This window comes from Ruegeria sp. HKCCA5763, assembly GCF_013034545.1.
Taxonomy (GTDB): Bacteria; Pseudomonadota; Alphaproteobacteria; order Rhodobacterales; family Rhodobacteraceae; genus Ruegeria.
In genome coordinates this window covers 1-229207 of sequence record NZ_WQGF01000007.1, presented here as the reverse complement: position 1 = coordinate 229207, position 229207 = coordinate 1, and the positions used below count along the sequence as shown (strand labels likewise).

The window sequence follows — 229207 nt, the reverse complement described above, 5'->3', positions numbered from 1 at the left end:
GGTCCAGCCCGTTCTTTTCGGACCCGTTTTTTCAAGACTTCTTTGGCCGGGGCTTTGGCACGCCACAGCCGCGCGTTCAAAACTCGTTGGGTTCTGGTGTGATCCTGTCCGATGACGGCTATGTCGTGTCTAACTATCACGTGGTTGGATCCGCGACAGAGATCCGGGTCGTCACCACGGACCGACGCGAGTTTTCGGCCACAGTTGTACTGGGCCACGAAGAAAGCGACATCGCGATCGTGCGTTTGGAAGAGGCCGACAACCTGCCGTTCCTGAGCCTGCGGGATTCCGATCAGGTTGAAGTTGGCGAACTGGCCCTGGCCATTGGGAACCCCTTTGGTGTGGGGCAAACCGTGTCTTCGGGTATCATCTCGGGTCTGGCGCGCACGGGAACGGCAACGGGCAACGGTCGCGGGTATTTCATTCAGACGGATGCGGCGATCAACCCGGGCAATTCCGGCGGCGCATTGATCGACGTGAATGGCGATCTGATCGGGATCAACACGTCGATCCTGACACGGTCGGGCGGTTCCAACGGAATCGGTTTTGCAATCCCGGCAAATCTGGTGGCTGAGTTCCTGAAACAGGCGCAGCAAGGCAATGACAGCTTTGTCAGCCCTTGGGCGGGAATGTCGGGTCAGCACATGAGCGCGGATATCGCGGAATCTTTGGGGCTAGTTATCCCGCTGGGCGTTGTGATCTCGGACCTGCATGACCTCAGCCCGCTGCGCGAGGCGGGGCTGAAGGTGGGCGACGTCGTCACCCATGTGGACGGGGACGAGGTGAACTCCCCCGCTGAAATGAAATTCCGCATGTCTATTGCAGGTGTGGGGGGAAGCTCGGTTCTGACGCGGCTGCGCGGCGACCAAAGCGATGAGGTCGAGGTGGCCTTGATCAAAGCACCTGAAACACCCGCTGCCGAAGAAACCGCGCTGGACGATACGACCGTTCTGCCGGGTTTGATCGTGTCCCGGATCAATCCGGCGGTGATCACCAAGCTGGGCCTGCCCCTGTCTCTGACCGGCGTTGTTGTTGTTGATCCGGGCCCTTATGGCGCGCGGGCCGGGTTACGACCTGGCGATGTAATCGAGACCATCAATGCGGTCGATATTCAGCGCCCCGGTGATGTCGAACGCGCAATGACAAACCCGGGACGCCGTGTGCAGATGGGGCTTCAACGCGAAGGCCGGTCCGTGTCCCTGCGATTCCGGCTGTAACGTATGAGCGATCTGTTCGATACCGGGCCAACCGAACCCGTCGATGCCCCGCGCCGCCCTTTGGCAGATCGATTGCGGCCCCAATCGCTGGGTGACGTCATCGGTCAGGAGCAGGTGCTGGGGCCTGAAGCCCCGCTGGGTGTGATGCTGGCGGCGGGCAGCCTGTCCAGCCTGATCTTTTGGGGTCCGCCCGGAGTAGGAAAGACGACCATAGCGCGGCTTTTGGCGCAGGAAACCGATCTGCATTTTGTCCAGATCAGTGCGATCTTCACGGGTGTGCCTGACCTGAAGAAGGTCTTCGAGGCCGCCAAGATTCGCCGACAGAACGGGCAGGGGACGCTGTTGTTCGTGGACGAGATCCACCGTTTCAACAAGGCGCAGCAAGACGGGTTTCTGCCCCATATGGAAGACGGCACCATCTTGTTGGTGGGCGCAACAACCGAGAACCCGTCATTTGAACTGAATGCAGCTGTGCTAAGCCGGTCGCAGGTTCTGGTACTGGAACGCCTCAGCCTTGCCGACCTTGAGCGCCTGACGCAGCGCGCCGAGAAAGAGCTGGACCGCGCATTGCCTTTGACCCCGGCTGCACGCGATGCGTTGCAGGAAATGGCAGACGGCGATGGGCGGGCGTTGCTGAACCTGATCGAACAGGTCTCGGCCTGGAAAGAGGACGCGCCGCTGGATCCCGATGCATTGTCGACGCGGCTGATGCGGCGGGCTGCGAAATACGACAAGTCGGGTGATGAGCATTACAACCTGATCTCGGCCCTGCATAAATCGGTACGTGGGTCTGACCCGGATGCTGCGCTGTACTGGTTCGCACGAATGCTAACCGGCGGCGAAGACCCGCGCTATCTGGCGCGTCGGATTACGCGGATGGCAGTTGAGGATATCGGTCTGGCGGACCCTCAGGCGCAGGCCATTTGCCTGCAATCGTGGGAAACGTATGAACGGCTGGGGTCTCCCGAAGGGGAATTGGCGCTGGCTCAAGCCTTGGTTTATTTGGCGCTGGCCCCAAAATCCAATGGGGCTTACGTGGGCTATAAAGCGGCCATGCGACTGGCCAAGCAGTCCGGTAGCGAGCCACCGCCCAAGCATATCCTGAACGCACCCACTTCGCTGATGAAGGATCAGGGATATGGTGCGGGTTACTCTTATGACCATGACGCCGAGGATGGGTTTTCCGGTCAGAACTACTTCCCTGAAACGATGAAACGCCCGGACCTCTATCAGCCGGTCGAACGCGGGTTCGAACGAGAGCTGAAAAAGCGCCTCGATTACTTTGCCAAGCTTCGGACGCAGCGCAACAGTTAGTTACGCAGGGTTAGTATTGAACATGCCGCCGCGTCACAGGCGACAGGTTCGCAATTGAACGCTTCCCTTGGGTCAATACCAGCAAGGGAGGACGGGAAATGCCGGTTTCAATTGAAAAGACCCAAGACGTCTGGACCATCATCCATGACAGGCCGGATGCACGAAATGCCGTTGATACGGAACACGCTGTAGCTCTGGTTGACGCATTCCTGAGTTTTGAAGTCAGTTCTGCCAAAGCCGCTGTGTTCTGGGGCAAAGGTGGCAATTTCTGCGCGGGCTGGGATCTGAAACTCGCCGCCTCGCTGGCCGACCCTGAACTGCGTGAGGCGTATTTCGACAAACATACCTTTCCAATAGGTTCAGCCACTTCGACACTTGGGCCGATGGGACCGTCCCGGCTGGAGCTTTCGAAACCGGTCATCGGCGCGATTGAGGGTGCCGCCGTGGCCGGAGGCATGGAGCTTGCTCTTTGGTGCGATATTCGCGTGATGGCGGAAACGGCATATCTGGGTGTTTACTGCCGCCGCTGGGGGATTACGCTGATGGATGGCGGCTCGGTCCGGTTGCCGCGTTTGGTGGGGCAAGGCAAAGCGCTGGAGATCGCCTTGACAGGTCGGAAAGTCGAGGCCGAAGAATGTTATCGGATCGGGCTGGCAGAAAAGGTCGTCCCGCATGGTGAAGCGCGTTCTACAGCTGAAGAAACGGCCCATGAAATTGCACGTTTTCCGCAAGAGGCTGTGCGGGCTGACCGCCGTTCGATCATCGAAACGCGGGGTATGCCGGTGCGCGAGGCGCTCAAGGTGGAATGGGCCAACGGGTTGGAGGCGATCCGCCGTGAAGGAACCTCGGGCGCGGGGCGTTTCCGGGATGGTGCCGGGCGGCACGGGGATTTCTCGAACATCTGATCGCAACGACCAGATACCTTGACTCTTGGTGCATTGCGCGCGACAGACGCCCATGATTTCTGGGACACGGACAAAGGTGCAATCCGGGCGGCTCACCCGCGCGGTGCATGGGTTAATGGCATGAGTGGCGTACAGATGATTACAGTCGCTGAAGGGGATGGCGACCAGCGCGTTGACCGCTGGCTGCGCCGTCTTTTTCCGCATGTCAGTCAGGGCCGCATTGAAAAGATGTGCCGCAAGGGTGAGCTGCGTGTCGATGGCAGCCGCGCCAAAGCCTCGACCCGGCTTGAGGTCGGGCAAGTGGTGCGTGTGCCGCCTTTGCCTGACGCAGATCACAAACCGGCTGAGGTCAAACATCGTATCTCGGATGCCGATGCCAAGATGATCCAGTCCTGCGTGATCTACCGCGACGATCACATTCTGGCGCTCAACAAGCCGCAGGGCCTGCCGGTTCAGGGCGGCAGCGGGCAGACCCGGCATGTCGACAGCCTGTCCGAGGCGTTGCGGTTCGGCTATGACGAGAACCCGCGTCTGGTCCACCGCTTGGACAAAGATACGTCAGGTGTTCTGCTGATGGCCCGCACGCGTGAGGCCGCCAAGGGCCTGACGGCCGCTTTCCGTCACCGCGACACGCGCAAGATTTATTGGGCACTGGTGGCCGGTGTTCCGACTCCCTACCTGGGTGAGATCAAGACGGGCCTTGTCAAAGCACCGGGTCATGGCAAGCACGGCGAAGGCGAAAAGATGATCCCCGTGCATATGAACGAAATCGACAGCACACCAGGCGCCAAACGCGCGCACACGCATTACGCGACCCTCTACCGGGTGGCCGGCCGTGCCGCATGGGTTGCAATGGAGCCGATCACCGGGCGGACGCACCAGCTGCGGGCCCACATGGCGGCCATCGGGCATCCGATTATTGGCGATGGAAAATATGGCGGCTCGGGCCAGGAAAACCTTGGCGACGGCTGGGGCGCGCAACTGGGTGGGATCATTAGTAAAAAGCTTCACCTGCATGCCCGGCGACTGTCGTTTCAACACCCAATGACCCGTAAGCCTGTGACAGTCACGGCACCTTTGCCGGATCATATGAAGCACAGCTGGGATACGTTCGGGTGGACCGAGGATCTGGCTGCTGACGATCCGTTTGAGGATCTGCAATGAGCGCACCCTTACGGCTGGTTCTGTTTGATGTCGACGGCACGCTGGTCGACAGTCAGGGCAGTATCGTTCACTCCATGACAACCAGCTTTCAGGCTGCTTCGGTGCCTGTCCCGTCGCGCGACGCGATCCTTTCGATTGTGGGTCTGTCCTTGCCACACGCCATTGCGCGACTGGCACCGGATCAACCATCCTTGGTCCAGGGTGATCTGGTTGAAGGGTACAAAGAGGCTTACCACGCACATCGGCTGGACCTGGGTGCGGCCAGTTCGCCGCTTTATCCCGGCGCGCGTGAGGCGATTGAAGCGTTACACGCTGTGCCCGAAGTACTTTTAGGAGTAGCCACCGGCAAGTCACAGCGCGGTCTTGATGCGTTGATCGAGGCGCACGGGCTGGAGGCTTATTTTGTGACGCGTCAGGTTGCAGATCATCACCCGTCCAAGCCACACCCGTCCATGGTGCAGACCGCCTTGTCTGAAACCGGTGTTGATCCGGATTGCGCAGTGATGATTGGTGATACGAGCTTTGACATGGACATGGCTGCGGCGGCGGGTGTGCGTGGAATTGGGGTGACCTGGGGATACCATGATCGCTCGGCTTTGGCTTCGGCGACTTGCGTGATCGAGACATTTGACCAGTTGCCCACGGCGCTGGCTGGAATATGGAACTAGGAAATGAGCGACTGGAAACCAAAACGCTTCTGGAAAGACAGTGCCGTTGTCGAGGCCGACGGCGGGTTTGCGGTTGAATTGGACGGTCGACGTGTCAAAACGCCCGCCAAGAAAGGTTTGATCTTACCGACCCGCAGCATGGCCGAAGCGGTCGCGGTAGAATGGGATGCGCAGGAAAAAGAAGTTGATCCTGCGACAATGCCGTTCACACGTTCTGCCAATGCCGCAATCGACAAAGTGCGCGTTCAGCATGCAGAAGTGGCCGACATGCTGGCCGATTACGGCGATTCTGATCTGCTGTGTTACCGTGCCACGCACCCGCAAGAGCTGCAGAACCGCCAAAGGGACGAATGGGACCCGGCCTTGGATTGGGCCGAATCTACGTTGTCCGTTCGTCTGGTACCGGTCGCAGGGGTGCTGCACCAACCACAAGCGCGTCCGGCCTTGGAGACGCTGCGCGCACGGGTCCATGCGCTGAATGCGTTTCAACTGGCGGCCTTCCACGATCTTGTCAGCCTGTCAGGGTCGTTGATTCTTGGGTTCGCGGCAGCCTTGGATTGGCGCAATCCGGACGAGATATGGCGCATTTCGCGACTGGACGAAATCTGGCAGATCGAGCAATGGGGCCATGATGACGAGGCGCATGAGGTTGCTGAGGTCAAAAGGGCGGCGTTTCTACATGCAAAACGCTTCTTTGATATGTCGGTTTGAGCCATAATTCCTGATATTTGGGCAATTGTGCAAAGGGCTTGGGGGGTGAACCATCGATTTCGATGATCCGACCCTTGACGTTTGTTTATGAATACGCCCAAACTCAGTCCCACTAAAGGGGAGACACCTTTGGGGTAACCTATCCGGCATCCACTTGCCGGGCAGAGCCGTTTCTTATGAGACGGAAAATCAGGAAGAGGTAAAAATGAAAAAATCCGTAATCTTGGGCGCGGCGACGATTGCCGGTCTGGCTGCTGGTGCAGCTGCGGCGGGCACCATTGACGACGTCAAGGCGCGCGGCAAGTTGAATTGCGGCGTGACCACCGGTCTGGTTGGTTTTGCTGCACCCGACGCAAATGGTGAATGGCAAGGCTTTGACGTTTCGCTGTGCCGCGCTGTTGCTGCTGCCGTTCTGGGCGACGCAAACGCCGTTGAGTTTGTTCCGACCACCGGTAAAACACGCTTTACTGCGCTGGCATCCGGCGAAATCGACATGCTGGCCCGTAACACCACATGGACCTTCAGCCGCGACGTCGACCTGAAGTTCGAATTCACTGGTGTGAACTACTATGACGGTCAGGGCTTCATGGTTCCCAAGGCGCTGGGCGTCAGCTCGGCCAAGGAACTGGACGGCGCAACCGTTTGTATCCAGACCGGCACCACAACCGAGCTGAACCTGGCGGACTTCTTCCGCTCGAACAACATCAGCTATGAGCCGGTTCCGATCGAAACCAACGCCGAAGCGCAGCAACAATATCTGGCTGGTTCGTGTGACGTTTACACCACTGACGCATCGGGTCTGGCAGCGACGCGCGCCACGTTTGAAGCACCGGACGAGCACGTTCTGCTGCCCGAAATCATCTCGAAAGAGCCTCTGGGACCGCTGGTTCGCCACGGTGACCACGAGTGGGGCGACGTTGTCCGCTGGACTCTGAACGCGCTGGTCTCGGCAGAGGAACTGGGTGTGACCTCGGCCAATATCGATGAGCTGAGCGGTGGCACCGACAACCCGGAAATCAACCGCCTGCTGGGTACCGAAGGTACTCTGGGTGAGATGCTGGGCCTGGACGCTGACTGGGCTGCCAAAGCCATCAAAGCAGGTGGCAACTATGGTGAAGTATTCGCCAAGAACATCGGTGAAGAAACTCCGATTGGTCTGGCGCGCGGCTTGAACGCTCAGTGGACCGAAGGCGGCCTGCTGTATTCGCCGCCGTTCCGCTAAAATCTACGGAGATGGGCGCAGGGTATAACCTGCGCCCTCTTCACATCAAAGAGCTGCGGAAGCATTCAGAGCGGGAAAAACTCGCCAAGACAAAAAAACCGCACGCTACGGGGATTTCAAAATATGTCGACTATGACTGATCCACCGAAAGCTGACTTTCGGTTGTCCATGCTCATTAACGACACTCGCTATCGCTCCCTGACGTTTCAGGTGATCGCGGCGATCGTTATTGCGCTTTCCATCTGGTATCTCGGAAACAACCTGATCCAGAACCTTCGGGCCGCAGGCCTCAACATCTCTTACTCGTTTTTGGGCGACTCCTCCGGGTATGACATCAACCAGAGACTGATAGAATATGACAGCCAGTCCAGTCACGGGCGTGCGGCTGTTGTTGGTATTCTCAACACGCTGTTGGTTGCCTTTCTGGCATGTATTACGGCCACGGTGTTCGGCGTGATCGCCGGGGTTCTGCGGCTTTCGAACAACTGGCTCGTGTCGAAACTGATGGCGGTCTATGTCGAGATCTTCCGGAATATTCCGGTTCTGATCTGGATCATCATAATCTTCACCATCATGACGGCTGTACTGCCCGCGCCACGCGCGTTCCGGGGCGATGCCGCCACATCCAGTATGTTGTTCGACGCCTTTGCCTTTACCAACCGGGGTGTCTATATCCCGCGGCCCGAGTTCGCAAACGGGCTGTTTGGCGCAACCATTCTGAACTGGTTGCTGGTGATTGTCGTTTTGATCGGTTCGTGGTTCGCCTCGCACGAGATCGAAAAGCGGGCCACATTGAAACAGGAAGAGACCGGCGAACGTCCGAAGACATTCTTGGTCAAATTGGCTGTTTGGCTGGTGCCCTTTGCCTTGCTGATGCTCATCATGGGTTTGACCTGGGATATTCCCGCTCTGAAAGGCTTTAATTTCAGCGGTGGTATCAAGGTTGGCGGCCCGCTGATTGCATTGTGGTTCGCCCTGTCGATCTACACCGGTGCCTTCATTGCGGAAAACGTACGTGCGGGTATTCAGGCGATCAACAAAGGTCAGACCGAGGCCGCCGCCGCGCTGGGTTTGCGTCCCGGACGGATCATGAACCTTGTCGTTCTGCCCCAGGCACTGCGTGTCATCATACCGCCGCTTATTTCGCAATACCTGAACATCACCAAGAACTCGTCGCTGGCGATCGCTGTTGGTTATGCAGACATCACAGCCACGCTGGGCGGCATCACGCTGAACCAGACCGGTCGTGCGATCGAATGTGTGCTGCTGCTGATGCTCTTCTATCTGACAGCCTCGTTGCTGATTTCGATGGCGATGAACATCTACAACGCCTCCGTTAAGTTGAAGGAGCGCTGAGCCATGAGTGATCAAACAACAAACCCGATCGCCTTTGTGGCCGAAGGCACTATCCCGCCTTCACCGCCACCTGCAAATGAAGTCGGAGTGGTCAAGTGGCTACGCGAGAACCTCTTCTCGGGCGTGACAAACACCATCCTGACGGTGCTGTCGCTGGTGCTGATCTACATTCTGTTGAAAAACACGTTGCCGTGGATTTTGAACGGGGTGTGGAATGCCAACTCTCTGGCGGAATGTCGCGAGATCCTGGACGGCAAGACCGGCGCCTGTTTTGCGGTTCTGACGGAACGCTGGCCTCAGCTGATCTATGGCTTCAAGTACCCGGCCGACGCTTATTGGAGACCAAACCTGGCCTTTGTGCTGATGCTGGTTGCCCTTGCCCCGGTGTTGTTCTTTGACCTGCCACGCAAGATGCTGCTGTTCACTGCGGTTTACCCGTTTGTGGCCTTTTGGCTGATCTGGGGCGGCACGATCCTGGTTCCTCTGGTGGCGCTGGTTGGTTTCATTGCAGCAGGTGCCGTATTCCAGAAACTGGGCAACAACAGCTTTGCTGCCGGGTTCTTTGGGGCTATTGTGACTGCGTTGGTGATCTGGAATGTCGGCGGAGCTCTGATCCCGGAAAGTGCATCAGAGAATGCTTGGCTCACAGCTGTTCCCAGCCGTGATCTGGGTGGCTTCATGCTGAACATGATGCTGGGTGTGACCTGTGTGTCTCTGTCGGTGCCGCTGGGCATCGCGCTGGCCTTGGGTCGTCAGTCGAACATGCCGCTGATCAAGTGGGTTTGCGTTATCTTTATCGAATTCATCCGTGGCGTGCCTCTGATCACGCTGCTGTTCGTGGCTTCGGTGATGCTGGCGTATTTCTTCCCGCCTGACAGCACAGTCGACCTGTTCCTGCGTGTTGTGATCATGATCACCATGTTCTCAGCCGCCTATATCGCCGAGGTGATCCGTGGCGGTCTGGCGGCACTTCCGCGTGGACAGTACGAAGCAGCAGACAGTCTGGGTCTGGATTACCCGCAAGCGATGCGGCTGATCATCCTGCCGCAGGCTCTGAAGATTTCGATTCCCGGGATCGTGAACGTGGCCGTGGGCCTGTTCAAGGATACCACACTGGTTTCGGTCATCTCGATGTTCGATCTGGTGGGCATGATCCGGGGTCCCATTCTGGCGTCGACCGAATGGAACGGCGTCTATTGGGAGCTTCTGGGCTTTGCCGCGCTTCTGTTCTTCGTCGTCTGTTACGGCATTTCTCAATATTCTCAGTGGCTCGAGCGTCGCCTTGCCACAGATCATCGTTAAGGAGTTCAACACATGTCTGAACTTGCAGTAGAACGCGAAATCGACCGCTCGAAGATGCAGGTGAGCGACGAGGTCGCCATCGAAATCAACGGCATGAACAAGTGGTACGGATCATTCCACGTGCTGCGCGACATCAATCTGACCGTCAATCAGGGCGAGCGGATCGTTATCGCGGGTCCGTCGGGCTCGGGCAAATCCACGCTGATCCGCTGCCTGAATGCGCTGGAGGAACACCAGCAAGGCAAGATCGTTGTGGACGGGATCGAGCTGTCGAATGACCTGAAGAACATTGACAAGATCCGGTCCGAGGTTGGCATGGTGTTCCAGCACTTCAACCTGTTCCCGCACCTGACCATTCTGGAAAATTGCACACTGGCCCCGATCTGGGTACGCAAGACGCCCAAGAAAGAGGCCGAAGAACGCGCGATGCACTTCCTTGAGAAGGTGAAGATTCCCGATCAGGCGTTGAAGTACCCCGGTCAGCTGTCCGGTGGTCAGCAGCAGCGTGTGGCGATTGCCCGTTCGCTGTGCATGATGCCGCGGATCATGTTGTTCGATGAACCAACATCGGCGTTGGACCCCGAGATGATCAAAGAGGTGCTCGACACCATGATCGAACTGGCCGAGGAAGGTATGACCATGCTCTGTGTGACCCACGAGATGGGCTTTGCCCGTCAGGTCGCCAACCGCGTGATCTTTATGGACGCGGGCCAGATCGTGGAACAGAACGAGCCGGAAGAGTTCTTCAACAATCCGCAGAGCGAACGGACCAAACTGTTCCTCAGCCAGATTTTGGGGCACTAAACGGCCTTAAATTGAAGAAAGGGCGGGGTTTTGCCCCGCCTTTTTTTATTGCAGCAACTCGCGCGGAATGGCGAAGCCAAGGACTTTTCCGCGGTGCCATTGCACCTCGGTCCAACTGGTGATGTCAAATTCCATGACGGTCGTTGCGCAGGTCGGATAGTCCAGAAATCGCGGATGTGTCGGAGCTTCCCGCACCAGCTGGTGGGCAAGCTGCGCTATCCCAGGATTGTGCCCCAACATCAAAACGGTTTGCCCCTTTGCTTCGAATAACTGGCGTATCATCTGGTCAGGCCCCGCCAGGTAGAGCGCGTCGCGAAACTTTGCGCGCCGGGCCGTCATGGACATCCTATCCCAGGTTTCGCGGGTTCGGGTCGAGGTCGAGCTGAGAACCTCATCCGGCACCCAACCATGTGTACGCAGCCATTTGGCAATTGCGGAGGCTGACTTGCGTCCACGTTTGTTCAACGGGCGCGCATGATCATCCAAAATCGGGTTATCCCAGCTGGATTTGGCGTGGCGTGTCAGGATCAGCGTGCGGGTCATGACGTGTGGAACGACCTCATGTGATGGGCCGACTGTTCTGATGTACGCTCCGCTCCTGCACTGAGAGGGCATGCAAGGCGGGCAAGACATCCGCCGGTCATGCAGGTCTGTCCTTGGGTTGTGTCAAGGTGGCTGTGGCAGGCTGAGATGTTGTAGAATTCCTGAGCGTTCAGGGCACCGACCGGGCAGGCCTGCGTACATGGCGCGACGCAGGTAATGCAGGGAGATTGTCCGGGTGTGTCCGGGATACTGAATTCTTCGGCAAAGTGCAGTGCACCTCGATATGAGATCATCATGCCCACCGTGTCATGCACCAAAGCGCCCACCGGGCTGCTGAAGGTCCGTCCTGATTTCAGGGCCCAATCGATGAAAGGGGCATAAGGTGGCCCGCCAAAAGGAAAATAGGCCTCGGCATTAAATGTCTGGGCTATTTCGCCAATGATCCTAGCGGACCAGCGGTCAACCGGGTCCGGTGCCCCCCATTCTGGTGCGGCCTTCAAAACAGGCCAAAAGTCCCCTCCGGCGCCTAAAAGGACCAACGTACCGGATTCAAGCTGTTTGGCTTCCACCTTACGGGGACGCAGTGCTCCCATGACAATCAGTCCCTCACGATGAGCGACCTCAACGATGTGGTCATAGGATATCGCATTTGGGTCAGAGGAAGGCTGCGCAAGATTGGCCATGTTTCATCCTTCCTTGAACGGGTCAGTCCGGCCTTATAAGCGACCCGGCCCCGTGTTCTGTAAACAATTCTAGCAACACGGCATTCGGTGCGCGCCCGTCCAGGATCACCACGGCCCGGACGCCGCTGTGCAGCGCGTCCAGGGCCGTTTCAGTTTTGGGGATCATGCCGCCCGCGATCGTGCCTTCGCGGGTCATTTCGCGAATTTGTCCTGCCTTCAGTTCGGTCACAACATCTCCGGCGGCATTCTTGACGCCTGAGACATCGGTCAGCAGCAGCAGACGGTCGGCTTTCAGGGCCGAGGCAATTGCGCCCGCCGCCGTATCGCCATTGACGTTGAAGGTTTCACCATCGCGGCCGGCACCCAACGGGGCAATCACCGGGATCACATCATGAGAGAACAAGTCATGCAGAATCTTCGGGTTCATGTCAGAGGGGGTGCCCACATATCCCAGAGATGCGTCCGTCTGGTCGCAGACCATCAGGTTTGCATCCTTGCCAGACAGCCCCACGGCAGAACCCCCTTGATCGTTGATCGCCTGGACAATGCGCTTGTTCACAAGACCGGACAAAACCATCTCGACCACTTCGACGGTTGCTGTGTCTGTCACACGCTTGCCGTTCACGAATTCAGACTGGATATCCAGCTTGTCCAGCATCGCGTTGATCATCGGACCGCCACCATGAACGACAACTGGATTAACCCCAACCTGACGCATCAGAACCACGTCACGGGCGAAGCTTTCCATCGCCTCATCGCTGCCCATTGCGTGACCGCCCAGCTTGATGACGACAATGGCCCCGTCATAGCGCTGCAGATAGGGCAGAGCGCTGTTGAGTGTGGCTGCGGTGGCGATCCAGTCCCGGTTCATATCTCTTGTCTTCATGGCTAAAGTCCCTTTGGAGACCTGTGTTAGGGCCTTTGTCCGGCCCTGCCAAGTGTGAAGCTATTCCAGATGCGCAATGATGGACCGCAGGGTCGCGATACCGTCGCCTTTTTCGGAAGAGGTCAGCACGATTTCCGGGAACGCTGCGGGGTGCTTGGATAGGGCCGCACGTGTTTGGTCCAGCACCTTTTCGCGGTCCTTGGCCTTGACCTTGTCCGACTTGGTCAGAACGCATTGAAAGGTCACGGCGCTGGTGTCCAGCAGCTTCATGATCTCGGCATCGACTGGCTTCACGCCGTGGCGCGCATCGATCAGTACAAAGGCACGTCGCAGGGTCTGGCGACCACTGAGATACTGTTTCAGCAGCTTCTGCCATTTCTCCACCACTTTCAGCGGGGCGTTGGCGTATCCATAGCCGGGCAAGTCCACCAGATAGAGTTCGGGGCCTTGGGTGAAAAAATTGATCTCTTGCGTGCGCCCGGGCGTGTTCGAGGCGCGCGCCAAACCCTTGGTTCCGGTCAGCGCGTTGATCAGACTGGATTTGCCGACGTTCGACCGGCCTGCAAAACAGACCTCCAACCGATCAGGGGCGGGCAGGCCGTTCATGGCGACCACGCCTTTGACAAATTCAGAAGGGCCAGCAAACAGCTTGCGCCCGTGTTCTTTGGAAAGGTCATCCGGCTCTTCAGCCAGTGGAAACGGAAGCGATGTCATAGCACGCGCACCTCATCATTCAGGCGGACTTCACCACCCTGAATGACTTCGGCGTAAACACCGAAATCCTGATGGCCCCAATTGCTCAGCGCACCCAGAGTGTCTGCGTCACGTGCGCCAGTCTCTGGGTTCGCGGTGGTGGCCATGCAACGGGTAATGCGTTCGCGGATACGGAACACGGCCTGCCCAATGCGGACGTCGCGCCCCAACCAGTCAAACTCTTCCCACAAGGGCAGGCCGTCAAACCAGATGTTCCCGCGCCAGCGGACGGTGGACAGCGACTGGCCAAGCTTTTGCTCGACAGCGCGGTGTGATGCCATGTTGCACAGGCTGATGGATGGGAAATCACTGTCGGTCATCCCGCGTCCCGGAACCCGGACTATTCTGTCAGGTGCCGCGCGGTCGGCGGGTATCAGAGGTTTTACCCAATCCAGGAAAACCTCTTGTTCGGTATCCGGGGCAAATAGCAGATCAGGCCGGTCAGGATGGCGCAAAGTTACACGCTCGTCTTGGAGTTCGGCTGAGATCGCCGCCAGCTCGGGTGCTTTAGCGACCCGGGTGAAATTCGAACAAGGGGCCCAGTCCGAACCATCTGTCTTGGCCGCCTCATGAGCCACCGCCCAAACGCGATCCCCGGGCATGGTCTGCCCGGGGATGACTGTGACTTGGCTCAGCGTTTCTCGACCATGGCTTTTGATCGGGTGACGCCAGAGGTTTGAGACTGTGCCGCTCATTTGTTGTCCGTTTTTGGCGTCTTCTTGAAGCCGGACTTAATGTTCCCGAATACGTCCGGGGTATAGCCCTGACTGCGCATGATCAGATATTGCTGCGTGAACGTGATCGTGTTGTTCGCAATCCAGTAGACAACCAGACCGCTGGCGAAACCGCCCAGCATGAACATGAAGACCCAAGGCATCCAGGCAAAGATCATCGCTTGTGTAGCGTCGGTTGGTGCCGGGTTCAGCTTTTGCTGCAGCCACATCGAGATACCCAGCAACAGCGGCAGAATACCGATGAAGATCAGCGCCATGAAGCTTTCGGGCGCGGGTGCGGCCCAGGGCAGCCAGCCAAAGAAGTTGAAGATCGAGGTCGGATCCGGCGCGCTCAGATCCTGGAACGGGCCGAACCAGGGGGCCTGACGCAGTTCGATCGTGACAAAGATCACCTTATACAGCGAGAAGAAGATCGGGATCTGCAACAGGATCGGCAAACAGCCCGCAGCCGGGTTCACCTTTTCCTTCTTGTACAGTTCCATCATGCCTTGCTGCATCTTCTGCCGGTCGTCGCCGGCGGCCTCTTTCAGGGCCTCCATCTGCGGCTGCAGTTCTTTCATCTTCGCCATCGAGACGTAGGATTTGAACGCCAGCGGGAACAGAATCGCCTTGATGATCAGCGTCAGGCCGATAATCGACCAACCCATGTTGCCAATCAGCACGTTGATGTTGTGCAGAAGCCAGAAGATCGGTTTGGTCAGGAAGAAGAACCAGCCCCAATCAATGCTGTCGATGAACTTCTGAACGCCTTCTGACTGGTATTCCCGAATGGCCTCCCATTCTTTTGCACCGGCAAAAAGGCGTGTGGTGACCTGCTCGGTCGCGCCCGGCGCAACTGTCAGCGTCGGCAGAACCGTTTCTGTCTGATAGATTTTGCGGCGCGAGTCATACTTGGCGGCAGCTTTGAATGCGGAACCAGGCTCAGGGATCAGAGTGGTCATCCAATAATGATCGGTGAAACCGATCCAGCCATTTTCCTTTACCTGATATACCTCGGCCTGCGCACGCTCATTCGGGTCGATGTCGAAATCACGGACGTCGCCATAGTCCACCTCCGTCAGTGTCCCGTCGGCCATGCCGATGACGCCTTCATGGAGAATGAAGAAATTCTTCAAGCCAGGCAGATCACCGTCTTCGCCGATACCGTGGCGTGCCAGGATGCCGTAGGGGGCCATGCCGACCTCGGCTTCGGTGGCGTTTTCAACCGACTGTGTGACGCTGAACATATAGTTCTCATCAACCGAGATAGCGCGGCGGAAGGTCAAACCATTGCCGTTGTCCCAAACAAGCGTCACCGGACTGTCAACGCCAAGGGTCTCGCCCTGTTCAACGGACCAGATTGTGTTGGGTCCGGGAACGTCGGCACCGCTCAAGCCCGCGCCAGGGGCCCAACCGTATAGGGCATAATACGCGGACTCGGACCCCACCGGTGACATCAGTTCGACAATCGGAGAATCGTCGGCCAGCGAAACCTTATAGTCTTTCAGCGACAGCTCATCGATGCGACCACCGGCCAGCGACAGGCTACCGGTCAGGCGCGGGGTGTCGATATCGATCCGTGGCGCCTGGGCCTCGGGCTCAGCTTCTGTCGCAGCCGCAGTAGCTTCCCCCACAGCGCCTGTACCTGCAGCGCTGGGCGTCTGAACCTCATTGCCTTCAACATTGGAAATTTCAGCCTGTTCAGGAGCAGGTGTCGGTTCCGGCGGAGGGAACAGCACAAACCAGACCAGGATCACGAGAAAGCTGAGCGCAGTTGCGAGGATGAGATTCTTGTTCTGATCGTCCATAGGGGACAGCCACCTTGAGCAGTGAAAGACACCCGCAGGGTTCAACAGAGTGCGGGCCCAAAGGTCAAGCGGAATCGCCCTTCAATTCGTCACGTACCGGTCTTCTTTGGCTTGATTTGGGGTTCTTTAACCTGTTTCCCGCCCAATTTTGGGTACTCGGTTCAATTTGCTGCGATAGGACATGATCCAGTCCCTGGTTTTTTCGACTGGCATCGGCTTGCTGATACCAAAACCCTGAACATGGTCACATCCCAACTGGGCCATCAATGCATGCTCGCCTGGCGTTTCGACGCCTTCGGCCAGTGTTTCCAGATTCAAACGTTCAGCCATGGTCAGAATGGCGCTTGCCAGTTGCTGCTGGCTGGGGTCTTGATCGGCTTTTGCGACAAAAGACCGATCGATCTTTATGCGCGACACGTTGAATCGTTTTATGGATGCGATCGAGGCATGGCCGGTTCCAAAATCGTCCAAATCAATGCAACAGCCCATTGTAGCCAACCCGGTGACGTTGCGGGTTATGACGTCATCAGGTCGACGGGAAAAAACGGTCTCCAACACTTCGACTGCCAACCTGTCGGGTGTCAGGTCGAATTGATCCAACTCCCATTTTAGGCGGTCGATCAGGCCCGGATCGCGCAGCTCGTCCGAGGAAAAGTTGATGCCGATACGCGGCACATAAAGCTCTGCCTGATCCCAGTCGCGCATGGCAGAAAATGCGTAGTGCCGCATGGTCTGCCCCAGCCGACCCATAAGATCGGCATGTTCTGCAAACGGCAGAAAGACGTTGGGGCCCAGAACCCCCTTTTTAGGGTGCTCCCATCTGGCCAGTGCCTCAAAGCCAGTGACGCGCCCGGTGTCGGTGGATATCTGAGGTTGAAACCAAGGACGAATCTCACCGCTGTCCAGGGCAGTTTCAAACTCCTTGCGCAGATTGGAGCGGACCTGAGCCCGGCGGCGGGTTTCGGACGAAAAGGCGCGAATCGTGGATGGGCCATTCTGTTGCGCTTCAAGCAGGGCGTTATTCGCAGCATCGCGCCAGTCCATAGCCGACCCGTCCGGAAAGCTGCCGCTTAGGCAGAAACCGATAGAGCACGACATGTAGACGCCGGTTCCATTCAGCATGATCGGCTCTTCCACCGCCGATTGCATACGCCCCGACATTTGAATGCAGGCCTCTAGATCCAGTTGGCCAGCGGGGCGCAAGACCACCATCATCTTATTCCCGCCAACGCGTGTCGCGCAGTCGTTCGTGCGGATCATGGACATGACACGCGCGCAAAACTGCTGTGCAACGTGGTTTGCGGCTGCCTGACCATGAAGATCAAGCAACTGAGTGTAATCATCCAGAACCACGGCAAAACAAGCAGAGTCTTCGCCTTTGCGACAGGTTTCAGCAAACACTTCGTTTAATGCGGATGCGAAGTCGTCGTTTGACAATAGGCCAACCGACCGCCCCAAGCGCGGACGGGTTTGTTTGGACGAAAACGCACCAAGGCCTGTGATTGCCAAGGGGAGGCCCAATGCAATTGAAACCAAAGCACGTTCGCCCCCGATCCAGAACGCACCCAAACTGAGCGCGGGAATAAACGCCAGCGCTGATGGACTGTTAAAAACGGAGTTCAAAGAACGTATAAAACGGTCGATAGAAGAATGGTTCCGCATCGTGCTTTTGGCCTTGGGCATGAATGACACGCCGTTGAGCCTAGGAAACCAGTCTGAGTCAGTCGTTAACGCAGCTGCGGAATTCCGTCCAAGTTTTCGGTTTTTTTGTCAGAATTTATTGAAAGGTTAAGGAAATCAAACAGTTTCGCGTCCAGCAGATGCGAAGGGCGTGCATTTGTTAAGGCGCGGAACATAACTTGACGCCGACCCGGGCTGTTCTTTTCCCATTGATCGAGAATCTGTTTCACCTGCTGGCGTTGCAACCCGTCCTGACTGCCGCAAAGATCGCAGGGTATGATCGGGTATTGCATTGCATTGGCAAATTTCTCGCAATCGGCTTCGGCAACATGGGCCAGCGGTCGGAAGACAAAAAGATCGCCCTCTTCATTCACCAGCTTCGGCGGCATGGTGGCCAGACGACCGCCGTGGAAGAGATTCATGAAAAATGTCTCAAGAATGTCGTCGCGGTGATGGCCCAGAACAACCGCCGAGCACCCCTCTTCACGCGCGATGCGATACAGGTTGCCACGGCGCAGGCGTGAACACAGGGCGCAGTAGGTTCGGCCCTGCGGAACCTTGTCCATCACAACGGAATAGGTGTCCTGGTACTCGATCCGGTGCGGTACATCCATGCGTTCGAGAAATTCGGGCAGGACTGTCGCGGGAAATCCGGGCTGACCTTGATCCAGATTGCAGGCCAGCAGATCCACAGGCAGCAGGCCACGCCATTTCAATTCGTAGAGAACGGCCAGCAGCGTATAACTGTCCTTGCCACCTGACAGACAGACCAGCCAGCGTGGCGGTTTGCCGTCCTTGTCGTGGGCAGACGGGTCTACCATCCCGTATTGCTCGATCGCTTCGCGGGTTTGCCGTACGATACGCTTGCGCAGCTTCTTGAACTCGGTGGTCGAGGGCGCGCCAGCAAACAGCGGGTGGATATCGTCTGCATCATCAAACATGCGCTGCCCCTACAGCAGTTGGCCCAACCGGGCAAGATGGTGACAGGATGCCGGGTCTAGCCCTTATCGGTCGAGGTATCGGAGTCAGGGACCGGATCGTAGCCGTCGCCACCCCACGGATGACAGCGCCCGATCCGACGCGCGGCCAACCATGCGCCCTTTATCGCACCGTGCTTTTCCAATGCCTCCAGCGCATAAGCTGAACACGTTGGCTGATATCGACAGTTAAAGCCAACCCACGGGCTGAAAATCAACCGATAGGCCCGAACGGGCAGGGCGAGGATATGGGCCAGAAATGTCATTTGCCCTGTGCGTGAACCTTGCGCAGCGCATAGCGTAAGTCACTCAACAGTGCGTCGTAGGAGCGGTTGGCCGTGACTTCGGCCCGGCCGATCAGAACGTAATCCCACCCATCGCGACCAGATTCGGGCAGTATGGCCCGCGCGGCTTCGCGTAAGCGACGTTTGGCGCGGTTGCGGGCCACGGCGTTGCCGACCTTCTTCGAGCAGGTAAAACCTACGCGAATCCCGGATGCCTCTTCTGGAGTGCGTCTGCGCGCCTGGACCATCATCGACGACGTTCCTTGCCTGCGCGAGCGTGCGGCTTTCAGAAAGTCGGACCGTTTTTTAAGAACGACAAGAGGTTCAGGTGCACAAACGGACGCCGCCGGGGGCGTATTCCCGGGCTGGTGCATACCATCCTCAGGGGCCTCCGGCGGCGTCATGTTCATAACCTGATCGGTGAGCGGTTTACGCGCTCAGCGACTTGCGGCCGCGTGCGCGGCGTGCGTTCAGGATCTTGCGGCCGGCCTTGGTGGCCATGCGCGCGCGGAAACCGTGGCGGCGTTTGCGAACCAGGTTCGAAGGCTGATAGGTGCGTTTCATCGCTCCGTCTCCAATCTATAGCGGTGGGGTGCGGCGCGGATTCGCCTGGCCCTAGTGTTCGAAGCCCGTCCTCTACTGCTAAGCGGGGGGTAAGTCAAACCCCAACAGTGGGGTTTTCGCGCCTTTTGCAACAATTCTGTACCCGCAGAGCTGAAAAGGTTTCAAAACACCCAATTATCGATGAAATCTCTCACATTCAGCGCCACAAAGATCAAGGCCCCGTGATCCCTCTGTTGCTTGACAGATTGGAAGCGCATCTTGGGCACAGAATGAAACAGAAAGAACCGGAAAACCTGATGTCTGAAACAAGCCAGGCACCGCGCAGCGGGTTTGCGCGCCATATTCCGTTGCTGGTGATCCTTGGTGTTGCCGTTGCGGGCTTTTTCACGCTGGGGGATTACCTGAGCTTTAAAACCTTGCGGGACAACCGCGAGGCGCTTTTGGCTTGGCGGGATGGTCATTATTGGGTCATGGCCGCAGCGTTTGTGGCCATTTATATCGTCATTGTAGCGTTCTCGCTGCCGGGGGCGGCGGTCGCGTCGATGACAGGCGGGTTCTTGTTTGGATTGTTTGCGGGCACGGTTCTCAATGTTGTGGCTGCAACCATCGGAGCTTCGGCTATTTTCCTGGCGGCACGCTGGGGATTGGGTGAGTCGCTGACCGCCCGTTTGGAATCGTCGGAAGGGACGGTCAAGAAGCTGAAGGATGGTCTGCGCGAGAATGAGATTTCGGTCCTGTTCCTGTTGCGGCTGGTCCCGGTTGTTCCGTTCTTTGTTGCAAATCTGGTGCCTGCTCTGGTCGGCGTGAAGTTTCGCAACTTCCTGATCACCACTGCCCTGGGCATTATTCCCGGGGGGATTGTCTACACGTGGATTGGTGTCGGGCTTGGTGGTGTATTCGATCGCGGCGGAACACCGGATGTGTCTCTGTTGTGGGAGCCGTTCGTGATCGGACCGATTATCGGCTTGTGCGTTCTGGCCGCTTTGCCCATCGTCATCAAAGCCTTGCGCGCAAATAAGGACAGCTGAGCCATGACCGAACTGAAAACAGACCTCCTGGTCATTGGGGCCGGGTCCGGCGGCCTGTCAGTTGCAGCTGGGGCCAGCCAGATGGGTGCAGATGTCGTTTTGCTGGAAGGCCACAAGATGGGCGGCGATTGCCTGAATTTCGGCTGCGTCCCGTCCAAGGCGCTGATCGCAAGCGGGAAGGCCGCTTATGGTCAGGCGCATTCCGCGGCGTTTGGGGTAGCGGATGTGACTCCTCAGATCGACTATGGGGCGGCCAAGGACCATGTGCATAACGTCATCGCCCAGATCGAACCGATGGACAGCCAAGAGCGCTTTGAAGGACTTGGCGTCAAGGTGATCCGAGAATACGGTGCCTTTATCTCTTCCAACCAAGTGCAGGCAGGAGATCACTTCATCACTGCGCGCCGGATCGTGATTGCAACAGGGTCATCGCCCCTGGTGCCGCCGATTCCCGGGCTGGATGCGGTTCCTTACTTTACGAATGAAACTATTTTCGACCTGCGCGAGCGGCCGGATCATTTGCTTATCATTGGCGGTGGCCCGATCGGTATGGAAATGGCGCAGGCCCATCGACGCCTCGGCATTAAGGTCACGGTCATAGAGGGTCAAAGGGCGCTGGGCAAAGACGACCCCGAAGCCGCGGCGGTGGTGCTGGAAGCGCTACGTAGCGAAGGTATCGATATCCGCGAAAGCGCCATGGTGGCACAGATCCGAGGCAGCGAAGGCGCGGTAGAAGTGGTGACCGAAAACGGTGAGATTCTCACGGGATCTCATCTTTTGATCGCGGCCGGGCGCAAGGCAAACATTGACCGGTTGAATCTGCAAGCGGCGGGTATTGACCGCACCCGGACCGGCATTAAGACAGATGAAGCCCTCAGGACGACAAATCGCCGGATCTATGCCATTGGTGATGTTGCAGGTGGGATGCAGTTCACTCATGTGGCGGGCTACCATGCGGGTATCATAATTCGCTCGGCGTTGTTTGGTCTGCCGTCCAAAGCCAAGACCGCGCATATCCCCTGGGCGACCTACACAGATCCTGAACTGGCGCAAGTTGGTCTGACCGAAGCTCAAGCGCACGACCAGCATGGCGACAGGCTCGAAATTGCCCGCTTTGACTATCATCACAACGACCGGGCCATTTCCGAGCGTAGGACAAACGGCTTCATCAAGGTCATGGTTGTCAAAGGCCGTCCTGTTGGGGCCACAATCGTGGGTCATCAGGCAGGCGAGTTGATCAACTTGTGGTCGCTTGCATTGGCCAATAACCTGAAGATGGGGCAGATTGCTGCAATGGTTTCGCCCTATCCGACGATCGGAGAGCTTAACAAACGCGTGGCGGGTGCTTATTTCACGCCAAGGCTGTTTGAGAATCAGACAGTTAAACGTGTGGTCAGGTTCGTCCAGCGTTGGATTCCCTGACCTGAGGAGGGGCGCATTTTGAACTCGCTGTCGGGCCGATTTCTGATCCTGACGACGGTCTTCGTTATGTTGGCCGAAATCCTGATTTTTGTCCCGTCTATCGCTCGGTTCCGTGAGGATTTCCTGCTGAACCGTCTGGAGCGCGCCCAGATTGCTTCGCTGGCGTTGCTGGCAGACGATATGCTGGCTGATGACCTCGAGGCCGAACTGTTGGCGAATGCGGGTGTTTATAACGTGGTTTTGCGTCGGGACGAAGTTCGGCAGCTTATGTTGTCTTCACCGATTCCGGATTCAATTGCCAAGACATACGATCTGCGCGATGCGGGGCCCTGGGTTCTGATCCGGGACGCCATGAGCCGGATTGTCACGCCCGAAAATGAAATCATTCGAGTTATTGGCGAGCCGGTCAAAGGTGCGGGCTTGCTGATTGAAGTCACCACAGACAGCGCGCCATTGCGAATGGCGATGGTGGACTACGGCCTGCGTATTCTTGGCTTGTCTTTTGTCATTTCGATTATCACCGCTTCGCTGCTTTTCCTAGCTGTACGGGTTGTGCTTGTACGGCCAATCAAAAGCGTAGTGGGGTATATGCAGCGCTATGCCAGCGCGCCCGAAGACGCGCGGGGGATCATCTCGCCGAACTCGAAAGTGACAGAGCTGCGCGAAGCTGAAGAGGCGCTGCAAATGCTGCAGACTGACCTCACACAGGCGCTGCGACAGCGCGAGAGGTTGGCGCAGCTGGGTGGTGCCGTCGCCAAAGTAAGTCACGATTTGCGCAATATTTTGACATCGGCACAGCTGTTCACGGACAGGATCGAATCCAGCGATGATCCACTGGTTCGTCGGATGGCCCCTAAATTGGTGAATTCCATCACCCGTGCCGTATCTTTGTGTGAAAGCACGCTGGCCTTTGGGCGCGCGGAAGAACCGGCCCCGACGCTGACGATGGTTCCAGTGCGGTCGCTGGCCGCGGATGTGGCAGCCAGTGAACAACTTGCCGTCGCCGATGCCTGCGTCGAAATTGTGAATGAAGTTCCCGAAGATCTGATTGTCCGCGCAGACCCCGAGCAGCTTTTTCGGGTTATCATGAACCTCGTGCGCAACGCGCGTCAGGCCCTGGTTGCGGCGGGCAAGCCTGGGCGCGTTACAATTGCCGGCTGCGAATATGGAGACACCTGGTGCATTGAAATCAGCGATACAGGCCCGGGTCTTCCACCAAAAGCGCGCGAAAACCTGTTTACACCATTCCAGGGCGGAGTTCGAAAGGGCGGTTCGGGTTTGGGGCTGGCGATTTCGCAGGAACTTGTGCGCGGACATGGTGGAGACCTGAGTTTGAAACAGACTGGACCCGAAGGAACCGTGTTCGAAATAAGCCTTCCGCGCGGCGACATGACTTTTTGAAATATTTTTGAAGAATCGACTTGCACGTCCTGGGCGGCAGGTCTAAACACCGCCTCACCAACGCGGACCGATAGCTCAGCTGGATAGAGTACTTGACTACGAATCAAGGGGTCGGGGGTTCGAATCCTCCTCGGTCCGCCACTTGGTGATTTTCACAAATTTTGATGAAACATACTAGGTTGCTTAAACCTTTGTGTTTTATGGCTGAGGTCGCGCTAGAGGGTTTCGTTGGATTTTATCTGATTATGCCAGTATACTTTTATTGAGTGGTATATTTTGTGGTATTTACATGGCTGCGCTCAGCGGAAAGCTGACAAAGAAGCTTGTAGAGAATCTCGGTCCGGGTCGGCATGGTGACGGTTCTGGCCTGTATCTCGTTGTCGATCCATCGGGCGCACGGCGCTGGATCGTGCGTGTAACGGTCAAAGGGCAGAAGAACCGCAAGGGCGCTCCGCTGCGCACGGATTTCGGGTTAGGTGGCGCTGATGTCGTCACACTAAACCAGGCTCGAGAAAGAGCCCTCGAATATCGACGCATGGCAAAGTCCGGGCTGAACCCGCGCTTCAACGCCCAGCGTGAAATCCCGACCTTTGAGGAACTAAGCCGACAAGTTCACATTGACCGCCTGCCAACATGGAAGAATGCCAAACACGGCCAGCAATGGCTTAACACCTTGCGCGACTATGCGTTCCCCAAGATCGGCCGTATGCCCGTGGACAGCATCGATCAGCCCGAAGTTCTGATGTGCCTGTCGCCCATCTGGACCGAGAAACACGAAACCGCAAAGCGACTGTCTCAACGGATCAAGACGGTGCTCGACGTGGCAAAATCCAAGGGCTTCCGTTCGGGCGAGAACCCGGTGACTGCGATCCGCGAAGGCAAGGTGCTGCCCACCGTCAAAGCCAAGGTGCAGCACCATGACGCGATGCCGTGGCAGGAGGTGCCCGCATTCTATGCCGAGTTGCAGACCCGTTCGGCCATGGCCGCCAGGGCACTGCAGTTCACCATTTTGACCGCCTGCCGAACCTCAGAAGTGCTGGAGATGAAATGGCCCGAGGTAGATGTCAATGCGCGACTGTGGACCATACCTGCGGAGCGCATGAAAGGCGGGCAGGTCCATCGCGTGCCTCTCACCGGCGAAATGCTGGCCATTCTGGAGCCGCTGCGTGCGCTGGCCTCTGACTACGTGTTCGAGGGGCAAAAACGACACCAGCCCTTGTCGAACATGTCCATGCTGATGTTACTGCGCCGGATGCGGAAAGATGGCGTCACTGTGCACGGCTTCCGCAGTTCGTTCCGAGATTGGGCTGCGGAGTCTGCAAACGCGCCTCGGGAACTGGCTGAGGCGGCTTTGGCTCATCAGGTTGGGTCCGATGTAGAGCGCGCCTACGCTCGGTCTGACTTGTTGGATCGTCGGCGCGAATTGGTCGAGCGCTGGAGCAGGTTCTTGTGTTAACGACCCTGATGGGAGGAAAAGAGGGTATTGGAACGTTTTTCGGAAGAAGAAAGTGAACGATTAAACAAGATCCTATCCTATGAATTGAACCCCTTCGTTCATGGCGAGGGCGAGTTAAAAGAAGTTCCACTTGGTAAGAAAACAAAGGACTGGCTGTTTGAAACTCGAATGAACTTACCTTCCGATGTGAACGCCGAGCTTGACCGTATTGGTTTCGACGAGCTGCCGGATCAAGTTCGTGTTCATCTGCTGAATGAAATATTGGAAGAAAGGCAGGTCAGTTCAGCACCCAAATGGTGGGAGATGAACTTCTTTGAGTTTTCCACAAATGATTTGTGGGAGTTTTTCGTGGAGCAATGTCGAAGGAATTATGAAATCGATTATGTGAGGGAGCATTTTGACCTCCTCATTGCATCGTTTGTAGAGTTGGAAGAGGCTCGACATATCCTGCAAGTCAGCAAACTAAACAAAAGTAAATACTCTCGGGAGCAGGTCGACTTAGCGCTCGAAGTTTTTGATAGAAGCTACCCTTTGGACTTCCGCGACTATGAAGAAGCTCCACGGCGATCGAGAAGTCCACTAGACAAATTGAGAGAGGCTTTGGCATTTGAACTCGATAAGCTCGACTCAGTCTTCACTAAGCGCTGGTTCGAGTTCAAAATATTGGACGAGTTGGCTAGCTTTAAAAGCTACATTCATGAAGGTTCAAGGGATAGCGAACTGAGCAAAGCTATAGCTGGTCAGCTGCGCCACTACATGTACGGTCAGCTCTTGGCATTAGGCCGGATGGTCGAACACTACCGCTGGAAATTCAGCTACGAAGATGCAGCAATAACCGGAGTGCGGTCCGCAAAAACCAGACTTAGGGCTGGAGAAGCCGGGGCGCGCGCATCTCGAAAACGCAGACTTCAAAACTTGGAATCGCTGATGCAACAAATCGAGGAGCTGTCTGACGCGGTCGGTTTGATCAATGAAGAACGCATTGTTGAACAAGCTTTGGAAAAGACAGTTGAGAAAAGAAAGGACTTCCCAAAGTCAGCAAAGACCCATGCGGATTACGGTACGGCTCTACGTTCAGAAGAACCCTTCAAATCAAGGTACGAAGCAGTTTTTAAGAAAAACGCCTAAGTGGTTTCTCCCTTTCGGAAAGCGCTTAGGCGCAGGAAAAAGTCTGGTGACACTTCGGGAAAGCTGCCCATAATTGGGAGCCATCGCAACTGATCCAAGAGGATTTCAACGATGGCAAACGTCTTCAATGACGACCGGGTCTATTTTCCAGAAGACCCTGAAATGCAATTGCTAGGAAACCGCGAGAAGCTGGCTCAATGGCGTCACCGCATGTGCGGTCCGGCCTTCATCCGCATCGGTCGGCGGATCGCCTATCACGGCGCTGATCTGAACGCCTGGCTGTCGGCTCGTCGTACCGATCCCAACAACGAGGCTGCATAATGAAAAACCCCAACTCCAAGCGCGGAGATGGGGCTTTTCCAGTGACATCAACTGCCACCCTAGCAAGTCCAGTTGATGCCACAGGATGCCCCGCGCCGACAAGACAAAACGAGCGCCGGTACTACTGGTCACCCCTGAGCCACTCGGTCGAACGGGTGATCGTACGGAAAGGACGGATCAAGCATGGCTGATATGTCCTTTTCCAAATCGAACCTTTCCAGTCACGATAGGGGGCCAGACGCTGGCCCTCTTTCCCAAACCGATCATCGAGAACACTAATACTAACCACTCCTTGTTACGCGAGGCGGACATGAGCAAGACACAAAAAGACAGTGGCAACGATCTGCAGACAAAGAACTCCGAGCTTACCGACGCGGAAACCAATGCGATTGCGGATCTGAGGGAACGGAAGAAATCACGCGTTCGGGCACCGGGCATCAAGTTGGACTTCGATGAAGACACACGCAGGCTCACGGTTGGGCACAAAGGAAAAGACCCAACGGCGGCCTGTGCTTTGGCGATGCATGAGCTCGGCACAGCTGACTACCGGTTCTTCGAAGGCGTTATGGATCAAGTCGCGACTCTTGGGCAACAGGACAGTTCTGTCTCCGAGACCGCGTCGAACTTCGTGATGTCCGTTGTTGCCGGGGTCAGACCGCAGGACGAGATTGAAGCCATGCTTGCGATCCAAATGGGTGCGGTCCATCAGGCCACGATGATGATGGCGCGCAGGCTCAATCACGTCGAGACTCTTCCTCAACAAGACTCGGCGGAACGGGCGCTCAATAAGCTTGCGCGAACTTTCACAAGCCAGGTTGAAGCGCTGAAAAGATATCGATCCAAGGCGGATCAGACCGTCAGGGTTGAACGCGTCGAGGTCAAAGAAGGTGGCCAGGCTATTGTTGGCAACGTTCAAAACGGGGGGCGGTCCAATGACAAAAAGTGACGACAACCTCATGGACCCCACCAAACGGCTCAGGAATGCGCCCAGATGTACCGCCACGGCAAAGTCCACGGGCCGGCGATGTCGCGCACCCGCTGTTCGGAGCTGGAGTGTTTGTCGCATGCATGGGGCTGGAGGTGGGCACGCTGCTGGGCCAAGCCATCCTTCGTGGAAGAATGGGGAAAGGTCGAGAGAAACCGAGGAGATGCGCAAGACGATCAATGAACTTATCCGCGCTGACAGGGCACTGCAGAAATTGATCGACTGACCCGGCACGGCCTCGCAAGCAAGGCAAAGCAGTCGTTCGAGCGAAGTGCTTGGATGGCTGCTCCGAGCCCAAAGCGGATTTTCAAAATTCTTAACCCGTATGGACGACGAGCTGACTGTGGGCATTGGAAATCGCATAGTATTGCGAGCGTGCTACGGCCTATCCCTAGATTTTTGTCGCCTTCTTAATGCTATAGTGAATTGGCTTGGTTCCGGAGGTTGGTTGATGCTCATCGTCTTAAGTCTTTACTTCGGCTTGATTTGGTTGGTTTTTTCTAAACTCAAATGGCTTCCGTGGAACGCTTTCTGGAAAACAGTTATCTATGGTGGCGCTGCAGTAATTGCCCTTGTGGTCTTGGGAGCTCTCAACCACACAACACCGACAGGGCCAGTTTCAGTTCAAGGAATTGAGACAAACATCGCACCTAACGTATCCGGAACGGTTGTCGAGGTGGCTGTCGAGGCCAATCAATCCGTTAATGAGGGTGATCTACTCTTCAAAATTGATCCTGAGGTTTTTGCTGCTGAAGTGTCACGTCTCGAGGCCTCTCTTGAAACGGCTAAGTCTTCGGCTGACCAGTTACTGACTGATCTCACCGCAGCCGAGGCAGAAATCGAGTCTTTGAATGTTCAGCTTCTCTTTGGGCAGCAGAGGCGCGACGACATCATCCAATTGGAAGAGCGAGGCGCATCGACAACTTTTCAACTCCAAGAAGCCGTTGCTACGATTGATCAATTGACCGCGAATATCCGAGCAGCTGAAGCGCGCAAAAAGGGACTGGAGCGTCGAATTTCCGCTACGATTGACGGCCGAGACGCCGCAGTTGTGGAAGCTGAAATGGCACTCGAGCAGGCCAGATGGAGCCTTGAAGAGACAGAGGTTCATTCACCCGGAAATGGCGTTGTTTCTGCTGTTACACTACGGCCTGGAAACCGCGCCACCACGTTTCAAGGTGCGATAACATTTATTGATCCGTCGGATTTTGCAATTGTAGCCTCCCTTCCACAATCGAGCCGCCAAAACGTAAACATCGGAGACGAGATTAGGTTGGCACTGCGGACACAGCCTGGCACAGAGCTCTCTGGCATCATTGTTGCTTTACCGGTGGGATCCGCCGAGGGGACACTCGATCTGCGCGCGGGGCTTCCTTCAATACGAGAGCTGGCCGGGATCTCTAGCTACCCAGTGCTGATCGAGTTATCTGAGGTTTCCGATTTGGAAGATCTTCCTTTTGGTACATCAGGAACAGCATTGGTAATGACTGAAAAAGCAGGCGCAATCGGGGTTCTTGCCGAAATCCTGTTCTGGGTAACTAAACAGCTGAATTATTTGTGACCGGTAATGGGTGCCATGTTGCAACGAATGGCAGCATTGTCCGCACAACAGACATTAGAGAGAGTTGCGACGAATGACTGCTCTGCGGACTAAGCTGCCGCTCGCAGCAACTGCGAAAAACAGCATGCCAAAAAGTAGCTGTGCGCTACCGGGAAACGTCAGCTGCACAAAGTTTTTTTGGTTTCATTTTTTGCTAGTAAGTTCCGTCGCCGCTTTCTTCCAATGGCACTTCGTATCCTGCTAGTCTTAAGCCCTCCATTATTCTTTCAATCAACTCATCGGGCATGCCTCTCGCGCGGTAAGGCGCACGCGGATCCTTGTGGAAATTGGGAAACTTTGTCTTCAGCTTCGCCACAGTCTCTTCGGCCCTTTTTTTGTCCCCGTTGAGCGCATAACAAGCAGCAAGACTGGCCAAAGTGTGGTGAGACGTGGCCCCCTTGGAAAGAGCTACGTTTATAGCTTCCTCGTAGTCGCCTTTGCTGATCGCATAGAGATGTTCGGCATTTCTGAAGCCGGGGTGTAATTTCGGGTTGAGCGCCCTTGCCCGTGCAATCCATTCGATGCCGTTTTCGAAGTCGCCCGAATAGGCCAGGAATATCCCCAGATCAGCCAGAATCCATGAGTCATTCGGGTTTAATTCGACGGCTTTCTGGGCGTATTTGTGGAACACGTCCATGCTTTCTCCCAGCAGGCGGCTTCGCACCGCCAATGAATAGTAGGCGTCCGGGTTGTCACGATCCGCAGCGATTGCATTTCTGGCGGCTTCCTCGCTGAGCTGCGCCCAGTTTGGATCGACATCGTAGGAGTTTTTATAGGAATCTAGATAGTTGTAGGCCAACCGTGACCAAGCCAGGGAAAACCCCGGTTCCTCCCTAACCGTGCGCAGAAGGCAGTCCCGCGCCCTGCGGTGTTCAGGCAACGCAAATGTTTGATAGAACCAGTGCGCCGTCATGTAGCACTCGTAGGCGTCAAGGGTTTCCGGCGCTTTTTCTCTGATCAACTGGAGCATCTCCGTTTTGAACAAAGGCGCATCGCTTGATCCAACCAACGAGGCGATCTTCCGCGCGATCTCAAGCTGCACATCCAGAACGCTCGCAAGGTTAAGGTCGCGTTCAAACGGCCCCGGCGCTTGAAGCTGCAAGCAGGTCCGAGCATCGATGAAGGTGGTCGTCACCCGTATTTTCTCGTTCGACCGCTGCACAGTTCCACCGAGGATGTAATCGGCACCGGCTTCATCTCTGATTTTTCTGCAATTGGCATTATCCCCAAATGCAACGCCCGTTTCAGGTGCCAGCACGAACAAGTTCGAAAACTTCGCAAGCAAAGCGTTGATGTCGCGGGTGAGACCATTACTGAAGTATTCATCCGCCGGGTCGCCACTCACGTTTTCAAAAGGTAGGATCAAAATGCGCGGTCCGGTCGGCAGGGCTTGTTCCTGGTGTGAGGGATATAACTGGTACACAGCCAACGCGAGAACCACGGCAGCCATCGCCACCAGCGAGCCGACTTGACGCGCCCCCCAGCGCGACATTGGTTTCACAGATTTTTCGGCGGGCCAGGTCCAGATTTCGACGCTTTTCGTGATATTCTTCAGACTATGCACACCGGAATACCCGAACGTGGCATCCACCTTGCCCAAGACCTGATCTGCAACCGGTTTGGACATGATGATCCCATCCGGCGGCGCAAGCGCCTCAAGCCGCGCTGCAATATTGACACCATCACCCAGGAGGTTTCCGTCCTGATCCATCACATCGCCCAGATGCACACCGAAACGGAACCTCATCTGTCCGGCTTCCGGTTTTCCGGTATTACGCGCCTTCACTGCTTCCTGTGAACTCAACGCGGCCCGCACCGCTTCCACAGGGCTTGCGAATTCAGCAATCACGCTATCACCGGCACTGCCAAAAATGCGCCCCTCGTGGCTCTCGATCTGGGCATCAATCAATGCTCGGCAGGCTGTCAGTTCTGCCAACGCGGCTTCTTCATCCTCGCCCATCAACCGGGAATATGCCACAGCATCCGCGACGAGGATAGTGGTCAATCGGCGATCCATCGTTGCCTCCCGGTGAACCGATAGTACACAACGCGCGCGCAGTTTTGTAGCGTGCAAATTAATGCGCTGTTTTCCTTTGCCAGCGAAACATCCGGTTTTGGCTATCCGGAAAAGGCCTCGGGAGACACTCTGTAAGGTCTGCTTTGGGCTCAAGTCAGTCATCTGAGTCGTTAAGTCAGATGACGGCTTAGGAACGGATAGCGGTCATTGTTGGTGGTCATTCCGAGAAATTTCGCCTGAACGTCTGCATTGAACGGCGCTGGACGTTCTTTGAAATCTGCTGAACGGCAGAGTTTCGGTCAAAGCAGACACGGGAAATAACAGACCGCGTTGCCTTGTTTGAATATCGCACTCGATCTGGCCACTCACTCGGATAAACCAAAATTCGTTGCTTTCTAGACAACGCCCGCACCAGTTTCGGCGGGCTAACCAAAACCTTGATGCTTGAGGCGAAGAGACAAAAAATGACGAATAAATGACCCCGCAAACTGCGGGGCCACAAAGGGTTTGACGAAAAGGCGACTCAACTTTTTTGAGGTTGAGCGACGGCCTAAGTTAGCTGGCAAGTGCAAGGTTGCATTTACGCCCTTCTTCCATAGCCTTCTTTGTACCGGTTAGGTCCACAATGAAATTTGCGGACTTCTTTGGAAATGCGATCAAAGTCTGTCCTTCGGCCACGGCAGTCGCCATATTCGCGTCCTTTACAACGATATAGCCACCAGAGTAGTCATCCGCTAGCTTCTTGCTTTTTATGCCTTTTGCGCGACCTTCATACACGAAGTCGTCAATTGCTATTTCTATTTTTTGACGGTTTTTGATGTCTATGTCAGCTTGCGTGAATACTCCCAAGTAACCGTGTTTTTGGTTTTTGGTTAGACCCATTTGCATGACGTTCCCGCTCTCGAAGACTTTTTCTATCAGGCATGTACCAGAGTCGTTGTCAGCATAAACCGTCCAGCCTTCAACCTCACTGTAAATCTCGAAGTTGTCGCTACTTGCCGGAACCGGGTCTTTGGCAGCGGCAACAGTTGCATATGCGGAGATTGCCGCGGCGGCAAAAATGGCAGCATATTTCATGTATTCCTCCCAATTAGATGATGCGTCGCGAAGCTACCTACGACGCAACAAAAGCAAATATGTCGATGTGAATTCATTTCAACGAGTGAAAGCGTCGTTTGCAAACAACTGCTCGAAAAGCACTGCGGAACGTCGGTGAACACCTATAGCCTGAACAACTCGCAAGCTCTTCTTTCAAAATACAAATCTTTTGTGGGAGTTTTGATCCAAACTCATGATGGCTTCGTACCTATCATACCCCTAACTGATACCCACGGTCGTCTCCCATCCCATGAACGACCGTGGGTTTTTTCGCCAGTTCCATTGGTTCGTGTCTGGAAATGACTAGGGGCTGCACCCAAAACAGAACTACAAAAGCTCGTCGCTGCATTTACAGAAGTATTTTCCATCTCGTGGATGCTTTTTGAGTAATTGTTTGGAATAGCTCCAAAAAAGTATCAACCAACATAAGCAACCATACAATTCTAAGAAGGTGCTCGGTTAACTCGCGACCAAAGCTCTCCATCTCGAGGGGTGTGCGCATTGCATGCTCCGACTTTTAAGCAGTTGGATCTATCAAATATCCAAATTGGATACATAAATAGAGCAAGCATCGAAATATCAGAATGTTTCCCGTAGTGAGTGCGGGCGTCATTTGATTACCTAGCACTTTCCTACAGCCCCGCGTTGATCCTATCCCAGGGTAATCGACGCGGGGCAACAGATAGAATCACCTCTACAAGCAAATAGTCTGCAACTTTGTCATTGTTCCAGTTCACTTTGTTTCTTGATCCTAAAAGAAAACGTATAAAGTGATCGAACTAGGTTAGCTTCCCGCCCTACTCGGGCTGGACGCGGTTACTCGTCGCATCCAACCTGAACTTAAATTTGTGAGCAATGCAGACGCCAACGGCTTGCTTTTGCAGACGACCATTCAAGTATGACCGGAATTCCTTTGGCGATAGTCAGAGGGTGCCAATCCCGTTACCTTCTTAAATGCGCGGCTGAAATTATTTGCGGTTTCGTATCCTAGCATGGAGGAGATACTGGAGACTGTCTCGCGCGTATCTGTAAGGAGTTCCTCGGCCCTTGCTACCCTGATATCGTTGACGATTTCGCGAAAACGAACCCCTTCGCTTGCTAACTTCCGTTGTAGTGTGCGAACGCCAAGATCGAGCGAACGCGCGGTGGCATCAATCGACATTTCCTCCCGATGAAGTTGTTGCCAAACCACCTCCTCGACTTGTCCTCTAAGTGTTTGAGGTGGGCCGCCCAATCGTTCGCGTGAAATATCTCCGACAGTTGTCGAGCCTCCGCTAAGTTTTTTGGGCGCGGCTTCGGAGCTCAAAGCCGAAGCTTCAAACTCAACCCCAAGGCGGGTGGCGTTCCAGATTACAGGACAAGCGTAAGTGTCTTCTGCCTCGACAAACCCAGGAACTTTCGGGAAGTCCAAGAGCACGGCCGATGGCTTCCAATCGTTTCCTAAATACGCGCGGAATATGCTCAGAAAAACCCCAACGGCCGAGAAACCGATGTCCGGATACGCGAAATGCGAGCGAAGTCCAAAACGATAACAGTAGCGCGCGCTAGTGCCCGAAGTTTCAAGCCACGCGCGATCCGTGGACGAATGAAATGGCATGACGGCAGAAGCTCGTATTAGCGCTGCCCCCAGCGTTGGAGCAGAAAGAACGTAACTCCCCCAGGCGCCGTAGTCAGCGACAGTGAGATACGGTGACCACAACAATCCGATGTTTTGTTGTCCCGTGGATCGTGCGGCTTCGTGCACAAAGGTCGCCAAGGCATGCTCCGAGATGTAACCGCCTCTTTCCTCAATGAAGTGAACAGGAAGATCGGCAGAGTCAAAAGCACGCAACAAGCGTCTTTCCCCAGCGGCCTCAAGCACAAACTGGGGCATCGCGCCCAAGGCCTTGGCCGAAATCATCGGTGGTAGGTTCAATCCGTCAACCCGCTTGTTCGCCCGCGTGTCGTGAAATGATACGCATCGGCTGAACGGATGTGCAAGCTTTCCCTAAACAGCAGGGAGCATTGCAATATGAAAATACTTCGGCCATTACACGGCGGTTTTTCGATGCATTTTTTGGGAATGGTGCTCGGCGCAGGTATTTCTGCTTCACCAGTTTTCTCCCAGTCCTTCAACGACACGGGCGACATCCTTGCACGATCAGCCGAGGTCGAGGACATCGAGTACAAGATTATGGTGCAGCGTGCCACCCAGACGGCCATTTGGGGAATGCCTGCCGCCGGTATGATCGATTTCCTCAAGGGCATTCGCCGCGACCTCGGTGGCGACTACAATGACATCATTTATCTCAACAAGCCGTTCGACTCCAAACATGGGTTTCTTACGGCCAACGATGTTACGGCCTATGCTTGGGCTTCAATGACCTCCGAACCCGGTCCCCTTGTCATTGAAGTGCCCGCTGCCACCGACAAGGTGAACTACTTCGGTACAATCGTGAATGCTTGGGATGTTCCTATTGTGGACGTAGGTCCCGATGGTTTCGATGAAGGTGTCGGCGGCAAGTACCTCATGCTACCCCCAGGCTACGAAGGGGAAATGTCGCTGGAGGAATTAACTGAAGCGGGATACCTTCCCTTTGAAACAGATACCTACGAATATGGTTTTTCGTTCCGGCCAAAACTGACGAATGGCGGAACGGACGCCGATGCGGCCGAGTACGCTCAGACGATCAAAGTGTACTACCTGTCCGAGGCCGACAATCCGCCACCCAACAACTATCTCGAAGCGTCAGAAGTGCCGTACGACTCGCTTCCATACTACAACGAGACATTCTTTCAGGACCTGAACGATTACGTTCAAAACAACCCGATCCGTCCACAAGACAAGGTTATGGTGAATTTTCTGAAAGATCTCGGGATCGAGAAGGGAAAGCCTTTCGAACCAAGTGAACTTCAAATGCAGGCAATGAACGAGGGATTGTTGCTCGCGTACGCCTCGATGCAGAACTACTTTGTGACGCCCGGGAAAGCCATGATCCCACTTTGGGTCGACGATAGCGGCGAGATGAGGAGCCAGTGGTTGATTTGGGATTTCGCGGATGGTCAACCCGAGGCTGGTTTCCCCTATGAGACTGAGACCGAAGTCCTTGTGGATGCGCGTGCGGGCGGCAGTTATTTCTGGATTACATACCTGCCGAAACAACTGGGCGGAGGTACATTTTATCTGACAGGCCTGCGCGACAGCGACGGGGAAATGTACGATCACAATCAGACCTATAAACTGAACGTCCCAGCGGATACACCTGCCGACGATTTCTGGTCCGTGATTGTTTATTCGATGGAGACCAAGAGCTTCATTCGGAACGTTGATCCTGTCGGTTTGTCCGAGCGCGACACTGATGCGATGCAGGCTAATGAAGACGGTTCTTACGACATCTTTTTTGGACCAGAAGCACCGGAAGGCATGGAAAGCAACTGGATACCAACCACAGAGCCGTACTTCCTTTTGTTTCGTCTATATGGGCCGCAAGAAGGATGGCTGGAGAGTGGCTGGATGCTGGGCGATCTAGAAAAAGTAAACTGATCAAAACAAACAGTAATTCCCAATGGAGCGAACAATGAAAACAAAGTCGTTAGCTGTGCTGACTGCCCTGATACTCGCATCGCATTCTTCAGCCCAAGAATTCAAAGCCGACGTTCCTGAGAATGTTCTTACACCAGACAAGGTCGAGACCCAGACGCTTGGTGATCTGGAATTCTTCGATGGTATGCCATCACCTGAGACGGTGGAGAAAGTCTTCGACAACCTTGATCTGATCAGAGCAACGACGGCTTTCCTGGATGGCATGAAGATCGCTTCGCTTCGAGCTATGTTTCAGGGATACGAAGACTTGGGCGTCAATCCCAATGACGTCGTGATTGCAGAAGACCTGCTGGACGCGCGGTCCATCTGGCTGACGCCCAATACAACCACAATCTACATTGGTTCGAATGTCGATATCTCGGATGGCCCGATGGTGATTGAGGTTCCGGCAGGCCTGCTTGGGTTGCTTGATGACGCCGCGTTTGACTATGTGACGGATATCGGGGCGCTTGGCGCGGATAAGGGAGAAGGTGGCAAGTATCTACTTTTGCACAACGACGATGAAACGCCGGTGCCCGAGGGCTACTTCGAACTACGCACAAAGACATATGAGCACTGGTTGTTGCTAAGACGCTCGCCAGACGCAGACGGAGATACGGCTGGCCCTGTTGCCGAGATCAAGGCGGGTCTGAATATCTATCCGCTTAGTGAAGCGGACAATCCTCCCGCGGAAATTTTCCTGAATATCTCCGGTGTTCAACACAACACTGTTCACGCGAACAACGAAGACTTCTTTGAAGAGATCCACGTCGCACTCGAAAACAATCCAATTGGTGCGTTCAGTCCGGAAATTGTAGGAACGTTTGCTTCCATAGGGATCAGGAAGGGCGAGCCCTTCGAACCCGATGCCCGTATGCAGGCCATTTTCAAGGAGGCAGCAGCAATCGCAAACGCCACGGCGCGAGCGATCACGTATGCCTCGCGCGATCCGGGAGTTTTCTTTTATGAAGACCGGCAATGGAACTCACCGTTCCAACGCCAGAGCTATCTTTTTCTTGAGGACGGCGCGCGCATCCTCGATGATCGGTCGTACTTTTTCTATATGGCAACGGGCATAACGCCTGCGATGACCTCGCCACCGGTCGGGACGGGGTCTGTCTATGCGATGACAGCGCGAGACAGCAACGGACAGTACCTTGACGGCTCAAAAACCTATAAGGTAACGCTACCGGCGCCGGTTCCCGCCAAAAACTTTGCGTCGTTTATGTTGTATAGCGGACAGACTCGGTCAATCCTTGAAACTGACCAGCAATCCGGTGGTATCGACTCTAATAGACCGGGGATAAAACCTAATGAGGATGGGAGTACCAGCATCTATTTTGGTCCAGAAGCCCCAGAAGGTTGGGAGAACAACTGGGCGCAAACCATGCCCGGGCAAAGCTTCAACGTGATGATGCGCCTCTACGGCCCGCTCGAGCCTTGGTTCGACAAGACCTGGCGTCCCGGTGATCTGGAACTGGTAGAATAAAGCGACAACCGCGACTATCGGGCGACGCTACTTTTTGGCGTCGTCTGACATTTTTTCGGTGTCCGCTTCGGGGCTCGGTGCGGCCATTCGCCGAAATGTCGCGAGCGACCGCTACACGGGCGAAGCTACCGATCAGCTATTGGTCGGTTCGTAAGGTTGGGCACTCCAAACGAAACTGGCGACCTTTAGAGACCCGAAGTGCTTTTCCATTGGTATTTCAGTACCAACGGTGGCATCGTCCATTCTCGAAAATGACAATAACTCGAGGTAAAAATGGGCGACGGCTACCTGCATCGATACTTTCTGAATAATGGCGACAAACGCCTGCACAAGTGGGTGCACTACTTCGACATATATGAAAAACACTTTGAGAAATTCCGTAGTCGCCCCATACGGATGCTCGAAATTGGCGTTCACGGTGGCGGTTCGCTAGAGATGTGGCGCGACTATTTTCACAACGAATCACAAATAGTTGGTATCGACATCAACCCCGAATGCGAGAAGCATGCCGCCAATAACATAGATATTCATATAGGGAGCCAAGACGACAAGAAATTTCTCGAGGAAGTATCTGATAAGTATGGAGGTTTCGATGTTGTTCTTGACGATGGCAGCCACGTAAACTCCCACGTTATTACGACGTTTGGAACCCTTTACGAGCGTGTTTCGGCTCATGGGACATACATGGTGGAAGACATGCACACGTCGTATTGGCCAAGATTTGGAGGCGGGTTGGGAAAGGAAGGTACTTTCATTGAGTATGCGAAATCAAAGATTGATGAGTTGAACGCTCAACATGTTCGAGGCGATTTCGAAACGACAGCCTTTACACGCCAAACCGATAGCATAACTTTTTACGATAGTATGGTCGTGTTCGAACGACGGCCCCAAGGTCGACGGCAAGACTTGGTTACTCGTTCAATGAAATAAGCCAGAGCTGTTTTGCTTCCCTTATCATACTCGCTAGGGAATAATTTCTACAAGGATTTCGAAACGCAAGTTAAGGGGCTCTGGGTTGTTCGCATTATTTCACACTGCTTAAAAAGTCTTATAGGCTGCCTTGCGAACTAGATTACTAACCCATGGAATTACGGAGAGAAATTGGCTTTGAACCGAAAGGTAGCCTGTTGCATTAACAATTGTTTGAACATGCAGCCAATCCAACGTGCTCAAAGTGCGTTTATTCGTTCAATAATTGTAGCCGCTCTTGCATCAAAAGAGTGTCTATGGCGCATTTGATGAGCAAAGGCGATCCTTTCGATGCGACGGTCAATTCTTTCATCCCGTGCGGCTACAATAGCTTCCGCGAAATCGGTCTTGTCCCGGACGATGTATAGATAAGGTTTGATGTCCTCAGGAAACCAGCCTACGTCGTCCGTTATAACCGGAGTTGCGCACGCAAGCGCATCAAATATTCTATTTGATGGTATACCAGCGGAACACATAGTTGGTGTGTGATCGTTTAGAACCGCGGATGCAGAGCGATAAACACTTGGTAGGTCTTCGTTCGGTACCCTTGCGCCCACAAGCAGTTTGGAGGCGTCAGTATGTTCCCAACCGTTTCCCCACAATCGGATATCACATTGAGTTTCTAGTGCGTATCGAACCATTGGGCGGCCGCTTCGAGCGATACCGACGAAAACGGCGGATCCGCGATCCGTCACTGTCTTTGGTGGCACCATCCTTTTAGGGTCGAAGGCTTGAGGGAGCAGCGAAGTTCTCTCCAACTCGACGTGAGATGCGACATCGTCCAGCGCAGGTTTCCCAGCTACGAAGAAATGATCTCCCCCGGCTATCTCTCTTTTGCTTAGTCCTGGTTTGGACATCAGCCAAAAAAGCGTTCGCCGACCCGGTACGGGCGCATATTTCGCGCCTCCCCTCAACACCAAATCAATCTCGTCGGGCGTTTCAACTACATCCCAGTGTTTTCTCGTCTGAACACGGGCGCGATGTCCTGCGCGTTGTAGAGCCTCCATCAGAGCAACTCCAAAATGGTAATCGCCCCAGCGGTTCTGAACCCGAGGCCGTGGGACTGGCAGTTTTATTGCCAAGTTAAAACTCTCGTTATTGTTGATCCACGGACATTTGGAAGTTGGAGTAAGCTCAAAGCTGTTAACTGTTGCTTCACAGTCAGATCTATCGCCGTATACACTGCAGATTTCATTGTATTTTTCCTGCAAAACTCTATTCGTAGGATCTAGTTTTTCCACTACAATTATGCCGGTTGGTGCCGCGTCATAAAGTTCCAATTTTAGATCTGGGCGATATTCCCGAAGGATGGGAACAATCTTCCAGACATCACCTGTCCAGTCACGTGTCTCAACTGTGCTCCGGTCGCGATTCGCCATGTTTGTCGTCCAAGGCAGAAAGTTCTTCATGACGATTCTGCCCTCAGGTGCCATTAGTCGCTCGGAATTCATGAAGTCGCGCAACAGAACTTCAAATAGATGCATGCCGTCCAAAAATGCGAGGTCGAATCTGGCACCTGTATTTGCAATGAAACTTGACGAAAAAAAATCGTCACTGGTTTGTTGCATGAGGAACAGTTGTTCTTTTCCCTTCAATACATTGCGTTTCAGTCGAAATTCTGGATCAACCGCCACTGAGTTTGTTTGAGACAGTGTAAGACTACGTCCAGTCTGCGTTCCTATTTCCAAATACCAGTTCGGCTTCATCCGTCGATGCAAACCGGCCAGTACCTCTGTATAGGGATGTCCTTTTGCTTTGCGCATTCCCACTCCATGAAACGTGTCTCTGCGACATCTAAATAACTTGTCGAAGAAGGCTACAACCTATGCGTTTCGAGGGAAACTCTCCCCGTGTAGTTAAAAGCGGAATGTTCACGTAGTGATCATAGCCTGTCACCACGAGCGAGACTTCGTTGGAGCCGAAGGCGGGCATCTCGAGGACCATCGGTTCATGCCGCAGATCGAGCAAGACGTCGATGTAGAGCGTGTCGTTGTTCGGCCGCGCTGTGTTTTCGTCCTTTAGGGTCGTGTCCGCCTGTACCGTGTTGAAGCCGCCATGATCCGCCGCAATCTTATTGTTCACTTTGCACATCGCGACGTACTGGAAGGATTGCTCCACCATGTTGCGCAGCGCCGCATTATCTGGATCGACGATCGCGGCAAAAGTGGACGGAGTCATCGCTACAAGGAGCGCTCCAAAGGCCGCTGGTAGAAGGGATTTGTTGAACACTGCATATCTCCCATGATGCTTTTTTTCGCTGGGAATATCGAAATGTGCACTAATTTCTCTGGTGAGAAAAAAAACGTGCATCAAGCCGAATTGGAAGGGCCGCTTCGGGCTCGAAGCAGTCGTTTGCTGCACTTTGCGCGAGTGTCTGTTATATACGTCTTACCGGTCGTTCTGTCATATTCGAACCTGAGGCTTTAAAGCGCCAGATCCTATGTTCAGTGTGGTATATTTAGTGGTATGGGAATCATGGCTAATTATTTTTTTAAAATTTAACAAATAATTACGAAAAATATATAGTTGCTCCTCGGTCCGCCACTTGGTATCTGTGTAGGGCGACACATAGCTCTACCACAAGTGACAGAACCTTTCCATTTTCGCCTCACTTCCTTCATCCAGCACCTAGAGCGATTTCAATGATCCTGACCTCCCTTTTAGGAAAATCGGGGCTGATTTGCAGATCAGACGCCGAAGGCGTTTATTCTTTCTGATCTGCCGCGTGGCGAACGCGGATGGGGGCCAGGCCATGTTATTTGACAATAGCGGTGCGGCGCGCAGGCGCAGCCGAGGACACGGTGTCGTTTAATAGGGTTGCCCGAGGCGGAAGGCAGCACCTTGCCCCAGACGGTCAGGGTCGTTTGGGTTGTCCAAATCCCACTGACCCCAAAACCTGTGCGGCGGTGTGGGCTGCGCCGTAACTCTTTGCGCCGGAACACGTTGTTTTTTTAAAGAATGGGCAGGAAGCAGTCATAAAACTGCCAGTCACTCCTTACCGGATTCTCTACTGAAAAATTCCGTTCAAAACGAAATCCGCTGTGCTTGGGCTGCTTGCGAAAGGTAGGTCGTAAACAATCGCCAGGCGGCTGAGAGCTTTGACATCCACATCATGGGGCATCGGTGACAGTGGATCTATGAAGAAGAATAGGCCGTTGAGCTTACCCTCACAAATCATTGCACCAAGCTGCTGATCGCCCCCCAACGGACCGCTTTTGAGGGCGGTCAGTTGAAGCTCGGGCAGGGCTGCGTTTATACGCCCGCCAGTGGTACCTGTGGCAAAAAGGTTGGCTTGATGCAAAGTTTCGGAATGCCTTCTGGCCCATTCGACCATCAGGTCTTTCTTGGCGTCATGCGCAACCAATGCTAGTTGCAGCCGACTATCTGATGAACTGCTCGACATAATCCGCACCCAGGCCGACTTCCTCATAGTGCTTACGGCACATGTCGATTTTGGTGAAGACGTCCTCGTAACCCATGGTTTTGCCCCATGGGTCGACATAGAGCATTACTCCGTTCACCTGAAAGTATGTGATCATCTCATCCACATCATCGGGCACGACTAGCGTATGAGTTTCACCCGGCGGCTCATATACATAGCCGCCTTCTTGTGCGACCCAGTCATGTTCCAGATAGTGCCAGCGCCCCTTCAGAACAAACCCATGCACGGGTTGAGGGTGCCGATGCCGGGACAGGACACCTGATTTCCGGACGCGCAGAAGGTTCATCCAATAGCCTTGCGACCTGTTCAGGCACAGAGGCCGGAACGACACGTTCTCGGTTTGGGGAACCCAGATACGCTCATCCAATGCAATCGCGTCGGGGATCACGATCTCTTCCTGCGCCTCTTTGGGAAACGGCAGTTGATACGGCATTCTCGGATCGTCGTCGTTTTCTTGTAATGGCATTTTCTGCTCCTTTGTCACATCGCGGAATAACCGCCATCGACCGGGTAAACGGCTCCGGTTACAAATGCTGCCTCGTCTGACAGTAACCATGCGGCCAGCGCACCAACCTCCGCTGGCTTGCCCCAACGATCCAGCGGTGTGCGGCCAAGGATCGGCTGGTTACGCGCCGGGTCGGCGCGCAAGGCTTCGGTCATTTCGGTTTCGATCCATCCGGGGGCCACCGCATTGACGCGCACGCCATCCTCAGCCCATTTCCCGGCTAAAGCCTTGGTCAACTGGGCGACCCCGCCTTTGCTGGCAGAATAGGCCGGAACAAGTGGCCCACCAAAATAGCTTAGCATCGATGCGGTGTTCACGATGGCTCCGCCTGACGCGGCCAACAGAGGTTGCGCGGCCAGACAGCAGCGCATTGTGCCGGTCAGGTTGATGTCGATTACTGTCTCAAAAACATCGATCTCATATTCCGCGCCGCGCGCCAGAATACCTGCGCAATTGACCAGCCCGTCGAGGTGCTCAATCCCACCGAAAAATGCGGTAACGGCCGAAGTATCCCGCACATCCAATTGTGCGCAGACACCGTCAGGGTGCTGCGCAGCATAGGCCGAAACCTCGTCAGCCCCGACGCCGGTTGCTGTGATGCGCCATCCCTTGCGGCGAAGTTCCCCTGCGATACCAGCGCCAATGCCGCGGGTGCCGCCAATAACAACGGCGTGCTTCATGGGTCAGTCTCCTTCCGCAAGAAACACCTCGACCGCGTCTTTGCGAGGCATTGGGGCAACTGCACCGTACCCTTGGGTCGAAAGGGCGGCGGCGGCGTTGGCATAACGTGCGGCCTGAAACGGGTCATCGCCCAAAACAATACGAGACAGGAAGGCACCGTCAAATGTGTCGCCCGCAGCCGTGGCATCCACTGCTTCGACCCGGCGGCCTTTGACACGCTCACGCTTTTCAGGTGTCGCAACCAGGGTCCCTTCGGCCCCCAGCGTCAAAGCGACAATTTTTGCCCCGAGGTTCAAGTAGAAGTCTGCGATGGCATCTGGATCGGAAAGGCCTGTCAGTTGCTCTGCATCATCCAGACCGGGAAGGGCAATATCGCACTGTGACATGGCGGCATGTGTTACGGCGCGTGCGCGCGCGATCGGCCAGAGCTTCAGGCGCAGATTGGTGTCGTAGGACACGAGGCCCCCGGCATCTTTCACGATCTGTATTGCCCGGAATACAGCATCGGCCGCAATATCCGATATTGCCTGACTGATGCCCGAAACATGCAGGATTTTGGCCGATTGCAACGCGGCTACCGGCAGATCTTCTGGTCCCATCCGGCTGCTGGCAGAGCCTGCACGAAAATAGCTGAACTCGTGCCCGGTCGCGCCATGCGTCACGAAATAAACCCCGGTATGAGCGTCTGCGACCTGACGTACGGTCGAGGTGTCGATCCCCTCAGCCTTCCAAAGGTCCATGAAGGAATTGCCGAACGTATCCGCGCCGATATGCGTCACATAGCCGACGGATGCCCCCTGTCGCGCGGCTGCGATGGCGCAGTTCGAGGTGTCGCCGCCATGTCCGGGCAGGTAGTTCCCATCGGGCTGCTGGTTGAATTCCAGCATCGGTTCGCCAAGGCACAGAATATCGGGGGTCATTGCTGTCTCATTTCACGTAAAAGGGTCAGCCCGTTGGGGCTGACCAAGTTGTATGGGAGGATTATTCGGCCGTATAGCTTTGGCCGACACCCGGGATCTTCCAGATTCGGAAGTTCGGGATTTCGGGGTCTTCAAAATTCATGTCGCCATCGACCCAGATGTGCAGGTGGTTCGACACCACATACATCTCACCATCCGGTCCCCAGGCCAGCGTGTCGGGCCAGTTCATTTCCGGGTGGTGGACGAAACGGCTGACCTCACGCGTGGATTCATCGAACTTCATGATCCCGTCCAGTGACAGCGCGGACATGTAGATGTTGCCTGCGTTGTCCGCCGTCATCCCATCGGTGTTCGAGGGCAGCACTGCGGCAACCTCAACCGCGTTTTCGATAACCGTTTCATTGGTCTTGAAATCACGCAGGATTTCGGTCGGCAAACTATGCAGGTGATTGCCGGTCAAATTGGTCCAGTAAAGCGTTTCCTTGTCGCCCGACAACGCGATGCCATCAGCACCGGTGCGCATGCCGCCATTCTTCAGGACCGGACGGTCGTCGATGTTGAAGAAGAAATTAGGTTCATCATTGGTGAACCGGTGCTGATCCAGAATGCGGCGTACCGAGTTGGTGTTGCTGTCATAGACGATCAGACCACCATGCAGCGGGTCGCAGAAAATGCCGCTGTCCGCGATATAGGCAAAGCCGGTGTCGTTATCGACGGCCAGATCGTTCAGAAAAGAACACTGACGATCCGCTTCTTCCGCTGTGAAGACATAGCGCTGGATTTCCTTGTTCTCTTTCAGATCCCAAAGCACCAGCTTGGCGTCACCGTCTTCAAACGGAGGGCCGGCCACGTGACCCTGATCCAGGATCCACATCACATCGTTGCGGTCGATCTCAAAACCCAGAACGGCTTTCAGGCCATCAGGGTTCGACATGCTGTTCATTTCCTCAGACGGAAACGCCTCCAGTTCCCAGGTGTCGCCGTTCTTGACCAGTTTCGAGACGGTCGAGGGGATCTCGGCCCCGCCCCAGCGCGCGGTGGACACATAAATGTTGCCCTGGCTGTCGACCTTGGCGCCCTGAACCAGCGCCTTGCCGAAAATCTCGCTGCCTTCCCAGGCAGATTTTGTCGCCTCGTCCTTGACGGCATAGGGCAGACTGTTCCATTCCGCTACTACCTCGGGCTCGTTTGCAAGCGCCGGGGTGGCCAGAACGGCGGTAAGGGTCACCGTGTTGAGCAGTCGTTTCAGCATGTATTCCTCCCTTGCTGAGTTTTGGTGTTCCGCAGGCCGTTGCCGCGGCCTGCGGGACGTTTGGTTTAGATGCGACCGTATTTCGCCAGACCTTCGCGCAGCGAGCCGGATTCGATGATCAGGCGGGCCTGTTCGGCTTCGCGCTCGTCGATCTCGCGCGCCATTTCCAGGATTGCTTCGGCATGGTCGCGCGGCACAGCTACCGCACCGTCAATATCGGCTACGATGATATCGCCGGGATGAACGATGACTTCGCCCATCGCCACCTCGACGTTCGAGGCCAGCGTCCGGATGCGGCCTAGCGTGGTGCCCGGGCTGACGCAGCGGGAATAGACCGGGAAGTCATAGTCACGTTTGATTTCGACCAAATCGCGGACACCGCCATCCAGAACCGCGCCTTCGTGCTTGTTGGCGACAGCGCCCGCAGTCATCAGACCACCCCACAGGGCAACGTCAGTGGTGCCGTTGGTCGAGATCACAATGACCGAACCAGCCTCGGACTCATCAATGGCGTCCAGCGCGTGCTGGGGTGGCAGAAACTCATCGGTCGGACCTTCCAGAATGGTCACGGCAGGGCCAACGATTTTCTTTTCGTTGATTCGTGGCTTTATCGAGGCAGGTAGAAAGCCGGTTTTTCCTGCGATCTTGTCAACCGCGTCTGCGACGGATGCGGTGGCCACTTCGCGAAACCCGGCAACGAGTTCTTGAGTGTTCATGAGTATTATCCTCTTGGGTAAGATAGTTAGAAGGCGGGGCGTCTCACCACGGGTTTTTCCAGCTTTTGGGCTGGTCCCCGTTGAGAACGCGGGTGATTTCTTCGGCTGCATTTCGTTGCAGAACCGCGACTGAACGTTCCGAATACCACGCGGCATGGTCGGACACGATGGTGTTGGCGCTGTGCAGCAGTGGATTATCCGGGGCGACCGGCTCGTGTTCGAACACATCGATGCCTGCGCCAAATATGCGCCCGTGGTTTAGAGCGTCGGCCAGCGCCTCCTCATCGATCAGGCCCCCGCGCGATACATTGATCACGATCGAACTTGGCTTCATCAGCGCTATGTGTTCGGCATCCAGGATATGCCGCGTTTCAGGGGTAAGCGGTGCGTGCAGGCTGATCACGTCGGCTGCCATGCAAAGCTCGGTCAAACCGACCTTTTGCACAGCGGCAGCGGCTGCGGCCTCGTCGCTCATATACGGGTCAAAGACCAACACGGACGCAAACCCCAGCGCTCGAAATTTCTGGGCTGCCTGTAAACCGATCTTGCCACACCCGATCAGGCCAAGGGTGGCGTTTTCGCGGCTGGGGATCAGGGCTGCTTGGCCTATACCCCATTGGCCCTGTCGCACTTCAGCATCACGCGATGGGATACGCCGCTGAACCCCCAGGTAAAGCGCCAGCGCATGTTCGCTGACCTCAGTTTCGGCCCCATAATCGGGGACGTTCGCGACGTAAATGCCACGCGACTTCGCGTAGTCCAAGTCGATGTTATCGACGCCCACACCATAGCGGACGACGACTTTGAGATTTGGGCAGGCATCGATTACGGCTGCGTCCACGGCGCGTTCGCGAACGAGGATGGCAACCGGGTCCAACGCCTGCAAAGCTGGGACCGCCGCTGTTTCCGGCGTGACCGGAGCAATCTGAACATCTTGCTTAGCCAGCACCGAAGCCTCGGTGTCATAGGCGGCATAGCCTGGTTCAAGGATTGCGATGGTCTGGTTGGTCATGTGACGATCCCTCGGCATGGATTACTGTGCCTTGTAAGCTTCGACGGCTGCGTCGAGGCGGTTTGGCCAGTCCTCACCGATTTCGCTGACGATGTACTCACGCACAGCAGGCTGAGCGGCGGCGCGGAACATGGCCTTTTGCTCGGGGCTGACGGGAACAACTTCCATGCCTTTTTCGGACAGGATCGCAGTTGCGTTTGCGTCCTGCGCGGCGGTCATGCCGCGGTGGATCGTTTTCGAAATCTCGACGCACTGCTCGACAGCCTTCTTCTCGTCATCGGTCAGGCTTTCGAAAAACATGTCCGACATCAGATAGGCGTGCCAGCTAAACACATGTCCATCCAGAGACACGTATTTCTGATGCTGATAGAGCGAGGCGTTGACGATGTTCGTCACGCCGTTTTCCTGCCCGTCCACAACTCCTTGCTGCAGAGCGCCCGGCAGTTCCGGCCATGGCACTGGAGTTGCCGATGCGCCCAGGCTTTCGACCAGAGTCACCCAGACCGGCGCGGTCATTACGCGCATTTTCAAGCCTTCCATATCGGCAGGCTCGGCCACGGGTTTGACGTTATTAGTGAAGTTGCGCACGCCATTATCGGCCACACCAAAGCTGCGGATGCCGGTCTTTGCCAGCATATCGTCGGCCAGCGCGTCACCGAATTCGCCGTCCATCACTGCCCAGGCCATCGCCTGATCGTCGAACAGGTAGGGCATCGCCAGAACTGAGAAGGGTTTGTAGACCGCTGAGATCGGGCCGTCGTGGATCGCTGCCATCTGAACGGTGCCCAGCTGCAGACCTTCCATGATCTCGGACCCTCCGCCCAGCTGCGAGGCCGGGAAGATCTGAACGTCGATCGAGCCTGAGGTCTTGCCCTCGACGCAGGCTTCAAACGCCAGCGCCGCGGCGTGTTTGGGCGAGCTCAGGTCAGCGGCCTGAAAATGCGCGTATTTCAGCTCTTTAGCCGAAGCCGCACTGGCGGCGGTCATTGCAACAACGGCTGTTGCCGTCATCAGTTTCGACATGGTTTTCATGAGGTTCCTCCCTTTCATGTCAGTTCGCAAATCCAAAGAAGTTGGGGATGAAGGTGCTGACACCCGGCACGAGAATGACCAGAAGCAGCACCACGAGCTCAGCCAGCAGCAGCGGCAAAACCGCTTTTGACAGGCGTTCGATTTTCAGTTGTCCGACGGTGGCGATCACGAACAGTACTGGACCAACCGGAGGGGTGATCATTCCGATGGTGAGGTTCAGCACTAGCATCATCCCGAATTGCAGCGGGTCGATCCCCGCAGAATAAGCGATAGGGCCGAGGATCGGCGTCAGGATGATTAACGCGGGCAGCGTGTCGATGAAGAAGCCGCAGATCAGTGCGAATGCCGCAAGAATGAACAGAATGCCCAGACGGTTGTCGGTGATCTGGGTGATCAGTTTGGCCAGTTCCTGCGGGATTTGCAGATAGGTCAGCAGCCAGGCAAAGATCGACGCCATCGCCACGATCAGGAAGACCGACGACGTCACCACCGCGGCCCGCACAAACGCGGCGTACAGAGCGCGGACCGTGAAAGCGCGCAGGATGAAGCCAAGAAACAGAGCGTAGGCAGAGGCCACCGCGCCCGCCTCGGTCGGGGTGAACACACCGAACAGGATGCCGCCCAGAATGATTGCTGGCATGATCAGGGCTGGAATGGCCGCCAGAGTTGCGCTGCGCAATTCAACCATGGTGGCGCGATGTTCGCGCCCGCGGTAGCCGTTGCGGGTGGACACGATATGGTTCGCGATGGCCAGCGCAACGCCCAGCAGAACCCCAGGCACAATTCCAGCCAAAAACAGTCCCGCGACCGTCACTCCATTGGTCGAGATCGCAAAAATAACAGCCAGAATGGACGGTGGGATGATCGGACCGATGGTGGCTGTCGCGGCGGACAAGGCACCGGCATAATTCTTCTCATATCCAGCTTCACGCATCATCCGCATGACGATGGCAGAAGGCCCCGCGGCATCCGCGAGGGCAGAACCGCTGATCCCCGCAAACAGCATCGACACAAGGATGTTCACATGCCCCAGCCCACCACGTACGTGCCCAACCAGAGCGTTGGCAAAGCGCAACAAAGCGTTTGTTAGTCCGCAGGCCGTCATCAGTTCAGACGCGAGAATGAAGAACGGTACCGCCATCAGCGGGAAACTGTCGATCCCGGCGAACATGCGTTGGGTTGCGACCAGTGGGTTCAACGAACCGTCGATAAAAATCGCCGACAGGCCGGCGATCCCCATCGTGAAGGCTACGGGAACACCCAGAAACAGCGTCGCGAAGAACAAGATGATCAGGGTTTTTGCCACGGCTCAGACCTCCGCCTCGTCGCCGTCGGGGTTGGGGCCGTGTTCAAAATCCTGATTGACGAAGCGTTTGGCGAAGAAGGCCAGTTGGATCAGAAACAGCGCGCAACCAATCGGGATGGCCAGATACGGAATGCCGCGCGAGATACCGGTGGACATAGTTTCCTTGTTCCAACCGAATTCGACGAACTGGATGCCCAGCCGCAGCATCGTTGCCATGAACCCAAACATCACAATGACGATGCCCCAGCGCAAAAGGCGGGCCAACGCATCCGGCAGCAAGTCCGGAATTGTGGTGATTGCGACCAGCCGGCCCTCGCGCAAAGCAAGACCAGCACCACAAAACGCACCAAGGATCATCAGGTGGCGGGCGACCTCTTCAACCCAGGCAAAAGATGCGCCGAAACCGTAGCGCCCAACCACGTTGGCAAAGACGATTGCGAAAACCGTAGCCAGGGCCACGGCGACCAGCGCCCGGTTCAGTGCAACAATCCATGTCTCCAACCTTTGCAAAGACGCCCCTCCCGATGCCGTCTCTTTATGAGAATCAAAACTGGCATACAGTATGCTAATATGTCAACACTAACACATTGTATGCCAGATACATCACTGCTACTGTCGAACTGAGGAGAGCGACATGAGCCCATTCAACAGACCGAAATCATTGACGGAATTGGTGACCGAAAACCTGCGCGAGCGGATTATCAAAGGCGAGTTCGAACTGGGTGAACAACTTTCTGAGGCTCGAATCGCGAAGAATCTTGAGGTCAGCCGCACCCCTGTTCGTGAGGCAATCAATCGACTTGAAATGGAGGGATTGCTCGTAGTCGAACCGCAACGTGGGTCCTTCGTGTTCAACTTGGAGCCCGAAGAATTGGCAAAGCTCTGCGACGCGCGTGTCTGCCTTGAGACAACCGCTTTATCCTCGGCCATGCAGGCAAACCCGCAAGAGCTGTATACCGCGCTTAACGATTGCATCAATCGGATGAAAACGGCGCGAGGGGCGGCGGATGATGCAGAATACCTGTATCAGGATACTCTTTTCCACCAATGCCTGTTTGATTGTGCGGATAATCGGTTTCTGAATGATGCGTACCAGACGATAGCTCTAAAAATGGCGGCATTGCGCAGCCGGTTGGGACACCACCCGGATCATATGGCTAAGTCCTATCGCGAGCACATTGAGTTGCTTCAGTGCGTCGAGAATGGCGATGTTTCAAAAGCGTTGGACGTACTGAAACTCCACATAGACAGGAAAGAGGGGTCCTATTGGAGTGACGCAACTAATGTGGAAAGTCAGACCCAGCAGGTGAATTGAGCGGTTCCGTCTCCTGCATAAAACCAAACACGTTGTCTGCAAGTCAGATAACTGCGAAAACTGGCCAAGGTCAGTGCGGTAAACAGAAGTTGCCACTGAGGTATGCAGACATCTGACATTCCGAGTCGTTGCTTAACAGCGAAGGGAATGGGCATCCTTCGGCCGCTGGGTCGATATCATTGGGGCGTTTTCATGCAAAACCTGACGAAAAGCCCGAAGCGGTTCTCGCAGAACATTTTGCCCTTCTGTATCCTCAGGTAAACGCGCATAAGGTTCAGCACTGGCGGGGCGGCAAGTTGCGTGATTTCATGATTTGCAAGGAGGTATTTTCGTCACTCCTGTCGGAATACGCTCGAGTTGGCGATGGTACGATTAGTCTGATGACGTTGTTCTCACGCTGGACCCGGCGAAGTTTGAATGCTTTGTATGGTCCGGATTTGGTGTGTTCCTTGACCCGCAACAATTCCGCGACTTGCCACAGTTCTCGGTCCTTGATCTTTGTGCTGCTTTTGCGGCGCGCTGAGGGCGCTCGGATCGTCAACGTGTCGTCTGCTGCGGGGTCCTGGCCGGCAAGCCCGGCTATGGTATCTCCAAAGCGGCGCTGAATGCTGTGACTGTCAAAACCGCTGCCGCGTAGAAACCTCATGGTATTCTCGTCAACGCCGTATCCCTCGGCTGGGTCGCCACGGATATGGGCGGCGGTGACCGCCCCTTTTTCTGAGGGGACGAAAGGTACAGCCTGGGCAGCGAATTTGCCCAAAGGCGGCGCGACGGGAGGGTTCTTTCGCGACGGAGTCCCAATTGATTGGTAGGTTCAGCCGCGTGCCATGAAGTCAATCAGCTTCCTGACCCGCGCTGGTAAAAGGCGGTGGCTGGGATAGACGGCGAACATGTTCCGGGTCAAAGGCAGGGTGTCTGTGACCTGCAACTGCTGCAGGTCTCCGTCAACCATATCCAATGGCAGCATCGCGACACCCAGATTACGGCGGGCGGCCAGCGCAATGACATCAAGGTCGGATAAGCTGTGTGCGGTGTGCTTTGGGTGCAATGTTTCCCCGCTCTCAAGCACCCAGGGCTGACCAGCTGCAAGCGCGGGCAAAACAAGAAGATCCGGTCTGGATATCGGCCTATCCAACCTATGCTCGTGGATGAAACCCAAACCGGCGCAAAAACAGTAAGGGATCGACCATAGCCGTTTCGCGACAAGGCTGGAATCTGTCAGCGGGCCGACCCGAAAGGCCAGATCAATATTGTCGCGAAAGAAATCCATCATGAGATTTGTTGTCGTCAATTCGAGTTCCACACCCGGATTCTGTTGCGCAAAATCCAGCAAGCGCGGGCCGATGGTTGTCCGAGCAGCAAGCGGTGGTGCCGTAACTCGGATTCTGTGGCGTTTGGTATCGTCGGCAAAGCCCACAACACCTTGAAGCGCCTCGACCGGGCCCTGACAAATGCCCAGAAGACGGCGAACCTCTTCAGTCAGGCGAACCTGTCGGGTTGTCCGCTCGAACAGTTTAGTGCCCAGGTAGTCTTCCAACTCTGCGATCCTGCGGCTGACCCGGCTAAGCGGTATCCCCAAGCGGTCCGCGGCCTTGGAAAAGCTGAGATGGTCGGCGACTACAGTAAACAGGGCAAGGTCGTTATAGATCATTATCCTATTTTTGGGATTATAAGTTCCAATATCAACTATTATCATTGAATTTGCGGACCTCTACCTTCTGCGCAACAGAAGGAGACAGATGATGCCTTTCGCAGTTGAAATCACCCAGACCGGCAAGCCGGATGTTTTACGCAAAACCAGCCGTACGACCCCAACCCCAAATGCTGGGGAAGTCCTGATCCGGAACAAAGCCGGGGCGGTCAACTTTATCGACACCATCATCCGCTGCGGCGAGATGCCTGAGGGGATGATGCCAGATCTGCCGCATGTCCCTGGGGTCGAAGGGGCCGGAGTTGTAGAGGCGCTGGGTGAGGGGGTGCAAGGCTTCTCTGTTGGGGACCGAGTGGCATGGATGGGACCGATTGGAGCCGGTGGATATGGGACGCATTCGGTGATCGCTGCGCCCTACGTCACACGGTTGGCCGACGCCGTGGATTTCGAAACCGCAGCCGCAATCCCCGTCAACGGGATGACTGCTTATCACATGCTGGTCAATCTGGGCGGCGCAACGGCTGGTAATTCCGTTCTTGTTCATGCGGCAGCCGGAGGTGTCGGTACCATGGCGCTACACATTGCCAAGCATCTTGGCATGACGGTGATTGCCTCGACCAGCACCAACAAGGCTGGATATGCCAAAGAGCAAGGCGCTGATTACGTTATCGACTATCGCACCGAAGATGTCACCCAGCGGGTGATGGAAATTACCGAAGGATGCGGCGTGGACCTGACGTTGAACCCGATTTCCGGTGAAACCCTGAAATCAGACCTCGACGTTCTGGCACCTCTGGGCACCGCAGTTCTGTTTGGGTTCCTTGCCGGTCCGCCCGCAGGCAGTTTTGCCGAGGATTTGGCGAAGCACTTTCAGAAATCCGTCTCGGTTCGGGTCAGCGACATATACACATATTTCGGTAACCGACCTGATCAGTTCAACGCGGACATGGCCACAGTGTTTAATCTGCTTGAAACGGGCGTTCTGCGTCCGCAGGTCGCGACCCTGTCCATTGATAAAGCTGCCGAGGCGCATCGTCGTCTGGAAGCCGGCGAAACCACGGGCAAATTGGTGCTGAGCATCGACTGACCGACCCAGCAATGAGAGGAGACATAGCAATGAGTACGGTTTTCGAAACCGAGCTAAAAAGCAAGCATATCGTCATCGTCGGCGGTGGCAGCGGCATCGGGAAGGCTACCGCAAAGATGGCTGCGGCCCTTGGCGCGAAGGTTACGATTGCCAGCCGAAGCGTTGCCAAGTTGCAGGCCGCAGCAGACGAAATCGGGAACGGAGCGCAGATCGCACCAGTGGATACAACCGATGAGGCGCGCGTCACCTCCTGGGCCAGAAGGCTGGGGCCGGTGGATCATTTGGTGATCTCTGCTTCAAGTGCTGCGCATGGGGCGTTCACCGAGCTGCCCACAGACGATCTGCGCACCATGTTCGAGGCCAAGTTTATCGGCCCCTATGTGGCTGCGCGCGAAGTGTTACCCGCGTTGGTCAAAGGTGGGTCCGTTACGTTCTTTTCCGGTGTGCTCAGCCGCCGCCCGTCTGCCGGCGCGACAGGTCTTGGTGCTGTAAATGCCGCGGTCGAGGCACTGGCCAAGGGGCTGGCGCTTGAACTGTCTGGACGGGCGCGTGTGAACTGTATCAGTCCCGGCATGGTCGCCACGGAAGCCTATACTGTGATGCCGGACGAGGCACGAGACGATATGTATGCTAAAGTCGGTGCCAGCTTGCCCGTCGGACGCGTCGGAGTGGCGGAAGAGGTTGCGCAAGCCGTTATCCTGGCGATGACAAATGGCTTCCTGACCGGCACCGTCCTGGACATAGACGGTGGCCATCTGGTCCGCGGCTAGAACCTGCAACGAGCCGTGTGAGGAGTACATCACGCCAAAAAACAGCCCTTGTAACATGCGCCTATCTGCGAAACCCATAAGCCAATGCCTCAAAACAATGTCCGCGATGCTCAATGCAAGTGCAGCATTGCAATGCTCAATTGAATGCCCTGGTTGGGCCGTCCTCGTCCAAGCGAAATATGTCTGAGCCCCAAAGGTTAAAATGCGTCCAGGGTCTGCTTCGAGCTCGACTGAGTTGCAACGTGTTTTTTACACTTGAGTTCAGCTGGGCAAACCGGCCGCACGCAGACCAGCAGCAAGGCGTTCGAAATCATCTGGTCGCCGCCACATGGTCTGGAATCCACGAGCGAGGGCAGAAACGGTTTCTTCATTTACTTGGATGTCTCGGCTCATGAGTTCGTCGCGACGTTCGGTTGTGAAGTCAAGTAGGGCTGCCTCGGCTTCGACCTGGCGACCAAGCTTCGCGAAGGAGGCAGCCACGAAAGCCGTCGCCAAGGAATTGAGCCGGGCCTCTCCCATCAGTAACCCGAGAGCCGCTTCAAAGTCTTCACAGAAGAATTGTATCTGTCCCATTATCCAGTCGATAGCCGGGGGGTGCAGGGGATCCATCTGCATTGCCTCAGAAACGACGTCTCGCGCCTTCTCATGCCTTCCAAGCAAAAGAAACGCGTATCCGCACCAAGCCATGGACTCCGCCTCGGTTTCGATCAAAGACAGTGTTTTTTCAAACTGGGTTTCAGCCTCTGTCCAAAGGCCGGCGCACAAATAGGCGAAACCGAGTTGGTCCTGGATGTAGACATCCTGGTTATCCAACGCCGCTCCCTTTCGAGCGATATGCAATGCATGGTCTGCCGCGTCAGAGTCCGCCAATCCCAGCCAAAGATCTATGACATATGTATCTGAGAGGTACATGAATGACCTCGCGATTGACGGATCGAGAGCGACGGCCCGTTCCAGCAGGGCCCGAGCTTTTGCAGTATCGCGTGCATTCAGGCCGTCGCGAAGGGCTTTGCCCTTCAGCATCAGCTCGTAAGCCTTCATTTCATTTTCCGGCTTTCTGGTTGAACGATCGGCTACATCGTGCTGGACGCGCCCGGGAAGGACCGCCACGATGCTTCGTGTCACATCGTCTTGAACCTCCAGAACGTCCTCCAATTCATGATCATATCGATCCGACCATAATTGTGATCCGGAATTAGCGTCGGAAAGCTGTACCGAAATCCTGACGCGGCTCCCTGCCTTCCGTACACTGCCCTGCACAAGATAATCCGCACCCAAAGCTTCTGCGGTTTCAGCCGGATTGGCCTCTTGGCTTCTAAAACGAAAGGAGGCGTTTCTTGAGACCAACTGGAGAGTGCGAAAACGCGACAAGCCGGTGATGATGTCTTCTGCTATGCCATCGCTAAAAAATATCTGTTCTGGATCGTTGCTCATATTGTGGAACGGCAAAACAGCGATTGTCGGTTTTAGTTTTGCCTCCGAATGCGGCCGTTGGTTGCGGTCCCTATCCGATCCGCCAAACCGCCATGCGTGTACGGGCTCGGCAACGTTCTTGACATTGAAAGTCCCCGCGTCTTCCCAAGAGATTGGCAGACGATTGCCTGCGGCGCGATACACTGCGTCAGACACAAGCACGCCACCAGGTGGAGCGAGTTGTTCCAGACGTGAAGCCAAATTCACACCTGAGCCGAACACGTCTCCATCGCGCAGAATTATATCACCTAGATTGATGCCTATGCGGAAGCAAAGTGGATCACTGCCGTCTGGCGGTGCTTTTTGCCAATCAAGCGCGCAAGAAACGGCATCTGAGGCGCTTTCGAATTGAGCCAAAAGGCCATCCCCAAGCAATTTTATGACTTTGCCGCGATTCCGTTCAACAAGCGGGATGACAAATTCAGTCATGTGGGCTGACAGAGTTTCAAGCGTGCCGGTTTCGTCCCGCTCCATTCGGGCTGTATAGCCGACCATATCGGCCGCCAGTATAACCGCCAGCTTTCTCTCCACGTTTTCCCTCCCATCTACTGAATACCTTTTGCGAGGCTATACGACCACCAGTAACTGAACCACTCAATCCGACCGTCGTCAGCAATACCTGCCTTTACTGAGTTCTCTGGTGTCCAATCTTGCGCTCGTAGCGATTGTCGGCAACACGGGCGGCAAACACAGCAACGCGTAGGGACGGGGAATATCTCTTTTGGGCCGCCCCTCTCAGACGGCCCCACGTCCTAGATTTCAATGGCTTCGGTGATAGCCAGGGCATTCTCAAGTTCCACACCAAGGTATCGGACGGTGCTGTCCATCTTGGTGTAGCCAAGAAGGAGCCGAACAGTTCGACGGTTTCCGGCCTTCGTGTAAATCTGAGTGACTTTGGTTCTCCTCATTGGATGGGCGCCGTAGGCGCTCGCCTCGAGACTGAACGATGTCACCCAGTCGCGGACGAACCTTGCATGTTGGCGTGTCGAGATGTGCAGGCGATGAAGCCAATTTTCCGATTGATCCGCATATTCCAGCATTCAAACTTGTCAGATAAGCCGGTCTGAATTGTATTGCCCATGCGGGCGAGTTGGCAGGAGCAGACAGCGTCGTAGAGACAATTGAAAAGCTGAACCCGCAGAGGATCGGTCATGGTGTTCGATCCATCGAAGACCCCAATCTGGTTGAACGATCGGCCAAAACTTGGACGCATCTTGAAGTCTGTCCGACCTGAAACGTTCAAACGGGCACTTTTCAGCCATTACCCGGCACAGTTTGGCACCGTTGAGGGTGGTAGCGGTTGATCTGGGCCTCAATACGGACCTTCCATCGCCATCACTTTCTGCGGCTGATGCTCCAGTGTGTTTAAACCATGAAGATCGCCAGCAACGATCTGCAGAGGGGTGACCAGAACGGCCATCCACTTTGCCATCGAGAACATGCGGGTGACCTCGGCCGCGCGATTACCACTTAGCAGGTGCCATGCTGCAACCCCGGCCACCATGAAAGAAGTGGTGAGTTAAAACAGGCAATCCATCTATTCGATCGAAAAGCAAAAGCTTGGAGCAAAGAGCCTTGTGCTCGGTTCAACTGGTGCTTCCCGCAACCAGCCTCACTTGGGAGTTTCGCCGAAGTAACCTCCAAAAAATGCAATCATTACCACCAACACACTCAACAACACCACAATCACCCAAAGCGCTCCGCTACCTCTGGCGAAGTATCCCAACGAGATTAGACCAACCACGAAGATGCCAACTAAGAAGTACAGTACCGTATTGTCCAATTTACTCCCCCCAGAAATTAATACCTAAACTCAAAAGCCGCCTGCTTTGCAAAGGCGATCTAAAGACCGTTTGAAAGGCGATATCAAACGGCTTTCGGTGAATGTCGAATGCCACTCAGCGTGGCGAACAAAACCGGGACCAATATCATTGTGAGCATCGTGCCCACCGTTAGCCCGCCCATGATCGTAACGGCAAGACCCACCCAGAACACGTCTGGCAGCAGCGGTATCACACCCAGAACTGTCGTGGCCGCGGCCAGTACCACGGGGCGAAGCCGTGAGGCCCCTGCATTCAAAACCGCGTCATAGCCCGGCTGACCTTCGGCCAAGTTATCGTTGATCTGGTCGATCAGAACGATTGCGTTTTTGATCATCATGCCCGCCAGGCTCATGCCCCCCAGCAGTGCTACGAACCCAAAAGGTGTATTCGTGAGCAGCAAGCTCGGAACAATGCCTATCAGCACAAACGGCACGGTCAGGAAAATGACCAGCGGTCTGCGGTATGAGTTGAATAGTCCGACGACGATAAGCGCCATGATCGAAAACGCAGGTATCATCCCCGGAATCAAGGACGCTTGCGCAGACACCGTGTCTTCGTATTCTCCGCCCCATTCCATGCTATAGCCCGGCGGCAAGTCAGCCTCCAAAGCGTCAAAATCAGCGAGAACTGCAGCGCGATAGCTGGGCAGAGTGACACTGTCGATCGGATTGGCCTGAACGGTCAAAACACGGCGCCGGTCGCGGCGATTGATCGTGGGGTCCTCGGGTTGGATATTCACACCGCGAACAACCTGCGCCAGTGGAACAGGCTCGACAGAAAACGGTGACTGCAGTTGCAGCAGTTCAAAGTTATCCACGGCAGCCACGTCGTCCGCGCCCGGTCGAACAATAATGGGCAACAACTCGTCACCTTCGCGGTAGAGGCCGACTGAGCGTCCGTCGAATGCACGCTTTGTCGTATTCCCAAGATCTTCATATGTGATGCCGGTCCATCGTGCCCGATCCTGGTCATAGTCGGGGACTGTTTTCAGGACACGGTTGCGCCAATCGGTGCGTGCTACCTTTGTCCATGGGTGCTGATCCAGTATCGCGACGGCTCTGTCGCCAATTTCGCGTAAAGTCTCGGGATCGGCATCCGCTGGGCCGATGATGCGGTTTTCGAACGCCCAAGTATTGCTGGGCCCCACACCGAATTGACGTGTGAAGGAGGTCGCCTCGGGCATATTGGCTGCAATCCAAAGCGAGATCTCTTTGGTCATCTCTGGAATGACGCGATAATCCTCGACGTTCACGATGACTTGCGCGTAGGACGGGTTTATTCCTTCAGGGTCGACCGGCAAGTAGAAACGCGGCGGGCCAGCGCCGATAAAGCTTGCGATACCGGTCACGCGATCATCCATTTCCACCTGCGCTTCGATCCGCGTGATGGCTTCGGAAACCGCTTCGATCCGGTTTCCTTCAGGGGCGTAATAGTCGATCATGTACTTGGTCATCGAAGAGGTCGGGAAGAACAACTGTGTAACGGTCCCAAACCCGATCCCGGCAATAACCAGCGCAGCGACGGCCACTCCGATCGTCAGATAGCGAACCCGGATCGCGGCGGCCAGAAAGCGGCGGTATACGGCGTATAGACCGGTGTCAAAGGTCTCTTTGGCTCCACCCTTTGGGTCCGGCAGCATGGCCACGCACTGTAAAGGCGTGACTGTCATCGATAACAACCAACTGACCAACAACGCAATTCCGACCACCGAAAACAGCGTCCGGCAGTATTCTCCCGCGCTCTCAACGGAGGCAAAGATTGGGTAGAAAGCCATAACCGCAACAAATGTTGCACCAAGCAGAGACATAGCGGGGCGCGTGGCAGCGTCGATAGCGGCTTTCGCCCGGTCCATTCCCTGTGACATTCGAACCATGGCGCCATCTGCAACCACGATCGAGTTATCGACCATCATACCAAGCGCAATGATCAACGCGCCCAAGGACATGCGTTGAAGATCTATTCCTAGCATCGCGAGCGGGATAAAGGTGGCAAGTATCGTCAGGATCAATCCGCTACCTATTATGATCCCCATGCGAACACCCATCGCCAGGGTCAAAACGACCAGAACAATCGCGACAGCTTGTCCAAGGCTGACTAAGAAGCTGCTGACTGCCAGATTCACGTCGTCAGATTGCCAATGAACCCGTTCGACCTCGATGCCTACCGGCAGGCCTGCGATCAGTTCCGTTACTCTGGCGTCTACGGCCTCACCAACGCTGACAACGTTGACACCAGACTGGAAGGATATCGCCAAACCAATAGATGGAAGGCCGTTATAACGCATCATGGTCGTCGGTGGATCAGCATAGCCTTCCTGGACCTCAACGATTTCACCAAGCCTAAGTAACTCTGGTCCACGGCGCTGGCCGCTTTGAGCTTGGTCCAGACCGCTTGGCCGAACAACCAAATCAGCGATGTCTTTCGGGCTGGTGAATGTGCCGCTTGGCGCAATGCGCATGCGATAGTCGCCGATATTTACGCGGCCTGCATCCACAATCGCGTTTTGGGTTTGCAAGGTATTGAGGATGGTCTGAGCCGAAACACCCAACGCTGCCAAGGCTTCTTCCCGTGTCTCCAAATAGATGACCCTATCGCGATCCCCCCAAAGATCGACTCGGCCAACGCCGTCGATCAACGAAAGCTCTCGTTTGAAGTCTTCGGCAAAATCGTCAAGCTCGCGGGCGGAGAAGCCATCAGACGTCATCGCCAGAAGTAGACCGAAAACATCACCGAAATCATCATTGATCGCAGGACGACCAGCACCTGGTGGCAGGTCTGTTTCAACGTCTCTGACTTTGCGACGCAACGTGTCCCAGATCTGCGGTAGTTGATCCGACCAATAGTTCGGGCGGATCTCGACTTTGATTGTCGACACACCCGCCCTGCTTTCGCTCGAGATGTAGTCAATCTCTTTGATCTCTTGGAGTTTTAGTTCGATCCGTTCGGTAACCTCCTGCTCAACTTCGGCCGGGCTGGCACCGGGATAGAGGGTGGTCACAACAGCAGTCTTGATTGTGAATTCGGGGTCTTCCAACTGCCCAAGGCTAAAGAATGCTGAAATGCCGCCCAACGTGAGCATGACGACAGTGAACCAAACAAATTTGGCGTTGCGGATCGAAAAAGCCGCCAAACCCATTAGTCCGTGTCCTCAGAAAGCAGCGAAACTTTCTGACCTTCTCGCAGAGAGTTTGCCCCGGCAGTGACAACCACGTCACCAAATTCCAGCCCCTCGCTAACGGCCACCCCTTGCGACCGTGGAGTGCCAAGCGAAACCTTCCTTGCCGTTACGGTTTCTGAGCCGGTATCAAATACCCAGACATGCGGATCGGTTTCCCCTTCAGGCACGAAAACCGCGCTGGCAGGAACCATGATCGCATCGAATGGTTCGTGCCCCTCCTTTGGCTTGCCGCGAACGCGCCCCGCCATACCCGGAAGAACAAGTGCATCTTCGGGCTGCTCCATTATCAATGTGACAGGAAATGTTCGCGTCGTCGCCGAAGCCTCTGATCCAATCTCACTAATTTCTGCGGGTAGAACAACGTCCCCCAAAGCGTCAAAAGTGACGGTTATGTCTTCAATGTGCGGGATCAGGGCAATGTATCGTTCGGGGATATCGATCACCACTTCGATGTGCTCGGCATCCAGAATGCGCAGCACTGGAGTTTGTGCTGCGACTTCTTCAAAATCTTCAATGTATTTGGCGACAACACGACCATCGAACGGTGCGGCCAAGCTCGTATAGGTTAAATCCAAAGTCGCTCTGTCCAGTGCGCCTTGAACAGAATTGATTGCTGCCTGAGCCGACGTTTCGCCTGCAACAAACCGGTCGAGTGTCGCCTGAGCGGCAACATCTTTTTCAACCAACGATCGCTGCCGATCTGTTTGCAATTTGGCGTTTTCGAACGTCGCCTGCGCGCTCTCAAGCTCAGCAGTAAGCCGATCGACTTCAGCCTGGTAGGGGGCCGGATCCAAGGCCGCGACAACAGCACCTTTCGTCACAAGGTCACCAACCTGAACGTCGACGCCAACAACATTGCCCGGCACGCGAAAGGCCAATGATACTTCGCGTGCAGCTCTGGCCGTTCCCACAAAGTAACGATCATGCAAACTCGAAAGGTCAGAAATCTCAGTTGCTCTGACAGGTCGGATTGTTGTTTCGGTCGCTTCTTCTTCCTTCTCCCAGCAGCCGGTAAGCAACACGAAAGCAAAAAGCCAAACAGATAGTTTCCTCATATCCCCCTCCCGTACGACCCGCATTTCTCTCTTCGTCTCTGTGAAGGTGGCTCAACTTGCGGATTTTGCGTCTAAAGCTGTTGAAATTGTACGCGCTTATTTAACAAAGTCAAAAATCCGAATTTATTTACTGCGAAGAAGAGAATTCTGACTAAACCTATTCAGGCGACCAAAATTTTAGGCTGACAACTTCGCAACACGACGTCGTCTTGATGCTGCCGTTTGTCTTATCGATCGTGCAGAAGGCTGTTTTTTTGAAATTGGAGAAGCTGCGCCGGAAGACAAATACCCAGAGATTACTGTGTGCCAGAACACAGCCAAGAGCGGCTTGTGGAAAATCCAGCCCCATTACGATGCAGTCTGAGACATTCTGCGTCGGTGTCATACTTTCGCCAGATGTGCATTTTCAGTTGCTGGGGCAAATGATGATCCTTGGACCTGGTGGCAAAACAAGCGTTCGCACAGGTGAATAGGGTATGCGTCTTATCGCAACCTTACGCGCATCGCTGAGGGAGGTGCGTTGTGGCTGGTGGAACTTCGTTTCATTGTCCAGAGACATGATTGAGCAAGTCAAAAAGGCATGGAAGGCGGCGGATTGGTTCAAAGGTCAATTCCAGCTACCGCCGGGTGATGTTGCCGACCATATCCCGATCACGCAAGAACTTGAGCGAACACCGCCGCAAAGTAAATTCGAGCCTTAGACCTGTCGTTTTGGCCCGGGGTAGTCATTTCTTGATAGTCCGTAATCCCGATTTACAGCCCCAGAATGTCTCGTGCCTGATCAACTGTGGCAACCGGACGATTGTACTGGGCGCAGATTTCAGCAGTCCGCATCACGAGCGCTGCGTTTGATGGTGCCAGCGTATTGCGATCCAGGCGCACGTTATCTTCTAACCCTGTTCGCGCATGACCACCTGAGGAAATCGCCCAGTGGTTCAGAACCTCTTGTTGCGCACCGATGCCGGCCGCACACCAAGGTGCCCCCGGAAACAGCCGGTTGACAGTTTTCACGTAGAAATCAAAGACGTCCCGATCAGCAGGCATTGCGTTTTTGACACCCATGACGAACTGCACATAGGGCGTGTTTTTTATCTGCCCTTTCGTGTGCATCTCAGCCGCTTTCAGAATATGGCTGAGATCGAAGGCTTCGATCTCAGGCTTGATGTCATACGTCACCATCTCAGCCGCCAACCAGTCGACCAGATCGGGCGGGTTTTCGTAGACGCGTGTGGGGAAGTTGTTCGATCCTACCGACAAAGAGGCCATGTCCGGTCGCAACGGCAACATGCCACCACGCGTCTTGCCCGCTCCGGACCGTCCTCCGGTTGAAAACTGAATGATCATACCGGGGCAGTGTTTCTCCAGCCCCTCTTTCAACCTTGCGAACTTCTCAGGGTCGCTCGACGGTGTTTGATCATCGTTGCGAACATGAGCATGGCAGATCGTCGCTCCTGCCTCGAATGCCGCGTGTGTGCTTTCGATTTGTTCCTCGACCTTTATCGGCACCGCCGGGTTGTTGGCCTTGGTCGGCAATGACCCGGTGATCGCGACGCAAATTATACAAGGCTCTGCCATGTCACGCCTCTTTGGGGGCAAGAACGAAATCGAATTCAACGTCCCAATACGGGCCCTCAAAGCCAACTTCTGTAGATCGTGCCGGGTCATCGACGCGATTGAACTCTGCGATCAGACTCTCTTTGACCCCAAATACTGCGTCCGAGTTGATGTATTTGTCATCGGGATCAAAGATATGGGTTGTCAGGTCGTCATACCCGTCTTTCGACACGATATAGTGCAGATGCGCTGGCCGAAACGGGTGCCGTCCCAGACGCTTCAACAGATCGCCAACCGGCCCGTCATCCGGGATTGGATAGTTCTTTGGCCGCACCGCACGGAACCAATAGGTCCCATCAACACCGGTTGTGAAGACGCCGCGCAGGTTGAAATCGGGCTGAATGCCTTTCTGTTGTACGTCGTAAAACCCGTCATCATTGGCTTGCCAGACATCAATCTTGACGCCTTCCAACGGGCTGCCTTCCACATCGGTGACACGACCCCGCACCACCATGTCCTCACCCTTTTGGTCGAGACAAATGTTGTGCCCCATCTCATATTCCGGCGCGCCGCCCACATGGAAAGGACCCAGCACGGTGTTCTCGGAGGCACCGGTTGGACGACGAGAATTCACGGCATCCACCAGCATCGACACGCCCAGAACATCGGACAGGAGAATGTATTCTTGCCGCCAGTCATCGCACATGTGCCCGACCTTGGTCAGGAACATGATCGCCTCAAACCACTCCTGCTGCGTTGGTTCAATTTCCTTCACGGCTTCATGGAGCTTTCGCGTGATGACCTCCATCACCTGCTTCAGCCGTTCGCTTTCTGCGTTTTTGTTCCGTGCGGTGACGACCTCGGCCGAGTTTTCTTCGGTAAAGTATCCCATCTCATGCGAGTCCATTTTGGCCTCCTGACTTGTGTAAGTTTGCTCCAGATTGGCTCATCGCGAAAGTACTGTTGTCAGCGCGCGACGCAGTTCGGCTTCGGCATCCGCAACCATATCGGCTGAGCGCCACGCCACATGTTGATCAGGACGGACCAACAAACAGCCTGTATCCGAAATCTCGGACGCGCGCGCCCAATCCCCGGTGTGGTCAACATAGGTCTGGCGCGGGCCGATAACGTGACAGCGAATGGGCATGCCCAGCTCTTTCGCGATCATCTCGGCTGCTTTTACCCATGCCTCGCCACCAATCCCGGTCAGCACAGTGAATTCTCCACGACCGCACAGATCCAGCGTTGAATGCTTGTTCCCGGTGTCATGATCGAACACCCAGACATGCGGAATGCGCGCACCGGGCCATGTCGTCGGCTGGTAGTGCAGCTCGGCATCCTGATCAAAACCGGGATTGGGTTGACCATCCGTTTCAATCGCACAGGAGTCGTAGCGTTGGTTCATTTCCACGCCATGTGCATCGAACTCATACTTCTTGAAGGCAATCGCCTCGCGGATGGCTTGTCTTTGTGCTGCGGCTTCAGGCGTTGATCCTGAGCGCGCCTCAAGGTTGCTTTGCATGACCTCTGGGTCGACGCCTTCGGCCATTCCGAGCGATTCAAAGATCGGTCCGAATTCACCGATGGATTGATTGGCCCGTGTGACGATCTGCTTTGCCACTGGCGCACGTTCTTCGCTGTAGCTGTCCAGCAGGTTTTCTCCTGCATGACCTTTCAGGACAGCCGCCAGTTTCCAGGCGAGGTTGAAGCTATCCTGAATCGACGTGTTCGACCCCAGCCCGTTTGACGGCGGATGGCGGTGCGCCGCATCACCCATGATGAACACGCGATCCTTCTGCATATGGGTCGCGTACATGTTGTTGACGGTCCAGGTGTTGGCGCTGATCAATTCGATTTCAAGCTCGGGGTCGCCAACAAGCTGGCGCGCAACCTGCGTAGCCATGGCCTCGTCAACTTCGGGCGCTGGTTGGTTGATGTCATAGCCCCAAACAATGAGCCATTCGTTCCATGGGCGGACCATGCGGACCAGACCCATGCCGATGCCACCGACATTCGCGCCGGGTTGCATCACCCAATAGAGGACCGATGGCCGATGCGCGACGTATTTACTGAGATCTGCCCGGAACAGGATGTTCATGGACCCGCCGACACCCATCTGACCTTCGAAAGGCAGACCGGCATGTTCGGCGACCAGAGAATTGCCCCCATCCGCGCCGACCAAATATTTCGACCGGATCGTGATTTCTTCGCCCGACAAACGATCCAAACACGTCGTTGTCACACCATCTGCATCTTGCTCATGTCGCAAGTATTCGGTGCTCATCCGCGCTTGCGTGCCTCGGCGGCAGGCCGTACCGAACAGGATCGGTTCCATGAATGTCTGCGGTAGGTCGTTCATCATCGTCGGGCTGGACAGCAGGTGTTCAGCCTTGGACAGAGGATGATTACCCCAGCTTTTCATCCGTCCGATTTCCTCGCCCGCGAGGCTTTCGCAGAACACATTTTCACCCATCAAGTCCTGATGCGCTGCGTGCATGTAGGCCTCTGCTTCAACCTCGTGACCAAGGTCGCGCAGCACCTCCATCGTGCGCTGATTGGTGATATGTGCCCGCGGCGTATTGGCCAGCCAGCGATAGCGGTTGATGACCATATTCTCGACGCCGTAGCTGGACAGCAAAGCCGCCGTTGCAGACCCCGCTGGGCCGGTCCCGATGATCAGGACATCCGTTGTGATGGTGGCCATGTTACGCCTCCCTCTGTTTGTCAGATTGAATTGAGTTGAGGCCGTCCTTTGGGTTCGTCAGCACAAGGCGACGGCGCACAGGGAAAATCTGCAGCCCAGTCTTTTCTGAGATCAGCCCCCACAGACCGCGGGGGGCGAAGAGCATGACGGCGATCCCGATTAGACCAAGCACCATGAGGTACCAGGAGCCGTAGTCGGCCAGCAGGCTCTGCAAGATGAAGAAGATCAGCACGCCCAGGATCGGGCCTTCGATGGTGCCAATTCCGCCGATCACGACGATGAAGATCACATAGGCCGTCCAGTCGGTGACCGAGAACGCAGCATCCGGCGAAATCCGCAGCTTTTGCACATAGATCAGAGCGCCGGTCAGCCCGGTTCCTGCGGCGGAGACCAAGTAGACCAGCCACTTCATCCGCACCGCATCGACGCCGACGGATTTCGCTGCTTCGACGTTGTCGCGGACCGCAGCCAGCGCCAGCCCGCGTTTGGTTCTGAGCAGCCAATAGATGCCTGCAATCGTTGCGATTACCAGCACCAAGGCCAGCCAATAGGTCAGGATATCCCGCGCTGCAGCGCCGCGCACATCAAACGCGGTCTGGATCCAGTCAGTCGCCCACATCTCACGCGTTGCGGTGCGGGGCAGAGAAGTTCCGGTGCCGCCACCCAGCACTTTCCATTGGGCCACCAGCAGGCGCATGACCTCGGCGATGACCCACGTGCCGATGGCGAAATAGGCCCCTTGCAGCCGGAAGGCGAAGAAAGCCGTGGGTATTGCAACAATCAGGGCCGCAACACCGCCCAGCAGGATCGCCGGAACAGGGTCCATGCCCCAAAGGATGACACCGCCGAACATGGCGTAAGCACCCATACCGACAAAGGCTTGCTGACCGACCGAGACCAAACCGCCGTACCCCGCGAGCAAGTTCCAGAACTGTGCCAGCACCAGCATGGTGAAGATAAAAAACAAGTCCTGGATCAATCCCCGACTGGCAAATGTCGGCAGCAGGATGAACAGGATGATCAAAGCGATACAGACAGCTCCGGCGCTATAAGAGGCGCGGGTCTGGGTCTGGACACGGTACGTCGAAATATCAGCCATCAGTCCACCGCCCTTGGAAACAGGCCCCTGGGTTTGATCAGAAGCACGATAAGAAAGGCCAGGTGACCGGCCAGGATTTGCCACTCGGGATTGATCGCCGCGCCGACAGTCTGAGCGACACCGATAATGATGCCTCCGACAAGCGTGCCCCATAGGCTGCCGAGGCCACCAATGATCACAGCCTCAAAGGCATAGATCAGGCGCGCTGGGCCGATATTGGGGTCAAAATTCGCCCGCATTCCCAGATAAAGCGCTGCCAAGGTCACCACGAGCATTGCGATGGCTGTCGCGGTCGCGAAAATACGTTCTGGGCGGATGCCCATCAAACCCGCCGTCACCGCATCATCCGAGGTCGCGCGGAACGCACGGCCCAGTTCCGTCCGATAGAAAAGCTGGTTCAGACCGACAATCACAAGGATCGCCGAGGCAAAGGTCAGCAACGGCAGAACGCCGAGGTTCAGCCCGCCCATCTGAACGGACGCCGTTGCGATTTCGCCCGCAGGGAGCCGCTGGCTATCCGCCGAGAAGCCTTCGAGTAATGCGTTCTGCAAGACGACCGACAAACCGAACGTCACAAGTAAGGGCGGCAGGATATCAGACCCCAGCACGCGGTTCAGCACATGTCTCTGCAAAGCCCAACCCACGCCAAACATGATCGGTGCGGCAAGGATGGCTGCCAGAAACGGAGAGAGCCCTAGCAGCGAGACCAACAGAAGGATCAGATAGGCGGCAAAGACGATCAGATCACCATGGGCCAGATTAACCAAGCGCATGATCCCGAACACAAGGCTAAGGCCTGCTGCAAACAGCGCATAAAGCCCGCCCAGCAAAACACCCTGAATGATGGTATCGATCCAGATCATGCGGCGGCTCCTCCGAAATAGGCGTCGTGTATGGCCTCGCGACTGAGCGTGTCTGCTGTGCCTTCCAGTGTGACGCGGCCTTCCATCATGCAATAGACGCGGTCGGAGACCTTCATTGCCTGGCCAATATCCTGTTCCACAACGATGAGGCTGGCTCCGGCCTCCTGAATGCGAGGGACGGCATCGTAGATGTCCTTGATGACTACAGGTGCGAGGCCAAGGCTGATCTCATCGCATAGCAGAACGCGGGGATTGCTCATCAGAGCGCGACCGATTGCAACCATCTGCTGTTGCCCGCCAGACAGGGCTGTACCGGGATGGTTCCGGCGCTCTTTCAGGATTGGGAACAGGTCGTAGATTGTTTGCAGGGACCAATGGCCCGATACCTTTCGGCCATAGGTTCCGATCAGTAGGTTTTCCTCGACACTTAGGGAAGGAAACAGCCGACGCCCCTCGGGTACCATGGCCACTCCGCGCGCCATGATCTCGTCCGCACCGAGGTCTCCGATGGGCTGTCCGTCAAAGCGCACTTGGTCTGTCCCGTTGGTCAGAACACCCGAGATCGAGCGCATGAGGGTCGATTTGCCCGCCCCGTTTGCACCGATGATGGCAACTGTTTCGCCTTCATCCAGATGCACATCCACGCCAAACAGGGCTTGGAAATCTCCGTAGTGGGCGGTCAGCGAATGGGTCTGTAGCAGGCTCATCAGACTTCGATCCCTAGATAGATTTCTTTGACTTCCCGGCTGTTCATGATCTCGTCCGGATCGCCCAGACCGATCACCTTCCCGAAATCCAGAACCAGCAGCCGTTCAACGACCGATGTGAGCGCATGCAGGACATGTTCGATCCAGATGATCGTGACGCCACTGCTATGCAGCCCCTTGATCGTGTTGATCAGCGCGGTGCATTCCGCATCGGTCAGCCCTCCGGCGATTTCATCCAGCAGCAACAGCTTTGGGTTTGTTGCCATGGCGCGCGCCAGCTCTAGCCGTTTGCGTTGCAGCAGCCGCAATCCACCAGCTGTGTCATTGGCCACTTCCAGCAATTCCGTTTGCTCAAGAATGCGGGCGCAGTTCTGTTCGACCTCGTGTTCGGACTTGTTCTGTCCATGCGTCGCAGCCACCAGCAGGTTCTCGAATACAGTCAGATGATCAAACGGCTGAGGGATCTGGAACGATCGCCCTATGCCCGACAAGCATCGTTGCATAGGTGGCACCCGAGTAACGTCAGCACCATCGAAATGGATCGATCCCGCATCAGAGGTCAGGTTGCCCGTGATCAGGTTGAACAGCGTCGACTTCCCGGCCCCGTTTGGGCCAATGATCCCAAGGGCTTGGCCTTGCTCGACGTCGAAGCTGACATCGTCGGTGACGGTCAGAGCACCGAAGCTTTTCGAGACGTTTTTAAGCGAAAGAATGGTCATACCGGTGTTCCTGCCCCGGAATAAATCCGGGGCGTTGATTTCATTGCGATCAGGAGATTTCTTCCATCACACCCGCGGTCGGAATTTCGGGCGCGGAAGAGTTGTCGACGATCACAAGATCATAGCTGCCATTGTCGAGCAGCCTCCATTGCCCCCCGACCAGGGGCGTTTTGGCAACGTTCTGCGCAGCGAAGGGCGGCAGGCCCGCACCATCAAACGCGATCCGGCCAACAATGGAGTCAAGCTGCGTAGCTGCGATGGCTTCGGCCACTGCATCCCCATCACCCGCGTCATCAACCCGGCCCATGACGTTTGCTGCCATTTCGAACAGCGCATGCACAAAGCCGATGGGTTGGGTCCACTGACGGTTGGTGGCGGCCATGTACCCTTGCGCCAGTTCAGCCGAGCTTGCGCCGGTCAGCGATGACGAGAACGGATGGGTGGGGGACCACCAAACTTCAGAGCTCAGGTTGTTGCCTGCGTTGCCCAAAGCTTCGACGGCTTGCGGGAACAAGATGGCCTTGCCAATGCTCGCGGCTTTCGGGGTGAAGCCTTGCTGTTTGGCCTGGCTCCAAAAAGTGGTGAAGTCAGGCGGGATCGGAACGCCGGTTACGATTTCAACATTCGCCTGCCGGAACGCGTTGATCTGGGACGAGAAATCATCGGTAAGGTTCTGGTACCGCCCGGGATCCGTCAATGTGTAACCCAACTCTGAGAGAACAGGCGGGAAACCTACATTTGGGTCGCCCCAAGCGTTGCCATCGCCGTCATTCGGGAACAGCGCACCGACCTGCTTGTTGGTCTCCAACTGGTTCCACATTGCCGTGAAAACCGAGATTACGTCCTCAAGGCCCCAGAAGAAGTGATAAGCGTAATAGAACGGCTCCCAGCTGGCTGGATCACCGGGATTGCCCTGCTGGCCGATGAACCATGGCTGCCAGGGCGCAACGGTGGAAATACACGGCACTTCCTCGGCCTCACAGGTCGAGGCAACCGGGTTGGTCGTTTCGGGTGTCGAAGCGACCAGCATCAGGTCGATCTCATCATCCACGATCAGTTCGCCCGCGACGTCTGCCGCTCGGTTCGGGTTCGACTGGCTGTCTTTGACGATGACTTCGAAATTCGCACCGGCTTCGGATGCGGCGAAATTCTCCAGAATAAACTTGTCTGCCTCGGAGAAGGCGGCCAGAGGACCTGATTGCGGGCTGACATAGCCCAACTTGATCTTGGCGCCCTGAGCGATAGCGGGCGCAGCGAGCGTGCCGGCGGCCAATCCCAGGCCGGTTGCAGCGCTGGATTGCAGCAATTTGCGTCGTGTGATCATGTGTCCCTCCCTTGACACGGTGAAGTCAAACGCTTGGGGCAGTGCCTGCCCACGCGTTTTGAAGAAGCGCCCGCAGCCCATCAGCAGTGACCGGTTGCGGGTTCCAATACGGGTTGTTGAGTGCGATTTCGGTGGCGCGATCCAGATCGGCCTTGGAAAGTCCAAGGTCCTTTAAAGCCATCGGCGCGCCCATGCTTTTGGCAAAATTCCAAAGCGCCTGGCCTGGCTTAGAGCCACCGAGAATATTTGACACGGGTTCCAGCAGCTCTGGCACACCCACCGCGTTGTAGGCGATGGCATGGGGCAAAATGATCGCATGGGTTTCCGCGTGTGGCAGATTGAATGACCCGCCCAGCGTATGGCAAAGCTTGTGATGCAACGCCATTCCGACCAGACCAAGCACCGTACCGCAGGCCCATGCACCACGCTGCGTTTCTTCTCTGGCTTTCAGGTCGTTGGGGTTTCCGACAACGGTTGGCAGTCCCTCTGCAAACGCCTTCAGACCGTCGATAGCCAATTCCGTGGTCTCATCAGTTCGGTCCTTGGCATAAAGCGCCTCGGCGGCATGAGCCATCGCGTTCAAGGCGCTGGTCACGGTCATTGCGGGCGGCAATGAGGCAACAAGTTCCGGATCGTACAGAATGACCCGCGGCAGAACCTTCTGGTCTGTCAGGGTAGTTTTGATGCCATCCTCAGTCTGACCCAGGATCGGAGTAGCCTCGCTGCCGGCATATGTGGTCGGGATGGCGACTTGCGGCAAATCGGTCCGAAGGGCAATCGCCTTGCCTAAGCCAATCGTTGAGCCTCCTCCGATAGACACGATGCTATCCGCATTTACAGACAGGGCGTGTTCAACCGCTTCTTCCGTCACGTCGACCGGGGTGTGCATCGTTGCTCGCGTAAAGACACCCGCAGCACGATCCCCAACAGTTGTCGCAAGCTCCATGGCCATATCGACTTGCTGAGGTGTCGAAAGGATGAGCGCTTTGTTCGATCTCAGCGCTGTTAGTTCCGTGCAGATGTCGTCACGCAAACCTACGCCGAACCGGACTTTCTGGCCATTGATACTGATGGTACTGAGAGCCATTGGGCGAATTCCTGACAAGCGCTGGATTGCAGATCTGAAGGAAACGCTAGCAGGCAAAGACAGCACTCTTGATCGAATTATCGACGCTCAATATAACATTGGGTTATGAAGCTTGATCCAAGACATCTCGAGATTCTTGCCGCTATTGTCGAAGCCGGCGGATTGACCGAAGGCGCTGCTTTACTTGGGAAATCGCAACCCAGTGTCTCCAGAAGCGTCTCTCTGTTGGAGGATAGGGTGGGGGAGCCTCTATTCCTGCCAACCCGAAGGCCATTGCAACCCACTGAGCTGGGACTTGCTTTGGCCCAGGAAGGTCAAAGAATTCTGAGCGCTGGTCGCCATGCAAGCCGTCTTGTCGACGAACACCGTCAAGGTCTTGCCGGTGCAGTACGGGTTGCTGGCACGCCGATCTTCATGGACGGTGTCATCTCGAACGTTATTGCAGAGTTTCAAGCCGAGTACCCCAATATTCGGATCGACCAATCTTATGGATACCCTACCGAGCTTTTGTCCCAGTTGTCCGCCGAAACTCTGGATTTGGCCATTCTCCCTATGCGCCCGGCAGACGTGTCAGATGAGTACGAGTTTCGTCAAATCCTACCGGGTCGAAACGTCATTGCTTGCCGCGTTGGGCACCCATTGGCGCGCAAGAAAGAGGTGAAGCTGGAAGATATCACCGAGTATTCCTGGATTGCGCCACCCGCCAACAGTCCGCTGTTTCGTGATTTGCGAAACACGCTTGATGGTATCGGTATGCGAGACTTCAAAATAAGTTTTACCGGCGGGTCGCTGAGTGCAGTTGTGAACGTTCTAACAGGCTCGGATTCCCTGACTGTTCTGCCGTTTTCAGTGGTCTTCATGATGCAAAGGCAAAAAACTCTGACGGCACTTCCGATAAAAATCGGTGATCCCGATCGTCACTTGGGCTGCGTCACACTAAATGCTCGTAGCACGTCAGCCTCGTCAAACCGTGTGCTCGATTTCATCAAGCAGAAGTTCGAAACGCTTGATCGGTTGATCTGCAGCGCGTCAGGATAGCTCTGAGCGGTCGGCCCTGAAAAAAGCCTGAGAACGAATTCTTCGACGACGTTTTGGCTGCCAATGGAGTCAAAGGTTAATGTCGTTTCACAGTAGATTTTGGGCGATGGATAGTTCTTCCATCAGTGGCATAACCTTGCCATTTTCGCCTTACACCGTTCATCCGGCATCTAAATCGATCTGTTTGATCCTGACTTCCTTTTGGGAAAAAACTGGGCTGATGTGCAGGTCAGACGATAAAGGTGCCTGTTCTGGCTGATTTGCCGCGTGGCGACAGAGGATGGGGGCAAAGCCGTCATTCATCGCGAATGCAGCGAGCCGGCATGGCATGCACTGTCGTGAATTTACGACATCAGTTAGACTGCGATTAGGAGGGTCCTATGCAGCGCCGACTTGCCGCAATCATGGCTGCAGATGTCGTTGGGTATTCGTCGTTGATGGGAGACGATGAAGCGGGGGTATTGTCCGCTCTCAAATTGCTGCGTTCGGAGATTTTTGATCCTACGATCGACAGATATAATGGGCGCATCGTCAAGTTGATGGGAGACGGTGCCCTTGTCGAATTTTCTTCGGTCGTAGATGCCGTAAACTGTGGTGTCGATATTCAGCGTGCTGTGGCCAGGACCGCGCCGACACTTGCCAATGGATCCCGGCTGCAGCTTCGGATCGGTATTAACCTCGGCGATGTCCTGATTGCTGACGGGGATCTTTTTGGTGATGGGGTGAATATTGCTTCGCGTCTTGAAGGTTTGGCCGACCCTGGTGGTGTCGCGGTCTCCGAGAGTGTCGTGGGTCAGGCAATGGGCAAGGTCGAAGCCGCATTTGAAGATCTTGGCCTGCAAAAACTTAAGAACATTGCAGAACCAGTTCGCGTTTTCCGGGTCTTGTACGACGGAGCTTCTACCCCTCGGCGGCTATCAAACAAACGCCTATTGATGGCAATCACATCGGCGCTGATTTGCCTGTGCGCGGTGGGTTTCTTGGCGTGGTGGATCGGAATTGGTCGCGAGCAGTCCAACGTCACGACTTTCGATGACAGGGTAATTTTGGCGGAACCAACTGGCCCGACGGTTGCTGTTTTGCCATTTCAAAACCTTAGCAACACTGATGCTCGCGATTTGTTGGCGATAGGCATTGGCGAAGACATCATCGTTGAACTAGGAAGTTATCAGGACCTCAATGTATTGTCCCGCCAGTCCACCCATACTGTTGATCCGAAAGAAAGTGATCCGCGCAGTATCAGGCAGAAATTCGGAGCGGACTATGTGCTGGAAGGCTCGGTCCGGCAGGTTTCAGAACGCCTTCGCGTGACGGCACGGCTGATCGACACAACATCAGGCCTTCAGGTCTGGTCGGATGCGTATGACGAAAGTCTCACAACATCGAATATTCTCGACGTTCAATTACAAATTACTGAAAAAGTTGCCTCTGCAGTCGGGGACGCCGGTGGCGCGATTAAACGCATTCATGCCGGGCACGCGCGCGCGAAATCTCCTGAACACTTGTCGTCTTATGAATGTTCTCTGATGCGTGTCGGGTTTATGAACAGGCGAGACATTCAAGAGCGCGTCCGTGGTTGTATAGAACGTGTCGTCGAGGACGAACCCGATTATTGGCGCGGCTGGGCGCAGTTATCCGAGGCGCTTCTGACGGACGTCAAGTTCTTTACCGGTTTGTATGACGGCACACAGGACGAAAAAATCGCTCGGGCCGAAGATGCCGCCCGCAGGGCCGTTTCGTTGAATCCGTATTCGGCGCGTAGTCATTACCTGTTGGCTCTTGTTTTGCAGATTCAGCGCGATCTTGATGGGTTTTTCTCATCTGCCGAGACCGCACTCGCGTTAGGGACAGACCGTTATCTGCAGGGCCAGATCGGTTACGAGTTCATTTGGTCCGGGCGTCTGGAATTGGGCGCTGCTCTTGTTGATAACGCAATTGCCCTTGACCCAAATGCAGCAGACCCGAACTGGTTCCAGGCGCTTGCCGAGTATCACTTCCTAAATGAGGATTATGAAACAGCATTGGAAACGTACGGCAAAGGTGCGCAGCCTGATCTGTGGTGGTCGGTTTCGATTGAGGTCGCGATTTTGGCCGAGCTTGGTCCACATAGCGCCGCATTGGCGGCGAGAGACAGGCTCAACAGAATCCGCCCAAATATTAAAATCGCCGATATCGTTTGGATGTACCGGCGTTTTGCGCGACCGGATGAACTTATTCGTCCATTTGTTGAAGCATATAGAGCTGTGGGATTACCCGAAGGACAGTACGCCCCTTTGGAAGTGGAAAACGGAGGTTAACGCGTCTAGCCGCCGGTTCAGAGCGTTTATTGCATCCGACTGCTCACAAAGAACTAAGCACTATTCAGGCACGCCCGCTCTTTGCAGGCTCGCCAACCAGACTCGGCGGTTTTCAGGATGGTTTTTGGACCCTACGAATTGCCTACGCATCGCTGAAATCGACAGTTTTGGGTTAATCTTCAGCGCAGCGTCGACGGCCTTTTGCGCCTCTTCTGGTTTGTTCATTTCGGCAAGAGTGGCGGCGCTCAGCAGATGATGAAACAGCCGCCACGTATTGCTGGTCGCCACTGCGCCCAACTTACGGGCGGCGTCCAGCGCTTCTTCGTAGCGTTCAAGGTGAAACAGGATGTGCCCTTTAAAAAAATACATGTTTTGCAACATTGGATCGCGCGGACTGAGTCTGATCGCCATCTCTATCTCGGGCAGGGCGCGATCCTGCATTCTGAACCAATCATAGGTATGCGCCAGTTCCAGTCTAATGCGTGCGTCATTAGGGTTAAGTGCGACGGCGCGTTCAAGGTTAGCGATGGCAGGATCTGCTTCACCGGTAAAGCGGTAGATATAGCCAAGGGCTGCATGCGCCTGCGCGTCCTGATCATCCAGCTCAATCGCCCGTTTGGCCGCTTCGGTTGCGGCTATCAGCGTATCCTGAGGAGTGTCTGACCACTGAAAGAAGAATATCGTGCCCAACGCGCGGGCCAACAGACTGTGTGCCGCAGCGAACCCAGGATCAGTGTCGATGGCTTCCTGCGCAAATGACACCGCGTCCTGTTGCGCCTCGTGCGAAAAGATCGCCTGCCGGGCCCGACCACGCAGATACAGATCCCATGCCCCCATATCCTGGGTTGGTTTTCCCAGCGATCTCGTTTCGCCAGACTCATAGATTTTGGGTAGCAATTGGCCGGCGATGGCCTGGCTAATCTCGTCCTGAACGTCAAAGATATCTGTCACCTGGCGATCGAAAACCTCGGCCCAGATGGTTTCGGCACTGTCGACATCGATAAGCTCTCCGCTCACGCGCATCTGACCACCCACGCGGCGAACGCTACCGCGGACCACATATTCAACGCCAAGATCGCGTGCGATTTCGAGCGGAGTTGCTTGATCCTTCGCGTAAGAGAACATGGTTGCGCTGGACACGACGAACAGTTCGCGATTGCGCGAAAGATGCGCGCTCAGGTCGTCGGTGAGACCATCGACGAAATACTGCCCTGTTCTTTCGCCCCCAATGTTGTCAAACCGCACGATGGCCAAAGAGGGCTTTCGATTGTCCGGCAATCTCTGTCGGTCGGCAAAAAAGGAGATTGAGAACAGCGCTATGGCCAGACCCAGCAGAGCACCCGCGATGAGAAGGCCGGTTTTCGGCGTGTTGGCATCACTCTCGGGCAGGGCGTCATCCGATTCAACCGGGGCCACAAATTGAAACCCGCGCTTGGGGTAGGTTTTGATATAATCCGAATTTGCCGCGGTGTCTCCCAAAGCCTTGCGTACGGACCGGATGCGCGTATTCAAGGCAGCGTCTGTGATTGCGGCCCCACCCCAAATCTCGTCAATAATCTCGTGTATGCTGACGATCCTGTCTCGGTTCCTGACCAGAAACTCAAGCAATTGCAGGGCCTGTGGTTCCAAAGGAACAGGTTGGCCAAGGCGGTTCAAACCCTGCGTCGGATCAAGTCGGAACTCCAAGAAACGGTACATACTGCAACCTACACCCCGCTTTATCCTTGGCTCAACGAAGTTTGGGGATTGTCAGAAGAATGTCAGAAAAAATCAGCTTCTGATCAAGCCCGACGTGCCTGCTGCAACTAGCGTTTACTTGGCTAACGCTCTTTTGCTTTGCCCAACACTTTATGGAGATAGGATATGGTACACTTAAAAACACTTTGCGTAGCGGCTGCTGTAGCCCTGGCAGGAAGCCCTGCATTCGCTCAATCTGATCTTGAAGCGGCATTGAACAATGGAGCCGAGCGTCTCGATGCTGAACAGATCGCGGAACTTCTGATCGGCAAAACCGTCACAGCCACGTCCGGAGAGAAGACGTTTCGCTTCTTCTATGACCCGAATAACATCGTGAGCGGAGAGCTGACGAACGGTGGTTGGAGCGGAGCGGGTGCCTTTGCCATCACAGACACAGATAAGGTTTGCGTTTCAATGGTTGCCGACAAAGGGCGCTACCGCTGTATGACTGTGCTCCGTGTTGGGGGCTCGATACAAAAATTCAATGCCGACGGAAAAAGGACTTTCGAACTTCACAGCTTTGAGCCTTCTACCGGTCTCTGAGGCAGGCTCAGTCTGGTTGTAGTGCAGCAGCAGCCATCTTTTGAATGACGAGCTGTGGCAACTAATATCCGACCGCGAGGGGATTTGCGCAGACAACGAACACCCAATATTTTGTTGAGATCTCGAGCAAAAATATCGGGAATTTTTGAATAGGGCGCTGTCGGAAGCCAATTCTGAAGCGCGCTCGCAAGTCGATGATCGCCGCCCAAAAAGAACGACCCGAGCTCGGTCTCTTTCGCCAAGGTTGTTCGTCCCATAACGATGCCACCCACCGCGATGAGAGTGTTTTCTATGTAAAGCTCAGCGTCCAGCTCTGGATCGTCTACACAAAACTAAGGTGGCGCGCCTCGCTGCGCCAGAAACCAGAATGTGTCGTGAACCGTCGGCTCATCGCGAAAGTGAAACCGGATCACGGATCGCTTGTCGAGCAAGCACCGACTTGAAGGACGCTTTGGCATTTCCACATCATCGGGGATGCCAATGCGCCTGTCAGTGCCACCTCGGCTTCGATGTTCTGCTGTGCTCAAAACCCCAATGCCTTGATGACAGGTTCCTTTGCTGTCGCATCGGGCGTTGCCGCCAATCTACTAGGGCAAGAAATCTGGTTGCCTCTCGAGCCGCCGGTGCCTGCGTTTTGGTTTCTAACGTTTGGCTTTCATCTAGCGATCCAAACGTGAAATTGGCTTGGTGAAAGGCCTCGACTGCTATGCAAAAATTGCAAAGCGAGTATTCGAGAAATCTTGGTAGTCGGAATCGCGATGCTCTCATATATGCGTCCGGTAAATGAAACTCCTGATGAGGACCAAGACGATGGCAAAAGAAATCAAAGATGCGTTCAGCCTCTTGAGCCTGATCGCTGCAACCGCCCTGCTGATTGGTGTGCATGCCTGGATTTATGTTCAGTAAGTCAAACCTAACCACGATTAATCTGATGAATGCAGATTGATTTGATTGGAACAGGTTGGCTGCGTGGCCGTCTGCGAATGAAAAAGGAGCCCGAAGCCCGGGCTCCTTTCTTTGTTTTTAGTTGAATCCATTACCGGCTGAGCAGCAGTTCCGGAAGCCAGAGCGACAATGACGGGACAAAGGTGGTCAGCATCAGCGTCGGCAACCAGGCGAACACGATGAAGATCAACGTTGGCCACAGCATCTTGGACACGGACGTGTCGCAAATCTGCGCACCGAGATAGAGCAACGGCGCCGTCGGAGGCGTGATGTTGGCCATACCAAGATTGACACCGATGATCGCAGCAAAGTGGATTGGATCGACACCTACACTTTGGGCAATCGGCAACAGGATTGGCGTGGCCAAGAGCAAGCCCGAGATATCGTCCATCAGCATGCCGATCAGGATCATGACCACGTTGATCATCAAAAGGATCACGATCGGATTGTCCGATACCGAGTAAACCATATCCTTGGCCAACTGAGGCGCACCCTGCGAGATCAGGTTGTCCGAAACGATCAGCACCATAAAGATCATGACCATGACCACACCGATCGTCACACCCGAAGTCTGGATGGTCTGAGCAAGCGTTTTCCAGGTTAGCCCACGATAGAAATAGATCGCAACCGGGATAGCATAGCATACCGCAATGCCTGCGGCCTCGGTCGGGGTCATGACCCCGCCATAGATTCCACCCAAGATAATGATGGGCATCAAGAGCGCTGGACCCGCCAGACGGCCCTGACCCAAGAGCGCGGGCATGAACGGATCTGGACGCTCCTTCAGTTGAATGTCGTCATACTTCCGCAACATGAACTGGTTGGTGACAATCAGAAGAGTTATCAGGATGATCGCCGGAATCACGGTTGACAGAAAACACTTGAGCACGTGCTGTTGCGCCACCCAGCCATAAAGAATGTGCGACGAGCTGGGCGGGATCAAAAGGCCCAAGGGTGCTGCACTGACGATAAGCGCCGCCGATTGCCCGCCAGGATAATTCGCCTTTTTCAGATGCGGCATCATGATACCGCCAATGCAGGTCAGTGTCGCATTCGCACTCCCCGAGATCGAGCCGAAGACCCCACAGGCCAGTACGGAGGCCGCATTCAGGCCGCCCTTTATGTGGCCGATGAACATCTCGGCCAGCGCCACAAGGGGGGCTGCGATTTTACCTTTTTCCATGATGCCGCCAGCGATCATGAAGAGTGGGATTGCCAACAGCACCAGCGAACGGATTCCAGTCGCACCGGTCGGCAGATAGCCGGTAATGGACTGATCCCCAACAATGGCAATAAAGATCAGAACCGATCCAAAGGCCACGTAGACGCTGACACCGAGCAGCAGCATTAGGCAGACGATAATCAGGCTTCCGGTGATAATCATTTGGCGGCTCCTTTCATCGTCTCAGACCGAAGGGGCAACCCAAGGCCTTTTCGGATGTGCACGTAGAGATACGCAGCGGTGAACATCGCCATGAAGCCGAAGGCACACATGATCGCAATGCGCCAGGTGACAAACGGAATGCGCAACACCGGGGTGGACCGTAGTCGCGGGAACGAGAAGTCGTCCAGCAGCGAAACATAGCAGGCGTAAAAGAGAAACAAGATAACCACGAGTTCAACCAGCAACACCACGAAGCTGCGCCACCAAATCAACCGTTGATTATGTATTACAATGCTGAGGATATCAGCGTTGATGTGCAGATTGCGGGCAGAAGCCAGAACGGCCCCGGCAAAAAAACCGACAATGGAGAAGGCCAAAAGCCATTCCTCATAGGCAAAAAGGTCGCCTCCAAAGCCGTATCTGATCACGACAACAGCGCCAAAGGTGAATGCCATCAAGAACCCGCAGAACATTACGAGCTGTCTACAAACGAACGCGATCACCTTCATAGGATACCCAATGATTGGCGGAAGTTCGTCTGTGATTTTTTGTGGTTTGCCCTCGTCTTCATCGCCGACGAACCGCGGCAAGCCGTCTTCGTCATTCGGCATATCTGTCCCCCCCATTTTGACATTTTTTTGAGGAATTAGCAAAAAAAAGGGCCGGCAAATATGCCGGCCCTTCCGTGGTCAGGTTATCAGTTCTTCGCCGCCAGCAAGCGATCGATCACGTCCTGGCCGACGCTTTGGGCCATCATAGGCCAGATGTTTTCCTGGATATGAGCGGCCATGGCAGCCTGCTCTTCGTCGCTCAGGCTCAGGATTGTGTAGCCCTTGTCGATAAGCTTCTGTCCAAAGGCCGCGTCATTGTCGCGGTTATACTGGAAGAAGTCATCCGAGGCCTTGGTCATCGCGGCCTGAAGCGCTGCACGCTGCTCATCGTTCAGCTTATCCAGCGTGCGCTGTGACGCGTAGAATGTGGTCAGTTCCGAGATCGAGTTGTACTCGACAAAGTGCGTACCAACATCCGACTGGGCGAAGATCGAGTAGGTTGCCGTCTTGGTGCAGCAGATTGCGCCATCAACGATACCTGACTGGATCGCGGGGAAGATATCACCCCACGCCATGGTCGTGGCCTGGTAACCAAGCGCTTCCACCATGGCTTTCACGGCGGGCGACGACCAAACACGAATGTTCATGCCTTTGTCGTCGAAGTTGTTCCAGTTGGTCGGTTCCTGCGTGGCCACGATACCCACAAACCCTTCGGGATTTTGGGCCATGACCCTCACGCCGTACTCGTCGGTGATTTCCTGCAAGATCTGATTATACTCAGAATCCATGTTGCGCATGATGTTGTCCATGTCGTCCCAGCCCCCTACAAGGAACGGCATCGACAGGAACTCCAGGCGCGGGTCGGTATCGGCATAGATAAAGGCCGCAGCCAGATCGATATTGCCCCGCGCAACATCTTCGAACAGCGCTTCGCCCGAACCAAGCTGGTTGGCTGGGAACACCTCGATTGTCAGGCCGACATCTGCCGCTGCAACATCTGCGGCGACCTGCTCCATCATCTTGGTACCTTGGTGATCAATTGGAAACACGCCGGCAAAGCGCAGCTTGACATCGTCAGCAATTGCGGCAGTCGACATCAGCGCGCTCATTGCACCAACCACGATGCCCGTGGTTAATTTCGCAAAGTTCATGGAATACTCTCCCTGTTGACGTTTGTTCGTTCAGATATTTTTGCTGACCTTAGCTGGTCAATCTGTCCGGCCAGCCTATGCAAACAAATCGCACAGTGCAATTTGATTCACGTCTGCTGGTTTTTTTGATTTTAGCCCTTCCTTCAGTTGATTTTTTTGAGTAACTCTTGGTTTCGCGGCTCGTGGTAACAAGGCTTTGCGTCATCATTGTCGGGAAAGCGCGATTGGTTGGCCGAGCTTTGCCGCAAGGGCGATATGCCTGTGCTTCGCGGCCAGGGTGGCATCCAGTGTATCGTTAAAGGCCATCATGTCTCATGTAGTCGCTGTAGTCGGTCCACGCGTTCGGCCTGCAATGTATCCCCTTGACTCATGCGGACCTGCCCTCGAAGCCGTCGAGGAAAGACTGCAGGTTTGTGCCCAATTCATTGCAGAGATACCCGCCTTCCTGCACAATCACGGTAGGCAGGTTGAGCGCTGCCAGCATCCTTGCCATCTTGGCAAATCCAGGTGTCGAAACCGCCAGACCACCAAAGGGGTCGCCTTCGAAGGCATCAAGTCCAAGGGCTATGACGATTGCACCGGGCGCGAAGTTCCTGACGACGTTCAAACCTTCGTTCAGACCCTTCATAAACCCGTCATCCCCGGTGCCACGTAAGAGCGGTATGTTCAAATTGTATCCGTGCCCCGCGCCTTCACCGACCTCATGAGCGTGACCCCAGAAGAATGGATAGAACCGCGCCGGGTCCGCGTGGATAGACAGGGTGAATACGTCGTTACGTTCGTAAAAGATGCCTTGCGTTCCGTTGCCGTGGTGCAGGTCAACATCGATGATCGCCACGCGGTCATGAGTTTGCCGTAGGTATTGTGCAGCAATAGCGCTGTTGTTGAGATAACAGAATCCGCCAGCTAGATCGCTAAAGCAATGATGCCCCGGCGGCCGGCAGAGCGCATAGGCCACGTTGTCCCCGTCCAATACTGCCTGGGTTGCGCTCACGGCGCAGTTTGCGGACCAGCGCGCTGCTTCCCAGGTGTGTGCACCGATAGGGCAGGACATGTCGGTGACGTGAAATCCTGCCTGACCGACTGCCGACAAGGGATAGCTGGCCGTGCGGCGATCCGGGTGGATATTCGGGAATATCTCGGGCGTGGCGTCGGGAATGCGCGCCCACCGTTCATAAACCGTCGACAGGAACTTCAGGTAGGCCGGAGTGTGTACTGCCGCGATCGGAGCTAGGCCATGATCAGTTGGGGCGTGCACAGCGTGACCGCCCGCCGCGACGCCTGCAAGTAGGCGCTCCAACCGCTCAGGTTTTTCGGGGTTGGGTTGCATAACTCCGTTAACCAGAAACCCGCTGGGATTATGCTGGCCCTGCTGTTTCTGGTCAGAAAAGACTTTCATGTGTCAGAACCCTACCTTGTCTGCCCCTTTAAGACCGAGCATCGCGCGCGTCTCGTCAGGTGTTGCGATCTCGTATCCCAGCTCCTCCAGAACCGACCGGATTTTAGTGACCTGTTGAGCGTTGCTGGTAGCAAGTTGCCCGCGTTCGATCATCAGGCTGTCTTCAAGACCAACACGCACATGCCCACCCAGGATGGCGCTCATAGTGCCCAGTGGCATCTGCTGTCGCCCTGCGGCAAGCGCCGAAAACTCGTAGGCGTCGCCCAACAATCGGTCAGCCGTTTCCTTCAAATACATCAGGCTGTGCGGGCTGGCGTCGATCCCGCCCAGTACACCCATCACAAATTGCAGAAAGACCGGTGGCACAATGCTCTTTTGCTTCAGATAGAACGCCAGCGTCTGAATGTGCCCCACATCGTAACATTCACATTCAAACCGCGCGCCACCAGCATCGCCCAGCATTCGAAACACGGTTTCTATGTCATGGAATGTATTCTTGAACACAGTGTCGCGTGTGTTCTCCAAAAAGGACTCTTCCCAATCATGGGTCCAATCGGAATAGCGATCCTTCATCGGGAAGAGGCCGAAATTTATGGAGCCCATGTTGAGCGAACACATCTCGGGCGCCAGTTCCACGGGGGCCGAAAGCCGCTGTTCCACACTCATCTGTGAGCTGCCGCCCGTGGTCAAGTTTATAACCGCGTCACTCGCGTCCTTGATCCTTGGCAGGAACTGGCGAAAGACATTGATATCCGCGCTTGGGCGGCCGGTGTCGGGGTCGCGCGCATGCAGGTGTAAAACAGATGCGCCAGCTTCTGCTGCCTCAATTGCAGACTTAGCTATTTCGTCAGGCGAAACCGGCAGGTGTGGGCTCATGGTCGGCGTGTGGATCGAGCCTGTCACGGCGCAAGTCAGGATAATTTTTTGCGCCATGGGTCAAACCTCCAATGCACATTCACGGGCAAAGTCCCGGAGACTGTCGTCGAGTATGTTCAGGATTTCGTTGATCTGCGCTTCGGTCGCGATCAAAGGCGGGCAAATCAGGAAATGATCGCCCTCAACACCGCCGCGAGTGCGGCGCGAATAAGTGATCAGGTTGCGCTCGTAGCAGATTTCCACGAACCGTTCATAGGCGTTCAGGTCCTTGGGCAATGGTGACATGGTGTCCCGATCCGAGACCATTTCAAAGGCGGTTAGCAGGCCTTTTCCCCGCACATCACCGATGAACGGGTGACGCGCCATGAGGTCCATGAGCCCCGCCATCAGGATTTCGCCCATGATCCGCGCATTGGTCATCAGGTCCAGCCGGTCGATTTCGTTCAGAACAGCCAACCCAGCGCTGCATGCGAGCGGGTTACCGGCATAAGTGTGGCCGTGGGCAAATCCGCCGCTGTCCAGCACGGTTTCAACCATCGCTTTGTCGGCGATCATGGCCCCCAACGGGGCATAGCCTGCGCCAAATCCCTTGGACAGGGCCACAAGATCGGGGCGGATGTTCCAGTGCTCCGAAGCCAGAAACGTACCAGTGCGTCCGACACCAGACATGACCTCGTCCATGATCAGCAGGACGCCAAATTCGTCGCAGATCTCGCGCACCCGCCCATAGTAGCTGTCGGGCGCAACCAGCGCCCCGGTAGATGCACCGCCCACCGGTTCCATGGCAAAAGCCAGAACCGTGTCGGGCCCTTGTGCAATGATCTCATCCCTTAGCATCTCGGCATATTTCAGACCACGATCGTGGTCGGACAGGTTGTCGCGGTCCAAATAGCAAGTGGGCGCAGGAATTTTCGGCATTTCCTTGAAAAGCGGCGCAAACGCGTTCGTCAGCGGCCCGTATCCGGTAATCGCCAGCGCGCCCAAGGTAGAACCGTGATAAGATGGAAAGCGCGAGATGACTTTCCACCGACTGGCTTGCCCATCAGCAACCGCCCATTGCCGCGCGAATTTCACGCAAGACTCCACGGCCTCGGACCCGCCAGAAACAAAAAAGACCTTGTCCAGGCCTGCCGGTGTGCGATCCGCGATGGCTGTGGCCAGGTCTTCTGCTGGGGCGTTCTCAAAATGTAGACGATAGGCAAAGGTTGCGCTGTCCATCTGCGCCTTCATTGCAGCCAGAACATTGGGATTTGAATGGCCAATATTGCTGACCATCGCCCCGGACGAACCATCAATATAAAGCTGGCCGTTCTTGCCCCAAATATAGATTCCTTCTGCGCGATCGACCTCGGGGCGGCGCGCGCGACTTTGATAGAAAAGGTTCGATGCCTTCACGGTTTTTCTTCTTTGACAGGTGTGGCGATGCAGGAGCGATACCCAACCTTGTGTTGGATTCTTTTATAGGGCAAATAGATAATGAGAATTAAGCATATTGATTGAATCAATGGATAACGCCGCTGAACAGGACAAATTGATCCGCGAGCTGGATTGGAATCTGCTTCGCACCTTTATGGTCATTGTTCAGGAAGGCAGCATCACCCTGGCGGCCCAGCGCCTGATGCGGCGACAACCTTCCGTCAGCCAAGCCCTGAAACGTCTTGAGACACGGCTTGGAATGCCGCTGATTGATCGCAGCCCATCGCATTTCCGCATCACACCAGCCGGGCAGACACTGTACCAGGAATGTCTGGACATGTTTGGAAGCCTGGCGCGGGCTATCCAAAGCGCACAGGGAACGGAAGACATCGTGACGGGTACCGTCAAACTCGCGCTTCTCAGTAGGATTGAAAGCGATTTTTTTGATGCGATACTGGCGGACTTTCATCGCCAATTCCCCGAAGTCAGCTTTGATATTGAGGTTATGTCCAGCAAAGCCGTCAGGCAGGCGGTTCTTGAAAAATCCGCGACACTTGGCGTCTGCTTGGTGCATGACACCCATCCAAGTCTGCAGCATGAGGTTCTTTATCGGTCCTACTTTGGGTTCTACTGTGGTCCCAGCTACCCATTGTTCGGGCAACGCGATCTGAAACTCGACGACTTGCGAGACCATTCGTCGGTTTCATTCCGGACAGACCAGCTTTGGGATGCGTTACGTCCGGTGGCGTTGCTGCGCGCGCAGCACAAGCTCGACAACAAAGTGATCGGTTACACTTCTGACCTGGGCGAGGCACAGCGGATGATCGGCGCGGGGCTCGGGTTTGGCCCTCTGCCTGTTCACATCGCCGAACGCTTCGTCAATCGCGGCGAACTGTGGCGTTTGCCACCTTATGAAAATGCGTTGGCAATTGATATTCATCTGGTGCACCACAAAAGCGCCCGCCTGAATCGCGCGGAAAAAGCACTGCTTGACATGTTTCGAAACCGGCTTGCATCGGTGCCGCTTGAACAGCGCAGCTACAATCCAACCGAAACAATCGAGCCAAGGATCCAAGAGGGGTAAGCCAAACAATGACATCAAGTGACACCCTGTCTCTGCTGGCTTGTCAGATCGAAATCCCCGCCACCAAGAGCGCCGCCGCGAGAGACAGACATCTTGCGGAAAGCGCCGCGAAAGTGCGAGATCAGCTCAGCCGCCGGAACGTGGACCTCGTGGTTTTGCCTGAGCTATCCAGTATCGATTATGCCCGCTCGGCCTTCGACCGGCTCAATGAGATCGCGGAACCCCTGGAAGGCGCTTCTTTTGAAAAATGGCGCGAGGTCGCCAAAGAATTCGGTGTCCATGTCACTTACAGTTTTGCACGCCGGGGGGCATTGGGGACGCATATTTCAATTGCGGTCGTCAACCCGGACGGTGCGCTGACCGGCTATTACGACAAGCTTCACCTTTGCCAATATGGCGCTTCGATGGAGAAGGAATATTTTGACGCTGGGGATCACATATTCACATTCAAAATCAATGGAATAACTATCTCTCCAATCATTTGCTACGATATCCGCATTCCCGAACTTGCCCGCACCCTGACACTAAGGCACGACGTCGATCTCATCCTGCATTGCGGGGCATATTATCGCGACGAGTCCTTCGAAACCTGGCACAATTTCGCCATGGCGCGCGCGATGGAAAATCAGATCTTTTTCTTGTCCCTTAACCGGGCCGGAGAAACCTGGGGCAATTCGATCTTCTGTTGGCCTTGGATGGATGAAAATATTCTGCCTGTGCGGTTTGCCGAAACAGCTGAAGATTTCCGTCACGTGACCATCAACAAGGGCCAGCTCTTACAAGCAAGAAAAGACTATACATTCCTCAAGGACCGACTGGCGGATTATGATGCACTGTGAAGGGTCAGACAGTCTTTTGTTGGCGGTTGCGAAACATAGGTTAGGTTTCGAATGACACAGGTTGCCATCTCTCCGGTGACGCTCGACAAAATAAACGATCTGGATTTTGCGCTAAGGGCGTTGTCGGCTGAAATGAACGACAGGCACGTCGCGAATGTTGACGTTTTGAAAGCTGCATTTGTTGGTAACCATCCGGCCTTCAATGCTTTGCTCGCCTACAATGAAGCCGAGGTCGTCGGCGCAATTGTTTGGACGCCAGTGTTTTCAACGACCAAGGGGGGTGGCGGCTTGTTTGTAAGTGATCTTTGGGTTTCCTCTTCGGCGCGAGGGCGAGGTATTGGAAACAAACTGTTGTCTCGTGCGGTTTTCGATGCGGACAAATCTTCAGGCGCGTGCTTCCTTAAACTGGCGGTCCATCGCACCAACCCTTCTGCTCTTGCCTACTACACCCATATCGGTTTCAGAGAAGAAACGGACATGAGGGCAATGATCCTCGAAGGTGCTCCTTTGCGGAGTTTAAAGAACTTCTGAAGGCGAATTGCGACGAAGTCGTCAAGTCGATCAACCAATTAAGGCTGTCGCGATGGTGGTTTTGGAAAGCTAAAGAGGGTGCGTCGCGTATCTTGCAAAAAGACACTTTTGCGCAATCGAACGACAAAATGAAGTTGGTTGTCAAAGCATGAATTTGATCCGAAGCGCCAATTGATTCACACTTTGTTAACAACTTTTGCCCGCGTTTCAGACGTTGCGCAAAATCCGATGATGAGCAGCCTTGGCGTCAAAACCGATTGCTGACGAGATCTTCGTCAAATCGGTAAAACACGGCGCGAAATTTCAAGAAAGTATACGTTCAACCACGCGCCGCCCGAATTCATGTGTCGGTCCTTCCCAATACGGACTGAGGCGACCGCCGTCATAGGCAGGCGACAGGCGCCCCTGCTGCAGCAGTTCGAGCATACCAAGATCCTCTCGGTTGAGATCATCCCACATTTGCATGAGTTCGGCCCTTGCGTTGGCATGGTCCTCTGACGTCGCAGCATCTCCGATCAGGAAAACATGCAGCTCTTCACGCGTTTTGTTCGGTGCAATTGGATAACTTACTAGAACTGTAAATTGGTCTGGGAAGACTTCGGCGGCGAAATGTGGGAAGCATAAGAACCAAAGACCGCGTTTGGCATCTTCTTGTGACAGATCGGGATAGTGCGGCAGACGATCACCGCGCCCTTCACCCAATTCAGGAAAGATGTAGTCGTTGTAGAATACGTGTTGGTCCCATTCACCCGACCACCGCACGTTCATCGGTGCAAACTTCAAAAGTTTGGGATGCACGGCAAAGACATGATAGCCCTCCATGTAATTCTCGTAGACCAACTTCCAATTGGCATTGACTTCGAAATCGATTTTCCCGGCCCAGCGGATCGATGTGAAATCATAACCCGGCGTACGTGCAAGCATCGGTTTCAACCAGTCCTCTAGCGGCTCTGCATCCCCTGAGATATTGACGAAAACACAGCCGTTCCAGACCTCGCACCGGACCTCTTGTAGATCGAGCTTGTCGCCACCTCCGTCTTTGAAGTGGTCCGTTATATCCGGTCCGTTGAAATGGGGCCGTGCTCGCAGCTTGCCGTTCAGACCATAAACCCAGGCATGATATGGGCAAGTCAGGGTTGATCTCTTGCAGGGTTCAGTGACAAGTTTTGCGCCGCGATGCCGGCACACATTGTGCATTGCGCGAATGGCTCCGTCCTGGTCGCGTAGGATGATCAGTGGCGCACCACCAATGTCGACCGGTTTCATGTCGCCGCGCTCGGGCAATTCCGCGTCAGCCCCCGCAAATACCCACGACCTGCGAAAGCAATGCTCCTGCTCCAATGCCAACCATTCTTTGGACCAATAGGCTGCATTTGGAAGGCCGCTGGCTTCCTCAATCGGGGCAAATGTCTGGACTAACCCTTCTTCACCCAGCAATGCCTTAACCTTTTTGAGGATCGGTGTATCGGGGAACTGGCCACTCATGAGGCCTCCATTCGGATAATTCTTGCGCAACTGGGAAAATTATGCACGGTAAATTTTCATGATCGTCAAGAAAAAACTTCAAACACGCAATCAAGAGTCGCTCAATAAGTTGGGTGAAGACTTACGCGCCCTGCGCAAAGCACAGAACATGACCCTGAACGACCTGTCTGAAACTTCGGGGCGCTCGGTTTCGTTTCTGTCAAAGATTGAACGCGGTCTGGCCCGACCCTCAGTCACGGCGCTGCAGGAGGTCGCCGAAGCACTTGGAGTACCTGTCGGATGGTTCTTTGAGACCGATGGCCCAGCTCCCGCCGAAGAACGCCCCTTTGTCGTGCGCGCCGACAGGCGTCGCAAGCTGACCTATTCCGGGCTTTCAGGGACAGACTATATGGGGTTCGAAGATCACTTGCTGTCCGCCAGCCTTGACCGACAGCTGGCGATGGGCATTTCCACCTATGAGCCCGGAGGCAGCACCGGCGACGACCTCTATACCCATGAAGGGGAAGAGGCCGGGATGGTGCTGAAGGGTGAAATCGAACTGACCTTGGATAGCCAGGTCTTTCGCCTTCAGGCTGGTGATAGCTTTAGCTTTTCCGCTGACATCCCACACCGTTACCACAATCCCGGCAAAGTCGAGGCCCAGGTCGTCTGGGCCAACACTCCCGTTACCATGAAAAGACAATAGATGACTGAACACACGCGTGTTGTTGTAATCGGTGGCGGCAATATGGGGGCGAGCGTCCTGTACCATCTGGCAAAAGAAGGATGGACAGACGTTGTTCTTGTTGAAAAGGCCGAGCTGACATCGGGGGCCACTTGGCATGCGGCGGGGCTGGTCAGCCGAATGACGGCGGGCCGTGCGTTGGGGATCTGTCACGATTATGCGGTGGATCTGTATAAAACCATCGAGGCTAAGACCGAGCAAGGCGTCAGCTGGCACAATTGCGGGTCCTTGCGCGTGGCCGCAACCGAGGATCACCGTGCCTGGCTGATGCACACGCGTGACGCGGTACTGGCCCGCGGGCAGGAGTGTCGCTGGGTTACTCCCGAAGAAATCGCCAAGCTGAACCCGATCTATGACACGTCGCATATCATCGGCGGGATTTGTACGCCCGATGACGGCCATGTTGACCCATCCGGCACCTGTCAGGCCATGGCCAAGGGCGCGCGGATGCGCGGGGCCAAGGTGCTGCGCCGCAACCGTGTGACAGATGTACGGCAGATGCCGTCGGGCGAATGGAAAGTGGCGACAGAACAGGGCGATATCCTGTGCGAGCATGTGGTCAATGCAGGCGGTTATCACGCCCGCCAGATCGGTGCCTTCAGCGGGCTGGACCTGCCGATCGTGTCGATGCAGCACCACTATGTGGTCACCGATGCGGTGCCCGAGTTCGAGGCGATGGGGCATGAAATCCCCGTCACCCGCGATGATTACTTCACCGGCTATCTGCGCCGCGAACAGGGTGGGGCGCTGATCGGGCTTTATGACACCCATGATGCGCTGGCCAAATGGCGCGATGGCTGCCCCTGGGACAGCGAGAACGAACTGTTTGAACCCGACTATGACCGTATTATGCCGTGGTTGGAGAAATGCTTTGAACGCTATCCCTGCCTGATGGAGCGCGGCATCAAACGCATCGTCAATGGCGCAATCACATATACACCTGACGGGCACCCGTTGGTCGGGCCTGCGCCGGGCTTGCGCAATCATTGGCTGGCCTGCGGTGCGACCGTGGGCATTGCCTGGGGGCCGGGACTGGGCCGGGCGCTGGCGCAATGGATGGTGCATGGCACGGCCGATATCTCGATGCGCGGGTTTGATCCGCGTCGGTTCCATTCGCGCGTTGATAAAGATTACACCTATCAGCGCTGCCGCGAAAATTACATGACGCGCCTGTCGTTGCCTTATCCACAGTTGCAATATGAAACCTGCCGCGAGATCCGAACCTCTGGCGTGCATGACAGAACCAAGGCGCTGAACGCGGTGTTTGAGGAAGCGGGCGGATGGGAACGCCCGCGGGTCTATGGCAAACCGGAATGGGATGGCAAAGAACCGCAATCATGGAAGCGTGGCCCGTCGTGGGAGGCTGCGCTGGCCGAGGCGCTTGCGGTGCATGAAAGCGTCGGCATTGGCGACTTCTCGGCCTTTTCCAAGTTCGAAATCACCGGACCCGAGGCCGAGGCCTATCTGAACCGCCTTTGTGCGAACAGAATGCCGAAAAAGGTGGGCGGCACGTGCCTGACCCTTTTGCTGAATGAACGAGGCACGATTGAGGGCGAGGCAACGATTGCCCGGCTGGCCGAAGATCGGTTCTGGTTCGTCACCGGCGGCCCCTCAGAGCGCCGGGTCTGGGACTGGATCACGGTTCATCAGCGCGGGTCCGAAGACGTGACGGTCAGGAACCTGTCCGATGACTGGGGTATCCTGACCGTGGCCGGACCCAAGGCGCGCGCGGTGCTGGGTCAGCTCAGCGATGCGTTTCTGGAAAACTCCGATTTCAGGTGGCTCAAGGCGCGCGAAATCGCTGTGGCGGGCATCCCGCTGATCGCGATGCGCCTGTCATTCTCGGGCGAACTGGCGTGGGAACTGCACGCAAACTTGGACCAACTTGGCGAGCTTTGGGATGCGGTTTGGGACGCGGGCAAACCCCATGGCATGGTCCCGTTTGGATCGAAGGCGGTGGAAATGATGCGCATGGAAAAGGCCTATCGCGGTGGGCATGAACTGGCCAATGACACCAGTCCCGTGCACACCGACCAGATGCGCTTTGTGAAATTCGACAAAGAGTTCATAGGCAAAGACGCGCTGCGCAACCTCGCCGAAACCGGCAGCAGTTCGGTTATTGCGTATCTCGACATTGAGCTGGTGGACACAGACGTGCTGGGCGGCGAGGCGGTTTATTTGGATGGCGAGAAAGTAGGGTCGGTTTCCTCAGGCGGGTTCGGCCCGGTAACTGGTCGCAATCTGGCCTTTGCCTTTGTCAAACCAAAGGCAGCGAACCCCGGTACGGCGCTGGAGGTGATCGTATTTGGCCAGATGTGCAAAGCCAAAGTGCTGGCCGATGCGGTGTTCGATCCGAAAAACGAAAGGTTGAAGGTATGAACACTCCTACTGACTTTGGCAAAGCGATACTGCCAGCGCCCGAAATCGATTGGACCAAACTGAACGATTACCGCATGGGCCGCATCCGCGAGGCCATGGCCGAACGGGACGTGGAACTGGCTGTCATTACCAACCCGCTGACCATGCGCTATGCGGTGAATTACCATGAATACATGCAGTTCCAGGCGCGTATCCCGCTGATGATGCTGTTTGTCTTTGCCGACGGCCCGGTGGTCTTCAGCGGCGCGTTCATCAAGGATCTGGACCATGTCACGGAATACATCCCAATGTTCGGGCTTGCGCCATTCCTTGCGGGCTTTGATCAGGTGGAGAATACGCGCAAATTCGTAGACTTCGTCCGCGGCCGTTTGGCCGGCAAAGGGCGTTGCCGTGTGGCGCTTGACCGTTTGGACGCCTCTGCTGTTCAGGGCTTGATGCAGGCCGGGTTCGAGGTCGTCGACGCGCCCGGTTTTCTGGAAAAGGCCCGCTCGATCAAATCAGAGGAAGAAATTACGCTGTGCCGCTATGCAATCGAAGTGGCGCAGCTGGGTATCGCCCGGATGCGCGAAGCCTTCCAGCCCGACATTTCGGAAAACGAGCTGTGGAGCATCCTGAGCCAGGTCAACATCGCCCATGGCGGCCTGTGGTCCGAAGCCCGCATGTTGGCCTCGGGCGAGCGGACAAACCCCTGGCTGCAAGAGGCAGGCGAACGCCGCGTTCAAAAAGGAGAGCTGATGGGCTTTGACACCGATATGGTCGGCCCTTTTGGCTATATGTCCGACATTTCGCGCACTTGGTACTGCGGCGAAGGGAAGGCGCCAAACGCATTCCGAGACCTCTACAAACGCGCTCTGGACGAAATCGAACACAACAAGGCCAATGTGCGACCCGGTGTGTCGTTCAAAGAACTGGTGGACAAGAGCTTCCGCCACCCTGAAGAATTCCACGCGCACCGCTATCCGTGCATCATGCACGGTGTGGGGATGTGCGATGAATACCCCTATGTTCCCTACCCGCAGGACTGGGACGACATTGGCTATGACGGGATCATAGAGGAAAACATGATGATCTGCGTTGAGGGGTATGTTGGATCAGATCGAGGCGGCAGCGGCGTCAAGATCGAGCATCAGTTTCTGGTTACCGCGACAGGTCTCGAACAGCTCGACAGCTATCCTTACGACGAAAACCTGTTGAATTAATAGCCGATGAGAGTTCTGACCGACTGACAACAATTAGGTTGCCAGAGCGTGGTCGCGAGTTTTGCGTGAATCACCAGTGGCTAGGTGAGCGGTCGCACTGCTGCGTTCAGTGTCATGCCGACGCTCAGAACTACTGACGCGAATGCACGCGGAAACAAGTCCCAAAGTACTTGGTGGGCTTTCACTAGGCCTCATTTGCGCGGAGGATTGATGGCTGCTTCGCTTTGGCCGCAGTATGATGAAAGAAATACTTGCGACAGTATTTGCCTGGGAAGATACCCAAACCTGAACCAAGGCCTCGGTTCCTGCTGTAAAAGCAGCAAGTTGCCTACAGGGCTGACCGTTTTTTCAATTTGCGATCTTCACGGTATTGAGGTTTCAGCGACGTATTTTGATAGGACTGCTCGGCTACCGTTTTGCCATATCTCAGACACCGTGGACGTAAAGGCATAGGCAAAACGTGTATTGCGCCCAATCTCACCATAGTACTGGGCTTGTTGCAGCCAACACTCTGGGTCAGATCGGGACGCTAATGCTGTTTTTTGCAGGTTCTGCCATTGCGGGTCATTGGGCACGATTTCAGAGCCGTCTTCCCGAACACCGGCACACATTCGGCACCAAAACGCTTCGGCCAGCGCCAGCCCGTTCACAGAAGATCCAGACGCCAATGCGTCGCGCAGCGATGGCAGCAGGAACCCTGGGTGTCGTGCCGATCCGTCAAACGCAACCCTGCGCGTCGTATCGTGAATCGCGGTGTTCGCAAATCGCGTCTCGACCAGCTCAAGATACTCTTTCGCGGTGGTTCCGGGAACGGCGTCGACATGAGGAAGAATTTCTTCGGATTGAACCTTTCCGAAAAACGCCAGGATGTCCGGATCCTGCATGCAGTCGGAAATCGTCGGGACGTTCAAGATTTCCCCGACATTTGCAAGCAGTTGGTGTCCCCCGTTCAAAATCCGCAGCTTCATCGTCTCATAGCTGTGAACATTGTGAGTCAGCGTCACCCCGACCTGTTCCAATGGCGGCCGACCTGCGCAAAAGTCATCCTCGATCACCCATTGGCGAAAGTTTTCGTGCGAGACCGGAGCGCGGTCATCGATGCCAAGTGCCCTGCATTGAGATACTACTTGTTCCGTCGTCGCCGGCACGATGCTGTCGACCATCGAGTTTGGGAACGCGCCGTTTTGGTCGATCCAGTCGGCCAGATCAGGATCGGACATTCGCGCCAAACCTACAACGCAGTTTCGCAGGATTGTCCCGTTGCCCTGAAGGTTATCGCAACTCAGCGCCGTGAAGGGGGTGATGCCTTTCATTCGTCGTTGTCTGAGGGCTGCAACCATGGCTCCGAAAACTGTGCGTGGTTGATTTGGGTTGGCCGCGTCATGACGAATGTCTTCGTGATGTGTATCGAAAGCGCCGGTATTGGCGTCCAGATAGTACCCGCCTTCGGTAACAGTTAAGGACACAATACGGATGGAAGGGTCTGCCATCTTGACGGTCAGCGCTGTGTTGCCCGGCTCAATCGGCAGGTAGTCGATCATCGGACCAATCACCTCGGCTGATACGCCGTTCGGATTCAGCTCGATCAGCGTTGTCAGGCAATCCTGCTCCAGCAGCTTACTTCGCATTTCGGCGTCGTAGCTTCGAACACCTGCGCCGATGATCGCCCAATCGCGGGCCTGACCTTGCTGCATAAGCTGGTGAATGTACCAGGCCTGATGCGCGCGGTGAAAATTTCCCAACCCGATATGCACTATGCCCGGCGTCAGATCCGAGGGGGCATATGCAGGTGTCCTGACTGTTACGGGCAGGTCTTCAAGCCTGTCACGCCGCAATCGTACCGGAGTTTTTGCGTTCGCCACGGGGTCCATCAGCTCATCCAGTTCCCACCATCGACGTTGTAGGTTTGTGCGACAATGTATTTCGCATCGTCCGACGCCAAAAACACCGCCATGCCGGTCAGGTCTTCGGCGCAACCCATTCGGCCATACGGCACAGATGCTGCCACTTCGCGTTTCTTTTGACCGGGGGCTTTGCCTTCGTATTTCGCAAAGAAAGCATCCACTCCGTCCCAGTGCTCGCCGTCAACCACGCCTGGAGCTATTGCGTTCACATTGATCCCATGAGTGATCAGGTTCAGCCCGGCAGATTGGGTCAGAGATATGATCGCGGCTTTGCTGGCGCAGTATACCGCGACCAAGGGCTCGCCTCTGCGCCCGGCCTGCGACGCCATGTTGATGATCCGGCCCTTGGTGCCGTGTTCGATCATATGGCGCGCGACCGATTGCATTGTGAACAATGCACCAGCGACGTTGATGTCGAAAACACGGGTGTAGTCGGAACGCTCGATCTCAACGATTGGTGCGGCCGTGAAGATGGCCGCGTTGTTGATGAGGATGTCGATGGGGCCAAGGCAGGAGGCTGTTATGGCGACGGCCGCGTCTATGCTCTGCTGTTTGGTCACGTCCATCTCGATTGCAATTGCATCCTCGCCAAATTCGGCGGCTGCGACCTGCGCGCGTTGAAAATCGATGTCAGCGATGGCAACACGTGCGCCCTCGGCCACATAGGCCTTGGCAAAGGCCAGCCCGATGCCCCTTGCGGCCCCGGTGATCAGGGCGGTTTTGCCTGCCAGACGTGTCATTCGATACGCAGACCTTGCGCGTCAAACCGGTGGATTACATCCGTCCGTGGGGTCAGGTGAATGCGATCTCCGTGACGAAATCCAACCTCGCCACCTGCACGGACGGTGATTGTTTCTGCCAGACCGGTTTCGTGCACGTGGAAAAAGGTATCCGATCCGAGATGCTCCGAGACGCTCACAACGCCGGACCAGTCCCCTTCGGTTTCAGAAACCCCAATATGTTCTGGTCTGATCCCGATGGTTTGAGCGCCGTGTTTTGCGGCCTCGGGCCCTTCAATGAAGTTCATCTTCGGTGAGCCAATGAAACCTGCCACGAACAGGTTGCGGGGCGATCGGTACAGCTCTAGCGGGCTTCCAACTTGCTCGATGACACCGGCTTGTAGAACGACGATCTTGTCGGCCATTGTCATCGCCTCGACTTGGTCGTGGGTCACGTAGATCATGGTGGTCGCAAGTCGCTCGTGCAGCTCGCTGATCTCCAACCGCATGCCAACCCGTAGCGCGGCGTCGAGGTTTGAAAGCGGTTCATCGAACAGAAACGCGGCCGGCTCGCGGACAATCGCACGCCCGATGGCGACACGCTGCCGCTGACCGCCGGACAATTGCCCGGGGCGTCGATCCAAGTAGTCGGTCAGGTTCAAGACGCTGGCTGCGCCTTCGACACGCTTGTCGATCTCGGCTTGATCCAGTTTCGCCATACGCAGAGGAAAGGCGATGTTCTTGCGTACCGTCATGTGTGGGTACAAAGCGTATGACTGGAACACCATTGCCAACCCTCGTTTTGCAGGTGGGACATCAGTGGCGTCCGCACCGTCGATGTCGATGGAGCCCGAGGTGATATCCTCCAGCCCTGCGATCAGACGCAATAGCGTGGACTTACCGCAACCCGAGGGGCCGACAAAAACTGTGAACTCACCATCCTCAATGGTCAGGTCAAGCGGTGGAATGACCTGCACGTCGCCGAAGCTTTTGGTCACGGACTTGAGTTGAATACGTCCCATGTGTCGTGTTCCTTATTTCACAGCGCCGAATGTCAGGCCGCGTACAAGTTGTTTCTGGCTGAACCAGCCAAGGATCAGGATTGGTGCAATCGCCATGGTCGAGGCCGCGCTGAGCTTGGCAAAGAACAAGCCCTCGGGGCTGGAATAACTGGCGATGAAGGCGGTAAGGGGGGCGGCGTCGACGGCCGTCAGGTTGAGCGTCCAGAACGCTTCGTTCCAAGCCAGGATGAAGTTCAACAACACGGTCGAGGCGATGCCGGGAATGGCCATTGGGGTGAGGACGTAGAGGATTTCCTCTTTCAGCGTCGCCCCGTCCATCCGTGCGGCTTCCAGGATCTCACCGGGAATTTCGCGGAAATAGGTATACAGCATCCAGACGATGATCGGCAGGTTGATCAGCATCAGGACCACGACCAACCCTCCACGCGTGTCCAGCAGGCCCAGACGGATGAACAGCAGGTAAATCGGGTAGAGCACGCCAACCGCAGGCAGCATCTTGGTGGACAGCATCCAAAGCAGGATGTCCTTGGTACGCTTTGAAGGCACAAAGGCCATCGCCCAAGCGGCGGGAACGGCAATGATCACACCCAGAATGGTCGAGCCACCAGCAATGATGACCGAATTCCAAAGGAACCGCATATAGTCCGATCGTTCTTGCACGATGGCATAGTTCTCAAGTGTCCAGTCGAAGTTCAAAAACAGCGGTGGGCTGGCAATGGCCTGCGCCTCGGTCTTGAAGCTGGTCAGGATGGTCCAAAGGATCGGAAAGAAGATCAGCAGTCCGACGGCCCAGGCAAGGGCAGTGTTCAGCGATTTACGGCGGGTTGTGACGGCGCGGGCCATGGTCTTACCTCCTCACGCGTCCAGGTTCTTGCCGACGATGCGCATGAGGAAGATCGCAACGATATTGGCAAGGATGATGGCATAGACACCTCCGGCTGATCCAAGGCCGACATTCTGGCTTTCCAGCACGCGCTGGAAGATCAGGTAGGTGAGTGTACGGGTGCCGAATGCGCCGCCGGTGGTCACGAAGATCTCGGCGAAGATCGACAGTAGAAAGATGGTCTGGATCAGGATCACGATCGTTATCGCGCGGCTCAGATGCGGCAGGATGATGTGGTAGAAGCGCTTCAGCACCGGCGCGCCGTCCATTTCCGCTGCTTCAAGCTGCTCACTGTCCAGCGACTGGATCGCTGTCAGCAGGATGAGCGTTGCAAAAGGCAGCCATTGCCACGAAACGATCATGATGATCGAGGTCATCGACGCCTCGGACAGCCACGAGATCGGCTCGGCCCCGAAAAAACGCCACAGATGCGCCAGCAGGCCGTTGACCGGGTCCATGAACATGTTCTTCCAGACCAGCGCGGATACGGTCGGCATTACGAAGAAGGGCGCGATCACGAGGATGCGGACAACGCCCTGACCCCACATCGGCTGGTCCAGGAGCATCGCCAGGAGGATACCCAGCACGACCGTTATGACTAGAACGCCGCCAACGATCATCAATGTCGCCTGCACCGCTGGCCAGAAAGAGCTTGAGGAGACAAATCGGACATAGTTGTCGAAGCCAACCCAGCCCAAGTCACCACCACGCAGGGGCAGATATTTTTTAAAGGAAAAATACAGCGTCATCGTCAGCGGCACGAGCATCCAGCCAAGCAGCAGGACCACTGCGGGTGCCATCATAAGGCGAGCAACGGATCGGGAATGTTCGGTAGCCATGACGCAAGACCTCTCTGTTCAGGCGTAGCTTAGCCTGCGAGATAAACGCGGGTTAGGGAAGGGTCTGGTGTGGCGGGGGGCAGGGGGCTGCCCGCCCGCTTCAGCTGGGGCCTCAGTAGCCTGCGGCTTCCATTTCTTCGGCAGTAAAGGCCTGAGCTTTTTCAAGCGCTTCTTCCACCGTTTGCTGTCCGGCATAGACCGCCGAGAACTCCTGGCTCACCTGCGTGGCGATGCCTGCAAATTCTGGGATCGCGACGAACTGAATGCCTGTGTAAGGCGTTGGTTGTGCGCAGCAGTTTTGCGGGTCGGCCATCAGGATCGACTCCAAGGTCATGTTCGCAAAGGGAACTTCCTTGTAGTTCGGGTTCTCATAGAGCGAGGTTCGCGCACCGGGTGGTACATTGGCCCAGCCTTCGTTTTCGGCCACCAATTCGATGTAGTCTTTCGACGTTGCCCATTCGATGAACTGTTTCGCCGCATCCTCTTGCTGTGTGCCGGCCGGAATTGCCAAGGCCCAGGCCCAGAGCCAATTGGCGCGCTTGTCTACGCCTTCCGAGTTCGGAGCCAGAGCGAAGCCGACCTTGTCTGCAACGGTCGAGTCATCCGGGTTGGTCACAAAAGACGCCGCAACAGTGGCATCAATCCACATCCCGCACTTGCCTTGCTGGAACAGGGACAAGTTTTCATTGAACCCGTTGGTGGCATAGCCTGCCGGACCCGATTCACTCATCATATCGACAAAGAATGTAAGCGCTTCTTTCCATTCGGGTTGATCGAACTGGGGTTTCCAGTCCTCGTCGAACCAACGCGCACCAAATGAGTTTCCGGTGACGGTAATGAAGGCACCACCTTCACCCCATCCGGCCTTGCCGCGCAGGCAAATGCCGTTGATGTCGTTGTCGCGGTCCGTCATCGCAGCCGCGGCTTCCCGGATAAACTGCCAGGTCGGTGCCTCGGGCATTTCCATGCCGGCCTTCTCCATCAGATCGGTTCGGTACATGATCATCGAACTTTCGCCGTAGAAAGGTGCCGCGTAAAGCGTTCCATCGTGGCTCAGACCGCCAGCCATAGCAGGCAGGATGTCGTCAACGTCATACTCGTCTGACATGCCGTCCAGCGGCACCAGCCAGCCATTTGCGCCCCAGATCGGCGTCTCATACATGCCGATGGTCATGATATCGAACTGACCGCCTTTGGTGGTGATGTCGGTGGTCACGCGCTGGCGCAGTACGTTTTCTTCCAGCGTGACCCATTCCACGTCAATGCCGGTCGCTTCGGTGAATTTGTCGGTATAGCCCTGCATCCGGATCATGTCGCCGTTGTTCACAGTGGCGATCGTGATGGATTGTGCATGAGCCGCTGCCGTTGCGACGAAAGTCAGTGCAGTCGCCGCACGAAGTGCGTTCTTCAGATACATCCCTGTCCTCCCTGAGCTTGGATGTCGTACAGAGAGCCTAGAGTGTAAGTTGTCGCGCCGTCAATAAAAACTTTACGCGCGTTAAAAATGTTGAATTATGCAGAATCCCTCAAGACAAGTCGCGCGGGGAACAAGGTTTCAGTGCGCGTTGAGAATTTCCCACCACTTTCAATGAGTTCGAACAGAGTTTCGACGCTTCGGCCGGCTACATTATCGTAGTCATGCGCAGCTGTCGTCAAAGAGGGACAGGTAAACTTTGCGAATGGGTGGTCATCGTTTGAGGCGACACGAAGCGAACAATCTTCTTTCCGACCAACCCGAATCCCTTGTTCGAAACAGGCTGCCAGAAAGCCGATGGCCAACCGGTCGTTGCTGCACAAAACAGAATCTGTCTTCAGCCCGCGCTCTTGCAGGACTTTCAATGCGCCTCGGTGGCCGATCTCTTCAAAGGCCCAGCCTGTGCCATCGACTTTAATGATATGTGGCTCGAAGCCCAACCGCTCCATCACGTCGACATAGGCCTTACGTCGTTTATTCGCGTTTGGGTTTGCGGGCGTGCGCATTTCAAAAAAGGACGGTGGCTCACCTGTCCTTGTCATGTACTCCACGGTCTGCGACACAAAGCTAAAGTTATCCGAACCGACAAAGGCTGCCCCCAGGCCATCAAGGTTACTGTCGAACAGGATTGTCGGCACATTGGCACAGAACTTTTCGATAGTAGATCTGTCCGAGGTACGCCCTAAAGGTGCCAAAAGCACTCCTGCGGGTTTCAAGGATTGCAGCCCATCCAAAATCTCGTTCTCGAGCTTTTGTTCGCCATGTGAGCTGAACAGGGATGGGCGATAGCCGGCTGCAATGCAGGATTGTTCCAGATAACGCGCGATTTCGGCAAAGAACGGATCGGCCAGATAGGGCACGACGATGCCAATATTCTTTGTCAGCTTCCGGTTTTGGTTCACTGCATAGATGTTCGGGCGGTAGTCAAACCGTTCCAGCGCCTCCTCTATGCGCGCTCGTGTTGTTGGGCGAACGCTATCGGGATCATGGAAATACTTTGAAACTGTAGGCCGCGATATCCCGCTTAGGGCCGCGAATTCTTCCATGTTCTTAATTTTGGTCATGCCAGTCTGCCTGCGGAACTCAGCCGCCTTAATCTTATCATGTTTTTACATATTCTTTGCGCGCGCCAAGAAAATCAACAGCCAGACAATTTCCGCATCTTTGTTTGGGCGAGGCGCGGGCTTCACAAACTCACTTTAGAAAACTCTTGATGCTAAAACAGGGCCACGCTGGGCTAGGTCACGGGCAAATGCTCCGGCGCTCTGGGTATAGTTATGGTCGACGCTAAAGTAACAATACTCGAATGTGAGCGCAGGTAAGACCCCGCAGGCGTTACAAAACCGTGGCAATTCCTACGGTGAAAGTTGACCGGGAATGGAGTATTGAGGCAAACCATTTCAGTCGCGAAGGCTAGTAGTTGAATCTCAGCCCAATTCCGGCACCTTGGTCATAGGGGCGGTCTGCACCGATGCCGATCAGAATATCAGCATAGAGCGCAACTCTGGGGCTGAGGTTCTTACCGATCTGGAATTCTGCAGTGGCGGGCCAGGCGTCATTCTCCCAATCGTATGGCGCTTTGATATCCGCTTTGATCCAATACCCATCACCAAACGGCTGAAGCGCAATCAGGCGCATCGCTGTTTGGCTGATATCGGTCGGACCGTTATAGGAAGCGAAGTGTTGGAGCAAAGGGATCAAAGTCAATCCGGTGTTCGCATTTGCAAAGGCGAACCCGCCAAATGGTGCAATCTGATCCGATCCGGTTCCGATGCCTTCGTTCGGCTCGCCAAAATCAAGTATCCACTCCAAACCAAGCGCGGATTTGACGCGCCAGGTGTCATTCAGGGGCTGCTGTGAGGGGAAATAGATCAGCTTGAAATTGGTCTTTTCAAATCCACTGAACCGCGTGCCGGTCGCGTTCGTCGAGTTGTAGTGAAGCTCATATTTCAGTTTCAGATCGGGGCGCAACATGTATGCACCGTCGATGAAAGCATCCTGACGGTCGGCATCCCCTTCGAGATCGAAATACTGATAGCGAATGTCGGTGTTGTTCACTGCAGCCAGTGGATTTGAAGCATTTTCTTCGGCTTCGGCGGCAGCACCCACCATAAGCTGCGCTGAGGTCAGGAAAGCAGAGCAAAGGGAAATTCGTGACATAGTTCACCTGACGGAATGGGTGCGGGTAATTAGACGGCGGCGGTTTGGTACCGCCGTCTGAATTCGTCATTGCCAGCTAGAGAAAACGTCTCGGGTCAGTTCGCTTTCAGGGCGAAGGTTTTCGATGCCTTCATAAGGCACACCTTTTCCGAGTGGCAGATGGGGGTGCTTTGCGATGGTTTTCTGGTGGCGCTTGACCATGTCCTGAAAGGACGCCCCGGACCAAAGCGAGTACCCGACAAGCGGATGTTCTTCACGTGGGTCGCGATAGACATTGAAAACGGGTGCCGCAGCGCCGGGCTGTCCAGGGGCTGGAAGATGCATCTTGAAATCTTGCTTGACCACCGAGCGTAAGACGGGCCCTTCGTAAACATAAACAAAGTCGCGGCGCGAATTGCCTTCGCCCTCAAGCAACAGCGCCGTCTGGTCAATACCGTCAATCACGCGGTCGCGCGGAATGTGGTCCGTTGCGCCTGCGATACGGGCAAAGGTTGTAAACAGATCCGAGACATGCACGATGTCACCTGCTGCGCTGCCCGGCTCAATCGCGGCGGGCCACCGGATGAACGTATCTGTGCGCACGCCGCCTTCAAGATGCTGCGTCTTGCCGCCGCGATAAATCAGTTGGTTCAGGCCGGACGCTCCTTCGTAGTGATACATCAAGCCATTGTCAGCCATGATCACGACAATGGTGTTGTCTGCTTTGCCGGTTTCATCAAGTTTGGTCAGCACATCCCCGATCCAGCCGTCCAGAACTTGCAACTTGTCGGCATGGAAGCCTCCATTGCGGGATACGGCTTGATCGGGATAGGCAAAGTTCAGTGGATAGAGCGGCCAATACTGCATGAAAAACGGGTTGTCCTGTGCTGCGAGCCGCTCAAGCTGCTCCAGTGCTTGCCGCTGATAGCGCAGGTTCATTTCCTCGTATTTAGCCTGAGTCCACTCTTCGCCCGGCGCCATGTCGACTTCGCGCGCCAGACCGCCAGCTTCCGCTTCCACGCCGGTTACCAGGCCGTAGGGTTTGAACCGCTCGTCCAGCTGGAATTGGTTCGACTGACCCGACGGATGGAAGCCAAGCATGTTGTTTGCAACCATGGCGTCCCGTGTCATCAGGCTGAGCTGAACCTGTTGATGCAAGGGGAAGGCCGCCCAATCAAAACCCTGATTGTGCGGGTAGGCCTGTTCTATATCGCCCTGATGCCACTTCCCGACATGCGCTGTGTTATAGCCTTCTTCCTTCAGGATTTCGGCAATCGTGACCTCCTCGGCTGAAAGACCTTCGCCAACCAACGCTACTTTGACCTCCTCCACACCGGCACGTACCGGATGGCGACCGGTCAGCATGGCCGTTCGTGTCGGTGTGCAGGAGGGCTCGGTATACATTCTCATCAAAGACATGCCTTGCGTGGCAAAGTCGTTGATGTTGGGCGTGTCGAAGCCGGTGACGTAGTTCATCGTCCGGTTGCCCATCTGACCAAAGCTGACATCGTCTATCAGAATGTAGAGGATATTGGGTGGCTTGCCGCCATTGGCGTCTCGGATCTCGGCAAGCTTTGCTTCAATTTCTGTATCCTGAGCATCCCATTGCTCTCCAAACTGTGCGCGAAGATATTCAAATTCTCCGTCACGAATGATAGGCGCATCCTGAGCAAAGCTCGCGCTTGCCGTCAGCACCATCGCCGCGGTGTGTATCAATACTGACCTCATTGGTATCCCTTCCCCGTGTTTGAATTACATCTTCCCCGCGCGCCGCAGCGATTGGGCAATTTCATCTCGAAGCCCATTCAGGGTTTCACGGATATCGCAGGCAAACCGGTCGGATTCACTTCCCGGCTCAGCGTTTATTGAGAGGTATTCTTCACTCAGAAGCTGGTAGTCCCTGCAAATCTCGTCGAATACAGCATCCCTTCGGCGTAAGTCCGCGATTGCGGCCTTGTTCTTGGGAAACAATGTATCAATGGCGTTGCTTTTCATTTGGGCGGCACGTTCGATGGGTAAGACGTTTTCTCGATCGAACAACAAATTCACTTCTCTCAATAGGTTTATCGGGGCATAATACGGTATAACGAAAGGTGTAACTTTTTGAAAAAATGAAGTTATCCGAGGATCATCAGCAGTGGTGAATGAGGGAATAAACCCTAGTGCCGAGGATGTTCAGGCCGCGCTTCAGCGGCTTGTGAGGTCTTCGACCTTCGAGGGATCACAGAGATTGCAGGACTTTCTTGTGTATGTGGTCGAGGAATCTCTGAGCGGTCGGGCCGACGACATTCGGGCCAAAACGATTGCGATGGATGTCTATGGCGGATCAATGTCCGAGATGCCGCGCCGCGAAAACGTGGTGCGGGTGGATGCTGGTCGCTTGCGCCGCAAGCTTGCCGAATACTACGCCACAGATGGGCGCGACGAGAAAACGGTGTTCGACCTGCCAAAGGGCGGATACGCCCCGCTGATCTCGAAAAGGTTGGGTGAGGCGGCCCTGCCTGAGACCCCAAAGTTCGAAACCAAGGCGACTGCATGGGTAAAGCCAGGTGCAGGGATCGCTGGGGTTTTCTTACTGGGCTGTTGTGTGATTGCTTTTTGGTTGGCTTCGACATGGCAGGACAGCGCAACCGATTTGCCAGTCGACGGCCTGAGCCGAGATGAGCGCAGCGCCATTTTTGATGCCTCTCCAATGCGCCTTCAGGCTGTAAATCTGGCCAATACTGGTCGGGACCTGATCTTTCCGGCCCTGGAACCCGCGCGACTTGACGCGGCCTTGACCATATTCAAAGGGGCGATCGAGAACGACGAAAGCTATTTTGGCGGCCATGCGGGCGCCGCGCAGGTTGCGGCGACGATTGCTGTGCTGACACCGGATCCCGATCTGGCCAGTAGCATGTTGAGCTACGCAGACACGCGAGCCAATAGGGCCGTCGAGTTGGCCCCGGAAACGGGTTGGAGCCAATCCGCAAAGGCTTGGGTCGAATTCGCCAAAAATAACTGGCCAGAGGCCATGGAGGCTGCCCAAAGAGCACAGCGTTTGGCGCCCAATGACGTTCATGTATTGGAGTTTGTGTCACTGATAATGCTGTACTCGGGTTCGTTTGAAGAAGTCATTGTGATCAGTGAGGACGCGCGGTCGAAATTCGACCTCGAGCGTGGATATGTGTTTCAAAACGCAATGGGGTCGGCCAAGTTTCATTTGAAGGACTACGAAGGCGCTGTATCAGCCTTTGAACAAGCAACCGAAAATGGCGGCCCTGTCGGACCTGTGTCTGTTGCTTACCTGATGGCGTCTTATCAGATGTTAGGCAACGAAAGCAAAGCGCAGGCCCTGTCAGAAAAACTGTCACGTGAGTGGCCCGACAGTCGCGTGGACGCGCTGTTTCAAAAGCTGTTCGCGGACCCAAAATATGGGAAAGACCTTGGTGACGCTATGAGACAGGCCAATTGGCGACCAGAAAACTCGCGCTAAAGTTGCGCACTTCAGCAGTGGCAATGAAACCTGATGGCTTCGGCGAGGGGTGTGTGGTCACGTGAAAGTCTTGATGGAGCCTAGGGAAATGCCGCCGAACGCCTAATGCACTGATAGTAAACACTATTGCAGTGTGTTGGTTTACAGTGTGCCACACCGAAGTGTGTACAAATGTTTGTTTGTCAGTGCATCTATGGGTCTGGTTTTTTGTTTGCTCTATCAGTTGGTCAACACCCTGTTCCCTTCCACAGTAGTATGCACCATGTGGTCGATTATTTCTTCCAACAGTGATTTTTATTGTTCTGTTGATCGCGGAGAAGTTGATGCTATCGAAACTATAGTCGCGCAGTATCCCAGTCACCCCTGCTGCACATTGCGCAGGGTAGTTAGACGCAATTGACCATGAGGCGAGCACTATTGTAGACAAAACATAACTTCGACGGCGGCGAGAAAGTCGCGACTGACAGGCGGGCACATGCAATGAATCGGGCATACCAACACTTTTTGAGGGCTGGCCTAGCTGTCCTCTGTCTCGCGTTGGTCGTTTGGTCCGTAACGCCATCATTCTCGCACGCACCGGCGATTTTTGAGACAATCCAAGATCATCTGGAAATGGTCGAAGATCATGGCCACTCACATGGGTTTGAAGAAGACCTCTTTTGGGCGATGCACGGTCATAGCCACGATGTGGCCGATCATGACCACAACCAGGCGTTTCTCTCCAGTGGTCCCAGCACTGCTCCTGAATTGCACATAGGCGAGGCGTGGCGGCGGCTAGCTTCGGCCAACGGCCCCACCCGTAAGTTCAGAATAGACCGACCTCCGCGCGCTTGATCGGCACTGCGCAGTTCATGCGCATCACCGATCAATCTAAATACTAAGCGGAGTTACTCCATGAGAACCTTCATTGAAGGCGTCAGACGCAATTCTAAGCGTCTCGCGTTCTTCGTCCTATCCATATTGCTGCTATCGACCAGCGCAGCTTTGGCGCATGATGTTACGCCCGGCGATGCTGGCTACATCCAAGAAATCTGGGGCGTGCACATCATCCCCTTCATGTACCTCGGCGCCAAACATATGGTGACGGGCTACGACCATATCCTGTTCCTCCTTGGCGTCGTCTTCTTCCTCTATCGGTCGAAAGACGTTGCAGTCTACGTGAGCCTCTTTGCAGTGGGGCATTCCATCACGATGCTTGCAGGCGTCTGGTTTGGCTGGGGCATCAGTTCATACATTGTGGATGCCATCATTGGGTTGTCCGTTGTCTACAAGGCACTCGACAACCTAGGGGCCTATCAACGGTGGTTCGGCTTTCAGCCCAACACCAAGGCGGCGACTTTCATCTTCGGCCTGTTTCACGGCACCGGCTTGGCCACGAAGATACTCGACTACCAGATCGCACCCGACGGGCTTCTGCCCAACCTCCTGGCGTTCAACGTTGGCGTCGAGATCGGGCAACTTCTGGCATTGGCTGCCATCCTCATCGTCATGGGGTACTGGCGAAAGAGCGCCAAGTTTTTCGAACAAGCCTACACCGTCAATGTCGTCATGATGACCATCGGCTTTGTGCTGATGGGATACCAACTCACCGGCTATTTTGTGGCCGCATAAGGAACACCACAGATGTTTAACGCAAAGAAACCGAGCCTCGAAGAGTTACCAAGCTCAGCCCAACTCCTTCGGTCCACCATCATCGCGGGTGTCAGCGCCGTGGCAATACTGGTCGCTGTTGTGCTGCCTGCGGAATACGGGATCGACCCAACGGGTGCCGGCCGCGTGCTTGGCCTGACCGAGATGGGTGAAATCAAACAGGACCTGGCGGATGAAGCCGAACAAGACCAACAGCTTCATGGGGCCGATCAGTCGTCAAGCTTATGGGATAACGTGTTCGGTCTGTTCGTTGGCACAGCACTTGCTCAGGAGGCGTGGCAGGATACAATCACGTTCACGCTCGAACCTGGCGAGTTCACCGAGATTAAGGCAACTATGGAAGAGGGCGCGACCCTCTTTTACGCGTGGGCGGCTGAAGGTGGTCGTATCAACTTCGACCTCCACGCGCATGCGGGCGACCAAAACGTGACCTACGAGAAGGGGCGCGGTCAAACCGAAGGCGAGGGCAGTTTTGAAACCCCCTTCGCCGGTGATCACGGCTGGTTCTGGCGAAACAGGGACGATGAGGCGGTAACCGTCACACTCAACCTAAATGGCGCTTACTCGGACATCGTTCGGAGCGAGTGATATCGCAAGCCGCGCATCAAAACAGTGGTGCGCGGCATCAAAACTCCAGTTCGAGTTCTCAAGTAATTGGTGTATGCTGATTAGTTCACTACCCGAGACGCCTTCTGCGGCCAGTACCCAAACCCATTCTGGAATATTGTCTTCTACTGGTGCGGCAGGTTGCGACTAGCCTGCATCTGTTGAACATCGTCAGGCCAAGTGGAACGTATGTAGGCCAGAACGTCCCATATGTCTTCGTCAGTCATGGTGCTTTCAAAGCCGGGCATGCCACTGTTAAAGTCTTTAACACCGCGTGCTGCCAACGCGTCTGCCCCACCTAGTTTGGTATACTCGAACAGCAGCTGATTATCATGGTGCCATGTGTGCCCTGTCACGTCATGTGGTGGAGCAGGCAACACTCCGTCATCGTCGGGTGTCTGCCAGTTGGGTTGGCCTTCCAGATTAACTCCATGGCATGAGGCGCAGTGCTCTGCATAGAGTTCCTGCCCATTCGCGAGGTCTCTATCTAACAACTCATGGTCTGCAGCGACGCTGGTACCAATGCAGCATATAGCAAGTGCGGAAAGGTGTTTTTTCATCTCTGCCTACCTTAACTCGGAAGCGTTAGTACGCTCGTGAGTGTGGCTGTTGTCGCCAAAACCACTAATACGACTATTGCCTCCACCTCGATAGATCGGGCGAGGTGTCGCGCTGCTTTAGCATCTCCGCTTTGCATGGACGGAACAAATCGAAGCTTGTTCGCTGCGGCGAGGATCAACAACAGCCCCACCAGCAACACCTTGAACAACAGTGCCTGCCCGTAGTCAGTGAACAAGATCCCTTGGAGATTGCCAACAAGCAACCAAGCCATCCAGAGACCTGCCACGATCAAAGTCGGAACAATCAATGCAGCAGCTTGTCCAAACCTGTGCCCCAGTCCAGCAGCATCTGTCAGATGTTCAGGCATGAGAGCCAAACTCCGCAGCGGGCTAAATATGCCCACCCAGAAGGCTACACATAGCAGGTGCAATAGCAGCAAGAGCTGGATGCCGACACTCTCTAGCTCGGGTACGTGCCCGATCTGTGCAAAGGACCACAAAGCCACTGTGCCACCCAACAGTGCGATCCATTGACCAAAGCGAGGAACAGACAGCCCCACAAGGATCAACACTGCGCCGATAAGGCGGTAGACAAAGGCGTCTCCCACGGATGTCTGCCAAAGCAGACCAAGCATTTCTGGATCGACCATGCCGTCAACTCCGCCTGTTAAGGCGGCTCCACGAAGCAGGAAACCAACAACCGTTGCGGCGAGAGCAAGCCACGCTAAGGCTCTAGCTTGGCGTTTTATCCCGAGGCTTATCGGTGCGACAAAGCCGGAATAGAGGTAACTAACAATCACAAGCCCGGTGGACCCCGCAAAGCCGATGTAGAGCCCTAGCTTTGCGAGGATCGAGGCAATACCCCAAATGTCTGGCATGCTCATTCCACGGTAAAGGAAAACTTGCCCTGCATCGCATGGCCGTCTTCACCTAAACCACGCCATTCGATGACATAGGTGCCCGTTCCATTGCTCGGCAGTGGGATCGTGAACTCCTGACCAAAATTTGTCTGGTCGCCCAAATCCAGGCTTACGGCCGAGTGTTCTTCATGGGCCATCTGTATCCGTGTCAACCGGATATCCTTAGAGAAGTTGAGGCCAATTTCAGCGGGCACAGTGGTTATTGTGGCTCCGTCGGCAGGAGTTGTTTCTTCGATCTTGGAATGCGCGAGTACGCCGCTGGGAAGGGCAGCCATGAGTGCGAGTGTTATGAACTTTTTCATGGTCCTGTCCTCAATTTATCCCGTTGGCACGTTGAATTTCACGAATGTACGCGATCACCATGGCAACGTCACCTCGCGTCAGACCTTCCACGGGCGGCATGTCGCCAAACTGCCAATGGTGGCTTCTCACACCTTGTGAAACTGCCCTCTGAAAGGCTTCATCCGCGTGGTGGCTGGGTTCGTAGATCTTGTGGATCAGAGGCGGTCCTGCGCCTTCCACACCGACCGCATTGACACCATGGCAAGAGGCGCAGGAGACCTCAAAGACACGCTGGCCGATTTCAGCGTTACCCTCGATGGGCGGCATCTGAATTGCGACCATAGCATCGCCTTCAAGTGGTTCCTGTGGTGCGGCCTCTTCGATTGAACCGGGCCGAAGAGTTGTGAAAGCGGCGACAGCAGCGACGGTGCATAGGCCTATTGTTAAGTATCTTTTTTTCATAGATTGGTCCTGACATTTTGGAAGCTGTTAGTGCTGCGAAACATCGCGAACAGCCGCACGGGCTTGTCGCTTGCGTCCGCAAGGATTTACGCTGCTTCAAAGGTCAGGGGGCCTGTATGGGCTATCTGGTTCATTCAGCTTGGCTTGGGCACTATCCTGGAGCTCTAGGTCAATATCACGTTGACCTTGAGCGGGTTCACCGTTCTCGACGAGCAATACCACTACTTGGCAGATAAAGGGATTACATTCTCCGGTTCCAGAACTCTCTGGGTCATGATGATGACTTGGAACCGAGATGTCACCGCTGCTCATTGCTGATACAGAGTGTTTCGCAGTTTGCGCATGTTCTTCACAATGAATGCCAATGCAACCATTTGATACCGCGTAAGCAACGCCAGCTATGCCGGTCAGGATGACCAGAAAGCTAACCAAAAGCACAAATGGGTATCGCCGGATGACCATGGTGCTGGACGCTACTGCACAGGAGCGTCCATGACAACGCCATACACTTCATCCTAACGGTTCTAGGTGTGGTGCTTGGTCTCGTGCGGGGGGGGGGGTGGTGTCGTATAGGACAGTGGCCGACGGAAGTTATAAATGCAGTGTCTGTACAGTGAGAGATACGCATGCAGCTTCATTTTGTGTCACACCTGTGTGTCACACCGCTCTAATGCTTGCTATCTAGTTGTATTGTTAGGTTTTGGTGGAGCCTAGGGGATGCGATCCAGAGGTGAGAGGTTTCAATAAAATCAGTATCTTAAACGTAGGAAAATTCCTGCGCTGTAACAACCCACTGTAACACTTTTTCAGTTGTTGGAAGGGATGCATGGTGCGGTTTGCATCCTAGCGAAAATCGCAGTTAGTTCCTCTGTTACGCGGGTAGATGGCCGCAGAGCGGACGTTAGAAAAACGCCGTCTACGACCGCTGTGCGGACAAAGCTGACGTTTGCGATATGGCTACCAACGTCTGCTATTGCTCCGGGCAATCAATAAATGATAACTTTGGATGGTGTTACATTAGTCGAGAAATAGCATTATCTAAGTTTTAGAGACGTTTTCCAGTAGGCTTGGCTACATTTTCTGACAAATGAAATCCTTTCGCTTGAAAATTAGCTAAGCGCGCAGCGCCATCACCACTTGTTGATACAGCATCCAAAATCTGCCAGCATACTTTGAAATGTCTTACTTCGAACGTCATGTGAGTATTTTTGCGAGTTTGATGTGTACAAAAACTCAAAGCGACTATTGACGATATTGGCGGCAGATGTTGCTGGGTTTACGAAGCTCGTTTCTGAGGATGAAGAGGCTACCCTACATCGTCTCGCAGAGCTTCGTTCGATTATGGACCCGATTATCGAGTCCTATGGAGGCAGAATCGCAAACACGGCAGGCGATAGCGTGCTGGCGTGTTTTGACAATCCGTCCGGCGCGGTAGAAGCAGCTATTTCTATTCAAGAACAACACAATGCCAACAACGCTCAGCTTAGAACAAGCGACCGTATGAGGTACCGGATCGGCATCAATATTGGTGAGGTGGTTCAGCAACCCAACGGTGATTTGCTGGGTCATGGAGTGAATGTAGCATCCCGACTTGAGACGATTTCGGAACCCGGTGGTATCTGTTTAGCCGAAAACGTTATTGAGCAAGTCAAAGGAAGCTTGGATTACCGATTCACAAAAATCGGCGAGCATTTTGTCAAAAACCTTGATCAACCATTGAAGGTATACAAAGTAGGCGAGGCCACCCTGCCAACCTACGAGAAGGCCGTGCGTAGACTTCAAGCTTGGGTTCGTGGGCAGTACTTTTTGCCCCTTTTGTTCGCGGTTGTATTAATATCTATTGGCTTCTCAGCCTTTGCCCTTCTGTCAAACAAATCCGACGAAGCCAAAAATTTTGACCCTGAATACCTCGAGGACTTTCTGACGTTAGATCCATCTCCGGAAGAATTGCTCGATTTTTTTGATTTGGTAACCGTCGGCGAATACAGGGATTCGACTTACTACGTAATCAGAACGTGGGGCGCAGAATTTGAGATTCTTGAAAAGGTTTCCGAAGCCTTAGGTGGCCACCTCGTTACCATCACTGACGAAGAAGAAAATGACTTTGTGTATCAACTGACGCTGGAAGATGATGGGCACTGGGCGTTTGAAGGAAACCTCGCTCTGGGACCATTAATTGGTTTGGTGCAGGACCCTGAAGGCGCGGAGCCTGATGGTGGCTGGAGATGGGCAAATAGTGAGCCCATAAATTTCTCCAATTGGAAGCGAGGTAGTCCCGACAACAGCAGCGGCAATCAGGATTTCGGAAATTTTCAAGGCCCTAATGTTCCCAAAACCAGCCCTCTATGGAACGACACAACAGTATGGAAGCGTTCATTCATAGTTGAGGTTCCCAAACCTTAATTCCGCAATGTACCAGACACACTTTTGCGGAAGGTTCATAAATCAAGCCTGGTGCTTGACTGATTCCAGAACACCTCACTAGCATCAGTGATAAGTATTCTGGTGGAGTATTGGTGATATGCGACTTTTTTTCGTTTTAATTTTAATTTGTTGTGTTGGGTTTTTAGGCGTAAAACCGGTTGTGGCCGATTTCGCAAACGCCCAAAAAAGACTGGAATTCTTCTCCGCGAATAGTTCCTACCGAAATGCCTGGTGCCCGGAACGTAAGCCTTCCAAATTCACAACCGCACCGATCACTCAACCCTTCAAAACAGCATCCGGCAAAGACCGACCTCCCGCTGTTTTTATGAATGAGCTCGGCGCAGCAAATTCCCATCTACTTCGTACCGGTTCCAAAGCGGACGCCAGCCAGATTGCCGATCAGCTTGCAGTTGCCGCTCAAGCCAGAGCATTCGAAAAACAAGGTTTATACGATGGCGTGAAGATAGACGCAGCCTGGTGGCAAGCGAACATCTTGCTCAACTTGTCTATGGTGTACGGTTCGCTAAGCGCAATTCTGGGAAAAAATGACCCAAGGGTTGTCACAATTGCAGATTGGGGAGATAGACTTGCAGCAAGAGCTGGCTCAGTAGGCGGTTTTGAACAGATGTATGGTAAAGAAGGCCATGCCGCCCGTGCGGCTGGGCTTTTGGCATGGGGTGCAGAAACAGGAAATCGCAAGGCGTTCAAAAAAGGTGAAAGAGACTTAGCATATTTAGCACGGCAAATGCGCCCGAATGCCCCTTTGGCCGGTACATTTGACCAAGCTCGCAACAAACGTCCGGCCAAACGACAACTACACTACACGTTTATCACATACGGATACCTCGTGCTTGCGATGGATGCATCGCGGCGTGGTGGTGGAAAAGGCTTTAGGCATAAGAGCCGTCAGACAGATATCCATGGAGCATTGGTATGGCTTGTTCAATCATCAGTCGCGCCGAAAAATCCAGTTGGATTAAGTGGTCCCCAAGACACCTTTTTCTGGACTACGCGAAGCGATAGGTACCACAATCTCGCTTGGGCGGAGGCTTATCTTCGCAACTATCCTAACACCGAAGCAGGATTGCTTTTGAAAAGAAAGCTCAAAGGCAAACGTTCGCGCGGCGTGTTTGCCGGGTGGTATGGTGGCAACCTGACCTGTTCTCTTGGCCCGGGCAGTTAGGCCCAACCAAGTTTCGTGAGTGCCGCTTGTTTGCGCTTAAAAATTGGCGCAACAAAGTTGGGAACCTGTCATCACGTGCCATGTTCATTAAATTCATAGTGTAGCGTAGTGTACGAGAAACACCGGCACCAGTGAGCTTGTGGTGCAGACGTGTAAAGCGGCCAAGGATGCGCGCAACGTCACCGCCCGTTGTATCTTCGGTCATGCCCAATTTAATGGTGCCAGCCAAAGGCTTCTTTCCAAGAGCGGCGAGCGCTTCGTCATGCAAATCCATCATCCGGTGCGCATACTCTAACAGGCGTGTACCGGCCTCGGTGAACAATGGCCCACCGGCGCGGCGTGCTAGGAGTTCACAATCTAGAACAGTCTCAAGCCGCTTGATTTTGTGGCTCACTGCAGGTTGAGACAGCGCTAAATGCTCGGCGGCGCGCGTTACACCGCCATGGGTCGAGATCGCGACCAAGGCGCGCAAACCTTCGATGTCCAAACGCTCAGCCATTCGGAATTTCTATCGCTACATGACAATCATTCATTTGCTTGATCAAGTATCAAAGCGCTAGGACTTGCGAAAGAAAAAAATTGGAGTTCCCCTCATGACCCACCTCGTCGACCAACATGTTCTCATCAACGGCACCCGTATTACACATGGTGTACACGGAGAGGGTGAGCCCGTGGTTCTCCTGCATGGCACACCGTCTTCCTCGTATATTTGGCGGAACGTACTGCCAACGCTTGTCGAAGCTGGCTACAAAGTACATTTGTATGACCTGCTCGGTTATGGCCTGTCAGAGCGCCCGCAAGACCCGAGCATTGATACGTCCGTCACGGGCCAAGTGCCGATCCTTGAGGGGTTGCTGGATGTTTGGGGCCTTAAAGACTTCCACTTCATCGCACACGATATCGGCGGCGGCGTTGCCCAGAGGTTCGGCATTCAGTCGCCGGAACGGCTGCGCAGTTTGACCATGATTGACGTAGTAAGCTATGACAGTTGGCCATCCAAACGCACGCGCGAGCAGATGCAGGCCGGTTTGGAAAAGCTGATCAAAGCGCCCGATACAGACCACAGAGAACACTTTCGCAACTGGCTCAACTCGACGGTTCAAAACAAGGAGCGCTTGGCGGAGACGTCGATGGAAACCTACCTCGATTTCATTTGCGGCCCAGTCGGACAGGGCAGCTTCTTTCAGCATCAAGTGATGCACTATGATCCGAAGCACACAGACGAGATAGCCCCGCGCTACGGCGAGCTTGGTCAAAAGCCAGTACAACTGATTTGGGGTGCAGATGACGCATGGCAGGTAGTGGATTGGGCGCACAAATTACACTCGGCAATTCCAGGATCAGAACTGCATGTGCTAGAAAACTGCGGTCACTTCTCAATGGAAGATCAGCCGGAAAAGATCTCTGGATTGCTCGTCGACTTCCTCGGCAGAAACCGATGACGCAACTACGGAAAGCTGCCGTTAATGAAAACAATCGGGACGGCAGATTCGTCCGCAAAGCGGATGCTCGGCAGGTCGGATTGAACGACAGCTTCGAGCCCAAAGCGGCCTATTGTGATCCATCGCGTGCCGGATCGATACGATGGCAGAGACCATTGTATGACCTCTGCCTTATCCCTTTTTGGAAGGCGGGTTTCCTCCGCCTTTCGAGGCCCAGTTTGGACCAACAATGCTAAGAGCTTTGGGGCACCGGAAGCGGTGGGACGAGTTGTTCCATTGGTGGCGGCATAAGAAACAAAACGTACACCTGAAGAAGCTGCGCCGCGGACACCTATTCTTCGACAATTCCCACGGCGAGACCTTCCGTGAAGCTCAGAGCTACTCTGTCTCCCGGGCTAAGCTGTTCAACAAACTCACGACCAACTTCTGTTTCAACCTCGATCATTTGTTCCGTGCCGCTGCTGTCTGTCACAGTGGCGATTGAGCTCGCGGCGTCGAAGGAAACAAAAGTCAGAATTAACGTAACCATCGTTCCGGCAGCCACGCCCGGTGTTGATCCCTCTGCAGCCTGGGCTTCCAATTCAACCATACTGTCAACCTCACCGGGGAAGGCCATGCTTGCAGCTACCCCCAGTGTGTAAACCGCTTTGACTGTGTCGCCTTCTTCAATTTGGTCGAAGTTTACGACTTCCGGTCCCGCAACAATGGTCTCTTCTTCGCCCGTCTCTGAGTTTTGCAGCACGATAAGCCGAGTGTCCGGATCAACCGACTTAACTGTCGCATCGGCTTCGATGGTCACGCTGCGCTCAGCTGTTTGAGCGAAACTGAGCGCGGGCAAAATCAAGAAAAATGCGGACGCTAGAAGTTTGATTAGCATGTCTTCTCCTAATGAGATTGATGATGGAAGTCTGCAAAGTAGCACACAGTTTCGCAGGATAGCCAAACGTTGCCACACCGCTTCGCAGTTTCAAAGATGTTTGTCAGTCAGCATCAGCAAGGACCGAAGTTCTCGAGCATCAGATTTCCACCAGAGCGCACACGTAATCTTGAGTGCTTGGGCGGACAACGCTTCAGGTTTCGGTCTCTTGCTTGCCATTCTTGGTCCTCCGTTTCCTAAATATAGCAGTGGACCAATTCAGTTGGGGAAGCTCATACAAGGCTGTAGGCTGAGTACCGTTGTTTATATTGTTTAGGGGTCATATCGCCAAAAAAATGGCCGCCCACAACGTGAGCGACCTTGAGATTTTGAGTCAAATTAGTTGGTTAGAGAGGCATTGCACTCACGCGCCGCTTCTATTGCCTTCTTTGTTCCAGCAAGGCTTACTTCGAAAGCAAAATTACTCTCTGGCATTACAATCATAGACTCGCGTTCCATAACGTCTGTTACGAAGTCAGGGTTGTTGGCTAGAAGATAACCGCCCTTGTAACCATCTGCCAGATTGGGCGGCGCCGCTGTTGTATCTCCGTAGTACAACTTGTTGTCCATGAGTAGCTCGACCTTGTCATCCTTAAACTCCATGTCCGCCTTGGTGAAGACCCCCATGTAGCCGAACTCTTTGTCCGGGGTCAGACCCATTTGCACGACGTTGGTATTCTCATCGACCCGTTCTATCAGGCAGGTGTTCCGGCTCTTGTCCACAAAGATGTTCCAGCCGGATTCTTCGCCATAGTTTACGAACTCCGCATTGTCTTTCGGCAGAATGTTTTTGTCCTTGGCATTCCCGACGGTTGCACCGCAGGCCAGCACGGCAGCAACAAAAAGAGCCTTGGTTGTCGTTTTCATAGTAATACTCCCGCATAAGTCTTTCGTTTCGGCATTGCGATACTAGGCGGCGTACGCTCGCCGTGTAAATGATCAGATCGAACTTCGAGCTGGAGCTTATACGCAAATCGTATGGCGGACATAGATTACAAGCAAGTTAGCTCAGCATATTCGATTGTAGCGACGTCTGTTTCGTCCGCGAAGCAAACGCTCACGATAATACTGCGAATGACCGAACCGAGTCCTTTTCAGACTTTGGGTCAGGCGCAGCATCCGTTTCGAAGGCGGGTATCAGCTATTCGCTTCATCTGAATAAGCAATACTCTTACCGGCATTCACTTCGCTAAAATAAAGTAATCGGCTTCACTGATGCGCCATCATACGCATGCTAAAATCCTACGCAGAGAATGTTGGTTCATGAGAGGTGCGCGGTTTTTTTTGCGCACGGTGAAGGATTTGAAAAATGGAGCTTCTGGCGTTGAAACCACTGGCCTTGGCCGTCTTGGCGGCAGGGGGGTATGGCGTTGCAACCATCGGAATGAAACTGGCCTCAGCCGAATGGACGGCGGTGGCGCTCGCTCTGATCATTCTGGGTTTTCTTGCCGCCACCCAATCCGAGGTGGTGCTGATGCGCACAGTTCCACTTTCCGAGCTGTATCTAATAATAATTGCGCTCGAGACGCTGATCGTACTGACCTACGCCTACAGTATCGGCGAAGGGCTAGAGCCGCGCGATTGGACAGGCGGCGCGCTTGTATTCGCGGGGCTCGCGATCGTCTCGCACTGACCGGACATGGGGTGGCCGGCGCGATACGCTACGCTCGGGCCAACGATGACTTGTTTGCCCAATGGGGTCGGGAGCAGTCTCTAAGTGTTCTGACGGCAACGGCGGGTATGTCCGCTTGGCAGACGTTCAGCAGATTTCAGCGAACGTCCGCTGCCGTTCAATGCAGACCTTCGGGCGAAATTTCTCGGAATGACCACCATCAATGATCGCTTTCCGTTCCTAAGCCGTCATCTGACTGAAAGACTCATATGACTGCCTTGAGCCCAATCCAGTCGTTGTTGCGAAACGCAGCATTTGTTGAAAAGGGCGAAGCGCCGGTTTTTGACACTCATATCCTGTTGGGTAAATTGGCTCCGCAGATTGTGCGAAACGCTGCACGAAACATCGAAGAACGCCGAACCCGCCCAGTGCAGATAATCTGCTTCAAGCCCAAGTAGTTTAGCATCAAAACTCTGAAAGTAGGGACCGCATTGCTCCACCTGCGCAGACGCTAGTCCAGAGTGCAGATTTCGGCTGACCGCTTGAATATTCAGGTCTGTGGAAGTGCATGTGTCTCCATTGCGGCCTTGTAGGAGCGGCTTTCATTCACAGATTCACACAGCGCGCTGAGCTTGGGTCGTGAGCCAAAGAGAGACTGTTTGTTGGCGTGCCACTCGGTCAGCATTGTGACGTAAAAATCCAGTGCGGTCAGACCGCGCGTCATGAAGTACGGATCGCCCGCAATTGCATCTTCGATCACATCGAAAAAGGCATCGTAATCGATAGCCGCTTTTGCGCCGACCTCCTCGATCGCTTTGCTGCTGTTCGCATAGCGCTCAGGGTGCCCGAGGCGCGCTGCCGTCATGTAGCCTGAGGTCGTCATGACATTCAGCCAATACAGAAACTCTCCACGATTATCATCACCGGGCGCTGGAGCGACCCTGCTCCCAGAGTACATCTCGCCGAGTAGCGTAACGATCGCGGCAGTCTCTCCAATCGTTTTGCCATCTGCGTAGCCGAGCGCCGGTATCCGGCCGGTTGGGTTTAGACGCAGGAAATCTGGAGTCCGATGTCCGTCTGCGCCCATGTCCACGTAGTGTAGTCGATATTCTGCACCGATTTCTTCAAGGACTGACTGCACCACAATCGAGCCTGCCAAATATTCCCAATAAAGCGTGAACATTCCCCGTCTTCCCCATGGTTCTGTTTTTCATGGCGACATCCTATGCACCAATGCTCAGTATGGGTGGGTTCGATTGCTTTGCACGCTTGATTTCATTTGGCCCCACTAAAGGAAACCTTTAGGGTGTCGACATGCATCTTTCTCATTTGAACGCGTTGCGCGCGCTGGAGGCTACATTGCGGCATGGGAGCTTTTCACTGGCCGCCAACGAACTTGGAATTACTCCGGCTGCAGTTGGGCAAAGGGTACGGTCCCTAGAACTTTACCTCGGAAAAAGTCTGTTCATTCGCTCCAGCTCGGGCATCGAGCCAACTGAGGATGCATTGCGGGTTCGGGAATTGTTGGAAGACGGCTTTGCAAGGCTTGCCGAGGCATTTGAGCAACTGAAGCCGAACTACTCGGCTGGCCGTCTACGCATTACCCTGCCGGAGTCCTTTTCGGAAAATTGGCTATCGCCGATGCTTGTGGAGTTCCACCTGCAATACCCGGATGCGGACTTATACTTGGACCCATCCAATCGCGATATCGACTTAGTGAGAGAAGACTATGATCTTGCGATCAGATACGGACCCACCCGTGACACTGTATTGGAAGAACGCGTGCTTTTCGGTGATTTTGTTGCCCCAGTATGCTCGCCCGCTTTTGCAGACCAGCAAGGGCTGGATCCGTATGTGCGATCGCTAAAGGGTGTACCGCTCATCCACGTCACCAATCGCACCAAGGACCCGGGATGGCTTGACTTCCAAGCATGGGGCGATTCCTTTGGGTTTGACCGCGATCATCTAAAACATGGCGTACGCATCTCTAGAACAGGTTCAGGGCTTCAAGCGGCGGCAGCGGGTCAGGGGCTGGCGCTTTGCGGGATTGTGGAAGCATTTCACGCGTTGAAAGCAGGATCGCTCATTCTGCCATTCGGACCGTCAATGATATGCCAGACAAAGTACGCCTATCGTCTCCTATGGGCGCGACCCCGAGCGAAATCTAATCTGCGGGCGCTATTCGTCGAATGGATCACAGACAGATCAGACCGTTTCGTCAGTGAGTTAGACGCATACCTCGCTTCCCAAGGCTCAAGAGCGTCCGGCTAGTGGCCGCATTGTCCGCGACCCGGTCATTTCGGGAAGCGGAATACTGCGAGATGCACGAATGTCTGGTTTGGTGAAGCTGCATTGCGGCGCTCAAGGATGCGACCAAGGTCCGCCTTGGGCCGCCCTCAACGAAGCCTAGCGGTGCAAGTTTTGAGATGCCGCGCTTGCTCCAAGGTCGGCTTAGAGCCCAACGCGGACCTTTTTTTGCCCGAGAGCCTCATTTTATAGATATAAAACGATAAGTTGCAGTTTGCCGGAATACACGATTTACTTGCTTTCAGCCCCCATAACGGCGGCAAACATGAATGGTCAACATAGTGGCGAAAAACATGGATGCCCACAAACAACAAGCTGGGAAATCACAACCGTTTCTCGTATTTGATAACGTGAAAAAAACTTACGACCAAAAGAACTTGGTCGTAAAGGGTTTCGATATGCAAGTCGAAGAAGGAGAGTTCATCACTCTTCTTGGTCCCTCAGGCTCCGGCAAAACAACTGTTCTGATGATGCTAGCAGGCTTTGAGAGCGTTACCTCAGGCGACATCGCAATAAAGGGGCAATCGATCAATCGTATCGCACCCTATCGTCGAAATATCGGGATGGTGTTTCAAAACTACGCGCTGTTTCCGCATATGACAGTGGCGGAGAACTTAGCCTACCCGCTTTCGGTTCGGAAAGTGGCAAAGGCTGAAATAGATTCCAGAGTGGTTGCCTCGCTTAAGCTCGTAGAGTTGGACGGGTTTGGCGGACGTTATCCCGGCCAGCTCTCTGGTGGTCAAAGACAACGCGTGGCCTTGGCAAGATCGATGATTTTTGAGCCGACGCTTATCCTTATGGATGAGCCGCTGGGTGCGTTGGACAAGAAGCTGCGCGAACAAATGCAGTATGAGATCTCGCGCCTACACGAGCAATTGGGGGTTACTGTCATATACGTGACGCATGATCAATCCGAGGCGCTGTCGATGTCCAACCGGATCGCTGTTTTTAACGACGGAGTCGTACAGCAATGCGCCCCGCCCGCGGAACTCTACGAGCGGCCTTCAAATGCGTTCGTGGCCGAGTTCATTGGCGAGAATAATTTTATCGATGGCCACGTTCAGTCGATCTCAGGCGATCAGGCCAAAGTCGTTACGCCGGGCGGCGAAACCGTGGTTGCTATGGCTGGCCAAGGGTTGACCGAGAATTCCGGTTGTCGTGTGTCGGTACGACCCGAGAAGCTGTTCATACACCCGACATCGCATGATCACGACAACGAGGTGACCGCGGCGTTCATAACGCGCATCTATGTGGGCGATTTCATCCGTTATTATTTCAGGCTGGCAAACGGTTCAGAGATTATTGTCAAAGTCCTGAACGATTTGTCCGCCCCTGAGTTTTCAGAAGGCCAGGACGGGAGTCTGATGTGGCTGACTTCGGATTGCATTGCGTTCCCTGTATGAGGTTGCGCGAAGTAATGAAAGGGAAAGCGGGACCCAAAGCTTCTCGCGACAACAGGAGGTGAATGTGATTAGAAATTCTGGATTGCTTACATATGCTGCTGCACTGGCAATGGTTTCATCGGGAGCCATGGCAAAAGATCTGACCGTGACGTCGTTTGGTGGCGCTTACGGGGCGGCACAACAGAAACACATGATCGACCCATATATGGCCGACAGCGGCGTCAACGTTTTGTTTGAAGACTACGGCGGCGGCGTCGCCGAAATGAAAGCGCAAAGCGAATCCGGCAACATCCAATGGGATGTTGTTGATATCGAGGTGATCGACCTAGAGCGTGCTTGCTCGGAAGGGTATTTGGAAGTCATCGATCATTCGATTTTGCCTCCGGGCGACGACGGCACACCCGCTGCCGAGGACTTTATTCCCGAGGCATTGCACGAATGTGGCGTCGGGAACATCGTTTGGACCATTATTTTCGCATACAACAACGATGCGTATTCCGACGGCCCTACAACGATCGAAGACTTCTTCAATACGGAAGCGTTCCCCGGCAAGCGCGGCCTGCGCAAACGTCCACAGGTAAACATGGAATGGGCCCTTCTGGCCGATGGCGTGGCACCAGACGAGGTCTATGACGTTCTATCCACCGATGAAGGTCAGGCACGAGCCTTCGCGAAGCTCGACACAATCAAAGACGATATCGTTTGGTATGATAGCTGGTCACAAGCACCTGTTCTTCTGAACGACGGTGGTGCCCAGATGGTGCAGTCCGCCAATGGTCGTATCTTCGCCGCCATCAAGGAAGAAAACGCCCCCTTCACAATGGTTTGGGATAGCCATGTCTATGACCTTGATGTTTGGTCGGTCATGAAAGGTACTGATAAGCTCGATACTGCGCTTGAGTTCGTCAAATTCGCAACTCAAACCGTGCCTCTGTCAGGTATGCAAGACGTGGCTTACGGCCCAACGCGCAAGTCTGCTCAGGCGCTTTTGCCGGATGACGTAAAGCAGGATCTGCCGACAGCACATCTTGACGAAGGTGTCAAAGCAGACGGCATCTTCTGGGCCGACTACGGTGAGTCACTAGGCGAAAAGTTCAACGAGTGGCTGCTTCAATAGTCTAAGAGCACCAACCTGCGCCGTTCAATCGGCGCAGGTTCATCGACCGGAGACGAACAATTGCCCGAAGCCACCAGCGTCACCCCAGATGGGTTGAGCCGCGAAGATGCCCGTAACGCCGCGCGTGAATACCGGTCACGGCGTTGGAGAGCTTTTCTGTTCGTTGTGCCCCTTCTGGCATTTATTGGTTTCTCATTTGTCGCACCTATAGCCTCGATGCTGTACCGCGGTGTCTATAATCCGACTGTTGCCAGCCTCGTACCCGAGACGCTCGAAAAACTGCCAAGCTGGCAAGGCGAGGAACGTCCAAGCGATGAGATTCTTAGCATCTTCGCCCTTGATCTAAAGAGGCTCGCCAACGATCGCACTTCTGGTCAACTGGCGGAAGAAGTGAATCGTGCCCTTCCCGGGTCCTCCAGCGTCATCAAATCCTCCGCTCGCAAGCTGCGTCGTGTTGATGACAGCGAGCTAGCCAATAATGGCGCCGCGATCCTGATTGATGCTAACGCCAAATGGGCAGAACCAGAGATCTGGCAAGCACTAAAAAAAACCGGTCAGGTCTATACCGCCGGATACTACCTGACTGCGCTCGACCTCGAGAATGACCCTGACGGCGGCATCCAACGCCGCGAGACGCAGATTTACGTCAAGCTCTATGGCAAGACGCTTCGGATGGCGCTGATCATAACGATTTTGACTGTTATTCTTGGTTACCCGCTAGCCTATTTCATGGCCAACAGCTCCAGCGGAACGGCGAACCTCCTGATGGTGTTTGTCCTGTTGCCTTTCTGGACCTCGCTTCTTGTGCGAACCACCGCATGGATCGCACTGTTACAAACAAACGGAGTGGTTAATTCCACCCTGCTTGCCCTGGGTCTGACCGATGCGCCACTTGAGATGTTGTATACGCAATTCTCGACCATCATTGCGATGACGCATATCCTGTTGCCCTTCATGATCCTGCCGCTTTATTCGGTCATGCGTGGCATTGATCCCAGTTACATGCGCGCGGCAATGTCGATGGGCAGCCCACCGATCCCGGCCTTCCTTCGCATTTACCTTCCGATGAGCTTGCCAGGCCTGTCAGCGGGCGCGTTGTTGGTTTTCATAATTTCAGTGGGCTACTACATCACTCCGGCATTGGTTGGGGGCACGGATGGCCAGATGATCTCAAACATCATCGCCTTTCACATGCAGCAATCCAACAACTGGGAGCTTGCAGCTGCCCTTGGCTCGCTTCTGTTGTTCTTAATCCTTGCGCTCTACTGGCTCTATGACCGGTTCGTGGGCGCGGGCAATATCAAACTGGGTTAGAGCGATGCGGAAGTTCCCAGAGTATTTTACCTTTTGGCACATCGCTGGACATTATAGTCTGCGTTTCTCAGCTTACCTGGTACTCGTTTTTCTGATGTTGCCAATTTTAGTTATTGTGCCCCTGTCTTTCAATGCAGAACCATTCTTTACGTTCACTGAAGGTATGCTTTCGCTAGACCCGGATGCCTTTTCCCTGCGCTGGTACCAGGCAATCGCACAGGACCAGAAATGGACGCTTGCCATCTGGAATAGTTTTGTCGTGGGCATCGCCGCTGCGATTTTAGCAACAGGATTGGGAACACTTGCGGCGGTTGGTCTCGCGTCGCCTTGGATGCCATTTAAGCGCTTGATCACTGCGCTTCTTCTCTCGCCCATGATCGTGCCATTAATCATCATCGCTGCCGGCATGTTCTTTTTCTATACAAGCTTTAATTTGGTCAGCACCTACCCTGGCCTAATAATTGCTCATGCAGCCCTTGGCGTACCGTTCGTTATCATCACTGTCACCGCAACACTGACTGGCTTTGATCGTTCACTATTCAGCGCTGGCCTTAGTCTAGGAGCTTCGCCAACTAAAGTGTTTTTCGATGTGGTTATTCCGATCATCCGGCCTGGTGTCATCTCTGGAGGACTGTTTGCTTTCGTAACTTCATTTGATGAAGTAGTCTTGGTGTTGTTTTTGGCGGGTCCAGAACAAAGAACAATCCCTCGCCAGATGTTTTCAGGGCTACGCGAGCAGATAAATCCAACGATCCTCGCGGTAGCAACGCTTTTGGTGCTTCTATCCATAGCTCTCTTAGCAACACTTGAATTGCTGCGCCGTAGATCCGAGCGTCTTAGAGGTACTTCTGACTAATTGCACCGGATTTAAGAAACTGGATTACTTCAGCCACGAAGAATGGTGACGATTCATCATAATCAAAAGAGTGAGCTTTCTTTAACCCAAAATTGATGCACTAAAAAATTGGTGATTTGTCCTCCGAGCAGGCGCTCGAAGGGCGATTGAACGCTGATGTGCGGTTAGCAGACACAAATGGCGCGTTTGTCCGCAGAGCAGAAATTCGCCCAAACTCTACGAGCGACGGCTTCGAGCCCGAAGCAGACATCACATTTGGTGATGGTCTAGGATCATAGACATCGCTTGAATGCTAAAGATTTGGTGCCAATCAGCTCGGCATGCTAGCATTCACAAGAGATCGAGGTTTGAGGTGAGCCAGACACGGGGGCACCATGTCAAAGACGCTATATGAACGTCTGGGAGGAACGGATGGTATTCGTCGAATAGTCGACGTTCTGGTGGACAATCACTCCAAAAACCTAGTTGTCGCTGCACGATTTGCGGGAACCGATATGGAGCACCTCAAACAAATGGCAGGAGACTTCTTCATAACTGGTTCTGGTGGGCCTGAGATGTATAGAGGCAAGGATATGGTTGCAGCGCATCAGTACATGAACATCAGCGGAGATGAGTTTGTCGCAGTTCTGGACGATGCCATGAACGCCCTGAAGGCCAACGACGTCGGTCAACGGGAACAAGAAGAGGTCTTATACATTCTATATAGCCTCAAGGACCAAGTTGTAGGTATCTGACTTTCGCCACAACCGGGTAGAGTCGGCAATATTCAAATCATTAAATCAAAGCTTGCTTGTCCGACTTGCAGACTCTTGAAGTCAAATGGCTTACTATAGGTCAATCGTGCATTTGGGCTTAAAATTTATGCGCAAAAGGATCCTCCAATATGAATAGGAGATTGTCTACGATCTTGGCCGCTGATGTTGTCGGTTATTCCACTCGGATGCGTGAAGATGAAATCGACACGATAAATCGTGTTACACTGTTAAACGAGTTAATCGGAACTGTTGCGTCCACGCACAATGGGCGGGTCTTTAACCGCGCGGGTGATGGTTTTCTTTTGGAGTTTTCTAGCCCAGTGGCGGCAGTTCGCTGTGCTTACAACTTACAACTTCAACTCGCTGCACCAGTAAGCAAGCGAGAGATAGGACTAGAAATCAGGGTTGGGGTCCATCTTGCCGATGTCGTAGTAGATGGCGACGATTTGCTTGGCGATGGGGTGAATGTAGCAAGTCGTATTGAGTCTGAAGCTGAGCCAGGTATGGTCCTCGTAAGTAATGCGGTGTTTGAACACGCCAAGCGGTCGGCCCAGCTCAAATTTGAGAATCAGGGCACCCGAAAGCTCAAAAATATTTCCGAACCAATTACGGTCTACGCTGTTGCAGGCGAGCTTGGAACGCACAGCTGCGGAACTGCGCTTATCGAGGACAGTAGCCTTCCCTACGTGGCGGAACTGCAAAAGTCCAACAACTCAATTGTTGTGCTTCCCTTCAAGAACATGAGCGATGATCCCGAGCAGGAGTATTTTTCCGATGGCCTGACGGAAGACATCATCACAGAGCTGTCCCGATTCCCTGACATTCTCACGATATCTAGGAATACTAGTTTTGGCTTAAAAGGGGTTGCGGCGGACGCTCGTGAACTTGGACAGAAACTCGGCGTGCATTTCTGTCTTGAAGGCGGGGTTCGCAAGCTGGGAAATCGCATACGGATCAACGCGTATCTGACGGATGCAGTGTCAGGCGAACAGCTTTGGACAGAGCGGGCGGATTGCAATCTGGAGGATCTTTTCGATTTCCAGGATGACCTTGTTGCCAAAATCGTCGCGAGTGTGGCTGGCCAGATCGAACGGCAACTGGAAGCCACGGCACAGCGAAAACGTCCAGGTGACCTGGAAGCCTATGAATGTTTAATCCGCGGTTTGTATTTTCACCGGATTGGTGGAGTCACAAAGGAGAATGCAGAGGAAGCGGTTCATTGGTTTGACGAAGCGCTGAAACGAGATCCAGGATATGGTCGAGTTCATGCGTGGAGGGCGTGCGCTGTCGCTACAGTAGCAGAATGGACCGGTGAAGATGTATGGGATGAGTTGGTCGAAGCAGGGAACCTAGCTGTCGAGCTGGATGAAACGGACGCTGAAAGCCATCGAATTGCCGGTTCCTTGGCGCTCTATGTTCGTGACTTTGAACGGGCTAAGTTCCACTTCAATCGCGCTCTGGAGTTAAACCCCAATCATGCTTTCATTGTCGGGCGAACCGGTGAACTCCATAACTTTCTCGGAGATGGGAAGACTGCTCTTGAGTACCAAAAGCGTGCAAAGATGCTTGATCCCTTTTTGCCCGAATATTGCCGCGAACTAGAGGCAATTGCCTACTATGTCATGCATGATTTTGAGGCTTGTTTTAACACCGTGGATGAATTTGCGAGGCTTACCCGGCGGGCGGCAGCATATCGGACTGCGGCCGCAACTCACCTGAATAATGACCACAAGCTTGAACGAGCAGTTCGCGATTTGTTGCTTCACGATCCGGACTTTAGACCTTCTACATTCATTCAAACTGAATACTTCAAAGATCGCGAGATATCTAAGAGATTGAAAGCCGAATTGAGGAGCGCTATGGCGGCAACCTCACTTCGACTGGCTGGTTGAGTAAACAATTTGCAAACTTAAAAATTGAGGATTGATGCGTATTCTCTTTGTAAGAAAAGGCCATGGATCGCCGGAGTTTAACGACCGCTTTGTCCTCAAAGTAGACGTTCAATCAAGTTGCAGCGAAGGTCTGCTTCGAGCCCAAGGAGAACAATGCTGTGAAAATCACTGAGGGCGGCTTTGCACAGGAACCGGACCTTGCAAAGTTTAACAAACGGCCCACAGCCGCCATCTATCGATACGACGAATTGCTGCGTTCGCATTCCGCCTTGCAGGCATGCGAATTGCGTCAGACTATCCGAAGCGCTGGTTCCTGAAACACAGCAAAAAAATGTAGCATTTTATCAGAATACTTTTACCTTGTGGTCAAATTTGGGGGAAGATGAATGCTCGACATCATCATTAGACAAGCCCAACTGCCGGATGGCCGAGGGCCTTTGGATATAGCGATCAAGGATGACCGCGTCGCAGAAATTGCCCCCAAGATCAAGGCTGAGGCAGGCGAGGACATTGACGCGGCTGGACGATTGGTTTCGCCCCCGTTTACCGACCCGCACTTCCATATGGATGCGACCCTGAGCCTTGGAACGCCTCGCATGAATGTCTCGGGTACACTATTGGAAGGCATCGCGCTTTGGGGTGAGCTAAAGCCTCTGCTGACACCCGAAGCAGTAATTGAGCGCGCCATGCGATATTGCGACCTTGCCGTATCGCAGGGATTGCTGGCAATCCGTTCGCATGTGGATGTTTCATCCACACCTTTGGTTGGCGTTGAAGCGCTGTTGGAGGTCCGCAAGCAGGTCGCTCCCTATATTGATCTGCAGCTGGTAGCATTCCCGCAAGATGGCCTTTACCGCTCAGAGAATGCAGAAAAAAACTTGATCCAAGCCCTTGATATGGGTGTTGATGTAGTGGGCGGTATCCCGCATTTTGAGCGTACGATGTCGGAAGGTGCCCGGTCGGTCAGGAGACTGGCCGAGATAGCGGTGGACCGAGGCCTGATGCTGGATTTGCATTGCGATGAAAGCGACGATCCAATGTCGCGCCACGTGGAAACCTTAGCCTATGAGACCACGCGCCTTGGGCTTGGCAGGCGGGTCACAGCAAGTCATGTCACCGCGATGCACTCGTATGACAACTACTATGCGTCGAAGCTCATACCTCTGATCGCAGAAAGCGGCATGAACGTGGTGCCCAACCCGCTCATCAATATAACGCTGCAAGGTCGCTCGGATACCTATCCGCGTCGTAGGGGGCTGACCCGAGTGCCAGAGCTGCGAGCGGCGGGTGTAAATGTCGCCTTCGGGCAGGATTGCACGATGGACCCGTGGTATTCGCTTGGCTCCGCCGACATGTTGGAAGTGGCTCATATGGGCGTGCATGCCGTGCCGATGACATCCCGCGAGGCGATGGAGTGGGCGTTTACGTCCGTTACTCAGAATGGTGCCAAGGCTATGGGCTTGCCCGACCCGACGATCCGCGAAGGCGGCCCTGCCAATATGGTAGTGCTGCAAGCGCAGGACCCGATTGAAGCAGTTCGCATGAAAGCCACCCGGCTTGCCGTTATCAAAAACGGAAAGGTGCTGGCCCGCACAGAACCACGAATGGCCGCGCTTTCTTTGCCTGGCCGTCCCACGACCCTGGATCCCGCAGATTACGCGCCCAGGCCCAATACTTAGGAAGCTCATTAACAAGAAGAATTGCCACCAACAGAAGAGGATCTACCAATGAAACTCACCACAACCCGCCGTCAACTGATGGTCGGCGCTGCGGCCATGCTGGCCCTGCCGGCTTATATCCATCGCGTGAATGCGCAATCTGCGATCCGCGTCGCCGGAGTACACATGTCTCCGGTTGAAAATGCGTGGAACAGCCGCATTCACCTGGCGATGCAGGAAGCCGCCGACACTGGCCTGATAGAGTATGAGTTTTCAGAAGGAGTAGCGCCGACCGACTATCCCCGCGCGATGCGCGAGTATGCCGAGGGAGGTGCGCAAATCATCTGGGGTGAATCTTACGCTGTGGAGCGTGAAGCACGCGAAGTGGCGGGTGACTACCCCGACACCGCGTTTCTGATGGGGTCTTCCGGTGGGCCAGAAGGTGACAATTTCGGTGTCTTTGGCACACGTAACCACGAGGCAGCCTATCTGGCTGGTATGCTCGCGGGTCAAATGTCCGAAAGCAATGTCTATGGTTCGGTCGGGGGTTATCCGATCCCCGAGGTGAACCTTTTGATCAACGCTTTCCGCATGGGCGTAAGCGAAGTGAACCCAGACGCCACCTTCGTCAACGGCTTTATCGGTGCATGGTTCGATCCGGCCCGCGCGCAAGAGGCTGCTATTGCCCAGATTGATGCGGGTGCAGACATTCTGTTTGGTGAGCGCATTGGCACTGCGGATGCGGCCCAAGCGCGAGGTGTGAAGGCGATCGGTTCGCTTATCGATTATACTCCGCGATACCCGGGCACGGTTTTTGCCAATGCAATCTGGAATTACGGTCCCACAATCGAGGCCATCGTGGCGGATGTTCAGGCCGGTAATCCAACAGGTCGTAACTACACGGAATATTCCTTTATGGCCCATGGCGGCAATGAGTTGATCTATGTCGCCGATGAAGTGCCCGCCGACGCCATCCCGGGGATGGAGGCCAAACAGGCCGCGATTCAATCCGGTGAATGGGACGTTCCGATTGATGAAAGCGAGCCCTCCTGATCCAGAGGGTTTTGACGTGACCGATGCCACGGCTCTTGCAGCTGCCATCACAGCAGGGCAGATCTCTGCCTGCCAACTGATGGAATCAAGTCTTGCTGCCTGCCACGCACGGGCGGATTTGGGGGCGGTGGTATATCTGGACGAAGAAATGGCCCGCGCTGGGGCAAGGGCGGCGAACGCTTTGCCACCAGACCAGCGCGGGCCATTTCATGGGGTTCCGTTTTTGGTGAAAGACCTCGGTGGTTTCGCAAAAGGGCTGCCGGCGGCGGCAGGATCTGCGGCAATCCGAGCACAATGTTGTAGACCCGAAAGTGACAGCCACCTGCTACACCGTCTTCGCCGCACCGGCCTGATCCCTTTCGGCTTGACCGCAACACCGCCCTTTGGCCTTTCCCTAACATGCGAACCCGACGGTATGGTTGTGACCCGCAATCCATGGAACCCCGCACTGACACCCGGTGGTTCATCCGGCGGCGCCGCAGCCGCGGTTGCAGCTGGTATTGTTGCAATTGCTCATGCCACGGATGCAGCCGGGTCCATCAGGGTTCCCGCCGCATGTTGCGGCTTGACCGGGCTTAAGCCTTCTCGTGGCGCGGTGCCTGGAGGCCCTGATTTTGCCAATCACCTGATGGGCATAGCGTCTGAGTTGGTCCTTGCGCGGTCGATCCGCGATGTGAAGACGGCCTTTGACGCGGTAGCCCAGCCCTTGGCCCCGGTATATCTGCCAGAACGCCCCAGCGTCGCATTGGCATTGCCGGAGCGGTGCGGTGCCGACCAGTGCAAGGCCGCGAAAAGTGCTGCCGACGCGCTGCGCGATGCAGGCTGTGAGGTGTGCGATATTCGTGCCCCCGACCAATTGGGGGATGAGGCTCACGCAATCGCTCGAACCATACTAGCTGTTTCCATGGCCGAGTGGCTGACTGCGCTCAAGATAACTGATGATGAGATTCCACCACTTGCCGCAGCCATGGCTGCCGAGGGCCGTGCGACGTCGGCCACAGCGCTTTTTGCGGCCTCACGAAAGCTCGCTCGTGTGACAAATCGATCTCGCAAGCTTTTTAAGTCTGCCGATGCTGTCCTGATGCCGATCCTCTCGTCTGCGCCGCCCGATGTAGGCACTTTGGATCTGTCCGGCTCCTCCCCAAACGATCACATGGCGCGGCTCGAGGCTTTTGCCCCGAACGCCGCACTAGCAAATGTAGCGGGCTTGCCAGCTTTGGCGCTGCCTTTTGGCATGGCAAATGGTCTTCCACTCGGCGTTCAACTGATTGGTCCCCCCGGCTCGGATTTTGCGCTGCTGAAACTTGGCGCACTTGTCGAAGCACGCGCGCCCACAATCACTTTTCCGCACCCAATCGCAGGCCTGCCCGCATGACCAAGGTTCTAGAACTAAACGGCATTACCAAGCGTTTCGGAACGCTTACCGCAAATGACGATGTGACCCTCACACTAGAAGACGGGGAAATTCTTGCTCTGTTGGGCGAAAATGGTGCGGGTAAGACGACACTGATGAATATTCTTTTCGGCCACTACGCAGCCGATAAAGGTTCTGTCAGGGTGTTTGGCAAAGAACTGCCCCCGGGTCTGCCACGCGCAGCGATCGAAGTGGGGGTGGGAATGGTACACCAGCACTTCACGCTTGCGGGCAACCTCACGGTTCTTGAAAACGTAATGCTGGGTTCCGAACCGCTGACGCGCACGCGTTCTGCTCGTGGCGAGGCGCGCAAGAAACTGTTGCAGATCTCAGAGCGGTTCGGCCTGCCTGTTAATCCAGAGGCCAAGGTTCGGACGCTTTCCGTTGGTGAACGTCAACGGGTCGAGATTCTGAAAGCACTCTATCGCGACGCACGTATTCTGATTTTGGATGAACCGACTGCCGTTCTGGCCCGGCCCGAGGCGATGCGCCTGTTCGAAACGCTGCGTGATATGACAAAAGAGGGCCTCTCGCTTATTTTCATCAGCCACAAGCTGCATGAGGTCATGGCAGCCTCTGACCGTGTGGCGGTGCTTCGTGGCGGCAGGATGGTCGCGGAACGCAAAACACCCGAAACCACACCAGAAGAGTTGGCGGAACTGATGGTTGGCCGCAAGGTTGAGCGTCCCGTACGTCAAGACCATGAGATTGGAGCGCCAGTCCTGATCGCAAAGGACGTGAGCGTGGAAGAAGACGGTGATTTGCGGCTGGATGATGTGTCTTTCGCTGTCCATGCCGGTGAAATCCTTGGTATCGTCGGCGTTTCAGGCAATGGTCAATCCTCCCTTGGTGCGCTGCTGTCAGGATTGGCACACCCAAGTGCGGGTCAGTTAACACTCTTGAACGAAGATATCAGCCATCTGGGTCCGCGCGGCATGATCCACGCGGGCGCAGGCAGGGTGCCTGAAGACCGGCACGCAGAAGGCGTTGTGGGCGAATTGAGTTTGTGGGAAAACGCGGTGCTTGAGCGCTTGCGCACACCGGAATTTTCGCACCGCGGCTTTGTTCGACAACGCGCCGCCCGGGATTACACTGCGGGGCTGATAGAACGTTTTGATATCCGCGGCGCCAGCCCCGACACGCGAACAAGGCTGCTGTCCGGCGGCAATATGCAAAAGCTGATCCTTGGCCGGGTTCTGACCAATGGGCCGCGTTTTGTGCTCGCAAACCAGCCAACGCGTGGTCTTGATGAAGGTGCAATTGCTTCAGTTCATGCCGAGCTTTTGGCAGCACGGGCCGAAGGTGCCGCAATCCTGCTCATCTCAGAAGAATTGGAAGAAGCTGTAGCCCTGTCAGACCGAATACAGGCCATCGTAAAAGGTCGCTTGTCAGAATCGATATCGGCTGATGAAGCCGACCCACAACGCCTTGGCCTGATGATGGCAGGTGTCTGGAAGGAAAATGATGATGCGGCTTGAACGACGCTCACATGTGCCGCTGCATCTTGCGATCATTGCACCACTGGCCGCGATCTTTGCTGCATTGCTTTTGGCCGCAGGTCTCATCGCTGCTGCTGACGTAAATCCGCTAACGGCTTATGGCGAAATGGTGAATGGCACATTCGGCTCGCGCCTTTCCATCGCCGAGATGTTGACCCGCGCCACTCCGCTTATCTTTACGGGGCTTGCCGCAGCTGTCGCCTTCCGAGCGCGGCTTTGGAACATCGGGGGCGAGGGACAGTTCTTTATTGGAGCGCTAATCACCGCTTGGATCGGTCATTCACTCGGGGTTCCAGGGTGGATAGGTATTCCGATCTTGATGTTGGCGGGCATGGCGGCAGGCGCGGCCCTTTTGGCAGGACCTGCCTTTTTACGCTTACGTTTCGGCGTGGATGAGGTGGTGACAACCCTGCTGCTCAACTTCATCGTGATCCTTTTTGTTGGCCTCATGATTGAGGGCCCTTTGCGCGATCCGCTGGCCTTTGGGTGGCCCTCTTCGGTGCCCGTAGACGGGGATTACCGCCTTCCGGATCTGATCCCCCGTACACGTCTCCATATCGGGCTGCTTGTTGCCATCGCAGCGGCAAGTGCTGTTTGGCTGATCCTTGCGCGTACTGTTTTTGGCACTGAAACACGCGCCGCAGGCTTAAATGCCAGTGCCGCTGCCTTTGCCGGAATTGCTCTGCCCCACACGATCATGGGTGTTGCCTTGCTTTCGGGCGCGCTGGCAGGGCTTGCCGGGTCTGTCGAAGTCATGGGGGTCACTGCGGGGGTCACCACTACTATGAGCCCCGGATTTGGTTATGCAGGCATTGTCGTCGCCATGCTCGCCGCTTTGCATCCGGCCGGAGTGGTCGCTGCCGCTGTTTTCGTCGCCACAGTCTTTGTCGGGGCCGACGCCATGAGCCGTGCGACGGGTGTACCCAGTTTCATTGCCGATGTGATCGTGGCGCTGTGCCTGCTCACCATGATCGTGGCCCTTCTTTTCACAACCTACAGGGTGCGCCGATGAGTGATGCAATTGATCTGCTGCTGAATACCAGTCTTTGGGCTTCCGTGTTGCGTATTGCGACACCGCTCATATTTGGTGTTCTTGGTGCGTTGCTTTGCGAACGTTCGGGCGTGCTCAATCTGGGAATCGAGGGGATCATGACCATGGGGGCGATGAGCGGTTGGCTTGTCGTCTACATGGGCGCGCCATTGCTTGCAGGCCTCATTTTTGCAGCGTTTTGCGGCGCGGTGATGGGATTGCTTCATGCCATGTTGACAGTTCCACTTGGGCTTTCGCAACACGTCTCAGGGCTGGGCATAACGCTGTTTGCATCCGCTTTAGCCTATTACCTGTACAGGTTACTTGTTGAGGTGGGAGATCTGCCTCCTACGATCGAGACTTTTAAGCCGCTCGATTTTCCGGTCCTGTCAGATATTCCCGTTTTGGGAACGATCCTTTTTAACCAAGCTTTGCCGACCTATCTGGCGCTCACTGCGGTGGCTGTGATGGCCTATGTTCTTGCCCGCACGCCTTTGGGGTTGGCCATTCGTATGACCGGAGAGAACCCTCATGCGGTTGAGGCGCAGGGGCTGAACCCGATCCGTATCCGTATCGGCGCAGTTGTTGTCGGGTCGGCTTTGATGGCGGTTGGCGGGGCCTTCCTGACCACAACGGCGTTCAACAGCTTTTTCCCGGGCATGGTGCAGGGGCGCGGTTGGATCTGCATCGCATTGGTAGTCTTCGCTGGCTGGCGGCCCGGTAAGGCTCTGATTGGCGCGATGTTGTTCGCTTTCTTCGATGCCTACCAACTGCGATTGCAGACAACGGTTGAGGGTGTGCCATATCAGTTGTTCCTTATGGCGCCGTATGTACTTTCGATCGTTGCGCTCGTCCTTGTCGCCCGCAGAGCCGAAGTCCCAGCGGCGTTGATGGCACCCTACCGACGCGGCGAACGTTAGTGGCATATTTTCGAACATATTGGCCAGGAAACTATAAAATCATCAAAATAAACATCTACTCGACCAGACAATGAAGAGCTGGGCACGAGACCTTAATCAAAATCCGGAAAACTCTTGACAATATCTATTTATTAACGCTCCGGCGTCATTCAGTCGCGCAGATTGAAATCCGGTCTCAAGGCTACTTGAATGTCTGCTTCTGAATATTCGACCTGACAGGCTCACGCACGCAGCGAATGGCCGGTTTCCGCCCGATGAGCAAAATGGCGATGTCTGCTTTGGGCCGACTGCAGTCATTGCCGTCAATAAGACTAATGCCCGTTATGTCCGCATTGCATACATTGGGCGTTATTAACTGAATGTCCGCATCGAGCCCAAAGGTGACCTTCCCGCATTACCTTTGAGTTAGCGAGAAGCAGCCTTGATGGGTAATTCGATTGGGTTTCTTTTTGGCGTTTCGGTCGACACAGATTGAGCCGCAATCTTACCCCAAACACGAGTGCATTATCTGCTTTGAAGCCGGGGTTCTAAAGTCACTAAACGTCAACGGTCAAAGTTGGGTGATCAGATATACACAGTGGGTAGAACGCATCTTACGTCGTCCGGCCTTCTGATCCATCGGCGGCGGGTTCCGCCCAAGTCGCGGACACTGTGTGCAAGTCTTCGTGAAAACTCGACCGCCGAGCAAGGCTGGCAGTTGCTTTGCGTTCTGCAACCATGTCATTGCCTTCAGACCAACCTATTCTTCCGAACACCATCAAACCGCCTTCGAACGTTTAGCTCCCAGACAGAACGACACCACCGGTTCCGATAGTTAGAATGCACAAATTTGGCATCACGCACTCAACCCAGCTATGCGACCCAACACAACGGCACTAAGCAAGCCATTTCCGGAAAGATACCCGCTGTCCCCTTTGCCCGACACACCAACAGCCGCGCCGCCGCCTGCATAAAGGTTGGTGAATGCGGAACCGTCCTCTTTGAGGACGCGCGCAGAGGAATCAACGCGCAAACCGCCTTGGGTGTGGAATAGGGCCCCTGTGACGCGGACGCCCATGTAAGGTGGCGCCAAAGGTGGCGGGTTGAAAGACCGGCCGAATTGATCCGTGCCGCCAATGGGGATTTCTCGTATTGTTTGCTCCAAAGCCAAAGATGGAAGGCCTAGTGCCTTCGATAGGTGTTCGATTGTATCAGCGGATCGGATCGCACCTGTCTCTTCCGCGCGCTTGAAATCCTCGAACTGGCGCGCAATGGCAGCTATGCGGCCGTCAAAGATGGCGAAGGCTTCTCCGTCGGGCTGCGCCAGCACCGCGCGGGCGGCCTCAGAATAGCCTTGTGACTCGTCCCAGAAACGATGACCATCGCGGTTCACCTGTATGCCGCCTTCGGTAATCACCGCCCAGGTTATCAGGATTCCATGTGGGTGCGCGACATTACCATGGCCTTGGTATGCCCCCAGGTTTTGCAGCCCGGCACCCAGCCCCTCTGCCCACAGAACAGCCTCGCCTCGGTTACCGCTATGCCCGAACCACAATGCATCTTCGATTTGCGGCATATGCTCGGAAACGAGGGCGGGGTTGCCACCAAAACCGTTGCAGGCAAGGATAAGCCGGTGGCAGGCAATGGTTTCCACTGTTGCGTCCGGGCCTGTTACGGCAACACCTGAAATCTGGTCCTGATCCCGATAGAGCGTTGTCGCGCGGCGATTGCAGATGATGTCCAAACCTTCTCGCTCGCAGGCGCTGCGAAGCGCGTCGATCAACTCTTGTCCCGAGCGTGCCGGCAGCCCGTGCATCCGACGGCGCGAGTGACCGGGGTAGTCAAAATCCGTGACAACCGAGAAGGGCAGGGCGTGGCGTTCAGACAGCCAGTCGATTACTTCCGCGGCATTGCTGGTCAACAAATCGACCAGCGCTTGATCGTTTTCGCTGTGGGCCTTCGACTGAATGTCGCTGGCAAAGAGTACCGCATCGTCCATGATCCCCGCGGCTTGTTGAATTTTTGTGCCAGAAGCAGGGATCAACCCGGCGGACAACGCGGTTGAACCGCTTGGAACCGGATCGGCTTCGATCACCAGCACGTCCTGTCCCGCCTCCGACGCCGACAGGGCCGCGACCAGACCGCAAGCCCCTGCGCCGATGATCAGGGTACCGGTCTTCAGATCAAACCGATCGGGTGCAACACTCTCAATCTTGGGCGTCATCATAGCGGGCCCCGGCATCGAGCATCTCGGCGGTTCCGATGACTTCGTTCAGACCGCCGAAGTCGAACATGTTCTGTGCGAAGGGCTTGTTCGAGCCATTCTCTGCCAGGCTCTGATAATAGGCCTGAGCGGTTTTGGCCAAAGCCCGGACGATCCCGCCAGGGAAAATGACGATGGAATAACCCTGAACCTCTAGATCGTCAGCACCAAGTATCGGGGTCGCGCCGCCTTCGACCATGTTCGCCAACAAGGGAACGCGTGGGGCAAACTGGTCAGCGATGGACGTCAGCTGTTCGCGGCTTTGCGGAGCTTCGAGGAAGAGTACATCCGCACCAGCTTCAAGATATGTTTCCGCGCGCTCGATAGCTGCGCTGAACCCCTCAACGGCGATGGCGTCCGTGCGGGCAATGATTAGCGTGTCACTTCTGGCGCGCGCTTCGGCCATCGCTGCTATCTTTCCAGCCATTTCCTGCTTCGGGATAAGGGATTTGTCCGACAGATGACCGCAGCGCTTCGGAAAGGTTTGATCTTCGACTTGCAGTGCGGATGCACCGGCTCGCTCATATAGTCGCATGGTACGCTGAGCGTTCAATGCGTTTCCAAAGCCGGTATCGGCGTCGATGATAACGGGTGACGAGACCCGATCGGCAATCAGCGTCATCGTGTCCGCCATCTCGGACGCCGTGGATAGCCCGATATCGGGACGGCCAAGTCGCGTGTAGGCAACAGCCGCGCCGCTCAGATATAGCGCCTCGAAGCCAGCTTTTTCAGCCAGCGAAGCCGTCAGACCGTCATACACGCCCGGTGCAACCAGAATTTCTTTCTTTGCCAGTCGGGATTTAAGGCTCATATGACTCCCTCCAACCAGTTCAATATTTGATCGCAACTTCGCTGATGCGTGACGGTGCCCAGTGACAGGAGTGTTGCGTCATGAACCTCTTGCCGAAAGGCGGCACATCCGTCTGTCAGCATAACGGTGTCGATATCCCGCAAATGCGCATCGCGCAGAGTTGAGGCAACGCCACCATTGGTCACGATGCCCCCAACGATCAGGTTCTCGATACCCAAAGCGCGCATCAGATATTCCAGCCGAGTCTGATAGAAGGCCGAGTAGGCAACCTTTTCGATGACGAAATCGCAGGGTTGCAACGTATCGACCAAACTGTGACCAAACCCGCCCGGCGCGAAGTCGCCCTTGGTCAGGAACGGGCGTAGTTTCTTCAGGTGCGGCGCAATCAATGGCTCGCCGTTTCGGTCGGGTACAAGTGTGAACTGCGCCGAAAAATAGCGCCCACCCGCGGCTTGCAACTTTCGCGCCAAGGGCGCGATGCGTTCGGGAAGAGCCGCGATTTCTTGCGCCGACTGGCCAGCCCGGCCATAGGCTCCCTCAGGATGAATAAAGTCGTTCTGAAGATCGATAGTCAGCAGCGCCGTCTGGCGTGGGTCCCAGGATTCTGGTTCGCTCATTTAGTCCTCCTCCCGTGGTTCGATAATCGTGTTGCCAAAGGAGTCCACGCGCCCTTGAAAATCCGGTTCGATCAGGACGGTCGTGTCCGGTTGCGTCAGAATGGCTGGACCTTTGACTAACGTGCCAACCGGAAGCGACAAGCGATCATAGATGGTTGTGTCATGCCAAGCATCTCCGAAGTGAACTTTCCGTGTCGACGAGGGCGTGGCACTGCCTTCTGTTGTGGGCGCAAGGGAAGAAAGATCGAATTTCGGTCGCTTGCCCGTTACAGCGCTACGTAGATTCAATATGCGCCGCACGCCGTTTTTCAGCAGTCTTCCATAGGTGGCTTGATAGGCCGTATCGAAGGCCTCTTCGATGTCGGCTTTGCTTGGCGGTGTAACCTTGCCATCTGTCATCGTAACAGTCAGCGGCACCGGCACTGTATGCGTTTGACCCACATAGGCCATGTCCAGCTCGAATGAGATCTGACGCTTGTCGAATGTGGTCCGCGATGCGTCAAGAAGCGCCATACCCTGTTCCACGTGCTCTTGCATGAATGTGCCCAAAGCAGCTTTGTCCAACTGCGTGACCAGTGTGTTGACCGTCTGTACGAAATCTTGCCGCATGTCAGCGATCACACAGCCTAGTGCCGAGGTGACACCGGGATAACGCGGAACGATTGCGCGGGCGATCCCCACTTCGGCCAGCATTGCTCCTGCGTGCAAAGCTCCGCCACCGCCGAACGGCATAAAGGCAAATCGTTTGGGGTCGAAGCCGCGCTCGATACTTACAAGACGGATGGCTCCGGCCATACGGGAATTGGCGACGCGCAGGATAGCCTCGGCGGCCTCAAGCCTGGACAAACCGAGCGGTTCGCCGACGTGGATATCGATCGCTTTGCCAGCGGCCTCCACATCCAGCCTTTCCAGTTTGCCTCCGATTGGGTTGTCCGGATCGATGCGACCCAACACGACATTGGCATCCGTAACCGTGGGGCGATCATTTCCCAAACCGTAGGCAACAGGACCGGGATTTGATCCTGCGCTTTCAGGGCCGATATTTAACAATCCACCCTTATCGACCCAGGCGATTGACCCTCCGCCTGCTCCGATGGTTGTTATTTCGATCATTGGACTGCGCACAACCATCCCAAAATCGATGGAGGTCTGGGCCGACAACATCGTCTGCCCCTGTGATATCAGCGAAACATCAAAACTGGTGCCGCCCATATCCCCCGTGATTACATTGTCGAATCCAGCAGATTGCGCAATGTAACCTGCAGCAATCACCCCCGCCGCCGGACCAGACAGTGCCGTACGCACCGGTAGGCGGGACGCGGTGTTGACCCCCATTACCCCGCCATTGGACTGCACGATCATGAACTCGCCATCAAACCCGCCGGATTGCAGAGCGTTTTCCAGGCGGGTCAGATAGCCTGAGACTTCGGGTTGCAGATAGGCATTCAGCGCCGTGGTAGAGAACCGTTCGAATTCACGGATTTCCGGTAGGATTTCTGACGAGGCTGACACATGCGGGTTCGGCCAAATTTCGCGTACGGCGGCGACAGCGGCGGCTTCGTTTTCAGGGTTGGTATAGGCATTGGCGAACAGGATTGCGATGGCTTCGCATCCTTGCTCTCGCAAGTGCTCGGCTGCTTTGCGCACGGCAATCAGATCGACAGGTGTGCGAATGGTGCCATCCGCCAGTGTACGTTCCGGCACCTCCAGACGGTCGCGGCGATCCACAACGGGTTCGAAATCCCCGCGCAATCCCCAGGTGCGCGGTCGGTCCCTTCGGCGCATCTCCAAGACGTCCCGCAGACCTGCAGTACATATCACCCCTGTCTTGGCCCCTTTGCGTTCCAGCAGAGCATTTGTGCCCGCCGTGGTACCGTGTACCACTACTGAGATCTCGGACGGATCGTCGACCTCGCGCCCGATCCCGTCCAGGAATCCACCTGATTGATCCGGGCGTGTGGTTGGAACCTTGGCGACGGTTGCGCTCCCGTCTGCTTCGTTCAGAACAAAAACATCCGTGAACGTGCCCCCCACATCCACGCCGATCATACGTCCGGTCATGGCGCAACCTCCCGCCATGTGGTGCCGTAGACCTGATCCGCCTGTTCGGCACTCACAAGACCCCGAGCCACATCTTTGGCGATCGCTGCAGGAGCGCGGTGGCCCGCAGCGCCATAGCCGCCACCGCCGGGTGTTTCAAGGCGAACCGCTTGTCCTTGTCTCAATTCGATCCCTCTCATTTTTGAAACCAGTGGCGGTGCCTTCCACCCATCGTCTTGTTCATACGTGAAGACATTCATGGCCCCGTCGCCACCGTCGGCGATACCCTTCGGCGCGAACTTGCCGCGTTCGCCGAACAGAAACGCCTGAGCGCCGTTTTCCTCCAGAACTTCAATTTCATAGACAGCCCCAAGCCCCCCGCGATGCGCACCTGTACCTGCGCTGTCGGGGCGCAGAGCCCACTGGCGGAACATGACCGGATAGGCGGCTTCAAGAATTTCCATCGGCGGGATCGTCGCCGTCGAGATCGGAGCGTTACCGTGGTTCAGCCCGTCGCTCTCGACCGAGCCGCCGTGCCCCCCACCAAAAAAGCTGAACATCACCCATGGCTGTCCGTTTGAGCGTTTTCCGGCGATAGAAAGCGCATTGATTGTCCCATAAGCGTTGGCGACAACCCGATCCGGTGCGGCGTTGGAGAAGGCAGAGAATACAACATCGATCATTCGCAGAATGGTTTCTGTGTATCCACCTGTCGGGGCAGGGAACTCGGCCGCCAATAGACTGTCTTCGGGCACGATGACTTCGATGGGACGCATCACGCCGGCGTTGGCAGGCAGCGCCGGAAAAACGTGTTTAACAGCCACATAGGCGGTTGCAACGGTCGTGGGCAGGGCGATGTTCACAGGCCCGGCGCATTGCGAAGAAGAACCCGTGAAATCAAGCGCCATTTGATCGCCTTTGATCTCAAGAGCCAGTTTGATGCGAAGCGGATCGTCTGTGATACCGTCATTGTCCAGGAAGTCTTCGGCCTCCCACCGACCGTCCGGCAAGTCCTGCAACTCAGATCGCATAAGCACCTCGGCCCGATCGCTGAGCGCCTCAAGAGCGGCTGAGACTGTTTCGGCATCATATTCGTCCAGCAGCTCGTCCATCCTACGGACCCCAAGATCCAGTGCACCCAGTTGTCCATTCAAATCCCCCATCGCTGATTGAGGTAGGCGGGTGTTACGCAGCAGAATGTTAATAATGTCCTGGCTAACCTCTCCTTTGCGCGCCAGTTTTACCGGCGGCAGAACAAAGGCTTCCTGGAAAACTTCGGTCGCAGCGGGGTTGTAGTTTCCCGGCACCGCACCGCCTACGTCATGCCAGTGCCCAACCGACGCGAGATAGCAGAACAACTTGCCATCGCAGAAATAGGGACGCACCAAACGCATATCAGACAAATGTGTTCCGCCGATATGTGCATCGTTGAAGATATAGATGTCGCCGTCTTCCAGATCCTCGTCAGCCGCGGCCTTTTCAATCACCGCTTTCACGGCAAAAGACATCACACCCACGAAGATCGGCAGCCCGGACTTACCCTGAACAAGAGTGTCGCCCGTTGTTGCAGAATACAGACCATGGCTGGCGTCATGCGCCTCGGCGATGATCGGATTAAAGGCCGCTCGAAATAGGGTTGCGTCCATTTCGTCGGCGATCTGTTCCATGCGGCCTGCAAGTACAGAAAGGGTAATTGGGTCAATCTCACTCATGCCTGCGCCCTTGTTTCTGCAATGTCATTCCAGACATCCTGACGTGTGATCAGATCGTTCTGAATCTCGAACCGGTCAATGAAGCGAATGCCTTCGAATGCTGAACCATCGGTCCATTCACCGGACAACGTTCCCCGGCAGTAAACGATCGCAGCGTCGCCATCGCTTTGCATTGCGTCGAACCTCTCGTAGGTTTTCGCGATACGGCGATACCGGTTTGCCGCCCAACTCCTGAGGTCCTCAAGATCTCGCATGGGCGCGGTTCCGGGAAACTGCATCACGAAGTCCGAGCTGAGTCTTTTCCGGGCGCTTTCAAACGCGCGATCACTCATTTCGGCCAGGAAGGCGCGCACGATGTGCTCGGAGTCTTGTTTGGCCCGAGCAGGATGTCTGCTCTTGCCGCCGCGATAGTAGTTCTGGTCTGAAATGTCGTGGATCACGACGGTCACAAGCTCTGTCGCAGCAGGCACTACGAATCGCACAGCATTGGTCAGCGCCACGCCAAGTCGTTGTTTTTCTTGCGCGCTATAGCCCTCGATCACATGCAATTCGACGATCGGCATGCAAAAGCTCCTCCGATTATTGTATTATCTTTAATACAGGTTGTTAAATAATTGTAAGACTATTTTGGGAGAGGCAATAATACTAAAGCTTGATTTTCCAAGTTCCGGTTTTACGATTGAAGGTGCTGTGAAGGGGGAATCAACGGGTGAACAGGATCAACGCGGCCAATCTACCGGACGGGACCAAGGCGCAACGCGTCTACCTGCATCTGCACGATCAAATCACCGAAGGGCAGCTTTCGGCGGGGGAAACCCTGCCCGGTGAGCAGCGGCTGGCCAAGAAATTCAGTGTATCGCGAGTGACAATACGACGGGCGCTGGACGCGCTTTCACGCAATGGCCTGATCGAGCGTCAGGCGGGTAGTGGTACCCGGGTTTCAGGCCAGTCCACCCTCGGTGCACCCGCAGCGATGGATTTCAACACGCTCATGCCGCAGCTGGTCGAAATGGGGCAGAGCACAACCGCGCGGCTATTGTCCTTTTCTTACGGCAAAGCTCCAGAGGTGGTGACGAAGGCCATGGGGCTTCCGAGCGACCATCAGGTGCAGATCGCAACGCGGGTGCGTCTGACTGATGACGTCCCGTTTTCGCATCTGACGACCTATGTGCCGGCTGTGATTGCGCAGAACTACTCGGAAAGCGACCTCGCCACGACACCGCTGTTCAAACTTCTGGAACGCAGCGGCGTGCAGATTGAGCAGGCGCATCAGACCGTTTCCGCAACGTTGGCGGGGCCTGACGTGGCTGAGGCATTGGGCGTTGCTGTCGGCTCAGCTCTGCTATCGCTTAAGCGCATCGTTCGCGATGTCGAAGGAAATGGGGTCGAGTATCTTTCTGGCCTCTATCGTTCTGACATGTTTCGGCTCGAGATGCCTTTGGCGCGTGTGGGAACCGGTTCATCCCGGCATTGGGAGCCCGCGATCGGACGCAGCGAGGAGACCGGGAAATGAGCGCACCGCGCACCATGCTCGACAAACTCTGGGCCTCGCACGAGGTTCTGAGGCGCGAGGATGGTGTGTCGCTGCTTTGGGTTGACCGCCACTTAGTGCATGAAGGGTCGCATCATGCCTTTGCCAAGCTGGCAGAGCGCGGCTTATCCGTGGCTGAACCTGCTCTCACCTTTGCGGTTGCAGATCATTACGCGCCCACAAGAAACCGAGACCGGATTGCCGATCCAAAGATCGCCCGGATGATCGAAACCTTGCGGAACAACGCGTCGGACCACAACATCAGACTTTTCGATCTCAGCGACCCGTCGCAAGGCATCGTTCACGTAATCGGGCCCGAGTTGGGTCTGACATTGCCCGGGCTGCTTATCAATTGCGGGGACAGTCACACATCCACTCACGGGGCATTTGGCGCATTGGCTTTCGGGATCGGGGCAACAGAGGTTGCGCATGTGTTGGCGACGCAGACGGTCTGGCAGCGAAAACCCAAGGCCATGCGAATAAGCGTCGAAGGTCGCTTGGGATTCGGCGTCACTGCCAAGGACATCGCCCTGAACTGGATCGCGCAATTGGGCAGCGGCGGTGCGCAGGGCCACGCGATTGAGTATGCAGGACAGACAATTCGGGATCTGTCGATGGAGGGGCGCATGACACTGTGCAACCTCTCAATCGAAGGCGGGGCGCGGTTTGGCATGGTTACGCCGGATGAGGTCACGTTTGCCTATCTTGAAGGACGCGAATACGCGCCTTCGGGCGCAGATCTGCAAAGAGCGCAACAGGCGTGGCGCGGCCTGATTACGGACGAGGGGGCCGTTTTCGAACGCGAGGTTAAGATGAGCGCAGCTGACATCGCACCAACAGTGACGTGGGGCACCAGCCCGGAACAGGCCCTGCCCATAACAGCCAACATCCCCAGTCCAGACGCCACTGATCCAGCAAAGTCAAATTCAGCACAAGAAGCTTTGGAGTACATGGCGTTGAGGCCGGGGCAGCCTTTGGACGGTATCACGGTGGATCAGGTGTTTATCGGCTCCTGCACGAATGGGCGGATTGAAGATCTTCGCGAGGCCGCTTTGGTGTTGTCTGGGCGGCAGGCGCGTGTGCCGGGGCTTGTCGCGCCCGGTTCAGCACGGGTAAAGGCGCAGGCCGAAGCCGAAGGGTTGGACAGGATATTCCAAGATGCCGGGTTGGAGTGGGCCGCGTCAGGTTGCTCTATGTGCGTTGGCATGAATGGCGACGTTGTGGCCGAGGGCAAGCGCTGCGCATCCTCAACCAACCGCAATTTCCGCGGACGTCAGGGGCGCGGCGCGCGAACGCATCTGATGTCCCCGGCGATGGTCGCCGCAGCGGCCGTAACGGGTACAATTACGGATGTCAGGCCGCTTTTGCAGGGCAGGGCGGCGTGATGGCGGGGTGGAGCACTCAACAGGGGCAGGCCCTGGCACTGGCGTTCGATAACATCGACACGGACCAGCTGATCCCGGCGCGTTTCATGTCAGTCCCGCGCAGTGAGGGGTATGGCCGCTATCTGCTGCACGACATGCGGCGCGACGACAATGAACAGCTTTCTGCGGATTTTCCACTGAACCGCCACGAGGGGATCAGCATTCTGGTCGCCGGGCATAACTTTGGCAGCGGCTCTTCGCGCGAGGCAGCAGTTTATGCGCTGGTCGACGCAGGCATTCGCGCGGTCATCGCACCCAGTTTCGGCGACATCTTCGCCAACAACGCCATCAACAACGGCCTGCTGCCCGCTCGTGTCGACGCTGAGAAGGTGGCGCAACTGCAGCAGGCGCTGAAAGATGCCCCATACCTTGCGTCGATTGATCTGACCGAGAACCGCCTGACCCTCGGGGACATAACAGCGAGCTTTGAGCTGGACGAAGGATGGCGTGTGAAGCTGATCAACGGCTGGGACGACATCGATCTGACCCAGCAACATACGCAGGCGATCAATGCTCATAGGGATAACCGCAACAAGGCCGCCCCTTGGGCCTGGCCGAACAAACCGGATTAGGACACGTCGCGCAAAGACGACGCAATACGGGTCAAGAGACCTGAAATTAGGGGAAACCAGGAAAATACCCCTGAAACACGTGGAGGAATAACTATGAAGTTGAACGCATTGGCTGGCCTTTTGGCTGGGGCCGTGATCGTCGCCGGAACGGCCAAAGCCGAAGAAACGATCTCGGCGGTTCACGCCTTTCCCGAAACGCTGATCTATACCCAAAGCTTTCTGGACTTTGTCGACAAGGTAAACGAAGCGGGCAAAGGGGTCATTCAGATCGACGTAAGGGGTGGGCCGGAAGCAATTGGCATGTTCCAACAGGCCGATGCGGTGCGCGACGGGATCGTTGACATGGTTTACACGCCGGGCTCGTTCTACGGTGGCGCTCTGCCCGAGAAAGATGCGATGGTCGCGTCGAACCTGACCGCGATTGAAACCAGGGAAAATGGCGGAACGGAACTGATCGACCAGATCCATCAGGACAAAATGGGCCTGAAATACCTCGGCTGGTTCGACAGCGGCGTCTGCTACAACCTTTGGACCCGTAACGAGCCCAGTTTCGATGCTGACGGCAATCTTGAAGTCGAAGGGTTGAAGCTGCGCGGCAATAACGTCTACAATGCTTTCTTTACCAATTACCTTGGTGCGCAAGTAATCGACCTGCCCACGGGCGAGGTCTACTCGGCCCTGCAGCGTGGCGTCGTTGATGCGACAGGCTGGACCCAGATCGGCTTGATCGACCTGAAGTGGAACGAATTCCTGAACTATCGCATCGAACCGTGCTTCTTCTCGACTGATCTCGGCGTCATCGTGAATCTCGACCGCTGGAACTCGCTGTCTGACGAGGCGCGCACGATCCTGCAAGACGTTGCGATCCAACACGAAAAGGACAGTGTTGAAGCCCTGCGCAGCAAACGCGACGAAGACTTTGCGGCCCTGGACGCTGCAGGCATGACGGTTGTCACGCTGGAAGGGGAGGCAAAGGCAAACTACCTTGCCGCGGCCCGCGAAAAGACATGGGAGCGTATGAAGGGCCTGATGGCCGAGCAGCCCGGCGGCACCGATAACTATGATCGCCTGATCGAGCTGTTCTACGATCTCGACGCTGCGAACTAAGACCACCGACAGGCCCGTTCCAGACGGACGGGCCTTTCACTACCAGGGGCAGAGCAGGCGGGATTATGAAAAGGATCTATGACGCAGTGCTGTTTGGCATGGCCATTATCGCTGGTCTATTGCTGGTTTGGCTGATGCTATCCGTCATCACGTCAGTTCTGATGCGCAATGCCGGGCTGCAACCCTTTGCGTGGCTGTTTACTTCTGCAGAATACGGGCTTTTGTACATGACCATGCTGGGCGCGCCTTGGCTGGTACGGGAAAAGGGCCATGTCCACATCGAACTGGTGACGGCCGCGCTGCCTGTTGGTTTGCGCCGGATTGTCAGCCGTACGGTGGCAGCCGCCTGCGTGCTGGTCTGCCTGATCCTCGGCTGGCAAGGGGCTGATCTGGTCCTGACGAATATCGAGCGCGGGGACTACGACACTCGCGCTTACTATTTCCCCCGATGGATGCTGACTATCGCCTTTCCACTATCGTTTGGAATGATGGCGATAGAATTTTCGCGCTTTGTCTTCGGGCCCGAGCTGATGCACAGCGGAGAAGCAGGGATACACGAGTAATGGAGTGGTACGAAGCGCTTGCCTTGCTGCTTGGGTCGATAGTGTTCCTTATGGCCATCGGAATGCCTGTTGCACTGGCTTTTCTTGCAGCCAACATTCTGGGCGCCTGGGTCTTTATGGGGGGGGAGCGCGGCGTCACGCAACTCCTCAACAATGGGCTGGGTGCATTGACCAAATACGCGTTGATGCCAATCCCGCTGTTCTTGTTGATGGGTGAGATATTCTTTCACACCGGGTTGGGTGGACGTATGTTCAGCGCGATAGATAAGCTGCTTGGCCGACTGCCGGGACGGCTGAGTTATGTAACGGTTCTTGGCGGTACCGCGTTTTCAACGTTGTCGGGGTCATCGATGGGCTCAACCGCGCTTTTGGGATCGCTCATGGTACCCGAAATGAACCGCCGCGGGTACAAATCATACATGAGCATTGGACCAATTTTGGGAACCGGTGGCTTAGCGATCATCATCCCGCCCTCGGCGCTTGCCGTTCTATTGGCCACGCTCGCGCAGATAGACGTCGCAGCCTTGTTGATAGCCGGAGTCGTTCCCGGTCTGATACTCGCCTTGTTCTACATCGGCACGATCTGGCTCCAAACTCGGTTGGATCCCGAGGCGGCTCCTGCGTACGACGTCGAGCCTATGTCATTGGCGTACCGCCTGAAACTGCTCATGACTGAGGTCCTGCCGATGGTTGGTGTCATGGTCGTGATTATTGTCTTGATGATCCGTGGCTTTGTCACCCCATCCGAGGCAGCAGCGTTTGGCGCATTGGGCGTATTGATCCTGGCCGCGATTTTTCGCTGCCTTTCGTGGGAGGCGATCAAAAAGTCGGTCATCGGTGCTCTTAAGGTTACGCTGATGGCCTATTTGATCGTCTTCGGCTCGGCCACGTTCAGCCAGCTTTTGGCATTTTCCGGAGCATCGCGGGGACTGGTGAACTGGGCCATCGCGTTTGAACTTGCTCCATTGGCCATGCTGACGGTGATGTTCGCTGTTTTGTTGTTACTTGGCATGTTCATGGAGCAGATTTCAATCATGTTGCTGACCGTGCCAATCTTCTTTCCACTGGCGCAGACACTCGGGTTTGATCCGATCTGGTTCGGTCTGATCATGTTGCTCTCGCTCGAGATCAGCTTCACCACACCACCATTTGGGTTGCTGCTGTTTGTGATGAAAGGTGTCGCACCGCCCGGCACAACGATGCGCGAAATCTACACGTCCGCATTCCCGTTTATTTTCTGCTCAATCCTGCTGGTCGTTCTATTGATCGTTTTCCCAAACCTGGCTTTGTTCCTGCCGTCCTTGTAAGGCTGTTCTATTGTGGAAGATGGATGAATGCCCTTGCGAAGGCCACTGATCGAAGGTGCGGACGTTTTTTGCGACGTCGCACAGGCAAGACTCAGTAAGCAATCCGCGCTGAACTCGCTTTGAATAAATTCAAACGGCAGCAGTGTCCGCACAGCGGTCATTGATGCATTACGCGGCGAAAGACTGCTTCGAGCCCAAAATACGGAACGCTGCACCGTGTGCCAATGTCGGCATTGCGGTGCCCAAGGCTGACAACCGACGATGAAAAGGAGGAGCATCGAAACTTTGACACAATCTTTTCATGGCCTCTCTGGCGGAATCAGCTTTGGAGATCTCCAAAAGAGATTCTTCCCCCGCAAATTGTCAGCGCAATGCGCGCATGGGCCAACTGGTTTTTATCAATTGAAAACAGATCCTGTTCGAGGATGGCGATGTCGGCCAGGTATCCTGGCTTCAAGCGGCCCTTTCGGTCCTCGTTAAACTCTAGCCAGGCATTGTCATGCGTGTAGGCAGACAGCGTAGCCATAAGGCTTTGACGGTTGTCCAGCCAAGGAGGTGGCAGCTCAGTGCAGTTAACGGCCCCGGCAACCGTCATCATTGTGTCGACAGGGACGACTGGCCAATCCGTCGAGAAACAGACTTTGGCGCCGCTCTCACGGATCTTGTTCCATGCAAAAGCAAAAGGGATTTGCTCCGCTGTCAGAATATCTCCGGCGGAATAGGGGGAAAACAATCCTCCTGCGGGTGAGTGCAGGGGTTGAAGAGAGGCAACGACGTCAAAGGCAACCAGCCGGGGCAGGTCCGCGGGGTCTATTACTTCAATATGTTCGATGCGGTGTCGGGAATCTCGGGCGCCGTTGGCGTTGCGCGCTGCCTCGTAACCGTCCAACGTACGCCGAACGGCACCGTCGCCAATGGCATGCGTGCTGAGTTGCAACCCCATTGCATCAGCGCGAATACAGGCTTCGTTGAAGTGTTCCGCACTGAAAACGGCATCACCGAAGCTCTTAGGTTTTCCCGGATAAGGCGCAAGCATCAGCGCCGTGTAGCTGTCCAGCACGCCGTCCATGAACATCTTAACCCGCCCTGACCAAACCATATTGGACGCAAAACGGCGGCGCATTTCATCGGCCTCTTGCAACCGATCCAGAGGGTCGGTGTTCTTCAAATGCATGGGCACCTGAACACGGATCGGAAGGCGCCCCTCGGCCTCAAGTTCGCTGAGCAGTTCAAGTTGATAAAAGTTGCCATCCATGTTGTGCAGCCCCGTAATCCCGTGGGATGCACAGTGGTTCAGGCCACGTAGGATGACCTCTTTGTCAAAGGCGCGTTCTTTGGGCGTTGCGGGTGGCTCGGGATCCGCTCCTGTGACGTAGCCCAGCAGATCACGTCCTCCCAGTTGCGACAGGCGCAGAACCGGGCCAAAAGCACCGGTTTCATTCAGCTGACCTTGTGCGGTGCCGTCCCCAGCCATCACGATTTCCGAACCGGGGGGAACAACTGAGCCGTGAAGAATGCCTGCCTTCTCCAAGGCAATTGTGTTCGCCCAGACCGTGTGGTGGTCAGCCGACATCAGCGCAACGGGACGCTCAGACAGAATGCGATCCAAATATTGCCGAGTGGTTTTAACGCCTGGTCCAAGAATTTCGTAATCGGCCGCAACGCCCATCAGCAAAGGTTCTTCTGGGTGCTCAGCCGCAAAAGTTCGCAACGCCTTGGTCAGAGCATCTGCGCCCATCGTTTCGCGCAGGTCCAGCATTCCCAACTCGGCCGCCCCGCCAAAAAGGTGCACGTGGCTGTCAATAAAGCCGGGCATAACTGTGCCACCGGCAGCGTCGATGATTTTGGTTCCGGCCCCAGCCATGGCGCGAATGTCGTCGGTGTCTCCGACAGCCACAATTGTGTCGCCCCGAATGGCCAATGCCGAAGCCTTTGGTGTGGCCTCGTCAAAGGTCAGAAGAGAGCCGTTGAGGATAATCAGATCAGGCGTCGGCGACATGCGGCCTCGTGTGTCTGAGATGGGTTTCGAACTAACCAAGCGCGCGAATGATGGCCTCGCAAGCGCGCACGGCATCGTGGCTAAAGGACTGGATCAGATAGTCGGGCCAGCTGGACAGCTTGACGATAACGACGTCCGCCATCAGATCAATGAAGATCAGTTGACCAAAAACTCCACGCGCCATGAACACGCCCCGACCGGGGTCGTGAACCCACCAGAACCTTCGGTATGCCCCTTGGGGAGACAGCACGTCATAGGGATCACCATGTTTCGAGGGGTCCGCACCCGAACAAATCCCCGAAACCCAGCTTTCCGGCACCACTTGTTGGTCACCAACTTTGCCACCATCGGCCATCATCCGACCGAACCGCGCATAATCGCGCAGCGTTGCGTTGAACCCACCGTCCGCGAGCGCGGTCTTGGCGTCGTCCACTGTGAAAAAGCCGGAATGCACGCAGCCAATTTTTTGCCAGATACGGCTCGACAAGAGCGAAGCAAGGTCTTCTCCGCTGACGCGTTCCAAGGCCCAGGCTACGACATCCGTCTCGATCGAGCGGTAAGAAAACACCTGCCCATGGGGTCTGACTTGAGGCAATGTCAGAATAACGTCCCGAATGGTTGGCTTGATTTCACCCTTGCGAACGGGGCGCCAGCCTGACGCCACATCGACGCGGGTCATGTCGCTGTCCGGAAGGCCGTAATCCTCGGTGAAACGCACCCCTGATTGCATATCAAGCGCCTGATCCACGGTGCATCCGGCATAGCCTGTCGCGGCCAATTCCGGCACGATGTTTTCAAGCGGTTCCGTGAGGTCGAGCTTGCCCTCTCCATGGAGCACACCGGCCAGAGATCCAATCAGGGATTTGGAGACGGATTGGCCCAGATGCGTAGCGTCTGGAGTGAAATCGTTGGCGTAAATCTCGGTAAGTATCTGGTCACCCTTCAGCACCAGGAAACCATCTGTGTAGCTTTCAGAGAGCCAGGCCGCGACGGAAAGGGGGCGGTCGTCAAAAGTTTGAAATTCGATTTCCAACAGGTCGCGGTGGGCCTGTTTCAATTCTCGGGTCTCCGGTCCTGGACGCACATCTACCGTAGGAAACAGGCTTCGCATGTTCTGGAAAGTCCAGCGATTGAACGGAGCAAGGTCCCAGTTCTCGAGCGAAGGACGCTTCTCAGGCGGGGGCGGGAAGCCCTGCATGATGCCGATCTCACGCGCCGTCTTGGGCCTGGTGCCGGATTTGCTGTCGTGCATTTTCCACGCTCCCGCAGGGCGACCAAAAAGGGGTCGCAGTCAGAGTAAGAAACTTCGGAAAGTGACGGCCCGGCCAACGGCGGGCCGTCATTCAGGAGACTTCAAGCCTTATTGCTTCAGGCGGGTCCAAACCTTGTTGTAAAGGTCAACGACATCCTGATCGCAGGGCTTCACAAAGTCCGGAACCGGTGCATCGGCGGGCATGACGATCTCAGGCGCGCTGAGCATCTCGGGGTCCATAAAGGCCTCCGACCCTTTGATACCGTTGGCATAGCGCGCGAAGTTCGAGGTCATCGCGGCGTTCTCCGGGTCCATCATGAAGTTCACAAAGAGCTTTGCGTTTTCCATGTTGGGTGCATCGGCAAGAACGGCAACATTGTCCATCCAGCCAGTGAAACCCTCTTTTGGATAGGCGTATTGCAGCGAGGGGCGATCCGCCCGAGCGCGCATGGCAGCGCCATTCCAGCTTTGCGACAGGTCTACGTCTTTCGATGTCAGCTTCTCGATCACCGCATAATCCATCGTGCGCCAGTCGCCCTTGGCCTTGGCGAGAAGCGCCATCAGCTCTTTCATCTGATCGGGGTTCGAGTTGCAACGCGGGTATCCGAGGTAACGCAGACCGGCGTTGATCACATCGTTCATGTCATTGAGCATGTTGATGCGACCTTTGAGTTCTTCGGGAGTATCAAAGATCAGACCAAGCGTGTTGATGTCGCCGCTGTAGACTGCGCTGTCGACTGTAAAGCTGGTGGTGCCCCACTGGTAGGGAACTGAATACTTGCGACCCGGATCCCAGTAGACATCGACCCAGTTCGGATCCATGTTCTTGAAGTTCTCCATTTCGGACGCGTTGATCTCGGCCAGCAGGCCTTCGCCAACCATGATCGCAATCATGTAGTCGCCGGGCACAACGACGTCATAGCCGGTGTTGCCTTCCTTGACCTTGGCCAACATGGTTTCATTGCTGTCATAGCCATCCAGCGTGACTTCGACGCCATATTGGGCTTCGAATTTCTCGATCATCTCGGGGTTGGTGTAGTTGCCCCAGTTGTAGATGTTCAGTTTGCCTTCGGCGTGGGCCGAGGCTGCGCTAAGCGCGAGGGCTGAGACAGCGGCGGCTTTGAGTAGTGAGTGTTTCATTTTAGTCCTCCGTTGAGTGGTTAGCGTCCCGCACCGACGCGGGCTTCTTGTTATTTTCGTTTGCGTTGCAGAAAGAAGGTGAGCGTGACCATGGCCACGGTCAGCCCGATCAGGATTGTCGAGACGGCGTTGACCTCTGGCGTCACGCCACGACGGATCTGGCCGAGGATGTAGATAGGCAAAGTGGTCTCGCCCGGGCCGGCCACCAGAAGCGTGATGATCACGTCATCCAGCGATACGACAAAGGCTAGCATGGCGCCCGCCATGACTCCGGGCATCAGGACCGGCAGCGTCACATGGCGGAATGTTTGCCAGGGTGTTGCGTACAAATCCGCAGCGGCGGCTTCATAGGTCACGGACATATCTGACAAACGTGCGCGTATCGGCATGTAAGCAAAGGGCACGCAGAAAACCGTGTGGGCGAGGATCAGCCAGCCGATCCCGGTTACCCCCGTGAGCTGGCGCAGGATCGAAAAGAAGGCCAGCGAGGCAATCGCCGTGACAATCTCGGGGATCATCAGGGGTTGGTTTATGAGCGCGATGGCCGCAGAGCGACCGCGATAGACGCCCCCGCGCGTTGTTGCCAATGCTGCCATTGTGGCAATGATGGTGGAAAACATGGTCGCCGTGAGCGCAACCTGAATAGAGATCATCGCCGAACGCCGGATGTCGTCGTTTTCCAAGGCTGCCGCGTACCAGCGCAAGCTGAACTCGGTCCACCGCACAACAGAGCGGTTGTCGTTGAAAGAGAACACGACCAGTACGGCAATTGGTGCGTAGAGGAACAACAGAACCAGCCAGGACATGCCAGTAAACAGGGGTTGCCTGCGCAACTCGCGAGACCCGGTCGACGGGCGGAATATCGACAGCAGTTTATCCATGTCCACCCTCCTTCGAAGCACCTGCCCGCAGGCTGACAAGGAGCGCGATCAACACAACTGCCATCAGGATCAGCGCTGCCGCGGCCCCAAAGGGCCAATTGCGCCCCGACCCGAATTGCAAGGCGATCAGGTTGCCGATCATCAGTTTCTTGCCACCGCCCAACAGTTCCGGCGTGATGTAGGCCCCGAGCGCCGGGATCAGCACCAGCACGCAGCCTGCGACGATGCCCGGGCGGGTAATCGGGATGATGATGTGGCGGAAAACCTGCGTACGCGTCGCATAGAGGTCATGTCCGGCCTCAAGCAGCGAAAAATCGAACTTCTCGAGCGAGGCATAGATCGGGAGGATCATGAATGGCAGGTAGCTGTAGACCAGCCCGGCAAGTACCGCGCCGTCGGTGTACAACATCTCAAGCGGTTCGCTGATCAGGCCGATCTTCATCAACATCAGGTTCACAAAGCCCTCGTCCCGTACGATCAAAAGCATCGAGTAGGTACGGATCAAGAGGTTGGTCCAGAACGGTAGCGTGATGGCGAAGAGCCAGAAATTGCGTTGCTCCGGAGGGCGGGCCGCAATGAAGTAGGCCACGGGAAACCCGAGGATCAGGGTGCCAATCATGGTGGTGATGGCGAGACCAAAGGAGCGCCCGAAGATTTGCAGATAGGCGCTGTTGAAGCTCAGCGTATCATCAAAGATGTCCCTCTCGAAAAGGAACTGCACGTAGGCGTCGTAGGAGAACACCCATTCAACGCCGCCGTATGTTCCGGGCTCAAGAAACGAGTAAACCAGGGCAATCGAGAGCGGGAACAGACCAAAGATGCCAATGATCCCGAGTGCTGGGGTCAGCAGGAAGAGCCGCGTTCTGCGCCTTTGACGCGCGCGTTCTTCTTGGGCCGCGCGCAATCTCGTTTCGGCGTCGGTGCGCGAGATATGTGCAGCGGCACTCATCAGTCTTCCAGCACGTGCAGCATGGAGGTGTCACATTCGAGGCCAACCCGCGATCCGACGGGGCGTGGGGTGGAAACCTGGACATGAACGCTGACGCCATCTTCCAACAGCACGAGCATCTGTGACCCGGCCCCGAAATAGATGCTGTCTACGACCTCACCTCGCAAGAGCGCCGTCTCTGCACTCTCATCAACCACGCGGATGGTTTCAGGGCGTAGAGCCACATGCACGGGGCCGGGTGTGAGCGAGGTGCTGGCTGTATGAACCGTGAGTGGTGAACCCTCGCCAAATTGGATTTTTGCCGCATCCCCGTCAAAGCCAAGCAACGTCGCATGCACGATATTGGTGTCGCCAATAAAGTCCGCGACGAACCTGCTTTGTGGAGCTGTGTAGATCTCTTCCGGTGTGCCAACTTGGCGTATCGCACCTGCCGACATCACTGCGATCTGGTCCGACATTGCCAGCGCTTCACCTTGGTCATGGGTGACAAAGACAAAGGTAATGCCTGTCTCATGCTGCAGCCGCTTCAACTCGCTCTGCATCCCTTTTCGAAGTTTCAGGTCCAGCGCAGAAAGTGGCTCATCAAGAAGAAGAACCTTGGGACGCGGCGCCAGCGCGCGCGCCAAAGCCACGCGTTGCTGCTGCCCGCCTGACAACTGATCTACACGACGCGTTGCAAACTCTCCGAGCTGGACCAGGTCCAGCATCTCGTTGATGGTGCTGTCGATTTCGGCCTTGGGCCTCTTCAGCATCTCAAGGCCAAACCCAACGTTGCGGGCCACGCTCATGTGGGGAAACAGCGCATAGTTCTGGAACACTGTATTCACGGGGCGATTGTTTGGAGCCAAATGGCCGATCGACTCGCCATCCAGTGCAATCTCGCCTTCGGTCGGAAGCTCGAACCCGGCGATCAATCGCAAAAGCGTCGTCTTGCCACAACCCGACGGGCCCAAAAGCGTGAAAAAGCTTCCTTCGGGAATGGTCAGCGACACGTCTCCCAGAGCCGTTACGGCCGCTTGGCCTTCGCCAAAGCGTTTTGTCACATTCTTTACGTCGATCATGGTCTGATCCAGACACCTGCACTTGTTGGTATGCAGAATCAGCTTAGAGCCATGAGACCGAACCTGTGAATACCTCCAAAGGGCGGGGTGACTTGTACCCCCAAAGGGGTAGGCCTAGTCGTTGGTCGAATGCAGGAACATCGAAAACAGGGCAGATTGAGAAGAAATTCCCAGCTTTCGGTAGATGTTCTTGCGATGCACTTTGATCGTCGAAGGGGAAACGTCCAGCAAAAGTGCTATCGACCGCGTCGAGTGCCCGCGCAAAAGGGATTGCACCACCTCGATCTCCCGCTGTGTCAAACCCTTGCAAACCTTGTCGATCACCCCATCGAAATCGACCTCGCTATCTTCGAACTGGCCTGATGAGGGGGTGCGATGAAAGTGCTGCTCGCAAAGCGCCGATATTGTTGGATGTAGATCCGTTAGCCTTTCGACATCCCGCCGGGAGAACCGGGTTCTTCCCTCCGAGGGACCGAGGGAAAGAAACAAGGTGCCGTTGGCAATTGTCACGAAAACCCCCATCTCATCTCTTAGAAACAGGGTCTTGTAGTAGATGCGAAAGTAGTCGGAGTTGGCAAACCTGTCTGGCGCCACGTCTCTCAGCACCATCACCGGTTCGTGGCGTTCACCGATGAAACGAACAACAAATGGGTCCAGCAACCAAGCGCGATCAAGCCATCGGTCCACAACGACCGAGCGGCGTTCTGCACGTACATTGTCATAGACATGTTCGGGCGCTTTTCCTGGGTTCAGAAGGCTGACAAACGCGCCCTTGAACGAAGCTGCTCCGCGCATGAGGTTCAACAACTCTGGCATAAAGTTGGACGTCCCTACGGCCCGAATAGCCCCAGCTACGTCTTCCGAGTACGTTGGTTGTGCGGACTTACCCAAGTATCCCACCTAGCGATAGGGCGTTTCCAAGCCAATGTGGACAGTCGGAATTAACTTGGCAACCTTTTCACACTGAAATCTGCCTCGAAAAGCTTTTCCGCATCGGCTCGCTGGATCAATTCCGCAATCTGCTCCAGCACAAGTCTTCTAAGATCAAAGAGGCCAGGTAACTTTGAGTTGTCACTTGTATCGCTTCAGCACTTGAACCTGATGATTTGCCAAATCTGGGTAACTTCGTGTCTGTGCAAAGGAACTCTGATCCAAGGAATAGCTGAGTGTTTCGAATGGAAGCGGACATTGCATCAATGGCGATGGATGGCAGCTTTGTCCGCATAGCGGTCGCTCGCGGTATTCAGGCGAATGACCTCACCGAGCCCAATGTAGACATTTGGTTCAAGCGAAGCATCTGTCGAAAAGGACTAGAAACGTTCATTCGCTGCGTCCTGCGCCTTGGTTCACGAAGCAAAGTTAAGCCGCCATTGCTTTTTCATTCTATACTAGTCCACACTGACTCTCCGTTAATGGTAAAGGGAGACCCCGATGAGCAAAGAAACGATCGGATTTGTTGGTGTTGGCTTGATGGGTCAAGGCATGGCCTCAAATCTGCTAAAAGCCGGTTTTACAGTTAATGTGATTGCTCATCGAAACCGTGGACCTGTCGATGAGTTGGTCGCCCAGGGTGCGACGGAGGCGGAAAACCTCGCGAAGCTTGCAGCAGTGTCATCAGTTATCCATGTTTGTGCGCCCGGTTCTCCTCAGGTCGAGGCAATCGTGGCAGCCATGATGCCGTCCATGCAGGCCGGTAGCGTCATTGTAGACTGCTCCACGTCAGACCCGAATTCCACTATGGCACTCGCGAATAAGTTAGCGCAGGCCGGTCACCATATGGCGGACGCGCCGTTGGGCGGGACACCCGTGCAGGCACAGAATGGAGAGCTGGCGACCATGGTCGGCGCTGATCCTGTTGTTTTTGAGCGGTTGAAGCCTGTTATCGCAGCTTGGGCAAAGACCATCGTTCACATCGGCCCATGTGCTGCAGGGCACAAAATGAAGCTTCTGAATAACTTTCTTTCACTGGGATATGCGGCGCTCTATTCGGAAGCGTTGGCACTGTCCGAAAAAGTCGGAATATCCACCAAGGAATTCGACTCGGTCATTCGTGGCAGCAGGATGGATTGCGGGTTTTATCAAACCTTCATGGGGTACGCCGTTGAAGGCAATCGAGAGTCTCACAAATTCACTCTATCCAATGCTCTAAAAGACTTGCGTTACCTAGAAGCCATGGCAGATGAAGTGGGGCTGTCCAATCCAATCGGAAACGCCGCAAAAAACAGTTTTGCAATGGCGCTTGCCGCTGGGGGTGACGGACCGAACGACTATGTTCCTCACCTTGTGGATTTCGTAGCTGTGAGAAACGGCGTATTCAAGGCGTGATTCTGGTCGCATTGCAAACGCAGTTAAATGCGAACTCTTTAAGATGCGGGAACAAGGATTTCAGGTAGTCCCACCAATCATGCTGAGGATCAGAACTGAGAAGTCATTTTGCCTTGGCGTTTGAATGGAAGGTTTCATCCTGCGTCATTTCCTTCTTAACATCAAAGCCTTCGTAAAATCGCGCTACTGACTCTGACGTCGTTAAATTTACAGAGTGGTTGTCGTTTGTTACGTTGAAATCCGGATAACTAAAATCACGGATGCTCACGAACTGTTGGCGCTTGGAGCAAAAACCAATCAAGTGACCTCCTCCGAACCGCTTCCCAATGCGGCCTGCTGCCGGTTAGTTGAGCTCAACTGGCGGGCTGAATGAAAAGGCGCGAGACTTCTTTGCCAAGTCACTCACGCAATAATAAAAAAGAATAATGAAATACTTGCTCCAAACCCCAAGTGCCAGAGCAATCCTGATGGCACTCTTCATAATCATTGTTGTGAGGGTGTGCAGCCATGAAGGAGCTGGATATCAAGGGCCTGATAAAGAGTATTTGGACGGCAGAGGCAGGCCCTAACCCGCACCGCCATACCCTTTTGTGTCTACTTTCCGCTCATAAGCTGTCATCTGAGAAAAATGGTCAGATGACCAAGTTGAGCCCAAAGCAGTCACTTCAAAAGGTCACTAACTACTCACGCGCCGCCGCAACGTACTGCCGACGATATTTCTCTGGAGAAGTGCCAAACCAGCGATGACAGGCGCGTGTGAATGCGCTGGCGTTCTTGTACCCCAGGTCGCGTCCGATTTGAGTTATGGAGCGCGTAGCTTCTCTCAGCCCCAGATCAGCGAGATGCTCCTTCGCGCGATCTATTAGTTCCGCACCGTTCGTTCCATGACTGCCGAGTTCTCTTTGCAGCGCCTTTGGATGAACTCCGACAAAGGCAGCCAGCCCGTCCAAACCGGGCCAGTCAGAATAGTCGAACACTCGAAACAGTGCGAACAAATCCAGCGGTTGTTGTTGCGTGGAAGCATTGTCCGGTTCTGTGTTTCTGGGAAACGGGGATTGTTGCATAAGCCAAGCTGACGGAAACGACATGCTCAAACCCCAAGCGTCGGCTTTTTTCACGTTGGGCGACGGCACCAATTCGGCTGGGATAGCGTGAGGATCAAACACATGAATTTCGACTTCGCTTTGATCCCAAACTTTCCCCAATCTCGCCTTCAACATTTCAGACCAAGCAACGACATCCCATGCGTCCGCTTGCCCGGGCGGTTGCGGCGCTTTGAGAAAGCGCCTCCCGACCAAATTGGCGCGTTCTGTTTCAACGATCAGTTGGTAGTGCATCGAGACTTGAACTGTCTCGACAAAGTGCAACCAGGCCACCAGCAGATCACCTAAGCTGGGCGTGTTGCTCATGGTGGCCGGAGGCACGAAGCCGGTGTTCCACTCATACTCTCGTGCGATCTCCGCGCAGAGGTAATGATTACCCGACTGCTCTGCTGCTTGTGTCGAGGCCAGATAGACGCAGGCACTGGGTATTGGTTGGCTTGGTGCGTCGAATACTTCGGGCCGCAGCAAACACCCTTCCAATATTTGATTGCGATCCGCACCCAACTTACAGGCTCGGTCAATCACCTCTGCCAAAAATTTTGACTGCATCACTGGAAGCGTCGTTTGGGCGATCAGTGGCTTGTTCAATGAGTTATCCTTACTGGACTGAGAAAACAGAAATTGTCCAGAAATGGCAACACGCGAATTTCCCGCTTCCTGCTAAAGTACATTTAAGGTCAGAATTTACAAATCAGGGAGATATCTTGATGGGTTTCCAATTCTATCCATATGTTTTACTCAAGGCAGTTGCGGCCGCTTCGACGCTTTCCATCTTGGGACTTTCGGCGTCACAAAGCGTTGCGCAAGAAGAAGACTTTCCAATTCTTTTCACGAACGTCCACGTCTTCGATGGTGTAAATGAGCAGCGGATCGAAAATGCCAACGTGCTGGTGGTCGGCAATCTTATCACTGAAGTATCTGCCGAGCCTCTTGCCGCAGCGAATGCTCGGATCATAGATGGGGGCGGTCGGACACTCATGCCGGGATTGATCGACGCGCATGTCCACATGACGATCACAGAACCGCTCGCCGATCTGAGGGACAACTTCGATTGGATGTATTGGGGCGCAGTTTCAACAATTGAAGCAGAAAAGATGCTTCTGCGAGGTTTTACAACTGTCCGTGATGCCGGTGGCCCCGCGATTGGACTGCACAAGGCGATTGAACGTGGCAAAGCAGTCGGATCGCGCATTTATGCATCGGGACCGGTTATTTCACAAACCTCCGGACATGGTGAGCACCGGCTTTACAATGAACCGCACCCCAATTTCATGGGCGCGCATCCGTCTTTCTTCAATCAGCACGTAGAGTTTTTGGCAGACGGTGTGCCTGAAACACTTCGTGCGACACGCGAGGCCCTGCGGCTTGGTGCAGTGCAGATCAAAGTCATGGCGGGAGGCGGCGTGTCCTCCAGCGTTGATCCCCTGCACACGGTGCAAGGACTGCCCGAAGAGTTGGAGGCTTCTGTGCAAGCGGCGGCTGATTGGGGAACCTACGTGATGGTGCACGCCTACACAGACGCATCCATCGTGCGCTCCATTGAGGCAGGCGTCATCAGTATCGAACACGGACAACTGATGACCGAAGTCGGTGCTCAGGCCATCAAGGATGCGGATGCGTGGATTGTGCCTTTCTATTCTCTCTTGGGTTTGGAAGAGGAGGCCGTCGTCACGGCATTGGGGCCAAGCGCTGGTGCAAAATTCCTTAGCGTGCAGGCCGGTGCGAGAAAACAAATGCAGCTGATAAAGGACTTTGGGATCGAGAACGTTGCTTTCTCAACGGACATCATCGGTGATCCTGTTGCGCTGACCAAGCAGAACGATGAGTTTAAGTATCGTCTTGAAGTCTGGAGCAGCCACGAAATTCTGCAGCAAGCGACGTCGAAGACAGCTGAACTTTTGGCACTTTCTGGTCCGCTCAATCCCTACCAAGATGGCCCTTTGGGTGTTATTTCGGAAGGCGCTTACGCCGATCTTCTGCTTGTGAAGGGCAACCCTGTCGAAGACGTTGAATTGCTCGTCGATTACACAAACAACATCGACCTCATCATGAAGGATGGGGTGATTTACAAGAATACACTCGATTGAGTGTTGCGCGGGGTGAAATAACCTCGGCACCCCGCGCGTCTATTTTCTGAAACCGAAGTGGTCGCTAGTTCGCTCTGTCGGGAACGTCTGTTAAGTCCGCGTAGCGGTCACTCAAACAGAGCCCAGCAAACGGCTGCTCTGAGCCCAGAGTTGACAGTCGTGCTATCCTCTTTTCGTTGTTAGAAAATGGATGGAGACTATGAAGATCGCGACTGTAGCGACAGGTGGAATTGGTGGCTATCTAGCTGTAAAATTGGGCTTGCGTGGGCATCAAATCGCGACCATTGCGCGCGGAGAGCATCTGGAGGCCATTTCCAAGACCGGTCTCAAACTTGAAACATCCAGCGGCACGCTCACCCACCACCCATGGATTGCGACGGATGATACATCCCAGGTCGGAGAGGTCGACGCGATCATCTTTGGGGTCAAGGGAGATGATCTGGAATCCGCTGCCGAGGTCTGCAAACCTCTGTTGGGAACCAATACTGTCGTCGTGCCATTCTTGAACGGCGTGGAGGCCTCCGACCGACTTGCGAAGATATTACCCGAGGCCAATGTCGCCAATGGAATGGCGCAGGTTTCTACAACCATCTCGACCCCAGGAGTGATAACACAAACCGGAGAGTTCAACCAATTTGTGTTTGCCGAACGCGACAGTCGCCCCTCGAACCGAGTTGCGGCACTCCAGCAGGCATTGACTGACGCGGGCGTTGCGGCGCCGGAAACAGATGATATCGAGTGCGAACTGTGGTCCAAATTTGTTCTCTTTTCAGCCGTATCAGGTGTTACCGCTGCAGCGCGCTGCACCATTGCCGACATCACAGGTATCCCAGAACTGGCTGCCGTCTTCCGGCAAGTTCTGAGTGAAACCGCAACATTGGGCCGTGCTTCTGGAGTTGCTCTGCCGGATGACATCGAAGCAAAGACATGGGAGCGGGTGCAAGCGCTTCCACCAACCATGCGGGCCTCTACCGCAGTTGATGTCGAACATGGTAGGCGGCTTGAGATCGAATGGATATCGGGTGCTGCAGCACGTTTGTCCGATAAATGGGGACAGGAGGCACCAATGAACAAAGCCCTCTATGCTTTGTTGCTGCCACATAAGGCCGGTCGATAAGGCATTGTGGCTTTCCGAGAGAGGGACCATGGTGGTGTCGCTTTTGCTCGCGGAGCGACGACTGGAACGACCTTGATGGAGTTACATCGCGGCCAAGGGCAGCTTTGTCCGCATAGCGGTCACTGATGCACTGCGCAGCGAACGTCTGCAGCGAGCCCACAGCGGCCAAATGTGATAACTTAAACTGTGTGTCCGTTGAACCAATACTAGCGGCGATATAGCGTGTCGAATTGTGGCTTATGCTGTGTCACAAGAATAGATCCGAACAGATTTTTGGGCCTTTACAATGCGGCACCCTCTTCTGAGTGGATCAGGTCACTTGGTGGACTTTTGCGATGATTGGCTGGAGGTTTCTCATGTTTGATTTTATCCAGCGAACCATCGAACTTATGCTTTGGACGCCGCCGGGGATCGAAGGTAAAGAGGCGCGGTTCTACATGTTCCACCGGCTTGGACCTTGGGTTGCGAGCTTTTCTCACGGTTCGTGGGCGCTCATTTTTGCCCTGAACGGCGTCACCACGATGGCGTACTACAACATCGCCGTGACGGTTTTGTTCGCCGTATACGGTTTTCTTTGGCGGCATCGCCAAGGCCCTATGTGGTATGTCCATCTCCTCTATTTCGGAGAAATACCGCTGCACGCTTTGCTTGGTACGCTCTATGCAGGTGTCGGAGCAATGTTTTGGCTCTTCCCGCTTGTGTCTGCCATTGTATGCCTAGTTACTCCGCAGTTTTCATGGGCACGCAAAGCAATGATCTGCACAGCACTCGTTGCTTTTGCCGTCTTTGTCGGTGTACTGGCAATCACATTGCAGCCTTGGGTAATTATGCCCGACGTGTCTATGATTTTCCTCTTTGCCTTGAACACTATCAGCGTAAGCTCGGCATTGGTCTTCTATCTTGGAATTAATCAGTATCTGGTTGAAACCGCAGAAGAAGGTATGAAGCGCGAATATGAACGAGCCGAGAAGTTGTTACACAATATTTTGCCGGCCCCAATTGCTTTGCGATTGAAAAATGGCGAGCGCGTTATTGCAAATGAACATCGAGAAGTATCGGTTATTTTCGCAGATATCGCGAACTTCACAGCTGCGAGTTCGCAACTTTCTGCAGCCGAACTTGTTGAGTCCCTGAATCTGATTTTCACTGAATTTGATAATTTGGCGGGCCGCTATGGCGCAGAAAAAATAAAAACGATTGGTGATGCCTACATGGTTGTTGTCGGGGTACCCGAAGACAAGCGCAACCATGCTGAAATCGCAATTGAGCTTGCGATGGAGATGCACAAGGCCGCGATCGCGATCAGTGCGCACACGCATTTCAATGTTAATTTGAGAGTTGGGGTGAATTCGGGGCCGGTTGTGGCCGGCGTCATTGGCAAGCGCAAGTTTGCATATGACCTTTGGGGTGATGCGGTAAATCTGGCGTCACGAATGGAAAGCCAAGGTGTGCCTGGCCAAATCATTGTCACGGAGAACACCGCCAAACTTTTGCCCGACCGTTTCACTGTGAAAGCAGAGGGCATTCGCGACATCAAGGGTAAGGGCGAAATCCCCATATTTAGCGTGCAAACCAATATCTGAACGATTTTAGATCTTGTAATGCAGATGCGGGTGTCGTTCAGGTTTTCCCAAGCGCAGGAAGATCAGTGTTGCTTAGCGAGTCCAGCTTTGTAATTGATCCGGACAGGTGGGACAGCTCCAAAGGTTGTCCTAGGAGAGACGATGAAAGCCCTCACGTCGATCCAGCACAAGCCGAACTCGGCGAAGCTCGGTCGAACCAACACGACGACATGGTGGAAGCGTCACGCGGGCCGGTCCGCATTCTGCGACGTTCCCTTGCAGCATTTGCTGCGTTCTTGGATCGACGCCTTTTGAACAACCAGCCGTAGCGAGCCTTTCACAAATAAGGCGTCCTTTGGGGGCGCAGCGTGAGCTCTGTCACGCAGGTGTTGTTGGGTAGCATTATCGCAGTCGAGATTAGCGTCGAAATTTCTTCAAGCTGAATCATTTTAGAGCGGTCTTTGCCTGCGTCGGACACGTTTGGAGTATTTACAAACCCGGGGTGCACAAGGGTGACGCGAACACCGTCTTCTCGGACGTCTTCGAATAGGGCCTTCGCGAAACCAGCTTGAGCGTGTCTGAGGGCGCAATGAATGGCGTGATTTTTCCAGCCAACCCAAGATGTCGGCCCGCAGATAAAAACAAATGCTCCCTCTGCTTCACGGACCGCAGGTAAGACATGCGCGGTAAGTCGGATGGTTGCCCGCAATACTTGGTCGATGGATGTGTCCCAATCTGCAAACCGATCAGTCGAGACAGCGCCATAGGTGAACTTGGCGGCGCAATGGACCATCGCATCCAATCGCTCAGTCTGTGTCGCCCAGTCTGCGAGAGCGGCCACAGAATTCATGTCGCCCATTTCTTCTGCAAACCATTCGCCCGTGCCACCGGCCGCCTCGACACTGGCAATCGTTTCTTGAAGCGCTTCCTCGCGCCGTCCATGCGCGAGTATTCGCCATCCTTTTGCAGCAAGATCGATAGCCGTCGCTCGGCCTATCCCGCTTGAAGCACCAGTAATCAAAGCAGTTTTAGCCATATCACCCCCCGGTTTGTTGTTGGAAGATTACCACAAACTGCTTACTACCCTAAGGACAGGCAAAGCAGACCCACTTGCGAACCTACCGAATGCGCGAACCGAGCCCGCAGCAGACAGTCCCAACCAAGTGTGCTAGTATGAATTCCTGAGGCATACATACATCCAAGAACCCGACCTTTGGGAGGATTGTGTATGATTATGCGTATCTTTCAGGTGACAACACGTCCCGGAAAAGAGGCTGAGTTTGGCCGCTTTTTTCATGAAACGGCTATTCCCCTAATGAATAGTACTCCGGGGATCGTGCGCGTTCTTCCGGGGGCCCCGAGAGAGGATTCCCCACGAGAATTCAGTTTTGTCATGGTATGGGAGAGCTTGGAGGCCCTTAGGGCCTTCGTGGGAGAAGACTACCAAAGCCCGCACATTGATCCAGCAAAAGCGGAGCTCGTCGAGTCTCGATCCATCAAACATTACGACCTGGTTGATAGTTAATCACCCAAAAGGATGATCGACATGTCAAAGGGTCAGAGAACATCGCAACCGGACCTCGTGCCTGATCCGCCCAACAAAACAGCTGACGCGTTAGAGGCTTTGGAAATCCGGCTGAAGGAAGCGCTGGATCGACAAGTGGCGACGGCCAAAATCCTGGACGTGGTAAACAGCTCTATTAGAGATCCCCAACCGGTTTTCAACTCCATTGTTGAAGCGGGTCAAACACTGTTTCCAAAATCGACAATCAGCATCGGATTGAGGGAAGGAAACAAACTGATTTTGGGCGCAATCTCCGGCCCAGAACCAGCTGGTGTCGAGGCTTGGCGGCGCCGCTTTCCAGCTCCTCTTCATCCAGAGACTATCCACGGCCACGTCATTTTGAATGGCAAGGCGATTGATTTGCCAGACGTCGCGGCGGCACAAGATCAGTTTCGAATTGGTGCTGGCAACTTCCTTGCGTCTGGAGCGCGGGCCGTAACGATGGTCCCAATTTCTCAAGGTGGGCAGACCGTTGGAGCTCTTGCCGTGTTGCGGCATTCGATCGGTAAGCTGCAAACAGAGCAATTCGATATTCTCAAGACGTTTGCAGCGCAGGCAAATATCGCTTTGGATAACTTGTATTTGCTGAACCAAATGCGTGAATCGAACAAGACCCTGGAGAACGTATCCAAACAGCTTGCCAAGTACATGCCGCCTCAACTTTATCGGTCAATTATAGCCGGTAACCAGCAAGCGGCTATCGAGAGTCGCCGCCGCAAACTCACGATATTCTTCTCCGACATTGTCGATTTTTCCGAGATTACTGATCAGCTTGAAGCAGAGGAACTGACCTCGTTACTGAACGAGTATCTGTCGGAAATGTCCAAGATCGCCCAGAGACACGGCGCATATTTCGACAAGTTCATTGGGGATGCGATGATGCTGTATTTTGGCGAACCCGAAAGTCTGGGCGCAAAGGAAGATGCAGCCGCTTGCGTTCGGATGGCGATCGACATGCAACGCGCCTTGAACGACCTACAAACTGGATGGCGGCGCAAAGGCTTGATTGATCGACCATTTCAGGCCCGCATAGGCATCAACACGGGCTACTGCACAATAGGCAATTTCGGTTCCAATGATCGGATGGATTACACTGCAATTGGGCGAGAAGTAAATCTTGCTGCAAGGCTTGAGGCTGAATGCGATCCTGGAGGCATATTGCTGGCAGCAGAAACCTATTCTTTGGTGAAAGATTGGCTCTCGGTTGAAGAGCGTGAGCCGGTTCAGGTGAAAGGATTTCAAAACCCGATTCGCACGTACGCGGCAACAGCAACCTACGAAGCCGCTGCGCGAGAGAGCCCGATCATCCACGAGGAGGATGAGGGCTATTCCCTCACTGTGGACAAGGATCGCATAAGCGCGGAAGCCATCCGTCGTCTAAAGTCCGTTATTTCTGATTTAGGCGACTAAACATCAAACGGATGTCATCCAGAAATGTTTGACCAGACCGTACAACCACCAAATGGACAGTGGTCTAAACTGGCAAGCGCGCGTGAAGTTCAATTGGGGCAATCAAACCACGTTCGATGTTCCGAACCATGTGTTGAACCTTAAGTGCAGTGTCTTCGCCCATGATCAGATGAAGACCCAAAGGTGGAGGGCCATCTGAACGGCTTTGCGCGGCTGCCAGATCCGCAAAGAACTGTTTAGCGAATGCAGTGCGGTCGATCCGGTCACTCACCTCAAAACCAACGGACTTCAAAGCAGCCTCATATGTATCAGGCGGAGCAAGCGCACTTTGATCTGAAGAAGACGCCCAAGGCGCAGGATAGTCCATTTCCCCCTCTCCCACTTGCATCACATCGTAGATTGCAAAGATGCCTCCCGGCTTGAGAACCCGTTTTGCCTCACGCGCTATGCCGGATTTGTCCGCGATGTTCATGCCAACATGGATCATATATGCGACGTCCATTGACGCGGCTTCTAACGGTAACTCGAGCACGCTGCCTTCGATGAGTTGCACCCGATCAGACAAACCTGTCCATTCTGTAAGAGCGCGTCCTGTTTCTACAAACTCAGCGGTCAAATCGACGCCAGTTACATGCGCCCCGGTAGCCGCAGCGACATAGCGCGCCGGACCACCGAGACCGCATCCAAAATCGACAACCCGGCTTTCGGACGAAAGGCCGAGAGCCTTCACAAACGGTTCGGTCGCGAGGCGTCCGCCAATGTGAAACTCGTCAACCGGGGTCAAAGCGTCGTGGGAAATTGGCGGCGTCAAGTCCAGTGCTGCGCAACCATCGGAAATCCGCTTGAGCAAGTGACCAGAATGGTAATGATGTGCGACTTCATTGGGATTGGTCATTTCGAAGCCTCCCTAATCAATCCCAATAGACTACACGGAGTAGTTCCGAATGTCAGGTTTGTCCGCTCAGCGGTCATAGCCCGAATTTTTCAAACGTCTTCGGTTTACAATAGCTGCGATTGAGGTTGGGGCGTTTTAAAAGGTCCTGACCCTAGAACAATCGTAGGGGCTGGCTGAGGGGGTTCGGGCCAGCCCCTATCTTCATCACGAGGGGGTAAGTTGATAATGTGATCCCACACTACTCAATCGGCGCCTTGCCTAAAATTGGGGGATTCCCGTAATACGGCAAGCTCAGTCGAAATAGTCTGTTTCCAAAGTGCGAACAGTAAGTTTCAGAACGAGCCGTGGACACAACTTTGCCACAATGCGATCCTCTTCCCGTGGGCGGCACGTGAAGATTTTTGGGTGATCCGGTCTTTCTAGCCGGATTTTAGGGGGTTGTTGAGTTCGGCGTGTCGCCCCACGAGCTTTTCATTATCTGTTCGAAGATTGAATTGCGATTTTTGAATGTCAGAAGGCTACCGCACTTTTCATCCCATGGGCGCAATTTGAACAAACGGCAAATCTATCAGAGTGAGGCGGCGCGCCTTGATGGGGATTTACGATTTTAATGAGGGGGTACGAGTTCGGCGCGTCGCAGTTCTCGCAACAATGGGCTAGCGGCCAAATAACTCCTGCCTCTGCGCGGGGCTTTTTTGCGATAATGTCTCACAAATTCAATACACGGGTGATGGTGGGCATGCGTTTTGATTAAAACAGACGGTCGAGTTTTCGCTGATTAGCTTCATGCTCAAGCATGTGCCGCACAAGGTTTGGTCGATTTAACCATAGGATTTCTTACACCTTGTCCAGTAGACCGTTAGTCGATTGGGAGATTCCGCTTGCTATCTAAATCTGAACAGCAATCTGTTCGTCATTTAACCAAACCGCACTAACGGTCTAACCGGACGACTCAAATCGTGCCAATCAGCGCAGCGCGGAGCGAAATCCGACGTATTTGGAAAACTACGAACTGTAAGGACAAATTCTTACGCGGGAAGGTGCCGTTGACTAGGCGGATACTGCCTTTCCCGTTTGATCGAGCGCGAAGTGCAGAACCCTCTTCAACATTATCATTTGTTCATGCGAGGCATGGCTCTCTTTCTAACTGTGGCTACCCTCACAAAATTCGAAACCTTCTCGCCAGAAATCATGACCTATGCGTATTCGATCTGCCAATCCTTTGTGGAAGCGCAAGGCCCGCTACAAGCGGCGACTGCTGCCCGCAGCATAACCGCAATTTCGAGAAGATCTGCTGCCGATCGAAGCGGCACAGGGCCCAGGAATAGCCGCAAGAAAGAGCATGACTTAAGTGCAAAGTCATCTCTTCCTACTAACCAACCGACGGCAAACCATCTAACCGGGAAACAGGTTTCTTAGTACAGCGGTTGTCATATTGGGACAGCTACTCCTGATCAAATTGGCATGCGCCTCTCCGCCATCTCTGCGTACCATGTACTGCCTGCCGGGATTATGTCGTCGTTGAATTCGTAGGCCGGGTTGTGCAGGGCAGCGCTGTCACCATTGCCGATGAAGAGATAAGCTCCGGGCCGTTCGGCCAGCATTTCAGAGAAATCCTCGCCGGGCATGACCGGGTCGAATTCACGGATAACATCGCCGGAAATTGCCTGTGCCACCTTAGCAGCGCGCGCAGCGGCCTCTGGGTTGTTGATGGTGGGTGGCACGCGTGAAGTGTAATCTAGATGTGCTTTTGCACCGTTTGCCTGCGCCGTCAGTTCGGCAAGCTCGCCTAGGCGTTTTTGCACGATCTCATGTACATCAGCATCGAAATAGCGCACCGTACCACGCAATTTTATCTCGTCCGGGATAACGTTGAAGGTATTGCTGTCACTGCGCAGTCCACAGGTGGAAACAACAACGGATTTTAGCGGGTCGATGTTGCGTGCCGCGATGGTCTGTAGCGCGGTAATCACCTGCGCAGCAGCCACCGTTGTATCCACCGCCATATGAGGTAGCGCTGCGTGGCCTCCCTTGCCTTTGATTGTGAGTTCGAAAAACGCAGTAGCGGCCATTTGCGGTCCGTCGCGCACTGCAAACTGACCAGCTGGAATGCCCGGCCAATTATGCATCCCATAAATTTCCTGAATGCCCCAACGGTCCATCAATCCATCGTCAAGCATCGCGCGCGCGCCACCGCTACCTTCCTCAGCGGGCTGGAATATCAGCACTACGGTACCGTTGAAATTGCGCGTTTCGGCTAGGTATTTCGCAGCACCAAGCAGCATTGCAGTATGTCCGTCATGACCGCATGCGTGCATAACGCCAGGATTAGTCGAGGCGTACGATAAACCTGTGGTTTCCGGAATTGGCAATGCGTCCATGTCCGCTCGAAACCCAATCGCCTTGCCTGATGCCTGCGTTCGACCGTGAATCACGCCCACGACCCCGGTCCGGCCGACGCCAGAGACCACATCATTGCAGCCAAACTCTGTGAGCAATTTGACCACCTTTGCAGCAGTTCGATGTTCTTCGAACCGCAGTTCGGGATGAGCATGAATGTCCCGCCGCCATTCAGTGATCTCGGCATGCAGTTCGGCAAATCTGTTGCGGGCGGGCATGAGGTGCATCTCCTACTTCGTTCGGTCAGGACTATGGCTACAGGCCGGCACGCCCGCAACGAAATACGCCAAACTCGCCATCTGAGACTCCGCCTTATAGCAAGAGCAGCCTTCTGTTCTGTTCGCCTACACGGCTAGAGTTTCGAAGCCACGTAAACAACGGCATTGTCCGCATTGCAGACATTGGGCGTTATTAACTGAATGTCCGCATCGAGCCCAGAGCGGCCGCACTCGTTAAAGCCATTTGGTTTGACAACGCCCCTATGACCAGTAAGTCTCGAAGAGTTGAGACCCGCCATTCTGCGAGACCCAAAATTGGCATCCTGAGAGTATTTGGGGAGAAACAGAAACAACATGTCACGCCGTTTTGCGTTCATTCAGGCAGCCGATCTGGTGGATTACTCATTAATGATGGCGCAGGACGAAAGCGCTGCAATCGACTTGGTCCATGAATTGCGTGACAAACTCTTCGAGCCAATTGTCGCAAAGCATGAAGGTGAAGTTCTAAAACGGATGGGTGACGGCTGGATTGTGGCCTATCCAAATGCCGCGTCGACCGTTCTTGCGGCTCTGGAAGTGCAGAGCGGCCTTGCGGAACACCCGAACACTCGACTGCGCATGGGCATCCATATGGGTGATATCGTAAAAGATGAAACCGACTTGTACGGAACAGGCATAAACATTGCTTGTCGTCTGCAGACCGAGGCGCCGCCTGGGGGCGTTCTAATTTCCGCCGATGTCTACAATCAGCTATCAGAAAAACAATGCGCGGGTTTCTCGGATGCGGGCAGTTTCAAGCTAAAGAATATCCCTCGCCCAATTCAGTGCTTCCAGTGGCGGCCAGATAAATTAACCGTCAGCAGCCGCTCCAACGAGGTGCCTACTATAGGAGTTGAAAGGCTTGTTGCCGCACCGCCTGACGAAGAAACCAAGGCTGCCGCTGAGGATTTGCACGAGCAGATTGTCTACGGATTGTCCCGGCGTACGGGGATCAAGGTGCGCGACATGTCCATCGGCACGACAGGAAGAACAACTTACAACCTTCGCGGCAGGTTCCGCCGGTCGGGTAACCGGGCAAGGGTCAATCTCTCGCTGGTGCTTCTTGACGACGCCGCAACGGTTTGGGCAGATGTTTTTGAGGATGAAGCCACTGATCTTTTTGCATTCACGGATGAAGTGGCTGGGGAAGTTGACGCAAAGTTGCGGTTGTTCGTCAACTCACTGGACAACAACCGTATTGGTGAAATCCCAGATGAAAATCTAAGCGTTTCAGAACTGCGCACCCGTGCGGCAGGCCTCTTTTATGAATGCACGATACCGGATCTTGAACGGTGCGTATCTGTGATGGACCGCGCCAGACGCCTGAGCCCTAGGGACGGTATGAGCCAATGTATGTGGGCCATTGGAGTGCTCCAGCGATACAAAGTGAGGTTCGAAGCTGTTGAAGGCGAAACTTTGGACGAGCTTTCGCGTGCGCTTGATCTTGCCGTCGAGTTATTGCCGCAAAGCGACTTCGCGTTCTTTGCAAGATGCATGTTTCGAAGCCTGACCGAGCGTGACCCCACTAAAGTGATGTCAGACGCGAAGGCGTGTTACAATCTCAGTCCGAATTATCCGCAAGCGCATATAGGGCTGGGTTACGCATATACTCTGGCTCAAGAGTATCAGAAAGCAGCCGCCGCAATACGTAAGGGTACCGAACTTCGAAATGACCCGTTCTGGACGTACCGCAGACTGCAAATGGCTGTAGCAGAGTATTGTGGTGCGGATTACGAAGAAGCAGTATCCACTCTGCGCGAGATGATTGACCTCAAGCCAAGCGTTCGAGGCTTTCGTAAGCTGCTTATCCTATCGCTTTGGCAACTCGGACACCACGATGAAGCCCGAAAAGAAAAAGCTTTGGCGGCTCAACTAGAAGACGGTGAGAACTTTTTCGTCCAAGAACCAATACTGCCTGACACTCACTTGTGGTTAAGAGAAGCGTTGGCCCCTGGTTCTGGTGATGTGCTGCGGTTTGTTGAATGACAGCTTAGTTCGCAAAGCGGTCACTGCCATGTTTTCCGCCCACGTCTGCCCTAGTCAAAGCAGCCGTTGACGCTGGAACCTCTTCAAACGCCCAGAGCCCTCGCATTTCAGACGAAGCTAACTGGCTTCAGATAAGGGCCGATGCATAGTTTGCTGCAGAAGCACTATAAAGGGCGTAGGCAATCAAAACTAAAAGAACGAAAACTGGTCCAGCTATTTCAAAGAAAGCTCGTACAGGTGTTTGAGAGCTTTTCCCAACTGAGACATATTGGGAGAGATTACTTTCTGTTTGGAATAGCTTCCATTTACTCAGGTTTACCATATTCAACTCGCACAAAAACAACGGTTAAAAATTAGCACTCGTAGCCCTGATCGCATAAGGATATCGTGTTTTTCAGAGATTGTACGGCCCAGATGGCAAGATGAGTGCACATTCACGATCCAACAACACGCATTGTTAACCTTTGCGGGAATGTTTGGTGTTTTTAGACCATTTGGGACACCACTCCTCAAACTTCCAAACTTAGGAAAGACTTGTCGCGATCTGGACAATTGGAGCGTACTTTCACTCAAACCGTCTGCTTTGTCCGCAACCCGGTCATAGCCGTGTTTTCTACCAGTGTCTGCTCTGGATCAAAGCAGCCGTTTACGCTCCGACCTGTTAATAGGTCCAGAGCCTAATAGTCTCAGCTCCGGCTCACCTTTATTGTCGTCCTCTGTCGAATGCGGATAGAAGCATGCCCAAACTGCCCGTTAACGAGCCTTCGACGCACTCCCGGTGGCTCTAGATGGCGATACTTACCACGAGAAAACTCCGGCAAATCTAAAGCCAGTCCTTGTTTAATTAACTCTGCACCAATGTCTCGACCGTCTGGTAAATAGCATGTTCCCACAAGTCGGTCGTAAGACCTTTCACCATCAAGTTCTGCGGTAATGGTCTGCCCCTTACAAATTTCGACCATCGCCCATTTGGACTTTTGGCCGTAAGGCATGTCCAATTCCGGAGCATCGATTCCAGCCAAACGAATTTTTGTTCCATTTATTCGGATAGTGTCTCCATCTATCACATAAGCACGCCCTTGCAGCATCATGCTCTTTGGCATTGCTGGTATTGGGTATGCTGGCTTGTGGATGCGGCGTCTATTGTTGGGTCGAACAACTGGCTTCAGCGTTGATCGCCGATTGTTAGGTCGAACTACCGGCTTTAGGGAGGTTCTTCTCCGACGAGAGCGACCTACCGCACGGCCTATGGAGCGACCTATAGAGCGGCTTGAGCCAGTGACCTTAATCAAAAGTCCGCCAAATACAACGGCCAAGAAAACTAGTTCCATTGTTCCCAAAACCCTTCCACGAAGCGGATGATGTATGTTGTTCAAATAGGGTGTTTTGGGGTCGAATTGCTTTCGAATCACGGCCAATAGTTTTTTAATTTCCGCCAAATTAATAATATACAGATCAATTGCTTAGCTAATCTCGGAAGTTTTAATCCGAATTGAGGTTCGTACCGTGGTACATCAACATCCAAGGTACTCAACCAAGTCATGGATACTGGCTTTGATGTTCGGTTCGCCCAGAGAAAAAACACCCGCTGAACTGAGGCGGGGTACCGGCTATTGATCCAACCAGCGAAACGACCCGTAACACTTATGCCCCATTTAGTCTGGGCAGTCCCATGGTCAGACTAAATCCCCGCGTTGCCTATCATCCCAGATTAAGGTGACGCGGGGAACTTTGATCCAAACCGCGATCCTAGGCGTAATCTAGGTACCCCGAAACTAACGCCCGCTTTGTTCAATTGGTTTCCCTCCGAACAATGCGGGTTTTTTTGGGGATGAGGGGGTAACGAGTTTTCCGTCACCAGTGGCCGACCGGACCTTTCAATTCTGGTTCGGTCGGTAATGAGTCGTTCGGTGCTGAACGTCGCGCTTATTGAATCAAATGAAGAGCCACGGCACAGTTATTTAGGGTTGAAGGTTTGCTTGCGAAACTCGCGTTCAGCGCCTATCGTCACATTCTTATTCTGCAATAATATTATGGGAGAGATTCTATGAAATCGCTGACCAAGACTTTTGTTGTGGCTGCTGTTCTTGCATGTGGAGCAACAATCGGACATGCCAAAGACAAGAACATTCTGCCGAAAGACAATGCGGAATTTGAAAACTATGGCGAGGAATCTGGCTGGAACATCTTTGTGGACAAGAGCCGAAATACTTGCCTGATTGAAAGGGTGGATGAGAATACCAACGTTGTGCAAATGGGTCTAACGCCAGACAAGGATTTCGGCTACATGGGTGTTTTCACCAAGGCTGACATCGAGTTTAAGGATGACAAGGTAGAGCTGCTCATGGACAATAAATTGTACTATGGCGATACAACAGCAGCGCCGCCCAATTTGGCAGACGGGTACAAAGGCGGTTATCTCCTTGCTAACAATCCTGACTTCGTCACAGACGTGATGGAACGCGAAACGATGATTGTGATGCCGGAGTCCAACTTTGCCTTCGAAATTAGTCTTGCTGGCACAAAAAAGGCGATAGAAGCGGCGCGTGCATGCAACGCTTCTCTGACAAACTGATCATTCGAATTTTCTAAAGGCTGCTCAAGTTTTGGGTGGCCTTTTTTTGTTCGTTAGTGATGACAAAAAATTTGCGTCCCGACCTGCAGTATTTCAGACTGCCTTCACCACTATCCTCGTCAGCAGCCTAACGGTGACCGACCGGTCCTTTTAATTCTGGTTCGGTGGGCAATGCATGATCTGGTGGTTCTACCCCATGCTTTTCCAGCCATTCCAGCATTTCACCCCATTGGGTTTGGATGCTTGGTGCGCTGCGATACTCACGTAACTGTTCCAGCCGACATTTAAGATCATACGGAATCGTTCGGGGCCATTTGCGCATGAATTTGTTCTACTATTGTTCTCACCCCTGTCAACGGAAGTTTGACAGTGGGTGGGTGAGTCGTCGGTCAAACTAGCCCATATTGCCCATATTGCGGACGATACCGCACCCCGATCGCACCCCCGAGGGGCGCACCCCTCACAGGACAAGCCGAGACGGCTCGTAACCATATGAATTTTATTGAGATTTTGGTGGAGCCTAGGGGAGTCGAACCCCTGACCTCTTGCATGCCATGCAAGCGCTCTCCCAACTGAGCTAAGGCCCCATCATGGTACCGTCGATGCGGTGAGCGGACGTTTAGGAGACAGTGACGGCAAGTGCAAGTCCAAAATTGGATTTGAGCGTGAATTTCCGCCCCGCCTTCAGGTCAAATGAAAAAGGCGACCCTTGGGGCCGCCTTCTGCTTGATCAGTTGTCGTCTTCCGAGGACATGTCGGTAATGTCGTCCAAAGAAACGTCATCATTGTTGTCGTCATCGTCGTCCAGCAGATCGTCATCCAATTCGACGTCAACATTATCGTCATCGTCCAGAACCAGATCCTCTTCTGACGCCTTTTCACGCGCCTTGACCGAAGCTGCATCTTCCGCATCCGCCGCGATCATGCGGCTTTTGGATGTTTCAAGCTCCACGATCTCGCCGGTGTAGGGGCTGATGATCGGGTCCTTGTTCAGGTCGTAGAACCGCTTACCGGTTGTCGGGCAAACGCGCTTTACGCCCCATTCTTCCTTGGGCATGTCAAATCCCCTTGATATCAGGTGAGTCGTCTAAATGATTCAGCTCACCTGCCACAGGCAGAGGGCACTGTCAAAGTCTTTGCGCAAGAGAGGTCGCGATATGGGAGAGCACGCATTGCCAGGGACGCCGCCGGTGCCGCTGAGGCTGCGCAAATCAGCCCGGGCACGGCGTATCAGTTTGCGAATTTCTCAGTTGGATGGGCGGGTTACGTTGACGTACCCAATTGGTGTGCCAGAGACCGAGGCCCTGAACTTTGCGCGCACGAAAGAAGAATGGATTCGGCAGCATCTTGAGGACCGGCCGGATATGGCCAAGGTTCAGTTTGGGCAAACGATTCCAATTGAAGGCGTTGATCGGCGAATCGTGCCTGCTGTTGGCCGGCGGGTTTTGCTGCAAGCAAACGAGGTCGCGGTTCCAGAGGGCGCAGAGGCGCGGCGGTTGGCGCGATTTCTTAAGGAATTGGCGCGGGACCGGCTAACCGGGGCGTGCGACGACTATGCGGCTATGCTGGGACGGCCTTATTCGACGCTGAGTCTGCGAGATACGCGGTCTCGTTGGGGTTCGTGCAGCTCGCATGGTGGGCTGATGTTCTCGTGGCGACTGATCCTGGCGCCACCTGAGGTATTGCACTATGTGGCGGCTCATGAGGTGGCGCATCTTGCCGAAATGAACCATTCGCCTGCGTTCTGGGCGCAGGTCGAGAAGATCTTTGGTCCCTATCAACACCCTCGCCGCTGGTTGCGCGACAACGGGGCGGAGCTGCATCGCTTTAGATTTGATGATAAGCCGAGTTGACCTCGCGTGATTTTGTGATCACATAAGCGCATGATGAACGCGCGCACCTCCGAGACCCAAACTGCCACGCATGACCGGGTGTATCGGGTCCTGCGATCTCGAATCATGCATGGAGAGATGGCGCCGGGTCAGGCACTGACCCTGCGCGGCATCGGCAAGGAATTCGGTGTTTCAATGACCCCTGCACGTGAGGCGGTGCGCCGTCTGGCTGCTGAAGGGGCGCTTTTCCTTTCTACATCGGGCCGTGTATCGACGCCGGAGCTGACAAATGACCGGATCGAGGAGTTGGCAGCGTTGCGGGCATTGTTAGAGGTCGAGCTGGCAAGCCGGGCTTTGCCGCGCGCGCATATCGCGCTGATCGATCGGTTGCAGAGCATCAACATGACCGTTGCCGAGATGGTGACAAAGCGAGACGCGGTTGGCTATATTCGGTCAAATCTGGAGTTTCACCGCACTTTGTATCTGCGCGCGCAAGCGCCTGCGATGCTTGCCATTGCCGAAACCGTCTGGCTGCAGTTGGGGCCAACAATGCGGGCGTTGTATGGGCGTCTGCGGCGCACCGAGCCCCCGCATTATCACAAGCTGATCATTGCTGCGCTAAAGGCCGGGGACGAGCCCGGTTTGCGGCTGGCGGTTCGCTCGGATGTGACGCAGGGGCTGCGTTTGCTGGTGAGCTGAGCGGCTTCCCGCCGACATTGCATTGATGCTCTTCCTTTGCGCCACTCTACTGGCCTGAGAGGTTCTGCTGGGGTACGCTTGAGTCAAATCACAAACAAGAGCAGACCCCATCATGATTTCGCGCCGCGCCTTTTCTATTTGTCTTGGATCAACATTATTGGCTGCCTGCACGGGCGGCAGTGCTCCGACTCGAGCCCCTGCATCCCGGATGCGGGCAGTTCCGAACGCGGGTTGGGATGCCTGGGTTGCCGGGTTTAAGACCCGCGCCACATCGCAGGGAATTTCCCAGACTACACTCGATCAAGCGTTTCGCGGGGCAGGGTATTTGCCCGACGTGATCGAACGCGACCGCAATCAGGTCGAGTTCAAGCGCTCGCTCGAGGATTATCTGGCCATCGCCGCCTCGGACGAGCGGATTGAAACCGGTCAAAAGATGCTTCGACAGTATAACGGCATCCTGTCGCAGATCGAAGCGCAGTATGGCGTGGACAAGGAAATCGTCGTGGCCATCTGGGGGCTGGAAAGCCGCTATGGCGCGCGCCGTGGTGATGTACCTGTCGTTTCGGCGACATCAACGCTGGCCTATGACGGACGGCGCGGCGCGTTTTTTGAAAAGCAATTGGTGGCCGCATTACGCATTCTGCAAGAGGGCGACACAACACCCGCCAACATGACCGGCAGCTGGGCTGGGGCGATGGGGCATACGCAGTTCATCCCGACCTCGTACCTTGCTTATGCGGTCGATTTCACAGGGGATGGACGGCGCGATATCTGGTCCGAGGATCCGACGGATTCGCTGGCCTCTACGGCGTCGTATCTCGCGCGCGCCGGTTGGGTTCGGGGCCAACCCTGGGGAGGAGAGGTCGGAACGGTTTCGGGTACACCCGTCGCCGTGTTGCAACCGCAGACACCGGGGCCGCGCATTGCCGTGTTCCGTAACTTTCAGGTCATCAAGCGATATAACAATTCAGATAGCTACGCGATTGGTGTGGGCCATCTGGCAGACAGGATCGCAGGTGGTGCGCCGTTTCAGGCCTCGTTCGGACCGGACGCAAATGGTCTGACGTTGGAGGACCGTAAAGAGTTGCAACGCCGTCTGACATCCGCCGGGTATGACACCAAAGGCGCAGATGGGGTGATCGGCAAGAACACCAGATCCGCCATCAGCGATTATCAAAGCGCAAATGGCTTGCCTGTCACGGGTGAACCTTCGATTGGTTTGCTGCGCCGCTTGGGCGGCTGACGGTTACGCCGCCAGCCCTTTTGAACCGATATCCAGGAATTTCTGACGGCGGCCCTGAATCAGGGCCGCTGCATCTTTGCCGTCCAGCTCTTGCAGCATGGCGGTGATGGCCGAGCGTACGGCTTCCACGGCTGCTGGGCGGTCGCGATGCGCGCCGCCTTTGGGCTCGGTGATAATACGGTCGCAGACGCCCAGCTTATAGAGGTCCTGGGCAGTCAAGCGCAGCGCTTCGGCGGCCTCACGCATCTTTTCTGCGTCTTTCCACAATATCGACGCGCAGCCTTCGGGCGAGATCACCGAATAGACCGAGTGTTCCAGCATTGCGACGCGGTTTGCCGTGGCAAACGCCACAGCGCCGCCGGACCCACCTTCACCTATAATAACCGAGACCAAAGGCACGCCGATTTTCAGGCACATCTCGGTTGAACGCGCGATGGCTTCTGATTGGCCGCGTTCTTCGGCTCCTTTGCCGGGATAGGCCCCGGCTGTATCGATCAGTGTAATAACCGGCAGGCCGAAACGCCCGGCCATCTCCATAAGGCGAACGGCCTTACGATAACCTTCGGGGCGGGCCATGCCGAAATTGCGCTCAATTCGCGATTTGGTGTCAGAACCTTTTTCGTGCCCAATCACCATAACCGGCTGATCGTTGAATCGCGCAAGGCCACCGATCACGGCCAGATCGTCAGCAAAGTTGCGATCACCTGCCAGCGGCGTAAACTCGGTGAACAGAGCGTCCACGTAATCATTGCAGTGCGGGCGTTCCGGGTGACGCGCCACCTGACATTTCCGCCAGGGGGTCAAATCGGCGTACAGCTCTTCCAGCAGCTTTGCGGCTTTTGCATCCAGCGCGGCGGCTTCTTCGGACACATCCATTTCTTCGTTGGTGCGGGCCAGCGCACGCAGCTCTTCAGCTTTGCCTTCAATCTCGGCCAGCGGTTTTTCGAAATCCAGATACTGGGTCATGACGCCTCTCAACGCGGAAGTTCCCTGCTATATGGCCTGACGTTGCTCGGGATGCAACTCAGCAAGATTTGTGGCTTCGCACTATGCGACCACGGTTAGGCAAGAAGAAGGAAGGATGACGATGGCCACTAGCTATGAAGATCGCGTGCTGCGCGTTTTGGCTTATATCCATGACAATCCTGCCGGGGACTTGTCGCTGGATGCGCTGGCCGACGTGGCAGCGATGTCCAGGTTTCACTGGCACCGGGTGTTTCGCGCTCTGACCGGTGAAACCTGTGCGCAGGCGGTGCGTCGCGTTCGTCTGCACCGAGCGGCCACTTGGCTTGTGTGCACGGATCGGCCGATCACGGATATTGCAGCGTCTGTGGGATATCCCAATCCAAGTTCTTTTGCGCGGGCATTTTCTGATGCCTATGGCGGCAGCCCTGCCGCCTTTCGTAAAGCGGGTCAATTTCACCCCGCGCAACCTGATTTTAAAACCGGAGGATATCCGATGCATCCTGTCACAACCCGAACAGAACCTGCCCGTCGTGTCGTCGCCTTGCCGCACAAAGGGGCTTATTCAGAGATCGGCAAAAGCTTTGAAGCTTTCGGAGCTTTGTGCGAGTCTCGCCAGCTTTGGCCGCAGGTTGGGCCAGTTCTGGCGTTATACTTCGATAGTCCCGATGATGTTCCCGAGGATCAATTGCGTAGTTACGCCGGGGCTGAATTCCGGGGTGCAACAACCCCTGAAGGGATGGAGGAGATGTCGATCGCCGGTGGCAAAACGGCTGTGTTGACTTACAAGGGGCCATACTCCGGAATTGCGGCTGCCTATCACAGCCTGTTTGGCAACTGGCTTCCAGACTCAGGTGAAGAACCTGCAGACGAGCCGTGTTACGAGATCTACCTCAATGACCCTCGCGAAACAGCGCCGGATGATTTGCTGACCGAGATCTGCCTGCCCTTGAAGTGATCCAAAGCGTATCAGGCGGGGTCCGCTTGGGCCCTGTCTTAGCTCTTTTTTGTGGATCAAAAGAACCGATTCACCAGGCGGTGTTCTGCTGGCGGTTCAGGGTAAACCCGTCTTTCAATGGTCTGCTGCTCGGAAAGGATTCCTAAGGCTTCGTTTAATGCCAGATTGCCATGCGGCAAGGCCTAGGGTTCGGACCCAGGGTTAATCGCAACCGGTCTTGCAGTTCACTTTGAACTTTGTCGCGACACTTACAGTGCACTGCGCTGAGTTCGCTGACGGTACAGTTGGTTTCAATATGATATTTACGGGGCGTTTTTCATAAAACACAGCACAAGGGTGCATCTTCATTGAACCTCTTGTTGGTGTTGCAAAACTTCGGGTTTGCTTCACTGAGTTGTGATTCACATCTGCAACAATCGCGTGAATGCTGCAATTCCGTCTCTTTTCCGCCGAAATCTGTGCTGATAAGCGTTTATCTAAATGTTGGGGCGGTAAAAAGTGCGAGTGGGCAGATGAGAGCCGGAGCAAACGGTCAAATAGCCATTTCTTGGAACCAGACAGAGCTTGATGAGCTTGAGGCACCGCCTTTGGCTTTTTTGGTCGTCGGGGCAGCATGGTCCTGGCGTGGTCAGGCCGTTTTTCTGAGCGAGAGTATCGAGCAGATTGTTGAACGATCTGGAAGTGTCGGAAGAACCGCTTCTTCGACGAAGGATCGCTTTGCAGTCATTCGGGATATCACTGGGGACATGTGTGGCACTGTCGTGTTGACCAATGGCGCGCAAAGGTTCAGTGCGGATCTGGTCGTTCAGGAGGGTGATATTGATCCGACATTTGTCTTCACGAATGGATGCCCCCCACGGGACCAGGCCTTTTGGGTGAGCGAAGTGAGCGAGTTCGTCGCCTCGGCCTTTGTGCAGCCCGAGCCTGACACTACGGTTGTAAGCTTTCCCCGTCAGGCCCTGTCGCGGCACAGCTGATCCCAAGCGCGAACCAACTTCCTGTCGTCTTTTCCTGACGGGTCCGCGTCGGCGTGTTTTAGTGCCGCTCCTTTTCGTGATTCAATTCGCTTATTGACTCTGCCAATCCTGCGGATATAAGCGCGGCTTCATTGGTGTTGGTGGCCCCCGCAAGGGGAAGCCTGTCATGGGGAAACCTCAAGAGGACAACGCCCTTCATAGTGGCCCTTTGGGCCTCGACCTGAACGAAGGAGATCAGCCGTGACCAAACGCACGTCTGCCAAGTACAAAATTGACCGCCGGATGGGCGAAAACATCTGGGGTCGTCCGAAATCCCCGGTCAACCGTCGCGAATACGGCCCCGGCCAGCACGGACAGCGCCGCAAGGGCAAACTGTCGGACTTCGGTCTGCAGCTGCGCGCCAAGCAAAAGCTCAAAGGCTACTATGGCGACCTGACCGAGAAGCAGTTCCGCCGCATCTATGCCGAAGCCGTACGTGTGAACGGCGACACCGGTGAAAACCTGATCGGTCTGCTGGAGCGCCGCCTGGACGCTGTCGTTTATCGTGCCAAGTTTGTTGCGACCGTCTTTGCTGCTCGTCAGTTCGTCAACCACGGTCACGTCAAAGTAAACGGCAAGCGGGTCAACATCCCGTCCTACCGTGTCAAAGAAGGTGACGTGATCGAAGTGCGTGACAAATCCAAGCAACTGGCCGTTGTTCTGGAAGCGGCCGCACTGGCAGAGCGTGATGTTCCGGATTACATCGACGCGGATCACTCGAAAATGACCGCCACTTTCGTGCGCGCGCCTGGTCTGGGCGATGTGCCTTACCCGGTTGTCATGGAGCCGAACCTGGTCGTCGAATTCTACGCGAAGAACTAATCTTCGCCGACATACAGATTTCCAAGGCCGCGCAATTTGCGCGGCCTTTTTTATGCTGCGTTTTGCGTTCCAATGTCTTGCCTTGGGGAAACACCAAACTTGCGGGAATACTCCCGGCTGAATTGAGTGGGGCTTTCATATCCCACGTCAAACGCCGCTTGCGATACGCTTACCGCGCCGTGTGATAAAATCCGCCGTGCTTCGAGCAACTTGAGGTCTTTTTGATATTGCAGCGGAGATTTGGCCGTCACCGATTTAAAATGCGCGTGAAAGGCTGAAACGCTCATCCCAGCGGTTTGCGCAAGGTCAGACACCGGTAGTGAGGTTCGAAAACCTGAGCGGATAACGTCAATCACCCGCGCGATTCGACTGGCGGGGCTGTCGCGCCATAGCATTTGCCGCAGCATTCCACCGTGATCCGCTTGTAGCAGTCTGTAATGAACTTCGCGGCTGATCAACGGGGCTAAAATCTGCGTGTCCATCGCGTTCTGACTGGCGCGAAACAGGCGGGTCATGGCATCGATTAGATCAGGTGTGGCTTTGGACGCAGCAAGGCTTTGTGCCATTTCGGGCGCTGCCGGTGCAGAGCCGACTTCATCATACAATCCACGAAGGATGGACAAGTTGAGTGAGAAGACAAGCCCGACATACGGTTTCTGCCGGCTCGCTTCGGTAACAGCGGCCAATACCGGGATGGAATGACTGACGATCAAAGAGTCGCCTGCTCCGAATTGGACAAGCCGATCTCCGATGTGTGTTTCCTTCTTACCTTGTAGAACTAGGCAGACGATGGGTTCATAAACCTGCGCCTCAATGGGTTTGGTTCTGATGTCATGTAACAGGCCGAACCCATCCAGTTTGGTCGTGTAGAACGGTTCACTTTCTGACTGTTCGTGTACGGCTTTGCAAATATCGGTGATCAGATCAAACGTCATGCTGTAGCGCCTTTTGGTTATGCCCAGCATAGTTTGTGGGGCGTGTTCGCACCATTGAAAATCCGAAGCTTTGGAGAATCAGGCAGAAGTTGAGGAGGATCCGGCAGGTATTTCGCGGTGCGCAAAGTTATTTGTCTCTCAGGCTTATCATTGCGGAGAAAGACCATGGCACAGACCATCCTCATCACCGGCGCGTCGTCTGGTATCGGCAAAGTCACGGCAGAACTGTTTCAGAAACAAGGTTGGAACGTCATCGCCACCATGCGCAGCCCGGAAAAGGAAACCGAGCTATCGCAGTTGGAAAACGTTCTGGTCACCCGTCTGGACGTAACCGACGAAGCCTCGATCACAACGGCCGTTGCAAACGGGATCGCGCGGTTCGGCCAGATCGATGTTCTGCTGAACAATGCAGGGTATGGGGCCTACGGGCCGTTGGAGGCGTTCCCGATGGACCGCATTCGTCGGCAATTTGACACCAACGTCATCGGTCTGCTGGCCGTAACCAAAGCGGTATTGCCGCATATGCGGGCGAACGGCTCTGGCTGCATCGTCAACATCTCATCCATCGGTGGACAGATCACCTTCCCGCTTGGGGCGCTGTATCACGGCACGAAGTTCGCAGTCGAAGGTCTGTCAGAGTCGCTGCATTACGAACTCGCTGCGGCTGGCATCAAGGTCAAGATTGTCGAGCCCGGGCTGATCGCCACAGATTTCGGCGGCCGCTCGTTCGACTTCGTCAATGATGAATCCATGACGGAATACCAGCCGGTGGTCCAGGCCTTGTTCGGCGCCTGGGGTTCAGAAGAGATGGCATCGCGCACCTCACCGCCCAGCGTTGTGGCCGACGTGATCTGGGATGCAGTGACCGAGGGGACTGACACATTGCGGTATCGCGCGGGCGAGGATGCGGTCGAATACCTCGACAACCGCAAGGCACTGGACGATGCCACCTTCATCGGTGGAATGAAAACGATGCTCGGGCTGGCCTGAGGTCTAAATCGGCAGCGGTCGCCCTTCGGCGATCGCTTCCATCGCGAAATACGAGGTCACACTGTCCAGTTCGACCTTTTCGATCAGGCGTTGGTAGACCTTGTCGTAAGACGCCATATCTTCGGTGACGACTTTCAGTTGGTAATCGTAATCGCCGCCGATGCGATGAAAATCCACGACTTCTGGGATGGTCAGAACATGGCTGCGAAACGCCTGAAGCCATTCGGCCGAATGATGCCGCGTGCGCAGCATGACAAAGACCACTAAGCTCAGCCCTAGTTTCTCGCGCGCGATACGAGCGGTGGATCCAATCAGGACGCCATCTTCGTTGAGGGCCTTCAATCGCCGCCAGCAGGCATTTTGAGAAAGACCAACGCGATCTGCCAATTCCCGTTGGGATAGGGTGGCGTCCTTTTGCAGTTCTTTCAGAATGCGCGTGTCAATTTGATCTAATTTTGAAGTCATACTTGATCATATGACACAAAATATTCGAAATCTACGCAAAGATAGGTGAAGTTTCCCCGGTGCGAATAAATCACATTGGTTGGGCAGTTAGGAGCCCATGCCATGACCCTGTCCAAATTTCGTGCGGATCTTTGTTCGACCACTCACAATTCCAACCTGCGCGACGGACTTATCGGAGAAAATGTTCTGATCCCGGGACTGCTTGGGGACGTACCGCTTGTCTATGCGGATTACGTCGCTTCGGGCCGTGCATTGCGGCAGGTCGAAGACTATGTCGCGCAGCATGTGTTGCCGTTCTACGCGAACAGCCATACCGAGGCCTCCTACTGCGGTTCCTACATGACACGTCTGCGTCGCGAAGCACGCGATGAGATAGCCCGCCTTGTTGGCGCGAGGGGAGAAGACACGGTGATCTTTACCGGGTCCGGTGCCACGGCGGGGCTCAACCGGTTGGTCAGTTTGATGGGAGTGGAAGAGGCTGACCAGCCGGTTGTTTTGATCGGGCCATACGAGCATCATTCAAACATCTTGCCCTGGCGCGAGAGCAAGGCGCAGGTGATCGAAATCCCCGAGGCACGGGGTGGGGGTGTTGATCTGAACGCATTGCAAAATGCGTTGCAATCACATGCGGACGCTGACCTGTTGATCGGGTCGTTTTCTGCCGCATCTAATGTGACGGGCATTATTACTGACCCAGATCCGGTGACGCGATTGCTCAAGGCGCATGGGGCTTTGGCCGTGTGGGACTATGCCGGCGGCGGGCCGTATCTGCCGATGGATATGGGTCCGGCGGATGCGCGCAAAGACGCCATCGTGGTTTCTCCGCATAAGTTCCCCGGTGGTCCGGGCGCGTCAGGCATTTTGATCGTGAATCAATCGGCCGTTCAAAGAAATTGCCCCAGCTGGCCCGGCGGTGGCACGGTCAGTTTTGTATCGCCATGGCGCCACGATTACAGCGCCGATCTGTCAACTCGCGAAGAGGCCGGAACGCCCAACGTGATCGGAGACATACGCGCGGCACTGGCGTTCATCGTGAAGGATGTCGTCGGAACAGAGGAAATTGCCGGGCGCGAAGCGCAATTCAACCAGATGGCTCTGGAAGGTTGGCAGGACAACCCGCACCTGACTTTGCTTGGGGTCGATAACCCGCATCGCTTGCCAATCTTCTCGTTTCTTGTTCGCGACAATGCTGGACAACCGGTGCATCAGCAGCTGTTCACCCGGATGCTCAGCGACATCTATGGTATTCAGGCGCGCGGTGGCTGTGCCTGCGCGGGACCATATGCGCATCGTTTGTTGGGGATAGATCGCGCCATGTCCGAGGAGTTGCATGCGGATTTGTCGGCCGGAGAAGAGATGAAGAAGCCCGGTTGGGTGCGCTTGAATTTCTCGTATCTGATGGACGAGGAAACGGTTCAGTTCATTATCGACAGCGTCAATGACTTGTCCCGCCGAACCGAAGAGTTCGCGCCCTTTTACAACGCCGACCCGGCAACCGCGCGCTTCAAAGCCGCATGATGGATTTGCCGCTTTTCTCAACCCGTTGAGACAGGTATGAGAGGCCCATTCAACGGAGCCTCTCAATGACCAAGATCACCCCTCAACCCGGCATTATGGACATCGCGCTCTATCAGGGCGGCCAGTCGCATGTGGCCGGGGTGGAACACGTGATCAAGCTGAGCTCGAACGAAAACCCGTTTGGGCCAAGCCCCAAGGCGATTGAGGCGGTACGCGACAGCGCGGCAACTTTGCATCGTTATCCCAGCACTGACCACGCAAGCCTGCGCGCAGCAATCGGCGCGCGCCACGGGCTGGACCCGGCGCGGATCATCTGCGGTGTCGGCAGTGACGAGGTGCTGCAATTCATCGCTCAGGCTTATGCGGGCCCGGGGGATGAGGTGATTTACACCGAGCACGGGTTCTCGATGTACCCAATCATCGCCCGCATGGCGGGTGCGACGCCGGTCATGGTAGCCGAGCGTGACCGCAAGGTGGATGTGGATGCCATTCTGTCTGCAGTGACGGGGCAAACGCGGATCGTGTTTGTCACCAACCCGGGCAACCCGACCTCAACCATGATCTCGAATGACGAACTGGAACGGCTTGCACAGGGTCTGCCTGACACCTGCTTGATAGTTCTGGACGGGGCCTATGCCGAGTTTGTGGACGGGTTCGACGGCGGTGCGTCGCTGGTCGATGCCCATGAGAATGTCATCATGACCCGTACCTTTTCAAAAGTGTACGGGCTGGGTGGAATGCGGGTTGGCTGGGGCTATGCGCATCAATCGATCATCGACGTGCTGAACCGGGTACGCCAACCGTTCAACCTTTCACTGACTGCCTTGGCTGCGGCTGAGGCTGCGGTGAACGATGTCGAGTTTCTGTCCTTTTGCCAATCTGAAAACGCGCGTCTGCGTGTGTTTCTGGCGGATGAGCTGGACAAGGTCGATGTGCCCTCGGACCCGTCCTGTACCAACTTCATCCTCGCACGTTTCGCAGACAGGGCCGAGGCCGAAGCCTGCGACGACTACCTCAAATCGCAGGGTTTGATTGTCCGTCGTGTTGCAGGCTACAACCTGCCAAACGCCCTGCGGATTACCGTGGGCGACGAAGAAGCCTGCCGCCGTGTCGTTGCGGCGATTACTGCATTTAAGAAGGGCGCAGCATGAGCCAGATATACGACCGTGTTGCGCTTATCGGGCTGGGCCTGATTGCTTCGTCCATGTTCTGGGCGATCAAACGGGCAGGGCTGGCCGGGGAAGTCACGGGTTATGCCCGGTCCGAGGCCACTCGGGACACCGCGCGCAGAATAGGGCTGTGCGACCGCGTTTGCGATACCGCGCAAGAAGCCGTTGAGGGCGCCGATCTGGTTGTCCTCTGTGTCCCGGTCGGGGCGATGGGGGCTGTCGCAGAAGAGATTGCACCCGTTTTGAAATCCGGCGCGACGGTGTCGGATGTCGGTTCGGTCAAGCGCAACGTGATCGACGCTGTGCAGCCGCACATCCCCGAAACCGTGCATTTTATCCCGGCACACCCGTTGGCAGGTACCGAACATTCCGGCCCGGAATCTGGTTTTGCAGAACTGTTTGACAACCGCTGGTGCCTGTTGGTCCCGGTCGAGAACTCGGACCCCGAGGCGATTGCCCGCCTACGTGCGTTGTGGGAAGGCATGGGGTCAAACGTCGATGAGATGGATGCAGATCACCATGATCTGGTGTTGGCCGTGACCTCTCATGCGCCGCACCTGATTGCCTATACAATGGTTGGCGTGGCAGACGATCTGCGACGCGTAACCGACAGTGAGGTCATAAAATATTCGGCCGCCGGTTTCCGGGACTTCACCCGCATCGCAGCATCCGACCCGACCATGTGGCGGGATGTTTTCCTGTCCAACAAGGATGCCACGCTGGAAATTCTGGGCCGCTTCACCGAAGAGCTGTTTGCCCTGCAACGCGCCATCCGAACCGGTGACGGAGAACATTTGTTTGACTACTTTACCCGGACGCGTGCTATTCGTCGCGGCATTATCGATGCGGGGCAGGATACGGATGCTCCGGATTTTGGGCGCGGGAAGTCAAGTACATGAAGCTAAGCTGGGGGCACGTTCTGATCGGAGTCCTGGCCTTAACGGCCATGACATCGCAGGCTGCGCCTCTGGATCGGTCCTTGGTGCCTTTGACGCGTCCGGCGTTGGGGCAGGTCGCGAAAACCGACGGTACTCAACCAACATTGCGACCTGTATCACGCCCGGTTTCGCCACAGGTTACAGCTGCGGTGGTGCGTCCGTCGGAGGTGCCGCTTAGACCCTTGATGCGCCCCGAATGGCTGGAACAAGAGGTGCTGTTCAAGAAGCGCAAGCTGCGCAAAAGCTCGGTCTGCGGTGATATTGCCATTCAGGGCAAGCCAGTGGGTCGGGTCGGAAGCAAGAATTCAGCTTGTGGCGTCAAAGACGCAGTGCAGATCACTTCTGTCTCGGGTGTGGCGCTCAGCCGTCCTTCGACCATGGACTGTGGCACCGCGATCGCACTGAACAAATGGGTTGATAAAACAGTCAAACCCACTTTTAAGCGCCGTGGCCCTGTGGTTGAGCTACAAGTGGCTGCCCATTACGCGTGCCGAACCCGCAACAACCGCAAGGGTGCTCGGATTTCCGAGCATGGCAAGGGTCGGGCAATTGACATCTCGGGGTTCACGATGGCCGATGGCGAGGTGGTGACAGTACTGAAAGGCTGGCGCAAGAACCCCTCGCAAAAGCAACTCAAGAAGATCTGGCGCGGCGCGTGCGGCCCGTTTGGCACCGTTCTGGGGCCGAATTCAGACCGCTATCACAAGGATCATTTCCATCTGGACACAGCCCGCTATCGCAGTGGCACTTACTGCCGCTAGCGCAAGATCAGGCGAGGGGTAGGCCCCAAGGGCAATGGTCCAAGTGCTACAAATCCGTCGCGGAAATTCAGCTGCAAGTCCAGTGCTTTAGGGTTCCCCCCCAACCCAGCCATAAAGTTGAGCGCGCGCGTAACCGGATCTACGGCCTGATCGGGTAGGGCACCCGCCGCATTTGCCATGGCGATCATGTCCCGCCAGTTTTCTGCCTTGACCGCTATCTCTCCTGTTGGAATTCCTTGCTCATCCACATCCAATGCGCCGGTGGCGAATAACCTGAGCCCACCCCACTTGGCCTCGGCGAGCTTAAGGTCGATCCTGACCGGCTGAGGTCGACCCTGTTCCAGCGCGGACCGGTCCCAGGGTTTGCTGAAGGTCGCGACCATGTCCAGTTCAAGTGTGTCAAAAGCTTGCGGCAGCGAGGCGGCGGACTTCATCAGATCACGCAGCTCATCGCCAGGGGCAAATCCATCCACGCGCACAGCCATGTTATAGGCTTCGGGTGTGGCGGTTTGCTCCATCAGCAGTTCCAGGGTTCCACCCGCGGCCAAAGCCTGCGCGTTCTCGGTAATGGACCATGGGCCTGCGGTCAGTGCCATTTTTTCCAGAACCAACGCTACGCCCGGCCGCAACTGCAATTGCGCTTGCAACGCATCTGCTTCGATCGTTGCGGTCTGATCGAAATATGACAGGCGCTGCGGTGTATCGGCAAAGCGCAGGATCTGACGTCCGGGCCAGATCGCAGGGCTTTCGAACTCAATCCAGTCCGCGCTCCATGCGGTACCCGTTACCGGATCCGCTAGGGCGGGATTGTTCAGCCGTGTCATGTGATGGGTCGGGTAGCCCGCTGTCTCAACCTCCGAGAACTCCGCTTGCCAGCCCAGCTCCTGCTGTTGGTCGAACCAGCCGGTGATGGCATTGCGCAGCCCAAATCCGGCGATGAACCAATAGATGCTCCACAGAGCGGCTATAAAGATGAACACTCGTAATAGACGGCGCATGAGCTTTGGCCCTTTTTCCTGCCTCGGATTTGATGTTTATAGGCCGAAACAGGCAAGGACCAGTGCAATGACGATGTGGGTATTCGGATATGGATCGCTGCTGTGGAATCCGGGCTTTCCGGTGGCGCGCAGCGAACGCGCAACGTTGCACGGGTTTGCCCGATCCTTCTGCATGAGCTCGATCCACCACCGCGGGACCGAGGAAAAACCGGGTCTGGTGCTGGCGCTGGACGAGCAGGCAAACGCAAATTGCACGGGTTTGGCCCTGGCGGTTGAGGCTGGCCACGAAGAGCGTACCCTGCACGAATTGCGCGAACGCGAACTGATTTCGTCGGCCTATGTCGAGCGGATGCTGGATGTGCATCTGGAAACCGGAGACATCGTCAATGCCGTCACCTATGTGATCGATGCAGACCACGTCCAGTATTGCGGTGGGATGCCATTAGAGGATCAGGCCCAGATCATCGCCAACGCGATTGGTGGGCGCGGTCCCAACGACGAATACCTGTACAATACCGCCGAACATTTGGCCGAGATCGGTCTGCGCGACTCCGATCTTGAGTGGTTGGCGCAACGGGTGCGCAGCATCACCGCATAAACTCTTGGCGTAACCCGCGGAATTTCGCTAGATTCATCGCAGAGCAGGCAAAGACCGGGAACCACGCGCATGGCGCAGGCACATCAGGGCGCGAGACCCCATTTCTCGCATCCAACACGACAAATCCTGTTGATGTTGATGGCAATCGGCCTGTCCGGGCTGGGTGTGTTTCTTGCGCTGCCCTACGTGCTGCCGGTATTCTTCGCCAATCCGTATCTGAATGGCTTTATCCTGCTGGTATTCCTGATCGGCGTTTTTGCGTGTTTCTATCAGGTGACACAGCTGATTGGGTCTGTGCGCTGGATCGAAGCCTTTGTGGGGGGTGTTGTTCGAGAAGACGCCCGTACACCGCAGCTGTTGGCCCCTTTGGCATCACTATTGCGCGAGCGCGGTGCCCGGTCTCAGATCAGTTCTACCTCGACCAGATCCATTCTGGATTCCGTGGCGGAGCGGGTCGAGGAAGAGCGAGAAATTACCCGCTATATCACCAACGTCCTGATCTATTTGGGTCTTTTGGGCACATTCTTTGGTTTGGCGACAACCGTTCCGGCCATCGTTGACACCATCCGAAGCCTGAACCCGCAGGAGGGCGAAGAAGGTCTGGCCGTCTTCAACCGGCTGATGACCGGGCTTGAGGCACAGTTGCAGGGTATGGGTGTTGCGTTTGGTTCGTCCTTGCTGGGCTTGGCCGGGTCTCTGATCGTCGGTCTGCTCGAAGTGTTTGCCGGACACGGGCAGAACAGGTTTTATCGTGAACTCGAAGAATGGCTGTCTTCGATTACGCGCGTTGGCTTTGCAGGCGGTGAGGAAGGCGGAGCCGAGATCGCTGTGCTCGCGCCGGTCTTAGATGCCATGTCCGAACAGATGGACGCCCTGCAGGATTTGTTCTCAGCCCAGGAAAGTGATCGGGCAGAGGTTTCGGCTAAGCTAGGTCAACTGGTCGATGTGATCGGTGAGATGAACAATCGTCAGGCCAATAGCGAAAGTGTCACCTCGGCTTTGGAGCGTGTTGCGCTTGGGCAGGATGCGCTGCTGGATCACATGCGTGAACACGGCGCAGGTGAGGGTATCGACGCGGAAAGCCGAATGCGGCTTCGTTCAATGGACGTTCAGTTGCTGCGTATTCTCGAAGAGATTTCGGCGGGTCGACAGGAAAGCATGAACGAATTCCGTAAGGATATCGAACTTCTGGTCAAGGCACTGACTCTGCCGCGCGGCGCAGTACGCACCACGCCGGAAGGAGAGTAACCCATGGCGCTGTCCCGCCGCACCGGTCAACGGTTCCAGGGCTCGGTCTGGCCCGGGTTCGTGGATGCGATGACGGGTCTGTTGATGGTGCTGACTTTTGTCCTGACCATCTTCATGGTGATCCAGTTCGTATTGCGCGAAACCATCTCGGGGCAAGAAGATGAACTGACCTCGTTGGCGGATGAAGTTGCGGCGCTTGCAGGTGCTTTGGGTCTCGAGGAGCGTGAGAACAGCCGCTTGCAGGCGCGACTTGGGGCGTTGAACACGACCTTATCGCAGGCCGAAGACGATCTGGCCCAGGCACAATCTCTGATCGCCTCGCTGACCACCGAGCGTGACCGACAGGCCGCGGCTTTGGATCAGGCGCAGACGAGGATCACAAATTTCGAAGCACAGGTTGCCGCCCTATTGGCCGAACAGGAACAGGCACTGGGCGATATCGTGGCGCTGGAGACGCAGCGCGAGCAATTGCTGACCGAGCAAGAGGCCCTGAACCTCGCTCTGGCCCAAAGCCGTGAAGAAATTGATGCGCAAACCGAAGCCGCCCGACTGGCAGCCGCCCGCCGTGAGGCGCTGGAAGCACTGGTTGCCGATCTGGAGCAAAGTGGTGAGGAACGTGCAGCGCAAATCACGTCCCTTGAACAGCAACTGAGCGATGAAGAAGCCGCCCGCCTGGCCGAAGCCGCCGCCGCTGAGGCGTTGCGCAATCGCCTGCAAGATGCCGATGCGGAACTAACCGCCATGACGTTGGCATTGGAAGCGCAACGCCAAGAGGCCGAAGACACGTTGACCCTGCTGGCCGCCGCACAAGCCGCGCAGGCCGAACTGGAAAGCCGGTTCGGTGACGTGAATCCTGATGAGTTAAGGGCCCAGCTTGAAGCCGCTTTGCAGGCACAGACGCAAGCACAGGCAGATGCCGATGAACAACGAACGCTGGCTGAACAGCGTCAGGCGTTGCTGGCTTTGGCGGAATCGACGCTTTCGGATGAGAAGGAAATCTCGGCCGAGGCGCAGCGCGAAGCGGTATTGCTGAACCAACAAATCGCCGCCCTGCGCGGGCAGTTGGGGTCGTTACAGGCATTGCTCGACGATTTTGAAGAGCGGAATGAGGCCGCAGAGATTCAGATTCAAACTTTGGGGCAGGATCTGAACGCGGCGCTGGCCCGTGCCGCATCTGAAGAACGCCGCCGCCGCCTGTTGGAAGAAGCCGAACGCCTGCGCCTTGAGGCCGAGGCCGAGGCGTTGGCCGGTCAGAACGAGGAATTGGCGGCGCAAGCGGAAGACCTGCAACGTTATCGCTCGGAGTTCTTTGGCCGCTTGCGGGATGTTCTTGGCGATCAGGAAGGTGTGCGGATCGAAGGTGACCGGTTTGTGTTCTCGTCCGAAGTTCTGTTCCCGACAGGGTCGGCCGTGCTGTCCGCTGAAGGGCGGCAGGAGGTAGCCAAGGTCGCCAACATCCTGCGTAGCGTTGCCGCTGAGATTCCGACCGGTCTAAACTGGGTGATCCGCGTTGACGGTCACACCGACAACGTCCCGCTGGCCGGAAGTGGCCGATACCGCGACAACTGGGAACTCAGCCAGGGCCGTGCGTTGTCGGTTGTGCGTTACATGGTTGATGCGCTGGGCATCCCGCCGAACCGTCTGGCCGCCAACGGGTTTGGTGAGTTCCAGCCGGTCAATCCGGCTGACACGCCCGAAGCCCGTGCGCAGAACCGCCGGATCGAATTAAAACTGACCGAGCGTTGATCTTTTCGGTCACTGTCTGTGACGGGCCTTTATGAACGGATTTTAATCGTCAGCCAGATGAAATTCAGCCGATGCAACCTATGTCATAACCATAGGTTGATTGGAGCGGTTTGTGAGAGACAAGGCAACGGATGTACACATTGCAATTGATCACGCTTTGCGAGCGCCCTATCAGCGCGTGACCCTTTGCCAAACCCCGAAGGGGCGCAGGTTTTGGCTAAAGCGGGTCGAACGTTTCGCACCCCATCTCTGGCTGGTGAAGGGAAAGCCTGAAAACGCGTTTGATCGAGACCGGTCATCTCATCGGTTTTTGTGGAACTTCGGCGCGCCTGTCCCCAGAATTGTGGCTGAGAGCAAAGAGTACATCGCCGTCGAAGACGCCGGGGCCAGCCTGACCAGGCTTTGCGCAGATATGTCCGTCACCATGGCAGAAAAACTCAGGGCGTGCCGGGCCGCTGGCCAAGCGCTTGCGCGGCTTCACGCGATGGGTTTCGCCCATGGACGCCCGGCATTTCGGGATATGTGCTGGGATGGGCGGCAGATGCGATTCATCGATTTTGAGTATTTTGTGCCCACGAAGGCCGGACGATTGCGCAAGGCCCGCGATTTGGGCATTACGGTCCTGTCCGCCCTGGCCCAAGGCCGCACCGCGCCACGTTATGCCTTTTGCATCCTTGCCGCTTACTATGAGGCTTGGGGCAGGAAGCCAAAATCTTTGCCAGTGCTATTCCCGGTGCCGGTGCGAAGCGGTCAATCCCGCCTTCGCTAGAGACAGAAAACGGAACCTTTTCCGCGCAAGCACCTGACAGGTGCAATGTGCCTAACCTCTACCAAACTTAAAGCTTTGATCCGGTGTGCCCATGAAGCACCGAGGCACAAAGGGGTAATCCTGGGTCAGGAAATAGGCGTAGGTCCCGTTTGGATACTCGGCTGAAACTGTGACGGTTCCGTTGCATTGGTCCAAATGTCCTTGGCCCTCAACATATTCGTAATCTTCGTTGAAAGTGCCGTCATATCGCCCGTTCGGTTCGCGGCCACCCGGTCTGTTTCCGGACTTCAGGCGAAAGGACGATTTCATTTCAGTCACTTTCCCATCGATTGCACCGGTCATCGCATAGATCGGAAAACCATCAGCGGCGTATCCGACCTATGGTGAATGCTCTGAAGCTGACCATTCCAAAAGCTCGATCAGCCCGGTTGGTACGTCGTGATAGTGATACTTTCCGTTCGGCTGCACATGGGCATAATTGGCATCCAGTCCCAGGAAAATGGAGCCACCCAAAGCACTGTAGGACCATCCGGAGTTTGGGTCGCCATGCCAGAACTCGGCCGCCAGCGGGTCAAACGCGATCCCGTTAAGAGATACGCCAAAGTTCCACCCCGTGCGCAGAGGCGTGACCGTGCCCTTGGTCATGGGGGGGCTGTAAGCCTGAGCCTGACCTTCTGCGTTTCGATCTGATGCGGGTTGCCGCTGTTCGGAAACTGTCCGACCAGATGATCGGGAATTCCGTTACCCGTCACTTTGATCTTGCTACCTGTCTCCCTCACCGATGCGCTGTTTTCCCCGGGGTCCACAGTGGCCGGCACTAATCTGAGAGGCTCAGCGCTCGTTTCATCGTGGTAGCGAAACCTGTGCTGAGCCGTCGCAATGGCCGCGATTACCGAAACGGCAAAGGCAGTGGCCCACACAACTGAAGTCTTGCTCATGTATCCACCTCTGATTTTGATCGTAGAGGATTACACGCTGCAAAACCCCGGTTCCGTCGAAGTTGCTTTGAAACACCAGAAAAAACCCGGCGATTTATGTCGCCGGGTTTCGAAATTAAGATCAGTTTTCAGGTCAATCCGCCGTCAACAACGGAGGTTTGTCACCCGGAATGCGTCGCTGATCCGGGCCCAGAATCTCAAGATCCAGTTCGCCCTTTTTGACCGAGACACGAACCACACCACCCTTAGCCAGCTTACCGAACAGCAGTTCTTCGGCCAGAGGCTTCTTGATGTGTTCCTGAATGACGCGGCCAAGCGGACGCGCACCCATCTTATCGTCATAGCCCTTGTCAGCCAGCCATTCAGCGGCTTTGGGCGTCAGATCGATGGTCACGCCGCGATCCAACAGCTGTGCTTCAAGCTGTAGGACGAACTTCTCGACCACTTGCAAGATGACCTCTTTCGGAAGCGGCGCGAAAGAGATCACTGCATCCAGACGGTTACGGAATTCCGGTGTAAACGTACGCTCGATCGCGGCGGTATCTTCGCCCTCGCGACGGTCGCGTCCGAAACCGATGGCCGCTTTGGCCTGTTCCTGTGCGCCCGCGTTCGAGGTCATGATCAGAACCACGTTCCGGAAGTTCACCGTGCGTCCATTGTGATCCGTCAGCTCACCGTGGTCCATAACCTGCAACAGGATGTTGAACACATCAGGGTGGGCTTTCTCGATCTCATCAAGCAGCAGCACACAATGTGGATGCTGGTCGACACCGTCAGTCAGCAGACCGCCCTGATCAAACCCAACATAACCCGGAGGTGCACCGATCAGGCGGCTGACTGCGTGTTTCTCCATGTATTCCGACATGTCGAAGCGCAGCAGTTCTACGCCCAGCGTGTCCGCCAGTTGTTTCGCAACTTCGGTTTTACCCACACCTGTTGGACCCGCGAACAGGTAGTTGCCGATGGGCTTTTCAGGCTCACGCAGACCCGCACGGGCCAGCTTGATTGCACTGGACAGCGCCACAATGGCATCATCCTGACCAAAGACTACACGTTTGAGCGAGGTTTCGAGGTCCTTCAGAACCTCGGCATCGTCCTTGGTGACATTCTTGGGTGGGATGCGGGCGATCTTGGCAACAACTGCCTCAATCTCTTTAACCCCGATGGTTTTGCGGCGTTTGCTTTCGGCTACCAGATGCTGCGCCGCGCCCGCCTCATCTATCACGTCGATGGCTTTGTCGGGCAGCTTGCGATCGTTGATATAACGTGCCGAAAGCTCGACGGCGGTTTTGATCGCGTCGGCGGTATACTTGATCTCGTGATGCTCTTCGAAATAGGGTTTCAGGCCGCGCAAAATCTTGACGCTGTCCTCGACCGAAGGTTCATTCACGTCGATCTTCTGGAACCGGCGGCTCAGTGCGCGGTCTTTTTCGAAATGCTGACGAAACTCCTTGTAAGTGGTCGAACCCATGGTGCGCAGTTTGCCGCCCTGAAGCGCGGGCTTCAGCAGGTTCGAGGCATCCATCGCCCCGCCCGAAGTAGCTCCGGCACCGATCACGGTATGAATCTCGTCAATAAACAGTACGGCGTCGGGATGATCCTCCAACTCGGTGACAACCGCTTTCAAGCGCTCTTCGAAGTCACCGCGATAGCGGGTTCCGGCCAGCAGCGCGCCCATGTCCAGCGAATAGATAGTGGTATTGGCTAGCACATCAGGCGCTTCTCCGGCCACGATTTTGTGGGCCAGACCTTCTGCGATGGCGGTTTTGCCAACGCCCGGATCACCCACCAGCAGCGGGTTGTTCTTGCGGCGGCGGCACAGCACCTGGATGCAGCGTTCCACCTCATCCGAGCGCCCGATGAGCGGATCGACGTCTCCAGCACGCGACTTCGCGTTCAGATCGACGCAGTATTTCCCCAGCGCGCTTTCTTTTTGTTCGGTTTCGCCGGATGTGGTCTGTGCGTCTTCTTCCACCTGATCCGCACCCGAAACCGAGCGGCTTTCGCCAAAAGCGGGATCCTTGGCCACGCCATGGGCGATGAAATTGACCGCGTCGTAACGGGTCATGTCCTGTTCTTGCAGGAAATAGGCGGCATTGCTTTCGCGTTCTGCGAAAATGGCAACCAGTACGTTGGCGCCGGTCACTTCGGTCCGGCCCGAGCTTTGTACATGAATCGCGGCGCGCTGAATTACGCGCTGGAACGCAGCCGTTGGAACAGCTTCTGACCCGTCGATATCCGTGACCAGATTCGAAAGATCCTCGTCAATGAATTCCACCAAGGTGCTGCGCAGCTCATCCAGATCGACGCTACACGCTTTCATGACGCGCACCGCATCGGGTTCTTCCAGAAGCGCCAGCAGCAGATGCTCTAGCGTTGCAAATTCATGACGCCGTTCATTCGCAGCCGCCAAGGCCGCGTGGATGGCTTGTTCCAGTGTGCTCGAGAATGAAGGCACGCGGGTGCTCCTCTGTCTTGGGTCAGAAGGGGGCGGGCTTGCGGCCGGAACCCCAATCCAACCATGTCCTCATACTATTAGAGTTTGGTTGATCGGCGTCCGGCTTCAAGGGTTTTCTTTCACTTGACAGTCACATTTGTTGTGACCGTGACCGTGAAGAGGGTCAAATAGGCATCAGAACCGGTCTTTTCTACCCCGGATTTCCGCAAAAACGGCCTCGGGACGCGCGCCTGTCATGCCTAAATGGGCTTGAATCGCCGGGTCAGCAGCCCTCAGAAACGGATTTGTTGCCCTTTCCAGCGCCAGAATCGACGGGACAGTGGCTTCTCCGGCGGCACGCGCCCGTTCAATATCCGCGATGCGCGCCTTCAGGTCAGGGTTGTCCGGATCAACGGTAATGGCAAATTTAGCGTTGGATTGTGTATATTCATGTCCAGAGCAGACCAAAGTGTCATCGGGCAGGGCGGCCAGTTTACTTAAAGATGCCCACATCTGGTCCGGTGTGCCCTCGAAAAGACGACCACAGCCCAGCGCCATGAGACTGTCGGCGGTAAATACCGCAGCACTTTGAGGCATGTAGTATGCGACATGCCCCACAGTGTGGCCGGATACATCCAGAACCTGAACTTGTTCCCCTCCGATTTCAAAGCTGTCGCCCTCGACCACCTGTAGATCCAGCGACGGCAAGCGATGGGCATCCGCCGCGGCTCCGACAACCTGTGCAGGGTGTTTTTCCAGAATGCCTGATAGCCCGTCGACGTGATCCCAGTGGTGATGGGTCAAAAGCACATGTGAAAGCGTCCATCCTTTATCATCCAGCGCCTGCAGAATCGGTGCAGCTTCGGGGGCGTCGATCAGCGCGGTCTGGCCGCTCGTGGCGTCGTGGGCCAGAAAGGCGTAATTGTCGCTCAGGCATGGGATTGTAACGATCTCAAGAGGCATGGCTTTTTGCCCTTTCATTGCTAGACTGCGCCCAGCTAAGCCGATTGACCGGATGTCCGCAATGCATCTTGATGTGCAGGATCTGAGGAACTTTTACTATCGAAGCACGTTGGGGCGTGCGGCGCAGGCGGCCATTCGCGGGCGTTTGATAGAGCTTTGGCCCGAGGCCAAGGGGCAGACAGTGGCCGGATTCGGCTTTGCTGTGCCGTTGTTGCGCCCGTACCTGGCAGATGCGCGCCGCGTCATCGGGCTGATGCCTGGCCCGCAGGGCGTCATGCCCTGGCCTGCGGGAATGCCCAATGTGTCTGTTCTGACCGAAGAAACGCTTTGGCCGATTGAAACCGGTCACGTGGACAAGCTTGTTGTGATGCATGGGCTGGAAACGTCAGAGAGGCCAAACCAGCTGTTGGATGAATGCTGGCGCGTTCTGGGGCCCGGCGGGCGGGCTGTATTTATTGTTCCCAACAGAGGCGGTCTGTGGTCACGGACGGACAAAACGCCATTTGGCTTTGGGCGACCCTATTCCGCCACACAGTTGGAAAACCAGCTCAAGGCGCATCACTTTCTGCCCGAAACGCATTGTTCGGCTCTGTATCGACCGCCCTCGTTTCGCCGTTTCTGGCTGAAATCCGGCGGCCTGATTGAAAAAACCGGGCAACGTATTCCGACCGTCATGGCTGGGGGTGTGCTGATGGTTGAGGTCAGCAAACACATTCGCCCGCCCAGCGGCAGCGTGACTAAAGATGCGGTTAAAAAACCGATCAAGGCGCTGGACGGTTTGTTGAAACCTGCGTGACAATCGCTGGCCTTCCGAAGCGATAAAATTGCGCGAAAAAAGTCACAGGAATCGCAAAAACCTGCATATTCGTAACATTTTTCAACTGAGCTGATGGGTTCAAACCGTCGCACTTGAGCTAAGTGCATGAAAATCAACACTTTGTGGATAATTCTGTTACCGCTATAGCGTATTGCTTGGTTGGAACACCTCTGCTACATCCCCGGTGATTTTGATCCCCGGCCTTCTGGACGGGGTTTCTTCACGCCCCCGGGGTAGCTGCCGCAACGCGAATTCGGGGCCCAAAATATCGGAAGGGTGGACGTGTCCGAACCAGCTTCGATTTCCACAGGCATCGCCGAGCGCTATGCCACCGCGATCTTCGAGATCGCAAAAGACAACAAAGACCTCGCAGGTCTGGAAACCGGCATCAATGATCTGGCAGCAGCACTGTGCGACAGTGCCGAGTTGCACGACCTGATTGCCTCGCCGCTGGTTTCCCGCGCCGAACAGGAAGGTGCGATCACCGCGATTGCAGATAAGATGGGCCTGAACGCGATTCTGCGCAACACGTTGGGTCTGATGGCGCAGAAGCGCCGTTTGTTCGTCGTACCGCAGCTGGTGCAGGTTCTGCGCGACATGCTGGCAGACGAGCGTGGCGAAGTGACCGCAGATGTTGCCTCGGCCAAAGCGCTGACCAAGACGCAAATGGAAAAACTGTCCAAGACGCTGTCCGAGCGCGTGGGCAAGACCGTGACTATCAATGCGACCGTGGATGAAAGCCTCATCGGCGGTCTAGTCGTTAAAGTGGGCTCGAAGATGATCGACAGTTCGATCCGTTCGAAGCTGAACTCCCTACAGAATGCAATGAAAGAGGTCGGATAAATGGGAATCCAAGCTGCAGAGATTTCTGCAATCCTGAAGGACCAGATCAAGAATTTTGGTCAGGAAGCCGAAGTGGCCGAGATCGGCCGCGTGCTGAGCGTCGGTGACGGGATTGCCCGTGTATACGGCCTGGACAATGTGCAAGCCGGTGAGATGGTCGAATTTCCCGGTGGCATCATGGGTATGGCCCTGAACCTGGAAAGCGACAACGTTGGTGTCGTTATCTTCGGTTCCGACCGTGACATCAAAGAAGGTGACACTGTTAAGCGCACCAACTCGATCGTGGACGTTCCGATTGGTGACGAGCTGCTGGGCCGTGTCGTTGACGGTCTGGGCAACCCGCTGGACGGCAAAGGCCCGATCAATGCTTCCAAGCGTGGTGTTGCCGACGTCAAAGCGCCCGGCATCATCCCGCGTAAATCGGTGCACGAGCCGATGGCAACCGGCCTGAAATCGGTTGACGCGATGATCCCGATTGGCCGTGGCCAGCGGGAACTGATCATTGGTGACCGTCAGACCGGTAAAACCGCTGTGGCTCTGGACACCATCCTGAACCAGAAGGTTTACAACGACGCAGCAGGCGACGACGAGTCGAAGAAACTGTACTGTGTTTACGTCGCGGTTGGTCAAAAGCGTTCGACCGTTGCGCAGCTGGTGAAGAAACTGGAAGAGTCCGGCGCGATTGAATACTCGATCGTTGTGGCCGCGACCGCGTCCGACCCGGCACCGATGCAGTTCCTTGCACCTTACGCCGCGACCGCGATGGCTGAATACTTCCGTGACAACGGCCGCCACGCTCTGATCATCTATGATGACCTGTCGAAGCAGGCTGTGTCCTATCGTCAGATGTCCCTGTTGCTGCGTCGTCCGCCCGGACGTGAAGCTTACCCGGGTGACGTTTTCTACCTCCACTCGCGCCTGCTGGAACGTTCGGCGAAGCTGAACGAAGACTTTGGTGCAGGTTCGCTGACCGCTCTGCCGGTTATCGAAACTCAGGGTGGTGACGTTTCGGCGTTTATTCCGACCAACGTGATCTCGATCACTGACGGTCAGATCTTCCTGGAAACCGAACTGTTCTATCAGGGCATTCGTCCCGCTGTGAACACCGGTCTGTCGGTTTCGCGCGTGGGCTCGTCGGCCCAGACCAACGCGATGAAATCGGTTGCTGGCCCGGTTAAGCTGGAACTGGCTCAGTACCGTGAAATGGCGGCCTTTGCCCAGTTTGGTTCGGACCTCGACGCCGCAACTCAGCAGCTGCTGAACCGTGGTGCGCGTCTGACCGAGCTGATGAAACAGCCGCAGTACTCGCCGCTGACCAACGCGGAAATCGTCTGCGTCATCTTCGCAGGTACCAACGGTTACCTCGACAAGATCGAAGTCACGGATGTTGGCCGCTATGAAGCCGGTCTTCTGGCACATCTGCGTGGCAAACATGCGGACCTGCTGAAGTGGCTCACCGACGAAGATCCGAAGATCAAGGGTGACGCGTCCGACAAGATCAAGGCAGCGATCGACGAATACGCCGCAACCTTCGCTTGATAGGAGGTTCCGATGCCTAGTCTGAAGGACCTTAAAAACAGGATCGAGTCGGTCAAATCGACCCGCAAGATCACCAAGGCCATGCAGATGGTCGCGGCTGCAAAACTGCGCCGCGCCCAGGAATCTGCCGAAGCCTCGCGTCCCTATGCTGAACGGTTCAATGCCGTGATGGCGGGGCTGGCGGCGTCGGTCGGGGGCAGCGACAGCGCCCCCAAGCTGCTCCGTGGTACGGGCAGTGATGATGTCCATCTGCTGGTTGTGATGACAGCTGAACGCGGCCTGTGTGGCGGCTTCAACGCGAACATCGCCAAGCTTGCCCGCGCCAAAGCGGAAGAGCTGCGCGGCAAAGGCAAGACGGTCAAAGTTCTGACCGTCGGCAAAAAAGGCCGCGACGCGCTTAAGCGTGATTTGGGCGATCTGTTCGTCGGACATGTGGACCTGAGCGAGGTCAAGCGTCTGGGGTATTCCAACGCGCAGGACATCGCAAAGGACATCCTGTCTCGTTTCGACGGGGGTGAGTTCGACGTTGCCACGATCTTCTATTCGAAGTTCGTCAACGTTGTGACCCAGATCCCGACGGCACAGCAGGTCATCCCCGCCTCGTTCGAGGACGAAGCGGCAGGTGACGACAGCGGTGCCATCTTCGATTACGAGCCCAGCGAAGAGGCCATTTTGGCCGATCTGCTGCCCAAGGGGGTTGCGACCGCGATCTTCTCGGCTCTGCTCGAAAACGGAGCGTCTGAACAGGGTGCACGGATGTCCGCGATGGACAACGCGACACGTAACGCGGGTGAAATGATCGACAAGCTGACGATCCAGTTCAACCGCTCGCGTCAGGCCGTGATCACCAACGAGCTGATTGAAATTATTTCCGGCGCCGAAGCGCTGTAAGAAAACCGGAGACGAAACATGGCGAATGCAAAAGGCAAAGTCACACAGATCATCGGGGCCGTCGTTGACGTGCAGTTCGATGACGCGCTGCCTGAAATTCTGAACGCGCTGGAAACCACCAACAACGGCAAGCGTCTGGTGTTGGAAGTTGCTCAGCACCTGGGTGAAAACACCGTACGTACCATCGCGATGGACGCGACCGAAGGTCTGGTCCGTGGCGAGGAAGTAACCGACACAGGCGCGCCGATCTCGGTGCCGGTTGGTAACGCCACCCTGGGTCGTATCCTGAACGTAGTTGGCGAGCCGATCGACGAGAAGGGCCCGGTTGAAGCGTCTGAGGCCCGCGCGATCCACCAGCCTGCACCGACCTTCGACGAACAGTCGACTGAATCGGAAGTTCTGGTTACCGGCATCAAGGTTGTTGACCTGCTGGCCCCTTACGCCAAAGGCGGTAAGATCGGCCTGTTCGGCGGTGCCGGCGTTGGTAAAACCGTTCTGATCATGGAACTGATCAACAACATCGCAAAAGTGCACTCGGGCTTCTCGGTGTTCGCGGGTGTTGGTGAACGGACCCGTGAAGGGAACGACCTGTACCACGAGATGATCGAATCGAACGTTATCAAGCCGGACAACCTGTCGGAAAGCCAAGTGGCCCTGGTTTACGGTCAGATGAACGAACCTCCGGGTGCGCGTGCGCGTGTTGCTCTGACCGGTCTGACCCTGGCCGAGCAGTTCCGTGACCAGTCCGGTACCGACGTTCTGTTCTTCGTCGACAACATCTTCCGCTTTACGCAGGCGGGTTCCGAGGTTTCGGCTCTGCTGGGCCGTATTCCTTCGGCGGTGGGCTACCAGCCGACACTGGCCACCGACATGGGCGCCCTGCAGGAACGCATCACCTCGACCAAGTCGGGCTCGATCACCTCGGTGCAGGCGATCTACGTGCCTGCGGACGACCTTACCGACCCTGCGCCGGCAACCTCGTTTGCGCACCTGGACGCGACCACCGTTCTTAACCGTGCGATCTCGGAAAAGGGTATTTACCCTGCGGTTGACCCGCTCGACTCGACCTCGCGTCTGCTCGACCCAGCTATCGTTGGTGAAGAGCACTACAAGGTTGCGACCGACGTTCAGCAGATCCTCCAGCGCTACAAGTCGCTGCAGGACATCATCGCCATCCTCGGCATGGACGAACTGTCGGAAGAGGACAAACTGACCGTGGCCCGTGCCCGTAAGATCGAACGCTTCCTGTCGCAGCCGTTCGACGTGGCCGAAGTCTTCACCGGTTCGCCCGGCGTTCAGGTTCCTCTTGATGTGACCATCGCGTCGTTCAAAGCGGTTGTCGCTGGCGAATACGATCACCTGCCCGAAGCAGCCTTCCTAATGGTTGGCGGTATCGAAGAAGTGATCGCCAAAGCCGAGAAGATGGCAGCAGAAGCCGCCTAAGGAGTATCCCTGATGGCAAACACGATGCAATTCGACCTCGTCAGCCCCGAGCGGAGCCTTGCTTCGCTCGCGGCCACCGCGGTCCAGATTCCCGGCGCGGACGGGGACATGACGGCGATGCCCGACCATGCCCCCACCATCACCACGTTGCGCCCCGGTCTGCTGAAGGTTGAGGCACCTGAAGGGTCCAGCGAATACCTGGTCACCGGCGGGTTTGCCCAGATCAACGGCGACAGCCTTTCGGTTCTGGCCGAAAAGGCCATTCCGGTGGCCGAAGTAACCCGCGCGCATCTGGACGAGCTGATCGAAGACGCTCGCGCCTCGCACGAGGCAGCAAAGGGTGGCGATGATCAGACCATTGTCGACGATGCCGCCAAGCTGCTGGCCGACATGGAAGCGCTTGGGACACATATGAGCCTATAACCGGCTTGTCCGTGAAAAATTTGGACGGCCTCGCTTTGCGGGGCCGTTTTTTTGTCGTGCTTTTGCCGAATTGCCGGGATAACTTTCGGGAATTCAAGAATAATGATGACAGAATGAAAAAGTTCCTTACCCATCCCATTGGCATTGATCAGGGCGAAGATGTGCTGTTTTCGGAATTTGCCGAAGGCGGTGAGATGTGGACAGGGCAGGGCCCCAGGGAACGTCGCACGCCCATTCAGTTCAAAGAACCGTTTCGCAAACCGCCTGTGGTTCAGATCGGTATATCGCTATGGGATGTAGATACGTCTTCGGCGCTGCGGGCCGAGGTGCAGGCTGAAAACATCACCACCGAAGGGTTCGAAGCGGTGTTTCGCACATGGTCCGACACTCGTATCGCTCGCATCCGAGCAAGCTGGACCGCGATAGGAGAGGTCGCGCACCCGGATGACTGGAATATCTCCTGATCCGGGTTCAGACCATCGCGCTTTAAGGAAGCGCAGGTGTCAGTTTCCCTGCGCTTCGATCATGTCCACCCGCGTGGCGTGGCGGCCGCCTTCGAACTCGGCACTCAGAAACGCATCAACGATGTCCAGCGCCTGACCTTCGCCGACAACGCGCGCACCGATTGACAGCATATTGGCGTTGTTGTGCTGGCGGATCATTCGGGCCGAAAAGGCGTCTGAACAAACGCCACAGCGAATGCCCGGCACTTTGTTTGCGGCCATCATGATGCCCTGGCCGGTGCCGCAGAGGATGATGCCCAAACCGCAATCACCGGATGCAACAGCTTCGGCCGCGGCTTTGCCATGCTTGGGGTAGTGGGTGCTTTCCGGTGTATTCGGGCCGATATCGACTACGTCCCAGCCTTGTTGCGCGATGTGTTTCGCCACAGCCTGGCGCAAATCGATCGCGGCGTGGTCACTGGACAGAACAATACGTTTGTTTGCGGACATCGGAGGTCACTTTCCTCTTTCGCGGATCCAAGCTCATGCTAGCGAGGGGCAAGCAGAACGGATCAGTGTTTCAAAAAGCAAAAGGGCGGCTTGTTTGGCCGCCCCTGGGAACTCAATCCATCTGGTACATGGATTCGTAGATCGGCGTAAGTGTCTTGTCTTCGAATAGCGAAGACACGCTGGTGCCGTTCCAGATGTTCAGGATTGCCTGAGTAAAGATTGGCGCGGTTGGCACGATGCGAATGTTTTTGGCCTGCGCAATCTCTTTGGTGGGTTGGATCGTGTCGGTCAGAACAAGCGACTTCATCACCGAATTGGTGACACGTTCAACCGCCGGGCCACTCATGACACCATGCGTGATGTAGGAGTGAACCTCTTTCGCGCCGTTATCCAGCAGGACCTGCGCCGCCTTGCAGAGTGTGCCAGCGGTATCACACATGTCGTCCACGATCAGACAGATCTTGTCTTTTACGTCTCCGATCACCGTCATTTCGGCCACTTCACCCGCTTTCTCGCGGCGCTTGTCGACGATCGACAGCGGGGCATTGATCCGCTTGGCCAGTTCGCGGGCGCGGGCCACGCCGCCGACGTCTGGCGAAACAACCATGATCTCGTCCATGTTGTTCTTGAACTGATGCTTCACATCCAGCGCAAAAATCGGCGAAGCATAGAGGTTGTCCACCGGGATATCAAAGAACCCCTGAATTTGTGCTGCGTGCAGGTCCATTGTCAGGACGCGTTCGATCCCAGCACCTGTCAGCATGTTGGCAACAAGCTTGGCGCTGATTGGTGTCCGGGCCTTGGTGCGACGATCCTGACGGGCATAGCCGAAATAAGGGATCACGGCTGTGATCCTTTGTGCGGAAGAGCGGCGCAACGCATCGGCAATGATCAGCAGTTCCATCAGGTTATCATTTGCCGGGTTCGACGTCGGCTGGACGATGAACATGTCCTCGCCCCGGACGTTTTCGAACACTTCGACAAAGATCTCGCCGTCATTGAACCGCTCGACCCGCGCATCGACCAGACCCTGGTCAACGCCGCGATACAAGCTCATGCGGCGAGCGATGGATTCGGCAAGCGGAAGATTGGCGTTCCCAGCGATGAGCTTGGGTTCGTGGAGTGTCGGCATCGGCTGAGGTCCCCGGGCAGCTTTGGCAATGTGACAGAATCGTGATGTTGACACCGCTTAGCACGGGTCTAACGTCCCGCAAAGGCAACGCAGCGGAGAAAGTGAACATGACCCAGATTGACTACTATTTTGCGACAATTTCGCCCTACACCTATCTGGCCGGAAACCGACTGGAAGAGGTTGCGGCGAAACATGATGCGACCATCAACTACAAACCACTGGACATCATGGCCTTGTTTGCGCGCACCGGGGGCACAGCACCAAAAGACCGCCATATCTCGCGCATCGAATACCGCGCGCAGGACTTGCTGCGTCAAGCCAAACGTCTGGGCGTGGAGTTCAACCTGAAACCCGCGCATTGGCCCACCAATATGGCCCCGTCTTCTTATGCAGTGATCGCTGCGGCCAAAGATGGTTCGGGGGATGTCGGCAAGCTTTGCCAACTGATCCTGCGCGCTTGCTGGGCCGAAGAAAAGGACGTGTCACAAGATGATGTGATACGTGAGTGTCTGGCAAATTCCGGGTTTGATCCTGACCTCGCCAATAGCGGTTTGCTGGTTGGGGCAGAGACATATGCCACCAATCTGGAAGAGGCCGTGGACCAGGGGGCCTTTGGTGCCCCATTTTACATCACACCGGACGGTCAGCGGTTCTGGGGTCAGGACAGTCTGGATGATCTGGACAACCATCTAGCCGAGATGAAGGGATGACAGCTTCGGCTGCCTCGGCGCATTCCGTCTTCGTTCGGCGGTTGGGAGAGGGCGCGCGAAAAACGCTCGCCCTCCATTGCACCATTGCGCATTCCGGCGTGTGGTCGGGATTGGCCAAGGCGATGGACGGGAATGCCTCTCTGGTCGCGCCGGATATGTTGTCACACGGGCGTAGCCCGGATTGGGACGGGCAGGGGGACTTCTTTGATCACGTCACCAATAACGCTGCGGCTGAACTGGCGGGGCAGATGGACGTCGTTGGCCATTCCTTTGGGGCGATTATTGCACTGAGACTGGCCTTGGAACATCCCGAGCGCGTGCGCAGTCTGATTCTGATTGAACCCGTCTTTTTTGCCATAGCACACCGGGACGCGCCGGATTTGTTCGATCAGCATGAGAAAGATATTGAGCCGATAAACAGCGCCTTTAATGCGGGCGAAAACGCTCTGGCCGCGCGACTGTTCAACCGGATGTGGAGCACTGGCATCAGCCCGAAATGGCCTGACTTGCCCGAACGGACGCGCGCTAATATGGTGCGTGGGATACATGCCGTGCCAGCTGTACACCCGGTGCTTTATGACGATCAAGCCGGGTTGCTCAAGGCCGAGATGCTGGAACGTGCCGTCATGCCGACCCTGATCCTAAGCGGATCAGAAACCCATCCTGTAATCCCCGCCATCTGCGCCGGTTTGGTTCACCGCTTGCCCTATGCGCGCCATGCGGTGGTTCAGGGCGCGGGGCACATGCTGCCCATTTCGCACCCTCAAGACACAGCGGCTCTGCTGAAGGCGTTCTGGAAGCCGATCCCTATAGCAAGTTGAGAAACTGATCGATCTGGGACGTTCCAATAGACCAGTCGCACACTAAGCGGCATGCCAGGCTTTCACCATCATCCGCGCCGTCCAGTTCATCCCCCCATAGGTGATAGACGGCACCGGCGTCATGCAGTTGCTTGTGCTTGGCACGCGAGAAAGAAGCAAAAACCATGTTGGCCTGCGGTTCATGCAGGAATGTCGCCCCCTTGGCGCGCAATCCGTCGGCCAAGTGCGCACAGTTGGCGTTGGCCTTCCGGGCCAGTTTCAGCCAAAGGTCATCTTCGAGATACGCGGCCATCTGTGCGGACAGATAGCGGTGTTTCGAGAACAGATGCGCCCCGCGTTTGCGGCGGAGTTCAAATTCCCACGCTTTGCTCTCGTCAAAAAACACCACCGCTTCGACGCCCATCAACCCGTTCTTGGTGCCGCCAAAGCTGACGGCATCCACGCCTGCTTTCCACGTCATTTCAGCTGGCGAGCAATTCAGCGAAACCAACGCATTGGTAAAGCGCGCACCGTCCAGGTGAACAGGCAGGTTATATTCCTTCGCGACACTGCACAGCGCCTGCAACTCTTCCAAGGAGTATACCGATCCGCGTTCGGTAACTTGAGTGATCGACACTGGCCCGCGTTGCGGTCCATGCACGCCTCGTGTTTCTTCACCCAGAATCGAACCGCGCAATGCTTCAGGCGTCATCTTGTCACCGCCAGGCACAAGGGTCAGCTTGGCGCCGCTGTAAAATTCAGGCGCGTTGCACTCATCCTCGTGGATATGGGCAACCGGAGAGCAAAAGACCGTTTCCCATGGGTTGGACAGTGTAGCAAGAGCCAGAGAGTTCGCCGCTGTCCCGGTTGCCACAAGATACACGGCAGCCCCCGGAGCCTCGAAAATGCTGCGAATGCGGTCTCGCACCTCGTTCATCAGCGCGTCAGCACCATAAGCCATCTGATAGCCTTGGTTGGCCTCGGCCAGTTTGGCCATGACCTGAGGATGAACCGGCCCGGAATTGTCAGAGGCAAAATACATCAGCTTGGCTCCTCGATAATGTAGTCTTCCCACTCTTCCATGGGGGTTTCGAACTCAGACACCGTGCGCCCCTGAACCGAGACGCCCGCCGCATGAACGCTGTCAGGCGTACCTGATATCAGAGGATGCCAATCGTAAAGAGGCTTACCCTCCCAAAGCAGTCGATAGGCACAGGTTTGCGGCAACCAATAGGCGTGTTCATCTATGTTGTCGGGTGTCATGACAATGCATTCAGGCACAAACTGGTGCCGGATATCGTATTGCGTACAGCGGCAGCTTTCATCGTCCAGCAGTCGGCAGGCGACACATGTCAGTGCGACCTCGCCCGAGTCTTCGTCTTCCAGCTTGTTCAGGCAGCACTTGCCGCAGCCGTCACATAACGCTTCCCATTCGCGCTGGTTCATCTTGCGCAGGGGTTTGCGTTCCCAGAACCGGGCGGGTAGGCCGGTGCGTTCGATCGGATCCGTGCTCATAAGGCGGCCAGAATGCCACGGGCTTTTTCGCAATCTGCATCCATCTGGGCAATCAGCCCGTCCAATCCGTCGAATGTCAGTTCAGGACGCAGGAAATCGATCAGGCCCACTGACAGGGTTGCCCCGTAAAGGTCACCCGAAAAGTCGAAAAGGAAAGTTTCGATATTGGGCACTTCACCTTGGAACATTGGCCGCACTCCAATCGAAGCTGCACCCTGATAGCTGCTCTGATGCGGGCCATCCAACACGTCCACCAACACGGCGTAGACACCAAATTTGGGAAGGTGCAGCCCTTCGATGGACATATTCGCAGTTGGAAACCCCAGTTCGCGCCCGCGCTGCTCGCCCCCGATCACCTCTCCTTCAATCCTGTGCCAATGACCCAGCATTGCGGCGGCGTCCCGTGGGCGACCTTCGGTCAGGGCGGTTCGGATGGCGGTTGACGAGACCACATTTGCAGACCGCTCCATCAAGGGGGCAATGGTTACGCCAAATCCCATCTCTTTACCAAACCGGACCAGGTCGTCAGCCGTACCGCTGCGGCCCTTTCCAAAGCAAAAATCAGCGCCCACCACAATATGAGACAGGCCCAGCCCGTCACATATCACGTTGCGCGCAAATTCTTCCGGGGACAGCCCAGCCAGTGCTGCGTTGAACGGCAGTTCATAAAGTTTTTCCACGCCCAGTTTTTCCAGCCGGTGCGCCCGTGCGTTGCCGCGCATCAGACGGAATGGTGGCGAGTCCGGTGCAAAATATTCACGCGGATGCGGCTCGAAGGTCATGACACCCAGAGGCGCGTCAGGGGCCGCCTTGCGGGCCAGTTCGATGACCGACTGATGCCCCACATGGACGCCATCAAAATTGCCGATCGCCACGCTGGCGCCGCGATCTTCTGGCTCGACAAACTGGAAATCCCGGATGATGTGCATAGGCGATTGCGTAGCGTTGCGTCGCGATTTGTTCAAGCGGCAGTTTGAATTCTGCGAACCCGCCCCTCCGAAACTACCTGAATCCCGAAACCCGGCTCCTATGACACGCAAAATTATCTACTGCCCCATATGCTGCGGATGCTCAACTGCTTGATTTAAAAAAAATCCAGAGTGTAGACTGGACCTCCGGCTTTCAGTACGTGCTGCGACCCGGAAAAGCCGGGCCTGGTGCATTTAAGCCCAGCACAGGAGGCAGACCCATGTATCGATTGCGCCTGTTCGCGATTCGTCACGCCCGTTCGTTCGAGTGGGTCTACAAGTGCGTCGAACGTGGAATGGTTGCGATGGATCCGCTTTTTGCAAAGATCGGGTACAACCGCGTTGAACGTCCCATTGCTCTGGTCGAAAAGGGTGTCAAAACCCTGTTGTTCGACTGCAAGATGTGCGGGCAGTGCGTGCTATCATCGACCGGCATGTCCTGCCCTATGAACTGCCCAAAGCAATTGCGCAACGGTCCCTGTGGCGGCGTACGCCCCGGCGAGTTCTGCGAAGTGAAGCCTGACATGAAATGCGTTTGGGCTTTGGCCTGGGATGGTGCCAGCCGCATGCGGCGTGGGGGAGAAAAGATAAAGGAAGTTTTACCACCGGTAGAACATTCGTTGAAAGGATCGTCATCGTGGTTGCGGGTCAGCCGCGAGATAGCGGCACAGAAGCGCGAGGCGCGCGATGCGGCGCGTGTAACCCTTGCAGAAGCCTTTCCAGAAGCGCGCGAGAATGAACCTTCTTCGGCACCTTTAGCCACCGAGCCGCCCAACGCAATGAATCGGGATCTTAAGAAATGAACGATGCCCATCACGGTGAAGTCGAGCCGATCGGCCATGTTCCCGTTCCCGAAGGGTACGTGTCGCACAGCCGGTTAGAGAGGGTTTTGCGTTCGGGCCGTTTTGCCGTAACGGCTGAATTGAATCCGCCAGATAGCGCCGACCCTGAGGATGTGTTTCAAGCGGCTCAGCCTTTGGGTGAGGTCGCGGATGCAATCAACGCAACCGATGCTTCGGGCGCGAATTGCCATATGTCTTCGATTGGGATTTGCGCGTTGTTGACACGCGCTGGCTATTCGCCAGTGTATCAGATTTCTTGCCGAGACCGGAACCGCATTGCCATTCAGGGTGATGTTCTGGGGGCCGCGGCGCTGGGTGTGAGCAATGTCCTATGCTTAACGGGTGACGGCGTTGGCGTTGGGGATCAGCCGGGGGCGAAACCGGTGTTCGACTTTGATTCCCTGACATTGCTGCGAACGATTCGAACGATGCGCGATCAGGGAAAATTCCTCTCGGGCCGAAAAATTACGCGTCCACCCCAGTTGTTCCTGGGGGCTGCAGAAAACCCCTGCATACCGCCCTATGAGTGGCGTCCGGATCGTCTGGCTAAAAAGGTCGAAGCTGGTGCTGAGTACATTCAGACCAATTATATCTACGACATCCCGTTGTTTGAGAAGTTCATGGCACGGGTGCGGGATGCCGGTTTGGACAAGAGAGTTTTTATTATTGCTGGTGTTGGCCCCATTGCCTCGGCTCGTGCTGCACGTTGGATGCGCAGTAATGTGCCCGGGATTCATATCCCTGATCAGGTTATTGATCGAATGGAGAAGGCCGAAAAGCCGGCCGAAGAAGGCAAGAAGATCTGTATCGAATTGATCCAGCAAATTCGTGACATCGCCGGGGTCTCTGGGGTCCATGTGATGGCTTACAGGCGTGAGCACGTAGTGTCAGAGATCATTCTGGAATCTGGTGCCTTGAAAGGGCGCAGGCGTGCGCGTTCGTCCTGAGGGTGCACTCAGAATGCATGAATTGGGACGTAAAAAAGCAAAAAGGCACCCGTCGGGTGCCTTTCCTGACATAGGTTGGTTTGCCGATCAGTCGAACTTGCGCGATGGAGCCAAAACCATGGCCTCTCCGATCAGGACTTTCTTGCCGTCGACCGAGCAATGGCAATCCAGTTTGACCCGGCGCTTGGAAAAATCGATGTCGATCACCTTCACTTCGGCATAAACCATGTCGCCGGGGCGCACGGGTGCCAGAAATTTGAGCGACTGCCCCATGTAGACAGTGCCGTGACCGGGAAGCTGTTCGCCAATCACTGCCGAGATCAGACCCGCCGTCAGCATCCCGTGTGCGATACGGCCTTCAAAGATGGTATCGCGGGCATAATCGTCGTCCAGATGCACAGGATTTCGGTCAGTCGAAACCTGCGCGAACATCTCGATGTCTTCATCCGTCACCACTTTGCGCAGGTGGCGGGACATACCCATTTCGATGTCTTCGATACAGATCGTTCCGCGTGGAAGATTATCCAACATGTTGCCCTCACTCGAGATCGGCCGTGAAAGAAAAAACCATCTTTAGGCCAAGGTTGGCAACTTTATTACTTCGCAGCTGCAGAAAATCAAGTCTTTTCTTACTACCGCAAGCGACCAATTGTGTAGGTCGGATTTATTTTTTCCCTTTTGATATAATCGTTTAAGGATTCGTGATGCGGGTGGTGCGACGTTTTTGTTTCGGCTGCGGCCAGACCGCCTGAGATAAACAGAGAATCAATGCCCTCTCCCATGCCGCCCAGAATATCCGTATGGGGTCCGTCGCCGATCACCAGAATGTCGCCGTCAGGGACATCATGACCCAGTTCTTGCAGCCTGCGACGGGCCAGATCATAGATCGGTGGATGCGGTTTGCCGAAATACAGACTCTCGCCACCCATTTCGGTATACAGCTTCGCCAAAGCACCGGCACACCACTCGCGCACTTCCCCTCTGTCCACAACAATGTCAGGGTTTGCACAGAGCAGTTTCATACCCATCTGCTTGGCGTAAAGAAAATCGGGCCGGTTCACATCAGGATCAGCCATCGGATCGAATGGCCCACAGCAAACAATGCCTTCGGCCTCCTTCAGCGACACGCGTTCGATGTGGATCGGGTGATCTAGCAGCTTTAGAGGTTCGAAAAAGCCTGCATCGCGCTGCCATTCACCCATGAAATACACCTTTTGCCCAACGGCTCCCCGGAACATCGCCGACCGCGCGGAATCCCCGCTGGTCGCAATGGTGTCATAGGCGTCTGAGGGCACGTTGAACTGACCCAATTGCTCTGCCACGCCTGCTCGGGGTTTCGGAGAGTTCGTGACCAGCACAACAACCCCGCCATTTGCGCGATAAGTCTGCAATGCCGCAACAGCTTCGGGATAAGCGGTGATACCGTTGTGAACACAGCCCCAAAGGTCGACAAACAGCGCCTTATAGCGGTCAGAGATCTCGGCAAGCGAGGAAACGATCTGGGTCATGGGGGCCTCTATGAATATGTTCGCGGTTGCGACAGCTATGGCAAAGCTTGGGGTCGAACACCATCCCGCTTTCCATTTTGTGCTGAGGAATTGGAGAATCCTCTATTCGTCTTCGGTCACGTCGGTCACGTCCGGGGCCTGCTGTACGTTATCTGTTCCCAAAATGACCTGAGCTCCAATGCGGGTCTGATACCGGATGATGGCCAGATAGCCGGGGCCAAGTTCTTCCTGCAATACGTCAACAAGGGATGTTTCACGGAGCCTTTCCGGCAGCAACGCGGCAATAGAAGAGACTTTGAACTGTGCCTCGACAGGAAGATCGACGATCAGCCAAACCTCAGTCTGTTTGCGCTGGGCGTTGACATCAATTCGTATGATTTCCACTGAAATCGGATCGGCCCACTCCCGAATGGCTTCGGCCACCTGTGCCTCGGTCCGTGTCTCCAGATAGCGATTATAGGTGGATTTCCCGAGCTGCAGCACGACGACGACCAAAAAGGCGAGCGCGACGAATACGCTGGCTGTAAAGTTCAGTTTGCGCTTGCCCTTGCTGAAAACCACAGACCGCGCGGCATAAACCAGATAGACCGCACAGGCGGACAGAATGATCGCGCCTAGGTTTGTTGCGAATAGAAGTCCCGCTTCATACGCTTCGGCTGGTTCGCCAAAATACAACAAAATACCTGCTGCCGAGAGCGGCGGAACGAGCGAAACACCAATCGCTGCGCCGGGCAGAAGGCTCAGTTCGGACTTTTTGATCTGCACATAGGCGCCGGCGACACCGGCAGCCAGTGCGACGATCAGATCCTCGGTGCCGGGATCCGTGCGCGCAAGGACCTGATCGGGGATCAGTATCCCTCGTGGGACGTCCGCGACATAGACCATGAACCAGGCCATCAGCACGCAGGCACAAGCCGCCAAGCACACCGTAAGAGCAAGAGCAACGGCACGCTTTAGCCAACCCATGACCATCGCGGCAGCCACCCCCAGGATTGGAGTCATTAGTGGCGCGACAAGCATGGCTGCAATCACGACGGCCCCGGAGTTGCGCAGCAGTCCCATGGTGGCAATCACAACTGACAGGGTCAGCAACATTGCAAAGCGTCGCCAATAAGCGGCTTTGTCCGTACCTTCAAATCGAAGGATGCCTTTGGTCGTACTGAGGCTGCGAATAACGATGGTGTTTGCCTGATCTGGTTTGAGTTTCGTACCCAAGGCCAGACTAACAACCGATTCCGGTCCCGCAAATGGCGAATGTAAAAGAAAAAGGCGCCCGAACGGACGCCTTTCGTCTGGGTTGCGCGCAGATCAGACCTTGAGGTTTGGAATGATCTGCTTTTTCCGGCTCATGATGCCCGGCAGGACAACGGCATCCCCGTCGACGGCTGCGCCAAAGCTTTTCTCGGCAACGGATTTGACCAGATCGTTGGGCACCAGCAGCGTGGCTTCTTCATTCAGGATATCAACCACGAACAACAGAACCTGATCGACACCGTCTTCTGCGGCCACGTCCACCATCGACGTCGCCAGGCTGGCCTTGCGGTCCAGAACGACGCCGGGGGCAGTGGTTTCCAGAACCGAGACGCGGAACTTGGTGCCGTCCACTTCGTATTCCTTGCTGTCCATGCGGATCAGCTCTGCGTCTGAGAAGGACGAGACGTCAGACTTTGCGGCGAACATGTCGGCTGCATAGGCCGATATATCCAGTTCCAGCTCAGCGGCCAGCTTTTCCGCCACCGCGCGGTCATGCGCTGTGGTAGTGGGCGAGCGGAATTCCAGCGTGTCCGACAGGATGCAGGTCAGGGCGGCACCTTTGATGGCGTCGGGCATTTTGGCAGCATCGTCACCCATCAGGTCGACCATGATGGTTGCAGTGCAGGCCAGCGGGCGTACGGTGATGTCAATCGGACCTTTGGTTTCCAGACCGCCGACCAGTTTGTGGTGGTCGATGATCGCGCGGATATCTGCGTCGTTGATGCTGGCAGGCAGTTCCGCCGGGTTGTTGGTGTCGACGATGACCACCGGGGTGTCTGCAGTTACATCTTCGATGATGCGTGGTTTGGGCAGGTCCCAGTTGTCCAGCATAAAGGCTGCCTCAGTGTTGGGCTCACCCAGCAGCACCGGCTCGGTCTGTTCACCCTTAATCTCGTTCAGGTACCACGACCACAGGATCGGCGAGCCTGTGGAGTCAGTATCAGGGGATTTGTGGCCAAATACGAGTGTTGTCATGTCAGCGTCCTGCGGAATGAAAATTTGCGGGCCTTATAGGTCGGGCAAACCCGGTTGTCACGCCGCAGTACACTGTCTGCGACGCTTAGTCTGCAATATGCCTACCTGCTCAGAATTCCGCCCGCTTCAGAGTGTACCCAGACTGCTCTAACTGGTTCAGCAGGCCGTGGTCATCGCTGAAGTGACCAGCCCCAACCGCAATGACAGCTGTCTGATCCTGGATTTCGAGAATTTGTGCCATCCAATTGGCATTTCGTTCGATCAAGAGCTGCTGTTCGAAGTCTGCCCACTCGGCCTCGAACTCTGCGGCAGACAGGCCCGACAGCTCTTGCCCCAGAATACGGCCAAGGACAAAAACCTCGGCGTGTTTTTCATCAAAGTATGAGCTGGCCATGGTGGCGATCTGGTCTTCGGTGTTTTGAAAGGTTCCGGCCATCCGCGCGAGCGATTGCGCCTGTTCTTCGATCGGGTAAGCGTCGAACATGGCCATAAGGTCTTCGACACTTTCCAATGAATATTGCGGGATACCGTGGTCCGTAGCCAACTTCGCCAGACGTGCGTCCAGCCCATTGGTTCCGTCAGGGTTCTGAACAATGCAGGTCGGCAGAGCCAAAGTCATACTCAGAAACCAGGGGCGCATCTTGGCGCCCATCCAACTGGGAATCCCGCGTTCGGCCATCGCCGCAGTAAGAGTGTTCCAGTCTTTTTCTGGGATCAGATCGACAAGTGTGGGGCCCGAAGTTATCAGGACCGGGCTTGGGTCAGCGGCCAGTTTCTTTTCCCAAGCTTCCATCTCATCCTGTCGGATTTCAAAATAAAACGCGTCGGCCTGAATTAGCTTGGGCGTCAGGCGCTCGACGATCGCATCCATCTGCGGGTAATTCAGGTGCATTGTGCCCACGAGGTGCAGAACGGTGTCATCTTTGGTCGCAACCCAATGATTGCCTTCTGGATACAGAATACCTGCCAGTTCGTCTTGCGCCTTGGCTTGAACCTCAGGCGACAAGTCCCCTCTCAGGTCGCGCCCTTCGCAGCCTGCCTGCGCCACGGCGGGTAACAAAAGGCCAACGATGAAAAAAAGCAGGCGCATTGGTGGAATTCCTTTGAAATCAGTGTTTCGGAAACAGTGTACCGGTGGGCGGGATGTTTCAAGTTCCATCGCATCGGCTGAGGTATGGGCTGGCATTCCACGGCAGTTTGCGTAGCATAAACCCATGACCCGCGAACAGGACCTCTATCCTCCGATCAAAGCGCTGTTGGAGCGTCAGGGATATACCGTCAAGGGCGAGGTCGGGGCGGCTGATGTCGTTGCGGTGCGCGAGGGTGAAGATCCCGTTATTGTCGAACTTAAACTGCGGTTCACGCTGTCGCTGTTCCACCAGGCCGTCACCCGGCTGAAGCTTACCGATCAGGTCTATATCGCTGTCAGCAAGCCCACGGGTCGAAGCGCGCGACGGGCGCTTAAAGATAATCTGGCGCTGTGCCGTCGCTTGGGCCTGGGTCTTATCACAGTACGGGCTGATGAAACGGTCGAAGTGCAATGCGATCCCGGCCCCTATGCGCCGCGAAAGAACAAATCCAAAGCCACACGGCTGCTGCGGGAATTCGACCGGCTGGAAGGGGACCCGAACGCGGGCGGGGCCACGCGGCATGGGATTGTGACTGCCTATCGGCAGGATGCCCTGAAATGTGCGGCCTATTTGGCCGAATATGGACCTACAAAGGGGGCAGAGGTTGCCAAATCGGTTGGTGTGTCGGTGGCCACGCGGCTCATGCGCGAAAACCACTACGGGTGGTTCGAGAAGGTTGAAAAAGGTGTCTACGGGCTTACGGCTCAGGGGTCTGAAGGATTGAAGCACTGGGCCTACAGCTGGGAACAGACAAACTGATCCGAGCTGCGAAAAAATCCCTCACAACTTGTTGACTCGGGGTTTTAGACTCCCTAGCTATGCGTCGTTATCACTCACACACTCCGAGTGCTAACGCCTCGCCTGAGGGCGAGGGGAGGATAGATAAACTTTGAGCCCAAGGAGCTACAAAGATGGCATTGAAACCGCTTCATGACCGTGTGCTGGTTCGCCGTACCGAAAGCGAAGAGAAAACCGCAGGCGGCCTGATCATTCCTGACAGCGCAAAAGAAAAGCCCAGCGAAGGCGAAGTTGTCGCAACCGGCGAAGGCGCGCGCAAGGACAGCGGCGAACTGATCGCGATGGCGGTCAAAGCTGGCGACAAGATCCTGTTCGGCAAATGGTCGGGCACCGAGGTTCAGGTCGACGGCGAAGAGCTGCTGATGATGAAAGAAAGCGACATCATGGGGATCATCGAGTAAGCGACAAGCTTCCTCTGATCTTCATTACAAACTTATTTCTCAAGGAGAAACGACATGGCTGCAAAGGACGTCAAATTCGACACCGATGCCCGTAACCGCATGCTGGCAGGCGTAAACATCCTGGCCGATGCTGTTAAAGTGACCCTCGGCCCCAAAGGCCGCAACGTGGTTCTGGACAAATCCTTCGGCGCGCCGCGCATCACCAAAGATGGTGTTTCGGTTGCCAAGGAAATCGAACTGGAAGACAAGTTCGAAAACATGGGCGCGCAGATGGTGAAAGAAGTCGCCAGCCGCACCAATGACGAAGCCGGTGACGGCACCACCACCGCAACCGTTCTGGCGCAGGCAATCGTTCGCGAAGGTCTGAAGCAGGTTGCAGCGGGCCTGAACCCGATGGACCTGAAGCGCGGCATCGACCTGGCAACTGCCAAGGTTGTTGAAGGCATCAAGTCGGCTTCGCGTGAAGTTAAAGACTCAGCCGAAGTTGCTCAGGTTGGCACCATCTCGGCCAACGGCGAAGCAGAAATCGGCCAGCAGATCGCAGACGCGATGCAGAAGGTTGGCAACGAAGGCGTTATCACCGTCGAAGAAAACAAAGGTCTGGAAACCGAGACCGATGTTGTCGAAGGTATGCAGTTCGACCGTGGCTACCTGTCGCCTTACTTCGTCACCAACGCAGACAAGATGATTGCAGAACTCGATGACTGCATGATCCTGCTGCACGAAAAGAAACTGTCTTCGCTGCAGCCGATGGTTCCGCTGCTCGAGCAGGTGATCCAGTCGCAGAAGCCTCTGCTGATCATCGCGGAAGACGTTGAAGGCGAAGCGCTGGCAACTCTGGTTGTCAACAAACTGCGCGGCGGCCTGAAAATTGCTGCTGTCAAAGCACCGGGCTTCGGCGATCGCCGCAAGGCCATGCTGCAGGACATCGCCATTCTGACCGGCGGTCAGGTCATCAGCGAAGATCTGGGCATGAAGCTCGAGTCCGTCACCATGGACATGCTGGGCACCGCGAAGAAGATCGAAATCACCAAAGACGAAACCACCATCGTCGACGGTGCTGGCGAGAAAGCCGAGATCGAAGCACGTGTTGCTCAGATCCGCACTCAGATCGAAGAAACCTCGTCGGACTACGACCGTGAGAAGCTGCAAGAGCGCGTTGCCAAACTGGCAGGCGGTGTTGCTGTTATCCGCGTCGGCGGCATGACCGAGGTTGAAGTGAAAGAGCGTAAGGACCGTGTGGACGACGCTCTGAACGCGACCCGTGCTGCTGTGCAGGAAGGCGTTGTTGTAGGCGGTGGTGTTGCTCTGGTTCAGGCCGGTAAAGCACTGGAATCGCTGGAAGGCGGAAACGCTGATCAGAGCGCGGGCATCAACATCGTTCGCAAAGCGATCGAAGCTCCGCTGCGCCAGATCGCCGAGAACGCAGGTGTTGACGGTGCGGTTGTTGCAGGCAAAGTCCGTGAATCTTCGGATGCAGCATTCGGCTTCAACGCGCAGACCGAAGAATATGGCGACATGTTCTCGTTCGGCGTGATCGACCCGGCCAAAGTTGTTCGTACCGCTCTGGAAGATGCGGCGTCGGTTGCGGGCCTGCTGGTCACCACCGAAGCCATGGTTGCCGACAAGCCTGCCAAAGAAGGCGCGGCACCTGCAGGCGGCATGCCCGACATGGGCGGCATGGGCGGCATGATGTAAGCTGCTTTAGCCATAGTGCTTGTTTTCGGGGTCGCCTTCGGGCGGCCCCATTTCGTTTTGATAACCGTTTTGCGGCTATGCCTCTCGCGGGCGCATTTTGGAAAAGTCGAACAGTGGGCCGCATGTAGATGGATTGTGAGTGTCCATATCGCTTGCAACCGGATATGCGGGTTCCATGCGACTTATTTTTCTGACTGCCCTGACCATGTGCGCCTTTGCAGCGAATTCCATTCTGAACAGGATGGCAATCGACAGTGGTGCCAGTGATCCAGCCGGGTTTGCGATTGTGCGGGTGCTTGCGGGGGCGCTGGTCTTGACTGCGCTGGTGTTGGCGCGCGGCGGAGATGTGCCTTTGCGCAACCGCCGGCGGCTCATTGGTGCGGGGTCGCTCTCGGTGTATATGATAGGGTTTTCCATTGCCTATCTGACACTTGATGCAGGGCTGGGGGCTTTGGTGCTGTTTGCAGTTGTGCAGATCACAATGTTTGCGTTTACCGCTGCCTCGGGAACGCTTCCCACCCGTCAGCAACTGGCAGGGGCGGCCATCGCTTTAGGGGGGCTGGCCTGTGTGCTTTGGCCTTCGGGAACCGTGCGGGTTGATCCGGTGGGCACTGCTTTGATGGTCGCGGCCGGTATCGGCTGGGCCGCTTACTCCTTGGCCGGGCGATCCGAGCCTGACGCCCTGCAGGGCACGGCTGCGAATTTCGTCATCGCCTTGCCTGTCACCACTTTGGCCCTGCTGGTCACGGGGGCAGAATGGCAGATGACTGGATTGGGCTATCTGCTGGCGGCTGTCTCGGGGGGCATCACGTCTGGTTTGGGATATGCCCTATGGTATCGCGTGCTACCAAACCTTGCGCCAACAGTTGCGGCGGTTGTTCAACTCAGCGTGCCTGTCATTGCGATCCTGGGAGGTGTTGTGCTTTTGGGCGAAAGTGCAAACGCCCGACTGATCGTTGGTGCCTCGCTGGTTCTGGGCGGTATCGCGCTGGCTGTGCTGCGACGTCAACAGAGCTAGGGCTTTCATCAGCCGCTCATAGGCTTTATCTGGCGGACATGAGACTTCTGACCGCTTTACTTTTATGCCTTTTCCCGTTTTCCGTCAGCGCGAAATGCGTGGTCCTACTGCACGGACTTGCCCGGACCGAAGCCTCGTTTGCGGTGATGGAGGAGTTGTTCGAGGCACACGGCTACACCGTTGTGCGCCCCGGATACCCCTCGACCGAGATTGGCATTCCGGAATTGGCTGAACAGACTCTGCCGGGTGCTTTTGCCTCGTGCGGGGAGGACAAGGTCAATGTCGTGGCGCACTCCATGGGCGGCATCCTGCTGCGGTATTGGCTAAAGGATCATCATCCCGCCAACATGGGTCGCGCCGTCATGCTCGGCCCGCCGAACCAGGGCAGTCAGCTGGTCGACGAGCTCAGCGCGTGGGAGGTATTCGGATATCTGAACGGTCCAGCCGGTCTGCAGTTGAGTACAGGCCCTGAAGGTATTCCGCGCCGTCTGCCTCCGGTAGATTTCGAGCTGGGGGTCATTGCGGGGGATGAGTCCCTCAACCTGGTTTTTTCCTCGCTGATCGACGGGCCCGATGATGGCAAGGTTTCGGTTGAAAGCACCAAGGTGGAGGGTATGGCCGATCATCTGGTCCTGCCCGTCACCCATACCTTCATGATGAACAACCCTCAGGTCATGGCGCAGGCGCTACATTTTATCGAATTCGGCCGGTTCGATCCGCAGATCACTTGGCTCGATGGTGTGATGGACATAATTGACGAGATCTGCATTGGGCAGGACTGCCAAGACCCGGATTCGGAGTCCACACGATGACCGCATTGGAGCTGACTTTAACCGGCGCAGATGTTCTGTTGCCGGGCCAGGGCGTGTCTCGCGCTGACCTGACCATTGCTGACGGTGTGGTGCAGGTGGAACCGGCCGGACGCAGTGTTGATCTGTCCGGCTATCTTGTCTTGCCTGGCATCATCGACCTGCATGGGGACGGTTTCGAACGCCATATCGCCCCGCGTCGCGGTGCGATGAAGCAGATGAATGAAGGTATTCTGTCGGTCGAAGCCGAGCTTGCGGCAAACGGCATCACCACCGCAGTGCTGGCTCAATTCTACAGCTGGGAAGGCGGTGTGCGAGGTCCGGACTTTGCCGCGCAGGTGTTTAAGGCCATTTCCGCCGTGAAAGACAGCACAGTCACCGATCTGATCCCGCAATTGCGGTTCGAAACCAATATGCTTGACGACTATGCGGGCCTTGCCGGTCGCATCGCCGAATGGCAGGTGCCTTATGTGGTGTTCAACGATCACCTGCCGCATGATCGATTGGCGCAGGGCAAGAAGCCGCCGCGACTAACGGGGCAGGCGTTGAAGGCTGGGCGCAATCCGGATGCACATTTTGAAATGTTGCTCAACATGCACGCCCGCAGGAACGAAGTGCCCGCTGCGGTCGAAGCACTGTGTGCTGACCTTATAGATATGGGGATACGTCTGGGCAGCCATGATGACGCAACCGCTGAAGCAAGGGCATGGTGGCGCGCCCGAGGCGTCGGCATTGCCGAGTTCCCGGAAACGCTGGAGGCTGCCGAGGCAGCGCGTTCTGCCGGGGATCACATCATCCTTGGTTCACCCAACGTGGTGCGGGGTGGATCGCATAAAGGAAACGCCAGTGCGGTTGAGTTGATCGCCATGGGGCTCTGCGATGCGTTGGCGTCGGACTACCACTACCCCAGCCCGCGCCGGGCGGCGCTGATGCTGGCCAATACCGGCCTGCTTGATTTCGAAGGCGCGTGGAACCGGATTTCTTGTGGGCCCGCAAAAGTGCTGAATCTGACAGACCGGGGCACACTTGCCCCCGGCAAACGCGCCGATTTGGTCATTCTCGATGCAGCCACCCACCGGGTCGCAGCGACCATGGCAGGTGGGCGTGTCAGCCATATGTCAGGGGACATTGCGGCACGCTTTTTGAACGGAACGAGGCCGTAAATAAAGTGCTACTTTATCGCTTGATCCTGTTGAAATGCCCCATCTTGCGTCCTGCTTTGACCTCGGCTTTGCCGTATAGATGAAGCGCGACATCCCGTTCACGGGCCAATTCGGGCACACGATCCATGTCGTTGCCGATCAGATTCTCCATCACCACATCCGAATGGCGCTGCCCGTCGCCCAAAGGCCAGCCCGCCACGGCGCGAATATGCTGTTCGAACTGATCAACAGCACAGCCGTTCTGCGTCCAGTGGCCCGAGTTGTGCACGCGCGGTGCAATCTCGTTCACTATCAAACCAGCGGGCGTGACGAACAGTTCTACCCCCATGACACCCACATACTCCAACGCATTCAGGATGTTGGCCGCCAGCAGGATTGCATCTGTGCGCTGGGCAGGGGACAGGCGGGCAGGGATCGTGGTGGTGTGCAGGATACCGTCGCGATGTACGTTTTCGCCCGGATCGAAACAGGCCACCTGGCCGTCCAACCCTCGTGCTGCAATGATCGACACCTCGTGTGAGAAGTCTACGAACCCTTCCAGAATAGCAGGCGCGCCCGCCATGTCGGCCAAAGCAGCCTCGGCGTCCTCGGGGCTGCGCAACCGCGCCTGCCCCTTTCCGTCATAGCCAAAGCGGCGGGTTTTCAGGATGGCCGGTGTCCCGATTTGTTCAATTGCCGTACTCAGGCTGTCCAGATTGGAAACATCCGCAAACGGGGCCGTTTTCAGGCCCAGGTCTTGCAGGAAATTCTTCTCGGTCAAACGATCCTGGCTGACCCGCAGCGCTTCGCGCCCCGGACGGATCGGCCGGTGGGCTTCCAGAATGTCCAGCGCCTCGGTCGGGATGTTTTCGAACTCATAGGTGATCACATCCACCGCGTCGGCAAATGCTTTCAAGGCATCGATGTCGTCGTAGGCTGCCGTCGTGACACGATCCGCGACTTGCCCGGCGGGTGGGTTTGCGCCCGGTTCATAGATATGTGTGACAAAGCCCAGCCTTGACGCTGCCACTGACAGCATCCGGCCCAGTTGACCGCCCCCCAGAATTCCGATCACCGCGCCTTGGGCAAGCATTTCTGCCATCTTCAACTCTCCAAACGTTTGCCAATTGCACTCAACGCCGAATGCAGCGCGTCATGCGCGCCCTGATCCTTCAGGGTTTCTGTCATCTGCAAGCTCAATGTGCCTTCTGTCGCCAGAGCGTCACGCTCTTGCGCTAGCCGACCTGCGTTGCCTTTTTCCATCGTTGCCAGGAAGCCTGACATCAACTGGGTCGTATAGAACTCGGCCTTATCGGCTTCACCAGTTACATCGCCTAGCCACTTGGCACCAGTGGCCATCAGATCCAAAATGCCGGGAACCATGGCGCAAATTGCGAAATGTGCGTTCAGCGCGGATTCGTCCGCAACCTTGACCACAGGGTTCTCGGGCTCAAAAAGGTCGGCCAACAACCGATCGTTGCCAAAAGCAGCCATTGGGCAGCCTCCGGTTTCCAGAAAGCCCAGAGGAATGGTCTGCACGAAATCTGCCGCCGGTGCGCAAAGCCGAGCAAGTTGCTCAGCGGAAACCGCAGCCATGACTGAAACGATCTGCTGGTCCGCGCGAAAGGTTAGAGGGGTCAGAACCTCAGCCGCGATATGCGGGCGCAGGCACAGGAACACGATGTCCGAGGCGTCGAGCACTGCCTGGGGTTCAGCAATCGTCACGCCCAACTCGGCCTTCAAAGCGGCTGATACTTCGGTATTGCGCTCAGTCACGCAAATGTCGTGCCCTTTGGCAGCCATCAGCCGCGCGATTGGGGCGGCGATATGGCCCGTGCCGATAAGACCGATGCGGCTCATCCCTGCGGTTCCTCAGGGATTGAAGCCGACAACGCCTCGCGCCAGCTGTCCAGCCGTTCTGCCAAAGCCTCGTCTTGCAGAGCCAGAATGCCGGCTGCCATCAAACCGGCGTTGGCTCCTCCAGCGGACCCGATTGCCATCGTCGCAACGGGAAAACCCTTGGGCATTTGCACGATGGAATACAGCGAATCCACACCTGACAGGGCACGTGTCTGTACGGGAACTCCGATCACAGGCACCCGTGTTTTCGATGCCATCATGCCAGGCAGATGCGCAGCGCCGCCAGCGCCCGCGATGACCACGTGCAATCCACGCGATACGGCGGTCTTGCCATAGTCCCACAGCCGGTCTGGTGTGCGGTGGGCCGATACGATGCGCGCTTCATAAGCGACGCCCAGTTCGTCCAGAATATCTGCGGCTTCTTTCATCGTGGGCCAGTCAGATTGGCTGCCCATGATGATCCCGACTTTCACTTCGCTCATCCGCTTTTGTCCCTGCGCTCAGAAAGAACGCGCACTATAGCCAAATCCGGTTCTCTGGCAATGCGCTACAGGGTGTTCAGGCAATGATATCGGGGGTCAGGCGGTCTTCGATGATGCGGATGATGTCTTTCAGACGCAGTTTCTCTTTTTTCAGTCGTCGTAGCGTCAACTGATCCGCAGTTCCCCGGTCATGCAGCGCTTCAATCGCTTCGTCCAGATCGCGGTGCTGACGGCGGAAAACTTCCAGCTCAACCCGCAGAACTTCATCAGTTTTCATGGAAAGGTCAGTGGGCGCGTTCATTGGCGACTCGGGGTTGTTGTGGTGCTTGCCCAACAAGATAGTGTGTCAGACGTTATCGCGCCAGACCTTGTGGACATCCTGGTTTCTTCCCATATTCTATTACAGGCGGTTGCCGGAAAGGGGCCGCACACCACGTCGCTTTGACAATAAAGGACGAAAATACGTGTCGAAACTTACTCTTGGCTCATACCCGCATCTTTTGGGGTTCGAGCAACTGGAACGCCTTCTGGAACGGTCTGCAAAGGCTGGCAACGAAGGATACCCGCCCTATAACATCGAACAGACTTCGGACTTTTCCTATCGCATCACTCTTGCGGTTGCAGGGTTCGCCGAAGAGGATCTGTCGATCACTATTGAGGATCGCCAGCTGGTGATCCGGGGCCGTCAACGCGACGACAGCGAGGGGCGTATCTTCCTGCACCGCGGCATTGCGGCGCGCCAGTTTCAGCGCATGTTTGTGTTGGCTGACGGTGTCGAAGTGGGCGAAGCGATCATGGAAAACGGCCTGCTGCATGTGGATCTGACCCGCGCCGTGCCGGAAACCGTGGTTCAGACCATCAACATACGGAAGGGGTAAGAGCAATGAATACACCGATTGAGATCAACACCGAAGGCGACCGTATCGTTTATGTCAAAACGGTCGAGGTTGCCGATCTGCCGCGTGATCTGCGCGATCAGGCAGGGGATCTGGATCAGCTTTACGCTGTGCATGATTCCGATGGGCAGCAATTGGCGCTTGTGGCCGACCGCAAGCTGGCCTTTGTCTTGGCCCGTCAACACGACCTTTCCCCGGTGGCCGTTCACTGAACGGCCCCAACGCCTGATTTGGGCGTGACATTCCCAGCGACACGCGCGACACATAGGCACCGGCGAATTTCGCCGGAACGTGTTGTCAGGAATTTATCGCATGAACTGGTTCGAATTCGATTGGGTCGACGCCTTCAGTGATCGCGCTTTTGGAGGCAACGGATGCGCCGTGGTCCATAGTGGCGCGCATCTTTCTGAAAATGTTTGCATGGATTACGTGCGCGAAACCTCTCTGGTCGAGTGCACGTTTACCGGGCCATCTGACGTGGCCGATATCCGTGTGCGGTATTTTCTGGCCAGCCGGGAAATCCCCTTTGCGGGGCACCCCACCATCGCAACCGTCGCTGCCATGCGGTCTCGTGGGATGATTGAGGGCGATAGCCTGACATTGGAAACCGGTGCAGGGATCGTTTCCATCCGGCTGCAAGGTGCGCAGATTGAGATGACACAGGTCGCCCCGCAGTTCGGCCCGCGTGTGCCTGCTGATCTGGTGGCCTCTGCCGTAAACCTTCCCAGTGATGCCATTATTTCCCCGCCGCAGCTGGTGTCGACCGGATTGCCTTTTTGCATCACCGTCCTGCGCGACCATAAGGTATTGCGCGCGGCTCAACTGGTTGAAGGTCCCTTGAGAAAAGTGGCTGAGGCCGCTGGGTTTTCAGGCTCGGACATGGCTGAACCCTTCTTGGTCACGCTCTATGGAGCCACCGATGCGGGGGATACATTCTCGCGCCTTTTGCTGGCCCCTCCAAGCCCACCCGAAGACCCGTTTACCGGGTCCGCAACCGGTGCCATGGCGGCTTACTTGTGGAAATACGGACTAATGGCCAAAGACAGTTTCATCGCAGAGCAGGGGCACGACATGGGCCGCCCTGGCCAAGCCCGCGTTACTCGCGTCGGCCCGGCGGATGCGATGACCGGGATAAGGGTCGCTGGTCAGGGACATATCCTGATGCGCGGGCAGGTCGATCTGCCGGCAGATGCGCAATAAATGAACAAGCGTTAATCGACACCTGTCCGGAACCCCGTTTCCTTGCACAGCAAGCTACATCCATCCCAGCCGCAGGATCGGAGCGGCCTGTGCGTCAATTCCATGTCGATCACATAGCCTGTCCAGATATGACCCCGATGCAGGCAACCCGGCCATCCTGTTGGCTATCAGTTTTTTCTGATGTCCATAAATATGAACCGAATGAACGGCTTCCGTTTCGATGTCGTTTGGTGTGATGCGTGGATCGTGCAGTTTCCATAATTCCTCAGAGGCAAGAGGATACAGAGAGTCAGCCCCCATCGCGTTACGGTCTTCGCCGGTCTGGCGCAGGAAATGCGTAAAGGCTTTGGGCCCTGAACTGCCCCAGGGCAGAGTTTCGATGCCCCAGCTTTCACCCTTTGCAATCCTTTCCCGGCTGCGCCGTCTGACATGTCGTCCGCGCCAGGGTTGGGTAGGGTTCGCTGACATTACGAAATCCAGCATCAACGCAAGTGTCTGCGCGGTCTTCGGTAGGCGCAGAACTCCGGTAGGGAAGTCACAAGCTTTGGAATGCGCAAACACCCAATCGGACGGAAAGTCGAAGGCTTTTACACAATAGGCGTCAAGATCGACCCAGATGGCCTTGCTTTTTCGCATCAGGTGCAATCGAAAGATATCAGAGAACACGGCCACGCCCTGCCGGTCATCTGGGTGCAATGAATAGGACGGAGGCCAGAAAATTTCGCTGGCAGGGCGCGTTTGAGCACCTGCGGGGACGCCCTGCACCTCGTTTGGCAGATAAAGAATAAACGCGTGCCCCCGATCCAGAAATGACTGTATGCACAGCTGCTCGAGCCAGCTCAGATCGGATCCGAACCAGAAACTGGAAATGATGGGCAAGCTGCGTGGCATGTCTGAAATTCACCCTGTTTCTGTGTGCACCGCACCAATCCGGCCAGCGCTTGTCAATCGGGCAAACAAAAACGGCCCCCGAAAACCGGAGGCCGAAAAATCTTTGTTTGTTGGCATCAGCTTGCGGCAATCAGGCCCATGCTTTCCAGTTTCAACAGAACCTGATGAGCGCAGTTGTCGACTTCGACATTTTCGGTTTCGACGCTCAGTTCAG

The 229207-nt window shown here is 55.5% G+C and carries 212 protein-coding genes, 2 tRNA genes and 3 pseudogenes (1 of these 217 cut by a window edge); 106 read left to right on the top strand and 111 right to left on the bottom strand.

Features of this window, described 5'->3' with window-relative positions; all coding sequences use genetic code 11:
- The 10 genes from GOV89_RS13850 to GOV89_RS13805 form a co-directional block, all read left to right on the top strand.
- A protein-coding gene (locus GOV89_RS13850; protein ID WP_171238462.1) for a trypsin-like peptidase domain-containing protein crosses the window boundary here: on the top strand, positions 1 to 1217 show its 3' portion. It extends 169 nt beyond the left edge of the window; the window shows 1217 of its 1386 coding nt (coding positions 170–1386); its start codon lies beyond the left edge, outside the window; the stop codon is at positions 1215 to 1217.
- A gap of 3 nt (positions 1218 to 1220) precedes the next feature.
- Positions 1221 to 2531, top strand: a complete 1311-nt coding sequence (locus GOV89_RS13845) for a replication-associated recombination protein A (protein WP_171238461.1) — start codon at positions 1221 to 1223, stop codon at positions 2529 to 2531.
- Between the two features lie 98 nt (positions 2532 to 2629).
- Positions 2630 to 3436 carry a crotonase/enoyl-CoA hydratase family protein gene (locus tag GOV89_RS13840; RefSeq protein WP_171238460.1) on the top strand — a complete coding sequence of 269 codons (807 nt, stop codon included), beginning with the start codon at positions 2630 to 2632 and terminating at the stop codon, positions 3434 to 3436.
- 120 nt (positions 3437 to 3556) lie between these two features.
- Positions 3557 to 4600 carry an RluA family pseudouridine synthase gene (locus GOV89_RS13835; protein ID WP_171238477.1) on the top strand — a complete coding sequence of 348 codons (1044 nt, stop codon included), beginning with the start codon at positions 3557 to 3559 and terminating at the stop codon, positions 4598 to 4600.
- Positions 4597 to 5268: an HAD-IA family hydrolase gene (locus GOV89_RS13830; RefSeq protein WP_171235896.1), complete on the top strand. Its 672-nt coding sequence runs from the start codon at positions 4597 to 4599 to the stop codon at positions 5266 to 5268. Before GOV89_RS13835 ends, GOV89_RS13830 begins: the two co-directional genes overlap by 4 nt.
- A gap of 3 nt (positions 5269 to 5271) precedes the next feature.
- Positions 5272 to 5979: an ATP12 family chaperone protein gene (locus tag GOV89_RS13825; RefSeq protein ID WP_171235897.1), complete on the top strand. Its 708-nt coding sequence runs from the start codon at positions 5272 to 5274 to the stop codon at positions 5977 to 5979.
- A 205-nt stretch (positions 5980 to 6184) separates the two neighbouring features.
- On the top strand, positions 6185 to 7201 hold the full coding sequence (locus GOV89_RS13820) for an amino acid ABC transporter substrate-binding protein (protein ID WP_171181642.1): 1017 nt from the start codon (positions 6185 to 6187) through the stop codon (positions 7199 to 7201).
- 123 nt (positions 7202 to 7324) lie between these two features.
- On the top strand, positions 7325 to 8557 hold the full coding sequence (locus GOV89_RS13815) for an amino acid ABC transporter permease (RefSeq protein WP_171181644.1): 1233 nt from the start codon (positions 7325 to 7327) through the stop codon (positions 8555 to 8557).
- Between the two features lie 3 nt (positions 8558 to 8560).
- Positions 8561 to 9859 (top strand): amino acid ABC transporter permease, encoded by a 1299-nt coding sequence (locus tag GOV89_RS13810; RefSeq protein ID WP_171181646.1) that lies wholly within the window; start codon positions 8561 to 8563, stop codon positions 9857 to 9859.
- A gap of 12 nt (positions 9860 to 9871) precedes the next feature.
- Positions 9872 to 10663 carry an amino acid ABC transporter ATP-binding protein gene (locus GOV89_RS13805; protein ID WP_280922860.1) on the top strand — a complete coding sequence of 264 codons (792 nt, stop codon included), beginning with the start codon at positions 9872 to 9874 and terminating at the stop codon, positions 10661 to 10663.
- 45 nt (positions 10664 to 10708) lie between these two features.
- Here GOV89_RS13805 and GOV89_RS13800 read toward each other — a convergent pair whose 3' ends face one another.
- From GOV89_RS13800 to rpmH, 11 genes are all read right to left on the bottom strand, one after another.
- Positions 10709 to 11206, bottom strand: a complete 498-nt coding sequence (locus tag GOV89_RS13800; protein ID WP_171238459.1) for a histidine phosphatase family protein — start codon at positions 11204 to 11206, stop codon at positions 10709 to 10711.
- Positions 11203 to 11889 carry a ferredoxin gene (locus GOV89_RS13795; protein WP_171238458.1) on the bottom strand — a complete coding sequence of 229 codons (687 nt, stop codon included), beginning with the start codon at positions 11887 to 11889 and terminating at the stop codon, positions 11203 to 11205. Before GOV89_RS13795 ends, GOV89_RS13800 begins: the two co-directional genes overlap by 4 nt.
- Positions 11890 to 11911: 22 nt before the next feature.
- Positions 11912 to 12775: an acetylglutamate kinase gene (gene argB / locus GOV89_RS13790; RefSeq protein WP_171181652.1), complete on the bottom strand. Its 864-nt coding sequence runs from the start codon at positions 12773 to 12775 to the stop codon at positions 11912 to 11914.
- A gap of 60 nt (positions 12776 to 12835) precedes the next feature.
- A complete protein-coding gene (gene yihA, locus GOV89_RS13785; RefSeq protein WP_171238457.1) occupies positions 12836 to 13489 on the bottom strand; it encodes a ribosome biogenesis GTP-binding protein YihA/YsxC in 654 nt (217 codons plus the stop codon).
- A complete protein-coding gene (locus GOV89_RS13780) occupies positions 13486 to 14223 on the bottom strand; it encodes an MOSC domain-containing protein (RefSeq protein WP_171238456.1) in 738 nt (245 codons plus the stop codon). The genes yihA and GOV89_RS13780 overlap by 4 nt, the downstream gene beginning before the upstream one ends.
- Complete coding sequence (yidC, locus tag GOV89_RS13775) at positions 14220 to 16049, bottom strand: membrane protein insertase YidC (protein ID WP_171238455.1); 1830 nt, start codon at positions 16047 to 16049, stop codon at positions 14220 to 14222. Before yidC ends, GOV89_RS13780 begins: the two co-directional genes overlap by 4 nt.
- 126 nt (positions 16050 to 16175) lie before the next feature.
- Positions 16176 to 17711, bottom strand: coding sequence for a bifunctional diguanylate cyclase/phosphodiesterase (locus GOV89_RS13770; RefSeq protein WP_171238476.1), 1536 nt, complete (start codon positions 17709 to 17711; stop codon positions 16176 to 16178).
- A gap of 65 nt (positions 17712 to 17776) precedes the next feature.
- Entirely contained in the window at positions 17777 to 18670 is an 894-nt protein-coding gene (gene ttcA / locus GOV89_RS13765) for a tRNA 2-thiocytidine(32) synthetase TtcA (RefSeq protein WP_171235903.1), read from the bottom strand.
- 56 nt (positions 18671 to 18726) lie between these two features.
- Complete coding sequence (gene yidD / locus GOV89_RS13760) at positions 18727 to 18972, bottom strand: membrane protein insertion efficiency factor YidD (RefSeq protein ID WP_171238454.1); 246 nt, start codon at positions 18970 to 18972, stop codon at positions 18727 to 18729.
- Positions 18969 to 19394 carry a ribonuclease P protein component gene (rnpA, locus tag GOV89_RS13755; protein ID WP_171238453.1) on the bottom strand — a complete coding sequence of 142 codons (426 nt, stop codon included), beginning with the start codon at positions 19392 to 19394 and terminating at the stop codon, positions 18969 to 18971. The genes yidD and rnpA overlap by 4 nt, the downstream gene beginning before the upstream one ends.
- A gap of 25 nt (positions 19395 to 19419) precedes the next feature.
- The gene (gene rpmH, locus GOV89_RS13750; protein ID WP_005980833.1) at positions 19420 to 19554 is read right to left on the bottom strand and encodes a 50S ribosomal protein L34; all 135 of its coding nucleotides are present in this window, start codon (positions 19552 to 19554) and stop codon (positions 19420 to 19422) included.
- A gap of 269 nt (positions 19555 to 19823) precedes the next feature.
- Between rpmH and GOV89_RS13745 the strand changes: the two genes are divergently transcribed.
- The 9 genes from GOV89_RS13745 to GOV89_RS13705 all read left to right on the top strand — a co-directional run bounded on the left by GOV89_RS13745 (position 19824) and on the right by GOV89_RS13705 (position 28856).
- On the top strand, positions 19824 to 20582 hold the full coding sequence (locus GOV89_RS13745) for a TVP38/TMEM64 family protein (RefSeq protein WP_371810643.1): 759 nt from the start codon (positions 19824 to 19826) through the stop codon (positions 20580 to 20582).
- 3 nt (positions 20583 to 20585) lie between these two features.
- Positions 20586 to 22004, top strand: a complete 1419-nt coding sequence (locus GOV89_RS13740; RefSeq protein ID WP_171238452.1) for an NAD(P)/FAD-dependent oxidoreductase — start codon at positions 20586 to 20588, stop codon at positions 22002 to 22004.
- A gap of 15 nt (positions 22005 to 22019) precedes the next feature.
- Positions 22020 to 23405, top strand: a complete 1386-nt coding sequence (locus GOV89_RS13735; RefSeq protein WP_171238474.1) for an ATP-binding protein — start codon at positions 22020 to 22022, stop codon at positions 23403 to 23405.
- Between the two features lie 64 nt (positions 23406 to 23469).
- Positions 23470 to 23546 (top strand) — tRNA-Arg (locus GOV89_RS13730).
- A 148-nt stretch (positions 23547 to 23694) separates the two neighbouring features.
- Positions 23695 to 24861 (top strand): site-specific integrase, encoded by a 1167-nt coding sequence (locus GOV89_RS13725; RefSeq protein ID WP_171238451.1) that lies wholly within the window; start codon positions 23695 to 23697, stop codon positions 24859 to 24861.
- Positions 24862 to 24888: 27 nt separating this feature from the next.
- A complete protein-coding gene (locus GOV89_RS13720; RefSeq protein WP_171238450.1) occupies positions 24889 to 25989 on the top strand; it encodes a hypothetical protein in 1101 nt (366 codons plus the stop codon).
- A gap of 111 nt (positions 25990 to 26100) precedes the next feature.
- Complete coding sequence (locus GOV89_RS13715) at positions 26101 to 26310, top strand: MerR family transcriptional regulator (protein WP_170520311.1); 210 nt, start codon at positions 26101 to 26103, stop codon at positions 26308 to 26310.
- A gap of 310 nt (positions 26311 to 26620) precedes the next feature.
- Positions 26621 to 27256 (top strand): hypothetical protein, encoded by a 636-nt coding sequence (locus GOV89_RS13710; protein ID WP_171238449.1) that lies wholly within the window; start codon positions 26621 to 26623, stop codon positions 27254 to 27256.
- A gap of 490 nt (positions 27257 to 27746) precedes the next feature.
- Positions 27747 to 28856 (top strand): HlyD family secretion protein, encoded by a 1110-nt coding sequence (locus GOV89_RS13705; RefSeq protein WP_170788048.1) that lies wholly within the window; start codon positions 27747 to 27749, stop codon positions 28854 to 28856.
- Between the two features lie 193 nt (positions 28857 to 29049).
- Here GOV89_RS13705 and GOV89_RS13700 read toward each other — a convergent pair whose 3' ends face one another.
- The 3 genes from GOV89_RS13700 to GOV89_RS13690 all read right to left on the bottom strand — a co-directional run bounded on the left by GOV89_RS13700 (position 29050) and on the right by GOV89_RS13690 (position 33925).
- Entirely contained in the window at positions 29050 to 30804 is a 1755-nt protein-coding gene (locus GOV89_RS13700) for an adenylate/guanylate cyclase domain-containing protein (RefSeq protein ID WP_171238447.1), read from the bottom strand.
- Between the two features lie 663 nt (positions 30805 to 31467).
- Positions 31468 to 31989, bottom strand: coding sequence for a hypothetical protein (locus GOV89_RS13695; protein ID WP_170804574.1), 522 nt, complete (start codon positions 31987 to 31989; stop codon positions 31468 to 31470).
- A 913-nt stretch (positions 31990 to 32902) separates the two neighbouring features.
- Entirely contained in the window at positions 32903 to 33925 is a 1023-nt protein-coding gene (locus tag GOV89_RS13690; protein WP_170570598.1) for an AraC family transcriptional regulator, read from the bottom strand.
- A 96-nt stretch (positions 33926 to 34021) separates the two neighbouring features.
- Between GOV89_RS13690 and GOV89_RS13685 the strand changes: the two genes are divergently transcribed.
- From GOV89_RS13685 to GOV89_RS13675, 3 genes are all read left to right on the top strand, one after another.
- Positions 34022 to 35533 carry a DUF1214 domain-containing protein gene (locus tag GOV89_RS13685; protein WP_216601803.1) on the top strand — a complete coding sequence of 504 codons (1512 nt, stop codon included), beginning with the start codon at positions 34022 to 34024 and terminating at the stop codon, positions 35531 to 35533.
- A gap of 34 nt (positions 35534 to 35567) precedes the next feature.
- A complete protein-coding gene (locus GOV89_RS13680; protein WP_170570601.1) occupies positions 35568 to 37061 on the top strand; it encodes a DUF1254 domain-containing protein in 1494 nt (497 codons plus the stop codon).
- A gap of 273 nt (positions 37062 to 37334) precedes the next feature.
- A complete protein-coding gene (locus tag GOV89_RS13675) occupies positions 37335 to 37991 on the top strand; it encodes a class I SAM-dependent methyltransferase (RefSeq protein ID WP_171188415.1) in 657 nt (218 codons plus the stop codon).
- A gap of 239 nt (positions 37992 to 38230) precedes the next feature.
- On the opposite strand, the gene GOV89_RS13670 is transcribed toward GOV89_RS13675, so the two are convergent.
- The 12 genes from GOV89_RS13670 to GOV89_RS13615 form a co-directional block, all read right to left on the bottom strand.
- On the bottom strand, positions 38231 to 39793 hold the full coding sequence (locus GOV89_RS13670) for a glycosyltransferase (protein WP_171188417.1): 1563 nt from the start codon (positions 39791 to 39793) through the stop codon (positions 38231 to 38233).
- Between the two features lie 31 nt (positions 39794 to 39824).
- Entirely contained in the window at positions 39825 to 40259 is a 435-nt protein-coding gene (locus tag GOV89_RS13665) for a DUF1254 domain-containing protein (protein ID WP_171238446.1), read from the bottom strand.
- A 778-nt stretch (positions 40260 to 41037) separates the two neighbouring features.
- Positions 41038 to 41433 (bottom strand): methylglyoxal synthase, encoded by a 396-nt coding sequence (locus tag GOV89_RS13660; RefSeq protein WP_171238445.1) that lies wholly within the window; start codon positions 41431 to 41433, stop codon positions 41038 to 41040.
- Positions 41411 to 41938: a 2,4'-dihydroxyacetophenone dioxygenase family protein gene (locus GOV89_RS13655; protein ID WP_171238444.1), complete on the bottom strand. Its 528-nt coding sequence runs from the start codon at positions 41936 to 41938 to the stop codon at positions 41411 to 41413. Before GOV89_RS13655 ends, GOV89_RS13660 begins: the two co-directional genes overlap by 23 nt.
- Positions 41939 to 41952: 14 nt before the next feature.
- On the bottom strand, positions 41953 to 42657 hold the full coding sequence (locus GOV89_RS13650) for an SDR family NAD(P)-dependent oxidoreductase (protein WP_171238443.1): 705 nt from the start codon (positions 42655 to 42657) through the stop codon (positions 41953 to 41955).
- A 3-nt stretch (positions 42658 to 42660) separates the two neighbouring features.
- Entirely contained in the window at positions 42661 to 43578 is a 918-nt protein-coding gene (locus GOV89_RS13645; protein WP_171235910.1) for a sugar kinase, read from the bottom strand.
- A 61-nt stretch (positions 43579 to 43639) separates the two neighbouring features.
- Complete coding sequence (locus GOV89_RS13640) at positions 43640 to 44830, bottom strand: L-dopachrome tautomerase-related protein (RefSeq protein WP_171238442.1); 1191 nt, start codon at positions 44828 to 44830, stop codon at positions 43640 to 43642.
- 65 nt (positions 44831 to 44895) lie between these two features.
- Entirely contained in the window at positions 44896 to 45546 is a 651-nt protein-coding gene (locus GOV89_RS13635; RefSeq protein WP_171238441.1) for an RraA family protein, read from the bottom strand.
- 43 nt (positions 45547 to 45589) lie between these two features.
- A complete protein-coding gene (locus tag GOV89_RS13630) occupies positions 45590 to 46558 on the bottom strand; it encodes a C-terminal binding protein (protein ID WP_171235913.1) in 969 nt (322 codons plus the stop codon).
- Positions 46559 to 46579: 21 nt separating this feature from the next.
- A complete protein-coding gene (locus GOV89_RS13625; protein WP_209509718.1) occupies positions 46580 to 47590 on the bottom strand; it encodes a DctP family TRAP transporter solute-binding subunit in 1011 nt (336 codons plus the stop codon).
- A gap of 19 nt (positions 47591 to 47609) precedes the next feature.
- Positions 47610 to 48896 carry a TRAP transporter large permease gene (locus GOV89_RS13620; protein ID WP_171235914.1) on the bottom strand — a complete coding sequence of 429 codons (1287 nt, stop codon included), beginning with the start codon at positions 48894 to 48896 and terminating at the stop codon, positions 47610 to 47612.
- 3 nt (positions 48897 to 48899) lie between these two features.
- On the bottom strand, positions 48900 to 49406 hold the full coding sequence (locus tag GOV89_RS13615; RefSeq protein WP_171235915.1) for a TRAP transporter small permease: 507 nt from the start codon (positions 49404 to 49406) through the stop codon (positions 48900 to 48902).
- 124 nt (positions 49407 to 49530) lie between these two features.
- Here GOV89_RS13615 and GOV89_RS13610 point away from each other — a divergent pair, with 124 nt between their 5' ends.
- Entirely contained in the window at positions 49531 to 50211 is a 681-nt protein-coding gene (locus GOV89_RS13610; protein ID WP_171238440.1) for a GntR family transcriptional regulator, read from the top strand.
- A gap of 814 nt (positions 50212 to 51025) precedes the next feature.
- Here GOV89_RS13610 and GOV89_RS13605 read toward each other — a convergent pair.
- Positions 51026 to 51862 carry a LysR family transcriptional regulator gene (locus tag GOV89_RS13605; RefSeq protein ID WP_171238439.1) on the bottom strand — a complete coding sequence of 279 codons (837 nt, stop codon included), beginning with the start codon at positions 51860 to 51862 and terminating at the stop codon, positions 51026 to 51028.
- A 91-nt stretch (positions 51863 to 51953) separates the two neighbouring features.
- On the opposite strand from GOV89_RS13605, the gene GOV89_RS13600 reads away from it, so the two are divergent.
- Together GOV89_RS13600 and GOV89_RS13595 are read left to right on the top strand one after the other, a co-directional pair.
- The gene (locus GOV89_RS13600) at positions 51954 to 52949 is read left to right on the top strand and encodes a zinc-binding dehydrogenase (protein WP_171238438.1); all 996 of its coding nucleotides are present in this window, start codon (positions 51954 to 51956) and stop codon (positions 52947 to 52949) included.
- Between the two features lie 29 nt (positions 52950 to 52978).
- A complete protein-coding gene (locus tag GOV89_RS13595; protein ID WP_171238437.1) occupies positions 52979 to 53719 on the top strand; it encodes an SDR family oxidoreductase in 741 nt (246 codons plus the stop codon).
- Between the two features lie 261 nt (positions 53720 to 53980).
- On the opposite strand, the gene GOV89_RS13590 is transcribed toward GOV89_RS13595, so the two are convergent.
- Positions 53981 to 55723 carry an adenylate/guanylate cyclase domain-containing protein gene (locus GOV89_RS13590; RefSeq protein WP_171238436.1) on the bottom strand — a complete coding sequence of 581 codons (1743 nt, stop codon included), beginning with the start codon at positions 55721 to 55723 and terminating at the stop codon, positions 53981 to 53983.
- Between the two features lie 221 nt (positions 55724 to 55944).
- Positions 55945 to 56193 (bottom strand): annotated as a pseudogene (locus tag GOV89_RS13585) (integrase); the annotation flags it as partial.
- 62 nt (positions 56194 to 56255) lie between these two features.
- Here GOV89_RS13585 and GOV89_RS23075 point away from each other — a divergent pair.
- Positions 56256 to 56426, top strand: coding sequence for a hypothetical protein (locus GOV89_RS23075; protein WP_371809089.1), 171 nt, complete (start codon positions 56256 to 56258; stop codon positions 56424 to 56426).
- A gap of 81 nt (positions 56427 to 56507) precedes the next feature.
- Here GOV89_RS23075 and GOV89_RS13575 read toward each other — a convergent pair.
- The 3 genes and pseudogenes from GOV89_RS13575 to GOV89_RS13565 form a co-directional block, all read right to left on the bottom strand.
- Positions 56508 to 56711 (bottom strand): annotated as a pseudogene (locus GOV89_RS13575) (cytochrome ubiquinol oxidase subunit I); the annotation flags it as partial.
- 347 nt (positions 56712 to 57058) lie between these two features.
- Positions 57059 to 60151 (bottom strand): efflux RND transporter permease subunit, encoded by a 3093-nt coding sequence (locus GOV89_RS13570; RefSeq protein WP_171238435.1) that lies wholly within the window; start codon positions 60149 to 60151, stop codon positions 57059 to 57061.
- Positions 60151 to 61248, bottom strand: coding sequence for an efflux RND transporter periplasmic adaptor subunit (locus GOV89_RS13565; RefSeq protein WP_171181793.1), 1098 nt, complete (start codon positions 61246 to 61248; stop codon positions 60151 to 60153). Before GOV89_RS13565 ends, GOV89_RS13570 begins: the two co-directional genes overlap by 1 nt.
- Before the next feature lie 476 nt (positions 61249 to 61724).
- On the opposite strand from GOV89_RS13565, the gene GOV89_RS13560 reads away from it, so the two are divergent.
- Positions 61725 to 61949 (top strand): hypothetical protein, encoded by a 225-nt coding sequence (locus GOV89_RS13560; protein ID WP_171235922.1) that lies wholly within the window; start codon positions 61725 to 61727, stop codon positions 61947 to 61949.
- 52 nt (positions 61950 to 62001) lie between these two features.
- Here GOV89_RS13560 and GOV89_RS13555 read toward each other — a convergent pair whose 3' ends face one another.
- Genes GOV89_RS13555 through GOV89_RS13515 form a run of 9 tightly spaced genes read right to left on the bottom strand, consistent with a single transcriptional unit; the run spans position 62002 to position 71305 of the window.
- The gene (locus GOV89_RS13555; protein WP_171238434.1) at positions 62002 to 62823 is read right to left on the bottom strand and encodes a 3-keto-5-aminohexanoate cleavage protein; all 822 of its coding nucleotides are present in this window, start codon (positions 62821 to 62823) and stop codon (positions 62002 to 62004) included.
- Position 62824: 1 nt separating this feature from the next.
- A complete protein-coding gene (locus GOV89_RS13550; protein ID WP_171238433.1) occupies positions 62825 to 63709 on the bottom strand; it encodes an intradiol ring-cleavage dioxygenase in 885 nt (294 codons plus the stop codon).
- 39 nt (positions 63710 to 63748) lie between these two features.
- Positions 63749 to 65506, bottom strand: coding sequence for an FAD-dependent monooxygenase (locus tag GOV89_RS13545; RefSeq protein WP_171238432.1), 1758 nt, complete (start codon positions 65504 to 65506; stop codon positions 63749 to 63751).
- 1 nt (position 65507) lies between these two features.
- Positions 65508 to 66605 (bottom strand): branched-chain amino acid ABC transporter permease, encoded by a 1098-nt coding sequence (locus GOV89_RS13540; RefSeq protein ID WP_171238431.1) that lies wholly within the window; start codon positions 66603 to 66605, stop codon positions 65508 to 65510.
- Positions 66605 to 67468: a branched-chain amino acid ABC transporter permease gene (locus tag GOV89_RS13535; protein ID WP_171238430.1), complete on the bottom strand. Its 864-nt coding sequence runs from the start codon at positions 67466 to 67468 to the stop codon at positions 66605 to 66607. Before GOV89_RS13535 ends, GOV89_RS13540 begins: the two co-directional genes overlap by 1 nt.
- Positions 67465 to 68175 carry an ABC transporter ATP-binding protein gene (locus GOV89_RS13530; protein ID WP_171238429.1) on the bottom strand — a complete coding sequence of 237 codons (711 nt, stop codon included), beginning with the start codon at positions 68173 to 68175 and terminating at the stop codon, positions 67465 to 67467. Before GOV89_RS13530 ends, GOV89_RS13535 begins: the two co-directional genes overlap by 4 nt.
- Complete coding sequence (locus GOV89_RS13525) at positions 68175 to 68894, bottom strand: ABC transporter ATP-binding protein (RefSeq protein WP_171235927.1); 720 nt, start codon at positions 68892 to 68894, stop codon at positions 68175 to 68177. The genes GOV89_RS13530 and GOV89_RS13525 overlap by 1 nt, the downstream gene beginning before the upstream one ends.
- Before the next feature lie 49 nt (positions 68895 to 68943).
- Positions 68944 to 70218 (bottom strand): ABC transporter substrate-binding protein, encoded by a 1275-nt coding sequence (locus tag GOV89_RS13520; protein WP_171238428.1) that lies wholly within the window; start codon positions 70216 to 70218, stop codon positions 68944 to 68946.
- A gap of 25 nt (positions 70219 to 70243) precedes the next feature.
- Positions 70244 to 71305 (bottom strand): maleylacetate reductase, encoded by a 1062-nt coding sequence (locus GOV89_RS13515; RefSeq protein ID WP_171235929.1) that lies wholly within the window; start codon positions 71303 to 71305, stop codon positions 70244 to 70246.
- A 105-nt stretch (positions 71306 to 71410) separates the two neighbouring features.
- On the opposite strand from GOV89_RS13515, the gene GOV89_RS13510 reads away from it, so the two are divergent.
- Both GOV89_RS13510 and GOV89_RS13505 read left to right on the top strand, forming a co-directional pair.
- Positions 71411 to 72343 carry a LysR family transcriptional regulator gene (locus GOV89_RS13510; RefSeq protein ID WP_171238427.1) on the top strand — a complete coding sequence of 311 codons (933 nt, stop codon included), beginning with the start codon at positions 71411 to 71413 and terminating at the stop codon, positions 72341 to 72343.
- 380 nt (positions 72344 to 72723) lie between these two features.
- Complete coding sequence (locus GOV89_RS13505) at positions 72724 to 74640, top strand: adenylate/guanylate cyclase domain-containing protein (RefSeq protein WP_171238426.1); 1917 nt, start codon at positions 72724 to 72726, stop codon at positions 74638 to 74640.
- Positions 74641 to 74700: 60 nt separating this feature from the next.
- On the opposite strand, the gene GOV89_RS13500 is transcribed toward GOV89_RS13505, so the two are convergent.
- A complete protein-coding gene (locus tag GOV89_RS13500; protein ID WP_171238425.1) occupies positions 74701 to 76338 on the bottom strand; it encodes a winged helix-turn-helix domain-containing protein in 1638 nt (545 codons plus the stop codon).
- Between the two features lie 165 nt (positions 76339 to 76503).
- Here GOV89_RS13500 and GOV89_RS13495 point away from each other — a divergent pair, with 165 nt between their 5' ends.
- Positions 76504 to 76920, top strand: coding sequence for a hypothetical protein (locus tag GOV89_RS13495; protein WP_171238424.1), 417 nt, complete (start codon positions 76504 to 76506; stop codon positions 76918 to 76920).
- Positions 76921 to 77956: 1036 nt separating this feature from the next.
- On the opposite strand, the gene GOV89_RS13490 is transcribed toward GOV89_RS13495, so the two are convergent.
- The 6 genes from GOV89_RS13490 to GOV89_RS13465 form a co-directional block, all read right to left on the bottom strand.
- On the bottom strand, positions 77957 to 79249 hold the full coding sequence (locus tag GOV89_RS13490; RefSeq protein WP_171181766.1) for a TRAP transporter large permease: 1293 nt from the start codon (positions 79247 to 79249) through the stop codon (positions 77957 to 77959).
- Complete coding sequence (locus GOV89_RS13485) at positions 79246 to 79860, bottom strand: TRAP transporter small permease (RefSeq protein WP_171238423.1); 615 nt, start codon at positions 79858 to 79860, stop codon at positions 79246 to 79248. The genes GOV89_RS13490 and GOV89_RS13485 overlap by 4 nt, the downstream gene beginning before the upstream one ends.
- A gap of 86 nt (positions 79861 to 79946) precedes the next feature.
- Positions 79947 to 80951: a TRAP transporter substrate-binding protein DctP gene (gene dctP / locus GOV89_RS13480; RefSeq protein ID WP_171238422.1), complete on the bottom strand. Its 1005-nt coding sequence runs from the start codon at positions 80949 to 80951 to the stop codon at positions 79947 to 79949.
- A gap of 367 nt (positions 80952 to 81318) precedes the next feature.
- Entirely contained in the window at positions 81319 to 82350 is a 1032-nt protein-coding gene (locus tag GOV89_RS13475; protein ID WP_171238421.1) for a histone deacetylase family protein, read from the bottom strand.
- 3 nt (positions 82351 to 82353) lie between these two features.
- Positions 82354 to 83283 (bottom strand): 3-keto-5-aminohexanoate cleavage protein, encoded by a 930-nt coding sequence (locus tag GOV89_RS13470; RefSeq protein ID WP_171238420.1) that lies wholly within the window; start codon positions 83281 to 83283, stop codon positions 82354 to 82356.
- 3 nt (positions 83284 to 83286) lie between these two features.
- The gene (locus GOV89_RS13465) at positions 83287 to 84621 is read right to left on the bottom strand and encodes an aspartate aminotransferase family protein (protein WP_371810642.1); all 1335 of its coding nucleotides are present in this window, start codon (positions 84619 to 84621) and stop codon (positions 83287 to 83289) included.
- Positions 84622 to 84730: 109 nt separating this feature from the next.
- Between GOV89_RS13465 and GOV89_RS13460 the strand changes: the two genes are divergently transcribed.
- Genes GOV89_RS13460 through GOV89_RS13450 form a run of 3 tightly spaced genes read left to right on the top strand, consistent with a single transcriptional unit; the run spans position 84731 to position 87096 of the window.
- Positions 84731 to 85726 (top strand): LysR family transcriptional regulator, encoded by a 996-nt coding sequence (locus GOV89_RS13460; protein WP_171238419.1) that lies wholly within the window; start codon positions 84731 to 84733, stop codon positions 85724 to 85726.
- A gap of 8 nt (positions 85727 to 85734) precedes the next feature.
- A complete protein-coding gene (locus GOV89_RS13455) occupies positions 85735 to 86565 on the top strand; it encodes a carbon-nitrogen hydrolase family protein (protein WP_171238418.1) in 831 nt (276 codons plus the stop codon).
- 51 nt (positions 86566 to 86616) lie between these two features.
- Positions 86617 to 87096, top strand: a complete 480-nt coding sequence (locus tag GOV89_RS13450; RefSeq protein ID WP_171238417.1) for an N-acetyltransferase — start codon at positions 86617 to 86619, stop codon at positions 87094 to 87096.
- Positions 87097 to 87399: 303 nt separating this feature from the next.
- On the opposite strand, the gene GOV89_RS13445 is transcribed toward GOV89_RS13450, so the two are convergent.
- Positions 87400 to 88581, bottom strand: coding sequence for an aromatic ring-hydroxylating dioxygenase subunit alpha (locus GOV89_RS13445; protein WP_171238416.1), 1182 nt, complete (start codon positions 88579 to 88581; stop codon positions 87400 to 87402).
- Positions 88582 to 88639: 58 nt separating this feature from the next.
- Here GOV89_RS13445 and GOV89_RS13440 point away from each other — a divergent pair, with 58 nt between their 5' ends.
- From GOV89_RS13440 to GOV89_RS13430, 3 genes are read left to right on the top strand one after another with little or no spacing between them, the layout of a single operon-like run.
- On the top strand, positions 88640 to 89266 hold the full coding sequence (locus GOV89_RS13440) for a cupin domain-containing protein (protein ID WP_171238415.1): 627 nt from the start codon (positions 88640 to 88642) through the stop codon (positions 89264 to 89266).
- Positions 89267 to 91684 carry an FAD-dependent oxidoreductase gene (locus GOV89_RS13435; RefSeq protein ID WP_171238414.1) on the top strand — a complete coding sequence of 806 codons (2418 nt, stop codon included), beginning with the start codon at positions 89267 to 89269 and terminating at the stop codon, positions 91682 to 91684.
- The gene (locus GOV89_RS13430) at positions 91681 to 92883 is read left to right on the top strand and encodes a Xaa-Pro peptidase family protein (protein WP_171238413.1); all 1203 of its coding nucleotides are present in this window, start codon (positions 91681 to 91683) and stop codon (positions 92881 to 92883) included. The genes GOV89_RS13435 and GOV89_RS13430 overlap by 4 nt, the downstream gene beginning before the upstream one ends.
- A 362-nt stretch (positions 92884 to 93245) precedes the next feature.
- On the opposite strand, the gene GOV89_RS13425 is transcribed toward GOV89_RS13430, so the two are convergent.
- The 10 genes from GOV89_RS13425 to GOV89_RS13380 all read right to left on the bottom strand — a co-directional run bounded on the left by GOV89_RS13425 (position 93246) and on the right by GOV89_RS13380 (position 103906).
- Complete coding sequence (locus GOV89_RS13425) at positions 93246 to 94754, bottom strand: mannitol dehydrogenase family protein (RefSeq protein ID WP_171238412.1); 1509 nt, start codon at positions 94752 to 94754, stop codon at positions 93246 to 93248.
- The gene (locus tag GOV89_RS13420; RefSeq protein WP_171238411.1) at positions 94754 to 95527 is read right to left on the bottom strand and encodes an L-iditol 2-dehydrogenase; all 774 of its coding nucleotides are present in this window, start codon (positions 95525 to 95527) and stop codon (positions 94754 to 94756) included. The genes GOV89_RS13425 and GOV89_RS13420 overlap by 1 nt, the downstream gene beginning before the upstream one ends.
- Complete coding sequence (locus GOV89_RS13415; protein WP_171238410.1) at positions 95524 to 96528, bottom strand: ABC transporter ATP-binding protein; 1005 nt, start codon at positions 96526 to 96528, stop codon at positions 95524 to 95526. The genes GOV89_RS13420 and GOV89_RS13415 overlap by 4 nt, the downstream gene beginning before the upstream one ends.
- A gap of 12 nt (positions 96529 to 96540) precedes the next feature.
- On the bottom strand, positions 96541 to 97371 hold the full coding sequence (locus GOV89_RS13410) for a carbohydrate ABC transporter permease (RefSeq protein WP_170614620.1): 831 nt from the start codon (positions 97369 to 97371) through the stop codon (positions 96541 to 96543).
- A gap of 12 nt (positions 97372 to 97383) precedes the next feature.
- Entirely contained in the window at positions 97384 to 98250 is an 867-nt protein-coding gene (locus tag GOV89_RS13405) for a carbohydrate ABC transporter permease (RefSeq protein WP_171181732.1), read from the bottom strand.
- A gap of 112 nt (positions 98251 to 98362) precedes the next feature.
- A complete protein-coding gene (locus GOV89_RS13400; RefSeq protein ID WP_171181730.1) occupies positions 98363 to 99667 on the bottom strand; it encodes a sugar ABC transporter substrate-binding protein in 1305 nt (434 codons plus the stop codon).
- A gap of 95 nt (positions 99668 to 99762) precedes the next feature.
- Complete coding sequence (locus tag GOV89_RS13395; protein WP_171181728.1) at positions 99763 to 100788, bottom strand: LacI family DNA-binding transcriptional regulator; 1026 nt, start codon at positions 100786 to 100788, stop codon at positions 99763 to 99765.
- Between the two features lie 349 nt (positions 100789 to 101137).
- The gene (locus GOV89_RS13390; protein ID WP_171238409.1) at positions 101138 to 101884 is read right to left on the bottom strand and encodes a hypothetical protein; all 747 of its coding nucleotides are present in this window, start codon (positions 101882 to 101884) and stop codon (positions 101138 to 101140) included.
- Positions 101885 to 101950: 66 nt separating this feature from the next.
- On the bottom strand, positions 101951 to 103579 hold the full coding sequence (locus tag GOV89_RS13385; protein ID WP_254451528.1) for a sulfatase-like hydrolase/transferase: 1629 nt from the start codon (positions 103577 to 103579) through the stop codon (positions 101951 to 101953).
- A 36-nt stretch (positions 103580 to 103615) separates the two neighbouring features.
- A complete protein-coding gene (locus tag GOV89_RS13380) occupies positions 103616 to 103906 on the bottom strand; it encodes a hypothetical protein (RefSeq protein ID WP_171238407.1) in 291 nt (96 codons plus the stop codon).
- Between the two features lie 187 nt (positions 103907 to 104093).
- Between GOV89_RS13380 and GOV89_RS13375 the strand changes: the two genes are divergently transcribed.
- The 3 genes from GOV89_RS13375 (at position 104094) to GOV89_RS13365 (ending at position 107576) form a co-directional block, all read left to right on the top strand.
- The gene (locus GOV89_RS13375; RefSeq protein WP_171238406.1) at positions 104094 to 105338 is read left to right on the top strand and encodes an adenylate cyclase; all 1245 of its coding nucleotides are present in this window, start codon (positions 104094 to 104096) and stop codon (positions 105336 to 105338) included.
- 894 nt (positions 105339 to 106232) lie between these two features.
- Positions 106233 to 106949 carry a HupE/UreJ family protein gene (locus tag GOV89_RS13370; protein ID WP_171238405.1) on the top strand — a complete coding sequence of 239 codons (717 nt, stop codon included), beginning with the start codon at positions 106233 to 106235 and terminating at the stop codon, positions 106947 to 106949.
- Between the two features lie 12 nt (positions 106950 to 106961).
- Positions 106962 to 107576 (top strand): transmembrane anchor protein, encoded by a 615-nt coding sequence (locus GOV89_RS13365; protein ID WP_171238404.1) that lies wholly within the window; start codon positions 106962 to 106964, stop codon positions 107574 to 107576.
- Between the two features lie 143 nt (positions 107577 to 107719).
- Here GOV89_RS13365 and GOV89_RS13360 read toward each other — a convergent pair whose 3' ends face one another.
- From GOV89_RS13360 to GOV89_RS13345, 4 genes are read right to left on the bottom strand one after another with little or no spacing between them, the layout of a single operon-like run.
- Entirely contained in the window at positions 107720 to 108154 is a 435-nt protein-coding gene (locus GOV89_RS13360; RefSeq protein WP_171238403.1) for a cytochrome c, read from the bottom strand.
- Between the two features lie 11 nt (positions 108155 to 108165).
- Entirely contained in the window at positions 108166 to 109032 is an 867-nt protein-coding gene (locus GOV89_RS13355) for a copper resistance D family protein (protein ID WP_171238402.1), read from the bottom strand.
- A 2-nt stretch (positions 109033 to 109034) separates the two neighbouring features.
- The gene (locus GOV89_RS13350) at positions 109035 to 109376 is read right to left on the bottom strand and encodes a copper resistance CopC family protein (RefSeq protein WP_171181708.1); all 342 of its coding nucleotides are present in this window, start codon (positions 109374 to 109376) and stop codon (positions 109035 to 109037) included.
- A gap of 10 nt (positions 109377 to 109386) precedes the next feature.
- Positions 109387 to 109818, bottom strand: a complete 432-nt coding sequence (locus tag GOV89_RS13345; protein WP_170787093.1) for a cytochrome c — start codon at positions 109816 to 109818, stop codon at positions 109387 to 109389.
- A 1221-nt stretch (positions 109819 to 111039) separates the two neighbouring features.
- Here GOV89_RS13345 and GOV89_RS13340 point away from each other — a divergent pair.
- Together GOV89_RS13340 and GOV89_RS13335 are read left to right on the top strand one after the other, a co-directional pair.
- Complete coding sequence (locus GOV89_RS13340; RefSeq protein WP_171238401.1) at positions 111040 to 112221, top strand: adenylate/guanylate cyclase domain-containing protein; 1182 nt, start codon at positions 111040 to 111042, stop codon at positions 112219 to 112221.
- 118 nt (positions 112222 to 112339) lie between these two features.
- Positions 112340 to 113425: a hypothetical protein gene (locus tag GOV89_RS13335; protein ID WP_171238400.1), complete on the top strand. Its 1086-nt coding sequence runs from the start codon at positions 112340 to 112342 to the stop codon at positions 113423 to 113425.
- Here GOV89_RS13335 and GOV89_RS22695 read toward each other — a convergent pair.
- Positions 113346 to 113924: a LysR family transcriptional regulator gene (locus GOV89_RS22695; protein WP_217352164.1), complete on the bottom strand. Its 579-nt coding sequence runs from the start codon at positions 113922 to 113924 to the stop codon at positions 113346 to 113348. The two genes, GOV89_RS13335 and GOV89_RS22695, sit on opposite strands and share 80 nt — an antisense overlap.
- A 94-nt stretch (positions 113925 to 114018) precedes the next feature.
- Between GOV89_RS22695 and GOV89_RS13325 the strand changes: the two genes are divergently transcribed.
- Entirely contained in the window at positions 114019 to 114867 is an 849-nt protein-coding gene (locus GOV89_RS13325; protein WP_171183687.1) for an alpha/beta fold hydrolase, read from the top strand.
- A 331-nt stretch (positions 114868 to 115198) separates the two neighbouring features.
- Here the strand turns inward: GOV89_RS13325 and GOV89_RS13320 are convergent, their stop codons facing one another.
- Both GOV89_RS13320 and GOV89_RS13315 read right to left on the bottom strand, forming a co-directional pair.
- A complete protein-coding gene (locus tag GOV89_RS13320; protein WP_171238399.1) occupies positions 115199 to 115666 on the bottom strand; it encodes a hypothetical protein in 468 nt (155 codons plus the stop codon).
- Between the two features lie 456 nt (positions 115667 to 116122).
- Complete coding sequence (locus tag GOV89_RS13315; protein WP_171238398.1) at positions 116123 to 116650, bottom strand: hypothetical protein; 528 nt, start codon at positions 116648 to 116650, stop codon at positions 116123 to 116125.
- Between the two features lie 442 nt (positions 116651 to 117092).
- Between GOV89_RS13315 and GOV89_RS13310 the strand changes: the two genes are divergently transcribed.
- Entirely contained in the window at positions 117093 to 117416 is a 324-nt protein-coding gene (locus GOV89_RS13310; protein WP_171238397.1) for a 5-aminolevulinate synthase, read from the top strand.
- 529 nt (positions 117417 to 117945) lie between these two features.
- Here GOV89_RS13310 and GOV89_RS13305 read toward each other — a convergent pair.
- Entirely contained in the window at positions 117946 to 118578 is a 633-nt protein-coding gene (locus GOV89_RS13305; RefSeq protein WP_171181268.1) for a glutathione S-transferase family protein, read from the bottom strand.
- A 131-nt stretch (positions 118579 to 118709) separates the two neighbouring features.
- Here GOV89_RS13305 and GOV89_RS13300 point away from each other — a divergent pair, with 131 nt between their 5' ends.
- From GOV89_RS13300 to GOV89_RS13240, 13 genes are all read left to right on the top strand, one after another.
- Positions 118710 to 119666: a LysR substrate-binding domain-containing protein gene (locus GOV89_RS13300; RefSeq protein WP_171181270.1), complete on the top strand. Its 957-nt coding sequence runs from the start codon at positions 118710 to 118712 to the stop codon at positions 119664 to 119666.
- Between the two features lie 329 nt (positions 119667 to 119995).
- Positions 119996 to 121105 (top strand): ABC transporter ATP-binding protein, encoded by a 1110-nt coding sequence (locus tag GOV89_RS13295; protein WP_171181273.1) that lies wholly within the window; start codon positions 119996 to 119998, stop codon positions 121103 to 121105.
- A 127-nt stretch (positions 121106 to 121232) separates the two neighbouring features.
- Positions 121233 to 122222 (top strand): ABC transporter substrate-binding protein, encoded by a 990-nt coding sequence (locus GOV89_RS13290; protein WP_254451527.1) that lies wholly within the window; start codon positions 121233 to 121235, stop codon positions 122220 to 122222.
- A gap of 60 nt (positions 122223 to 122282) precedes the next feature.
- Positions 122283 to 123536, top strand: coding sequence for an ABC transporter permease (locus GOV89_RS13285; protein WP_245223351.1), 1254 nt, complete (start codon positions 122283 to 122285; stop codon positions 123534 to 123536).
- Positions 123537 to 123540: 4 nt separating this feature from the next.
- Positions 123541 to 124392, top strand: a complete 852-nt coding sequence (locus GOV89_RS13280) for an ABC transporter permease (protein ID WP_171103639.1) — start codon at positions 123541 to 123543, stop codon at positions 124390 to 124392.
- 374 nt (positions 124393 to 124766) lie between these two features.
- The gene (locus GOV89_RS13275; protein WP_171238395.1) at positions 124767 to 125126 is read left to right on the top strand and encodes a group 1 truncated hemoglobin; all 360 of its coding nucleotides are present in this window, start codon (positions 124767 to 124769) and stop codon (positions 125124 to 125126) included.
- 173 nt (positions 125127 to 125299) lie between these two features.
- Positions 125300 to 127039 carry an adenylate/guanylate cyclase domain-containing protein gene (locus GOV89_RS13270; RefSeq protein WP_171238394.1) on the top strand — a complete coding sequence of 580 codons (1740 nt, stop codon included), beginning with the start codon at positions 125300 to 125302 and terminating at the stop codon, positions 127037 to 127039.
- Between the two features lie 386 nt (positions 127040 to 127425).
- The gene (locus tag GOV89_RS13265) at positions 127426 to 128718 is read left to right on the top strand and encodes an amidohydrolase family protein (RefSeq protein ID WP_171238393.1); all 1293 of its coding nucleotides are present in this window, start codon (positions 127426 to 127428) and stop codon (positions 128716 to 128718) included.
- A gap of 48 nt (positions 128719 to 128766) precedes the next feature.
- Entirely contained in the window at positions 128767 to 129750 is a 984-nt protein-coding gene (locus tag GOV89_RS13260) for a BMP family protein (protein WP_171238392.1), read from the top strand.
- Positions 129731 to 131125, top strand: a complete 1395-nt coding sequence (locus tag GOV89_RS13255) for an amidase (protein WP_171238391.1) — start codon at positions 129731 to 129733, stop codon at positions 131123 to 131125. The genes GOV89_RS13260 and GOV89_RS13255 overlap by 20 nt, the downstream gene beginning before the upstream one ends.
- Entirely contained in the window at positions 131122 to 132642 is a 1521-nt protein-coding gene (locus GOV89_RS13250; RefSeq protein ID WP_171238390.1) for an ABC transporter ATP-binding protein, read from the top strand. Before GOV89_RS13255 ends, GOV89_RS13250 begins: the two co-directional genes overlap by 4 nt.
- Entirely contained in the window at positions 132632 to 133675 is a 1044-nt protein-coding gene (locus GOV89_RS13245; RefSeq protein ID WP_171238389.1) for an ABC transporter permease, read from the top strand. The genes GOV89_RS13250 and GOV89_RS13245 overlap by 11 nt, the downstream gene beginning before the upstream one ends.
- Positions 133672 to 134613, top strand: coding sequence for an ABC transporter permease (locus tag GOV89_RS13240; RefSeq protein WP_171238388.1), 942 nt, complete (start codon positions 133672 to 133674; stop codon positions 134611 to 134613). The genes GOV89_RS13245 and GOV89_RS13240 overlap by 4 nt, the downstream gene beginning before the upstream one ends.
- A gap of 835 nt (positions 134614 to 135448) precedes the next feature.
- Here the strand turns inward: GOV89_RS13240 and GOV89_RS13235 are convergent.
- Genes GOV89_RS13235 through GOV89_RS13210 form a run of 6 tightly spaced genes read right to left on the bottom strand, consistent with a single transcriptional unit; the run spans position 135449 to position 142598 of the window.
- A complete protein-coding gene (locus GOV89_RS13235; RefSeq protein ID WP_371810641.1) occupies positions 135449 to 136819 on the bottom strand; it encodes an FAD-dependent oxidoreductase in 1371 nt (456 codons plus the stop codon).
- Entirely contained in the window at positions 136800 to 137666 is an 867-nt protein-coding gene (locus tag GOV89_RS13230) for an oxaloacetate decarboxylase (RefSeq protein ID WP_171238387.1), read from the bottom strand. The genes GOV89_RS13235 and GOV89_RS13230 overlap by 20 nt, the downstream gene beginning before the upstream one ends.
- Positions 137663 to 138283 (bottom strand): cysteine hydrolase family protein, encoded by a 621-nt coding sequence (locus tag GOV89_RS13225; protein WP_171238386.1) that lies wholly within the window; start codon positions 138281 to 138283, stop codon positions 137663 to 137665. The genes GOV89_RS13230 and GOV89_RS13225 overlap by 4 nt, the downstream gene beginning before the upstream one ends.
- Positions 138284 to 140344, bottom strand: a complete 2061-nt coding sequence (locus GOV89_RS13220; RefSeq protein WP_171238385.1) for a hydantoinase/oxoprolinase family protein — start codon at positions 140342 to 140344, stop codon at positions 138284 to 138286. It lies immediately after the preceding gene.
- Positions 140341 to 142035, bottom strand: coding sequence for a hydantoinase B/oxoprolinase family protein (locus tag GOV89_RS13215; RefSeq protein WP_171238384.1), 1695 nt, complete (start codon positions 142033 to 142035; stop codon positions 140341 to 140343). The genes GOV89_RS13220 and GOV89_RS13215 overlap by 4 nt, the downstream gene beginning before the upstream one ends.
- On the bottom strand, positions 142032 to 142598 hold the full coding sequence (locus GOV89_RS13210) for a tautomerase family protein (RefSeq protein ID WP_171238383.1): 567 nt from the start codon (positions 142596 to 142598) through the stop codon (positions 142032 to 142034). The genes GOV89_RS13215 and GOV89_RS13210 overlap by 4 nt, the downstream gene beginning before the upstream one ends.
- Positions 142599 to 142744: 146 nt before the next feature.
- Between GOV89_RS13210 and GOV89_RS13205 the strand changes: the two genes are divergently transcribed.
- The 6 genes from GOV89_RS13205 to GOV89_RS13180 all read left to right on the top strand — a co-directional run bounded on the left by GOV89_RS13205 (position 142745) and on the right by GOV89_RS13180 (position 148539).
- Complete coding sequence (locus GOV89_RS13205; RefSeq protein WP_171238382.1) at positions 142745 to 143548, top strand: GntR family transcriptional regulator; 804 nt, start codon at positions 142745 to 142747, stop codon at positions 143546 to 143548.
- On the top strand, positions 143545 to 144951 hold the full coding sequence (gene leuC / locus GOV89_RS13200) for a 3-isopropylmalate dehydratase large subunit (RefSeq protein WP_171238381.1): 1407 nt from the start codon (positions 143545 to 143547) through the stop codon (positions 144949 to 144951). The genes GOV89_RS13205 and leuC overlap by 4 nt, the downstream gene beginning before the upstream one ends.
- Positions 144951 to 145562 carry a 3-isopropylmalate dehydratase small subunit gene (gene leuD / locus GOV89_RS13195; RefSeq protein ID WP_171238380.1) on the top strand — a complete coding sequence of 204 codons (612 nt, stop codon included), beginning with the start codon at positions 144951 to 144953 and terminating at the stop codon, positions 145560 to 145562. Before leuC ends, leuD begins: the two co-directional genes overlap by 1 nt.
- A 93-nt stretch (positions 145563 to 145655) precedes the next feature.
- Positions 145656 to 146669, top strand: a complete 1014-nt coding sequence (gene dctP, locus GOV89_RS13190) for a TRAP transporter substrate-binding protein DctP (protein WP_171238379.1) — start codon at positions 145656 to 145658, stop codon at positions 146667 to 146669.
- Positions 146670 to 146734: 65 nt separating this feature from the next.
- Complete coding sequence (locus tag GOV89_RS13185) at positions 146735 to 147232, top strand: TRAP transporter small permease (protein WP_171238378.1); 498 nt, start codon at positions 146735 to 146737, stop codon at positions 147230 to 147232.
- Positions 147232 to 148539: a TRAP transporter large permease subunit gene (locus tag GOV89_RS13180; RefSeq protein WP_171238377.1), complete on the top strand. Its 1308-nt coding sequence runs from the start codon at positions 147232 to 147234 to the stop codon at positions 148537 to 148539. Before GOV89_RS13185 ends, GOV89_RS13180 begins: the two co-directional genes overlap by 1 nt.
- A 319-nt stretch (positions 148540 to 148858) precedes the next feature.
- Here GOV89_RS13180 and GOV89_RS13175 read toward each other — a convergent pair whose 3' ends face one another.
- The 7 genes from GOV89_RS13175 to GOV89_RS13145 form a co-directional block, all read right to left on the bottom strand.
- Positions 148859 to 150538: an amidohydrolase gene (locus GOV89_RS13175; RefSeq protein WP_171238376.1), complete on the bottom strand. Its 1680-nt coding sequence runs from the start codon at positions 150536 to 150538 to the stop codon at positions 148859 to 148861.
- Between the two features lie 31 nt (positions 150539 to 150569).
- Complete coding sequence (locus GOV89_RS13170) at positions 150570 to 151790, bottom strand: serine hydrolase (RefSeq protein ID WP_171238375.1); 1221 nt, start codon at positions 151788 to 151790, stop codon at positions 150570 to 150572.
- 108 nt (positions 151791 to 151898) lie between these two features.
- The gene (locus tag GOV89_RS13165) at positions 151899 to 152930 is read right to left on the bottom strand and encodes an extracellular solute-binding protein (protein WP_171238374.1); all 1032 of its coding nucleotides are present in this window, start codon (positions 152928 to 152930) and stop codon (positions 151899 to 151901) included.
- 50 nt (positions 152931 to 152980) lie between these two features.
- Entirely contained in the window at positions 152981 to 153811 is an 831-nt protein-coding gene (locus GOV89_RS13160; RefSeq protein WP_171238373.1) for an ABC transporter permease, read from the bottom strand.
- Positions 153804 to 154760, bottom strand: coding sequence for an ABC transporter permease (locus GOV89_RS13155; protein WP_171238372.1), 957 nt, complete (start codon positions 154758 to 154760; stop codon positions 153804 to 153806). Before GOV89_RS13155 ends, GOV89_RS13160 begins: the two co-directional genes overlap by 8 nt.
- Positions 154760 to 155821 (bottom strand): ABC transporter ATP-binding protein, encoded by a 1062-nt coding sequence (locus GOV89_RS13150; protein ID WP_171238371.1) that lies wholly within the window; start codon positions 155819 to 155821, stop codon positions 154760 to 154762. The genes GOV89_RS13155 and GOV89_RS13150 overlap by 1 nt, the downstream gene beginning before the upstream one ends.
- A 114-nt stretch (positions 155822 to 155935) precedes the next feature.
- Complete coding sequence (locus tag GOV89_RS13145) at positions 155936 to 156712, bottom strand: helix-turn-helix transcriptional regulator (protein ID WP_171238370.1); 777 nt, start codon at positions 156710 to 156712, stop codon at positions 155936 to 155938.
- Between the two features lie 540 nt (positions 156713 to 157252).
- On the opposite strand from GOV89_RS13145, the gene GOV89_RS13140 reads away from it, so the two are divergent.
- On the top strand, positions 157253 to 158146 hold the full coding sequence (locus tag GOV89_RS13140; protein WP_171181284.1) for an NAD(P)-dependent oxidoreductase: 894 nt from the start codon (positions 157253 to 157255) through the stop codon (positions 158144 to 158146).
- A 103-nt stretch (positions 158147 to 158249) separates the two neighbouring features.
- Here the strand turns inward: GOV89_RS13140 and GOV89_RS13135 are convergent, their stop codons facing one another.
- Together GOV89_RS13135 and GOV89_RS13130 are read right to left on the bottom strand one after the other, a co-directional pair.
- Positions 158250 to 158447 carry a hypothetical protein gene (locus GOV89_RS13135; protein ID WP_171238369.1) on the bottom strand — a complete coding sequence of 66 codons (198 nt, stop codon included), beginning with the start codon at positions 158445 to 158447 and terminating at the stop codon, positions 158250 to 158252.
- Between the two features lie 379 nt (positions 158448 to 158826).
- The gene (locus tag GOV89_RS13130; RefSeq protein ID WP_171238368.1) at positions 158827 to 159837 is read right to left on the bottom strand and encodes an AraC family transcriptional regulator; all 1011 of its coding nucleotides are present in this window, start codon (positions 159835 to 159837) and stop codon (positions 158827 to 158829) included.
- On the opposite strand from GOV89_RS13130, the gene GOV89_RS13125 reads away from it, so the two are divergent.
- The 4 genes from GOV89_RS13125 (at position 159837) to GOV89_RS13110 (ending at position 164330) form a co-directional block, all read left to right on the top strand.
- Positions 159837 to 161336: an amidohydrolase family protein gene (locus tag GOV89_RS13125; RefSeq protein WP_171238367.1), complete on the top strand. Its 1500-nt coding sequence runs from the start codon at positions 159837 to 159839 to the stop codon at positions 161334 to 161336. The genes GOV89_RS13130 and GOV89_RS13125 overlap by 1 nt on opposite strands.
- Positions 161337 to 161535: 199 nt before the next feature.
- Positions 161536 to 162453: a ketopantoate reductase family protein gene (locus GOV89_RS13120; RefSeq protein WP_171181278.1), complete on the top strand. Its 918-nt coding sequence runs from the start codon at positions 161536 to 161538 to the stop codon at positions 162451 to 162453.
- Positions 162454 to 162809: 356 nt separating this feature from the next.
- Positions 162810 to 164036 carry an adenylate/guanylate cyclase domain-containing protein gene (locus GOV89_RS13115; RefSeq protein WP_170485058.1) on the top strand — a complete coding sequence of 409 codons (1227 nt, stop codon included), beginning with the start codon at positions 162810 to 162812 and terminating at the stop codon, positions 164034 to 164036.
- A gap of 141 nt (positions 164037 to 164177) precedes the next feature.
- Positions 164178 to 164330 carry a hypothetical protein gene (locus GOV89_RS13110; RefSeq protein ID WP_170485056.1) on the top strand — a complete coding sequence of 51 codons (153 nt, stop codon included), beginning with the start codon at positions 164178 to 164180 and terminating at the stop codon, positions 164328 to 164330.
- A 22-nt stretch (positions 164331 to 164352) separates the two neighbouring features.
- Here the strand turns inward: GOV89_RS13110 and GOV89_RS13105 are convergent, their stop codons facing one another.
- Positions 164353 to 165051 carry an SDR family oxidoreductase gene (locus GOV89_RS13105; RefSeq protein ID WP_170485055.1) on the bottom strand — a complete coding sequence of 233 codons (699 nt, stop codon included), beginning with the start codon at positions 165049 to 165051 and terminating at the stop codon, positions 164353 to 164355.
- Between the two features lie 192 nt (positions 165052 to 165243).
- Between GOV89_RS13105 and GOV89_RS13100 the strand changes: the two genes are divergently transcribed.
- Positions 165244 to 165540, top strand: a complete 297-nt coding sequence (locus GOV89_RS13100; RefSeq protein ID WP_170485053.1) for an antibiotic biosynthesis monooxygenase — start codon at positions 165244 to 165246, stop codon at positions 165538 to 165540.
- A gap of 21 nt (positions 165541 to 165561) precedes the next feature.
- Entirely contained in the window at positions 165562 to 166989 is a 1428-nt protein-coding gene (locus GOV89_RS13095) for an adenylate/guanylate cyclase domain-containing protein (RefSeq protein WP_170485051.1), read from the top strand.
- 64 nt (positions 166990 to 167053) lie between these two features.
- On the opposite strand, the gene GOV89_RS13090 is transcribed toward GOV89_RS13095, so the two are convergent.
- Together GOV89_RS13090 and GOV89_RS13085 are read right to left on the bottom strand one after the other, a co-directional pair.
- Positions 167054 to 167884 (bottom strand): class I SAM-dependent methyltransferase, encoded by an 831-nt coding sequence (locus tag GOV89_RS13090; RefSeq protein ID WP_171238366.1) that lies wholly within the window; start codon positions 167882 to 167884, stop codon positions 167054 to 167056.
- Positions 167885 to 169338: 1454 nt separating this feature from the next.
- On the bottom strand, positions 169339 to 170502 hold the full coding sequence (locus GOV89_RS13085) for a M20 aminoacylase family protein (RefSeq protein WP_170485048.1): 1164 nt from the start codon (positions 170500 to 170502) through the stop codon (positions 169339 to 169341).
- A gap of 354 nt (positions 170503 to 170856) precedes the next feature.
- Between GOV89_RS13085 and GOV89_RS13080 the strand changes: the two genes are divergently transcribed.
- Positions 170857 to 172527, top strand: coding sequence for an adenylate/guanylate cyclase domain-containing protein (locus GOV89_RS13080; RefSeq protein ID WP_170756998.1), 1671 nt, complete (start codon positions 170857 to 170859; stop codon positions 172525 to 172527).
- Between the two features lie 686 nt (positions 172528 to 173213).
- Here the strand turns inward: GOV89_RS13080 and GOV89_RS13075 are convergent.
- On the bottom strand, positions 173214 to 173630 hold the full coding sequence (locus GOV89_RS13075; protein WP_171238365.1) for a thermonuclease family protein: 417 nt from the start codon (positions 173628 to 173630) through the stop codon (positions 173214 to 173216).
- A gap of 944 nt (positions 173631 to 174574) precedes the next feature.
- Here GOV89_RS13075 and GOV89_RS13070 point away from each other — a divergent pair.
- The gene (locus GOV89_RS13070) at positions 174575 to 175102 is read left to right on the top strand and encodes a hypothetical protein (protein ID WP_171181288.1); all 528 of its coding nucleotides are present in this window, start codon (positions 174575 to 174577) and stop codon (positions 175100 to 175102) included.
- Positions 175103 to 175613: 511 nt separating this feature from the next.
- Here GOV89_RS13070 and GOV89_RS13065 read toward each other — a convergent pair.
- Positions 175614 to 175689, bottom strand: a tRNA-Ala gene (locus GOV89_RS13065).
- Positions 175690 to 175832: 143 nt separating this feature from the next.
- Positions 175833 to 176159 carry a TIGR02300 family protein gene (locus tag GOV89_RS13060; RefSeq protein WP_171181290.1) on the bottom strand — a complete coding sequence of 109 codons (327 nt, stop codon included), beginning with the start codon at positions 176157 to 176159 and terminating at the stop codon, positions 175833 to 175835.
- 100 nt (positions 176160 to 176259) lie between these two features.
- Here GOV89_RS13060 and GOV89_RS13055 point away from each other — a divergent pair, with 100 nt between their 5' ends.
- From GOV89_RS13055 to GOV89_RS13045, 3 genes are all read left to right on the top strand, one after another.
- Positions 176260 to 176955, top strand: a complete 696-nt coding sequence (locus GOV89_RS13055) for a M48 family metallopeptidase (protein ID WP_245223304.1) — start codon at positions 176260 to 176262, stop codon at positions 176953 to 176955.
- 30 nt (positions 176956 to 176985) lie between these two features.
- Positions 176986 to 177633: a GntR family transcriptional regulator gene (locus tag GOV89_RS13050; protein ID WP_171181294.1), complete on the top strand. Its 648-nt coding sequence runs from the start codon at positions 176986 to 176988 to the stop codon at positions 177631 to 177633.
- A gap of 112 nt (positions 177634 to 177745) precedes the next feature.
- Positions 177746 to 178876, top strand: coding sequence for a lytic murein transglycosylase (locus tag GOV89_RS13045; RefSeq protein ID WP_171238364.1), 1131 nt, complete (start codon positions 177746 to 177748; stop codon positions 178874 to 178876).
- 3 nt (positions 178877 to 178879) lie between these two features.
- Here GOV89_RS13045 and GOV89_RS13040 read toward each other — a convergent pair whose 3' ends face one another.
- A complete protein-coding gene (locus GOV89_RS13040) occupies positions 178880 to 179842 on the bottom strand; it encodes an acetyl-CoA carboxylase carboxyltransferase subunit alpha (protein WP_171238363.1) in 963 nt (320 codons plus the stop codon).
- 121 nt (positions 179843 to 179963) lie between these two features.
- On the opposite strand from GOV89_RS13040, the gene GOV89_RS13035 reads away from it, so the two are divergent.
- The 3 genes from GOV89_RS13035 to rpsD all read left to right on the top strand — a co-directional run bounded on the left by GOV89_RS13035 (position 179964) and on the right by rpsD (position 182635).
- Entirely contained in the window at positions 179964 to 180797 is an 834-nt protein-coding gene (locus GOV89_RS13035) for a GyrI-like domain-containing protein (protein WP_171181301.1), read from the top strand.
- Between the two features lie 512 nt (positions 180798 to 181309).
- Positions 181310 to 181774: a hypothetical protein gene (locus GOV89_RS13030; RefSeq protein WP_171238362.1), complete on the top strand. Its 465-nt coding sequence runs from the start codon at positions 181310 to 181312 to the stop codon at positions 181772 to 181774.
- 240 nt (positions 181775 to 182014) lie between these two features.
- The gene (gene rpsD, locus GOV89_RS13025; RefSeq protein ID WP_058275494.1) at positions 182015 to 182635 is read left to right on the top strand and encodes a 30S ribosomal protein S4; all 621 of its coding nucleotides are present in this window, start codon (positions 182015 to 182017) and stop codon (positions 182633 to 182635) included.
- 50 nt (positions 182636 to 182685) lie between these two features.
- Here rpsD and GOV89_RS13020 read toward each other — a convergent pair whose 3' ends face one another.
- Positions 182686 to 183570, bottom strand: coding sequence for an AraC family transcriptional regulator (locus tag GOV89_RS13020; RefSeq protein ID WP_171238361.1), 885 nt, complete (start codon positions 183568 to 183570; stop codon positions 182686 to 182688).
- A 165-nt stretch (positions 183571 to 183735) separates the two neighbouring features.
- On the opposite strand from GOV89_RS13020, the gene GOV89_RS13015 reads away from it, so the two are divergent.
- Positions 183736 to 184560 carry an SDR family oxidoreductase gene (locus GOV89_RS13015; protein ID WP_171238360.1) on the top strand — a complete coding sequence of 275 codons (825 nt, stop codon included), beginning with the start codon at positions 183736 to 183738 and terminating at the stop codon, positions 184558 to 184560.
- 3 nt (positions 184561 to 184563) lie between these two features.
- On the opposite strand, the gene GOV89_RS13010 is transcribed toward GOV89_RS13015, so the two are convergent.
- Positions 184564 to 185025 (bottom strand): Lrp/AsnC family transcriptional regulator, encoded by a 462-nt coding sequence (locus GOV89_RS13010; protein WP_171091768.1) that lies wholly within the window; start codon positions 185023 to 185025, stop codon positions 184564 to 184566.
- 102 nt (positions 185026 to 185127) lie between these two features.
- On the opposite strand from GOV89_RS13010, the gene GOV89_RS13005 reads away from it, so the two are divergent.
- The 4 genes from GOV89_RS13005 to GOV89_RS12990 all read left to right on the top strand — a co-directional run bounded on the left by GOV89_RS13005 (position 185128) and on the right by GOV89_RS12990 (position 189411).
- Entirely contained in the window at positions 185128 to 186543 is a 1416-nt protein-coding gene (locus GOV89_RS13005) for an aminotransferase class V-fold PLP-dependent enzyme (protein WP_171238359.1), read from the top strand.
- A gap of 65 nt (positions 186544 to 186608) precedes the next feature.
- Positions 186609 to 187694, top strand: a complete 1086-nt coding sequence (hisC, locus tag GOV89_RS13000; RefSeq protein ID WP_171181315.1) for a histidinol-phosphate transaminase — start codon at positions 186609 to 186611, stop codon at positions 187692 to 187694.
- Positions 187691 to 188611, top strand: a complete 921-nt coding sequence (locus tag GOV89_RS12995) for a prephenate/arogenate dehydrogenase family protein (protein WP_171181317.1) — start codon at positions 187691 to 187693, stop codon at positions 188609 to 188611. The genes hisC and GOV89_RS12995 overlap by 4 nt, the downstream gene beginning before the upstream one ends.
- Positions 188608 to 189411 carry an extensin family protein gene (locus tag GOV89_RS12990; RefSeq protein ID WP_171238358.1) on the top strand — a complete coding sequence of 268 codons (804 nt, stop codon included), beginning with the start codon at positions 188608 to 188610 and terminating at the stop codon, positions 189409 to 189411. Before GOV89_RS12995 ends, GOV89_RS12990 begins: the two co-directional genes overlap by 4 nt.
- Here GOV89_RS12990 and GOV89_RS12985 read toward each other — a convergent pair.
- The gene (locus GOV89_RS12985) at positions 189408 to 190409 is read right to left on the bottom strand and encodes a DUF2125 domain-containing protein (RefSeq protein ID WP_171238357.1); all 1002 of its coding nucleotides are present in this window, start codon (positions 190407 to 190409) and stop codon (positions 189408 to 189410) included. The genes GOV89_RS12990 and GOV89_RS12985 overlap by 4 nt on opposite strands.
- Positions 190410 to 190476: 67 nt before the next feature.
- Here GOV89_RS12985 and GOV89_RS12980 point away from each other — a divergent pair, with 67 nt between their 5' ends.
- From GOV89_RS12980 to GOV89_RS12965, 4 genes are all read left to right on the top strand, one after another.
- Positions 190477 to 191007, top strand: a complete 531-nt coding sequence (locus GOV89_RS12980; protein WP_171235976.1) for a gamma-glutamylcyclotransferase — start codon at positions 190477 to 190479, stop codon at positions 191005 to 191007.
- 69 nt (positions 191008 to 191076) lie between these two features.
- Positions 191077 to 192255, top strand: a complete 1179-nt coding sequence (locus tag GOV89_RS12975) for a biopolymer transporter ExbB (protein ID WP_171181335.1) — start codon at positions 191077 to 191079, stop codon at positions 192253 to 192255.
- 3 nt (positions 192256 to 192258) lie between these two features.
- Positions 192259 to 194001 carry a peptidoglycan -binding protein gene (locus tag GOV89_RS12970; RefSeq protein ID WP_171238356.1) on the top strand — a complete coding sequence of 581 codons (1743 nt, stop codon included), beginning with the start codon at positions 192259 to 192261 and terminating at the stop codon, positions 193999 to 194001.
- Positions 194002 to 194113: 112 nt separating this feature from the next.
- Entirely contained in the window at positions 194114 to 194770 is a 657-nt protein-coding gene (locus GOV89_RS12965) for a hypothetical protein (RefSeq protein ID WP_171238355.1), read from the top strand.
- A 51-nt stretch (positions 194771 to 194821) separates the two neighbouring features.
- Here GOV89_RS12965 and GOV89_RS22865 read toward each other — a convergent pair.
- The 4 genes and pseudogenes from GOV89_RS22865 to gloB all read right to left on the bottom strand — a co-directional run bounded on the left by GOV89_RS22865 (position 194822) and on the right by gloB (position 199126).
- Positions 194822 to 195415: pseudogene (locus GOV89_RS22865) on the bottom strand (YHYH protein).
- On the bottom strand, positions 195412 to 195708 hold the full coding sequence (locus GOV89_RS12950) for a hypothetical protein (RefSeq protein ID WP_171181344.1): 297 nt from the start codon (positions 195706 to 195708) through the stop codon (positions 195412 to 195414). The pseudogene GOV89_RS22865 and the gene GOV89_RS12950 overlap by 4 nt, the downstream one beginning before the upstream one ends.
- 133 nt (positions 195709 to 195841) lie before the next feature.
- Positions 195842 to 198166 (bottom strand): ATP-dependent Clp protease ATP-binding subunit ClpA, encoded by a 2325-nt coding sequence (gene clpA / locus GOV89_RS12945; RefSeq protein ID WP_171181346.1) that lies wholly within the window; start codon positions 198164 to 198166, stop codon positions 195842 to 195844.
- A gap of 174 nt (positions 198167 to 198340) precedes the next feature.
- The gene (gene gloB / locus GOV89_RS12940; RefSeq protein ID WP_254451526.1) at positions 198341 to 199126 is read right to left on the bottom strand and encodes a hydroxyacylglutathione hydrolase; all 786 of its coding nucleotides are present in this window, start codon (positions 199124 to 199126) and stop codon (positions 198341 to 198343) included.
- A 43-nt stretch (positions 199127 to 199169) separates the two neighbouring features.
- Between gloB and GOV89_RS12935 the strand changes: the two genes are divergently transcribed.
- The 7 genes from GOV89_RS12935 to GOV89_RS12905 all read left to right on the top strand — a co-directional run bounded on the left by GOV89_RS12935 (position 199170) and on the right by GOV89_RS12905 (position 205528).
- Positions 199170 to 199904 (top strand): class I SAM-dependent methyltransferase, encoded by a 735-nt coding sequence (locus GOV89_RS12935; RefSeq protein WP_171181412.1) that lies wholly within the window; start codon positions 199170 to 199172, stop codon positions 199902 to 199904.
- 303 nt (positions 199905 to 200207) lie between these two features.
- Positions 200208 to 200768, top strand: a complete 561-nt coding sequence (locus tag GOV89_RS12930; RefSeq protein WP_171238354.1) for a F0F1 ATP synthase subunit delta — start codon at positions 200208 to 200210, stop codon at positions 200766 to 200768.
- The gene (gene atpA, locus GOV89_RS12925; RefSeq protein ID WP_171181352.1) at positions 200769 to 202307 is read left to right on the top strand and encodes a F0F1 ATP synthase subunit alpha; all 1539 of its coding nucleotides are present in this window, start codon (positions 200769 to 200771) and stop codon (positions 202305 to 202307) included.
- 12 nt (positions 202308 to 202319) lie between these two features.
- On the top strand, positions 202320 to 203198 hold the full coding sequence (locus GOV89_RS12920; RefSeq protein ID WP_171181354.1) for a F0F1 ATP synthase subunit gamma: 879 nt from the start codon (positions 202320 to 202322) through the stop codon (positions 203196 to 203198).
- 18 nt (positions 203199 to 203216) lie between these two features.
- Positions 203217 to 204641 (top strand): F0F1 ATP synthase subunit beta, encoded by a 1425-nt coding sequence (gene atpD, locus GOV89_RS12915; protein ID WP_171181356.1) that lies wholly within the window; start codon positions 203217 to 203219, stop codon positions 204639 to 204641.
- A gap of 12 nt (positions 204642 to 204653) precedes the next feature.
- The gene (locus tag GOV89_RS12910; RefSeq protein WP_171181359.1) at positions 204654 to 205064 is read left to right on the top strand and encodes a F0F1 ATP synthase subunit epsilon; all 411 of its coding nucleotides are present in this window, start codon (positions 204654 to 204656) and stop codon (positions 205062 to 205064) included.
- Positions 205065 to 205177: 113 nt separating this feature from the next.
- Complete coding sequence (locus GOV89_RS12905) at positions 205178 to 205528, top strand: H-type lectin domain-containing protein (protein ID WP_171235984.1); 351 nt, start codon at positions 205178 to 205180, stop codon at positions 205526 to 205528.
- 39 nt (positions 205529 to 205567) lie between these two features.
- Here GOV89_RS12905 and rpiB read toward each other — a convergent pair whose 3' ends face one another.
- Both rpiB and GOV89_RS12895 read right to left on the bottom strand, forming a co-directional pair.
- Positions 205568 to 206017 carry a ribose 5-phosphate isomerase B gene (rpiB, locus tag GOV89_RS12900; protein WP_171181363.1) on the bottom strand — a complete coding sequence of 150 codons (450 nt, stop codon included), beginning with the start codon at positions 206015 to 206017 and terminating at the stop codon, positions 205568 to 205570.
- Between the two features lie 112 nt (positions 206018 to 206129).
- Positions 206130 to 207149 (bottom strand): ribose-phosphate pyrophosphokinase, encoded by a 1020-nt coding sequence (locus GOV89_RS12895; RefSeq protein WP_171181365.1) that lies wholly within the window; start codon positions 207147 to 207149, stop codon positions 206130 to 206132.
- 107 nt (positions 207150 to 207256) lie between these two features.
- Here GOV89_RS12895 and GOV89_RS12890 point away from each other — a divergent pair, with 107 nt between their 5' ends.
- Together GOV89_RS12890 and GOV89_RS12885 are read left to right on the top strand one after the other, a co-directional pair.
- The gene (locus GOV89_RS12890) at positions 207257 to 207859 is read left to right on the top strand and encodes a 2-hydroxychromene-2-carboxylate isomerase (protein WP_171181367.1); all 603 of its coding nucleotides are present in this window, start codon (positions 207257 to 207259) and stop codon (positions 207857 to 207859) included.
- Entirely contained in the window at positions 207856 to 208680 is an 825-nt protein-coding gene (locus GOV89_RS12885) for an alpha/beta fold hydrolase (RefSeq protein WP_171238353.1), read from the top strand. Before GOV89_RS12890 ends, GOV89_RS12885 begins: the two co-directional genes overlap by 4 nt.
- Here the strand turns inward: GOV89_RS12885 and GOV89_RS12880 are convergent.
- From GOV89_RS12880 to GOV89_RS12870, 3 genes are read right to left on the bottom strand one after another with little or no spacing between them, the layout of a single operon-like run.
- On the bottom strand, positions 208667 to 209701 hold the full coding sequence (locus GOV89_RS12880; protein ID WP_171181371.1) for a low specificity L-threonine aldolase: 1035 nt from the start codon (positions 209699 to 209701) through the stop codon (positions 208667 to 208669). The two genes, GOV89_RS12885 and GOV89_RS12880, sit on opposite strands and share 14 nt — an antisense overlap.
- Positions 209701 to 210174: a YcgN family cysteine cluster protein gene (locus GOV89_RS12875; protein WP_171235988.1), complete on the bottom strand. Its 474-nt coding sequence runs from the start codon at positions 210172 to 210174 to the stop codon at positions 209701 to 209703. The genes GOV89_RS12880 and GOV89_RS12875 overlap by 1 nt, the downstream gene beginning before the upstream one ends.
- Positions 210171 to 211103, bottom strand: a complete 933-nt coding sequence (locus tag GOV89_RS12870) for a bifunctional riboflavin kinase/FAD synthetase (RefSeq protein ID WP_171235989.1) — start codon at positions 211101 to 211103, stop codon at positions 210171 to 210173. Before GOV89_RS12870 ends, GOV89_RS12875 begins: the two co-directional genes overlap by 4 nt.
- Before the next feature lie 260 nt (positions 211104 to 211363).
- Between GOV89_RS12870 and GOV89_RS12865 the strand changes: the two genes are divergently transcribed.
- Together GOV89_RS12865 and GOV89_RS12860 are read left to right on the top strand one after the other, a co-directional pair.
- Complete coding sequence (locus tag GOV89_RS12865; protein WP_171238352.1) at positions 211364 to 211945, top strand: methylenetetrahydrofolate reductase C-terminal domain-containing protein; 582 nt, start codon at positions 211364 to 211366, stop codon at positions 211943 to 211945.
- Positions 211942 to 212931 carry a methylenetetrahydrofolate reductase gene (locus GOV89_RS12860; protein WP_171238351.1) on the top strand — a complete coding sequence of 330 codons (990 nt, stop codon included), beginning with the start codon at positions 211942 to 211944 and terminating at the stop codon, positions 212929 to 212931. The genes GOV89_RS12865 and GOV89_RS12860 overlap by 4 nt, the downstream gene beginning before the upstream one ends.
- Before the next feature lie 87 nt (positions 212932 to 213018).
- Here the strand turns inward: GOV89_RS12860 and GOV89_RS12855 are convergent, their stop codons facing one another.
- The 5 genes from GOV89_RS12855 to GOV89_RS12835 all read right to left on the bottom strand — a co-directional run bounded on the left by GOV89_RS12855 (position 213019) and on the right by GOV89_RS12835 (position 217758).
- Positions 213019 to 213462, bottom strand: a complete 444-nt coding sequence (locus tag GOV89_RS12855; protein WP_171181379.1) for a MaoC family dehydratase — start codon at positions 213460 to 213462, stop codon at positions 213019 to 213021.
- 101 nt (positions 213463 to 213563) lie between these two features.
- A complete protein-coding gene (locus GOV89_RS12850; RefSeq protein ID WP_171181381.1) occupies positions 213564 to 214439 on the bottom strand; it encodes a TIGR01459 family HAD-type hydrolase in 876 nt (291 codons plus the stop codon).
- A gap of 102 nt (positions 214440 to 214541) precedes the next feature.
- Complete coding sequence (locus tag GOV89_RS12845; protein WP_171238350.1) at positions 214542 to 215654, bottom strand: DUF389 domain-containing protein; 1113 nt, start codon at positions 215652 to 215654, stop codon at positions 214542 to 214544.
- A gap of 93 nt (positions 215655 to 215747) precedes the next feature.
- Entirely contained in the window at positions 215748 to 216668 is a 921-nt protein-coding gene (locus GOV89_RS12840; RefSeq protein ID WP_171235994.1) for a manganese-dependent inorganic pyrophosphatase, read from the bottom strand.
- Positions 216669 to 216777: 109 nt separating this feature from the next.
- Positions 216778 to 217758, bottom strand: coding sequence for a TraB/GumN family protein (locus GOV89_RS12835; protein WP_171238349.1), 981 nt, complete (start codon positions 217756 to 217758; stop codon positions 216778 to 216780).
- 124 nt (positions 217759 to 217882) lie between these two features.
- On the opposite strand from GOV89_RS12835, the gene GOV89_RS12830 reads away from it, so the two are divergent.
- The 6 genes from GOV89_RS12830 to GOV89_RS12805 all read left to right on the top strand — a co-directional run bounded on the left by GOV89_RS12830 (position 217883) and on the right by GOV89_RS12805 (position 223685).
- The gene (locus tag GOV89_RS12830; protein ID WP_171238348.1) at positions 217883 to 218557 is read left to right on the top strand and encodes a DUF2161 domain-containing phosphodiesterase; all 675 of its coding nucleotides are present in this window, start codon (positions 217883 to 217885) and stop codon (positions 218555 to 218557) included.
- Between the two features lie 152 nt (positions 218558 to 218709).
- Entirely contained in the window at positions 218710 to 218997 is a 288-nt protein-coding gene (gene groES / locus GOV89_RS12825) for a co-chaperone GroES (RefSeq protein WP_170352338.1), read from the top strand.
- A gap of 54 nt (positions 218998 to 219051) precedes the next feature.
- On the top strand, positions 219052 to 220695 hold the full coding sequence (gene groL, locus GOV89_RS12820) for a chaperonin GroEL (RefSeq protein WP_171238347.1): 1644 nt from the start codon (positions 219052 to 219054) through the stop codon (positions 220693 to 220695).
- Between the two features lie 175 nt (positions 220696 to 220870).
- Complete coding sequence (locus GOV89_RS12815; protein ID WP_171238346.1) at positions 220871 to 221713, top strand: DMT family transporter; 843 nt, start codon at positions 220871 to 220873, stop codon at positions 221711 to 221713.
- Between the two features lie 38 nt (positions 221714 to 221751).
- Positions 221752 to 222525: an alpha/beta fold hydrolase gene (locus GOV89_RS12810; RefSeq protein ID WP_171238345.1), complete on the top strand. Its 774-nt coding sequence runs from the start codon at positions 221752 to 221754 to the stop codon at positions 222523 to 222525.
- Positions 222522 to 223685, top strand: coding sequence for an alpha-D-ribose 1-methylphosphonate 5-triphosphate diphosphatase (locus tag GOV89_RS12805; RefSeq protein ID WP_171238344.1), 1164 nt, complete (start codon positions 222522 to 222524; stop codon positions 223683 to 223685). The genes GOV89_RS12810 and GOV89_RS12805 overlap by 4 nt, the downstream gene beginning before the upstream one ends.
- 13 nt (positions 223686 to 223698) lie before the next feature.
- Here the strand turns inward: GOV89_RS12805 and GOV89_RS12800 are convergent, their stop codons facing one another.
- The 4 genes from GOV89_RS12800 to GOV89_RS12785 all read right to left on the bottom strand — a co-directional run bounded on the left by GOV89_RS12800 (position 223699) and on the right by GOV89_RS12785 (position 226307).
- Positions 223699 to 224766: a 5-(carboxyamino)imidazole ribonucleotide synthase gene (locus GOV89_RS12800; RefSeq protein WP_171238343.1), complete on the bottom strand. Its 1068-nt coding sequence runs from the start codon at positions 224764 to 224766 to the stop codon at positions 223699 to 223701.
- Between the two features lie 2 nt (positions 224767 to 224768).
- Positions 224769 to 225524 (bottom strand): NAD(P)-binding domain-containing protein, encoded by a 756-nt coding sequence (locus tag GOV89_RS12795; RefSeq protein WP_171181403.1) that lies wholly within the window; start codon positions 225522 to 225524, stop codon positions 224769 to 224771.
- Positions 225521 to 226006 carry a 5-(carboxyamino)imidazole ribonucleotide mutase gene (gene purE, locus GOV89_RS12790; protein WP_171238342.1) on the bottom strand — a complete coding sequence of 162 codons (486 nt, stop codon included), beginning with the start codon at positions 226004 to 226006 and terminating at the stop codon, positions 225521 to 225523. The genes GOV89_RS12795 and purE overlap by 4 nt, the downstream gene beginning before the upstream one ends.
- Before the next feature lie 76 nt (positions 226007 to 226082).
- Entirely contained in the window at positions 226083 to 226307 is a 225-nt protein-coding gene (locus GOV89_RS12785; RefSeq protein WP_050604880.1) for a YdcH family protein, read from the bottom strand.
- Between the two features lie 163 nt (positions 226308 to 226470).
- Here GOV89_RS12785 and GOV89_RS12780 point away from each other — a divergent pair, with 163 nt between their 5' ends.
- The 3 genes from GOV89_RS12780 (at position 226471) to GOV89_RS12770 (ending at position 228102) form a co-directional block, all read left to right on the top strand.
- On the top strand, positions 226471 to 226884 hold the full coding sequence (locus tag GOV89_RS12780) for an Hsp20 family protein (RefSeq protein WP_058275530.1): 414 nt from the start codon (positions 226471 to 226473) through the stop codon (positions 226882 to 226884).
- A gap of 5 nt (positions 226885 to 226889) precedes the next feature.
- On the top strand, positions 226890 to 227114 hold the full coding sequence (locus tag GOV89_RS12775) for a DUF1150 family protein (protein WP_050604806.1): 225 nt from the start codon (positions 226890 to 226892) through the stop codon (positions 227112 to 227114).
- A gap of 100 nt (positions 227115 to 227214) precedes the next feature.
- On the top strand, positions 227215 to 228102 hold the full coding sequence (locus GOV89_RS12770) for a PhzF family phenazine biosynthesis protein (protein WP_171238341.1): 888 nt from the start codon (positions 227215 to 227217) through the stop codon (positions 228100 to 228102).
- A 54-nt stretch (positions 228103 to 228156) separates the two neighbouring features.
- Here GOV89_RS12770 and GOV89_RS12765 read toward each other — a convergent pair whose 3' ends face one another.
- Positions 228157 to 228993, bottom strand: a complete 837-nt coding sequence (locus GOV89_RS12765; RefSeq protein ID WP_171238340.1) for a hypothetical protein — start codon at positions 228991 to 228993, stop codon at positions 228157 to 228159.
- Positions 228994 to 229207: the final 214 nt, after the last annotated feature.

What these genes read in the sequence shown, in the direction of transcription:
- GOV89_RS12765 (WP_171238340.1), bottom strand. Translation starts at nt 228,993, where the DNA reads ATGCCACGCAGCTTGCCCATCATTTCCAGTTTCTGGTTCGGATCCGAT.
- GOV89_RS13215 (WP_171238384.1), bottom strand. Translation starts at nt 142,035, where the DNA reads ATGAGTGAGATTGACCCAATTACCCTTTCTGTACTTGCAGGCCGCATG.
- GOV89_RS13005 (WP_171238359.1), top strand. Translation starts at nt 185,128, where the DNA reads ATGACCCTGTCCAAATTTCGTGCGGATCTTTGTTCGACCACTCACAAT.
- GOV89_RS13595 (WP_171238437.1), top strand. Translation starts at nt 52,979, where the DNA reads ATGAGTACGGTTTTCGAAACCGAGCTAAAAAGCAAGCATATCGTCATC.
- GOV89_RS13110 (WP_170485056.1), top strand. Translation starts at nt 164,178, where the DNA reads ATGAAAGCCCTCACGTCGATCCAGCACAAGCCGAACTCGGCGAAGCTC.
- GOV89_RS13490 (WP_171181766.1), bottom strand. Translation starts at nt 79,249, where the DNA reads ATGATTATCACCGGAAGCCTGATTATCGTCTGCCTAATGCTGCTGCTC.
- GOV89_RS12995 (WP_171181317.1), top strand. Translation starts at nt 187,691, where the DNA reads ATGAGCCAGATATACGACCGTGTTGCGCTTATCGGGCTGGGCCTGATT.
- GOV89_RS13165 (WP_171238374.1), bottom strand. Translation starts at nt 152,930, where the DNA reads ATGAAACACTCACTACTCAAAGCCGCCGCTGTCTCAGCCCTCGCGCTT.
- GOV89_RS13240 (WP_171238388.1), top strand. Translation starts at nt 133,672, where the DNA reads ATGAGTGATGCAATTGATCTGCTGCTGAATACCAGTCTTTGGGCTTCC.
- GOV89_RS13450 (WP_171238417.1), top strand. Translation starts at nt 86,617, where the DNA reads ATGACACAGGTTGCCATCTCTCCGGTGACGCTCGACAAAATAAACGAT.
- GOV89_RS13625 (WP_209509718.1), bottom strand. Translation starts at nt 47,590, where the DNA reads ATGAAAACCATGTCGAAACTGATGACGGCAACAGCCGTTGTTGCAATG.
- GOV89_RS12785 (WP_050604880.1), bottom strand. Translation starts at nt 226,307, where the DNA reads ATGAACGCGCCCACTGACCTTTCCATGAAAACTGATGAAGTTCTGCGG.
- ttcA (WP_171235903.1), bottom strand. Translation starts at nt 18,670, where the DNA reads ATGTTTGATGATGCAGACGATATCCACCCGCTGTTTGCTGGCGCGCCC.
- GOV89_RS13705 (WP_170788048.1), top strand. Translation starts at nt 27,747, where the DNA reads ATGCTCATCGTCTTAAGTCTTTACTTCGGCTTGATTTGGTTGGTTTTT.
- GOV89_RS13150 (WP_171238371.1), bottom strand. Translation starts at nt 155,821, where the DNA reads ATGATCGACGTAAAGAATGTGACAAAACGCTTTGGCGAAGGCCAAGCG.
- GOV89_RS13565 (WP_171181793.1), bottom strand. Translation starts at nt 61,248, where the DNA reads ATGAGGAAACTATCTGTTTGGCTTTTTGCTTTCGTGTTGCTTACCGGC.
- GOV89_RS13770 (WP_171238476.1), bottom strand. Translation starts at nt 17,711, where the DNA reads ATGCGGAACCATTCTTCTATCGACCGTTTTATACGTTCTTTGAACTCC.
- GOV89_RS12815 (WP_171238346.1), top strand. Translation starts at nt 220,871, where the DNA reads ATGCGACTTATTTTTCTGACTGCCCTGACCATGTGCGCCTTTGCAGCG.
- GOV89_RS12975 (WP_171181335.1), top strand. Translation starts at nt 191,077, where the DNA reads ATGGCGCAGGCACATCAGGGCGCGAGACCCCATTTCTCGCATCCAACA.
- GOV89_RS13605 (WP_171238439.1), bottom strand. Translation starts at nt 51,862, where the DNA reads ATGATCTATAACGACCTTGCCCTGTTTACTGTAGTCGCCGACCATCTC.
- GOV89_RS13345 (WP_170787093.1), bottom strand. Translation starts at nt 109,818, where the DNA reads ATGAAAAAAAGATACTTAACAATAGGCCTATGCACCGTCGCTGCTGTC.
- GOV89_RS13280 (WP_171103639.1), top strand. Translation starts at nt 123,541, where the DNA reads ATGCGGAAGTTCCCAGAGTATTTTACCTTTTGGCACATCGCTGGACAT.
- GOV89_RS13530 (WP_171238429.1), bottom strand. Translation starts at nt 68,175, where the DNA reads ATGAGCCTGCTACAGACCCATTCGCTGACCGCCCACTACGGAGATTTC.
- GOV89_RS13070 (WP_171181288.1), top strand. Translation starts at nt 174,575, where the DNA reads ATGAAATCGCTGACCAAGACTTTTGTTGTGGCTGCTGTTCTTGCATGT.
- GOV89_RS13260 (WP_171238392.1), top strand. Translation starts at nt 128,767, where the DNA reads ATGAAACTCACCACAACCCGCCGTCAACTGATGGTCGGCGCTGCGGCC.
- GOV89_RS13155 (WP_171238372.1), bottom strand. Translation starts at nt 154,760, where the DNA reads ATGAGTGCCGCTGCACATATCTCGCGCACCGACGCCGAAACGAGATTG.
- GOV89_RS13325 (WP_171183687.1), top strand. Translation starts at nt 114,019, where the DNA reads ATGACCCACCTCGTCGACCAACATGTTCTCATCAACGGCACCCGTATT.
- GOV89_RS13560 (WP_171235922.1), top strand. Translation starts at nt 61,725, where the DNA reads ATGCGTCTTATCGCAACCTTACGCGCATCGCTGAGGGAGGTGCGTTGT.
- rnpA (WP_171238453.1), bottom strand. Translation starts at nt 19,394, where the DNA reads ATGACGCCGCCGGAGGCCCCTGAGGATGGTATGCACCAGCCCGGGAAT.
- rpiB (WP_171181363.1), bottom strand. Translation starts at nt 206,017, where the DNA reads ATGTCCGCAAACAAACGTATTGTTCTGTCCAGTGACCACGCCGCGATC.
- GOV89_RS12910 (WP_171181359.1), top strand. Translation starts at nt 204,654, where the DNA reads ATGGCAAACACGATGCAATTCGACCTCGTCAGCCCCGAGCGGAGCCTT.
- GOV89_RS13545 (WP_171238432.1), bottom strand. Translation starts at nt 65,506, where the DNA reads ATGGCCACCATCACAACGGATGTCCTGATCATCGGGACCGGCCCAGCG.
- GOV89_RS13505 (WP_171238426.1), top strand. Translation starts at nt 72,724, where the DNA reads ATGCAGCGCCGACTTGCCGCAATCATGGCTGCAGATGTCGTTGGGTAT.
- GOV89_RS13640 (WP_171238442.1), bottom strand. Translation starts at nt 44,830, where the DNA reads ATGCTGAAACGACTGCTCAACACGGTGACCCTTACCGCCGTTCTGGCC.
- leuC (WP_171238381.1), top strand. Translation starts at nt 143,545, where the DNA reads ATGAGCGCACCGCGCACCATGCTCGACAAACTCTGGGCCTCGCACGAG.
- GOV89_RS13510 (WP_171238427.1), top strand. Translation starts at nt 71,411, where the DNA reads ATGAAGCTTGATCCAAGACATCTCGAGATTCTTGCCGCTATTGTCGAA.
- GOV89_RS13365 (WP_171238404.1), top strand. Translation starts at nt 106,962, where the DNA reads ATGTTTAACGCAAAGAAACCGAGCCTCGAAGAGTTACCAAGCTCAGCC.
- GOV89_RS12850 (WP_171181381.1), bottom strand. Translation starts at nt 214,439, where the DNA reads ATGACCCAGATCGTTTCCTCGCTTGCCGAGATCTCTGACCGCTATAAG.
- GOV89_RS13830 (WP_171235896.1), top strand. Translation starts at nt 4,597, where the DNA reads ATGAGCGCACCCTTACGGCTGGTTCTGTTTGATGTCGACGGCACGCTG.
- GOV89_RS13805 (WP_280922860.1), top strand. Translation starts at nt 9,872, where the DNA reads ATGTCTGAACTTGCAGTAGAACGCGAAATCGACCGCTCGAAGATGCAG.
- GOV89_RS13780 (WP_171238456.1), bottom strand. Translation starts at nt 14,223, where the DNA reads ATGAGCGGCACAGTCTCAAACCTCTGGCGTCACCCGATCAAAAGCCAT.
- GOV89_RS12895 (WP_171181365.1), bottom strand. Translation starts at nt 207,149, where the DNA reads ATGCCGACACTCCACGAACCCAAGCTCATCGCTGGGAACGCCAATCTT.
- argB (WP_171181652.1), bottom strand. Translation starts at nt 12,775, where the DNA reads ATGAAGACAAGAGATATGAACCGGGACTGGATCGCCACCGCAGCCACA.
- GOV89_RS12835 (WP_171238349.1), bottom strand. Translation starts at nt 217,758, where the DNA reads ATGCGCCTGCTTTTTTTCATCGTTGGCCTTTTGTTACCCGCCGTGGCG.
- GOV89_RS13390 (WP_171238409.1), bottom strand. Translation starts at nt 101,884, where the DNA reads ATGTCACGAATTTCCCTTTGCTCTGCTTTCCTGACCTCAGCGCAGCTT.
- GOV89_RS12805 (WP_171238344.1), top strand. Translation starts at nt 222,522, where the DNA reads ATGACCGCATTGGAGCTGACTTTAACCGGCGCAGATGTTCTGTTGCCG.
- GOV89_RS13335 (WP_171238400.1), top strand. Translation starts at nt 112,340, where the DNA reads ATGCGACTTTTTTTCGTTTTAATTTTAATTTGTTGTGTTGGGTTTTTA.
- GOV89_RS13675 (WP_171188415.1), top strand. Translation starts at nt 37,335, where the DNA reads ATGGGCGACGGCTACCTGCATCGATACTTTCTGAATAATGGCGACAAA.
- GOV89_RS13405 (WP_171181732.1), bottom strand. Translation starts at nt 98,250, where the DNA reads ATGGCTACCGAACATTCCCGATCCGTTGCTCGCCTTATGATGGCACCC.
- GOV89_RS13475 (WP_171238421.1), bottom strand. Translation starts at nt 82,350, where the DNA reads ATGAAAGTCTTTTCTGACCAGAAACAGCAGGGCCAGCATAATCCCAGC.
- GOV89_RS12875 (WP_171235988.1), bottom strand. Translation starts at nt 210,174, where the DNA reads ATGAGCACGGATCCGATCGAACGCACCGGCCTACCCGCCCGGTTCTGG.
- GOV89_RS13470 (WP_171238420.1), bottom strand. Translation starts at nt 83,283, where the DNA reads ATGGCGCAAAAAATTATCCTGACTTGCGCCGTGACAGGCTCGATCCAC.
- GOV89_RS13415 (WP_171238410.1), bottom strand. Translation starts at nt 96,528, where the DNA reads ATGGGACGTATTCAACTCAAGTCCGTGACCAAAAGCTTCGGCGACGTG.
- GOV89_RS12935 (WP_171181412.1), top strand. Translation starts at nt 199,170, where the DNA reads ATGCATCTTGATGTGCAGGATCTGAGGAACTTTTACTATCGAAGCACG.
- GOV89_RS13305 (WP_171181268.1), bottom strand. Translation starts at nt 118,578, where the DNA reads ATGTTCACGCTTTATTGGGAATATTTGGCAGGCTCGATTGTGGTGCAG.
- GOV89_RS13350 (WP_171181708.1), bottom strand. Translation starts at nt 109,376, where the DNA reads ATGAAAAAGTTCATAACACTCGCACTCATGGCTGCCCTTCCCAGCGGC.
- rpmH (WP_005980833.1), bottom strand. Translation starts at nt 19,554, where the DNA reads ATGAAACGCACCTATCAGCCTTCGAACCTGGTTCGCAAACGCCGCCAC.
- yidD (WP_171238454.1), bottom strand. Translation starts at nt 18,972, where the DNA reads ATGACATTTCTGGCCCATATCCTCGCCCTGCCCGTTCGGGCCTATCGG.
- GOV89_RS13445 (WP_171238416.1), bottom strand. Translation starts at nt 88,581, where the DNA reads ATGAGTGGCCAGTTCCCCGATACACCGATCCTCAAAAAGGTTAAGGCA.
- GOV89_RS13255 (WP_171238391.1), top strand. Translation starts at nt 129,731, where the DNA reads ATGAAAGCGAGCCCTCCTGATCCAGAGGGTTTTGACGTGACCGATGCC.
- GOV89_RS13840 (WP_171238460.1), top strand. Translation starts at nt 2,630, where the DNA reads ATGCCGGTTTCAATTGAAAAGACCCAAGACGTCTGGACCATCATCCAT.
- purE (WP_171238342.1), bottom strand. Translation starts at nt 226,006, where the DNA reads ATGAGCGAAGTGAAAGTCGGGATCATCATGGGCAGCCAATCTGACTGG.
- GOV89_RS13540 (WP_171238431.1), bottom strand. Translation starts at nt 66,605, where the DNA reads ATGGCTGATATTTCGACGTACCGTGTCCAGACCCAGACCCGCGCCTCT.
- GOV89_RS13290 (WP_254451527.1), top strand. Translation starts at nt 121,233, where the DNA reads ATGGCAAAAGATCTGACCGTGACGTCGTTTGGTGGCGCTTACGGGGCG.
- hisC (WP_171181315.1), top strand. Translation starts at nt 186,609, where the DNA reads ATGACCAAGATCACCCCTCAACCCGGCATTATGGACATCGCGCTCTAT.
- GOV89_RS13525 (WP_171235927.1), bottom strand. Translation starts at nt 68,894, where the DNA reads ATGACCATTCTTTCGCTTAAAAACGTCTCGAAAAGCTTCGGTGCTCTG.
- GOV89_RS13810 (WP_171181646.1), top strand. Translation starts at nt 8,561, where the DNA reads ATGAGTGATCAAACAACAAACCCGATCGCCTTTGTGGCCGAAGGCACT.
- GOV89_RS13170 (WP_171238375.1), bottom strand. Translation starts at nt 151,790, where the DNA reads ATGCACGACAGCAAATCCGGCACCAGGCCCAAGACGGCGCGTGAGATC.
- GOV89_RS13355 (WP_171238402.1), bottom strand. Translation starts at nt 109,032, where the DNA reads ATGCCAGACATTTGGGGTATTGCCTCGATCCTCGCAAAGCTAGGGCTC.
- GOV89_RS13610 (WP_171238440.1), top strand. Translation starts at nt 49,531, where the DNA reads ATGAGCCCATTCAACAGACCGAAATCATTGACGGAATTGGTGACCGAA.
- GOV89_RS13660 (WP_171238445.1), bottom strand. Translation starts at nt 41,433, where the DNA reads ATGTCGAGCAGTTCATCAGATAGTCGGCTGCAACTAGCATTGGTTGCG.
- GOV89_RS12830 (WP_171238348.1), top strand. Translation starts at nt 217,883, where the DNA reads ATGACCCGCGAACAGGACCTCTATCCTCCGATCAAAGCGCTGTTGGAG.
- yidC (WP_171238455.1), bottom strand. Translation starts at nt 16,049, where the DNA reads ATGGACGATCAGAACAAGAATCTCATCCTCGCAACTGCGCTCAGCTTT.
- GOV89_RS13630 (WP_171235913.1), bottom strand. Translation starts at nt 46,558, where the DNA reads ATGACCAACCAGACCATCGCAATCCTTGAACCAGGCTATGCCGCCTAT.
- GOV89_RS12980 (WP_171235976.1), top strand. Translation starts at nt 190,477, where the DNA reads ATGACGATGTGGGTATTCGGATATGGATCGCTGCTGTGGAATCCGGGC.
- GOV89_RS13820 (WP_171181642.1), top strand. Translation starts at nt 6,185, where the DNA reads ATGAAAAAATCCGTAATCTTGGGCGCGGCGACGATTGCCGGTCTGGCT.
- GOV89_RS13265 (WP_171238393.1), top strand. Translation starts at nt 127,426, where the DNA reads ATGCTCGACATCATCATTAGACAAGCCCAACTGCCGGATGGCCGAGGG.
- GOV89_RS13645 (WP_171235910.1), bottom strand. Translation starts at nt 43,578, where the DNA reads ATGACCCCCGATATTCTGTGCCTTGGCGAACCGATGCTGGAATTCAAC.
- GOV89_RS12770 (WP_171238341.1), top strand. Translation starts at nt 227,215, where the DNA reads ATGAACTGGTTCGAATTCGATTGGGTCGACGCCTTCAGTGATCGCGCT.
- GOV89_RS13115 (WP_170485058.1), top strand. Translation starts at nt 162,810, where the DNA reads ATGTTTGATTTTATCCAGCGAACCATCGAACTTATGCTTTGGACGCCG.
- GOV89_RS12810 (WP_171238345.1), top strand. Translation starts at nt 221,752, where the DNA reads ATGAGACTTCTGACCGCTTTACTTTTATGCCTTTTCCCGTTTTCCGTC.
- GOV89_RS12800 (WP_171238343.1), bottom strand. Translation starts at nt 224,766, where the DNA reads ATGGCAGAAATGCTTGCCCAAGGCGCGGTGATCGGAATTCTGGGGGGC.
- GOV89_RS13515 (WP_171235929.1), bottom strand. Translation starts at nt 71,305, where the DNA reads ATGGCTCTCAGTACCATCAGTATCAATGGCCAGAAAGTCCGGTTCGGC.
- GOV89_RS13310 (WP_171238397.1), top strand. Translation starts at nt 117,093, where the DNA reads ATGGAGCTTCTGGCGTTGAAACCACTGGCCTTGGCCGTCTTGGCGGCA.
- GOV89_RS13295 (WP_171181273.1), top strand. Translation starts at nt 119,996, where the DNA reads ATGGATGCCCACAAACAACAAGCTGGGAAATCACAACCGTTTCTCGTA.
- GOV89_RS13535 (WP_171238430.1), bottom strand. Translation starts at nt 67,468, where the DNA reads ATGATCTGGATCGATACCATCATTCAGGGTGTTTTGCTGGGCGGGCTT.
- GOV89_RS13360 (WP_171238403.1), bottom strand. Translation starts at nt 108,154, where the DNA reads ATGAAAAAACACCTTTCCGCACTTGCTATATGCTGCATTGGTACCAGC.
- GOV89_RS13120 (WP_171181278.1), top strand. Translation starts at nt 161,536, where the DNA reads ATGAAGATCGCGACTGTAGCGACAGGTGGAATTGGTGGCTATCTAGCT.
- GOV89_RS13050 (WP_171181294.1), top strand. Translation starts at nt 176,986, where the DNA reads ATGATGAACGCGCGCACCTCCGAGACCCAAACTGCCACGCATGACCGG.
- groES (WP_170352338.1), top strand. Translation starts at nt 218,710, where the DNA reads ATGGCATTGAAACCGCTTCATGACCGTGTGCTGGTTCGCCGTACCGAA.
- GOV89_RS13230 (WP_171238387.1), bottom strand. Translation starts at nt 137,666, where the DNA reads ATGAGCCTTAAATCCCGACTGGCAAAGAAAGAAATTCTGGTTGCACCG.
- GOV89_RS13685 (WP_216601803.1), top strand. Translation starts at nt 34,022, where the DNA reads ATGAAAATACTTCGGCCATTACACGGCGGTTTTTCGATGCATTTTTTG.
- GOV89_RS13835 (WP_171238477.1), top strand. Translation starts at nt 3,557, where the DNA reads ATGAGTGGCGTACAGATGATTACAGTCGCTGAAGGGGATGGCGACCAG.
- GOV89_RS12950 (WP_171181344.1), bottom strand. Translation starts at nt 195,708, where the DNA reads ATGAGCAAGACTTCAGTTGTGTGGGCCACTGCCTTTGCCGTTTCGGTA.
- GOV89_RS13315 (WP_171238398.1), bottom strand. Translation starts at nt 116,650, where the DNA reads ATGAAAACGACAACCAAGGCTCTTTTTGTTGCTGCCGTGCTGGCCTGC.
- GOV89_RS13040 (WP_171238363.1), bottom strand. Translation starts at nt 179,842, where the DNA reads ATGACCCAGTATCTGGATTTCGAAAAACCGCTGGCCGAGATTGAAGGC.
- GOV89_RS13250 (WP_171238390.1), top strand. Translation starts at nt 131,122, where the DNA reads ATGACCAAGGTTCTAGAACTAAACGGCATTACCAAGCGTTTCGGAACG.
- GOV89_RS13140 (WP_171181284.1), top strand. Translation starts at nt 157,253, where the DNA reads ATGAGCAAAGAAACGATCGGATTTGTTGGTGTTGGCTTGATGGGTCAA.
- GOV89_RS13815 (WP_171181644.1), top strand. Translation starts at nt 7,325, where the DNA reads ATGTCGACTATGACTGATCCACCGAAAGCTGACTTTCGGTTGTCCATG.
- GOV89_RS13430 (WP_171238413.1), top strand. Translation starts at nt 91,681, where the DNA reads ATGAACACTCCTACTGACTTTGGCAAAGCGATACTGCCAGCGCCCGAA.
- GOV89_RS12920 (WP_171181354.1), top strand. Translation starts at nt 202,320, where the DNA reads ATGCCTAGTCTGAAGGACCTTAAAAACAGGATCGAGTCGGTCAAATCG.
- GOV89_RS13160 (WP_171238373.1), bottom strand. Translation starts at nt 153,811, where the DNA reads ATGGATAAACTGCTGTCGATATTCCGCCCGTCGACCGGGTCTCGCGAG.
- GOV89_RS13085 (WP_170485048.1), bottom strand. Translation starts at nt 170,502, where the DNA reads ATGCCCGCCCGCAACAGATTTGCCGAACTGCATGCCGAGATCACTGAA.
- GOV89_RS13555 (WP_171238434.1), bottom strand. Translation starts at nt 62,823, where the DNA reads ATGGCAGAGCCTTGTATAATTTGCGTCGCGATCACCGGGTCATTGCCG.
- GOV89_RS13440 (WP_171238415.1), top strand. Translation starts at nt 88,640, where the DNA reads ATGATCGTCAAGAAAAAACTTCAAACACGCAATCAAGAGTCGCTCAAT.
- GOV89_RS13035 (WP_171181301.1), top strand. Translation starts at nt 179,964, where the DNA reads ATGGCCACTAGCTATGAAGATCGCGTGCTGCGCGTTTTGGCTTATATC.
- atpA (WP_171181352.1), top strand. Translation starts at nt 200,769, where the DNA reads ATGGGAATCCAAGCTGCAGAGATTTCTGCAATCCTGAAGGACCAGATC.
- gloB (WP_254451526.1), bottom strand. Translation starts at nt 199,126, where the DNA reads ATGAAAGGGCAAAAAGCCATGCCTCTTGAGATCGTTACAATCCCATGC.
- GOV89_RS13300 (WP_171181270.1), top strand. Translation starts at nt 118,710, where the DNA reads ATGCATCTTTCTCATTTGAACGCGTTGCGCGCGCTGGAGGCTACATTG.
- GOV89_RS13550 (WP_171238433.1), bottom strand. Translation starts at nt 63,709, where the DNA reads ATGGACTCGCATGAGATGGGATACTTTACCGAAGAAAACTCGGCCGAG.
- GOV89_RS13520 (WP_171238428.1), bottom strand. Translation starts at nt 70,218, where the DNA reads ATGATCACACGACGCAAATTGCTGCAATCCAGCGCTGCAACCGGCCTG.
- GOV89_RS13600 (WP_171238438.1), top strand. Translation starts at nt 51,954, where the DNA reads ATGCCTTTCGCAGTTGAAATCACCCAGACCGGCAAGCCGGATGTTTTA.
- GOV89_RS12775 (WP_050604806.1), top strand. Translation starts at nt 226,890, where the DNA reads ATGAATACACCGATTGAGATCAACACCGAAGGCGACCGTATCGTTTAT.
- GOV89_RS13370 (WP_171238405.1), top strand. Translation starts at nt 106,233, where the DNA reads ATGAGAACCTTCATTGAAGGCGTCAGACGCAATTCTAAGCGTCTCGCG.
- GOV89_RS12865 (WP_171238352.1), top strand. Translation starts at nt 211,364, where the DNA reads ATGTATCGATTGCGCCTGTTCGCGATTCGTCACGCCCGTTCGTTCGAG.
- GOV89_RS13655 (WP_171238444.1), bottom strand. Translation starts at nt 41,938, where the DNA reads ATGCCATTACAAGAAAACGACGACGATCCGAGAATGCCGTATCAACTG.
- GOV89_RS13680 (WP_170570601.1), top strand. Translation starts at nt 35,568, where the DNA reads ATGAAAACAAAGTCGTTAGCTGTGCTGACTGCCCTGATACTCGCATCG.
- yihA (WP_171238457.1), bottom strand. Translation starts at nt 13,489, where the DNA reads ATGACATCGCTTCCGTTTCCACTGGCTGAAGAGCCGGATGACCTTTCC.
- GOV89_RS12870 (WP_171235989.1), bottom strand. Translation starts at nt 211,103, where the DNA reads ATGCACATCATCCGGGATTTCCAGTTTGTCGAGCCAGAAGATCGCGGC.
- GOV89_RS13080 (WP_170756998.1), top strand. Translation starts at nt 170,857, where the DNA reads ATGTCACGCCGTTTTGCGTTCATTCAGGCAGCCGATCTGGTGGATTAC.
- GOV89_RS13225 (WP_171238386.1), bottom strand. Translation starts at nt 138,283, where the DNA reads ATGAGCGAACCAGAATCCTGGGACCCACGCCAGACGGCGCTGCTGACT.
- GOV89_RS13015 (WP_171238360.1), top strand. Translation starts at nt 183,736, where the DNA reads ATGGCACAGACCATCCTCATCACCGGCGCGTCGTCTGGTATCGGCAAA.
- GOV89_RS13185 (WP_171238378.1), top strand. Translation starts at nt 146,735, where the DNA reads ATGAAAAGGATCTATGACGCAGTGCTGTTTGGCATGGCCATTATCGCT.
- GOV89_RS13745 (WP_371810643.1), top strand. Translation starts at nt 19,824, where the DNA reads ATGAAACAGAAAGAACCGGAAAACCTGATGTCTGAAACAAGCCAGGCA.
- GOV89_RS13180 (WP_171238377.1), top strand. Translation starts at nt 147,232, where the DNA reads ATGGAGTGGTACGAAGCGCTTGCCTTGCTGCTTGGGTCGATAGTGTTC.
- GOV89_RS12985 (WP_171238357.1), bottom strand. Translation starts at nt 190,409, where the DNA reads ATGCGCCGTCTATTACGAGTGTTCATCTTTATAGCCGCTCTGTGGAGC.
- GOV89_RS12885 (WP_171238353.1), top strand. Translation starts at nt 207,856, where the DNA reads ATGACAGCTTCGGCTGCCTCGGCGCATTCCGTCTTCGTTCGGCGGTTG.
- GOV89_RS13100 (WP_170485053.1), top strand. Translation starts at nt 165,244, where the DNA reads ATGATTATGCGTATCTTTCAGGTGACAACACGTCCCGGAAAAGAGGCT.
- GOV89_RS13395 (WP_171181728.1), bottom strand. Translation starts at nt 100,788, where the DNA reads ATGACCAAAATTAAGAACATGGAAGAATTCGCGGCCCTAAGCGGGATA.
- GOV89_RS13095 (WP_170485051.1), top strand. Translation starts at nt 165,562, where the DNA reads ATGTCAAAGGGTCAGAGAACATCGCAACCGGACCTCGTGCCTGATCCG.
- GOV89_RS13410 (WP_170614620.1), bottom strand. Translation starts at nt 97,371, where the DNA reads ATGGCCCGCGCCGTCACAACCCGCCGTAAATCGCTGAACACTGCCCTT.
- GOV89_RS12855 (WP_171181379.1), bottom strand. Translation starts at nt 213,462, where the DNA reads ATGTTGGATAATCTTCCACGCGGAACGATCTGTATCGAAGACATCGAA.
- GOV89_RS13245 (WP_171238389.1), top strand. Translation starts at nt 132,632, where the DNA reads ATGCGGCTTGAACGACGCTCACATGTGCCGCTGCATCTTGCGATCATT.
- GOV89_RS13090 (WP_171238366.1), bottom strand. Translation starts at nt 167,884, where the DNA reads ATGACCAATCCCAATGAAGTCGCACATCATTACCATTCTGGTCACTTG.
- GOV89_RS13425 (WP_171238412.1), bottom strand. Translation starts at nt 94,754, where the DNA reads ATGGACCCCGTGGCGAACGCAAAAACTCCGGTACGATTGCGGCGTGAC.
- GOV89_RS13650 (WP_171238443.1), bottom strand. Translation starts at nt 42,657, where the DNA reads ATGAAGCACGCCGTTGTTATTGGCGGCACCCGCGGCATTGGCGCTGGT.
- GOV89_RS13800 (WP_171238459.1), bottom strand. Translation starts at nt 11,206, where the DNA reads ATGACCCGCACGCTGATCCTGACACGCCACGCCAAATCCAGCTGGGAT.
- GOV89_RS13045 (WP_171238364.1), top strand. Translation starts at nt 177,746, where the DNA reads ATGATTTCGCGCCGCGCCTTTTCTATTTGTCTTGGATCAACATTATTG.
- GOV89_RS13740 (WP_171238452.1), top strand. Translation starts at nt 20,586, where the DNA reads ATGACCGAACTGAAAACAGACCTCCTGGTCATTGGGGCCGGGTCCGGC.
- GOV89_RS13500 (WP_171238425.1), bottom strand. Translation starts at nt 76,338, where the DNA reads ATGTACCGTTTCTTGGAGTTCCGACTTGATCCGACGCAGGGTTTGAAC.
- GOV89_RS13235 (WP_371810641.1), bottom strand. Translation starts at nt 136,819, where the DNA reads ATGATGACGCCCAAGATTGAGAGTGTTGCACCCGATCGGTTTGATCTG.
- GOV89_RS13220 (WP_171238385.1), bottom strand. Translation starts at nt 140,344, where the DNA reads ATGACCGGACGTATGATCGGCGTGGATGTGGGGGGCACGTTCACGGAT.
- GOV89_RS12860 (WP_171238351.1), top strand. Translation starts at nt 211,942, where the DNA reads ATGAACGATGCCCATCACGGTGAAGTCGAGCCGATCGGCCATGTTCCC.
- GOV89_RS13635 (WP_171238441.1), bottom strand. Translation starts at nt 45,546, where the DNA reads ATGAACACTCAAGAACTCGTTGCCGGGTTTCGCGAAGTGGCCACCGCA.
- GOV89_RS13495 (WP_171238424.1), top strand. Translation starts at nt 76,504, where the DNA reads ATGGTACACTTAAAAACACTTTGCGTAGCGGCTGCTGTAGCCCTGGCA.
- GOV89_RS13020 (WP_171238361.1), bottom strand. Translation starts at nt 183,570, where the DNA reads ATGACGTTTGATCTGATCACCGATATTTGCAAAGCCGTACACGAACAG.
- GOV89_RS13670 (WP_171188417.1), bottom strand. Translation starts at nt 39,793, where the DNA reads ATGCGCAAAGCAAAAGGACATCCCTATACAGAGGTACTGGCCGGTTTG.
- GOV89_RS13570 (WP_171238435.1), bottom strand. Translation starts at nt 60,151, where the DNA reads ATGGGTTTGGCGGCTTTTTCGATCCGCAACGCCAAATTTGTTTGGTTC.
- GOV89_RS13710 (WP_171238449.1), top strand. Translation starts at nt 26,621, where the DNA reads ATGAGCAAGACACAAAAAGACAGTGGCAACGATCTGCAGACAAAGAAC.
- GOV89_RS13455 (WP_171238418.1), top strand. Translation starts at nt 85,735, where the DNA reads ATGACATCAAGTGACACCCTGTCTCTGCTGGCTTGTCAGATCGAAATC.
- GOV89_RS13695 (WP_170804574.1), bottom strand. Translation starts at nt 31,989, where the DNA reads ATGAAATATGCTGCCATTTTTGCCGCCGCGGCAATCTCCGCATATGCA.
- GOV89_RS13175 (WP_171238376.1), bottom strand. Translation starts at nt 150,538, where the DNA reads ATGTCGCCGACGCCTGATCTGATTATCCTCAACGGCTCTCTTCTGACC.
- GOV89_RS13010 (WP_171091768.1), bottom strand. Translation starts at nt 185,025, where the DNA reads ATGACTTCAAAATTAGATCAAATTGACACGCGCATTCTGAAAGAACTG.
- GOV89_RS13125 (WP_171238367.1), top strand. Translation starts at nt 159,837, where the DNA reads ATGAGTTATCCTTACTGGACTGAGAAAACAGAAATTGTCCAGAAATGG.
- GOV89_RS13060 (WP_171181290.1), bottom strand. Translation starts at nt 176,159, where the DNA reads ATGCCCAAGGAAGAATGGGGCGTAAAGCGCGTTTGCCCGACAACCGGT.
- GOV89_RS13055 (WP_245223304.1), top strand. Translation starts at nt 176,260, where the DNA reads ATGGGAGAGCACGCATTGCCAGGGACGCCGCCGGTGCCGCTGAGGCTG.
- GOV89_RS13460 (WP_171238419.1), top strand. Translation starts at nt 84,731, where the DNA reads ATGGATAACGCCGCTGAACAGGACAAATTGATCCGCGAGCTGGATTGG.
- GOV89_RS13420 (WP_171238411.1), bottom strand. Translation starts at nt 95,527, where the DNA reads ATGACACGTCTGGCAGGCAAAACCGCCCTGATCACCGGGGCCGCAAGG.
- GOV89_RS13725 (WP_171238451.1), top strand. Translation starts at nt 23,695, where the DNA reads ATGGCTGCGCTCAGCGGAAAGCTGACAAAGAAGCTTGTAGAGAATCTC.
- GOV89_RS12990 (WP_171238358.1), top strand. Translation starts at nt 188,608, where the DNA reads ATGAAGCTAAGCTGGGGGCACGTTCTGATCGGAGTCCTGGCCTTAACG.
- leuD (WP_171238380.1), top strand. Translation starts at nt 144,951, where the DNA reads ATGGCGGGGTGGAGCACTCAACAGGGGCAGGCCCTGGCACTGGCGTTC.
- GOV89_RS13715 (WP_170520311.1), top strand. Translation starts at nt 26,101, where the DNA reads ATGGCAAACGTCTTCAATGACGACCGGGTCTATTTTCCAGAAGACCCT.
- GOV89_RS12890 (WP_171181367.1), top strand. Translation starts at nt 207,257, where the DNA reads ATGACCCAGATTGACTACTATTTTGCGACAATTTCGCCCTACACCTAT.
- GOV89_RS13105 (WP_170485055.1), bottom strand. Translation starts at nt 165,051, where the DNA reads ATGGCTAAAACTGCTTTGATTACTGGTGCTTCAAGCGGGATAGGCCGA.
- GOV89_RS13795 (WP_171238458.1), bottom strand. Translation starts at nt 11,889, where the DNA reads ATGGCCAATCTTGCGCAGCCTTCCTCTGACCCAAATGCGATATCCTAT.
- GOV89_RS12795 (WP_171181403.1), bottom strand. Translation starts at nt 225,524, where the DNA reads ATGAGCCGCATCGGTCTTATCGGCACGGGCCATATCGCCGCCCCAATC.
- atpD (WP_171181356.1), top strand. Translation starts at nt 203,217, where the DNA reads ATGGCGAATGCAAAAGGCAAAGTCACACAGATCATCGGGGCCGTCGTT.
- GOV89_RS13075 (WP_171238365.1), bottom strand. Translation starts at nt 173,630, where the DNA reads ATGCCAAAGAGCATGATGCTGCAAGGGCGTGCTTATGTGATAGATGGA.
- GOV89_RS13030 (WP_171238362.1), top strand. Translation starts at nt 181,310, where the DNA reads ATGAGAGCCGGAGCAAACGGTCAAATAGCCATTTCTTGGAACCAGACA.
- dctP (WP_171238379.1), top strand. Translation starts at nt 145,656, where the DNA reads ATGAAGTTGAACGCATTGGCTGGCCTTTTGGCTGGGGCCGTGATCGTC.
- GOV89_RS13485 (WP_171238423.1), bottom strand. Translation starts at nt 79,860, where the DNA reads ATGCCGAATGACGAAGACGGCTTGCCGCGGTTCGTCGGCGATGAAGAC.
- GOV89_RS13435 (WP_171238414.1), top strand. Translation starts at nt 89,267, where the DNA reads ATGACTGAACACACGCGTGTTGTTGTAATCGGTGGCGGCAATATGGGG.
- GOV89_RS12840 (WP_171235994.1), bottom strand. Translation starts at nt 216,668, where the DNA reads ATGACAACACTCGTATTTGGCCACAAATCCCCTGATACTGACTCCACA.
- GOV89_RS12880 (WP_171181371.1), bottom strand. Translation starts at nt 209,701, where the DNA reads ATGTATTTTGCCTCTGACAATTCCGGGCCGGTTCATCCTCAGGTCATG.
- GOV89_RS12905 (WP_171235984.1), top strand. Translation starts at nt 205,178, where the DNA reads ATGAAAAAGTTCCTTACCCATCCCATTGGCATTGATCAGGGCGAAGAT.
- GOV89_RS13400 (WP_171181730.1), bottom strand. Translation starts at nt 99,667, where the DNA reads ATGTATCTGAAGAACGCACTTCGTGCGGCGACTGCACTGACTTTCGTC.
- GOV89_RS13825 (WP_171235897.1), top strand. Translation starts at nt 5,272, where the DNA reads ATGAGCGACTGGAAACCAAAACGCTTCTGGAAAGACAGTGCCGTTGTC.
- GOV89_RS13275 (WP_171238395.1), top strand. Translation starts at nt 124,767, where the DNA reads ATGTCAAAGACGCTATATGAACGTCTGGGAGGAACGGATGGTATTCGT.
- dctP (WP_171238422.1), bottom strand. Translation starts at nt 80,951, where the DNA reads ATGAACTTTGCGAAATTAACCACGGGCATCGTGGTTGGTGCAATGAGC.
- GOV89_RS22695 (WP_217352164.1), bottom strand. Translation starts at nt 113,924, where the DNA reads ATGGCTGAGCGTTTGGACATCGAAGGTTTGCGCGCCTTGGTCGCGATC.
- GOV89_RS12970 (WP_171238356.1), top strand. Translation starts at nt 192,259, where the DNA reads ATGGCGCTGTCCCGCCGCACCGGTCAACGGTTCCAGGGCTCGGTCTGG.
- groL (WP_171238347.1), top strand. Translation starts at nt 219,052, where the DNA reads ATGGCTGCAAAGGACGTCAAATTCGACACCGATGCCCGTAACCGCATG.
- GOV89_RS13845 (WP_171238461.1), top strand. Translation starts at nt 1,221, where the DNA reads ATGAGCGATCTGTTCGATACCGGGCCAACCGAACCCGTCGATGCCCCG.
- GOV89_RS13210 (WP_171238383.1), bottom strand. Translation starts at nt 142,598, where the DNA reads ATGCCGATCGTCGAATTGCATGTGATCGAGGGCTATAGCGCGCAAGAA.